The sequence below is a fragment of the Jannaschia sp. S6380 genome, from assembly GCF_023015695.1.
Taxonomy (GTDB): Bacteria; Pseudomonadota; Alphaproteobacteria; order Rhodobacterales; family Rhodobacteraceae; genus Jannaschia.
Window position 1 is genome coordinate 1,499,936 of record NZ_JALKAS010000001.1, and the last position, 219,543, is coordinate 1,719,478.

The 219,543-nt window shown below is 67.8% G+C and carries 232 protein-coding genes, 3 tRNA genes and 1 other RNA gene (1 of these 236 running past the window's edge); 132 read left to right on the top strand and 104 right to left on the bottom strand.

All coding sequences use genetic code 11. The features are described 5' to 3' along the window. Positions 1–105 precede the first annotated feature (105 nt). Positions 106–459: an SH3 domain-containing protein gene (locus MWU52_RS07680; protein WP_246950872.1), complete on the top strand. Its 354-nt coding sequence runs from the start codon at positions 106–108 to the stop codon at positions 457–459. 118 nt (positions 460–577) lie between these two features. On the opposite strand, the gene MWU52_RS07685 is transcribed toward MWU52_RS07680, so the two are convergent. Together MWU52_RS07685 and MWU52_RS07690 are read right to left on the bottom strand one after the other, a co-directional pair. Next, entirely contained in the window at positions 578–2,869 is a 2,292-nt protein-coding gene (locus MWU52_RS07685; RefSeq protein WP_246950874.1) for an NADP-dependent malic enzyme, read from the bottom strand. A gap of 40 nt (positions 2,870–2,909) precedes the next feature. Continuing rightward, positions 2,910–3,467 carry a hypothetical protein gene (locus MWU52_RS07690; protein ID WP_246950876.1) on the bottom strand — a complete coding sequence of 186 codons (558 nt, stop codon included), beginning with the start codon at positions 3,465–3,467 and terminating at the stop codon, positions 2,910–2,912. A gap of 188 nt (positions 3,468–3,655) precedes the next feature. Here MWU52_RS07690 and MWU52_RS07695 point away from each other — a divergent pair, with 188 nt between their 5' ends. Continuing rightward, entirely contained in the window at positions 3,656–4,549 is an 894-nt protein-coding gene (locus tag MWU52_RS07695; protein WP_246950878.1) for a DMT family transporter, read from the top strand. Here the strand turns inward: MWU52_RS07695 and MWU52_RS07700 are convergent. Both MWU52_RS07700 and MWU52_RS07705 read right to left on the bottom strand, forming a co-directional pair. Continuing rightward, on the bottom strand, positions 4,546–5,202 hold the full coding sequence (locus MWU52_RS07700; protein ID WP_246950880.1) for an NUDIX hydrolase: 657 nt from the start codon (positions 5,200–5,202) through the stop codon (positions 4,546–4,548). The two genes, MWU52_RS07695 and MWU52_RS07700, sit on opposite strands and share 4 nt — an antisense overlap. After that, positions 5,199–5,606 carry a DUF983 domain-containing protein gene (locus tag MWU52_RS07705; protein WP_246950882.1) on the bottom strand — a complete coding sequence of 136 codons (408 nt, stop codon included), beginning with the start codon at positions 5,604–5,606 and terminating at the stop codon, positions 5,199–5,201. Before MWU52_RS07705 ends, MWU52_RS07700 begins: the two co-directional genes overlap by 4 nt. A gap of 137 nt (positions 5,607–5,743) precedes the next feature. Here MWU52_RS07705 and MWU52_RS07710 point away from each other — a divergent pair, with 137 nt between their 5' ends. Genes MWU52_RS07710 through MWU52_RS07725 form a run of 4 tightly spaced genes read left to right on the top strand, consistent with a single transcriptional unit; the run spans position 5,744 to position 7,535 of the window. After that, complete coding sequence (locus MWU52_RS07710) at positions 5,744–6,211, top strand: EF-hand domain-containing protein (RefSeq protein ID WP_246950884.1); 468 nt, start codon at positions 5,744–5,746, stop codon at positions 6,209–6,211. Positions 6,212–6,256: 45 nt separating this feature from the next. Then, positions 6,257–6,823: a sigma-70 family RNA polymerase sigma factor gene (locus MWU52_RS07715; RefSeq protein WP_246950886.1), complete on the top strand. Its 567-nt coding sequence runs from the start codon at positions 6,257–6,259 to the stop codon at positions 6,821–6,823. After that, positions 6,820–7,107, top strand: coding sequence for a hypothetical protein (locus tag MWU52_RS07720; protein WP_246950888.1), 288 nt, complete (start codon positions 6,820–6,822; stop codon positions 7,105–7,107). Before MWU52_RS07715 ends, MWU52_RS07720 begins: the two co-directional genes overlap by 4 nt. Next, positions 7,104–7,535 (top strand): periplasmic heavy metal sensor, encoded by a 432-nt coding sequence (locus MWU52_RS07725; RefSeq protein ID WP_246950890.1) that lies wholly within the window; start codon positions 7,104–7,106, stop codon positions 7,533–7,535. The genes MWU52_RS07720 and MWU52_RS07725 overlap by 4 nt, the downstream gene beginning before the upstream one ends. On the opposite strand, the gene MWU52_RS07730 is transcribed toward MWU52_RS07725, so the two are convergent. Then, a complete protein-coding gene (locus MWU52_RS07730; RefSeq protein ID WP_246950892.1) occupies positions 7,532–8,944 on the bottom strand; it encodes a diguanylate cyclase in 1,413 nt (470 codons plus the stop codon). The two genes, MWU52_RS07725 and MWU52_RS07730, sit on opposite strands and share 4 nt — an antisense overlap. 91 nt (positions 8,945–9,035) lie before the next feature. On the opposite strand from MWU52_RS07730, the gene MWU52_RS07735 reads away from it, so the two are divergent. Next, on the top strand, positions 9,036–9,311 hold the full coding sequence (locus tag MWU52_RS07735) for a DUF3572 domain-containing protein (RefSeq protein WP_246950894.1): 276 nt from the start codon (positions 9,036–9,038) through the stop codon (positions 9,309–9,311). A 38-nt stretch (positions 9,312–9,349) separates the two neighbouring features. On the opposite strand, the gene MWU52_RS07740 is transcribed toward MWU52_RS07735, so the two are convergent. Then, the gene (locus MWU52_RS07740) at positions 9,350–11,185 is read right to left on the bottom strand and encodes an extracellular solute-binding protein (RefSeq protein ID WP_348645498.1); all 1,836 of its coding nucleotides are present in this window, start codon (positions 11,183–11,185) and stop codon (positions 9,350–9,352) included. A 310-nt stretch (positions 11,186–11,495) separates the two neighbouring features. Between MWU52_RS07740 and MWU52_RS07745 the strand changes: the two genes are divergently transcribed. From MWU52_RS07745 to MWU52_RS07765, 5 genes are all read left to right on the top strand, one after another. Next, on the top strand, positions 11,496–12,269 hold the full coding sequence (locus MWU52_RS07745; RefSeq protein ID WP_246950896.1) for a 3-hydroxybutyrate dehydrogenase: 774 nt from the start codon (positions 11,496–11,498) through the stop codon (positions 12,267–12,269). Next, positions 12,266–12,598, top strand: coding sequence for a pentapeptide repeat-containing protein (locus MWU52_RS07750; protein WP_246950898.1), 333 nt, complete (start codon positions 12,266–12,268; stop codon positions 12,596–12,598). Before MWU52_RS07745 ends, MWU52_RS07750 begins: the two co-directional genes overlap by 4 nt. Then, on the top strand, positions 12,595–13,608 hold the full coding sequence (locus MWU52_RS07755) for a patatin-like phospholipase family protein (RefSeq protein WP_246950900.1): 1,014 nt from the start codon (positions 12,595–12,597) through the stop codon (positions 13,606–13,608). The genes MWU52_RS07750 and MWU52_RS07755 overlap by 4 nt, the downstream gene beginning before the upstream one ends. A gap of 69 nt (positions 13,609–13,677) precedes the next feature. Beyond that, positions 13,678–14,025, top strand: coding sequence for a hypothetical protein (locus tag MWU52_RS07760; protein ID WP_246950902.1), 348 nt, complete (start codon positions 13,678–13,680; stop codon positions 14,023–14,025). After that, a complete protein-coding gene (locus tag MWU52_RS07765; RefSeq protein ID WP_246950904.1) occupies positions 14,022–14,417 on the top strand; it encodes a hypothetical protein in 396 nt (131 codons plus the stop codon). The genes MWU52_RS07760 and MWU52_RS07765 overlap by 4 nt, the downstream gene beginning before the upstream one ends. Positions 14,418–14,426: 9 nt before the next feature. On the opposite strand, the gene MWU52_RS07770 is transcribed toward MWU52_RS07765, so the two are convergent. Then, positions 14,427–14,714: a DUF1330 domain-containing protein gene (locus MWU52_RS07770; RefSeq protein ID WP_246950906.1), complete on the bottom strand. Its 288-nt coding sequence runs from the start codon at positions 14,712–14,714 to the stop codon at positions 14,427–14,429. 84 nt (positions 14,715–14,798) lie between these two features. Here MWU52_RS07770 and MWU52_RS07775 point away from each other — a divergent pair, with 84 nt between their 5' ends. Genes MWU52_RS07775 through preA form a run of 3 tightly spaced genes read left to right on the top strand, consistent with a single transcriptional unit; the run spans position 14,799 to position 18,010 of the window. Continuing rightward, positions 14,799–16,124, top strand: a complete 1,326-nt coding sequence (locus MWU52_RS07775) for an NAD(P)-dependent oxidoreductase (RefSeq protein WP_246950908.1) — start codon at positions 14,799–14,801, stop codon at positions 16,122–16,124. Between the two features lie 32 nt (positions 16,125–16,156). Then, positions 16,157–16,678 carry a VTT domain-containing protein gene (locus tag MWU52_RS07780; RefSeq protein ID WP_246950910.1) on the top strand — a complete coding sequence of 174 codons (522 nt, stop codon included), beginning with the start codon at positions 16,157–16,159 and terminating at the stop codon, positions 16,676–16,678. 27 nt (positions 16,679–16,705) lie between these two features. Beyond that, positions 16,706–18,010 carry an NAD-dependent dihydropyrimidine dehydrogenase subunit PreA gene (gene preA, locus MWU52_RS07785; RefSeq protein WP_246950912.1) on the top strand — a complete coding sequence of 435 codons (1,305 nt, stop codon included), beginning with the start codon at positions 16,706–16,708 and terminating at the stop codon, positions 18,008–18,010. Here preA and MWU52_RS07790 read toward each other — a convergent pair whose 3' ends face one another. Both MWU52_RS07790 and MWU52_RS07795 read right to left on the bottom strand, forming a co-directional pair. After that, positions 18,011–18,703 carry a Hint domain-containing protein gene (locus MWU52_RS07790; protein ID WP_246950914.1) on the bottom strand — a complete coding sequence of 231 codons (693 nt, stop codon included), beginning with the start codon at positions 18,701–18,703 and terminating at the stop codon, positions 18,011–18,013. 109 nt (positions 18,704–18,812) lie between these two features. Beyond that, the gene (locus MWU52_RS07795) at positions 18,813–19,424 is read right to left on the bottom strand and encodes a TetR family transcriptional regulator C-terminal domain-containing protein (RefSeq protein WP_246950915.1); all 612 of its coding nucleotides are present in this window, start codon (positions 19,422–19,424) and stop codon (positions 18,813–18,815) included. Positions 19,425–19,561: 137 nt separating this feature from the next. On the opposite strand from MWU52_RS07795, the gene MWU52_RS07800 reads away from it, so the two are divergent. The 7 genes from MWU52_RS07800 to hydA are packed head-to-tail and all read left to right on the top strand — an operon-like array spanning position 19,562 to position 24,925. Continuing rightward, positions 19,562–20,812, top strand: coding sequence for a Zn-dependent hydrolase (locus MWU52_RS07800; protein ID WP_246950916.1), 1,251 nt, complete (start codon positions 19,562–19,564; stop codon positions 20,810–20,812). Continuing rightward, positions 20,809–21,003, top strand: coding sequence for a hypothetical protein (locus MWU52_RS07805; protein ID WP_246950917.1), 195 nt, complete (start codon positions 20,809–20,811; stop codon positions 21,001–21,003). The genes MWU52_RS07800 and MWU52_RS07805 overlap by 4 nt, the downstream gene beginning before the upstream one ends. Positions 21,004–21,043: 40 nt before the next feature. Continuing rightward, on the top strand, positions 21,044–22,639 hold the full coding sequence (locus tag MWU52_RS07810) for a GMC family oxidoreductase (RefSeq protein WP_246950918.1): 1,596 nt from the start codon (positions 21,044–21,046) through the stop codon (positions 22,637–22,639). A 3-nt stretch (positions 22,640–22,642) separates the two neighbouring features. Then, on the top strand, positions 22,643–22,972 hold the full coding sequence (locus MWU52_RS07815) for a hypothetical protein (protein WP_246950919.1): 330 nt from the start codon (positions 22,643–22,645) through the stop codon (positions 22,970–22,972). Beyond that, complete coding sequence (locus tag MWU52_RS07820; RefSeq protein ID WP_246950920.1) at positions 22,969–23,139, top strand: hypothetical protein; 171 nt, start codon at positions 22,969–22,971, stop codon at positions 23,137–23,139. The genes MWU52_RS07815 and MWU52_RS07820 overlap by 4 nt, the downstream gene beginning before the upstream one ends. A gap of 56 nt (positions 23,140–23,195) precedes the next feature. Continuing rightward, positions 23,196–23,450 (top strand): hypothetical protein, encoded by a 255-nt coding sequence (locus MWU52_RS07825; RefSeq protein ID WP_246950921.1) that lies wholly within the window; start codon positions 23,196–23,198, stop codon positions 23,448–23,450. Positions 23,451–23,461: 11 nt separating this feature from the next. Beyond that, a complete protein-coding gene (hydA, locus tag MWU52_RS07830; protein WP_246950922.1) occupies positions 23,462–24,925 on the top strand; it encodes a dihydropyrimidinase in 1,464 nt (487 codons plus the stop codon). A gap of 3 nt (positions 24,926–24,928) precedes the next feature. On the opposite strand, the gene MWU52_RS07835 is transcribed toward hydA, so the two are convergent. After that, complete coding sequence (locus tag MWU52_RS07835; protein WP_246950923.1) at positions 24,929–25,462, bottom strand: hypothetical protein; 534 nt, start codon at positions 25,460–25,462, stop codon at positions 24,929–24,931. An 82-nt stretch (positions 25,463–25,544) separates the two neighbouring features. Between MWU52_RS07835 and MWU52_RS07840 the strand changes: the two genes are divergently transcribed. The 5 genes from MWU52_RS07840 to MWU52_RS07860 all read left to right on the top strand — a co-directional run bounded on the left by MWU52_RS07840 (position 25,545) and on the right by MWU52_RS07860 (position 29,499). Then, positions 25,545–26,318 (top strand): ABC transporter ATP-binding protein, encoded by a 774-nt coding sequence (locus MWU52_RS07840; RefSeq protein WP_246950924.1) that lies wholly within the window; start codon positions 25,545–25,547, stop codon positions 26,316–26,318. A gap of 52 nt (positions 26,319–26,370) precedes the next feature. Next, positions 26,371–26,544, top strand: coding sequence for a hypothetical protein (locus MWU52_RS07845; protein ID WP_246950925.1), 174 nt, complete (start codon positions 26,371–26,373; stop codon positions 26,542–26,544). Positions 26,545–26,615: 71 nt separating this feature from the next. Continuing rightward, positions 26,616–27,536 (top strand): ABC transporter permease subunit, encoded by a 921-nt coding sequence (locus MWU52_RS07850; RefSeq protein ID WP_246952805.1) that lies wholly within the window; start codon positions 26,616–26,618, stop codon positions 27,534–27,536. Next, a complete protein-coding gene (locus tag MWU52_RS07855; RefSeq protein ID WP_246950926.1) occupies positions 27,533–28,480 on the top strand; it encodes an ABC transporter permease in 948 nt (315 codons plus the stop codon). The genes MWU52_RS07850 and MWU52_RS07855 overlap by 4 nt, the downstream gene beginning before the upstream one ends. A 29-nt stretch (positions 28,481–28,509) precedes the next feature. Beyond that, positions 28,510–29,499, top strand: coding sequence for an ABC transporter substrate-binding protein (locus MWU52_RS07860; protein WP_246950927.1), 990 nt, complete (start codon positions 28,510–28,512; stop codon positions 29,497–29,499). Between the two features lie 69 nt (positions 29,500–29,568). Here MWU52_RS07860 and MWU52_RS07865 read toward each other — a convergent pair whose 3' ends face one another. Then, positions 29,569–30,582 carry a hypothetical protein gene (locus MWU52_RS07865; RefSeq protein ID WP_246950928.1) on the bottom strand — a complete coding sequence of 338 codons (1,014 nt, stop codon included), beginning with the start codon at positions 30,580–30,582 and terminating at the stop codon, positions 29,569–29,571. Positions 30,583–30,721: 139 nt separating this feature from the next. On the opposite strand from MWU52_RS07865, the gene MWU52_RS07870 reads away from it, so the two are divergent. Beyond that, a complete protein-coding gene (locus MWU52_RS07870) occupies positions 30,722–31,708 on the top strand; it encodes an AraC family transcriptional regulator (RefSeq protein WP_246950929.1) in 987 nt (328 codons plus the stop codon). Between the two features lie 18 nt (positions 31,709–31,726). Here MWU52_RS07870 and MWU52_RS07875 read toward each other — a convergent pair whose 3' ends face one another. Beyond that, positions 31,727–32,602 (bottom strand): NAD(P)-dependent oxidoreductase, encoded by an 876-nt coding sequence (locus MWU52_RS07875; protein WP_246950930.1) that lies wholly within the window; start codon positions 32,600–32,602, stop codon positions 31,727–31,729. A gap of 73 nt (positions 32,603–32,675) precedes the next feature. Between MWU52_RS07875 and MWU52_RS07880 the strand changes: the two genes are divergently transcribed. Beyond that, positions 32,676–35,132, top strand: a complete 2,457-nt coding sequence (locus tag MWU52_RS07880) for a penicillin acylase family protein (protein WP_246950931.1) — start codon at positions 32,676–32,678, stop codon at positions 35,130–35,132. On the opposite strand, the gene MWU52_RS07885 is transcribed toward MWU52_RS07880, so the two are convergent. The 9 genes from MWU52_RS07885 to MWU52_RS07925 form a co-directional block, all read right to left on the bottom strand. Next, positions 35,110–35,661, bottom strand: coding sequence for a PIN domain-containing protein (locus tag MWU52_RS07885; protein ID WP_246950932.1), 552 nt, complete (start codon positions 35,659–35,661; stop codon positions 35,110–35,112). The two genes, MWU52_RS07880 and MWU52_RS07885, sit on opposite strands and share 23 nt — an antisense overlap. Continuing rightward, positions 35,658–36,860: a class I SAM-dependent methyltransferase gene (locus MWU52_RS07890; protein WP_246950934.1), complete on the bottom strand. Its 1,203-nt coding sequence runs from the start codon at positions 36,858–36,860 to the stop codon at positions 35,658–35,660. The genes MWU52_RS07885 and MWU52_RS07890 overlap by 4 nt, the downstream gene beginning before the upstream one ends. A 78-nt stretch (positions 36,861–36,938) precedes the next feature. Continuing rightward, positions 36,939–37,076 (bottom strand): hypothetical protein, encoded by a 138-nt coding sequence (locus MWU52_RS07895; RefSeq protein WP_246950936.1) that lies wholly within the window; start codon positions 37,074–37,076, stop codon positions 36,939–36,941. Positions 37,077–37,202: 126 nt separating this feature from the next. Beyond that, positions 37,203–38,033: an aldolase/citrate lyase family protein gene (locus tag MWU52_RS07900; protein WP_246950938.1), complete on the bottom strand. Its 831-nt coding sequence runs from the start codon at positions 38,031–38,033 to the stop codon at positions 37,203–37,205. A gap of 18 nt (positions 38,034–38,051) precedes the next feature. Then, positions 38,052–39,140, bottom strand: coding sequence for a FliM/FliN family flagellar motor switch protein (locus tag MWU52_RS07905; RefSeq protein ID WP_246950939.1), 1,089 nt, complete (start codon positions 39,138–39,140; stop codon positions 38,052–38,054). Positions 39,141–39,229: 89 nt separating this feature from the next. Then, positions 39,230–41,890 (bottom strand): sensor histidine kinase, encoded by a 2,661-nt coding sequence (locus tag MWU52_RS07910; protein ID WP_246950941.1) that lies wholly within the window; start codon positions 41,888–41,890, stop codon positions 39,230–39,232. After that, a complete protein-coding gene (locus MWU52_RS07915) occupies positions 41,887–42,162 on the bottom strand; it encodes a hypothetical protein (RefSeq protein WP_246950943.1) in 276 nt (91 codons plus the stop codon). Before MWU52_RS07915 ends, MWU52_RS07910 begins: the two co-directional genes overlap by 4 nt. After that, positions 42,159–42,521, bottom strand: a complete 363-nt coding sequence (locus MWU52_RS07920) for a response regulator (RefSeq protein WP_246952807.1) — start codon at positions 42,519–42,521, stop codon at positions 42,159–42,161. Before MWU52_RS07920 ends, MWU52_RS07915 begins: the two co-directional genes overlap by 4 nt. A 138-nt stretch (positions 42,522–42,659) precedes the next feature. After that, the gene (locus tag MWU52_RS07925; protein WP_246950945.1) at positions 42,660–43,913 is read right to left on the bottom strand and encodes a short-chain fatty acyl-CoA regulator family protein; all 1,254 of its coding nucleotides are present in this window, start codon (positions 43,911–43,913) and stop codon (positions 42,660–42,662) included. Between the two features lie 247 nt (positions 43,914–44,160). Between MWU52_RS07925 and MWU52_RS07930 the strand changes: the two genes are divergently transcribed. The 9 genes from MWU52_RS07930 (at position 44,161) to accC (ending at position 53,806) form a co-directional block, all read left to right on the top strand. Then, a complete protein-coding gene (locus tag MWU52_RS07930) occupies positions 44,161–45,537 on the top strand; it encodes a substrate-binding protein (RefSeq protein WP_246950947.1) in 1,377 nt (458 codons plus the stop codon). Between the two features lie 120 nt (positions 45,538–45,657). Further along, positions 45,658–46,689 carry a branched-chain amino acid ABC transporter permease gene (locus MWU52_RS07935; protein ID WP_246950949.1) on the top strand — a complete coding sequence of 344 codons (1,032 nt, stop codon included), beginning with the start codon at positions 45,658–45,660 and terminating at the stop codon, positions 46,687–46,689. 82 nt (positions 46,690–46,771) lie between these two features. Continuing rightward, positions 46,772–47,989 carry a branched-chain amino acid ABC transporter permease gene (locus tag MWU52_RS07940; protein ID WP_246952809.1) on the top strand — a complete coding sequence of 406 codons (1,218 nt, stop codon included), beginning with the start codon at positions 46,772–46,774 and terminating at the stop codon, positions 47,987–47,989. Between the two features lie 3 nt (positions 47,990–47,992). Beyond that, entirely contained in the window at positions 47,993–48,754 is a 762-nt protein-coding gene (locus MWU52_RS07945) for an ABC transporter ATP-binding protein (protein ID WP_246950951.1), read from the top strand. A gap of 10 nt (positions 48,755–48,764) precedes the next feature. Beyond that, positions 48,765–49,520 carry an ABC transporter ATP-binding protein gene (locus tag MWU52_RS07950; RefSeq protein ID WP_246950952.1) on the top strand — a complete coding sequence of 252 codons (756 nt, stop codon included), beginning with the start codon at positions 48,765–48,767 and terminating at the stop codon, positions 49,518–49,520. 36 nt (positions 49,521–49,556) lie between these two features. Further along, the gene (acs, locus tag MWU52_RS07955) at positions 49,557–51,506 is read left to right on the top strand and encodes an acetate--CoA ligase (protein WP_246950953.1); all 1,950 of its coding nucleotides are present in this window, start codon (positions 49,557–49,559) and stop codon (positions 51,504–51,506) included. A 124-nt stretch (positions 51,507–51,630) separates the two neighbouring features. Then, positions 51,631–51,855, top strand: a complete 225-nt coding sequence (locus MWU52_RS07960; RefSeq protein ID WP_246950954.1) for a hypothetical protein — start codon at positions 51,631–51,633, stop codon at positions 51,853–51,855. Positions 51,856–51,966: 111 nt separating this feature from the next. Then, positions 51,967–52,455 carry an acetyl-CoA carboxylase biotin carboxyl carrier protein gene (gene accB, locus MWU52_RS07965; protein ID WP_246950955.1) on the top strand — a complete coding sequence of 163 codons (489 nt, stop codon included), beginning with the start codon at positions 51,967–51,969 and terminating at the stop codon, positions 52,453–52,455. Positions 52,456–52,459: 4 nt separating this feature from the next. Next, entirely contained in the window at positions 52,460–53,806 is a 1,347-nt protein-coding gene (gene accC / locus MWU52_RS07970; protein ID WP_246950956.1) for an acetyl-CoA carboxylase biotin carboxylase subunit, read from the top strand. 5 nt (positions 53,807–53,811) lie between these two features. Here accC and MWU52_RS07975 read toward each other — a convergent pair whose 3' ends face one another. Further along, positions 53,812–54,150: a response regulator gene (locus tag MWU52_RS07975; protein WP_246950957.1), complete on the bottom strand. Its 339-nt coding sequence runs from the start codon at positions 54,148–54,150 to the stop codon at positions 53,812–53,814. Beyond that, positions 54,135–55,889, bottom strand: a complete 1,755-nt coding sequence (locus MWU52_RS07980) for a PAS domain S-box protein (RefSeq protein ID WP_246950958.1) — start codon at positions 55,887–55,889, stop codon at positions 54,135–54,137. The genes MWU52_RS07975 and MWU52_RS07980 overlap by 16 nt, the downstream gene beginning before the upstream one ends. A 105-nt stretch (positions 55,890–55,994) precedes the next feature. Here MWU52_RS07980 and aat point away from each other — a divergent pair, with 105 nt between their 5' ends. Next, positions 55,995–56,639, top strand: coding sequence for a leucyl/phenylalanyl-tRNA--protein transferase (gene aat, locus MWU52_RS07985; protein ID WP_246950959.1), 645 nt, complete (start codon positions 55,995–55,997; stop codon positions 56,637–56,639). Here aat and MWU52_RS07990 read toward each other — a convergent pair. Both MWU52_RS07990 and MWU52_RS07995 read right to left on the bottom strand, forming a co-directional pair. Next, the gene (locus MWU52_RS07990) at positions 56,597–56,968 is read right to left on the bottom strand and encodes a DUF2155 domain-containing protein (RefSeq protein ID WP_348645499.1); all 372 of its coding nucleotides are present in this window, start codon (positions 56,966–56,968) and stop codon (positions 56,597–56,599) included. The genes aat and MWU52_RS07990 overlap by 43 nt on opposite strands. Next, positions 56,965–57,342 (bottom strand): NADH:ubiquinone oxidoreductase subunit NDUFA12, encoded by a 378-nt coding sequence (locus MWU52_RS07995; RefSeq protein WP_246950960.1) that lies wholly within the window; start codon positions 57,340–57,342, stop codon positions 56,965–56,967. Before MWU52_RS07995 ends, MWU52_RS07990 begins: the two co-directional genes overlap by 4 nt. A gap of 162 nt (positions 57,343–57,504) precedes the next feature. Here MWU52_RS07995 and MWU52_RS08000 point away from each other — a divergent pair, with 162 nt between their 5' ends. The 3 genes from MWU52_RS08000 (at position 57,505) to MWU52_RS08010 (ending at position 62,544) form a co-directional block, all read left to right on the top strand. Continuing rightward, positions 57,505–58,005 (top strand): hypothetical protein, encoded by a 501-nt coding sequence (locus MWU52_RS08000; protein WP_246950961.1) that lies wholly within the window; start codon positions 57,505–57,507, stop codon positions 58,003–58,005. Between the two features lie 82 nt (positions 58,006–58,087). Further along, entirely contained in the window at positions 58,088–59,395 is a 1,308-nt protein-coding gene (locus tag MWU52_RS08005) for an O-acetylhomoserine aminocarboxypropyltransferase/cysteine synthase family protein (protein WP_246950962.1), read from the top strand. A gap of 116 nt (positions 59,396–59,511) precedes the next feature. Further along, positions 59,512–62,544, top strand: a complete 3,033-nt coding sequence (locus MWU52_RS08010) for a hypothetical protein (RefSeq protein ID WP_246950963.1) — start codon at positions 59,512–59,514, stop codon at positions 62,542–62,544. Positions 62,545–62,562: 18 nt separating this feature from the next. Here MWU52_RS08010 and MWU52_RS08015 read toward each other — a convergent pair whose 3' ends face one another. Continuing rightward, on the bottom strand, positions 62,563–62,895 hold the full coding sequence (locus tag MWU52_RS08015) for an ArsC/Spx/MgsR family protein (RefSeq protein WP_246950964.1): 333 nt from the start codon (positions 62,893–62,895) through the stop codon (positions 62,563–62,565). A 158-nt stretch (positions 62,896–63,053) separates the two neighbouring features. On the opposite strand from MWU52_RS08015, the gene MWU52_RS08020 reads away from it, so the two are divergent. Beyond that, positions 63,054–63,263: a cold-shock protein gene (locus tag MWU52_RS08020; protein ID WP_246950965.1), complete on the top strand. Its 210-nt coding sequence runs from the start codon at positions 63,054–63,056 to the stop codon at positions 63,261–63,263. 107 nt (positions 63,264–63,370) lie between these two features. Here MWU52_RS08020 and MWU52_RS08025 read toward each other — a convergent pair whose 3' ends face one another. Continuing rightward, the gene (locus tag MWU52_RS08025) at positions 63,371–65,260 is read right to left on the bottom strand and encodes an acyl-CoA synthetase (RefSeq protein WP_246950967.1); all 1,890 of its coding nucleotides are present in this window, start codon (positions 65,258–65,260) and stop codon (positions 63,371–63,373) included. Between the two features lie 113 nt (positions 65,261–65,373). After that, positions 65,374–67,155, bottom strand: a complete 1,782-nt coding sequence (locus tag MWU52_RS08030; RefSeq protein WP_246950969.1) for an ABC transporter transmembrane domain-containing protein — start codon at positions 67,153–67,155, stop codon at positions 65,374–65,376. Between the two features lie 137 nt (positions 67,156–67,292). Between MWU52_RS08030 and MWU52_RS08035 the strand changes: the two genes are divergently transcribed. Then, complete coding sequence (locus MWU52_RS08035) at positions 67,293–67,466, top strand: hypothetical protein (protein ID WP_246950971.1); 174 nt, start codon at positions 67,293–67,295, stop codon at positions 67,464–67,466. Positions 67,467–67,491: 25 nt separating this feature from the next. Here the strand turns inward: MWU52_RS08035 and MWU52_RS08040 are convergent. Further along, positions 67,492–67,565, bottom strand: a tRNA-Gly gene (locus MWU52_RS08040). A gap of 175 nt (positions 67,566–67,740) precedes the next feature. On the opposite strand from MWU52_RS08040, the gene gatC reads away from it, so the two are divergent. From gatC to MWU52_RS08080, 8 genes are all read left to right on the top strand, one after another. Beyond that, entirely contained in the window at positions 67,741–68,028 is a 288-nt protein-coding gene (gatC, locus tag MWU52_RS08045) for an Asp-tRNA(Asn)/Glu-tRNA(Gln) amidotransferase subunit GatC (RefSeq protein ID WP_246950973.1), read from the top strand. Between the two features lie 10 nt (positions 68,029–68,038). Beyond that, positions 68,039–69,529, top strand: a complete 1,491-nt coding sequence (gene gatA / locus MWU52_RS08050) for an Asp-tRNA(Asn)/Glu-tRNA(Gln) amidotransferase subunit GatA (RefSeq protein WP_246950975.1) — start codon at positions 68,039–68,041, stop codon at positions 69,527–69,529. 27 nt (positions 69,530–69,556) lie between these two features. Then, a complete protein-coding gene (locus MWU52_RS08055) occupies positions 69,557–70,333 on the top strand; it encodes a hypothetical protein (protein WP_246950977.1) in 777 nt (258 codons plus the stop codon). 62 nt (positions 70,334–70,395) lie between these two features. Further along, the gene (locus MWU52_RS08060) at positions 70,396–71,019 is read left to right on the top strand and encodes an N-acetylmuramoyl-L-alanine amidase (RefSeq protein WP_246952813.1); all 624 of its coding nucleotides are present in this window, start codon (positions 70,396–70,398) and stop codon (positions 71,017–71,019) included. Positions 71,020–71,030: 11 nt separating this feature from the next. Further along, positions 71,031–71,436, top strand: an RNA gene (gene rnpB, locus MWU52_RS08065) — RNase P RNA component class A. Between the two features lie 147 nt (positions 71,437–71,583). Then, positions 71,584–71,982, top strand: coding sequence for a PAS domain-containing protein (locus tag MWU52_RS08070; RefSeq protein ID WP_246950979.1), 399 nt, complete (start codon positions 71,584–71,586; stop codon positions 71,980–71,982). An 88-nt stretch (positions 71,983–72,070) separates the two neighbouring features. Further along, the gene (gene rpmG / locus MWU52_RS08075) at positions 72,071–72,238 is read left to right on the top strand and encodes a 50S ribosomal protein L33 (RefSeq protein ID WP_055661766.1); all 168 of its coding nucleotides are present in this window, start codon (positions 72,071–72,073) and stop codon (positions 72,236–72,238) included. 89 nt (positions 72,239–72,327) lie between these two features. After that, positions 72,328–72,825, top strand: coding sequence for a GNAT family N-acetyltransferase (locus MWU52_RS08080; protein WP_246950981.1), 498 nt, complete (start codon positions 72,328–72,330; stop codon positions 72,823–72,825). A 21-nt stretch (positions 72,826–72,846) separates the two neighbouring features. Here MWU52_RS08080 and MWU52_RS08085 read toward each other — a convergent pair whose 3' ends face one another. The 3 genes from MWU52_RS08085 to aspS form a co-directional block, all read right to left on the bottom strand. Further along, a complete protein-coding gene (locus tag MWU52_RS08085; RefSeq protein ID WP_246950983.1) occupies positions 72,847–73,995 on the bottom strand; it encodes a DUF1501 domain-containing protein in 1,149 nt (382 codons plus the stop codon). Between the two features lie 2 nt (positions 73,996–73,997). Beyond that, the gene (locus MWU52_RS08090) at positions 73,998–75,344 is read right to left on the bottom strand and encodes a DUF1800 domain-containing protein (RefSeq protein WP_246950985.1); all 1,347 of its coding nucleotides are present in this window, start codon (positions 75,342–75,344) and stop codon (positions 73,998–74,000) included. Positions 75,345–75,530: 186 nt separating this feature from the next. Then, positions 75,531–77,303 carry an aspartate--tRNA ligase gene (gene aspS, locus MWU52_RS08095; RefSeq protein ID WP_246950987.1) on the bottom strand — a complete coding sequence of 591 codons (1,773 nt, stop codon included), beginning with the start codon at positions 77,301–77,303 and terminating at the stop codon, positions 75,531–75,533. A 177-nt stretch (positions 77,304–77,480) separates the two neighbouring features. On the opposite strand from aspS, the gene MWU52_RS08100 reads away from it, so the two are divergent. Further along, positions 77,481–78,680, top strand: a complete 1,200-nt coding sequence (locus tag MWU52_RS08100) for a cyclopropane-fatty-acyl-phospholipid synthase family protein (RefSeq protein ID WP_246950988.1) — start codon at positions 77,481–77,483, stop codon at positions 78,678–78,680. Between the two features lie 7 nt (positions 78,681–78,687). On the opposite strand, the gene MWU52_RS08105 is transcribed toward MWU52_RS08100, so the two are convergent. Continuing rightward, the gene (locus MWU52_RS08105) at positions 78,688–79,806 is read right to left on the bottom strand and encodes a hypothetical protein (RefSeq protein WP_246950990.1); all 1,119 of its coding nucleotides are present in this window, start codon (positions 79,804–79,806) and stop codon (positions 78,688–78,690) included. A gap of 199 nt (positions 79,807–80,005) precedes the next feature. On the opposite strand from MWU52_RS08105, the gene carB reads away from it, so the two are divergent. From carB to MWU52_RS08125, 4 genes are all read left to right on the top strand, one after another. Further along, positions 80,006–83,326 (top strand): carbamoyl-phosphate synthase large subunit, encoded by a 3,321-nt coding sequence (gene carB / locus MWU52_RS08110; RefSeq protein WP_246950991.1) that lies wholly within the window; start codon positions 80,006–80,008, stop codon positions 83,324–83,326. 289 nt (positions 83,327–83,615) lie between these two features. Further along, on the top strand, positions 83,616–84,248 hold the full coding sequence (locus tag MWU52_RS08115) for a DUF2726 domain-containing protein (RefSeq protein ID WP_246950992.1): 633 nt from the start codon (positions 83,616–83,618) through the stop codon (positions 84,246–84,248). A gap of 209 nt (positions 84,249–84,457) precedes the next feature. Further along, on the top strand, positions 84,458–85,003 hold the full coding sequence (locus tag MWU52_RS08120) for a DUF2726 domain-containing protein (RefSeq protein WP_246950993.1): 546 nt from the start codon (positions 84,458–84,460) through the stop codon (positions 85,001–85,003). A gap of 80 nt (positions 85,004–85,083) precedes the next feature. Next, positions 85,084–86,211: a beta-ketoacyl-ACP synthase III gene (locus MWU52_RS08125; RefSeq protein ID WP_246950994.1), complete on the top strand. Its 1,128-nt coding sequence runs from the start codon at positions 85,084–85,086 to the stop codon at positions 86,209–86,211. Positions 86,212–86,216: 5 nt separating this feature from the next. On the opposite strand, the gene MWU52_RS08130 is transcribed toward MWU52_RS08125, so the two are convergent. Beyond that, positions 86,217–86,684: a hypothetical protein gene (locus tag MWU52_RS08130; protein WP_246950995.1), complete on the bottom strand. Its 468-nt coding sequence runs from the start codon at positions 86,682–86,684 to the stop codon at positions 86,217–86,219. A 281-nt stretch (positions 86,685–86,965) separates the two neighbouring features. On the opposite strand from MWU52_RS08130, the gene MWU52_RS08135 reads away from it, so the two are divergent. Beyond that, on the top strand, positions 86,966–87,568 hold the full coding sequence (locus tag MWU52_RS08135) for a thymidine kinase (RefSeq protein ID WP_246952815.1): 603 nt from the start codon (positions 86,966–86,968) through the stop codon (positions 87,566–87,568). Continuing rightward, the gene (locus MWU52_RS08140; RefSeq protein ID WP_246950996.1) at positions 87,565–88,224 is read left to right on the top strand and encodes an HAD family phosphatase; all 660 of its coding nucleotides are present in this window, start codon (positions 87,565–87,567) and stop codon (positions 88,222–88,224) included. Before MWU52_RS08135 ends, MWU52_RS08140 begins: the two co-directional genes overlap by 4 nt. On the opposite strand, the gene MWU52_RS08145 is transcribed toward MWU52_RS08140, so the two are convergent. Together MWU52_RS08145 and hisN are read right to left on the bottom strand one after the other, a co-directional pair. Next, positions 88,221–89,549, bottom strand: a complete 1,329-nt coding sequence (locus MWU52_RS08145; protein ID WP_246950998.1) for an 8-oxoguanine deaminase — start codon at positions 89,547–89,549, stop codon at positions 88,221–88,223. The genes MWU52_RS08140 and MWU52_RS08145 overlap by 4 nt on opposite strands. Then, entirely contained in the window at positions 89,542–90,330 is a 789-nt protein-coding gene (hisN, locus tag MWU52_RS08150) for a histidinol-phosphatase (RefSeq protein ID WP_246951000.1), read from the bottom strand. The genes MWU52_RS08145 and hisN overlap by 8 nt, the downstream gene beginning before the upstream one ends. Before the next feature lie 106 nt (positions 90,331–90,436). On the opposite strand from hisN, the gene MWU52_RS08155 reads away from it, so the two are divergent. Further along, entirely contained in the window at positions 90,437–91,396 is a 960-nt protein-coding gene (locus MWU52_RS08155) for an NADPH:quinone oxidoreductase family protein (protein ID WP_246951002.1), read from the top strand. Here the strand turns inward: MWU52_RS08155 and MWU52_RS08160 are convergent. After that, complete coding sequence (locus tag MWU52_RS08160) at positions 91,350–92,246, bottom strand: LysR family transcriptional regulator (RefSeq protein ID WP_246951003.1); 897 nt, start codon at positions 92,244–92,246, stop codon at positions 91,350–91,352. The genes MWU52_RS08155 and MWU52_RS08160 overlap by 47 nt on opposite strands. Positions 92,247–92,496: 250 nt before the next feature. Between MWU52_RS08160 and MWU52_RS08165 the strand changes: the two genes are divergently transcribed. Both MWU52_RS08165 and MWU52_RS08170 read left to right on the top strand, forming a co-directional pair. Continuing rightward, positions 92,497–93,276, top strand: coding sequence for a Bax inhibitor-1/YccA family protein (locus MWU52_RS08165; RefSeq protein ID WP_246951004.1), 780 nt, complete (start codon positions 92,497–92,499; stop codon positions 93,274–93,276). 141 nt (positions 93,277–93,417) lie between these two features. Beyond that, positions 93,418–93,741, top strand: coding sequence for a VOC family protein (locus MWU52_RS08170; protein WP_246951005.1), 324 nt, complete (start codon positions 93,418–93,420; stop codon positions 93,739–93,741). 4 nt (positions 93,742–93,745) lie between these two features. Here the strand turns inward: MWU52_RS08170 and rodA are convergent, their stop codons facing one another. From rodA to MWU52_RS08205, 7 genes are all read right to left on the bottom strand, one after another. After that, the gene (gene rodA, locus MWU52_RS08175; protein ID WP_246951006.1) at positions 93,746–94,912 is read right to left on the bottom strand and encodes a rod shape-determining protein RodA; all 1,167 of its coding nucleotides are present in this window, start codon (positions 94,910–94,912) and stop codon (positions 93,746–93,748) included. Then, on the bottom strand, positions 94,909–96,849 hold the full coding sequence (gene mrdA / locus MWU52_RS08180) for a penicillin-binding protein 2 (protein WP_246951007.1): 1,941 nt from the start codon (positions 96,847–96,849) through the stop codon (positions 94,909–94,911). The genes rodA and mrdA overlap by 4 nt, the downstream gene beginning before the upstream one ends. 45 nt (positions 96,850–96,894) lie before the next feature. Further along, entirely contained in the window at positions 96,895–97,422 is a 528-nt protein-coding gene (locus tag MWU52_RS08185) for a rod shape-determining protein MreD (protein ID WP_246951008.1), read from the bottom strand. A 4-nt stretch (positions 97,423–97,426) separates the two neighbouring features. Continuing rightward, positions 97,427–98,332 (bottom strand): rod shape-determining protein MreC, encoded by a 906-nt coding sequence (mreC, locus tag MWU52_RS08190; protein WP_246951009.1) that lies wholly within the window; start codon positions 98,330–98,332, stop codon positions 97,427–97,429. Positions 98,333–98,336: 4 nt separating this feature from the next. Then, positions 98,337–99,374: a rod shape-determining protein gene (locus MWU52_RS08195; protein ID WP_246951010.1), complete on the bottom strand. Its 1,038-nt coding sequence runs from the start codon at positions 99,372–99,374 to the stop codon at positions 98,337–98,339. A 148-nt stretch (positions 99,375–99,522) separates the two neighbouring features. Next, on the bottom strand, positions 99,523–101,088 hold the full coding sequence (locus tag MWU52_RS08200; RefSeq protein WP_246951011.1) for a 2-isopropylmalate synthase: 1,566 nt from the start codon (positions 101,086–101,088) through the stop codon (positions 99,523–99,525). Between the two features lie 182 nt (positions 101,089–101,270). After that, positions 101,271–102,041, bottom strand: a complete 771-nt coding sequence (locus MWU52_RS08205) for a hypothetical protein (RefSeq protein WP_246951012.1) — start codon at positions 102,039–102,041, stop codon at positions 101,271–101,273. A gap of 81 nt (positions 102,042–102,122) precedes the next feature. On the opposite strand from MWU52_RS08205, the gene MWU52_RS08210 reads away from it, so the two are divergent. The 3 genes from MWU52_RS08210 to MWU52_RS08220 all read left to right on the top strand — a co-directional run bounded on the left by MWU52_RS08210 (position 102,123) and on the right by MWU52_RS08220 (position 105,025). Beyond that, positions 102,123–102,773 (top strand): SDR family NAD(P)-dependent oxidoreductase, encoded by a 651-nt coding sequence (locus MWU52_RS08210; RefSeq protein ID WP_246951013.1) that lies wholly within the window; start codon positions 102,123–102,125, stop codon positions 102,771–102,773. Next, on the top strand, positions 102,767–104,299 hold the full coding sequence (locus MWU52_RS08215; protein WP_246951014.1) for a cryptochrome/photolyase family protein: 1,533 nt from the start codon (positions 102,767–102,769) through the stop codon (positions 104,297–104,299). The genes MWU52_RS08210 and MWU52_RS08215 overlap by 7 nt, the downstream gene beginning before the upstream one ends. Positions 104,300–104,398: 99 nt before the next feature. Continuing rightward, entirely contained in the window at positions 104,399–105,025 is a 627-nt protein-coding gene (locus MWU52_RS08220; protein ID WP_246951015.1) for a hypothetical protein, read from the top strand. A gap of 3 nt (positions 105,026–105,028) precedes the next feature. Here the strand turns inward: MWU52_RS08220 and MWU52_RS08225 are convergent, their stop codons facing one another. Beyond that, the gene (locus tag MWU52_RS08225; RefSeq protein WP_246951017.1) at positions 105,029–106,552 is read right to left on the bottom strand and encodes a 2-isopropylmalate synthase; all 1,524 of its coding nucleotides are present in this window, start codon (positions 106,550–106,552) and stop codon (positions 105,029–105,031) included. A 159-nt stretch (positions 106,553–106,711) separates the two neighbouring features. On the opposite strand from MWU52_RS08225, the gene MWU52_RS08230 reads away from it, so the two are divergent. From MWU52_RS08230 to MWU52_RS08255, 6 genes are read left to right on the top strand one after another with little or no spacing between them, the layout of a single operon-like run. Continuing rightward, a complete protein-coding gene (locus MWU52_RS08230) occupies positions 106,712–108,385 on the top strand; it encodes an NAD+ synthase (RefSeq protein WP_246951019.1) in 1,674 nt (557 codons plus the stop codon). Between the two features lie 4 nt (positions 108,386–108,389). Then, a complete protein-coding gene (locus tag MWU52_RS08235; RefSeq protein WP_246951021.1) occupies positions 108,390–109,433 on the top strand; it encodes a glycosyltransferase family 4 protein in 1,044 nt (347 codons plus the stop codon). Positions 109,434–109,492: 59 nt separating this feature from the next. Continuing rightward, the gene (locus MWU52_RS08240; RefSeq protein ID WP_246951022.1) at positions 109,493–109,903 is read left to right on the top strand and encodes a VOC family protein; all 411 of its coding nucleotides are present in this window, start codon (positions 109,493–109,495) and stop codon (positions 109,901–109,903) included. After that, positions 109,900–110,838, top strand: a complete 939-nt coding sequence (locus MWU52_RS08245; RefSeq protein WP_246951023.1) for a glyoxylate/hydroxypyruvate reductase A — start codon at positions 109,900–109,902, stop codon at positions 110,836–110,838. Before MWU52_RS08240 ends, MWU52_RS08245 begins: the two co-directional genes overlap by 4 nt. Then, the gene (locus MWU52_RS08250) at positions 110,835–111,932 is read left to right on the top strand and encodes a pyridoxal phosphate-dependent aminotransferase (RefSeq protein ID WP_246951024.1); all 1,098 of its coding nucleotides are present in this window, start codon (positions 110,835–110,837) and stop codon (positions 111,930–111,932) included. The genes MWU52_RS08245 and MWU52_RS08250 overlap by 4 nt, the downstream gene beginning before the upstream one ends. 49 nt (positions 111,933–111,981) lie before the next feature. Continuing rightward, the gene (locus tag MWU52_RS08255; RefSeq protein WP_246951025.1) at positions 111,982–112,245 is read left to right on the top strand and encodes a hypothetical protein; all 264 of its coding nucleotides are present in this window, start codon (positions 111,982–111,984) and stop codon (positions 112,243–112,245) included. A gap of 289 nt (positions 112,246–112,534) precedes the next feature. On the opposite strand, the gene MWU52_RS08260 is transcribed toward MWU52_RS08255, so the two are convergent. Then, entirely contained in the window at positions 112,535–113,731 is a 1,197-nt protein-coding gene (locus MWU52_RS08260; protein ID WP_246951026.1) for an aminotransferase class V-fold PLP-dependent enzyme, read from the bottom strand. A 102-nt stretch (positions 113,732–113,833) separates the two neighbouring features. Between MWU52_RS08260 and MWU52_RS08265 the strand changes: the two genes are divergently transcribed. The 3 genes from MWU52_RS08265 (at position 113,834) to MWU52_RS08275 (ending at position 117,001) form a co-directional block, all read left to right on the top strand. Continuing rightward, positions 113,834–114,562, top strand: a complete 729-nt coding sequence (locus tag MWU52_RS08265) for a folate-binding protein (protein ID WP_246951027.1) — start codon at positions 113,834–113,836, stop codon at positions 114,560–114,562. Positions 114,563–114,644: 82 nt separating this feature from the next. After that, positions 114,645–115,103 carry a M48 family metalloprotease gene (locus MWU52_RS08270; RefSeq protein ID WP_246951028.1) on the top strand — a complete coding sequence of 153 codons (459 nt, stop codon included), beginning with the start codon at positions 114,645–114,647 and terminating at the stop codon, positions 115,101–115,103. An 83-nt stretch (positions 115,104–115,186) separates the two neighbouring features. Continuing rightward, positions 115,187–117,001 (top strand): M3 family oligoendopeptidase, encoded by a 1,815-nt coding sequence (locus MWU52_RS08275; RefSeq protein ID WP_246951029.1) that lies wholly within the window; start codon positions 115,187–115,189, stop codon positions 116,999–117,001. 1 nt (position 117,002) lies between these two features. Here the strand turns inward: MWU52_RS08275 and MWU52_RS08280 are convergent, their stop codons facing one another. Then, complete coding sequence (locus tag MWU52_RS08280) at positions 117,003–117,701, bottom strand: NAD(P)H-binding protein (protein ID WP_246951031.1); 699 nt, start codon at positions 117,699–117,701, stop codon at positions 117,003–117,005. A gap of 122 nt (positions 117,702–117,823) precedes the next feature. On the opposite strand from MWU52_RS08280, the gene pth reads away from it, so the two are divergent. Genes pth through MWU52_RS08310 form a run of 6 tightly spaced genes read left to right on the top strand, consistent with a single transcriptional unit; the run spans position 117,824 to position 122,406 of the window. After that, complete coding sequence (gene pth, locus MWU52_RS08285; protein ID WP_246951033.1) at positions 117,824–118,513, top strand: aminoacyl-tRNA hydrolase; 690 nt, start codon at positions 117,824–117,826, stop codon at positions 118,511–118,513. Beyond that, entirely contained in the window at positions 118,510–119,535 is a 1,026-nt protein-coding gene (locus MWU52_RS08290) for a DUF2332 family protein (RefSeq protein ID WP_246951035.1), read from the top strand. The genes pth and MWU52_RS08290 overlap by 4 nt, the downstream gene beginning before the upstream one ends. 59 nt (positions 119,536–119,594) lie before the next feature. Then, a complete protein-coding gene (locus MWU52_RS08295; RefSeq protein WP_246951036.1) occupies positions 119,595–120,746 on the top strand; it encodes a serine hydrolase in 1,152 nt (383 codons plus the stop codon). A gap of 48 nt (positions 120,747–120,794) precedes the next feature. After that, positions 120,795–121,175 (top strand): DUF2237 domain-containing protein, encoded by a 381-nt coding sequence (locus tag MWU52_RS08300; protein ID WP_246951037.1) that lies wholly within the window; start codon positions 120,795–120,797, stop codon positions 121,173–121,175. 29 nt (positions 121,176–121,204) lie between these two features. Beyond that, positions 121,205–121,801, top strand: a complete 597-nt coding sequence (locus MWU52_RS08305) for a DUF4893 domain-containing protein (protein WP_246951038.1) — start codon at positions 121,205–121,207, stop codon at positions 121,799–121,801. Then, positions 121,801–122,406 (top strand): GNAT family N-acetyltransferase, encoded by a 606-nt coding sequence (locus MWU52_RS08310; protein WP_246951039.1) that lies wholly within the window; start codon positions 121,801–121,803, stop codon positions 122,404–122,406. The genes MWU52_RS08305 and MWU52_RS08310 overlap by 1 nt, the downstream gene beginning before the upstream one ends. 60 nt (positions 122,407–122,466) lie before the next feature. Here MWU52_RS08310 and trpB read toward each other — a convergent pair whose 3' ends face one another. The 10 genes from trpB to MWU52_RS08360 all read right to left on the bottom strand — a co-directional run bounded on the left by trpB (position 122,467) and on the right by MWU52_RS08360 (position 130,446). Next, on the bottom strand, positions 122,467–123,699 hold the full coding sequence (trpB, locus tag MWU52_RS08315; RefSeq protein WP_246951040.1) for a tryptophan synthase subunit beta: 1,233 nt from the start codon (positions 123,697–123,699) through the stop codon (positions 122,467–122,469). 59 nt (positions 123,700–123,758) lie between these two features. After that, on the bottom strand, positions 123,759–124,418 hold the full coding sequence (locus MWU52_RS08320) for a phosphoribosylanthranilate isomerase (RefSeq protein ID WP_246951041.1): 660 nt from the start codon (positions 124,416–124,418) through the stop codon (positions 123,759–123,761). 1 nt (position 124,419) lies between these two features. Beyond that, a complete protein-coding gene (locus tag MWU52_RS08325; RefSeq protein WP_246951042.1) occupies positions 124,420–124,764 on the bottom strand; it encodes a LapA family protein in 345 nt (114 codons plus the stop codon). 59 nt (positions 124,765–124,823) lie between these two features. Continuing rightward, complete coding sequence (gene ihfB / locus MWU52_RS08330) at positions 124,824–125,108, bottom strand: integration host factor subunit beta (RefSeq protein WP_246951044.1); 285 nt, start codon at positions 125,106–125,108, stop codon at positions 124,824–124,826. A 388-nt stretch (positions 125,109–125,496) separates the two neighbouring features. Continuing rightward, on the bottom strand, positions 125,497–127,557 hold the full coding sequence (gene rpsA / locus MWU52_RS08335) for a 30S ribosomal protein S1 (RefSeq protein ID WP_348645500.1): 2,061 nt from the start codon (positions 127,555–127,557) through the stop codon (positions 125,497–125,499). Between the two features lie 17 nt (positions 127,558–127,574). Beyond that, positions 127,575–128,258, bottom strand: a complete 684-nt coding sequence (locus tag MWU52_RS08340; RefSeq protein ID WP_246951050.1) for a dienelactone hydrolase family protein — start codon at positions 128,256–128,258, stop codon at positions 127,575–127,577. Between the two features lie 47 nt (positions 128,259–128,305). Next, a complete protein-coding gene (locus tag MWU52_RS08345) occupies positions 128,306–128,929 on the bottom strand; it encodes a hypothetical protein (RefSeq protein WP_246951052.1) in 624 nt (207 codons plus the stop codon). Between the two features lie 94 nt (positions 128,930–129,023). After that, positions 129,024–129,644, bottom strand: coding sequence for a d(CMP) kinase (locus MWU52_RS08350; protein WP_246951054.1), 621 nt, complete (start codon positions 129,642–129,644; stop codon positions 129,024–129,026). Continuing rightward, positions 129,641–130,048, bottom strand: a complete 408-nt coding sequence (locus MWU52_RS08355; RefSeq protein ID WP_246951055.1) for a GFA family protein — start codon at positions 130,046–130,048, stop codon at positions 129,641–129,643. Before MWU52_RS08355 ends, MWU52_RS08350 begins: the two co-directional genes overlap by 4 nt. Then, positions 130,045–130,446: a GFA family protein gene (locus MWU52_RS08360; RefSeq protein ID WP_246951057.1), complete on the bottom strand. Its 402-nt coding sequence runs from the start codon at positions 130,444–130,446 to the stop codon at positions 130,045–130,047. Before MWU52_RS08360 ends, MWU52_RS08355 begins: the two co-directional genes overlap by 4 nt. Positions 130,447–130,532: 86 nt before the next feature. Between MWU52_RS08360 and MWU52_RS08365 the strand changes: the two genes are divergently transcribed. Next, a complete protein-coding gene (locus tag MWU52_RS08365; protein WP_246951059.1) occupies positions 130,533–131,078 on the top strand; it encodes an AAA family ATPase in 546 nt (181 codons plus the stop codon). Between the two features lie 77 nt (positions 131,079–131,155). Further along, complete coding sequence (locus MWU52_RS08370; protein ID WP_246951061.1) at positions 131,156–131,623, top strand: DUF1203 domain-containing protein; 468 nt, start codon at positions 131,156–131,158, stop codon at positions 131,621–131,623. Positions 131,624–131,626: 3 nt separating this feature from the next. Here the strand turns inward: MWU52_RS08370 and aroA are convergent, their stop codons facing one another. Continuing rightward, positions 131,627–132,961: a 3-phosphoshikimate 1-carboxyvinyltransferase gene (gene aroA / locus MWU52_RS08375; RefSeq protein ID WP_246951063.1), complete on the bottom strand. Its 1,335-nt coding sequence runs from the start codon at positions 132,959–132,961 to the stop codon at positions 131,627–131,629. A gap of 112 nt (positions 132,962–133,073) precedes the next feature. Between aroA and MWU52_RS08380 the strand changes: the two genes are divergently transcribed. Beyond that, positions 133,074–134,117, top strand: coding sequence for an MBL fold metallo-hydrolase (locus tag MWU52_RS08380; protein WP_246951065.1), 1,044 nt, complete (start codon positions 133,074–133,076; stop codon positions 134,115–134,117). 7 nt (positions 134,118–134,124) lie between these two features. Here MWU52_RS08380 and MWU52_RS08385 read toward each other — a convergent pair whose 3' ends face one another. The 4 genes from MWU52_RS08385 to MWU52_RS08400 are packed head-to-tail and all read right to left on the bottom strand — an operon-like array spanning position 134,125 to position 136,588. Next, positions 134,125–134,820 (bottom strand): tRNA (guanine(46)-N(7))-methyltransferase TrmB, encoded by a 696-nt coding sequence (locus MWU52_RS08385; protein WP_246951067.1) that lies wholly within the window; start codon positions 134,818–134,820, stop codon positions 134,125–134,127. Between the two features lie 34 nt (positions 134,821–134,854). Continuing rightward, on the bottom strand, positions 134,855–135,919 hold the full coding sequence (locus MWU52_RS08390) for a 5-(carboxyamino)imidazole ribonucleotide synthase (RefSeq protein WP_246951068.1): 1,065 nt from the start codon (positions 135,917–135,919) through the stop codon (positions 134,855–134,857). After that, positions 135,916–136,401, bottom strand: a complete 486-nt coding sequence (purE, locus tag MWU52_RS08395) for a 5-(carboxyamino)imidazole ribonucleotide mutase (RefSeq protein WP_246951070.1) — start codon at positions 136,399–136,401, stop codon at positions 135,916–135,918. Before purE ends, MWU52_RS08390 begins: the two co-directional genes overlap by 4 nt. Positions 136,402–136,411: 10 nt before the next feature. Continuing rightward, positions 136,412–136,588, bottom strand: a complete 177-nt coding sequence (locus tag MWU52_RS08400) for a DUF465 domain-containing protein (protein WP_246952817.1) — start codon at positions 136,586–136,588, stop codon at positions 136,412–136,414. A 201-nt stretch (positions 136,589–136,789) separates the two neighbouring features. Between MWU52_RS08400 and MWU52_RS08405 the strand changes: the two genes are divergently transcribed. After that, positions 136,790–137,233 (top strand): Hsp20 family protein, encoded by a 444-nt coding sequence (locus MWU52_RS08405; RefSeq protein ID WP_246951072.1) that lies wholly within the window; start codon positions 136,790–136,792, stop codon positions 137,231–137,233. Positions 137,234–137,235: 2 nt separating this feature from the next. Further along, the gene (locus MWU52_RS08410) at positions 137,236–137,466 is read left to right on the top strand and encodes a DUF1150 family protein (protein ID WP_246951074.1); all 231 of its coding nucleotides are present in this window, start codon (positions 137,236–137,238) and stop codon (positions 137,464–137,466) included. Positions 137,467–137,534: 68 nt separating this feature from the next. On the opposite strand, the gene MWU52_RS08415 is transcribed toward MWU52_RS08410, so the two are convergent. The 3 genes from MWU52_RS08415 to trxB form a co-directional block, all read right to left on the bottom strand. Next, positions 137,535–137,900, bottom strand: a complete 366-nt coding sequence (locus MWU52_RS08415; protein ID WP_246951075.1) for a response regulator — start codon at positions 137,898–137,900, stop codon at positions 137,535–137,537. Between the two features lie 184 nt (positions 137,901–138,084). Then, positions 138,085–139,803 (bottom strand): bifunctional sulfate adenylyltransferase/adenylylsulfate kinase, encoded by a 1,719-nt coding sequence (locus MWU52_RS08420; RefSeq protein WP_246951076.1) that lies wholly within the window; start codon positions 139,801–139,803, stop codon positions 138,085–138,087. 175 nt (positions 139,804–139,978) lie between these two features. Next, positions 139,979–140,992 (bottom strand): thioredoxin-disulfide reductase, encoded by a 1,014-nt coding sequence (gene trxB / locus MWU52_RS08425; protein ID WP_246951077.1) that lies wholly within the window; start codon positions 140,990–140,992, stop codon positions 139,979–139,981. Positions 140,993–141,168: 176 nt separating this feature from the next. Here trxB and MWU52_RS08430 point away from each other — a divergent pair, with 176 nt between their 5' ends. Together MWU52_RS08430 and MWU52_RS08435 are read left to right on the top strand one after the other, a co-directional pair. Continuing rightward, positions 141,169–141,669, top strand: a complete 501-nt coding sequence (locus MWU52_RS08430; protein WP_246951078.1) for an Lrp/AsnC family transcriptional regulator — start codon at positions 141,169–141,171, stop codon at positions 141,667–141,669. A 76-nt stretch (positions 141,670–141,745) separates the two neighbouring features. After that, positions 141,746–142,675, top strand: coding sequence for a formate/nitrite transporter family protein (locus tag MWU52_RS08435; protein WP_246951079.1), 930 nt, complete (start codon positions 141,746–141,748; stop codon positions 142,673–142,675). Between the two features lie 34 nt (positions 142,676–142,709). Here MWU52_RS08435 and MWU52_RS08440 read toward each other — a convergent pair whose 3' ends face one another. Next, the gene (locus tag MWU52_RS08440; RefSeq protein WP_246951080.1) at positions 142,710–143,630 is read right to left on the bottom strand and encodes a manganese-dependent inorganic pyrophosphatase; all 921 of its coding nucleotides are present in this window, start codon (positions 143,628–143,630) and stop codon (positions 142,710–142,712) included. An 88-nt stretch (positions 143,631–143,718) separates the two neighbouring features. Between MWU52_RS08440 and MWU52_RS08445 the strand changes: the two genes are divergently transcribed. The 3 genes from MWU52_RS08445 (at position 143,719) to MWU52_RS08455 (ending at position 146,115) form a co-directional block, all read left to right on the top strand. Further along, positions 143,719–144,384, top strand: a complete 666-nt coding sequence (locus MWU52_RS08445; RefSeq protein ID WP_246951081.1) for a DUF2161 family putative PD-(D/E)XK-type phosphodiesterase — start codon at positions 143,719–143,721, stop codon at positions 144,382–144,384. A gap of 82 nt (positions 144,385–144,466) precedes the next feature. Then, the gene (locus MWU52_RS08450; protein ID WP_246951082.1) at positions 144,467–145,312 is read left to right on the top strand and encodes a DMT family transporter; all 846 of its coding nucleotides are present in this window, start codon (positions 144,467–144,469) and stop codon (positions 145,310–145,312) included. Between the two features lie 74 nt (positions 145,313–145,386). Beyond that, positions 145,387–146,115: an alpha/beta hydrolase gene (locus MWU52_RS08455; RefSeq protein WP_348645501.1), complete on the top strand. Its 729-nt coding sequence runs from the start codon at positions 145,387–145,389 to the stop codon at positions 146,113–146,115. On the opposite strand, the gene MWU52_RS08460 is transcribed toward MWU52_RS08455, so the two are convergent. After that, positions 146,112–148,247 carry a tetratricopeptide repeat-containing sulfotransferase family protein gene (locus MWU52_RS08460; protein WP_246951085.1) on the bottom strand — a complete coding sequence of 712 codons (2,136 nt, stop codon included), beginning with the start codon at positions 148,245–148,247 and terminating at the stop codon, positions 146,112–146,114. The genes MWU52_RS08455 and MWU52_RS08460 overlap by 4 nt on opposite strands. A gap of 143 nt (positions 148,248–148,390) precedes the next feature. Between MWU52_RS08460 and MWU52_RS08465 the strand changes: the two genes are divergently transcribed. The 6 genes from MWU52_RS08465 to MWU52_RS08490 all read left to right on the top strand — a co-directional run bounded on the left by MWU52_RS08465 (position 148,391) and on the right by MWU52_RS08490 (position 153,115). Then, on the top strand, positions 148,391–149,143 hold the full coding sequence (locus MWU52_RS08465; protein WP_246951086.1) for a Hint domain-containing protein: 753 nt from the start codon (positions 148,391–148,393) through the stop codon (positions 149,141–149,143). 64 nt (positions 149,144–149,207) lie between these two features. After that, complete coding sequence (locus MWU52_RS08470) at positions 149,208–150,080, top strand: TIGR01459 family HAD-type hydrolase (protein WP_246951087.1); 873 nt, start codon at positions 149,208–149,210, stop codon at positions 150,078–150,080. A 105-nt stretch (positions 150,081–150,185) separates the two neighbouring features. After that, complete coding sequence (locus MWU52_RS08475; RefSeq protein ID WP_246952819.1) at positions 150,186–150,629, top strand: MaoC family dehydratase; 444 nt, start codon at positions 150,186–150,188, stop codon at positions 150,627–150,629. A gap of 60 nt (positions 150,630–150,689) precedes the next feature. After that, the gene (locus MWU52_RS08480; RefSeq protein WP_246951088.1) at positions 150,690–151,610 is read left to right on the top strand and encodes a bifunctional riboflavin kinase/FAD synthetase; all 921 of its coding nucleotides are present in this window, start codon (positions 150,690–150,692) and stop codon (positions 151,608–151,610) included. Beyond that, a complete protein-coding gene (locus MWU52_RS08485) occupies positions 151,600–152,079 on the top strand; it encodes a YcgN family cysteine cluster protein (protein WP_246951089.1) in 480 nt (159 codons plus the stop codon). Before MWU52_RS08480 ends, MWU52_RS08485 begins: the two co-directional genes overlap by 11 nt. A 4-nt stretch (positions 152,080–152,083) precedes the next feature. Continuing rightward, entirely contained in the window at positions 152,084–153,115 is a 1,032-nt protein-coding gene (locus MWU52_RS08490; protein ID WP_348645502.1) for a beta-eliminating lyase-related protein, read from the top strand. 46 nt (positions 153,116–153,161) lie between these two features. Here MWU52_RS08490 and MWU52_RS08495 read toward each other — a convergent pair whose 3' ends face one another. Next, positions 153,162–153,407, bottom strand: coding sequence for an accessory factor UbiK family protein (locus MWU52_RS08495; protein ID WP_246951090.1), 246 nt, complete (start codon positions 153,405–153,407; stop codon positions 153,162–153,164). A gap of 95 nt (positions 153,408–153,502) precedes the next feature. Here MWU52_RS08495 and lgt point away from each other — a divergent pair, with 95 nt between their 5' ends. The 4 genes from lgt (at position 153,503) to MWU52_RS17995 (ending at position 156,451) form a co-directional block, all read left to right on the top strand. Next, on the top strand, positions 153,503–154,402 hold the full coding sequence (gene lgt, locus MWU52_RS08500) for a prolipoprotein diacylglyceryl transferase (protein WP_246951092.1): 900 nt from the start codon (positions 153,503–153,505) through the stop codon (positions 154,400–154,402). Beyond that, positions 154,399–155,451, top strand: coding sequence for an SAM-dependent methyltransferase (locus tag MWU52_RS08505; protein ID WP_246951094.1), 1,053 nt, complete (start codon positions 154,399–154,401; stop codon positions 155,449–155,451). Before lgt ends, MWU52_RS08505 begins: the two co-directional genes overlap by 4 nt. Beyond that, entirely contained in the window at positions 155,448–156,188 is a 741-nt protein-coding gene (pgeF, locus tag MWU52_RS08510; protein ID WP_246951096.1) for a peptidoglycan editing factor PgeF, read from the top strand. The genes MWU52_RS08505 and pgeF overlap by 4 nt, the downstream gene beginning before the upstream one ends. 128 nt (positions 156,189–156,316) lie before the next feature. Then, positions 156,317–156,451 carry a hypothetical protein gene (locus tag MWU52_RS17995; protein ID WP_281493928.1) on the top strand — a complete coding sequence of 45 codons (135 nt, stop codon included), beginning with the start codon at positions 156,317–156,319 and terminating at the stop codon, positions 156,449–156,451. Between the two features lie 172 nt (positions 156,452–156,623). On the opposite strand, the gene MWU52_RS08515 is transcribed toward MWU52_RS17995, so the two are convergent. The 5 genes from MWU52_RS08515 to sseA all read right to left on the bottom strand — a co-directional run bounded on the left by MWU52_RS08515 (position 156,624) and on the right by sseA (position 161,544). After that, complete coding sequence (locus tag MWU52_RS08515) at positions 156,624–158,255, bottom strand: thiamine pyrophosphate-binding protein (protein WP_246952823.1); 1,632 nt, start codon at positions 158,253–158,255, stop codon at positions 156,624–156,626. A 65-nt stretch (positions 158,256–158,320) separates the two neighbouring features. Beyond that, the gene (locus tag MWU52_RS08520; RefSeq protein ID WP_246951097.1) at positions 158,321–159,055 is read right to left on the bottom strand and encodes a TSUP family transporter; all 735 of its coding nucleotides are present in this window, start codon (positions 159,053–159,055) and stop codon (positions 158,321–158,323) included. Then, positions 159,048–159,440 (bottom strand): VOC family protein, encoded by a 393-nt coding sequence (locus tag MWU52_RS08525; RefSeq protein WP_246951098.1) that lies wholly within the window; start codon positions 159,438–159,440, stop codon positions 159,048–159,050. The genes MWU52_RS08520 and MWU52_RS08525 overlap by 8 nt, the downstream gene beginning before the upstream one ends. Before the next feature lie 69 nt (positions 159,441–159,509). Next, the gene (locus MWU52_RS08530) at positions 159,510–160,694 is read right to left on the bottom strand and encodes an amino acid aminotransferase (RefSeq protein ID WP_246951099.1); all 1,185 of its coding nucleotides are present in this window, start codon (positions 160,692–160,694) and stop codon (positions 159,510–159,512) included. A 4-nt stretch (positions 160,695–160,698) separates the two neighbouring features. Further along, complete coding sequence (gene sseA, locus MWU52_RS08535) at positions 160,699–161,544, bottom strand: 3-mercaptopyruvate sulfurtransferase (RefSeq protein WP_246951101.1); 846 nt, start codon at positions 161,542–161,544, stop codon at positions 160,699–160,701. A gap of 157 nt (positions 161,545–161,701) precedes the next feature. Between sseA and MWU52_RS08540 the strand changes: the two genes are divergently transcribed. After that, the gene (locus tag MWU52_RS08540) at positions 161,702–162,367 is read left to right on the top strand and encodes a 50S ribosomal protein L25/general stress protein Ctc (RefSeq protein WP_246951103.1); all 666 of its coding nucleotides are present in this window, start codon (positions 161,702–161,704) and stop codon (positions 162,365–162,367) included. Positions 162,368–162,469: 102 nt separating this feature from the next. Here MWU52_RS08540 and MWU52_RS08545 read toward each other — a convergent pair whose 3' ends face one another. Then, positions 162,470–162,664 (bottom strand): hypothetical protein, encoded by a 195-nt coding sequence (locus MWU52_RS08545; RefSeq protein WP_246951106.1) that lies wholly within the window; start codon positions 162,662–162,664, stop codon positions 162,470–162,472. A gap of 181 nt (positions 162,665–162,845) precedes the next feature. Between MWU52_RS08545 and MWU52_RS08550 the strand changes: the two genes are divergently transcribed. Further along, positions 162,846–163,763: a LysR family transcriptional regulator gene (locus MWU52_RS08550; protein WP_348645503.1), complete on the top strand. Its 918-nt coding sequence runs from the start codon at positions 162,846–162,848 to the stop codon at positions 163,761–163,763. Here MWU52_RS08550 and MWU52_RS08555 read toward each other — a convergent pair. From MWU52_RS08555 to MWU52_RS08575, 5 genes are all read right to left on the bottom strand, one after another. Further along, positions 163,760–164,743, bottom strand: a complete 984-nt coding sequence (locus MWU52_RS08555; RefSeq protein WP_246951110.1) for a Gfo/Idh/MocA family oxidoreductase — start codon at positions 164,741–164,743, stop codon at positions 163,760–163,762. The genes MWU52_RS08550 and MWU52_RS08555 overlap by 4 nt on opposite strands. Before the next feature lie 49 nt (positions 164,744–164,792). Continuing rightward, positions 164,793–165,062 carry a DksA/TraR family C4-type zinc finger protein gene (locus tag MWU52_RS08560; RefSeq protein WP_246951111.1) on the bottom strand — a complete coding sequence of 90 codons (270 nt, stop codon included), beginning with the start codon at positions 165,060–165,062 and terminating at the stop codon, positions 164,793–164,795. A gap of 53 nt (positions 165,063–165,115) precedes the next feature. Beyond that, positions 165,116–165,475: a DUF1428 domain-containing protein gene (locus MWU52_RS08565; protein WP_246951112.1), complete on the bottom strand. Its 360-nt coding sequence runs from the start codon at positions 165,473–165,475 to the stop codon at positions 165,116–165,118. Between the two features lie 91 nt (positions 165,476–165,566). Continuing rightward, positions 165,567–166,463, bottom strand: a complete 897-nt coding sequence (rpoH, locus tag MWU52_RS08570; protein WP_246951113.1) for an RNA polymerase sigma factor RpoH — start codon at positions 166,461–166,463, stop codon at positions 165,567–165,569. A 221-nt stretch (positions 166,464–166,684) separates the two neighbouring features. Next, complete coding sequence (locus MWU52_RS08575) at positions 166,685–167,689, bottom strand: RluA family pseudouridine synthase (RefSeq protein WP_246951114.1); 1,005 nt, start codon at positions 167,687–167,689, stop codon at positions 166,685–166,687. Between MWU52_RS08575 and MWU52_RS08580 the strand changes: the two genes are divergently transcribed. Next, on the top strand, positions 167,688–167,966 hold the full coding sequence (locus MWU52_RS08580; RefSeq protein WP_246951115.1) for a DUF6476 family protein: 279 nt from the start codon (positions 167,688–167,690) through the stop codon (positions 167,964–167,966). The genes MWU52_RS08575 and MWU52_RS08580 overlap by 2 nt on opposite strands. 4 nt (positions 167,967–167,970) lie before the next feature. On the opposite strand, the gene MWU52_RS08585 is transcribed toward MWU52_RS08580, so the two are convergent. Continuing rightward, positions 167,971–168,567 (bottom strand): LysE family translocator, encoded by a 597-nt coding sequence (locus MWU52_RS08585; RefSeq protein WP_246951117.1) that lies wholly within the window; start codon positions 168,565–168,567, stop codon positions 167,971–167,973. Between the two features lie 73 nt (positions 168,568–168,640). Between MWU52_RS08585 and MWU52_RS08590 the strand changes: the two genes are divergently transcribed. Continuing rightward, positions 168,641–169,093, top strand: a complete 453-nt coding sequence (locus MWU52_RS08590) for an Lrp/AsnC family transcriptional regulator (protein WP_246951119.1) — start codon at positions 168,641–168,643, stop codon at positions 169,091–169,093. 229 nt (positions 169,094–169,322) lie between these two features. After that, complete coding sequence (locus tag MWU52_RS08595; protein ID WP_246951121.1) at positions 169,323–171,212, top strand: PhoX family phosphatase; 1,890 nt, start codon at positions 169,323–169,325, stop codon at positions 171,210–171,212. Between the two features lie 69 nt (positions 171,213–171,281). On the opposite strand, the gene MWU52_RS08600 is transcribed toward MWU52_RS08595, so the two are convergent. Beyond that, on the bottom strand, positions 171,282–171,872 hold the full coding sequence (locus MWU52_RS08600) for a DNA-3-methyladenine glycosylase I (RefSeq protein WP_246951123.1): 591 nt from the start codon (positions 171,870–171,872) through the stop codon (positions 171,282–171,284). A gap of 51 nt (positions 171,873–171,923) precedes the next feature. Here MWU52_RS08600 and MWU52_RS08605 point away from each other — a divergent pair, with 51 nt between their 5' ends. The 6 genes from MWU52_RS08605 to gcvA all read left to right on the top strand — a co-directional run bounded on the left by MWU52_RS08605 (position 171,924) and on the right by gcvA (position 177,549). Then, positions 171,924–172,484, top strand: a complete 561-nt coding sequence (locus MWU52_RS08605) for a type 1 glutamine amidotransferase domain-containing protein (RefSeq protein ID WP_246951125.1) — start codon at positions 171,924–171,926, stop codon at positions 172,482–172,484. 53 nt (positions 172,485–172,537) lie between these two features. Beyond that, positions 172,538–173,362 (top strand): EAL domain-containing protein, encoded by an 825-nt coding sequence (locus MWU52_RS08610; protein ID WP_246951127.1) that lies wholly within the window; start codon positions 172,538–172,540, stop codon positions 173,360–173,362. Positions 173,363–173,499: 137 nt separating this feature from the next. Further along, positions 173,500–174,675, top strand: coding sequence for an acetyl-CoA C-acetyltransferase (locus MWU52_RS08615; RefSeq protein WP_246951129.1), 1,176 nt, complete (start codon positions 173,500–173,502; stop codon positions 174,673–174,675). A gap of 35 nt (positions 174,676–174,710) precedes the next feature. Then, the gene (locus MWU52_RS08620) at positions 174,711–175,583 is read left to right on the top strand and encodes a patatin-like phospholipase family protein (protein ID WP_246951131.1); all 873 of its coding nucleotides are present in this window, start codon (positions 174,711–174,713) and stop codon (positions 175,581–175,583) included. Further along, on the top strand, positions 175,573–176,295 hold the full coding sequence (gene phbB, locus MWU52_RS08625) for an acetoacetyl-CoA reductase (protein WP_246951133.1): 723 nt from the start codon (positions 175,573–175,575) through the stop codon (positions 176,293–176,295). Before MWU52_RS08620 ends, phbB begins: the two co-directional genes overlap by 11 nt. 312 nt (positions 176,296–176,607) lie before the next feature. Beyond that, positions 176,608–177,549, top strand: a complete 942-nt coding sequence (gene gcvA, locus MWU52_RS08630; protein ID WP_246951135.1) for a transcriptional regulator GcvA — start codon at positions 176,608–176,610, stop codon at positions 177,547–177,549. A gap of 63 nt (positions 177,550–177,612) precedes the next feature. On the opposite strand, the gene MWU52_RS08635 is transcribed toward gcvA, so the two are convergent. Next, positions 177,613–177,789 carry a DUF465 domain-containing protein gene (locus MWU52_RS08635; protein WP_246951136.1) on the bottom strand — a complete coding sequence of 59 codons (177 nt, stop codon included), beginning with the start codon at positions 177,787–177,789 and terminating at the stop codon, positions 177,613–177,615. A gap of 145 nt (positions 177,790–177,934) precedes the next feature. After that, positions 177,935–178,150: a DUF2007 domain-containing protein gene (locus MWU52_RS08640; protein ID WP_246951137.1), complete on the bottom strand. Its 216-nt coding sequence runs from the start codon at positions 178,148–178,150 to the stop codon at positions 177,935–177,937. Between the two features lie 60 nt (positions 178,151–178,210). Between MWU52_RS08640 and MWU52_RS08645 the strand changes: the two genes are divergently transcribed. Then, a complete protein-coding gene (locus MWU52_RS08645; protein WP_246951138.1) occupies positions 178,211–179,203 on the top strand; it encodes a polyprenyl synthetase family protein in 993 nt (330 codons plus the stop codon). Between the two features lie 4 nt (positions 179,204–179,207). Here MWU52_RS08645 and MWU52_RS08650 read toward each other — a convergent pair whose 3' ends face one another. The 3 genes from MWU52_RS08650 to MWU52_RS08660 form a co-directional block, all read right to left on the bottom strand. Further along, a complete protein-coding gene (locus tag MWU52_RS08650) occupies positions 179,208–180,002 on the bottom strand; it encodes a 4-(cytidine 5'-diphospho)-2-C-methyl-D-erythritol kinase (protein WP_246951139.1) in 795 nt (264 codons plus the stop codon). A gap of 1 nt (position 180,003) precedes the next feature. Beyond that, positions 180,004–181,680, bottom strand: a complete 1,677-nt coding sequence (locus tag MWU52_RS08655; protein WP_246951140.1) for a tetratricopeptide repeat protein — start codon at positions 181,678–181,680, stop codon at positions 180,004–180,006. 107 nt (positions 181,681–181,787) lie between these two features. Beyond that, positions 181,788–183,434 (bottom strand): electron transfer flavoprotein-ubiquinone oxidoreductase, encoded by a 1,647-nt coding sequence (locus MWU52_RS08660; RefSeq protein ID WP_246951141.1) that lies wholly within the window; start codon positions 183,432–183,434, stop codon positions 181,788–181,790. A gap of 186 nt (positions 183,435–183,620) precedes the next feature. Here MWU52_RS08660 and MWU52_RS08665 point away from each other — a divergent pair, with 186 nt between their 5' ends. Genes MWU52_RS08665 through MWU52_RS08675 form a run of 3 tightly spaced genes read left to right on the top strand, consistent with a single transcriptional unit; the run spans position 183,621 to position 187,819 of the window. Further along, positions 183,621–183,929 (top strand): DUF2834 domain-containing protein, encoded by a 309-nt coding sequence (locus MWU52_RS08665; protein ID WP_246951142.1) that lies wholly within the window; start codon positions 183,621–183,623, stop codon positions 183,927–183,929. Further along, positions 183,929–185,203 carry a diaminopimelate decarboxylase gene (gene lysA / locus MWU52_RS08670; protein WP_246951144.1) on the top strand — a complete coding sequence of 425 codons (1,275 nt, stop codon included), beginning with the start codon at positions 183,929–183,931 and terminating at the stop codon, positions 185,201–185,203. The genes MWU52_RS08665 and lysA overlap by 1 nt, the downstream gene beginning before the upstream one ends. A 33-nt stretch (positions 185,204–185,236) precedes the next feature. After that, the gene (locus MWU52_RS08675) at positions 185,237–187,819 is read left to right on the top strand and encodes a TIGR02302 family protein (RefSeq protein WP_246951146.1); all 2,583 of its coding nucleotides are present in this window, start codon (positions 185,237–185,239) and stop codon (positions 187,817–187,819) included. 13 nt (positions 187,820–187,832) lie between these two features. On the opposite strand, the gene MWU52_RS08680 is transcribed toward MWU52_RS08675, so the two are convergent. Then, the gene (locus tag MWU52_RS08680; protein WP_246951148.1) at positions 187,833–188,975 is read right to left on the bottom strand and encodes a zinc-ribbon domain-containing protein; all 1,143 of its coding nucleotides are present in this window, start codon (positions 188,973–188,975) and stop codon (positions 187,833–187,835) included. A gap of 166 nt (positions 188,976–189,141) precedes the next feature. Between MWU52_RS08680 and MWU52_RS08685 the strand changes: the two genes are divergently transcribed. The 5 genes from MWU52_RS08685 to MWU52_RS08705 all read left to right on the top strand — a co-directional run bounded on the left by MWU52_RS08685 (position 189,142) and on the right by MWU52_RS08705 (position 193,860). Continuing rightward, positions 189,142–189,816, top strand: a complete 675-nt coding sequence (locus MWU52_RS08685) for an ATP-binding cassette domain-containing protein (protein WP_246951150.1) — start codon at positions 189,142–189,144, stop codon at positions 189,814–189,816. Next, positions 189,813–190,712 carry a cell division protein FtsX gene (locus MWU52_RS08690; RefSeq protein ID WP_246951152.1) on the top strand — a complete coding sequence of 300 codons (900 nt, stop codon included), beginning with the start codon at positions 189,813–189,815 and terminating at the stop codon, positions 190,710–190,712. The genes MWU52_RS08685 and MWU52_RS08690 overlap by 4 nt, the downstream gene beginning before the upstream one ends. A gap of 9 nt (positions 190,713–190,721) precedes the next feature. After that, positions 190,722–191,507, top strand: coding sequence for a lysophospholipid acyltransferase family protein (locus MWU52_RS08695; protein WP_246951153.1), 786 nt, complete (start codon positions 190,722–190,724; stop codon positions 191,505–191,507). Positions 191,508–191,528: 21 nt separating this feature from the next. Further along, entirely contained in the window at positions 191,529–192,983 is a 1,455-nt protein-coding gene (locus MWU52_RS08700; RefSeq protein WP_246951155.1) for a cobyric acid synthase, read from the top strand. A 73-nt stretch (positions 192,984–193,056) separates the two neighbouring features. Further along, positions 193,057–193,860: a lytic murein transglycosylase gene (locus tag MWU52_RS08705; protein ID WP_246951157.1), complete on the top strand. Its 804-nt coding sequence runs from the start codon at positions 193,057–193,059 to the stop codon at positions 193,858–193,860. 9 nt (positions 193,861–193,869) lie between these two features. Here the strand turns inward: MWU52_RS08705 and MWU52_RS08710 are convergent. From MWU52_RS08710 to MWU52_RS08745, 8 genes are all read right to left on the bottom strand, one after another. Next, positions 193,870–193,954: transfer RNA gene (locus tag MWU52_RS08710), tRNA-Leu, on the bottom strand. A gap of 40 nt (positions 193,955–193,994) precedes the next feature. After that, positions 193,995–194,534, bottom strand: coding sequence for a tetratricopeptide repeat protein (locus MWU52_RS08715; RefSeq protein ID WP_246951158.1), 540 nt, complete (start codon positions 194,532–194,534; stop codon positions 193,995–193,997). A gap of 46 nt (positions 194,535–194,580) precedes the next feature. Beyond that, complete coding sequence (locus tag MWU52_RS08720; protein WP_246951159.1) at positions 194,581–195,390, bottom strand: S1 family peptidase; 810 nt, start codon at positions 195,388–195,390, stop codon at positions 194,581–194,583. Positions 195,391–195,503: 113 nt separating this feature from the next. Beyond that, entirely contained in the window at positions 195,504–196,328 is an 825-nt protein-coding gene (locus MWU52_RS08725) for a trypsin-like serine protease (RefSeq protein ID WP_246951160.1), read from the bottom strand. 58 nt (positions 196,329–196,386) lie between these two features. Beyond that, positions 196,387–197,790: a glycolate oxidase subunit GlcF gene (glcF, locus tag MWU52_RS08730; protein WP_246951161.1), complete on the bottom strand. Its 1,404-nt coding sequence runs from the start codon at positions 197,788–197,790 to the stop codon at positions 196,387–196,389. A gap of 9 nt (positions 197,791–197,799) precedes the next feature. After that, positions 197,800–198,141, bottom strand: coding sequence for a hypothetical protein (locus MWU52_RS08735; protein WP_246951162.1), 342 nt, complete (start codon positions 198,139–198,141; stop codon positions 197,800–197,802). Between the two features lie 31 nt (positions 198,142–198,172). Then, on the bottom strand, positions 198,173–199,240 hold the full coding sequence (locus MWU52_RS08740) for an FAD-binding protein (RefSeq protein ID WP_246952825.1): 1,068 nt from the start codon (positions 199,238–199,240) through the stop codon (positions 198,173–198,175). A gap of 54 nt (positions 199,241–199,294) precedes the next feature. After that, positions 199,295–200,728, bottom strand: a complete 1,434-nt coding sequence (locus MWU52_RS08745) for an FAD-linked oxidase C-terminal domain-containing protein (protein WP_246951163.1) — start codon at positions 200,726–200,728, stop codon at positions 199,295–199,297. Between the two features lie 179 nt (positions 200,729–200,907). Between MWU52_RS08745 and MWU52_RS08750 the strand changes: the two genes are divergently transcribed. Then, on the top strand, positions 200,908–201,594 hold the full coding sequence (locus tag MWU52_RS08750) for a DUF599 domain-containing protein (protein ID WP_348645504.1): 687 nt from the start codon (positions 200,908–200,910) through the stop codon (positions 201,592–201,594). Positions 201,595–201,598: 4 nt separating this feature from the next. Continuing rightward, a complete protein-coding gene (locus MWU52_RS08755; protein WP_246951165.1) occupies positions 201,599–201,946 on the top strand; it encodes a hypothetical protein in 348 nt (115 codons plus the stop codon). Here the strand turns inward: MWU52_RS08755 and MWU52_RS08760 are convergent. The 3 genes from MWU52_RS08760 to MWU52_RS08770 are packed head-to-tail and all read right to left on the bottom strand — an operon-like array spanning position 201,943 to position 204,210. Further along, positions 201,943–202,920: a pyridoxal-phosphate dependent enzyme gene (locus MWU52_RS08760; RefSeq protein WP_246951167.1), complete on the bottom strand. Its 978-nt coding sequence runs from the start codon at positions 202,918–202,920 to the stop codon at positions 201,943–201,945. The two genes, MWU52_RS08755 and MWU52_RS08760, sit on opposite strands and share 4 nt — an antisense overlap. Next, positions 202,917–203,708, bottom strand: coding sequence for a tryptophan synthase subunit alpha (gene trpA / locus MWU52_RS08765; protein WP_246951169.1), 792 nt, complete (start codon positions 203,706–203,708; stop codon positions 202,917–202,919). The genes MWU52_RS08760 and trpA overlap by 4 nt, the downstream gene beginning before the upstream one ends. 49 nt (positions 203,709–203,757) lie before the next feature. Further along, on the bottom strand, positions 203,758–204,210 hold the full coding sequence (locus MWU52_RS08770; protein ID WP_246951171.1) for a VOC family protein: 453 nt from the start codon (positions 204,208–204,210) through the stop codon (positions 203,758–203,760). A gap of 70 nt (positions 204,211–204,280) precedes the next feature. Here MWU52_RS08770 and MWU52_RS08775 point away from each other — a divergent pair, with 70 nt between their 5' ends. From MWU52_RS08775 to MWU52_RS08815, 9 genes are all read left to right on the top strand, one after another. Continuing rightward, the gene (locus MWU52_RS08775) at positions 204,281–204,466 is read left to right on the top strand and encodes a hypothetical protein (protein ID WP_246951173.1); all 186 of its coding nucleotides are present in this window, start codon (positions 204,281–204,283) and stop codon (positions 204,464–204,466) included. Positions 204,467–204,543: 77 nt separating this feature from the next. Then, on the top strand, positions 204,544–205,641 hold the full coding sequence (ychF, locus tag MWU52_RS08780; protein ID WP_246951175.1) for a redox-regulated ATPase YchF: 1,098 nt from the start codon (positions 204,544–204,546) through the stop codon (positions 205,639–205,641). A 145-nt stretch (positions 205,642–205,786) separates the two neighbouring features. Next, positions 205,787–206,365 (top strand): L,D-transpeptidase, encoded by a 579-nt coding sequence (locus tag MWU52_RS08785; RefSeq protein ID WP_246952828.1) that lies wholly within the window; start codon positions 205,787–205,789, stop codon positions 206,363–206,365. A 544-nt stretch (positions 206,366–206,909) separates the two neighbouring features. Beyond that, a tRNA-Ser gene (locus MWU52_RS08790) sits at positions 206,910–206,999 on the top strand. An 806-nt stretch (positions 207,000–207,805) separates the two neighbouring features. Then, positions 207,806–208,381, top strand: coding sequence for a sigma-70 family RNA polymerase sigma factor (locus MWU52_RS08795; RefSeq protein ID WP_246951176.1), 576 nt, complete (start codon positions 207,806–207,808; stop codon positions 208,379–208,381). Between the two features lie 67 nt (positions 208,382–208,448). After that, positions 208,449–209,030: a hypothetical protein gene (locus MWU52_RS08800; RefSeq protein ID WP_246951177.1), complete on the top strand. Its 582-nt coding sequence runs from the start codon at positions 208,449–208,451 to the stop codon at positions 209,028–209,030. A 5-nt stretch (positions 209,031–209,035) separates the two neighbouring features. Continuing rightward, on the top strand, positions 209,036–210,160 hold the full coding sequence (locus tag MWU52_RS08805) for a S8 family serine peptidase (RefSeq protein ID WP_246951178.1): 1,125 nt from the start codon (positions 209,036–209,038) through the stop codon (positions 210,158–210,160). Between the two features lie 301 nt (positions 210,161–210,461). Next, complete coding sequence (locus MWU52_RS08810; protein WP_246951179.1) at positions 210,462–212,096, top strand: calcium-binding protein; 1,635 nt, start codon at positions 210,462–210,464, stop codon at positions 212,094–212,096. Positions 212,097–212,762: 666 nt separating this feature from the next. Beyond that, entirely contained in the window at positions 212,763–215,888 is a 3,126-nt protein-coding gene (locus MWU52_RS08815) for a hypothetical protein (RefSeq protein WP_246951180.1), read from the top strand. A 101-nt stretch (positions 215,889–215,989) separates the two neighbouring features. Here the strand turns inward: MWU52_RS08815 and MWU52_RS08820 are convergent, their stop codons facing one another. Both MWU52_RS08820 and MWU52_RS18090 read right to left on the bottom strand, forming a co-directional pair. Next, positions 215,990–216,361, bottom strand: a complete 372-nt coding sequence (locus MWU52_RS08820; protein WP_348645505.1) for a hypothetical protein — start codon at positions 216,359–216,361, stop codon at positions 215,990–215,992. 46 nt (positions 216,362–216,407) lie between these two features. Beyond that, positions 216,408–216,611, bottom strand: a complete 204-nt coding sequence (locus tag MWU52_RS18090; RefSeq protein ID WP_348645506.1) for a hypothetical protein — start codon at positions 216,609–216,611, stop codon at positions 216,408–216,410. Between the two features lie 119 nt (positions 216,612–216,730). Between MWU52_RS18090 and MWU52_RS08825 the strand changes: the two genes are divergently transcribed. Next, positions 216,731–216,976 carry a metal-sensitive transcriptional regulator gene (locus MWU52_RS08825; RefSeq protein WP_246951181.1) on the top strand — a complete coding sequence of 82 codons (246 nt, stop codon included), beginning with the start codon at positions 216,731–216,733 and terminating at the stop codon, positions 216,974–216,976. Positions 216,977–217,030: 54 nt separating this feature from the next. Here MWU52_RS08825 and MWU52_RS08830 read toward each other — a convergent pair whose 3' ends face one another. The 4 genes from MWU52_RS08830 to hemA all read right to left on the bottom strand — a co-directional run. Further along, positions 217,031–217,900: a CopD family protein gene (locus tag MWU52_RS08830; RefSeq protein ID WP_246951182.1), complete on the bottom strand. Its 870-nt coding sequence runs from the start codon at positions 217,898–217,900 to the stop codon at positions 217,031–217,033. A gap of 13 nt (positions 217,901–217,913) precedes the next feature. Next, on the bottom strand, positions 217,914–218,261 hold the full coding sequence (locus tag MWU52_RS08835; RefSeq protein ID WP_246951184.1) for a copper resistance CopC family protein: 348 nt from the start codon (positions 218,259–218,261) through the stop codon (positions 217,914–217,916). Between the two features lie 283 nt (positions 218,262–218,544). Further along, positions 218,545–219,003, bottom strand: a complete 459-nt coding sequence (locus tag MWU52_RS08840; protein ID WP_246951185.1) for a c-type cytochrome — start codon at positions 219,001–219,003, stop codon at positions 218,545–218,547. Between the two features lie 77 nt (positions 219,004–219,080). Continuing rightward, on the bottom strand, positions 219,081–219,543 hold the 3' portion of the coding sequence (gene hemA / locus MWU52_RS08845) for a 5-aminolevulinate synthase (RefSeq protein ID WP_246951186.1). The gene runs 752 nt beyond the window's last position; 463 of the gene's 1,215 nt are visible here — the last part of the coding sequence; its start codon lies beyond the right edge, outside the window; its stop codon occupies positions 219,081–219,083.

Sequence of the window (219,543 nt, forward strand, 5' to 3'; positions counted from 1 at the left end):
CGATGAAGGGATGAGATCGGCACGCCAGATCTTTTGCCGTTCACACCACCGGGACGCCTTCGAGAACGATCCTTGTTCCCCGCTTTTTTTCACGGAGACCAGACAATGGGACGTCATCGGGTCGCTACCGACTGGAACGCGACGTATGACGATCCGATCTCGCTTGAGATGGGCGACGAGCTTTGGCTGACGGGCAGGACCGATAGCTGGGACGGTCATGTCTGGGTTTGGGCGAAGAACAGTGTGGGGCAGGAAGGTTGGATACCCAATGACCTCGTCAGGAAAACGAAGGGCCGGACTTATGCGAGAATGAGTTTCTCGGCTCTGGAGTTGACATGCCGCCAGGGCGAGGACCTGCTTGGCATGGCCGAAAGGCACGGATGGACCCTGTGCAAGAATGCAGATGGCTTGGTCGGTTGGGTTCCGTCAAGGAACCTGACCAGGATCGAAGGCCGCTAGGGATCCAGTCGAGACATCGGGTCCCGCGGACTCATCGCACCGTCGGCCATGCGACCGGTCATGTCCAAGCGCTGACACTGCCCGAGACAGTTCGGCCGGAACGTCCGCCCTGCCCCCATCACCCGTAATGGGCCACCGGCGTGCCGGCGAGGGCGGAGACGTTGAGCAGGCCGCGTGCCGTGATCGACGGCGTGACGATGTGGGCCTTGTTGCCCATCCCCATCAGCAGCGGCCCGACCTCGAGCCCACCGGCGCGGGCCTTGAGGATGTTGCGCGTGGCCCCCGCTGCATCGGTCGAGGCGAAGACTAGCACATTGGCCGGCCCATCCATGCGCGAGCAGGGCAGGAAGCGGGCACGCAGCTCGGGATCGAGGGCCGCATCGACGTTCATCTCGCCCTCGTAGACGAAATCGAGCGACATCGCGTCGAGCGCGGCCACGGCGGCGCGCATGGTCTTGCCGGACTCGGAATCGAGATTGCCGAATTGCGAGCCCGAGCACAGCGCAATCTTCGGCTCGACCCCGAAGCGGCGGACATGACGCGCGCAGGCGATGGTCGTCTCGGTCACCTGCGCGGGCGTCGGGCAGGCATGGACATGGGTATCCGCGATGAAGAGCGGCCCGTCCTCCAGGATCATCAGGGACAGGGCGCCCACGGCATGCAGGCCGTCCTGCCCCAACACCTCGGTCACGTAGCGCAGATGCCATAGGAACTGGCCGAACGTGCCGCAGATCATGCTCTCGGCCTCGTCCCGAGACACCATGACGGCGGCGATGGCGGTGGTGTTGGTGCGCATGACAGCGCGGGCCAGGTCGGGCGCGACGCCCTTGCGGGCCATCAGCGAATGATAGGTTTCCCAGTAGTCGCGGTAGCGGGGGTCGTTCTCGGGGTTCACGACCTCCAGGTTGCGGCCGGGCTCGATCGTCAGCCCGGCGCGGGCGATCCGGGTCGCGATGACATCGGGCCGGCCGATCAGGATGGGGATGTCGGTCGTCTCCTCGGTCATGGCCTGGGCGGCACGCAGGACGCGCTCGTCCTCGCCCTCGGCGAAGACGATGCGGCGCTGGGCCTGCGCGGCCGCGGCGAAGACCGGGCGCATGATCATGGCGGACTTGAAGACGGAGGCGTCGAGATTGGCCTTGTAGGCCGCCATGTCCTCGATCGGGCGGGTGGCCACGCCCGACTCCATCGCCGCCGCAGCGACCGACGAGGCGACGACCCCCATCAAACGCGGGTCGAAAGGCTTGGGGATCAGGTAGTCGGTGCCGAAGGTCAATTGCTCGCCCTGGTAGGCCGCCGCCGCCTCGGCCGAGGTGGTGGCGCGGGCCAGGGCGGCGATCCCCTCGACGCAGCCGACCTTCATCGCCTCGTTGATTTCGGTGGCGCCGACGTCGAGGGCGCCGCGGAATATGAATGGAAAGCACAGAACGTTGTTGACCTGGTTGGGGTGGTCGCTGCGCCCGGTGGCTATGATTGCGTCGGGTGCGGTGGCCTTGGCGAGGTCGTAGGCGATTTCGGGGTTCGGATTGGCCAGTGCGAAGATGATGGGCTTCGGGGCCATCCGCGACACCATGTCGGGTTTCAGCACACCCGGACCGGACAGACCCAGAAACAAGTCGGCCCCGTCGATCACCTGGCCTAGGTCGCGCGGTCCGCCGGGTTGGGCGTAGGCGGCCTTCTGCGGCGTCATGTCGATCTCGCGGCCCTCGTGGACGAGGCCGTGCAGGTCGCACAGGAACACGTTTTCGCGTTGGACACCCAGTGTCAGCAGCATGTTGAGGCAGGCGATGCCCGCCGCACCGCCGCCGGTCGAGACGACCTTGATGTCGGCCCATTCGCGATCCGTCAGCTTGAGCGCGTTCAGCGCGGCGGCACCCACCACGATGGCGGTGCCGTGCTGGTCGTCGTGAAAGACGGGGATGTTCATCCGCTCCCGGCACAGCTTCTCGACGACGAAGCAGTCGGGCGCCTTGATATCTTCCAGGTTGATGGCGCCGAAGGTCGGCTCCAGCGCGCAAACGATGTCGGCCAGGCGTTCGGGATCGCTTTCGTTCAGTTCGATGTCGAAACAGTCGATGCCGGCGAACTTCTTGAATAGGACCGCTTTGCCCTCCATCACCGGCTTGGAGGCGAGCGCGCCGATATTGCCGAGCCCCAGCACCGCCGTTCCGTTGGTGACCACCGCCACGAGGTTTCCGCGCGCGGTGTAGTCGAACGCGCGGTCCGCATGGGCGCCGATGGCGGTGCAGGCTTCGGCCACGCCGGGCGAATAGGCCAGCGATAGGTCGCGACCGTTGGCCAGAGGCTTGGTGGGCCGGATCTCCAGCTTTCCGGGCTTGGGGAACTGGTGGTAGGACAGGGCCGCCTGTCGCAGGGCAGCCTGCGGATCGTCCGTGTTTCGGTCGCTCATCGTCGTCTCTCCGCGCCTGCCTTGCAGACGCGCTTATCACCTAAGTCGATCGCCGGGCCAGACCCAGCATTTCGCGTGCGCCGCCCAGACACGCCTCGACATAGCCGACGCGCAGCTCGGGCGGCACCAGATCCCGCAGGGGGGTGGCCAGACGGCGGCTTTCGGCGATGCAGAGGAGGATCTGATTGCGCGTTCGCGCCGCCCCCTGCGTCGGGACGAAATCCCCGGGATTGGCGACGTAGAGCCCGACCGACGCGATGACCTCGGCATCCGACAGGCGCAATGCGTCGCGCAGATACCAGGCGGTCACCTCCGCCTCGGTCAGATCGAGCCGTGCCGCATGGTCGCCCGCCCAGCCCTGTGGGCACATCGCCGCGTCGAAGCCGGTCTGCACCACCATATCGCGCAATGCCGCCTGGGTGCGGATGACGGGGGCGAAAGCGAACTGGGCCAATGTCAGGACAAGCGCCAGTACCATCCCGCCGAGCCCCAGCCCCACGCAGACGGATTCGAGACGCGAGGCATCCCCCAAGCCCGCCGCCAGCCGGGACCACCCCGTCGCCGCCGCGCGGACGGGAACGGTCGGCGGCGGGATCATCAAGGGCATTGCGGCAGAACTCCGGTCGGATTGCGACAGAGGTAGAGCGAATTCGTGGCAGGAATAAGGCAGCCTCGGCCGACATCGTTCCGCGGACCGAAACCTTGTCGTCGCTGCGCCGCGTTCGTTTCGACCCCGGCCTCTTTTGCTCTGGCCCGCGCCATCGCGGGCTGTCAGATGCCCGAAGCATGTCACTCTGGTTGTTCGCCACGCTGCTCGCGGCATCGGTTCAGGCGCTGCGCTTCCTGCTGCAGAAGCGTCTCGCCCTCTCGGGCCTGTCCTCGACGGCGGCCACCTTCGCGCGGTTCGTCTATGCGCCGGCGGCCGTCGCGCTGGGCCTGGGCGCATGGGTCTTGGTCGCGGACGGCACGCTGCCGCCCATCGGCGACGGATTCTGGCCCTATGCTGTGGCCGGCGGCATCTCGCAGATCCTGGCGACGATCTGCGTCGTTGCGCTGTTCTCGTACCGCAACTTCGCCGTGGGCATCGCCTTCTCGAAGGTGACCGTGCTGATGACCGTCGTGGCGGGCTTCCTGATCCTGGGCGAAACGGTCACCGCCGCCGACCTCGCGGCCATGGCGCTGGGTTTCCTGGGCGTGGTCCTCCTGTCGGTGCCCGAGGGTCGGAGGTGGCAGGTCTTCAACCGTGGTTCGCTTCTGGGCCTCGCCTCGGGAGTCTTCTTCTCGATCTCGGCGGTCGGATATCGCGGCGCCTCGCTCCTGGTGCTGTCGGACGCGCCACTGGTCCGCGCGGCCGTCACGCTGGGCCTCGTCACCCTGTTGCAGACCGTGCTGCTGGGCGCCTGGCTCGCCTGGCGGGACCCGTCCGGACTGATGGCGGTGTTCCGTCGCTGGCGCGCGACGTCACTGGTCGGGGCCACGTCGATGATCGGATCGATGGGTTGGTTCACCGCCTACACGCTGCAAACCGCCGCCTACGTGAATGCCGTGGGCCAAGTGGAGTTGATCCTGTCCATCGCGATCGGTTGGATCGTGCTGGGCGAACGCCAGACAAGACGCGAAGTGATCGGCATCTCGCTGGTCGGGCTGAGCGTCGTCGCCCTGATCCTGCTGCGCGCCTAGAGCCGGCAGAAGACCGAGCTGTCGCCCGAATTGTCGAAGAACGGCGTGCCGGGCACGTCGCGGCCGGCGGCGATGGCGGCGGTCTCGGCCAGGACGACCTCGGTGATGAACGGCATGTCCAGCGCCCGCGCGCGGTCCAGCGGAACCCAGTGCAGATGGCTCAGCTCGTCCTCGGCCCGGCCGAAATCGTCGGGATCGGTGGCGAGCGCATCGGCCGAAGCCAGAAAGAACCGGGCATCGAAGCGCCGCGGCCGCCCAGGCGGCGTTATGGCCCGAAAGATGAACCGCAGCGCCCCGGCATCCGGCAGCAGCCGCTCGAATCCCGGCCAGTCGCAGGTGCCTGCCTCTGCGTCCGCGGGCCTGCCGACGACCTGCCCCGTCTCCTCGGCCAGCTCGCGGATCGCGGCGGCGGCCAACATTTCGGGCGCGACTTCGGAGCGGGACTCCAATGCGGCACGGGTCTGAGCCCCCAGGGGCCTCGCGAAGCGCGCGGCGCCGTCCCCCGCCTCGACCGCGCCGCCGGGGAAGACGTATTTTGACGGCATGAACACGGCACCGGCCCCGCGCTGCCCCATCAGGACGGCGGGTCCGGACGGGCCCTGGTCGCGCAGCAGGATGATCGTCGCCGCATCCCGCACGGGCGCGTCGGTCATGCGGCCAGGTCGGAGGGCGCGTCGCCGCGACCGAAGCCATGCATGCGCGCAGCCCATTGGACGCCCACGATGACGCCTTTCAGGCGCGGAAGGAACCAAAGCGAAAGCACCACGGATGCCAGCATGAAGATCGCCATGAAGCTGTACGGGTCCGGCTCGAACGCGACGAAGTACCACAGCATGGCCGGGCCGATGATATGCCCCACGATCAGCAGCGTCAGATAGGGCGGCCCGTCATCGGCGCGATGGTGGTGCAGTTCCTGCCCGCAGGCGTCGCAGGTGTCGCGCACCTTCAGATAGCTGTGCAGCATCGCGCCCTCGCCGCAGTTCGGGCAGCGGCGGCGCCAGCCGCGCCACATGGCCTGCCGCATCAGGCGGGGGTCTTCGATCGGGGCTTGATCCATCGGACGATCCTTTCGCTGTCCGACTAGCTAGGACGTCGGGGCGGGCGTGAAAAGACCGCGACGGAAACCGGGGGCCCGGACGTGTAACCGAGGACCGCCAGGCGACGGGTCTGCGCGGCCATCGAAAAGGAGACGACATGAACAGGATCACCGCAACCGGCCTGGCCATCTGTGCCGGCCTTTTCCTGGGACCCCTTGCCGCCGAGGCGCGCGGGCCCGGTCCGGACCGTCCCGCCTTCGGCGACGTGGATGCCGATGCCGACGGTCGGATCATGCCGGCAGAACTGGCGGCCTTCGGCGCGGAACGGCGCGCCGACCGGATGGATCGGGCCGACACGAATGGCGACGGCGTCCTGACCCGGGCCGAACTGCGCGCCGCATCGGAGGCCCGGACGGCGCGCCGTGTGGACGGCCTGATCCAGAGGCTGGACAAGGACGCCGACGGCGTGCTGAGCAAGGACGAACTGCAAGCCGGTCCGGAACGGCGCGACACCGGCGCGCGACGCGCGCGCCAGTTTTCGCGGGCGGATAGCGACGGGGATGGTGCCATCGACGCGGCCGAATGGGACGCCGCCGTCGCCCGACATTCCCGTGGACGCAGGTAGGATCGAAGGGCGGGGCACAGGTGCCCTGCCCCGAGCGGGGGCCGCATGGATGACCGGGATCGCCGTCATGAAGCCGACCTTCTGGCCGCGGCCGGGCGCGGCGATGCCCGCGCCGCGGCGGCGCTGCTGGACCGGCTCGGGCCGCGCCTGATGGCGTTCGCCCTTCGCATGACCGGCGGCCACCGTCCCTTGGCCGAGGATGTCGTGCAGGAAGCGTTCCTGCGGCTTTGGCGCAGGGCGGATGACTGGGATGCCGACGGCCCGGCCAATATCGGAACCTGGCTGGGCCGTGTAGCTGCCAACCTGGCGGTGGACGCGCATCGGCGCGATGCCCGCCTGACGCCCCTGCCCGAAGGGGTGGAGTTCGCGGACGACGCCCCCTCGGCCTTGGCGGGCTTGATCCAGGCGGAGCGCCTGTCGGCGCTGGACGCCGCCCTTTTGCGAATGCCGGCCCGGCAGCGGCAGGCCGTGGTGCTCCGCCATGTCGAGGGCTATTCCAACCCGGACATCGCGGCCATGCTGGAATGCGGTGTCGAGGCCGTCGAGAGCCTGACGGCCAGGGGAAAGCGGCGTCTGGCCGAACTGCTGGATGAAGGGGGTGAGAACGAATGACCGATCACGACCTGGAGAACCGCCTCCGCGACCTGCAATCACGGGAGGTGCCGCTGCCCCGCGACTTGCGCGCCCGGATCCTGGCCGAGGTCCGACCGGCCCCGACCGCGCGCCGGTTGCCGTGGTGGGGCTGGGCCGGCATGCCGGCGGCGACCGCTCTCGGCCTCTGGATCGGATTGATGCAGCCCGTGCTGGTACAGCAGATGCTGCCGCTCGGCACCGAGGAGGCCACGCTTTTGGGCGACCTGTTCGGCGGCGCCTTTCCGGAAGGAGAAAGCGGATGACCCAACCCTGGATGCGATGGCTGCTCGTGGCGTCGCTCTCGATCAATTTGCTGGTGGCCGGGGCCGTTCTGGCGGCGCTGGTGCAGGGGCGTACGGCAAGGACCGAACGCGCGGGCGGGCCACCGGAGATCGCGCTCCTGATCCGCGCGCTCGACCGTGACGACCGCGGTGCCCTGCTGCGTAAGCTGCGCGCCACAGACGGCATCCGCACCGGACGCGACAGTATGGCCGCCGCGCGGGCACGCATGATCGGGGCGCTGCGATCGGAAACCTTCGACCGCGCCGCATTCGAGGCCGCCCTGACCGAACAGCAAGCCATCCGTGGCCGGCTCTCGGCCCACGGCATTCCGATGATTGCCGCCTTCGTCGGGTCGCTGTCGGAAGAGGAACGGGCCGCGCTGGCCCGGGCCCTGAGGCGCCGGCGCTAGCTCGCCGCCGCGAGGCGGACGCGGTTCCGGCCGTCGTCCTTCGCCGAATAGAGTGCCCGGTCCACCGTCTCCATCGCGCGGGAGGCCGCGTCTTCGCACTCCTCCATCATGGCGACGCCGAGCGACAGGGTGACAGACAGTTCGCCCTCGCCCACCGGTATGCGCAGCGACTGGACGGCGGCGCGCAGGCGTTCGGCGACCACGCGAACCTGCGCCAGGTCCGAATCCGGCAGGATGGCGAGGAACTCCTCTCCGCCGATGCGAGCCACCAGATCCTCGGCGCGCAGGCTTTCCTGCAGGACCTTGGCGACCTTCGACAGGACCAGGTCGCCCACCGGGTGACCATAGGTGTCGTTCACCCGCTTGAAATGATCGATATCCATCAGGACGACGCCCGCGCGGATGCCCTGCGCGCGGCAGCGCGTGGCCACACGGTCGAGATGGCCCAGACCGAACCGCCGGTTGTGCAGCCCGGTCAACGGGTCGATCACGGCCAGCTTCAGCCCCGTGTCGAGCGTGTCGCGCATGCGGTCCGCCCGCTTCTTGCGGGCCAGCTGCGTGCGGATGCGCATGGCGATTTCGTCGGTCGGGAACGGATGGTAGCCCACATCCGCCGCCCCGAGATCGAGCGCCGTGGCCGCGCGCTCGCTGTCGCCCGGCGGCAGCAGCATGATGAACGCGGCATGACGCGTCGCGCCCCGCGAGCGGAGTTCGGACATCAGGCGCAGCCCGTCGTTGCGCCCGCCCAGATCGGCGTCGATCAGGAACAGGTCGGGCGCCATCTCGGCCGTCATGGCAAGCGCACCGTCGCGATCCACGATGCTGACCGCCTCGCGGAACAGCGGACGCAGGCGGTCGCGCTGGACCGGCAGCCAGGTGGCGTCGTTTCCGCCGATCATCGCGATCCGCCCCTCGACCGGGGAAGGTTTGGCACTGAACGAGGCCTGCCCCGCCGCCTCGGCGAAGCCACAGGGCGCGGCGGGTGGCGCGGCCATCTCGAGCAACGCCCCGCCGCGCGCCTCGTAGTCGCGCTCCGCCTCGCGGGTGCGCAGAAGCGACCGAACACGGGCCAGCAGCGCGATTTCGTCCACCGGCTTGGACAGGAAGTCGTCGGCGCCGGCCGACAGCCCGTCCATCCGCGCCTCCATATCGTCGGACGCGGTCACGAGGATCACGGGGATGGTGGCGGTGTCGGGGTCGGCGCGCAGCCTGCGGCAGGTGTCGGCCCCCGTCATGCCGGGCATCATCATGTCCATGATGATGATGTCGATGCCGCCGCCGGCCGCGATCTCCAGCGCCTCGGGGCCACTGGCGGCGGGCACGACCTCGTACCGGGCGGCGGCCAGCTTGACCTTCATCACGATACGGTTCGTGGCGACGTCGTCGACGATGAGGATCCGTCCGGACATTGCGGTTTTCTCGTGAATGGCGCTTCGATTGCGGTCAGTAATCCGCCATGAAGGTTAACAAAAGGTTTCAATGAGCTCGGGGAGCACGCGAATGACGCAGGATGACGCCGAAGTGATCGCGCTGGGGGCGCTGGGATGGCTGGCGCAGGCGGATCTGCTGGATGCCTTCCAGAACAGCACGGGCGCCGATCGCGATACGATACGCGGCGCCGCGAAGGAGCCCGAGTTCCTGGGCGCGGTTCTGGATTTCGTGCTGATGGACGACATGTGGGTCGCCGGCGCATGCGAGACGCTGTCGCTGCCGCACCAGGAGTTGCTGGCCGCGCGCACGGCGCTGCCGGGCGGGAACCTGCCGCACTGGACCTGACGCGCCGGCGACGGCGGACGCGCCGCCCGGCGATCTCCCTACTCCTCGAACCACCAGATATCGGGCTGGAAGCCGATCCAGTCCCCGTAGATCGGAAGTCGGTCGGCGGGGTAATTCAGGTCCTTGTCATGGGCGATCCAGCTGACGGGATTGTGCCAGATCGGAATGACGTAGCGGCCCGCCGTCAGCACCCGGTCCAGCGCCTTGACGGCTGCGACGTAGCCTTCCTGCGTCTCGGCGCCCAGCATCGCGTCGATCATCGCCGTGATCGCCGGATCGTCGGCACCCATCAGGTTTCGGCTGCCGGGCGTCTCGACACCGTCGGGGCCCCAATAGGCGGTCTGTTCGTTGCCCGGGCTCAGCGACAGGCCCCACTGGTACCACATCATGTCGAATTCATAATTGACAGTGCGGTCCTTGAACTGCGCGCTGTCGACGGCGACGGGACGGGCCTCGACGCCGAGGCGCCGCAGCGACTCGACATAGATGTCGACGATCGACTGGACCTCGGACGACCCGCTCTGCACCAGGATCTCGAAGGAGAGGGGACCGTCCGGGCCGGTCATAACGCCGTCCTGCACCTCGTATCCGGCTTCGGCCAGCAGGCGCGTCGCGGTCCGCAGCCCCCGCCGGTCGGCCACCTGCCCGTCCGAGGACGGCAGGACGTAGCCTTCCATCGTTCCCGGCAGCAGGTCGTCGGCATGAGGTTCAAGCAGCTCGGCGACACGTCCCTCGGCGGGGCCTGCCGTCATGCCGAGCGGCGAGTTGGCGAAATAGGACGTGATGCGTGGCTGCGCGCCGGCATTGATGACGTTGTTGACGTAGTCGAAATTGAACGCCTGGATCATGGCCTCGCGCACACGCCAGTCGTCGAAGGGCGCGCGTCGGGTATTCATGACCAGACCCGTCATGCCGGTCGGACGCTCATGCGGGATCTCCGACAGGACGATCTCGCCGGACTGCACGGCCGGAAAGTCGTAGTCGCGCGCCCAGGCCGTCGCGTTCGTCTCGCGCATGGTCGACAGCTCGCCGGCCTTGAACGCCTCGAAATGCGCGGTCGCGTCGCCGAAGAACTCCATCCGGATCGTGTCGACATTGTTCGTGCCCCGCCGGAACGGGTGATCGGCGCCCCAGTAATCCTCGTTCCGGGTCAGCTCGACGAAACGGCCGGCATCGAAATCGGTGATGACATAGGGCGCGGTGGTGATCGGGATGTTGCCCAGACCGGACCGGAAGAACGCGTCCTCGTCCTCGGCATATTGCGCGGCCTTCATGATGGGACGGTATCCCAGCGTCATCAGCAGCTCGCGGTCCGGCGCGCCGATGGTGAAGCGGATGCCCCGTTCGCCCACCTTCTCGACGTTCTCGACCTTGGAGAAGGCAGCGCGGTAGCGGCCGTTCGCCCCCTCCCGCCCCAGAATGTTCCAGGACCAGATGACGTCCTCGGGCGTGACGGGCGTACCGTCGGAAAACCGGGCCTCGGGGTTCAGGGTGAAGGTGATTTGTGTCTCGTCCTCGTTCACCTCGACGGTCTCGGCCAACAGGCCGTAAAGCGTGAACGGTTCGTCCCAGCTGCGCCCCAGAAGGGACTCGTAGGCCAGAAAGCGCAGCTGCCATGGCACGCTGCCCTGCTGGATGTGGGGGTTGAGGCTGTCGAAGCTGCCGACCTGGCCATCCGAGAACGTTCCGCCCTTCGGCGCATCGGGGTTCACATACGGAAGATGCGCGTATCCGGAGGGCAGCGCAGGCTCGCCGTAAAGGGCGATTCCATGACCGTCCGCGATCGCCTGATGCGCGATTCCCGCCGCCGCGGCGAATGCTGCAAATGCGCATATCGGGAACGCGAATCGTGAGAAACGATTGTTCATCATCATGTTACCTGCCCCTAACGTGCTGCCTGGGTTGACATTTATCTGATTCATTTGGTCGCAGACCAGTGAATATTCTCTTGGACTCTGCCGGACGAGCGTCTATAACGGCGTTACTGCTCGATAGGTTTCTTGCCTGTATGAAACCTGCCTCAATGACTGAACGCCGGCCTTGTGCCGGCGTTTTTTTTGGTCCTCCCTTTGGGCGTGTCAGTCAACGGCGCGGATGCCGGTCCGCGGGTTTCGGCCATCGGCACTTCACTTCGCATCCGCAGCATCTATTGTCCGGCCCAGACCGACAGAGGAAAGGGACACCATGACGCTGCAAGGGAAGACCGCCATCGTAACCGGCTCGAACTCCGGCATCGGGCTGGGGATCGCGCGAAGCTTCGCGGCCGGCGGGCTGAATGTCGTGCTCAACTCCTACAGCGACACCGAAGAGGATCACGCCCTGGCCGCCGATCTTGCCAAAGAGCACGGGGTGGAGGTGCGCTACATCCAGGCGGACCTCTCCTCGGGCGAGGCCGCGCGCGGTCTGGTCGAGAGCGCCGGGCGCTGCGACATTCTGGTGAACAACGCCGGCATCCAGCATGTTGCCCCGGTCGAGAACTTCCCCGCCGGGAAATGGGACGCGATCATCGCGATCAACCTGTCCTCGGCGTTTCACACCACCGCGGCCGCCCTGCCGATGATGCGCGCGGCCGGATGGGGGCGCGTCATCAACATCGCCTCGGCCCATGGCCTGCGGGCGAGCCCCTACAAGTCCGCCTATGTCGCCGCCAAGCACGGGATCGTCGGGATGACCAAGGTCGTCGCCTTGGAGACCGCCGAGGAGCCGATCACCGCGAACGCGATCTGCCCGGGCTATGTTCTGACGCCGCTGGTCGAAAGCCAGATCCCTGACACGATGAAGGAATACGGAATGGACCGTGATACGGCGATCCGCGAGGTGCTGCTCAAGCGCCAGCCTTCCAAGGAATTCGCCACCACGGACCAGCTAGGCGGGACGGCGCTGTTTCTTTGTTCCGACCACGCCGCGCAGATCACCGGCACGACGATCAGCGTCGATGGCGGGTGGACGGCCGTATGACCGACAACCCGGCCACCACCCCGCCCGAGCGTCTTGAGATCGAGGATCGTTTCCTCGACGGCTCGACCTTCACCCGCGTCAGTCTCAAGGGCGCGGTCGTGGCCGACAGCCACCTGATGGGCGCCCGCATCGACGACGTGAACGCCGAAGGCATGGTGTTCGAGAACGTGAACTTGGGCGGGACGCGCTTCCACGACGTGAACCTTACCGGCGCGTCGATCGACCACGCCAACCTGTCCGGCCTGGCGATCACCAATGCCAACCTGGACGGAATGACCATCGACGGCATCGCGGTGACGGACCTTCTGGCCAAGTGGCAGGCCGGATGACGCCCAAGCGTATCAATCTGGCGTTGCAGGGCGGCGGTGCGCATGGCGCGTTCACCTGGGGCGTGCTGGACCGGCTGCTGGCGGACGAACGGCTGGAGATCGCGGGCATCAGCGGCACCAGTGCGGGCGCCCTGAACGGGGCGGCGGTGAAGGCGGGGCTCGCCGCGGGGTCGCGCGACTTGGCTCGCGAGACGCTTGAATCGGTCTGGACGGCCGTCGGCGCGCTGACCGACGAACGCTGGACGCCATGGCTGACGGCGTTCTCGCCCATGGCCGTCAGCTATGCGATCGAGATGTCGCCCGGATACCAGATGGCCGACAACTGGAGCCGCGCGGTCAGCCCCTATGCCGGGTCCAGCCTGACGCAGGACGCGTTTCGCGACATCGTCGGCGCCATGAGCTTCGACGCGATCTGCTCCGACCGGGGCCCCGAGTTCCACATCTGCGCGACCAACGTTCGGACCGGCAAGATCCGGCTGTTCACCCGCGATGCGATCACGCCCGACGCGATCCTCGCCTCCGCCTGTCTGCCAACCCTGTTCCCGGCGGTCGAGATCGACGGCGAGGCCTATTGGGACGGCGGCTATACCGGCAATCCGGCGCTGTTTCCGCTGTTCGACGCGAAGCTGCCGCGCGACATCCTGATCGTGAACATCAACCCGCTGGAACGTCCCGAGGTGCCGATCACGGCCCGCGACATCCAGAACCGCATCAACGAGATCAGCTTCAACACCTCGCTGCTGCGGGAGTTGCGGGCCGTCGCCTTCGTCCAGCGGCTGGTGCGTGACGGCAAGATCCCGGCGGGATCGATGAAGGACGTGCTCGTCCACATGATCGCCGACGACGCCCTGATGCGGCAGCTTTCGGTGGCGACCAAGGTCGTGCCGAACCCGGTCATCCTGCACCAGCTCCGCGCCGCAGGGCACGCCGCCGCCGAGGTATTCCTGGACCGCGACCTGGCCGCCATCGGCGAGAAATCCACCGTCGATCTGGGCGAGATGTTCGCCTGATCCGCCCGGGCCGTGGGAACCGCCCAATTCGTCCTCGCGTTTGTCCCCGCACGACCGAGGAGGCACGACATGAGCCGCGAAGATTTCACGAACGACTGGGTTCCCTACCGTGACGCATTGCTCAGCCGCTATCCCAAGCTGACCGATGCCGATCTGGAGGATGCCGACGGATCGACGGCCGAACTGGCGCGCCTGATCGCCGGGCGTCAGGGGATCGAGCCGGGCGACGCGCAGCAGGACCTACACGAATTCCTGGCCGGGCCGATGCCGGCCGACGCCTATTCGGACCCGACGCATGACAATGCCGCCGTCCTTGAAAGCAAGGCCTACGTCCCCGCGGGCGAGGACCCGCTGGCCGACGACCGACGCTTCGGCGACGACGATACCGAAGCGAACCCCGTGGGGCGGGACCGATGACGGGCCGGCGCGTCCTTGCGGCGCTTCTGCTGACGGCCGGCCTCGCCACGCCGGCGGCGGCAACGCACCTGATCGACCTGACCACACGCTACAATCCGGAAATCCTGTGGTTCGACGCACCGAATACGACGTCGATCGGCCAAGCCCGCGTGCGTATCGTGTTCGACGGCCATGTCGGTGCGGCGGCGCTGACACCGAACCAGTATTGGCGCTATGCCGGTTTCTACAAGGCGCATATGGCGCGGCTGGCCTTGCGCATGCCGGTCTCGCGCGCGGAACCGCGGGCGCGATATGCCGCTTTTCACGATGTCGCCCGGATCTATCCGCTGCTGCGCGTATCCGGCTTCGATCTGGAAGATCTGGACGGCGGGCGCTTGCTGCCCGACCTGTAGGACCGCTTTCTACACGCCTTCCAGCAGGATAATCTGCGCGTCCCCGGCACCCTCCCTATGGGCCCGGGCCGCCTGATATTCCGGCGAGTCGTAGCAGGCCTGCGCCGCCTCCAGGCTATCGAACTCGATGATGACGTTCCGCGGTCGGCTCTCTCCTTCCAGTCCGACGACGCGCCCCCCGCGTGCCAGAACGCGGGCGCCGTGCTTCTCGAACGCCTCCGTCGCGCCCGTGGCATAGAGGGCATAGGGATCGGGATCGGTGACCGTGACATGCGCGATCCAATAGGCTTTGGGCATCGGTTCTCATCCTGCTGAAATTTTACCGTTTGATAAAAAATCATCCCGTGCCACTCTGTCCACGAAAAACGACGGGAGAGAGCGATGACCGAAGCCATGCGCCTTGACGGGATCCGCGCCGGACGACTGGGCCCCGAGGATCTGGCCCGGAACTTCGACGACCTGCATCCACCGCTTGACCGGCACGAGGCGCTGGTTGCCGCCGACCGCTGCTATTTCTGCCACGACGCGCCCTGCGTCACGGCCTGCCCCACCGATATCGACATCCCGCTCTTCATCCGCCAGATCGCCACCGGCATGCCCGAGGCCGCGGCCAAGACGATCTTCGACCAGAACATCCTTGGCGGTATGTGCGCCCGTGTCTGCCCGACCGAAACGCTTTGCGAGGAGGTCTGCGTCCGCGAGGTGGCCGAGGGCAAACCCGTCGAGATCGGTCGCCTGCAGCGGCACGCGACCGACAGCATGATGCAGGCGGGCGAACACCCCTATACCCGCGCGCCCGACACCGGACGCCACGTCGCGGTCGTGGGGGCGGGCCCTGCCGGACTGGCCTGCGCGCACCGGCTGGCGATGCTGGGCCATTCCGTCACCATGTATGACGCGCGCCCCAAGCCGGGCGGCCTGAATGAATACGGCATCGCCCAATACAAGACGCCCGACAATTTCGCCCAGGCCGAGGTCGACTGGCTCCTCAAGATCGGTGGCATCACCGTCGAGACGGGCCGCGCGATCGGCGACGGCCTGACGCTGGAGGATCTGCGCGACCGCTTCGATGCCGTCTTCCTTGGGATCGGACTGGGCGGGGTCGGCGCCCTAGGGCTCGAGGGCGAGGCGGCCACCGGATGCGAAAACGCGGTCGATTTCATCGCCGCGCTGCGCCAGGCGCCGGACCTGACGCAACTGCCCGTTGGTCGCCACGTCATCGTGATAGGCGGCGGCATGACGGCCGTCGACGCCGCGGTCCAGTCCAAGCTTCTGGGCGCGGAGACGGTCACGATCGCCTATCGCCGCGACCGCGACCGCATGCCCGCCAGCCGGTGGGAACAGGATCTGGCCGCTACGCACGGCGTACGGCTGATGTTCGGGTTGGTGCCGCAGGCACTGCACGGCGACGACCGGTTGCGCGAGGTGGAACTCGCCTATGTCGACGCGAACATGGCGCCCACGGGCGAGACGCAGCGCCTGCCCGCCGATCAGCTATTCCGCGCCATCGGGCAAAAGCTCGTGGCCGTCGAGGGGTTGGCATTGGACGGCGGCAAGATCGCCGTGACCGGCGCCGGCCAAACCAGCCTCACGGGGGTCTGGGCCGGGGGCGACTGCGCGATGGGCGGCGAGGATCTGACCGTCACCGCCGTCGCCGAGGGGCGCGATGCCGCCATGGACATTCACGCCCGGCTGGGGTTGTCCTGACATGCGGATGACGTTTCGCATCGGAGGGAACGTTGCAGGACCATATCGACGCAACCCTCCTCTTCGTCTCCGAACATCGGATCTGGGTCCTGCCGATCGCCTTCCTGCTGGCCATGGCCGAGACGACGGTGATCGTTGCCCTGTTCGTGCCGGCGACGGCGATCCTGGTGGGCATCGGCGGCCTCGTCGCGGCGGGGTCGGTGGACTTCCTGCCGCTGTTCCTCGGTGCCGCGGCTGGTGCCATTTCGGGGTCTATCCTGTCGTGGTGGATCGGCCGGCGATACGGGCCCGACATCCTGGACGTGGCGCCCCTGCGCCGAAGGCGGGCCGCCCTGGACCGGGCACGTGCGGCGGCCAATCGCTGGGGCGCCGGCGCGATCCTTCTGGGGCACTTCCTGGGCCCGGTCCGTGCCGTGCTGTTCACGTTCGTCGGCATGTCCGGCGTCTCGCTTCGCCGGTTCCTGCCCATCACTATCCTGGGGGCAACGGTCTGGGCCATGGCGGCGCCCATGGCCGGGCAACTGGGCGGACTTGCCCTGACGCGCTTCTTCTGACCCCCATTCCCAGCCGGAGGACCTGACATGGCCGATCTCTCCACCAGTTTCGTGGGCATCAAGTCGCCGAACCCGTTCTGGCTCGCCTCCGCGCCGCCCACGGACAAGGAATACAACGTCCGCCGCGCGTTCGAGGCCGGTTGGGGTGGCGTCGTATGGAAGACGCTGGGCGCCGAGGGGCCGCCGGTCGTCAACGTCAACGGCCCACGCTATGGCGCGATCTACGGGGCCGATCGCCGGCTGCTGGGTCTCAACAACATCGAGCTGATCACCGACCGCCCGCTGGAGGTGAATCTACGCGAGATGAAGGTGGTCAAGCGCGATTTCCCGGATCGGGCGCTGATCGCCTCGATCATGGTGCCCTGCGAGGAGGAGGCCTGGCGCGCGATCCTGCCGAAGGTCGAGGAGACCGGTGCCGACGGGATCGAGCTGAATTTCGGCTGCCCCCACGGCATGTCCGAGCGCGGCATGGGTGCCGCCGTCGGCCAAGTGCCTGAGTATATCGAGATGGTGACCCGCTGGTGCAAGCAGTACAGCCGCATGCCCGTCATCGTGAAGCTGACCCCCAACATCACCGACGTGCGCAAGCCCGCGGCCGCGGCCAAGCGCGGCGGCGCGGATGCGGTGAGCCTGATCAACACGATCAACTCGATCACCTCGGTCGATCTGGACATGATGGCGCCGCAGCCGACGATCGACGGCAAGGGCAGCCATGGCGGCTATTGCGGCCCGGCGGTCAAGCCGATCGCCTTGTCGATGGTGTCCGAGATCGCCCGGGACCCCGAGACGCGCGGCCTGCCGATCAGCGGGATCGGCGGCATCACCACCTGGCGCGACGCGGCCGAGTTCATCGCCCTCGGGGCGGGCAACGTGCAGGTCTGCACGGCTGCCATGACCTACGGCTTCAAGATCATCGACGAGATGACGGCGGGTCTCGGCCGCTGGATGGACGAGAAGGGGCACGCTTCGGTCGAGGCGATCGTCGGGCGGGCGGTGCCGAACGTGACCGACTGGCAGTATCTGAACCTGAACTACGTCGCCAAGGCGCGGATCGATCAGGATCTCTGCATCTCCTGCGGCCGGTGCTTTGCCGCGTGCGAGGACACGTCGCATCAGGCGATCGCGATGTCGTCCGACCGGGTCTTCACCGTGATCGACGAGGAATGCGTGGCCTGCAACCTGTGCGTCGACGTCTGCCCGGTCGAAGGATGCATCGACATGGTGGCACTCGAACCCGGCCAGACCGATCCGCGCACCGGTCGTGTCGTCGCGGCCGAACCTGCGGACTGGACCACGCATCCCAACAATCCGGCGGCGGTCGCCGCCGAGTAGTCAGTGGGCCCGCGCCGACCGCGGCACCCCGGCCAGGCATGGCGGCGCGACCCCGCCCATGCCCGCCAACGCCCGGCGCAGCAGATCGGCGGCCTCCCCATCCGTCAGGGTGGCGTGGGGGGCGCCGTCCCGCCGGGCACCACTGGAAGGTCCGTCGTTGCGCGTCGCGCGCGGTGTGGCCAGCCAAAGGCCTTCGACACGGATGGCCGGATCGTTCCGCAACTGCGGATGCAGCGCAATCAGGCGGCCCCTGGCACGTGCCGGTCGGACGCCGGGCCACCGTGCCGCCGACATGGTGCCGACAGGCACCATTGCCACGTCACGGCCGGTCGCGACCTCGACCAGGGGGCCGGTGACGGCGATGCGGTGATCGGCACGCAGGCCGATAGGGCGCAGATTGCCGAAGGCCCCCGCTTCGAGCCGTATCCAGTCCGCCTGCCACCAAGGCGGCGACCAGGTCGGCACCGCATCCCGGCGCAGCGTGACGGACCCGTCCAGCGTCAGGACGGCATCGCCGCTTCGCAGATCGTCGACCCGAACGGTGCCTTCCGGCGTGCAGACGAGGGCACCGGACGCAACGAGGATCGGCGCGGCCGCCGGGCCGCTGCGCGCGGCACCCTGTGTGGCGCCACCGGACTCGACGGGCGGAGGGGGCTGCGAAACGGGTCCGTCCAGCGCGTGGACGTCATGCATCCCGCGCCCGGTTCCGTCCCCCGTGGGGGAGAATATCTTCCATCCACGCTGCATGTCCGATCCCGTTTTCCGGCACGGACTGGTCTAGGGAGCCGTCGTTGCGAGAGTCTTAAGGAGTCAGCAGTCGCGTAAAATGCGTCGTAAGATGCGCCTCCGCCTCAGCCCAGGGGTCGCGATCGGGGCCCAGGACGGCACGGACCTGGACGTCGAAATCGGCATAGTGCTGCGTCAACGCCCAGATCGAGAAGATCAGGTGATGCGGATCGGATGGCGCAAGCCGCCCGCGCGCCATCCAGCCGGCTATGACACCTGCGCGCCCGTCCACGAGGCGTTTCAGGTCGACCGAAAGCGCATCGCCCAGCCGGGGCGCCCCGTGCAGGATCTCGCCTGCAAAAAGCCGGCTCTCGCGCGGATGGTCCCGGGCCAGCCGCAGCTTGCGGCGCACGTATTCCAGCATCTCGCGCAGCGGCTCGCCCTGGGGATCCAGCGCGCGCAACGGGTCGAGCCAGGTATCCAGCACAAGGTCGAGAAGGGCGCGGAAGATCGCCTCCTTCGACGCGAAATAATAGAGCAGGTTCGGCTTCGACAGACCGGCCTGCCGCGCGATGCCGTCCAGCGTGGCGCCGCGGAACCCTTCGGCCGCGAAGACGTCCAGACCCGCCTCCAGGATGCGCAGCCGTCGATCCCGCTGGATGCGTGTGGGGCCGTCATCCTTGGCCATGGTCCCCTCCCCCGGTGCGGCGCGGGCCATGGCGGACCCGTGCATGGATGCCGGCGGCCGGGTCGGCGTGGGCATTGACTGGTTTCCGACCCGTGATAGCGTCGGTTTTACCGAACGGTCAAATTATCGGGGGACACATGGCAGCCGCAGGTGAGAACCTACGCATCGACGCGGACCGGCTGTGGGACAGCCTGATGGAGATGGCCCGGATCGGGCCGGGCGTGGCCGGCGGCAACAATCGTCAGACCTTGACCGATGCCGATGGCGAGGGGCGTGCGCGGTTCCAGAAATGGTGCGAGGAGGCGGGCATGACCATGGGTGTCGATCGTATCGGCAACATGTTCGCCACCCGCGACGGCACCGACCCGGACGCCCTTCCGGTCTATGTCGGCAGCCATCTCGACACACAGCCGACGGGCGGCAAATATGACGGGGTGCTGGGCGTGCTCGGCGGGCTGGAACTGGTCCGCACGCTGAACGACCTGAACATCCGCACCAGGCACCCCATCGTCGTCACCAACTGGACGAACGAGGAGGGCACCCGCTTCGCCCCCGCCATGCTGGCCTCCGGCGTCTTCGCAGGCGTGCATACTCAGGACTGGGCCGAGGACAAGACCGATGCCGAGGGCAAGCGCTTCGGCGACGAGCTGGACCGGATCGGCTGGCGCGGCGACGAGGCGGTCGGCGCCCGCAAGATGCACGCGATGTTCGAGCTTCATATCGAGCAGGGTCCCATCCTGGAGGCCAAAGGGTGCGAGATCGGCGTCGTCACGCATGGTCAGGGCCTCAGCTGGACGCAGGTGACCGTCACCGGCAAGGAGAGCCATACCGGGTCCACGCCCATGCCGATGCGGCGAAACGCCGGGCTGGCCATGGCGCGCATCCTGCTGGAAGTCGAGGAGATTGCCCTGTCGCACGCGCCCCACGCCGTCGGGGCCGCAGGCCATATCGAGGTACATCCGAACTCGCGCAACGTGATCCCGGGGCGCGCGATCTTCACCGTCGATTTCCGTTCGCCCGACCTTACGGTGATCGAGGATATGGAGGCGCGTCTGGACAAGGCCGCACGCCGCATCGCCGAGGAGATGGGGATGCAGGTCGAGCTGGAGAAGGTCGGCGGCTTCGACCCCGTGACCTTCGATAAGAACTGCGTCGAGGCTGTCCGCAACGCGGCTGAACGGCTGGGCTACAGCCATATGGACATCATCTCGGGCGCCGGCCACGATGCCTGTTGGATCAATCGCGTGGCGCCGACCGCGATGATCATGTGCCCTTGCGTGGACGGCCTGAGCCACAACGAGGCCGAGGAGATCACCAGGGACTGGGCGCGCGCCGGCACCGACGTCCTGCTCCATGCCGTGCTCGAGACGGCCGAGGTGGTCGCGTGACGGGGCAAATCGCGAAACAGGGGGCGATCTTCGCCGCGATCTTCCTGATCGTGAACCTGGCCCTCGACGTCTACCGCGCCGGTGGGCTGACCACGGGGGCACTCGCCTCATCGGTGGTGACGACGCTGGTCGCGACCGTACTTTACGTGACGATCATCGCGTTCCTGCGACGCCGGGACACGCGGAAATGATGCGGGCGCGCGCCTCCACCCGGTCGGCCGGTCCGACCGAATGATTCTCAACGCGCGCCAGCTGCCGGACGGCGAGGTCGTCGAGGCCGATATCTGCATCGTCGGCGGCGGGCCGGCGGGCATCACGCTCGCCCTTGAACTCTCGGAATCGGGACGGGAGGTCCTGCTTCTGGAATCGGGCGACATGTTCGCCGACGATGCGACACAGGCCCTCTACGAAGGGCCCGACCTGGGGTTCCCCTACACCCCCCTCGCCGAGGCGCGGCTGCGCTTCCTCGGCGGAAGCTCCAACCACTGGTCGGGCTATTGCATGCGCTATACGCCCCTCGACTTCGAGGCGCGCGACTGGATCCCGCATTCCGGCTGGCCCATCGGGTTCGCGGATCTGGAGCCCTATTACGAACGCGCCCATCCCTATTTCGAACTTCAGACCGAACGCCCCTACGATTTCGAGTTCTGGGCCGCGCGGATCGGCGGCGACCGTCTGGCCCCCGACCCCGAACAACTGGAAAACCTCGTCACCGTTCTCAGCCCGCCGACCGCCTTCGGGTATGTCTACGAGGATCGGCTGCGCGCTGCGCCGGACGTGCGCGTCCTGCTGAATGCGAACGTCACCGAACTGGAAACCGACGACAATGCCGCGCGCGTGACCGCCCTGCGGGTCGCCTGCATCGACGGGCCCCGCTTCGACGTACGGGCGCGGAATGTCGTTCTGGCGGCCGGCGGGATCGAGATCCCGCGGCTCTTGTTCAATTCCGACCGCGTGATGCCGATGGGGCTGGGCAATGGCCGGGACCTGGTCGGGCGGTTCTTCAACGATCATGTCGGCCTGCGCCCGCATGTGCGCACGTTGATGTCGCGCGAGGATCTGGACCGTCTCAGTCTCTATACCGGTCCGCACTATCTGGAGGTGGGGGGCATCCAGAACGTCCTGGCGGCCTCCGAGGCGCATCTGCGCCGCGAGAAGGTCGGCAACTTCATCTTCCACCTGTTCCCCGACGGCGGCTCTCCGGGCAAGCGTGCCATCCGGCAGCTGTTCGGCGCCCTCAAGACCGGCGAGGCGCCGCCCTACCTGTCGGGCGAGATCATGAACCTTATGACCGACCTCGACGGGGCGACCAACGCCGTTGCGCGAGAGATTCTTGGCCGCCGGGACGACCTCATCGACCATGCCTGGCTGGGTCCCTGGCTGTCGATGGAGTGCATCCCCAATCCCGACAGCCGCGTCCTGCGCATCGAGGAGACCGACCGCTTCGGCAAGCGTCGCGTCGGGCTGGACTGGCAGCTGACCGAATTCGACCGCCGCACGGCGCGCCACGCCGCCGGCGTCCTGATCGACGAGATGGGCCGCATGGGCCTCGGGCGGTCCTGGTCGTATGCGCGGCGCGAGGATTACGAGATTCCGCGCACCGTCGGCCTGGGCAAGCACCACAACGGCACGGTGCGCATGTCCGACGACCCGGCCACCGGCGTCGTGGATGCGAACTGCAAGGTGCATGGCGTGGCCAATCTGCACATCGCAAGTTGCGGCGTCTTTCCGACCAGCGGCTATGCCAACCCGACTCTGACAATCGGGGCGATGGCGATCCGGCTGGCCGATCACCTGCGCGACGCGACGCCCGGCGGAGGGAGGTAGCATATGGACCGACGAACCTTCGTGACCCTGACGGCGGCGCTGACCGCGACCGGAGGTGCCGCCGGCGCGGCCCCCCGGGGCGAGGCGGCCCGGCGGATCGGGCGTGAGATTCTGCAAGCCGGGATCTTGCCCGCCGACGTCCCTGCCCTGCGTGCGGAACTGGATGTGGGCGCGCAACCGGTCAATGATCTGTTCGGGCGCAACTGGTCTACGCGGATCCGCGCCGATTTCGCCGCCCATCGAGTGCTGGACCTGCACGGCTGGACCCTCAGCCGGACCGAAGGAGCACTCTGCGCGCTGGCCGCGCTGGACGGGGGCGGGGGCGGGGCATGATACGCGCGCTTCTGCCGATCGCCATGGTTGCGGTGGTGGCGATCGCCCTTCTGGCGACCTTCGTGCCCGCAAGCCTGTGGACGGGCGGCGCGATCGTCTTGCTGGTGGCGGCCATTCTCGCGATCCGCGCGGCGCGAAGGCATGCGAACCGGCAAGTTGGCGGTTGAACCTGATGCGCGCTGCCCCAAACATGCGTCCGACCCCGACCGCCCGGAGAACACCGATGACCTCGAAGACCGCCCTCGCCCTGTCCGTCGCCGTGATGCTCGCCGCCTGCGTGCCCGCCGCCAACGCACCGGTCCCCGACCCGCAGGCCTATGCGCCCACGGATGCGCCCGTGCCCTTTGCCGTCAGCCGCCTGCTGCCGCGGGGCGTCACCGCCGCCGACGTGCGCGTGGCGGATAACTGCTACGGCTATGCCTACCAGGGCGCGATCTACCCGGTGCTGATCCCGCGCGGCTCGCAATACTGCCTGTAACGGAGGTTTTCATGTCCAAGGTCATCAAGAACGGCACCATCGTCACCGCCGATCGCCAGTGGAAGGCCGACGTCCTGATCGAGGGCGAGAAGATCGCGCAGATCGGCGAGAACCTTTCGGGCGACGAGACGATCGACGCCAGCGACGCCTACGTCATCCCCGGCGGCATCGACCCGCATACGCATCTGGAGATGCCCTTCATGGGCACCACTGCCGCCGAAACCTTCGAGAGCGGCACCTTCGCCGCCGCCGCCGGCGGCACGACGATGCTGGTCGATTTCTGCCTGCCGGGCGAGGACGGATCGCTGCTGTCGGCGCTGGATGACTGGGATCGGAAGTCGCGCGACCAGATCTGCACCGACATCAGCTATCACATGGCGATCACCGGCTGGAACGAGACGATCTGGGAGGAGATGGAGGCCGTCGTGAAGGAGCGCGGCGTCAACACATTCAAGCACTTCATGGCCTACAAGGGCGCACTGATGGTCGAGGACGACGAGATGTTCGCCTCGTTCCGCCGCTGCGCCGAGCTGGGCGCCCTGCCCCTCGTCCACGCCGAGAACGGCGACATCGTGGCCGCCAAGCAGGAGCAGTTGCTGGCCGAGGGGATCACCGGCCCCGAGGGTCACGCCTATTCGCGCCCTCCGGAAGTCGAGGGCGAGGCCGCCAACCGCGCCATCATGATCGCCGACGCCGCCGGCACGCCGCTTTATATCGTCCATGTCTCCTGCGAGCAGGCCCACGAAGCCATCCGCCGCGCTCGCCAGAAGGGGATGCGCGTCTACGGCGAGCCGCTGATCCAGCATCTGACGCTGGATGAGACCGAGTATTTCAACAAGGATTGGCAATACGCCGCCCGCCGCGTCATGTCCCCGCCCTTCCGCTCCAGGAGCCATCAGGACTCGCTCTGGGCGGGCCTCGCCTCCGGCTCCCTCCAGGTCGTCGCCACCGACCATGCGGCATTCTCCGACGAGCAGAAGCGAATGGGGGTCGACGACTTCACCCGCATCCCCAACGGCACCGGCGGGCTGGAGGAGCGGATGGCCATGCTCTGGACCCGCGGCGTCGACACCGGTCGCCTGACACCCGAGGAATTCGTCGCCGTCACATCGACCAACATCGCCAAGATCCTCAACATCTACCCGATGAAGGGCGGGTTGAACGTCGGCGGCGATGCCGATGTGGTCGTCTGGGACCCGTCGATCAAGCGCACGGTTTCGGTCGCCAATCAGAAATCCATCATCGACTACAACGTGTTCGAGGGCATGGAGCTGTCCGCTGCCCCCCGCTACACCCTGTCGCGCGGCGAAATCGTCTGGGCCCACGGCCAGAACTCGCAGCCGCAGCCCGGGCGGGGGCGGTTCATGCGGCGGGCGCCCTATGCCTCGGCGTCCAAGGCGCTGTCGAAGTGGAAAGCGCTGAACACGCCGAGGAAGATCGAGCGCGATCCGATGAACATTCCGGCGGGGGTTTGATGGCTAGGCCAACCGTAAACTCGCCCTTTGGCCTGGCTTGTGCGCATCCTCTTTTTGCCGCCACTCGAACTCTATCGAGCCAATCGTCTGAAGTTGCTTCACGCACCGAACCAAGATTTTTACAGCGTCCTCAGCGGAAACGCCCTGATAGGAGAAATCGAACTTCTGGTCGTATTTATAGCCTTCAGTCTCTTTCCTACCCGAGACGACATTTGCGCCAGACGTCTTTCGAAGGTTATCGATGGACGGATCACGTTCTAGAACCGCGTGGAAAGCGAGGCGGATCATTGCATCCCACGTCATCTTTTCTGGAGTCCGATTTTCGATTGATCCATCCAACAGCTTCGTATGACGCATCGGCGGGATATCTGTTGGCCCGTAAACAACGCTTTCGATTGCGCCTGAATCCGCTGCCTCAGTGGACGCCTCAAATCGATCAAGAAGTCGCGTCACGACCGATGCTGCCGTGTCTTCTAGCGGCACCGCCAATGCCTGTAACCGCGCAAAATCTCGATCTTGAACCTCAATCGCTTTCATGTCGACGCCTCCATATTCATATCATATTTTCATATATTCATATTCTCAGGTCAATGGCAACGGCTTTTTTGGCGCATAAACCATGACCACCATCTCCGCCCAATCCCTCGACCTTACCTTCCCGTCCCCCGACGGCCCTGTCCATGCGCTCTCCGACATTACCCTCGACATCCACGAGGGCGAGTTCGTCTCCTTCATCGGTCCCTCGGGCTGCGGCAAAACCACCTTCTTGCGCTGCGTCGCAGCCCTCGAACAACCGACGGGCGGCACGCTCACCGTCAACGGCATGACGCCTGACGAAGCTCGGAAAGCACGCGCTTACGGATATGTGTTCCAGGCCGCCGGTCTCTACCCCTGGCGCACCATCGCGCGGAACGTCACCCTGCCGCTTGAGATCATGGGCTACTCCAAAGCCGACCGCATCAAACGCATGGAAGACGTCCTCGAACTGGTCGAACTGGGCAGTTTCGCCAACAAATACCCCTGGCAACTCTCCGGGGGGATGCAGCAGCGCGCCTCCATCGCGCGCGCGCTGGCCTTCGACGCGCCGATCCTGTTGATGGACGAGCCCTTCGGCGCGCTGGATGAGATCGTGCGCGACCGCTTGAACGAAGAACTGCTCGCCCTCTGGAAGCGCACCACCAAGACCACGCTCTTCGTCACCCATTCGATCCCCGAAGCCGTCTACCTGTCCACCAGGATCGTCGTCATGTCCCCCCGCCCGGGTCGGATCACCGACGTCATCGACAGCCCCCTGCCCCGCGACCGCCCCCTCGACATCCGCGACAGCCCCGAATTCCTCGCCGTCGCCCACCGCGTTCGCGAGGGGCTGCGCGAAGGGATGGAGGCCGCATGATCCGCCGCGCGTCCTTGCCCGCCGAATGCGTCGATGGCGGGGAGACGACGACATGAAGACACGCACGACCCAGACCATCGGCGACCTGATCGCGATCGCCGTGGCGATTTTCTTCATCGTCTCGGCCTCCTTCGACGCGATGCCGGCACGCTCGGCGCTGAACACGGTCGCGCTCTTCGTGATCGGACTGTCGCTGTGGCGCATCTGGCGTCGGCGCGGCGCATGAGCATGGCCCCCCTCTCCGCCCCCGGCGCGGGGATCGGTCGATCCGGCCGTGTCGCGCTGGTCGTCCGCCGAATGGCCGGCGTCACGCTGCCGATCCTGGTCATCGTCGCGGCCCTCGTGGCGCTCTGGTACGCCGCCTGCGTGCCGATGAACGCACAACAAAGCGTGCTGGAGGCGGAGCGTGCCGGGCAGACGGTCACCCCCGCGACCGCCGCCGAACGGCGCGAAATGGGCGGGCTCGCCCTGACCGTGGCCAATCCTACGACTACGGTGGCCGGCGCGTTCGCACAGGACCGTCCCCGCCTGCCCGCGCCCCATCAGGTCGTGGCCGAGCTGTGGGACACCACCATCGGCAAGAAGATCACGTCGAAGCGCAGCCTGGTTTTCCACGCCGGCATCACGCTGGGTCCGACGCTTCTGGGTTTCGTCATCGGGTCGCTGGCCGGCATCGCGCTGGCCGTGGGCATCGTCCACAGCCGGGTGATGGACCTGTCGGTCATGCCCTGGGCCATCGCGTCCCAGACCATCCCGATCCTGGCCATCGCGCCGATGATCATCGTGGTGCTGAACTCGGTGGGCATCCAGGGGCTGCTGCCCAAGGCGATCATCTCGGCCTATCTGTCGTTCTTCCCGGTCACGGTCGGCATGGTGAAGGGGCTGCGCGCGCCCTCGCCCGCGGATCTGGACCTGATGCGGACGTGGAACGCGTCGGCCACGCGCACCCTCGTCTCGCTGCGTCTGCCCTCGTCGCTTCCCTATCTCTTCGCGTCGCTCAAGATCGCGGTGGCCGCCGCGCTCGTCGGCGCCATCATCGGCGAGTTGCCGACCGGCGCCGTGCGTGGCCTCGGCGCGCGTCTCCTGGCGGGCAGCTATTACGGCCAGACGATCCAGATCTGGTCCGCGCTCTTCGGCGCGGCCATCGTGGCGGCGGTGCTGGTGGCCGTGATCGCGGCCGTCGAGCGGTTGACGCTCCGGCGGATGGGGTTGGCATGAATCGGCCCGCAGACCGTATGAACGCCGTTATGGGCAGGCTCTCCGGGTCGGAAGGTCTCCTCTGGCTGCTCGGCGGGCTGGTCATCCTCGTCGCCGTTTCGTTCTGGCTCGGGCCGCTTGCCCTCATCCTCGCAGCCTGGGCTGGATTGTGGCTCCTGAACGTCTGGCTTTCCGGGCATGGCATCGCCCGCTGGGCCGCGCCTGTCCTCTTCGGCCTGACCCTCCTCGTCCTGTGGGAACTGACCGTCCGCCTTTTCGCCGTCCCGGAGGTCATCCTGCCGGCCCCGTCCCAGATCGCCCGCGCCTTCGCGGCCAACGTCCCGACCCTCTGGGCCGATTTCGTGCAGACCGTCCTGAAGGGCGCGCTCGGCGGCTGGTTGATCGGCTGCACCGCCGGTATCGCCACCGCGCTCCTGGTCGCACGCTCCGACTTCCTGCGGCGCGGCCTTCTGCCCGTCGGCAATTTCATGGCGGCACTGCCCATCGTCGGCACCGCGCCGATCCTGGTGATGTGGTTCGGCTTCGGTTGGGAATCGAAGGCGGCCGTCGTCGTGGTGATGGTCTTCTTTCCGGTCCTCGTGAACACGGTCGCGGGCTTGGCGGACACCACCGCGATGCAGCGCGACCTGATGCGCACCTACGGGGCGACGCCGGGGCAAACGCTGCGCCACCTGCGGATGGTCGCCGCGCTGCCCTTCGTGTTCAACGGCCTCAAGATCGCCACCACCCTTGCCCTGATCGGCGCCATCGTCGCCGAATTCTTCGGCAGTCCGACCGTCGGCATGGGCTTCCGTATCTCAACCGAGGTCGGACGGCTGAACCTGCCGATGGTCTGGGCCACCATCGTCGTCGCCGCCATCGCCGGCAGCGCCAGCTACGGATTGATCGCCGCGCTCGAACGGCGGCTCACGTTCTGGCATCCATCACAGAGAGCGCGGGGATGAACCATCCGCGCCACAACAGGAGAGAGAGAATGAAAAGACTGATTGCATCCGCCACTCTGGCGACCGCCTTGGCCGCCCCGGCGCTGGCGCAGGACAACGAGGTCACGCTGCAACTCAAATGGGTCACCCAGGCGCAGTTCGCAGGCTATTACGTCGCGCTCGAAAAGGGCTTTTACGAAGAAGAGGGGCTGGACGTCACGATCCTGCCCGGCGGCCCCGACATCGCGCCTACGCAGGTGCTGGCCGGCGGTGGTGCCGACGTCACCGTCGAATGGATGCCCGCCGCGCTTTCGGCGCGCGAAAAGGGGCTGCCGATGGTCAACATCGCCCAACCCTTCAAATCGTCCGGCATGATGCTGACCTGCTGGGCAGATGTCGGGATCGAGGCGCCGGAGGATCTGGCCGACCGCACGCTAGGTGTCTGGTTCTTTGGCAACGAGTTCCCGTTCCTGTCCTGGATGTCGCAACTGGGGATCGAGACCGACGGCAAGCGTGAGAACGGTGTAGAGGTGCTCAAACAGGGCTTCAACGTCGACCCGCTGCTGCAGCGCCAGGCCGACTGCATCTCGACCATGACCTATAACGAGTACTGGCAGGTGATCGACGCCGGCGTCTCGCCCGAGGAGCTGGTGACCTTCAAGTACGAGGATCAGGGCGTCGCCACGCTGGAGGACGGCCTCTACGTGCTGGAGGAGAACCTCGAGGATCCGGCCTTCAAGGAGAAGATGGTCAAGTTCGTCCGTGCCTCGATGAAGGGCTGGAAATACGCCGAGGAGAACCCCGACGAGGCGGCCGAGATCGTGCTCGAATACGACGAGACCGGCGCCCAGACCGAGGAGCACCAGAAGCGCATGGCCGCCGAGGTTGCGAAGCTGACCGCCGGCTCCGACGGCGCGCTGGACGAGGCAGACTATCAGCGCACGGTCGACACGCTGCTGGCCGGCGGCTCTGACCCGGTCATCTCCGAGACGCCGGAAGGCGCCTGGACGTCCGAGATCACGGACGAAGCCCTGAACTAGGCGGCACCGACCGCACTCAAGGGGCGTCCACCGGGCGCCCCTTCTTCCGCTCGTCATCATCGCGGCCCGCTACAGGTCCAGTTCGGCCGCCATCAAGTCCGCGATCTCGGCATGGATGGCGGCGCGGTCCGTCCCGGCCGGGTCCGTGCAGACCGGATCGTCGGCCTCCGCAACCAGGATCGCCTCTCCCTCCGGCTTGCAGATCGGCATGGCAGTGAAATGAAACGCGGGCGCCAGCCGGGCGATCTTCGCGTCGGGCAGCATCGCGGCCAATCCGCTGCGGTCGAAATCCGTGGCCAGCATCCGCGTCCCAGCGTCGCCCAGACCGACGATCAGAACCTCGGACGCGAGACCGGCGACATCCGAAGGGGCGAGCCCCCAGACGAAGCCCGGGTCGATCGCCGCAACATGGGTGATCCGCGGATCGCCATAAGCCCCGTTCCATTCCGCCGGGTCCAGGCCCTGCATGTTCACCTCCTCCGACAGAAGCATGTCGCAGGCACTCATCGTGTCCACATGCGCCTCGCATCCTGCCACGATGCCGGCATGGTTGCCGGTCACGCCGCCCATCGAAAGCGCCGTCCACCCGCCATAGGAGAACCCCGCCGCCATGATGCGCGACCGGTCCACCCGTTCGACGAAGTCCGCGTCGCCCAGCACCGCGTCCAGCGCGACATTCAGATCCGCCACGCGCGTCCAATGCCTGACCCCCTTGCGCATGTCGAAGTCCCGCCAGGTGGAGTTCGGATGACTGACCGCCACAACGATCGCGCCGCGCCGGGCCAGGTCCTCGGCCAGCCAGGCCTGCGCCTGGTGCGTCCCACCCATGCCATGGCTGAACAGGATCAACGGATGCGTGCCCTCGGCCAACTCCGCGCCCGTCACCGCATCGACACCGTGGAAGACGGCGTTCTCGGCGAACAGCGTCGTCTCCCCGCCGCCGCCATTCGGGTACCAGATCGCGGCGCCGGCACGTTCGCCGTGATGCGGCAGATCAAGATCCAGCAGCCGCAGACCGGCGGGTTCGGCCAAGGCGGCGGATGCGCTCAGGACAAGGGTCAGCGTGGTGGCAATCGTCTTCATCGTCGTTCTCCGGGGAATGGGTTTCGATCCGCCGACGGTTCCGGAGTTTCTCCGCCCCGGCGTCCTCGATCCGGTTTTAGGTCGTGTGTTTCCGGTTTTAGGACTAGCAACCGGTCAGGGACGCGAACGGGGTGCTTTCATGCCAGGTCTTCCGATTCCGGTTTTCGGTGCGCTGGTGCTGCTGTTTCTGTTCCTGCGCCTGTGGCTGACGCAGCGGCGGCTCGGCCCGTTGTCCATCCTGCTGGCGGTCTGCGGCCTGCAGGCGCTGGTCATCGCGATGGCCCAGCACTACCAGGTGCCCGGCATGCGGTACGTGCAACCCGTCACCGCCACGTTCATCCCCCCGTTGGCATGGCTGGCCTATCTGAAGACCGCGGTCCGGCCGATCCTGCGGGGCGATGCGCTACATGCCTTCGGGCCAGGCATCGCGCTGACTGCGTTGCTGACGACGCCGGCATTCCTCGACATCTTCATCCCGGCCATCTTCGTGGCCTACGGTGCGGCGATCCTGATCCATGCCGCGCGCGGCCCCGACGTCCAGCCCCGCGTATCGCTGGAAAGCGCCGAACTGCCGGCACGGATCTGGGTCGTCATCGCCGTCGCGCTGATCGCTTCGGCCTTCAGCGACCTGTTGATCGTCGCCGCCCAGGCGGCCGGGGCCGAATACCTGCAACCCTGGATCATCAGCCTGTATTCCGTCGGCAACTTGATCCTGATCGGCAGCCTCAGCCTGTCCGGCCATCTGCAGCCCTCCGATGACGAGACCGTCGGGGCCCAGCCGATCCAGCCCGAACCCGATGAGGAGCTCTGGTCCCGGATCGAGCGTTACATGGCCGACAAGCGCCCCTATCTCGACCCCGACCTCACGCTTTCCACGCTGTCGCGCCGGATGGGCATTCCCGCCAAGACGATGTCGACCACGATCAACCGGGCGACGAAGGGGAATGTCTCGCGCTACGTCAACGATGCGCGGATCGAGGTGGCCAAGCGCGCCCTTCTGGACGGCGAGCCGGTGACGGGCGCCATGCTGACCTCGGGCTTCAATACCAAGTCGAACTTCAACCGCGAATTCCTGCGCGTCACCGGGACAAGCCCCAGCAAGTGGCTCGCCGATCAGCAGGGGTGAAGCTGCGCCGCGGGCCCGCTATTTCGCCAAGGCCTTCAGGCGCGCCATCAGGCTCGACGTGTCCCAGCGGCCGCCGCCCATGGCCTGCACATCCTTGTAGAACTGGTCGATCAACGCCGTCCCGGGCAGTGGCGCGCCGATGTTCTCGGCTTCCGCCAGGCATATGGCCAGGTCCTTGCGCATCCAGTCCACCGCGAAGCCGTGGTCGTACTCGGCCGCCAGCATCGTCTCATGGCGGTTCACCATCTGCCAGGATCCGGCCGCACCGCCCTGGATCACATCGACCACCGCGGCCCCGTCGAGGCCGGCCTTCTGCGCGAAGGACAGCCCCTCGCTCAACCCCTGCAGAAGCCCCGCGATGCAGATCTGATTGACCATCTTCGTCAACTGCCCCGCACCCACGTCGCCCATCCGCTTGGTCAGCTTGGCATAGGCGTCCATGACCGGTTCGGCGCGGTCGAAATCGTCCTGCGTGCCCCCGCACATGATCACCAGCTGCCCGTTCTCGGCCCCGGCCTGCCCGCCCGAGACGGGCGCGTCCAGATAGTGGACCCCCTTGTCCTTCGCCGCTTCCGCCAACTCCCGCGTGACCTCGGCCGAGACGGTGGTGTGATCGACGAAGAGCGCACCTCCGCCCATGCCGGCGAAGGCCCCGTCCGCACCCAGGCAGACGCCGCGCAGGTCGTCGTCGTTGCCCACGCAGGCGAACACGATCCCACGCCCCTCGGCCGCCTCGCGCGGCGTCGCGCGGGCCTTGCCACCATGCGCGTCGGCCCAGGCTTGCGCCTTGGCGGCCGTGCGGTTGTAGACGCAGACGTCATGCCCCGCCGATGCCAGATGGCCGGCCATCGGTGCCCCCATCACACCCATTCCCAAAAACGCGACACCGGTCATGATCGCCTCCCTTTGCATCCACCCTGTGCGGGGGTTAGACCCCCCGGGGCCAACAGGGTCAACAGGGGGAAAGATGCAGCGATTGTTCCGCTGGACGTTCCGCATCGTGGCGGGTGTCCTCGTGCTTGCCGGGGTGTCGCTGGCGGTGGTGTTCTGGCTCGCCTCGCGCAGCCTGCCCGACTACGACGCGACCGAGGCCGTGGCGGGGCTCTCGGCCCCGGTCGAGATCGTGCGCAACACGCACAATGTTCCCCACATCTTCGGCGAGAGCGATGCGGACGTGTTCTTCGGACTGGGCTACGCCCATGCCCAGGACAGGCTCTGGCAGATGATGCTGCTGCGGCGGACGGCGCAGGGCAAACTGTCGGAGATGTTCGGGCTGCGAACCCTCAAGACCGATGAATTGCTGCGCCGGCTGGGGCTCTACCGGGCCGCGGTCGCGAGCGCCAAGGTCCAGGACCCCGAGACGACCGCGATGCTGGAGGCCTATGCGGCCGGCGTGAATGCGCGCATCGAGGTCATCAACCGCGAGGCGTCGGGCCGCGGGGCGCCCGAGTTCTTCCTGTTCCGCCCCGAAATCGCGCCCTGGCGACCCGCCGACAGCATCGCGGTCGTCAAGCTGATGGCGCTTCAGCTCTCCGGCCATGTCGGCTTCGAGGTGTTGCGCGCCCGCGCCTCGCTCGTGCTGCCCGAAGAACGCCTGCGCGACCTGCATCCCGAAGTGCCGGGCGACGGCACCGTGGCCCTTGCCGGCGATCTGTTCCCGACCCTCCGGCCCGGCGCCATGCCCGTTCGGCACGCCGGCACCGCGATGCTCTGGCCGGTGCCGCATTCCGACCTCGCCGGGGCATCGAACGCCTTCGCCGTCGCGCCGGATCGATCGGCGGCAGGGGGCGGCTTGCTGGCCAACGACCCGCACATGGGGCTTCAAGCGCCGACATTCTGGTACCTGGCCCGGTTGGAGCTGGAGACCGGGGGCGCGATCGGTGGCACCATTCCGGGGATACCCTTCGTCCTCGTCGGACGCACCGCGCGACTGGGATGGGGGCTTACGTCAAGCTATCTCGATGATCAGGACGTCATGATCGAGCGGCTCAATCCCGACGACCCGACCGAATACAAGACCCCCGACGGCTGGGCCCCCTTCGAGACGACGCGCACCATCGTCACCATCAAGGACGCCGATCCAGTGACGCTGACGCTGCGCCGGACCGAGAACGGACCCGTCCTGACCGGCAGCCAGTTCGACCTCGGCACCGTGACCCCACGCGGTCATGTCGCCGCGCTGTCCTGGACGGCGCTGTCGCCCGAGGACAGCTCGATGCGCACCGGGCTGGAACTGATGCGCGCCGCCGATGTCGAGGAGGGGCTCGCGGCCGCCCGCCATTTCGTGGCGCCCGCGCAGAACCTGATGCTGACCGATGGCGAACGGATCGCGATGACCGTGATGGGCCGTCAACCCGATCGCGACCCGAAGCACCAGTCGAAAGGGCGCATTCCCGCTCCGGGCTGGATCGAGGCGAACCGATGGCGCGGCCTGATCCCGGCAGAGGACAACCCGGTCTGGTCCGATCCCGAGGGCGGGCTGCTGGGCAACACCAACAACAAGACGACGGATGCGGCCTTCCCCGACCACCTGTCCTTCGTCTGGGGCGATACGCAGCGGGTGCAGCGCATGGAACGCCTGATGCAGGCGCGCAACGTCCACACACGCGAGAGCCTGATCGAGGCACAGCTCGACGCCGTCTCGATCACCGCGCGGGCCCTCTTGCCCCTGGTCGGCCGCGACCTCTGGTTCACAGGCGAAGCCGCGCCGGCCGGCACGCCGGAACGCCGGCGCCAGGTCGCGCTGGAACTTCTTGCCGCATGGAACGGCGAGATGTCGGAACACCTGCCCGAGCCGCTCATCTACGCGGCCTGGATGCGCGCGTTGCAGCAACGCCTGATCCAGGACGATCTGGGACCGCTGGCCGAGGAATACCCCCGGATGGAGCCCCTGTTCATCGAACGGGTCTTCCGCGACATCGGCGGCGCATCCGCCTGGTGCGACATCATCCGGTCGACGGTGCAGGAAAGCTGCTCCGACGTCGCGCGCCTCGCGCTGGACGACGCGCTGCAATTCCTGGAAGAGCGCTACGGCCCCCGGGTCGAGACCTGGCGCTGGGGCGACGCGCACGAGGCGCGACACGACCACCCCGTCCTGGGCGAGATCCCGGGCCTCGGCCTCGTCGTCAACATTCGCCAATCCACGTCAGGCGGGGACCACACGCTGCAGCGCGGACGCACCGGGGGCCTGCCGCCCGAACCGTTCCTGAACGTGCATGCCGCCACCTATCGCGGGGTCTACGATTTCGCCGATCCCGAAAGCAGCGTGTTCATCACCTCGACCGGGCAGTCGGGGCATCCGCTGTCACGTCACTACGACGATCTGGGCGAGCTTTGGCGGCGGGGCGAGTACGTTCCGATGACGCTCGACCCCGATCTGGCGCGGGCCGGTGCCGTGGGCGTTACCCGTCTCGTTCCCGGGTAAGGGCCTTGCCCAGTCGCGGCAGCCGGGCCCGCTTCATCAGCGCACGCAGCGGCATCTCCTGTCCGCTGAGCGTCTCGGCCCGGTCACGCACCCGCATCGCGACGCGCGCGACCGCATCGGGGTGCGACAGCCACAGGTCATGCAGAAACGCGTCCGGCGATCGCAAGGCCATGCCTTCGGCGGCGACATCGACCTTGGGAAAGTCGCGCAGATTGGCCGTCACCAGCACGTCCGCGCCCGCATCCGACGCCGCCGCCAGCACGTGGACGTCATTCGCATCCGGCAGCCACAGCCGCGCCTCCGTCCCCTTGCCGGGACGCGTCTCGGCGTCGGGATGGGCCGCGCGCAGGGCCGCGATCTCGCCACGCGCGATGACCTCGCCATCGGGCAACTTCCGGGCCGCGCGCGCCCACTCCTCCAGCACCCGGGGCGACCAGAGCGGCCTGAACAGGCCCGCATCCGCGCAGCCCAGCAGGATCTCACGCAGGACGGTCGGGTAAAGGACACAGGCGTCCAGGAAGGCCTTCATGACAGGATGCGGAAGGTCAGCGCCTTCAGGTATCCGCTCTCGGCCAGTTGCGGATGGACGGGATGATCGGGCCCGGCGAACCCCGTATGGACAAGCTGCGCGCCCCGGCCCGCACGGCCGATCCCGCGCACGCAGGACGCGCGGAACTTGCCCAGATCGGCGGCATGGCTGCAGGAGCAGAGCGTCAGATAGCCACCCGGCGCGACCAGGGGCGCCGACAGGCGCGCGACCCGTTCATAGGCGCGCAACCCCGCCGCAAGCGCGGATTTGGCCGGGGCGAATGCGGGCGGGTCGGCCACGACCACGCCAAACCGCGCGCCCTCGCCCTCGAGCGCGGAAAGCACATCGAAGGCATCGCCCCGACGCGTCGCAAAGGCCTCCGTCCGGCCCATCCGGGCAGCCCCCGCTTCGGCCAGGGCCAGCGCGGACGCCGACCCGTCGACCGCCAGCGCCGTGGTCGCGCCGCCCGCCAGCGCCGCCAGTCCGAACCCGCCGACATGGGCGAAGACATCCAGCACCGAAGCCCCCGCCGACAACCCGGCCACGAAGGCGTGGTTCGGACGCTGGTCGAAGAACAGCCCCGTCTTCTGCCCGCCCGTCAGATCCGCGAGGTAGGTCGCGCCGTTCATCTCGACCGCAACCGGTGCGTCGACACCGCCGATCAGCCAGCGGCTTTCGTCCGACAACCCTTCCGACGCCCTTGCACGCCCGCCGGCATTCAGCAGTACATGCGACAGGCCAAGGGCGCGCAACCCGTCGGCGATTGCATCGACCCGCGCATCGGCCCAGGCGGCGTTCGGCTGCAGGACCGCGACGTCGCCGAAACGGTCGATGACGACGCCCGGCAGACCGTCCGCCTCGGCATGGATCAGACGGTAGAAGGGGGCGTCATAAAGGCGATCGCGGTGATCCGCGGCGGTCCGCAGACGGCCGAGGATCCAATCCGCGTCGATCCACGCATCGGGCGAGGGATCGAGTGCGCGCGCCACGATCCGCGAGCCCATGTTGATCGCGAAACTGCCCAGCGGCTGCCGCTCGGCATCCACGAGGGTCGCGATAGCGCCGGGCGGGATGGCACGGCTGCGCCGGTCGGCCACGACGTCGGACAGGTACGCCCAGGGATGGCCATGGCGGATGCGTCGGGCATGGGCGCCGGGCTTCAGGCGTAGGACGGGGCGCGAAGCGCTCAGATCGGACATGGCTTTCCCCTAATCGCTGCTCCGGATATGCGAAAGGCCCCACCAGGGGGCCTTGAGCATCAAACGGGTCGGGCCCGATCAGGCGTGGGCGGTACCGGCCGGCGTGCGGCGCAGGCGCGCGAAGATCCCGCGGACCATGTCGCGCATATAGGCGGCGCGCAGGGCGCGGGCCCGGGCTTCGATGGCCATCGCGTCGAGATGGGTGGTGTCGGTCATGGTTTCGTCTCCGGTTCGATAAGCGGGGCCCCATGCCCCGCCCGGTCGATCCAAGAGCTATGCCGCGGCGCGGCAAAGAACAAATGTCGAGGCCGCAAGCCCCTTATGCGCCGCACGCAAGCGACGTCAGGTCAGGGCGCGGATGCCTTCGGCCACCCTGCGCGCGCCCTGCAGCATCCATCCATGCTCGGACGAGACGAAGAACATCCGGAAGCCGTAGCGTTGCCAATCGCGTGCCGTCGCGACGTCGGGAACCCAGGTGACATACATCTTGCCATGCGTCGCGCAGGCTTCGCCCACCCGCGTCATGGCACGTTTCAGGTCGTCATTCTCCATCGTCTCATGCCCGTAGGCGACGGTCAGGTCTGCCGGCCCGGTGAACAACCCGTCGATACCGTCGACGGCTGCGATCTCCTCGGCGGCGTCGACGCCCTCCGGCTCCTCGATCTGCGCCAGCACGATCGTCTCGGAACGGGACCGGGCCAGCAGGTCCGGCATCGCGCCCGCGGTATAGCCCGCCCAGCGGGTCGAGCCGGCATAGCCTCGCCCGCCATGCCCGAAACGGGCGGCGCGGGCGATCGCGCGCGCCTTCTCGACGCTATCGACATGCGGGACGACGATGCCCGTGGCGCCCATGTCCAGCACGTCCAGGATGCGCGCCGGGCTGCCGTCGCCGATACGAACCAGCACGGGAAAATCTCGCGCGCGGGCCACGGCGATGCAGGCGTCCATCGCGGCCCGGTCGAACGGCGCATGTTCCGCATCGATACAGACGAAATCGAGCCCCGCCAGGATCAAAATCTCCATGACCACGTGGCTGGGCGTCTTCATGAACGTGCCCGCCAGCCGGTCGCCGGCCCGCATGCGCGCGCGCAAGTCCCCACCCCGTTCCGTTGCCGCCATCACGTTTCCCCCCTTCGCCGCGATACCGATCACCTTGTGCAGACGCGGAGGCATGGCGCAAGGCCGCGGAGGTCAGCCCCCGGCGGGGGCGTCCGACGTGGCCAGGTCCGGCAGTCCGGCGCCGGCATCCGCACCCGCTTCGGACCCATCGGACAGTTGGGCTGGTCCTTCCTCCGACGCGGGCGGCGCGCATTCCATGACCGGCTCGCCCGGCAAGGTAGTGATCTTGATAGCGCGCGCGCCGTTCAACTGACCCAGACGGGCCGTCATCGTGGCACCGCGCGGCAGGCGTTTGCGTCCCGGCATCGTCAGGCCCGAAGATCCGCCATGCAGGACCAGCCGGCCAAGGGCGTTGGCATCCAGCGGGATCAGGTCCCCCGGCTTCATCGCGACGAGGCGCGACAGCGGCAAGCGCATCGGCGGCAGCACCGCTTCGAGCCTGACCGGCGCGTCGAGCGCGGCCGCCCGCATGTCCGCCGCCCATTCGCCGCCCGCCTCGATGTCCTGACCCGGGTCCGGCAGCGGTGCAGCGTCGTTCGGAAGAAGCAGCGACATCCGCCCCTCCCGCATCCCGTCGCCCAGGCGCAGGATCAGGTCCACCCGCAGATAGCTGACGGCAGTCAGGATAAGGCCGAGAGAGGCTGGCCCCGCCACGAAACTGCCGGGACGGAGCCCGCCATGCCGGGGATCGGGTGACTCACCGGGGACGAGCGCCGACAGCTCCGTCAGGACGGCGCCCACGAAAGGTTGCGCCAGGGCGGCATCGATCCGCGTCGGCCGTCGCGGGGGGCGGCCGGGACCATCGACATGCCCGATCGTCTGCACCTCGACCAGCGCGTCGGTCATCGCCGGATGCAGCGCGATCAACCCCGTCCGCGCCGCCAACGCTTCGGGCGCGGGGGCATGGCGTGCATTCGGGTCATGGTCGGGCGGATCGAGCAGCAGGCACAGGGCCCGGTCGTCCAGGTTGTCGAACGCCTCCGCCGCTGCGCGCCGGCAGACCTCGCGCGTCTCGATGGCCAGGCCCAGTCCGGGAACCGCGTCCGCCACGCGCAGGACGGCGGTCGCCAGATGGTTGGCCAACGCGGAGCGGACCGGCGGGTCGGCCGCATCGGGCCCGGCACCATCGGCACCGGCCATGCGAGAGAGGAGATTGGACATCGGCTGCGACAAGATCGGATCCATCGAACGAAGGGATGCCGCCTGTTTCCGGGATTCGGGTTAACAAAGCCTTGTCGGAAGCGGATCAATCATTCGGCGGCGCGCGCCACGGCGTCGTCCGCCGGCAGCGTGACGCGAAACGTCGTGCCCTGCCCGCCCGGCAGATAATCGATGCCCCCGCCTAGGCGGTCCATGACCTCGCGGCAGATCGCAAGGCCGAGGCCCGCGCTGCCGGCCACGGACCGGTCGCCGAGGCGGGCGAATTTCTCGAAGATCAGGCGGCGTTCGGCCTCGTCGATCCCGCTGCCGTTGTCGGTGAAATCCACCAGGATGGCATCGCCGCGATGGACGACGATGCGGAGTTCAGGGTTCGGGGCGTCGCAATACCGCGCGGCATTGGTGATCAGATTGATGAACACCTGCGCCAGGCGGTCCGGGTCGGTCCTCAGCGGCACCGCCTCCGCCTCGGGGTCGCGCAGGATGCGCAGGTCCGACCGGCCCGATGCCATGACCGCTCGGTCGATCACATCGCTCAGCATCACGCGGATGGGCGTCAGTTCGACCTTGCCCGATTCCAGCACGGACAGGTCCAGCAGATCGTCCAGCAGGCGTGTCAGGCGCTGGCTCTCCTCGCAGATGATTCCGGCGTGGCGGGCGCGGTCGGCGTCGTCGACCTCGGCATCGCGCAGGATTTCCGAGAACGCGCGGATCGAGGTCATGGGCGTGCGCAGCTCGTGGCTGACCTGGCTCAAGAAGGCGTCCTTCTGGTGGCCAAGGGCGGTCAGTTTCTCGTTTGCCTCGCGCAGTTTGCGCGCCGTCCGAGTCAGCTCCTGCGACTGTGCCTCCAAGCGGGCGGAATATTCCATGATCTGCGCGGTCTCGTCGGCGACGGCCAGTAGGTCCTCGACCGACATGGCCGCGTCGCCGGTGATCCCGGTGACCATCGCATGTGCGGTCGCCGCGCCGACCGAACCGGAAAGCCGCCGCTCCAACCGGTCCAGCAGTTCGGGCGTCGTCTCGGGCAGCGCGCCCGGCCGTCCCTGCACGCGCGCCTCGGCAGCGAAGAGCGCCTGCGCGTCCTTCGCACCCAGGATGCGCTGCGTCATGATCAACAGCTCCTCCGCCCCGGCCGAGCCCCCCCTGTGCCCGCTGGGACGCGCGGCCCGGTCGAAGACATGCACGAAACGCGGTGCCTGCAGGCGTTCCATCTGGGTGGGCCGGGTCAGAAGGGAGACGAGACAGAACGCGAAGGTGTTCGCCCCCAGCGAAAGCAGGACCGCCGAAAGGAGCGGATCGCCCGTCATGCCGAACGGCGACAGCGGATGCAGCCACCCGATCCCGAACGGCCCGCCGGCGGGAACAAGATCCGGCACCAGGACCGGCACCAGCATGGTCCAGGCCCAGAGAACGAACCCCGTCACGATCCCGGCGGCCGCCCCGGAGCGGGTGGCCCCCGTCCAGAACAGACCGAAGGCCAGGGCCGGCAGGACCTGACTGAGGCCCACGAAGGAGATCAGGCCGATCGAGGCCAGCGCCGCCGTTCCGCCCGTGGCGAGGAAATAGAAGTACCCCATCGTCAACACGCCGAGGATGGACAGGCGCCTCGCCCGCAGAACCACCGTGCGCACGTCGCCGGAGATCGTCGCCCGCCCCTGCCCCTGCAAGGCCAGCCAGGCCGGCATCACGATGTGGTTGGACAGCATCGTGGCCAGGGCGACGCTGGCGACGATCACCATGCTCGTGGCCGAGGAGAAGCCGCCGAGGAAGGCCAGCATCGCCAGCCCGTCCCGCCCTTCGGCCAGGGGCAGGGTCAGGACGAAGAGGTCCGGATTGGCGCCCTCGGGCATGCGCGCCAGCCCGGTTGCGGCGATGGGCACGACGAAGACGCACATCGCCATGAGATAGGTCGGAAAGGCCCAGCTTGCCGTGACGAGGTGGCGTTCGTCCGAGTTCTCGACGACCAGGACCTGGAACATCCGGGGCAGGCAGATCACGGCCGCGCCGGATACGAAGATCAGACCCGCCCAGCGCCCCGGCGGTGCGGTCCAGTCCGCCAGCGGACCTTCGGCGATCAGCGCGCCCGTCGCACCCATCCCGCCGTTGAGCCCCCAGACGACGAACGCTCCGACCGCGAGGAGGGCGACGAGCTTGACGATCGCCTCGACGGCGATGGCGCTGACGATGCCGTCATGCCGTTCGCCCATGTCGAGCTTGCGCGTCCCGAAGAGGATGGTGAACACCGCCAGCCCGACCGCGACCCAGAAGGCCAGCCCCGTCAGCTCGCTGGCATCGGTGCCGGGCGCGGCGAACACGCCGAAGGACAGCGTCACCGACTGAAGCTGCAGGGCGATGTAGGGCGTCGTCCCGACCACGGCGAGGACGGTCACCAGCACCGCCAGCAGGTTCGACTTGCCGTACCGGCTGGACACGATGTCGGCGATGGAGGTGACGCGTTCCGCACGCCCGATGCGAACGAGCTTGCGCAGGAACCACCACCACCCCACGAAGACGAGCGTCGGGCCGAGGTAGATCGTCATGAATTCCACCCCGGACCGCGCGGCGTATCCGACGGCGCCATAGAACGTCCAGGCGGTGCAGTAGATCGACAGCGACAGGGTATAGACCGCCGGGCCGCGCAGCCATCCGGGCCGGCCGCGGGCGGACGCCCGCTCGCCCGCGAACGCCACGAGGAACAGGAACGCCACATAGACCAGGCAGATCCCGATCAGCAGGTTCAGCGTCAGTGTCACGGCGGGTCTTCGCGCGGATCATCCGGGTCCCGCAGGCGGATGCGCGCGATCCAGAAGGCCAGCCCGATCAGGATCGCCCACACCGCGAACAGGTAGTTCAGCCAGCCGGAGGTTGCGCCCTCGGCCGCGGGGCCGCCCGACAGGACGAGGTCGGGCACGAGCAGAAGCGCCGCACCCAGGAACGGCAGCAGTCGTGCCGCGTCGGCAAGTCGTGCCCCGTCACGGGGCCCCGGCCGCGCGGGCGTCACCTCGGGCCGGTTCGGGTCGGTCACGGGACCAGTGCGCGAACGGCATCCAGCAGATCGCGGTTCGAGAAGGGCTTGGTCATGAAACGGTTGACGCCGAGTGCCTCCGCCCGCTCCCGGTCCTGGGCCTGGCCCTTCGCGGTCAGCATCAGGACCGGCAGGTCCGGCCGTTCGCCCGCCCGGATCGCCCCCAACAGGTCGAACCCCGAACGCCCCGGAAGCATCGCGTCCAGCACGACGACATCCGGCCTGTGCCGTTCAATCGCGTCCAGGGCCGTCGCGCCATCGGAATGGGTCGAGACACGCCACCCCTCGCGCTGGAGCAGGAAGGCGATTGCCGTCGCGATGTTCGGTTCGTCCTCGATCAGCAGGACGCGGCGGTACAAGAGCGACCCGCCGTCCGTGCCGCGCGGCGCGGTCTGGTCATTCATGGCCGGCCTCCCCTCCGGTCACGTCCATCAAGGGGAGTGTCGGCGCTGGGCCCGCCCATGTCCAGCCCGCCGCGATTTCGCGAATGCCGCCCGTCAGCCATCCCCCGTCACAACCGACGGTTCTCGCCGCGCGGTACAAGCCGCGCGCGGGCAGGTGCGGCAGCCCGGCCCGACCGGAACCCGCCCTTCGGCGGCGTCGTCCCGGGTCAGAAGCATGGTGGCATGCAGGACCGGCTCGCGATCGAACGCATCCGGGCCGGCCGGTTCCGCCACCGTATGGGCACGCCAGCCGGCACCGTCGGGCGTCTCGAGTGCGGTCACCCGCGCCCGACCCGGCTGCGAGAGGGCGGCGTAGATCGGCCAGAGCGGGCAGCCCGCACCCATCACCGGCAACGCGAATCCTGCCACGGATTTGCGACGCAGCATTGCACCCGACGCGTCGCAGATCAGCAATCCGCGCGCGGGATCGCGCAACCCGATGCGCCGCAGGATCAGGGCCAGATCGCCCTCGGCCACCTCCACCAGCGTCGCGGGATCGGAGGTCGCATCCACGATTGCGGACGGCAGGCGCAGCGCATCGGCGGCATCGGCCTCCAGGATGCCGGTGGCGATCTTGCGGGCCGCGGCCCCTTCGATCGGGGCAACGAGCGCGGGGATCGCCGCGGCGCCGTCCGCCTCGATCGCGTCGAAGCGGTGGCCATGCGCGTCAAGAAAGCGCGATGCTTCCTCGATCGGCAACAGGTTCTCCGCCGCGCGCCCCTCCTGCCGGTCGAACAGGCTCAGCACGGCGGCGGCGCCCTCGGCCAAGCGACGGCTGTCCTGGTCGAGATTCGCATGGAAGCGGCCCAGCCAGTTGGCGTCGATCTCGGGCGTCTGCGCGAGGATGGAGGCGGTGGACCGGACGGTGGACACGGTCGACAGCAGCTCATGCATCGCCGCCGCCAGGGCCGGGTCGTGCGTCAACCGATCCGACATCGCGTCGATCTTCCGGGCCTGTCCGGCCAGGGTTTCGGCCTGGGCCGCGATCAGGCGCGCCCAGGCCGGATACCGCCGCGCGAGTTCCGGGGCCTGCGCCGCCGCCTCGACCGGCAATCGGCCGGATGCGCCCGTCGCCTCCAGCGCTGAGACGAGCGCATCGTCCCCGTCTTCCGCCAGGGCGGCGCGGTCGATATCGAGCGCCCGGGCAAGCCGCAGCAGGAGCGTGCCGCCGATCGGGCGGCGGTTGTGTTCGATCAGGTTCAGATAGGACGCGGAAATGCCGACCTCGGCCGCCAGCGCGATCTGGCGCATCCCGAGCGAGAGGCGACGTTCGCGAATACGACTGCCGGTCGGAGCGGCGCGGGCCATGCAACCTCCTGTTCGGACATCGTTGCTGCGCCTGCCGCATCGGTCATGCCGCGGTGGCGCGAGAAGAAATTTACACGGTTCGCGATCGTCTTGTCATTTCGTTTACAGAAAAATTGCGGACCAGGGGTAGGTTATTGCCGATTTCACCCCCGCCGGCAGATACTGTGGCCGACCCGTCAACAAGACGGGGGCGATCCGCCATCCTTGGGAGGGGAGCGGACCGGACAGGAAACCAGGGAGGGTCTCCATGACCAAATCGAATATCACCCGCCGCGGTGCGATGAAGACCGGTGCCGCCGCCGGTGCCGGCCTCGCGCTGCCGACGATCTTTACCGGTGCCGCCTGGTCGGACGGCCATACCGGGTTCACCAATGCCCCCACCGGCGACACCGTCACGCTCGGCTTCAACGTGCCGCAGACCGGTCCCTACGCCGACGAGGGTGCGGACGAGCTGCGCGCGTTCGAACTTGCCGTCGAGCACCTGAATGGCGGCGGCGACGGCGGCATGATGCAGACCTTCTCCTCCAAGGAACTGGACGGGACCGGCATTCTGGGCAAGCGGGTCGAGTTCGTGACCGGCGATACCCAGACCAAGTCCGACGCCGCGCGCGCCTCGGCAAAGTCGATGATCGAGAAGGACGGCGCCGTGATGATCTCGGGCGGCTCCTCCTCGGGGGTTGCGGTCGCGGTCCAGGGCCTTTGCCAGGAGGCGGGCGTGATCTTCATGGCCGGCCTGACCCATTCCAACGACACCACTGGCAAAGACCGGAAGGCCAACGGCTTCCGTCACTTCTTCAACGCCTACATGTCGGCGGCCGCCCTCGCCCCGGTGCTGGAATCGCTCTATGGCAACGACCGCAAGGCCTATCACCTGACGGCGGACTACAATTGGGGCTGGACGCAGCAGGAATCGATCGCCGCGGCCACCGAGGCCATGGGCTGGGAGACGGTCGAGAACGTGCTGACGCCGCTCGCGTCGACGGATTTCTCGTCCTACATCGCGCCCGTGCTGAATTCCGGCGCCGACGTGCTGGTGCTGAACCACTACGGCGGCAACATGGTCAACTCGCTGACCAACGCGGTCCAGTTCGGGCTGCGCCAGGCGCAGGCCAACGGCAAGGACTTCCAGATCGTCGTGCCGCTCTACTCGGAGCTTATGGCCCGCGGTGCGGGGCAGAACATCGCCGGCATCCCTGGTTCGCAGAACTGGGACTGGAAGCTTGAGAACGAGAAGGGCGCCCGCTACGCTGGCACCAACGCCTTGGTGCAGTCCTTCGGCCAGAAATACGGCTTCCCGCCGTCGCAGGCCGCCCACACCTGCTATGCGCAGACCCTGCTCTATGCCGATGCGGTGACGCGCGCGGGCAGCTTCAACCCCTGCGCGGTCGACGAGGCGCTTTCGGGCTATGAGTTCGACGGGCTGGGCAATGGTCCCACCCTGTACCGGGCCGACGATCACCAGTGCTTCAAGGACGTCGTCGTCGTGCGCGGCAAGGAGAACCCCGAGAACGAGTTCGACCTGGTCGAGATCGTCGAGGTCACGCCGACCGAGCAGGTCACCTATCCCTCGGACCACCCGATGTTCGCCGGTGGCGAACTGGGCGAGTGCAACCCGGGCGCGTAAGTTCCCGCTGACCATTAGCGGGTCGCGCCTCGGCGCGGCCCCCACCTGGCCCGGGACGGTCGCGCGGCGCGCGGACCCGTCTCCCAGGTTGATCCCTGACACCAGAAGGACCCGGCACCGATGGAAGCCTTCCTCCTCCAAATTCTGAACGGCCTCGACAAGGGATCCGCCTATGCGTTGATCGCCCTGGGCCTGACCCTCATCTTCGGAACGCTGGGGGTGGTAAACTTCGCCCATGGCGCCCTGTTCATGATGGGCGCCTTCGTGGCCGTGACCGTGTCGCGCCTGCTGCAGCTCAGCCATAAGGCGTCGGAGCCTTCGGGCACGGATTTCCTGGGCAACCCGCGCTTCGAGGACGTCCTCTACGTACAGGACATTTTCGGAATGGAACTCGGCGCCGCGATCGTGGACTGGGCGGTACCGATCGCCATCCTCTTCGCGATCCCGATCATGATCGCCGTCGGCTTCATCATGGAACGCGGCCTCATCAAGCATTTCTACAAACGCCCGCATGCCGACCAGATCCTGGTGACGTTCGGCCTGGCGATCGTGCTGCAGGAGATCATCAAGTATTTCTACGGCGCGAACCCCATCCCCACACCCGCGCCAGACGCGTTCCGCGGCAGCTTCGACTTCGGCATGTTGTTCGGATTCGATCCGAACACGGTGATCTATCCGTATTGGCGTCTGGTCTACTTCTTCTTCGCGGCCCTGATCATCGCCGCCGTCTTCGCCTTTCTGCAGTTCACCACGTTCGGCATGGTCGTGCGCGCCGGCATGGCCGACCGCGAGACGGTGGGCCTGCTGGGCATCGACATCGACCGGCGGTTCACGATCATGTTCGGCATCGCCGCCGCCGTCGCAGGTCTCGCGGGCGTAATGTACACGCCGATCAACCCGCCGAACTATCACATGGGAATGGACTTCCTGGTCCTGTCCTTCGTGGTCGTCGTGGTAGGCGGCATGGGGTCGCTGCCGGGCGCGGTCCTGGCGGGGTTCCTGCTGGGCATCCTGGAAAGCTTCGCCTCGACCACCTGGGCCACCACGGCGGTGCCGGGGATCAATCAGATCATCATCTACCTTGTCGCCATCATCGTCCTTCTGACCCGCCCGCGCGGGCTGATGGGCCGCCGCGGCGTGATGGAGGAGTAATCCAGTGACCGACCAGACACATCACGCCGCCGCCACGAGCCCCGATCCTGCCCGGCCGAGCCTGCACCGGCCCGGACGCGGAATACTGGGCCTGACCCGCAAGGATTTCGGTCTGTTCATCGTCGTCATCCTGCTGACGATGCTGGCGCCGTTCCTGCTGAATCCGTTTCCCGCCGACTCGGCCATGGCGCAGTTCAACGCGGGCTATCCCGACCTGATGCAGCGCTTCGTGATCTTCGGGATCTTCGCCATCGGGTTCAACATCCTGTTCGGCCTGACGGGCTATCTGTCCTTCGGCCACGCGGCGTTCCTGGGCGTGGGGTCCTATTCCTGCGTCTGGATGTTCAAGCTGCTGGGCTACAATGTCCTGCCGGGCATCCTGCTGTCGATCGTCGTCTCGGGGCTGTTCGCGCTGCTGATCGGGTTCGTCTCGCTCAGGCGGTCGGGCATCTACTTCTCGATCCTGACGCTGGCCTTCGCGCAGATGTCCTTCGCGCTGGCCTATTCGGTGCTGTCGAACCCGGCCTTCAACCTCACGAACGGCGAGACCGGCCTGCAGGTCTACACCAGCGATCCGCAGATCTTCCACGATCCGGCCACGACGATCAGCGCGCCGCATATCTTTGGCGTCGCCATGCGCGAGACCGAGACGCTGCGCATCGGCGCGTGGTCGTTCGACTTCAACGTCGGCTACTACCTGTGCGCGTTCATCATGCTGATCTGCTTCTACCTCGCCGTCCGGCTGTTCCGGTCGCCCTTCGGCATGATGCTGCGGGCGATCAAGTCGAACCAGCAGCGGATGAACTATACCGGCCTCAGCCCCAAGCCCTACGCCCTCGCGGCCTTCGTGATCTCGGGGATGTATGCGGGCCTGGCCGGCGGTCTGCTCTCGGCGATGGATCCGCTGGCGGGCGCCGAGCGGATGCAGTGGACGGCGAGCGGAGAGGTCGTTCTGATGACGATCCTCGGCGGGGCGGGCACGCTGATCGGGCCGGTGCTGGGCGCGGGCTTCATCAAGTATTTCGAGAACATCTTCTCGAAGATCAACGAAGGCACGCTCCATTCCTGGTTCGCCTTCATGCCCGACGGGCTGGAGAACGCGATGGTCGCCATCGTCTATCCGTTCGTTGGCAAGGGCTGGCACCTGACGCTGGGCCTTCTGTTCATGCTGGTCGTCATCTTCCTGCCAGGCGGCCTGGTGCAGGGCGGCCAGAAGATCGCGACCGTGTTCCGGCGCGACCGCAAGGCCGGCGCGGTCGAAGGGCCGGCCGCCGAGCAACGCCAAGCGGCGGAGGACTGAGCCATGGGCATTCTCGAGGTCAAGAACGTCGGCAAGCGGTTCGGAGGCTTGCAGGCCCTGTCGGACGTGAACCTGTCGGTGGCGGAGAATTCCGTACACGCGATCATCGGGCCGAACGGCGCGGGCAAGTCGACCCTGCTCAACTGCCTCGTCGGCAAGCTGATCCCCGATACCGGATCGGTCAGCTTCGAGGGGCAGTCGGTGCTGGGCCGCAAGCCGCACGAGATCAACCAGATGGGCATCAGCCGCGTGTTCCAGACGCCCGAAATCTTCGGGGACCTGACCGTCATGGAGAACATGATGATCCCCTGCCTGGCCAGGCGCGATGGCTCCTTCGCGCTGCATGCCTTCACCGCGATGATGCGCGACCGCGAGATCGTCGAGAAGGCCGAACACATGCTCGAGGACATGAACATGGCCGACAAGCGTGGGATGCACGCGGCCTCGATGTCGCGCGGCGACAAGCGCCGACTGGAGATCGGCATGTGCCTCGCGCAGGAGCCGCGTCTGCTGCTGCTGGACGAGCCGACGGCGGGCATGGCGCGGGCCGACACCAACAACACGATCGACCTGCTCAAGCAGATCAGCGCCTCGCGCCCGATCACCATCGCCATCATCGAACACGACATGCATGTCGTCTTCTCGCTGGCGCAGCGGATCACCGTCCTGGCGCAGGGCACCCCCCTGGTCGAGGACACGCCGGACAACATCAAGGGCCACCCCAAGGTGCGCGAAGCGTATCTGGGCGAGAGTTCGGGACATTGAGGAGACGATCATGACCGTCAAACCCGATTTCAGCCGCGACGCCAACAAGGCGGCCACTGCGCCCGCCTACTTCAGCGTCCACGACATCCATGCCTATTACGGCGAGAGCTACATCGTCCAAGGCATCAGCTTCAACGTCCATGAGGGCGAGATCTTGGCGCTGCTGGGTCGCAACGGGGCCGGCAAGACGTCCACCCTGCGGACCTGCGCGCGGGTGGCGACGCCCGAGCTGCGCAAGGGCGAGATCTGGCTGGATCACCAACCGCTGCACAAGATGAGCGCGCATGAGGCCAGCGCCGTGGGCTTGGGCCTGGTGCCCGAGGATCGGCGCATCATCCCCGGCCTCACGGTCGAGGAGAACCTGAAGCTCGCGCAGATCGCGCCCCCGGTGGGGTGGTCGCTGGAGCGCATCTACGAGCTGTTCCCCCGCCTGGGCGAGCGGCGAAAGCAGGAGGGCGTCACGCTTTCGGGGGGCGAACAGCAGATGCTGTCCATCGCCCGCGCGCTCTGCCGCGACCTGAAGCTGCTGCTGCTCGACGAGCCCTACGAGGGCCTCGCGCCCGTCATCGTCGACGAGATCGAGAAGACGCTGATGGAGATCCGCAAACTGGGCATCACGACCATCCTCGTCGAACAGAACGCGGTGCGCGCCCTGAACCTGTCGGATCGTGCCGTGATCCTCGACACCGGGGGCGTCGTCTTCGACGGCACGGCCGCCGAGGTCCTGCAGGACGAGGCCCTGCGCGCCGAGTACCTCGCCATCTGAGATACGCGCGACACCCATACGACACAGGAAGACCCCATGCCCGATGATCAGACCTACCCGCCCTCGCCCGAGATGGCCGCCGACGCCCATGCCGACCGCGCGACCTACGACGCCATGTACGAGGCCAGCATTGCGGACCCGGAGGCGTTCTGGGGCAAGCATGGCAAGCGCATCGACTGGATGAAGCCCTACAGCCGCGTCAAGGACACGTCCTTCGCGCCCCGAAACGTGTCGATCAAATGGTTCGAGGACGGCACCCTGAACGTCGCCGCGAATTGCATCGACCGCCACCTGAAGGACCGCGCCGACCAGACCGCCATCATCTGGGAGCCCGACGATCCGGAGGGCGAGGCCCAGCATGTCAGCTATGCGCAGCTGCATGCCCATGTCTGCAAGTTCGCCAACGTCCTCAAGGGGATGGGCGTGGGGAAGGGCGACCGGGTCGTGATCTACATGCCGATGATCCCGCAGGCGGCCTATGCCATGCTGGCCTGCGCGCGGATCGGAGCGATCCATTCGATCGTCTTCGCGGGCTTCTCGGCCGATGCGCTCGCCGCGCGGGTAACGGGCTGCGACGCGAAGGTCGTCATCACCGCCGACGAGGCGCCCCGGGGCGGGCGCAACACGCCGCTGAAGACCAATGCCGACAAGGCTTTCGGCAAATGCGGCCCCGAGACCAGGATGCTTGTCGTCAAACGCACCGGCGGCGACATCCCGATGACCGAGGGCCGTGACTTCTGGCTGCATGAACTGGAGGCGGACGCCTCCAACGACTGCCCCCCCGCGGAGATGGCGGCCGAGGATCCGCTCTTCATCCTCTACACTTCCGGCTCCACCGGACAGCCCAAGGGCGTGGTCCACACGACCGGCGGCTACCTCGTCTATGCGTCGATGACGCACCAGTACACCTTCGACTACCACGAGGGCGACGTATTCTGGTGCACCGCCGATGTCGGCTGGGTCACCGGGCACAGCTACATCGTCTATGGTCCGCTGGCGAACGGCGCCACGACGCTGATGTTCGAAGGCGTACCGACCTATCCCGATGCGGGGCGCTTCTGGGCGGTGTGCGACAAGCACAAGGTCAACCAGTTCTACACCGCACCCACCGCGATCCGCGCGCTGATGGGACAGGGAACAAAATTCGTGGAGCCCTACGACCTGTCCTCCATCAAGGTGCTGGGCACGGTGGGCGAGCCGATCAATCCCGAGGCATGGACCTGGTATCACGAACAGGTCGGCCGCCGTCGTGTTCCGATCGTCGACACCTGGTGGCAGACCGAGACCGGCGGCCACCTGTTGACCCCCCTGCCCGGCGCCACCGTGACCAAGCCCGGTAGCGCGACCCTGCCGTTCTTCGGCATCCAGCCCGTCGTGCTGGAGCCGCAATCGGGTAAGGTCATTGAGACGACCGAGGCCGAAGGTGTCCTCTGCATCGCCGACAGTTGGCCTGGCCAGATGCGCACCGTTTGGGGCGATCACGACCGGTTCGAGAAGACGTATTTCAGCGACTACGAGAACTACTATTTCACCGGGGACGGCTGCCGCCGCGACGCGGACGGGTATTATTGGATCACCGGGCGGGTGGACGACGTCATCAACGTCTCGGGCCACCGCATGGGCACGGCCGAGGTGGAAAGCGCGCTCGTCGCCCATCCCAAGGTCGCCGAGGCCGCCGTCGTGGGCTATCCGCACGATGTGAAGGGCCAGGGCATCTATGCCTACGTCACCCTGATGGGGGGCGAGACGCCGTCGGACGAGTTGCGCCGCGAGCTTGAAACCTGGGTCCGGTCCGAGATCGGGCCCATCGCCAAGCCCGACCTCATCCAGTGGGCGCCCGGCCTGCCCAAGACGCGGTCGGGCAAGATCATGCGCCGGATCCTGCGCAAGATCGCCGAAGACGACTTCGGCGCCTTGGGCGATACGTCGACTTTGGCCGATCCGGGCGTGGTAGACGACCTGATCGAGAACCGGATGAACCGTTAAGCCTCTGACCATCAAGAATTAACCACGTCAGAATCACGCCACGGCGCGATCGTCTTCGCGCCTTCGTGCCGTAGCATCTTCATCCGCGTGGGCGCCCCGACCGGGGGCGGACGGCTCCGACAACTTGGCGAGCGCGCGCGAAGCGTCCGCGAACCGCGACCGTCTGGACGCCGCCTTCGCACCCGATACGGACGAGGCGCAGGCCCGCCGCTATGCCGAGGCGGAACGTGACCGGCTGGTCGCGCAGGCGATCCTGTCACGCATCCCCGTCCCGGTGGAGGCGCTGCCCGGTCTCGGGGCCGATGGGCCGCGCGGCGTGCAGGAAGGTGCCGATCCCGGCGAAAGCTGACGCTCCGGCGGGGCCCTTTGCGGGGCCCTGCCACACCCCGAACGCGCCACTTCACCTTTCCCTCACGCCGCCGACGCGCTAAGGGCGGGAAAACAGGCAGCGGAGACGGCAATGACCAAAACCCACGACAGTGACGTCGCCTTCATCAAGGCCCTGGCAGAGCTTCTGCGCGAGAACGACCTGAGCGAGCTCGAAGTCAGCCGCGAATACGGCGAAGACGACGCGCTGAACGTCCGGGTCGCGCGCCAGATGACCGCAGCACCGCAGGCCGCGCCGGCGCAGGTCTCCGTCCCGTCGGCTCCCTCCGCCCCGCAGACACCGACGCCCCCGCAACCGCCCGCCGCGCGCGAGGATCCCGCGCAGGACCCGGGCGCGGTCACCTCGCCGATGGTGGGCACGGCCTATCTCGCCTCGGAACCGGGCGCGTCGAGTTTCGTGCAGGTCGGCGATTCCGTCGAGGAGGGGCAGACCCTTCTGATCGTGGAGGCCATGAAGACCATGAACCAGATCCCCAGCCCGCGCGCGGGCAAGGTCAAGCGCATCCTGGTCGAGGACGGTGCGGCCGTGGAATACGGCGCCCCCCTCGTGATCCTGGGTTGAGCCCATGTTCGAGAAGATCCTGATCGCCAACCGGGGCGAAATCGCCCTGCGCGTGGTCCGCGCGGCCCGCGAGATGGGCGTGGCCACCGTTGCCGTCCATTCCACCGCCGACGCCGATGCCATGCATGTCCGCATGGCCGACGAGTCGATCTGCATCGGTCCCGCCCCCAGCACGCAGAGCTATCTGTCGATCCCGGCGATCATTTCCGCCTGCGAGATCACGGGCGCCGAGGCGATCCACCCCGGCTACGGCTTCCTGTCCGAGAATGCGGCCTTCGTTCAAGTGTTGGAAGATCACGACATCAAGTTCATCGGTCCCACGGCGGAACATATCCGCATCATGGGCGACAAGATCACCGCCAAGGACACGATGAAGAAGCTGGGCGTGCCCTGCGTCCCGGGCTCGGACGGCGGTGTGCCCGACATGGACGCCGCCCGCCGCGTGGCCGAGGAGATGGGATACCCCGTCATCATCAAGGCCACCGCCGGCGGCGGCGGACGCGGCATGAAGCTGGCGAAGTCGTCGGCGGAGCTGGAGACGGCGTTCCGCACGGCCCGGTCGGAGTCGAAGGCCGCCTTCGGGAACGACGAGGTCTATATCGAGAAGTACCTCGGAACGCCCCGCCATATCGAGGTGCAGGTCTTCGGCGACGGCAAGGGCCGGGCCGTTCACCTGGGCGAGCGGGACTGTTCCCTGCAGCGCCGCCACCAGAAGGTCTTCGAGGAGGCGCCGGGCCCCGCCATCAGCCCCGAACAGCGCGCCGAGATCGGCCGGACCTGCGCCGAGGCCGTGGCCCGCATCAACTATGCCGGGGCCGGCACGATCGAGTTCCTGTACGAGAACGGCGAGTTCTACTTCATCGAGATGAACACCCGTCTGCAGGTCGAACATCCCGTCACCGAGGCGATCTTCGGCGTCGATCTGGTGCGCGAGCAGATCCGCGTGGCCGCCGGCCTTCCGATGTCCTTCGAACAGGACGACCTGACGATCAACGGTCACGCGATCGAGGTGCGGATCAACGCGGAGAAGCTGCCGAGCTTCTCGCCCTCACCGGGGACGATCACGCAGTACCACGCCCCGGGCGGCCTCGGCGTGCGGATGGATTCGGCGCTCTACGACGGCTACCGCATCCCGCCCTATTACGATTCGCTCATCGGCAAGCTGATCGTGCATGGCCGCGACCGCGACGAGGCGCTGGCCCGCCTTCGCCGTTCGCTGGGCGAATTGATCGTGGACGGCGTCGACACCACGATCCCGCTGTTCCGCGACCTGGTCGAGGACGCCGACGTGCAATCGGGCGATTACACCATCCACTGGCTGGAACGCTGGCTGGAGCGCAACCTGGGCTGAACCGTTCAGAGGTCGCGCACCACCTCCGAGAGCATCCCGTAATCGACCGGCTTGGAGACCAGCGGCTCGTCGCGCAGCCAGTCGATCTGATCGCGCGAATACCCCGACACGACCGCGAACGGCACACCCCGATCGCGGAACGCCTCGGCCAGCGGGGCCGAACTGACGCCGTCGAGATTGGCATCGAGAAGGACGGCGTCCACCGGCCCGCGATCGAGCACCGAGATCGCCGTATCCAGGTCGCCCGCGATCCCCGCGACCTCATGGCCCTCATCCTGCAGCCAGAACTCGAACTCGATGGCGATCAACGCCTCGTCGTCCACGATCATCACGCGTTTTGCCATCGTTCCCCGTTCCTCTTCGAATGCAGCACCCTCTGTCCCGGGGCTTCAAGGCGCCAGACCAAACCTTCGCGACGATAGTCCAGTTCGACCGCTCCGCCGACCGAATGCTCCGCCATCCGCGATATGACGTTATAGCCGAAGCCGCGCCGCGACGGCGTTTCGACCGGCGGGCCGTTGTGTTCGACCCATGTCATCCAAAAGCGCGGCCCGTCCGCGCGCGGGGCGACGCCCCAGTCGATATCGACCATGCCCGCCTCGTCGGAAAGCGCGCCGTATTTCAGCGCATTGGTCGCAAGCTCGTGCAGCGCCATGCCAATGCTCTGGGCGGCGGCCGGCGTGATCGACAGCGGCGCACCATCCACCGCGACCCGCTCCTCACGGCTGCCACGCGCGAAGGCCATCTGCAGATCCACCAGATCCCGTAGCCCCACCGCATCCCAGTTGCCGGCGATCAGCAGATCCTGTGATGCGGCAAGGCCCGACAGCCGGGCCGAAAACGCCGCGAAGAACGCCTCCGGCGTGGTGTCGCGCGCGGTCTGCCGGGCCAGCGACTGGATCACCGCCAGCATGTTCTTGGCGCGGTGGTTGACCTCGCGCATCAGGACGTCGCCCTTCCGCGCCGCCTCGTGCTGGTCGGTCAGGTCGGTGACGAAGGCATAGACCTCGTCATGGCCGGGACGCTGCGTCATGTGCATCAGCATCGGAAACTCGGTTCCGTCGGCGCGGCGCACGCGGCGCTCGAACGGACCGGCACGGCCCGTCTTGGCCAGTTCGCGCTCGACGCGTTCGCGCGGGTAGTTCATCTCATCGACGACGAAATCGTCGCGGCGCAGACCACCGGGCCGAAAACCGTCCCCGTCATAGCCGGTCATACGCAGGAACGCCGGATTGGCATCGCCCATCAGGCCGTCCAGCTTGCCGATCACGATACCGACCGGCGATGTCTCTATCAGCATGCGCAGCCGCGCTTCGCTCTCGGCCAGGCGGGCGACAGCGTCGTCGCGCTCGGTCACATCGGCGCTGGTGCCGACAACGCCGATATATTGCCCGTCGGCGTCGAACCGGGCCCGTCCCCAGGATTCCAGCTTGCGCCAACTGCCATGCCTGTCGCGCACGCGGACGGAGCCGTGAAAATCCCGCCGCTCGGCCATGGAGCGCTTGAAGGCCTCGACGTAGCTTTCGCCATCGTCGGGATGGACCAGCATCTCCCAGCGATCCTCGCGCATCTCCTCCGGGGTGACGCCGAAGAAGTCGCAATAGGTCTGGTTCACCATCTCCTGCCGGCCGTCCGCCCCGTGCAACCAGACGATCAACGGCAGGTCGTCGATCATCGCGGCGAATTTCGTCTCGACCTCGCCGGCTGCCACCTGCGCGGCCCCGGCACCCGTCATGTCGCGCAAGACGGCCACGAACCGACCCGCCTGCGCGAGCGGAGAAAGTTCGACGTCGAAGATCCGGTCCGATCCGGCAAGTTCCTGTCGGAACCGCCCGCGCGCTCCCCCGCCGGTGATCCTCGCCACTGCGTCGATGGCGTCGCGATCGAGTGCTCCGAAGATCTGGCGCGCCGTACGTCCGGCCGCGTCGGACGTATCCAACGATGTCCGGAACGCCGAATTCATTTGAAGGATGCGGAAGTCGTCGGCATCGGGCATGCGCTCGCCAATGCACGCGGCCCCGTCGACCAGTTCGAGCATTTGCCGCAGATCGTCGCCGACCATATCCTGCGACAGTTTCGTCATCTCGCGCCCAATCCTAGTGCCCGCGCGGAGGTTAGTGGACTGTCCGCACATGGCAAGACCGCCGTGGCCCTTTTCGGGCCGGCCAACGGGGGTTACGGTTTCGCCATGCCGCGCGACACGACCGAGATCACGCCCGAAACACTGTTGATGGCCTATGCCGCCGGCGTCTTTCCGATGGCCGAGTCCCGCGACGACCCCGAGATCTACTGGGTCGATCCGAAACGGCGCGGCGTGCTGCCGCTGGATGGGTTCCGCATGTCGCGCAGCCTGGCGCGCCTGATCCGCCGTGGCCGCCTGGAGGTGACGCTGGACACGGCGTTCGGCCGTGTCGTGCGCGCCTGCGCCGCCCGGCCGGAGACCTGGATCAACCGGCCGATCCTCAATCTCTACGAAGCGCTGCACGACGCGGGTCATGCCCATTCGATCGAAGTCCACGAGGACGGCGCCCTCGTCGGGGGCCTATACGGGGTGACGCTGGGCACCGCGTTCTTCGGCGAGTCCATGTTCTCGCTCAGACCGGACGCCTCGAAGGTCGCGCTGGCCTATGTCGTGACCCTCCTGCGGCGCGAGGGGTTCACCCTGTTCGACACGCAGTTCCTGACCGATCACCTCGCCCGCCTCGGCGCGGTCGAGATCGGGCGCGACCATTACCACGCGAGACTGGCATTGGCACTGTCAGAACGCGCGGCATTGTGCAGGCCGGTCCCTCAGCCGTCGGACGTCGTGCATCTAAGGACCCAGACGTCGTAGCGCCGATGCTCCAGCGCGTTGAGCGCGGGTGACGACGCCACCATCCAGCCGGCGAACAACTCCTCGACCGCGCGCGTCTCGACCACCTGGATCAGGCCGAAGGCATCGCCGGCCGGATTTTTCGACGGATAGCGGCATTCATGCAGCGTGATCTGAAGCGCGCCGTAAGCCATGGTCTGGCCTGCGGCCATCTCGACGTCGATCACCTCGCCGCTGGTCTTGTCGAGCGTGCGCAGGACGGCCCCGCTCCCGGTGCCGGTCCGCACGACCTGCGCCCCGGCCGGCATGGCCAGGGTCAGCGCGACAAGCGTGGCGAGCGCGATCCTCACTCGGGTCTCCAGGCCTCGTAGTCGGTCGCGGGCTCGACGTCGGCCCGGCGCAGCGACCCTTTGCGGAAGAACGCGTCTTCCGTCCCGGTCTGGTTGGATTGATGCGGCTTTTCCCATGTCCGATGGATCAGTGGATCCTTCGTGGGGGGTAGATCGAAGGTATGATGCAGCCATCCGTGCCATTCGGGCGGCACGCGGCTAGCGTCGTTGTCGCCGACATAATGCACCCAGCGCCGCGTGCCATCGGCGTTGCGGTAATAGGTGTTGCCTGCCGCGTCCTGTCCGACTTCGGTCCCGAAGCGGCGGGTCCAGAGGGCGGTGCCGAAGCTCTGCCCGTCCCACCATCCGACGAGGCGCTTGAAAAATCCGGCCATGTCGATCCTCCGCACAGGTTCCGCCACCCCTCCTACACCGCAGGTATCGACGGTCAAGACGCGAGGCATCGTGCGGAACCGACGGCGGACCTGTGCGGGATGATTGAATTGAACCGAACGGTTCAGTTTCTATATTGGATACAGTTAGATTGGAGTCCCATCATGATCCGGCGCATTCTTTCCTTCGCAATCCTGGCCGCCCTTCCGATGCAGGCCGCCGCCGCCTCTCCCGGCATCGAGGCCTGGCGCCTGGTCGATGCCAGCCAGGCGATCATCGAGGACATGGGACATCAGATCGACGCCGATCATGACGGCATGATCTCCGCGGACGAAATGGATCGTGCCGCACGAGAGGTCTTCGCTGCGATCGATACGGACCTCGACGGGGTCCTGACCCGCGGCGAACTGTTCGGGTGGAAAGTCGGCATGGCCGAGATTGCTGCGTTCCGCGGACGTGAACAGGCCTATGCGGCCACGATGAACCTGGTGTTCGATCTGCTCGATCGCGACGGGTCGAACGGTCTCGACGCCGAGGAACATGCAGGTGGCCTCGTCGCGGCGCGCGCGATGGCCGATCGCGATGGCGACGGCACCATGTCCCTGGCCGAATTCCGCGACGCTTTCCTGGTATCGACGGCATTCCGGCGCGCGCTGGTCGAGTGACCCTGTTGAGGGGTCGGGCGAACGCCTCTGGCCCCTCCGCGTCCCGGACTGTATCCTGCGCCCCACAGTCAGGGAGAGCGACATGACCGAGACACGCAAGTACGGCTTCGACACCCTTCAGATCCACGCGGGCGCCCGCCCGGATCCGGCGACCGGGGCCCGTCAGACGCCGATCTATCAGACCACCGCCTACGTCTTCCGCGACGCCGATCACGCCGCCGCGCTCTTCAATCTGCAGGAGGTGGGATATATCTACTCCCGCCTGACGAACCCGACCGTCGCCGTCCTGCAGGAACGGATCGCCACGCTGGAAGGCGGGGCCGGTGCCGTCTGCTGCTCCTCGGGTCATGCGGCACAGCTCATGGCGCTGTTCCCGCTGATGCAGCCGGGCTGCAACATCGTCGTGTCGACGCGTCTCTACGGCGGAACGGTCACACAGTTCAGCCAGACCATCAGGCGGTTCGGCTGGTCGGCCAAGTTCGTCGATTTCGACAACCTCGACGCCGTCCGGGATGCCATCGACGATGACACCCGGGCCGTCTTCGGCGAGGCCATCGCCAATCCCGGCGGATGGATCATGGACGTGCGGGCGGTGGCGGACATCGCCGATGCCGCCGGCATTCCGCTGATCATCGACAATACCTCGGCCACGCCCTACCTGCACCGCCCCATCGAACACGGAGCGACCCTGGTGGTTCATTCGACCACCAAGTACCTGACCGGCAACGGGACCGTGACCGGCGGCTGCGTGGTGGATTCGGGGCAGTTCGACTGGTCGGCCTCGGGCAAGTTCCCGTCCCTGTCCGAGCCGGAGCCCGCCTATCACGGCCTGCGCTTCCACGAGACGTTCGGCAACCTGGCCTTCACGTTCCATTCCATCGCCGTTGGGCTGCGCGATCTGGGCATGACGATGAACCCCCAGGCCGCGCATTACACCCTGATGGGGATCGAGACGCTCTCGCTCCGGATGGACAGGCACGTCGCCAATGCCGAGAAGGTCGCCGCCTGGCTCGAAAGGCACCCGGCGGTCGACCGTGTCACCTATGCCGGCCTGCCGTCATCGCCCTATCACGACCGCGCCAAGACCGTCTGCCCCAAGGGTGCGGGCGGGCTGTTCACCTTCGCGCTCAAAGGTGGCTACGACGCCTGCGTGCGGTTCATCGACGCGGTCGAGATCTTCAGCCATGTCGCCAACCTTGGCGACACGCGCAGCCTGGTGATCCACTCCGCCTCGACCACGCATCGGCAACTCTCCCCCGAGCAGCAGGCCGCCGCGGGGGCCGGGCCGGACGTCGTCCGCGTCTCTATCGGGATCGAGGATGCCGACGACCTGATCGCCGATCTCGACCAGGCGCTCTCGACCGCGGCCGGCAAGGTGGCCGCCGAATAGGAACCGGAACAAGTCGCGCGGCCCCTACTTTGCGTTGCGCGATTTCCCGCCCTAGACTGTCGGGCCAGACCGGGCCGCCCTCGCGGCTCTGCGGAAACACATGCTAGGCGGCACGCATGACACCACAAATTGCGCTCGATCTTTCCCTCGAAGGCATTTCGGTCCTGTCGCGTACCGGCACCGGGCAGTGGCAGCGCGAGGGCGTCGTACGGCTCGATTCCGAGGATATGTCCGATGCCCTGTTCCGGCTGCGTGATCGCTGCGCGGAGAAGTTCGGCGAGGATTTCACCTCGATTCTCATCCTGCCTGACAGCCAGATCCTGTTCACCTCGCTCGAACGTGACGACCGCGATCCCAAGACCACGATCCGCGCCCTGCTCAAGGGGCGCACCCCCTACGAGGTCGAGGATCTGGCCTTTGACTACGTGACGCGGGGCGACCGCCTGCAGGTCGCCGTGGTCGCGCTGGATACGCTGCTGGAGGCGGAGACCTTCGCCGCCGATTTCGGGTTCCGCCCCGTTCACGTGATCGCCGATCCCAAGGACGCGACCTATCCCGGCCGGCCCGACTTCGGCCCGACGGGAATGGCCGCCGATCTGTTGGGTGGGGAGCGTGTGTCCCTCGACCTGTCGGACACGATCGAAGTGGTCGCCAGTGCCGTGCCGCTGCAACCCGCGACCGACGCCAAATCCGCCCCCGCACCGGAGCCGGGGGATGTGGACCCGATGTCCGACGAGCCGCCGACCGCGGATGTGCGTCCGGCCAGCTTGGCGCCCGCCGCGCCGATCCCGCAACCGCCGATGCCGACCCTGCCATCTGGCGCGGCGCCGAAGCCCGTTCCCCAGGCGGCGCCGGGCGCTGGACACCCGACGCCCGAACCGCCGACCATTGCCACGGCCGAACCCGTGACATCGGCGCCGCCCGCGAAGAACGATGCGCCCTCCGCACCCGCCGATGCCGCCCGGGACGGGACCGATGAGGCGATGCCGGATCCGGCGCCCGATGACGAGGCCGACGCGGCACCCCCGCCCTGGATGACCCGTGACGACGCCGACGTGGACGACCCTGCGAAGCCGCAGAACGTCGCGCCCCCCGTTCTCGCGCCCGTGGCCCCGACCGAAACGAATCTCTCGGAAAAGGGTTCGGACGACGCGCCCGGGGGGACCGAGCCGGATCGCAAGATGCCGGTCTTCGCGCATGCCGCCAGGTCCGAAACGCCCACCGGGCCGGTCCTGCCGACCTTCAGCAGCCATCGCAAATCGTCCGACCCGGCTCCGGCAGCGGTGCCGCTTTCGGGCGCTGCGCCACGCTTTTCCCGCCCGCCCGCAGTCGTGAAGGGGCCCGCGGATGAGGACGGCACCGATACATCCGCCGCGTCCGATGCGCCGTTGGACCCGGTCGTGCCCCTTGCATCGCACAAGCCACCGGTCCCGCCCGCCAAATTGAAGAAAATGGCCTCCGTCCTGGGCGCGGCGGATCCGACGACGATCGAACCCAGATCGCGAGACCACGCCGGGCAGGCCGACGCGGACGCCGTCGATACGCCGGAAGAGCCGCAGGAATCCGGCAAGGACGTCGCGGCGCGCCGTGGCGGCGCGCGGCTGGGGCTTCTCATGACGTTGGGCCTTCTGGTCCTGCTTGCGCTCGTGGCGGTGTGGTCGGTCGTCTTCACCAGCGAGGAAGCGTCGCTCGACCTGGCGGATGAACGTGCCATTGTGCCGCAGGTCGAAGGGTCGCCCACGCCTCCCGATACGGATCAGACCGATCTCGCGCTGCTCCTTCCCGATAGCCGGGGCGGAACCGGCCTCGCCACGAACTCCGCAGCCCCCTCGGCCGAACCCATCGAGGCAGAGCCTTCGGTTCCCGAGGCACCGATGCCGACCGTGCCCGAAGTGGTCGTAGTGGAAACGGACGAGACACAGGCAGAACCCGCGACGGAAACGCCGGTCGATGTCGTGGCCGCCCCGACCGTCGAGGAGGTCGTGGAAGCAGAGGTCACGGAGAATGTCGCGGATGTCGCGGCCCTCGAGGATGCCGCGACGGATACCGCCGCCGCCAGCACGGAGGATGCGCCCGAGATCGTTCGCTCCGTCGTGCCGATCCTGCCGGTCGAGGAGGCGGGCCCGGGCATAGGCGAGCTGGCCGGTACGGAACGCGTGCTGCCCGAGGCGCCGGAAACCGAGGACGGATCCGATATCTATGTCGCCTCGATCGACCCGGACGTCGCCGAGGGCGACGCCGTGGCGCTGCCGCAGGCCGATCCGCCCAGCGACGGGTTCAGCCCGCAGACATCGCCCGCGCCTGCGGGAACCGAGTTCGAGGTCGACGGCGAAGGACTGGTGGCGCCTTCGGCGGAGGGCACGCTCGCCCCGGGCGGCTATCGCGTCGTGTCCGGGCGGCCGGACGTTCTGCCCGAGCCGAGACCCGCTCCGGAGGGCGAACGCCGGGAGGCGGTGGAGGCCGAGCGCGACGCCGCGCAGCAGGTCCTGGCCCGCCTGCGCCCGACCCCGCGCCCCGGGGATGCGGAGGATCGTGTGGAGCGCGTCCTCTTCGGCGGCCTTTCGCGACAGGAGTTGACCCGCACGCGTCCGACCCCGCGACCGGCGGCACAGCAGACCGCGGCGCAATCGACGCCGGACGGCCCGGCCGATGCCGATCAGAACGCCGCCGTCGCGGCAGCGGCCGCCGCGGCGGCGGCGTCGCTGGCACAGCAGGGCGAAGCGGACGGGACGCCGGCGGCCCAGCCCAGCGGGCCGGTCTCGGACCTGGCGTTGGCGCAATCCGGCCGGCCCAGCGTCCGCCCCCGTGCCGTCGAGCAACAGGCCGCCCGCATCGTCACCGAGCGCCGGGAGGAAGCCGCGGCCACCCCGGCCGCGCCGCAAAGCCAACAAACGGTGCGGTCCGCCGGCGGAAGCGTCGCCCGCGCCGCGACCGAGCCGAATGCAATCCGCCTGCGCCAGATCAACCTGATCGGGGTATACGGTCAGCCCTCGGCCCGTCGGGCCCTGGTCCGTCTTGGGAATGGCCGCTACGTCAAGGTGGAGGTCGGGGACCGGCTGGAGCGCGGACGCGTCACGGCCATCGGCGAGAGCGAGCTGCGCTATCAACGCGGCGGACGCAACATCGTCCTGCGGATGCCCAACGCCTGATGGCCGACCACCTGGGCGCTAGGGCTGCGGCCCCACCCGACCGATGGACGGGCCATCGTCCGTCTGAACCACGGGCCGCTTGATCAATGTCGGATGCCGCACCATCAGGTCGATCGGGTCGGCCGCGCGCTCCGCTTCCGTCAAACCCCGCCATGTCGTCGAACGGCGATTGAGAAGCGCGTCGCCCAGTTCGGCATGCCAACGGCCAACCTCGTCCCGACTGGGTGGCTCGGCGCGAAAGTCCCGCAGGACGGCTGTCCGACCGCTCGCACGGACCTCGCGCAGCGCCTTGCGACAGGTGTCGCACGCCTTCAGCCCATGCAGCGTGACGATCGGCGGATCCTGTTTCAAAGGGCCATGCCCATTCCGGTTCCCCTTGATCTTTTCAGAACAGCGTTTAGCTCGAAACTGTGTACGTCGGTTCGGGACGGTGTTTTGGCATGTCCAATTCCGTCGTGCACCATGCCGCCGCGATGTTGCGGGCGGGACGACACTGAGGAGACACGGGAATGGCCACTGGCACCGTGAAATGGTTCAACACCACCAAAGGTTACGGCTTCATCGCCCCCGATGACGGCGGAAAGGACATCTTCGTCCATATCTCTGCGGTCGAACGGGCCGGTCTGACGGGCCTTCGCGACAACCAGAAAGTCGAGTTCGAGATGCGTGACGGTCGTGACGGCCGCGCGTCGGCATCGGATCTCGTCGCGCTCGACTGAGCGACGCTGGATCGCCGCCCGCATCGCCTGGATGCGCGCGGACCCCTGGACGCCCGTGACAAGCGGGCGTCTTTTGTCTTGGTAGCGATGCGCAAAGGATCGGCCGGTCAATCCGTCCATTCCCAGGGCCGGGTGTAGTTGCCCATGACGGCGACCACGTCCCGATCCTCGACATCGCCGGTCTTTTCCAGCCGCGCGACGAGGCCACGCTTCTTGTCCTCCACCACCTCGGACACGCGCGCGGCAACGCTCGCATCCTTCAGCGCCGCATCATAGACGCGGGTGATCGCGCGTTTGCGCAGGTCCGGCTTGAAGACCTTGCCGACGGCGGTTTTGGGCAACTCGTCCAGGATCTCGATATATTTCGGCTGCGCCGCCCGCTCATGCACGTGCGTCTTGCAATGCGCGACCAGATCCTCGGGCTCGACCGTCTCGCCCGCGACCAGTTCGACATAGGCGCAGGGCAACTCGCCGGCGAAAGCGTCGGGCTGGCCGATGGCGCCGGCCATGGCCACCGCCGGGTGTCCGGCCAATGCCTCCTCGATCTCGGCGGGGTCGATATTGTGGCCGCCACGGATAATCAGGTCCTTCGCGCGCCCGGTGATCCAGAGGTAGCCATCCTCGTCCATGCGCCCCAGATCGCCGGTACGGAGATACCGTTCGCGGTGGAACAGGTCGCGGTTCTTGTCGACCTCGGTATAGGTCGATCCCTCGAACACGCCGGGGTTCGACACGCAGATCTCGCCCACCTCGTCGGTCGCGCATTCGACGGGGCCGTCACCCTTGTCCATCAGGATCTTGACGTCGGTATGCATGAACGGGATGCCGACCGATCCGATCTTCTTGACGCCGTCGATCGGGTTGCAAGACACGAGACAGGTGCATTCCGTGAGGCCGTAGCCCTCGACCACGGTGACGCCGGTCGTGGCCTCGAACCGCTTGAACAGCTCCACCGGCAGGGGCGAGGAGCCGCAGAACGCCGTCTTGATGGACGAGATGTCGGCATCGACCGGACGTTGCATCATCGCGGACATCGCCGTGGGCACGGTGATCAGGAACGTGACCTTCCAACGCTCGATCAGCTTCCACATGTTGTCGAACACGCCTTCGCCGCGATACCCCTGCGGCGTCGGGAACACGACATGCGCGCCGGATGCGACCATCGCCATCAGGATCACATGACAGGCGAAGACGTGGAACAACGGCAGCGGACACATCACCACGTCCTGTTCCGAGAACAGCAGGCGATGCCCGATCCAGCCATTGTAGATCATGCCCGAATACTTGTGCTGCGCGACCTTGGGCATGCCGGTCGTGCCGCCGGTGTGAAAGTAGGCGGCGACCCGGTCGCCCGCCGCATCCGCGAAGGTCAGCTTGTCGGCCGGCTGACGGGCCATTGCGTCCGCCCAGTTCAGAACCTTCGCCTTATGCGAAACGGCGACCTTGGGCCGGATCAGCGGCACCACGTATTTCTTAAGCCCGGTGAGGTAGCGGTGCAGGTCCACCTCCAGCACGGTTTCGACACGGGGCGCCAGGCGCACTGCGTCGGCCACCTTCTGCGCCACATCCGTCTTGGGGAAGGCGCGCAGCGTGACGACCACCTTGGCGTTGGTTTCACGCAGGATGGCGCCGATCTGCTCCGACTCCAGCAGGGGATTGATGGGGTTCGCGATGCCCGCCACGCACCCCCCCATGAGGACGGTCGCCGTCTCCATGCAGTTCGGCAGGACATAGGCAATGGTGTCGCCTTCGCCGATGCCGAGGCTTCGGAACAGGTTCGCCGCCTGCGTGACCTGCCCGTGAAGTTCGCGCCAGTTCAGCGTCTCGGCCGGATCGTTCGCGCCAGAGAAGAGCTGATAGGTGATCGCGGGGCGATCGCCATGCGCGTCCTTCGTCTTGGAGAGCAACTCGTAGAGCGTGGTGGCCGGCTGCGCCTGTTCCCACGGCTCGGCCGTCTCGATGTCCAGAATGTCCTGCTTGGTGGCGAAAGATGCCATGCGTCCCCTCCCTTCGGGTGCCGCGGCTCCCTCCGCGGTTCATTGTCGTGCACGATGCGTGACGCGGGCGACGGTGGCAACCCGGACGCTACGGCGCCGGGTCCGGGCCATGGCTACTCGGCCGCCAGCCCGTCGGTGAACTGAAGCCGCGCCAGCCGCGCGTAGAGCCCACCTTCGGCGACCAATTCGTCATGCGTGCCCTGCGCCGCGATCCGGCCATCCTGCATCACCACGATCCGGTCGGCCTGCTTTACCGTGGCCAGCCGGTGCGCGACGATGATCGTGGTGCGCCCCTCGGCCAGGCGGCCGACGGCATCCTGCACCGCGCGCTCCGACTCGGCGTCGAGGGCCGAGGTCGCCTCGTCCAGCAACAAGACCGGCGCATCCCGCAGGATCGCGCGGGCGATGGCGATGCGCTGTTTCTGCCCGCCCGACAGCATCACGCCCCGCTCGCCGACATAGGTGTCGTACCCGTCGGGCAGCGCGGTCAGGAAATCATGGGCCGCGGCGGCGCGGGCGGCGGCCTCGACCTGGGCATCGTCGGCCTCGGGGTTGCCGAAGCGGATGTTGTCGCGCGCCGAGGCGGCGAAGATCACCGGATCCTGCGGCACCAGCGCCATCCGCCTGCGGAAATCGTGCCGGGACAGCCCGCGCAGGTCGACCCCGCCCAGCGTCACGCGGCCCGCATCCGGATCGTAGAAACGTTGCAGAAGCTGGATCACGGTGGATTTGCCCGCGCCGGACGGGCCGACGAGCGCGACCGTCTCGCCCGGCCGGACATGCAACGTGACACCGTCCAGCGCGGCGACGCCGGGCCGCGTGGGATAGCGGAACGTGACGTCCTCCAGCGCGATCGCGTCGCCTTCGGGCAGACGGGCGGGGCGGGCGGGATCGCGGACCTCGTCCTCGACCTCCAGCAGTTCGACCAGACGTTCGGTCGCACCGGCGGCCCGCTGCAGCTCGCCCCAGATCTCGGACAGGGCGGCAACGGAGCCGGCCACCATGATCGCGTAGATCAGGAACTGGATCAGCTCGCCGATCGTCATGACGTCCGCCCGCACGTCGCGCGCCCCGATCCACAGGACGCCCACGATCCCCGTGAAGGTCAGCAGGATGACGATAACAGTCATGATGGCGCGGACGCGAATGCGGGTGCGCGCGGACCGGAAGCTCTGCTCGGTCACGTCGTCGAAGCGGCGCCCGGCCTCGCCCTCGAACGTATAGGCTTGCACCGTCTGCGCGCTCAGCAGCCATTCCGACGCCCGGCCCGACGATTCCGCGATCCAGTCCTGGTTTTCGCGGCTGAGCTTGCGCAGGCGCCGCCCCAGCACGAGGATCGGGACGATCACCGCCGGCACCATCAGGAGCACCAGCCCCGACAGCTTGGGCGCCGTCCACAGCATCAGGGCCAGCCCGCCCGCGAAGATCAGGACGTTGCGCAGCGCCACGCTGACCGAGGAGCCGATGACCGACAGCAGCAACGTCGTGTCGGTCGTGATGCGCGACAGCACCTCCCCCGTCAGGATACCGTCGAAGAAATCCGGCGACATCGCGATCATGCGCCCGAACACGGCCTTGCGAATGTCGGCCACGACCCGCTCGCCCAGCCGCGTGACGAGGTAGTAGCGCAGCCCCGTCCCCACCGCGAGCAGGCCCGCGATCACCAGCGCGGCCGCGAAATACTGATCGAGAAGCTCCGTCTCGCCGGTCTGAAAGCCGTCGACGACGCGTCGCACGGCCAGGGGCAGCATCAGCGAAACGCACGCAGTCAGCACCAACGCGGCGACCGCCGCCACGACCATGGCCACGTGCGGCCGGAAGAACGGCGCGAGCGCGCGCAGGCTGCCGATGCGCTTCGACCCCTGGCGGTCGGCTTCGCGGGCGATGTCGGCCATGCAGAATCTCCTGTCCGCCGGTCAGGTAACGACGCCGGCCAAGCGAGGCAAGGCACCGGGATTGACCGGATCGTCGCGGCAGGCAAGGCTGACCCAGGTGGCGGACCGGCATCGCGGCGCCATTCGGGGGGGCAGACATGTATACCGTAGTCGATCCGGTCGCAATGGCGTTCTACGCGGCGATCTGTGCGGGGCTGGCGGCCTATGCGCCATCCACGACGGGGCGCGGCACGCGCCTGGCCATCGGCGCGGCGGTCGGGCTGGTGGCCGCCTTCGCGCTGCCGAATCTGCGATTGATGACCGGGATCTGATCACCGGCCGAGCCGGAACCGGCGGTGGAGCGGGCGACGGGAATCGAACCCGTATCATCAGCTTGGAAGGCTGAGGTCTTACCATTACACAACGCCCGCGCGCCGCGTTCCGTCCGACTACCCGTTTGCGGCCGGGGCGCGCAAGGGGTCGCCGCCGCCCCCCCGCCGATTTTGCGTCGATGGCCGGATGTCCGGTCCGGCTGCCCCACCGGCGTCGTATTGAACCTGCCCCGCCCTGGCGCTAGACCCCGCGCAACCGTTTTCCGGAGGCCAGATGTCCATCGACAAGGAAACCGCCCGCAAGGTCGCGAAACTCGCCCGGATCGCCGTGCCGGAGGACCGGCTGGAGCCGCTGGCCGGGGAGTTCAATGCAATCCTAGGCTTCATCGAGCAGCTGCAGGAGGTCGATGTCGAAGGGGTGGACCCGATGGTCTCGGTCACGCCGATGCGCCTGAAGCGCCGCGACGACGTCGTCACCGATGGCAGCAAGCAGGACGCGATCCTGGCCAACGCGCCCGACGCACGCGAGGGATTCTTCGCCGTGCCCAAGGTCGTCGAGTGAGGGATCCGGCATGACGAACGAACTGACCGACCTGACCCTGGCCCGCGCCCGCGACATGCTGCGCGACGGCGAGACGACCGCTGTGGCCCTGACCGAAGCGCATCTGGAGGCGGCGCAAGCCGCGGGCGGGCTCAATGCCTTCGTCCACCACACGCCCGAGATCGCCCGCGCCCAGGCCGCCAAGGCCGACGAGCGGATCGCGCGTGGCGATGCGCCCGACATGTGCGGCATCCCCATCGGCGTGAAGGACCTGTTCTGCACCAAGGGCGTCCCCAGTCAGGCGGGATCGCGCATCCTCGAAGGGTTCCGGCCGGAATACGAGTCGACCATCACCGACAAGCTGTTTACTTCGGGCGCGGTGATGCTGGGCAAGCTGAACATGGACGAGTTCGCCATGGGCTCCTCCAACGAGACGTCGGTCTATGGCGATGCGGTCAACCCGTGGCGCGCCGGAAATTCCGACGCGAAGCTGACGCCCGGCGGCTCCTCGGGCGGCTCGGCGGCGGCGGTCGCGGCGCGGCTGTGCCTCGCGGCGCTGGGCACCGACACCGGCGGGTCGATCCGCCAGCCCGCGGCGTTCACCGGCACCGTCGGCATCAAGCCCACCTACGGCCGCTGCTCCCGCTGGGGGGTCGTCGCCTTCGCCAGCAGCCTCGACCAGGCCGGCCCGATGACGCGCAGCGTGCGCGATGCGGCGATCATGCTGCGCGCGATGGCGGGGCACGACCCCAAGGACAGCACGTCCGCCGATCTGGCCGTGCCGGATTTCGAGTCGATGCTGACCGGCGACGTGGCCGGGCAGACGATCGGCATCCCGCACGAATACAGGATGGACGGCATGCCCGAGGAGGTCGAGAGCCTTTGGCAGGAGGGCATCGCGATGCTCCGCGACGCGGGCGCCGAGATCCGCGACATCAGCCTGCCGCACACGAAATACGCCCTGCCCGCCTACTACGTGATCGCGCCGGCCGAGGCATCGTCGAACCTCGCCCGCTACGACGGCGTCCGTTTCGGTCACCGCGCCGAGGTCGGACCGGGCGAAGGCATCACCGAAATGTACGAGCGTACCCGCGCCGAAGGGTTCGGCCCCGAGGTGCAGCGCCGCGTCATGGTCGGCACCTACGTTCTGTCGGCGGGTTTCTACGACGCCTATTACAATCGCGCGCGCAAGATCCGCGCCCTCATCAAGCGGGATTTCGAGATCGCGTTCGACGAAGGCGTCGATGCCATCCTGACGCCTGCCACGCCTTCGCCCGCCTTCGAACTGGGCGCGCTGAAGGATGCCGATCCGATCCAGATGTACCTCAACGACGTCTTCACCGTCACCGTGAACCTGGCGGGCCTGCCCGGCGTTGCCGTGCCGACGGGGCTGGACCGCGCCGGGCTGCCGATGGGCCTGCAGTTGATCGGGCGTCCCTGGCAGGAAGGGCCCTTGCTGAACGCCGCACAATGCCTTGAGGACCGGGCCGGCTTCGTGGCGCGGCCCGACAAATGGTGGTAGAACGCGCGGAAACGAGCAGAGGCTGACATGCACGTGACCAAGACGATGACCGCAGTGGTGGCCGCGATGACGCTGGCGGCCTGCAATCCGCCGGTGCCCGACAGCACCGTGCGCGGCGCCGGGTTCGACTCCCCCGAGGAGGTGGCCGAGCGCCGTGAGGCGCAGCTTCGCGGGCAGGAGCCGCTGGCCCCGCCGGCGTCGATCCGCCCGCCCGAGACGCCGCCGGGCGGCGCATCCGGAACCCAGACCGAGGCGGAGCGACTGGCCGCCGAGACACGCGCCGTCCTGGGTCGCCCCGAAACGCCCGAGGGCTTCGTGAACCCGGTCGAGGCGCCGGCCCCCCTTCCGACGGCGGCGGACCCGCCGGCCGCAGCCCCGGTCGACGGCGCGGCGCTCGACCTCGACCGCGACAATCCGACCATCAGCCGCGAGCAGGACTTCCAGGCTGTCTCGGCCGCACGCGACATCGAGGCGGACGCCGAACGTCTTCGCGCGGCGCGTGCGCAGTATCAGGTCGTCCAGCCGACCGAGCTGGCGCGCCCCGAGAGCACCGGCCCCAATATCTTCGCCTACGCGCTCGGCCCGGCGAAACCGGTCGGGACCAAGGCCTTCCGGCGCGGCATCGGCGCCTCGGCCAACCGGGCCGAACGGCAATGCCAGCGGTACCGCAGCGCCGATGTCGCGCAGGAAGAGTTCCTTGCCGCCGGCGGGCCCGAGCGCGACAGGCTGGGCGTCGATCCGGATGGCGACGGCAATGCCTGCGGCTGGAATCCGGCGATCGTGCGCAACGCCGTCCGGAATTGAAGATCGAGGAACGCCCAAGTCCGAACCACGGCCCGCGCCGCGGCGGCGTCCTGCGTCCGGACCTGATCGTGCTGCACTACACCGCCATGACCGGCGGGCCCGGACCGGCCATCAAGCGCCTCTGCGACCCCAAGACCGAAGTGTCGTGCCACTACGTCATCGGCGAGCATGGCGAGATCGCGCGGCTCGTTCCCGACGACCGGCGCGCATGGCATGCGGGGGCCGGACACTGGGGCATGTCGGACGACATCAATTCCCGCTCCCTCGGCATCGAGCTGTCGAACGACGCGCTCTCGCCCTTCCCGGCCGCGCAGATGGCGGCGTTGGAGGAATTGCTGTCGCACCTCATGAAGGTTCATAAAATTCCGGCCGAGGGGATCATCGGCCATTCCGACTGCGCGCCCGGCCGCAAGATCGACCCGGGCGGGCGTTTCGACTGGCGCCGTCTTGCCCTCTGCGGCTTGGCCGTCTGGCCCGATCCCGGCGGAGTTGCCGCACCCGACACGTTCGCCGACCAGGCCCGTGCCTTCGGCTATACCGCTCCGGTGGACGCGGCGACGCTGCTCGCCGCGTTTCGCCTGCGCTTCCGTCCGGGTGCCAGGGGCCCGCTGGACGAGGTCGATGCGGGCCTGGCCACCGACCTCGCTCGGCGCTTCCCCGTTGACCTGCGCGTGGGGGCGGCCTAACCCGCCGGCGTGCGGGGGGCCGGACGGCCGCGGGGGCAACCCCGAGGAAAGTCCGGACTCCACGAAGCGACGGTGCCGGGTAACGCCCGGGCGGCGACCGGATGGGGAAACCCGCAGGGAAGCCGACGGAAAGCGCCACAGAAAACAGACCGCCCCACGTGTCCGTCCGCGGATGCCGGGGCAAGGGTGAAACGGTGGGGTAAGAGCCCACCGGGGGGGCGGCAACGTCCTCCGCATGGCAAGCCCCACCGGGAGCAATGCCGAATAGGGATCTCAGGCCGCTTGCGGCACGGGTGCTTTGCCCGCGAGGTCCGGGTTGGCAGCGCGAGGCCGCGAAGCGATTCGCGGCCCAGATGAATGGCCGTCGAACCGGAGCGATCCGGGGAACAGAATCCGGCTTACAGGCCCCCCGCACACCGCTATGCCGGCCGGATCGGCGGAAAACGACCGATATGGCGCGATTTTCGATGTCCTGTGACATAGCGCTTGCGACATGGTTCCGCCTGCCCCCCTTATCGACGCGAGGCAGGCAGGAATTCGAACCCATGAACGGAGGTTGCATCGGTGCAATCGTCCCCTGCCCCGTCCCTTGTCGACGCCCGCGCGCCGGATCTGCCGAGCGAGGCCCTGTCGCTCCTGCACCAGGGCGAGGCCCGGGTGGGGCTGCTCTATGGCGACGGGCGGATCGCGGCGCTCGGGTCGACGCTGCTGGACGATCTGGGCTTTCATCCCGGCGACGATCTGCGCGGCCTGTCCTTCGCCAGCTTCTGGCACCACTCGGACCGGCCGATGGTGAACGCCGCGCTCGACACCGCGCAACGGGATGGGAACGCGTCGATGACGCTGGGCCTGGGATACATCAAAGGGCGCGAGGGCACCTGCACCGTGAGCCTGAGCCGCGCGCCCCTGCCCGACCTGATGATCCTGCGGCTGGTCTGCAACCCTGCGCCCGCCGCCGCTTGACACCCGATGCCGACCGGCTAGAAGGCAGCTTCCCGGATTTCGCGGGTGGCGCCCCGTCGTGCCCCCGACCGCTGACAGGAGACACCAGATGGCGAAGCCCACCACGATCAAGATCCGGCTGAATTCCTCGGCCGGGACCGGCCATTTCTACGTGACCAAGAAGAACGCGCGCACGATGACCGAAAAGATGGTCGTCCGTAAGTTCGACCCGGTTGCGCGGAAACACGTCGAATACAAGGAAGGCAAGATCAAGTAAGGTCAGCGTCGCCTTCTTGACCCAAAGTTGGGGGGTCGCACGGTTTCAGTCCGTGCGGCCCCTTTGTCTTTGGTTCAGGAGGTACGACCATGACCATCACCATACGGCCCGCCATCCCGGCGGATCGACCACGGATCGACGCCCTGCTGTCGGCCGTCTATCCCCGGCTACTGGCCGGCGACTATCCGGCCGAAACCCTGCGCGCGGCCCATCCGCTGATCGCGAGCGCCAATCCCGACCTGCTGGCCAGCGGCACCTATCACGTGGTGGAGGATGATGACGTGATCGTCGCCGTCGGCGGCTGGACGCGGGGGGCGCCGACGCCCGACGGCATCGCCGACGACACCGGCCATGTCCGCCACGTCGCCACCCATCCAGATCACCTGCATCGCGGACATGCCGCGCGGCTGATGGCCCGGATCCGGGAAGAGGCGCGGGCGGCGCGCGTCGACCGGTTGAACTGCATGTCGACGGTGACGGCGTTGCCGTTCTATGCCCGCCAGGGGTTCCAGACGCTGGGACCTGTCGAGGCGCAGATCGGCCCCGGCATCACTTTCCCACTGGTGCAGATGGAACTGCGGCCCTGACCGCCTGACTGGGCGGCGGCCTCAGGCCAGGAGGCCGGGGTCGCCGTCCATGTCGAGGCCGGGGAACACGGTTGTGGTCAGTGCGGCGCGGTCGACGCCGAACATCCCGCGCAGGGCCCAGGCGGCGTAGGCGCGGACGTCGCGGGTCGGCATGACGTCGCGACGATCCAGAAGCCGCGCCTCGTCCAGCCCCGGCCAGTCGCCCCAGACCCGCCCCCCGCGCAGCGCGCCGCCGGCCAGCAGCATCGTACCGCCCGTCCCGTGATCGGTGCCCAGCGTTCCGTTCTGGAACGCTGTGCGCCCGAACTCCGTCATAGCCAGCACGACGGTCCGGTCCCAGATCGGACCCAGATCGGCCTGCAAGCGCAGCAGCCCGTCCGACAGCGCCTCCAGCCGGCGCACGATCTGGCGTGGCTGGTTGCGATGCGTGTCCCAGCCGCCGACCGACATGGTGGCGATCCGGGCGTCCTGTCGCAGCTGCGCCGCCGCGAACGAGAACAGCGCCGTCGCCTGGCGCGCGCCGTCCACCCCGCCCGCCGCGGAAAGGCCCAATGCCTCGCGCGCGGTCTCGCGAAACAGCGGATCGTCATGATAGGCGTGCAGCAAAAGATCCGCCGTGGCGGGTGCCAGGTCCAGCCGCGCATCGGGCGCCCAGCTGGAGTGGTCGGCCGCCCCCCGCAGGATCAACATCTCGTCCCGGCCGACGGCAAATGCGGTGCGACCATGAGCCCCCGGCATGAGCGTCAGCAGCCGATTGAGCCAGCCGTCGCGGTCACGCATCGGTGGCACGTCGCCTGCGGTCCCGGCCTCCAGAATGTCCTGGCCATCGAAATGGCTGCGCTTGCCACGATAGGGCGTGCTGACGGCCTGCGCGAACCCCAGGTCGCCAGCCTGCCACAACGGCATCAAGGGGCCGAGGGCCGGATGCATCGCGTGAAACCCCGTCAGGTCCAGCGCGCCCTGCGACGGTCCGATGGCGAAACCGGGCCGCAGCCTCGCCAGATCCGGGTCGCCATAGGGTTGCAGCGCGTCCATCCCGTCCATCGCGCCGCGCAGGATGACGACGACCAGCCGGTGATCGCCCGGCACGGACGCGAAGGCCATCGGCGTGGCCAGCGGATAGGCCGCGACTGAGCAGCCCAGAAGGCCCAGGAAACGACGTCGATCCATGCTCATCTCCGTTGGAACTCCGGCGCGGCGAGGACCAGTCCGACCCCCGCCGCCCGATCCTCGGCCGCCTGCGCGGCAAAGCGCGTGCGTGACCCCGCAAGCGGCCCGAGCGCGGTATCGACGAATGCCCTCGGGTCGGGGATCGGGTCGGGCAGCCGCGCCGCGTCCATCGCCCAGTCCAACCGCGAGGCGAGCCCCTGCGGCGTCACCCAGGCCCGCGCATCCTCGCGCCAGCCGTCTGGGCTGGGCGGACGCAGGAAGGGCTGCCCCATCCGGGCCATCGGGTCGGCCACCCGGCGCCGGATGTCGGCAGGCGCGGCCGCCCCCAACAGCGTCGCGGTCCCGGTCGCGCGAATGGCCGCGGCGACGAAATCGAGGGGCTGGCGAACCTTGGACAGATCCGCGGCCCAGGCGGCGGGATGATCCAGCATGGCGGCATAGACGGCGATCAGGTCGCCATCGCTGCGCGCCCAGACCTCGGTCATGGCCCTGACCATCTCGGGCGGCGGCGCATCGGAGACGAAGTGCCGCGCCAGCTTCCGCGAGACGTGACGGGCGGTGGCGGGATGCGCGGCGAGGTCGTCCAGAACGGCGTCGACGTCGCGTGGGCTGGGATCGTCGCCGCCATAGCTGCGCCCCAGGACGGTCTCGGCCCCCGGTTCGGCCATGTTGGGCTGGAACTTGAAGGCCCCGACGCGATCCTGCGTCAAGCCGGTCATCAACTCGGCCAACTGTCGGACGTCGGTCTGCGTGTATTTCGCGCCGGCACCGAGTGTGTGGAGCTCCAGAACCTCGCGGGCCAGGTTCTCGTTCATGCCACCGCCGCGACGCCCACGGGGCGACCCCGGCCCGGCCGAGCGGACCTGATCGAGGAAGTTCAGCATCGCCGGATGCTTGACGGCCGACCGCAGCATGGATGCAAAGGTGCCGCCGACATGCGGGCGTATCGCCTCCTCGACATAGCCGCCCACCGTGCGCCGCAGAAAGCCGGCCCCTTCGGTGATCGCGAAGTGGCCGGTCCAGAACCAGACCAGGCGTTCCCGGAACCCGTCGCGCGTGATCGCGGCGCGCTGCAGGGTCGCGGCGAGGTCGCGGTAGTAGGCCCGGTTCATGCCCTGACGCGCCGTATCGAATTCGTCCATCAGGGAGCGGTCGTCGCGCAGGGCGCGCCGCAGGCGGGCGATCTCCTGCAGATCGGCCATGCGCGGGGCCCAGCCGGGCAGCGGCACGATCAGCGCCATCTGGTCCGGGCCGGACAGGGCCTGCAAAAGATCGTCCGCCCCGGCCGGGGGCGCGATATCGGGGGCAAGACCGGTGCCGAAGCGGATGGCGGCGAGCGTCGGGATCATCGCCGCTAGATATGACGCCATCGCCGCCGTTCCCAGAGGTGTCGTGACAACGCGGCGGCGGTTCGCCCGCCCTAGCGACGCATCAGGCGCCGGATCAGCTTGAACACGGCAAGGTACTTGAGGAAACGGAACATCGGCACTCTCCGGGCAGGTTGGAATGGTCCAACGTGCCCGAAGCCCGCCGGTTCAATCCTTCGGCAGACGCCGCAACCCCAGTTCCGCCAGCTGGCCCGACAAAGGCTCGGACGGCGCGCCCATCATCAGGTCTTCGGCGCGCTGGTTCATCGGGAACAGGATGACCTCGCGGATATTCGCCTCGTCGGCCAGCAGCATCACGATCCGGTCGATCCCGGCCGCGCAACCGCCATGCGGGGGGGCGCCGTACCGGAACGCCTTGACCATGCCGCCGAAGCGTTTCTCGACCTCGTCGCGGCCATAGCCCGCGATCTCGAACGCCTTGAACATGATCTCGGGCCGGTGGTTCCGGATCGCGCCCGAGATCAGCTCGTAGCCGTTGCAGGCGAGGTCGTATTGATAGCCCAGCACCTCCAGCGGATCGCCGTCCAGCGCGTCCATCCCGCCCTGCGGCATGGAGAACGGGTTGTGGCTGAAGTCGATCTTGCCCTCGTCGTCGCGCTCGTACATCGGGAAGTCGACGATCCAGGCGAAGGCGAAGCGGTTCTTGTCGGTCAGTCCCAGCTCCTCGCCGATGACGGTGCGCGCGCGGCCCGCGACGGCCTCGAATTCCGAGGACCGCCCGCCGAGGAAAAAGGCCGCGTCGCCGACACCGAGGCCCAGTTGCTGGCGGATCGCCTCGGTGCGCTCGGGTCCGATGTTCTTGGCAAGGGGGCCGGCGGCTTCAATGCCCTCGCCCTGATCCCTCCAGAAGATATACCCCATCCCCGGCAGCCCTTGCTCCTGCGCGAACTTGTTCATCCGGTCGCAGAACTTGCGCGACCCGCCCGTGGGCGCGGGAATGGCGCGAATCTCGGTGCCGTCCTTCTCCAGCAGCGAGGCGAAGATGGCGAAGCCCGAGCCGCGGAAATGCTCGGACACGTCCTGCATCTCGATCGGGTTGCGCAGGTCGGGCTTGTCGGTCCCGTATTTCAGCGCGGCCTCCGCATAGGAAAGGAGCGGCCATTCGGCATCGACGCGACGCCCCCCGCCGAACTCCTCGAAGACGCCCGCGATGACCGGCTGGATCGTGTCGAACACGTCCTGCTGCTCCACGAAGGACATCTCCATGTCGAGCTGATAGAAATCGGTGGGCGACCGGTCGGCGCGCGGATCCTCGTCACGGAAACAGGGCGCGATCTGGAAATACTTGTCGAAACCCGACACCATCAGGAGTTGCTTGAACTGCTGTGGCGCCTGCGGCAGCGCGTAGACCTTTCCGGGGTGCAGGCGCGAGGGCACGACGAAATCCCGCGCACCCTCGGGCGAGGAGGCGGTGATGATCGGTGTCTGGAACTCGTTGAAGCCTTTGTCCCACATCCGCTGCCGGATCGACTTCACCACATTCGAGCGCAGGACCATATTCCGCTGCATCGCCTCGCGCCGCAGGTCGAGAAAGCGATAGCGCAGCCGCGTCTCCTCGGGATATTCCTGATCGCCGAACACCATCAGGGGCAATTCGTCGGCTGCACCCAGAACCGCAAGGTCGCGCACGAAGACCTCGATCTCGCCCGTGGGGATTTTCGGGTTCACCAGGCTTGCGTCGCGTGCCTTGACCGTCCCGTCGATCCGGATGCACCATTCGGAGCGAACCTTCTCCATCTCGGCGAAGACGGGGCTGTCGGGGTCGCACAGAAGCTGCGTCATGCCGAAATGGTCGCGCAGGTCGACGAACAGCACGCCGCCATGGTCCCGGATGCGGTGGACCCACCCGGCGAGACGGACGGTCTCGCCCACATCGTCGCGGGTCAGACCGGCGCAGGTATGGGTGCGATAGGCGTGCATGTCGGCTCTCCGAAGGCGGGATCTGTGGCGTCGGCCCGATCAACACGCCCGCCCGCGGGGTGTCAACCGGCAGGAGGCGGCCGCGCAAAGACGGACCCCGCCACCCGAGGCCTTGCAAGGCGCGGCTCCAATGGGCTTTTCTGCCCGGAATGCAGTCGGAAAGGGGGTGGCGGCATCATGTGGCGTTCGATCGTACTGACCATGCTTGGGCGGTTGGTCAGGAAGGGCCGGCTGGTCGCCATCCTTCCGGACGGATCGGAGCATCGCTTCGGAACCGGGAATGACGGGCCGTCGGTCACGCTGCGCCTGACGGATGACGCCTACCTGCAACGTCTCGTCCGCGACCCGGAACTGGCCCTGGGTGAGGCCTACATGGACGGCAAGCTGCTGATCGAGGAGGGGGACCTGCGGCAGATGTTGACCCTGTTCGCGATCAACGGCGGACGGGGTGCGATGCCGCCCCTGGTCGCCGCCGGGTTCCGGGCGCGGTTCCTGGCGCGGCGCTTCGTGCAGGCGAACGACCCGCGCAAGGCCCGACGCAACGTGGCCCATCACTACGATCTGGGGGACGATTTCTACGACCTGTTCCTTGATGAGGACCGTCAGTATTCCTGCGCCTACTTTCCACGTCCCGACATGACGCTGGAGGAGGCGCAGGCCGCCAAGAAGGCGCATATCGCGCGCAAGCTGCGGATCGCGCCCGGGATGCGCGTCCTCGACATCGGTTGCGGCTGGGGGGGAATGGCGCTGACGCTCGCCCGCGATTTCGACGCGCGGGTGACCGGCGTGACCCTGTCCGAGAACCAGCACGCCGCCGCCCGCGCCCGGGCCGAGGCGGCGGGCTTGGCCGACCGGATCGACATCCGCCTGCAGGACTATCGCGACCTGGCCGAGCCATTCGACCGCATCGTGTCGGTGGGCATGCTGGAACATGTCGGCGCGCCGCAATACCCGACCTATTTCGGCAAGGTCGCGGATCTGCTGACCGATGACGGCATCGCACTCATCCACACCATCGGACGTTGCGGGCCGCCGACCACCACGTCGGGCTGGCTGGCGAAATACATCTTCCCGGGCGGCTATACGCCTTCGCTGTCGGAACTTCTCGACCCGATCGAGAAGCTGCGCTTCTGGCAATGCGATATTGAGGTCTGGCGCGGCCATTACGCCGAAACCCTGCGGCACTGGCAAAGGCGGTTCGAAGCCAATGTCGAAACCGTGCGCGCCATGTATGACGACCGCTTCATCCGGATGTGGCGCTACTACCTGGTCGCGGCGGAGGTCAGCTTCGACGCCTACAACCACGTCGTGTTTCAGATGCAGCTCGCCAAGAAGGCGGACGTGGTGCCCAATACGCGCGACTACCTCTACCGCTGATCCCGCTTCATAGGCCCAGTCGCGACAGCCTTCGCTGCAGTCGCGCGATGGACATCCGACCCACTGCGGGGGCGTTCGGCCTTTCGAACAGAAGAAATGCCTTCGGCTCTGCGACGATGATGTGCGACGCGCCGCCACCGATCAGCTGGATCGCCACGATCGATTGCGTCGCGATATCCTGCTGCGTCTTCACGGGTGTCACAATACGGCAGGTTTCGATCGCAACACCGCCCTGGCGGTCCGTGATCATCAGATGCGCGGCCTTGGCGATCTGCGTTCGCTCGATGAGGGCGGCGAATGCCTCCGTCTCCTCCGGCGTGACATGGACTTGCAGGGCCCCGGTGTCGTCGAGGAAACCGACCTTGTCGGGCGCGATCCGCATCGTGCGCGGACCGCCCGTAAGTTCGACCGCGAAATCCGCCGCCTTCCCGTCGCTATCCGGGACGGGCGAGCCGCCATGTGCGATCCGGACCACCCCTTCGGCCGACGGCAGACGACGCGCGGCGCACAGCGCCCCCAGATAGATGCCCGGTGCGAAGCGCGCCCGCGTGGCGTCGAGGGCGGCGACCTGCCGCCGCCGCTCCGCCTCCGCGTCCGACGCGGCGATGGCGTCCAGGCGCGCCTCCACGGCGGCCGCGTCCCGCAGGATCTCGAGGAACGGCCAGGACAGGATCCACGGCACGGCCAGATTGCCGAGCCCGCGCCTGGCCTGCATGGCGAAGAACAGTTCATCCATCCGATCGCTCGCCGGACCGGACAGCCCGGCCGCCTGGCCCGACAGGAATGCGCGGTAGAGCCGCAATTGGGACTTCGCTTCCATCGCCTCCAGCGCGGCGATGACGCGCGGCGCCACCTCGGGGATGCGATCGCCCCGGTTGCGGCCATATTGGCGATGGCCGCCGTTGCAGACCTGACCCGTGTAATCGGTCAGATCCCGCAGCATGGCGATCTCCGGCGGCACGGCTCCCGCATCGACAGCGCCCCGCGACAGAAGTCCGCCCACCGACGCGAACACTGCCTCCGACAGGCGGTCGCCATTCCCGGGCGCGCCTGCCGCCAGCGCCGCCTCGCGGGGGACGGGAAGGGTGAACGGGGCAGGCGCGTCGGGGGAGGGCTGGTCTGGCATGGCTCGGCTCGTCGGGAACGGCGCGATCCTGACGCGTCAACCGGCCGGCACTTGGGCGTGATTCCGACCGTTCCATGACCATGGATCCCTCCGGCATGCGCTCTGCTTCATGCGGCCCGCGTCACCACCCTTGCCCCCGCGCGCCGCGGCCCCTAAACCCCGGCGAGTTTGCCAGCACATCACCCCCGGGGAGGCCGCGATGCCCAAGCGCACCGACATCCAGTCGATCATGATCATCGGCGCGGGGCCCATCGTCATAGGTCAGGCCTGCGAGTTCGACTATTCGGGCGCGCAGGCCTGCAAGGCCCTGCGGGAGGAGGGGTTCCGCGTCATCCTGGTGAACTCCAACCCCGCCACCATCATGACCGACCCCGGCCTGGCCGACGCGACCTATGTCGAGCCGATCACGCCCGAGGTCGTGGCCCGTATCATCGCCAAGGAGAAGCCGGACGCCCTGTTGCCGACGATGGGGGGCCAGACTGGGCTGAACACCGCGCTCAGCCTCGACGACATGGGCGTGCTGGCCGAACACGGCGTCGAACTGATCGGCGCCAAGCGCGAAGCCATCGAAATGGCCGAAGACCGCAAGCTGTTCCGCGAGGCGATGGACCGGCTGGGGATCGAGAACCCGAAGGCCACCATCGTCGACGCGCCCAAGCTGGAAAACGGCAAGTTCGACATTGCCACGGGGATGAAGAACGCGATGGACGCGCTGGAATTCGTCGGCCTGCCGGCGATCATCCGCCCCGCCTTCACGCTGGGCGGCACGGGCGGCGGCGTGGCCTACAACCGCGCGGACTACGAACGCATCTGCCGCACGGGGCTCGAGGCGTCTCCGATGGCGCAGATACTGGTCGATGAATCCCTTCTGGGCTGGAAGGAGTTCGAGATGGAGGTCGTGCGCGACCGCGCGGACAACGCCATCATCGTCTGCGCCATCGAGAACGTGGATCCGATGGGCGTGCATACCGGCGATTCCATCACCGTCGCGCCCGCGCTGACGCTGACGGACAAGGAGTACCAACAGATGCGCACGCACTCGATCAACGTGCTACGCGAGATCGGGGTCGAGACGGGCGGCTCGAACGTCCAATGGGCCGTGAACCCCGAAGACGGGCGCATGGTGGTGATCGAGATGAACCCGCGCGTGTCGCGGTCCTCGGCACTGGCGTCCAAGGCCACGGGCTTCCCGATCGCCAAGATCGCCGCCAAGCTGGCCGTGGGCTATACGCTGGACGAGCTCGACAACGACATCACCCGCGTCACGCCCGCCAGCTTCGAGCCGTCGATCGACTATGTCGTCACCAAGATCCCGCGCTTCGCCTTCGAGAAGTTCCCGGGGGCCGAGCCCCTGCTGACCACCGCCATGAAATCGGTGGGCGAGGTCATGGCCATCGGCCGGACCTTCCACGAGTCGATGCAGAAGGCCCTTGCCTCGATGGAGACCGGGCTGACCGGCTTCGACGAGATCGACCTCCCGGACGATCCCGCGGCGATCAAGGCCGCGCTCGGCCGGCAGACGCCGGACCGCATCCGCGTGATCGCGCAGGCGATGCGGCAGGGTCTGTCCGACGATGACATTCACGCCGTGACCCGGTTCGATCCGTGGTTCCTGGCCCGCATCCGCGAGATCGTGGAGATCGAGGCCGAGATCCGCAAGAACGGCCTGCCGGTGGAGGAGGCGCCGCTCAGACGCCTGAAGACCTACGGCTTCACCGATGCCCGCCTCGCCCACCTGACGGGCCGGACCGAGGACAATGTGCGCCGCGCCCGCCTGAACCTCGGCGTCACCGCGCAGTTCAAGCGCATCGACACCTGCGCTGCCGAGTTCGAGGCCCAGACGCCCTATATGTATTCCACCTACGAGACGCCTGTGATGGGCGAGGCCGAATGCGAGAGTCGGCCGACCGACGCCAAGAAGGTCGTCATCCTGGGCGGCGGCCCCAACCGGATCGGCCAGGGGATCGAGTTCGACTATTGCTGCTGCCACGCCTGTTTCGCGCTGAGCGATCAGGGCTATGAGACCATCATGGTCAACTGCAACCCCGAGACGGTCAGCACCGATTACGACACCTCCGACCGCCTCTACTTCGAGCCGCTGACCTTCGAGCACGTGATGGAGATCCTGACCCGCGAGCAGGAGAACGGCACGCTGCATGGCGTCATCGTCCAGTTCGGCGGGCAGACGCCGCTGAAGCTGGCCAACGCGCTGCATGACGCCGGCATTCCGATCCTGGGCACCACGCCCGATGCCATCGACCTGGCAGAAGATCGCGAGCGGTTCAGCGCGCTCGTCGGGCAACTCGGCCTCCGCCAACCGAAGAATGCCATCGCCCATTCGGACGCCGAGGCCCGCCTGCGCGCCGAGGAACTGGGCTATCCGCTGGTGATCCGCCCCAGCTACGTCCTCGGCGGTCGCGCGATGGAGATCGTGCGAGACACTGCGCAGCTCGAACGCTACATCCGCGATGCCGTGGTCGTCAGCGGCGACAGCCCCGTCCTGCTCGACGGCTACCTCTCCGGCGCGATCGAGGTGGATGTCGACGCCCTGTCCGACGGCGAGGCTGTCCACGTCGCCGGCATCATGCAGCATATCGAGGAGGCAGGCGTCCATTCCGGCGACAGCGCCTGCTGCCTGCCGCCGCACACGCTGTCGCCCGACGTCATCGCCACCATCCGCACCCAGACCGAGGCGCTGGCCCGCGCCCTGCGCGTTGTCGGCCTGATGAACGTCCAGTTCGCCGTGAAGGACGAGGAGGTCTTCCTGATCGAGGTGAACCCCCGCGCGTCCCGCACCGTGCCCTTCGTCGCCAAGGCGGTGGACAGCGCGATCGCATCCATCGCCGCGCGGCTGATGGCGGGGGAGCCGCTGTCGAACTTCCCCTTGCGCGATCCCTACCCGGACGACGCCAACCCCGATCACGTGCCGATCGGCGACCTGATGACACTGGCCCACCCGGACACGCCCTGGTTCTCGGTCAAGGAGGCGGTGCTGCCCTTCGCCCGTTTCCCCGGTGTCGACACATTGCTGGGCCCCGAGATGCGTTCCACCGGCGAGGTCATGGGCTGGGACCGCTCCTTCGCACGCGCGTTCCTGAAGGCGCAGATGGGCGCGGGCGTCCAGCTTCCGACCGAGGGGACGGTGTTCCTGTCGATCAAGGACGCCGACAAGACCGACCAGCTGGTCGAGACCGCCCGGATCCTGGGGGACATGGGTTTCTCGATCCTGGCCACCTCGGGGACGGCGGCGTTCCTGTCGCGCCATGGCATCGAAAGCCATCACGTCAACAAGGCCTATGAGGGCGGGCGCACGGTTGTGGACGTAATGAAGGATGGCGAAGTCGCCCTGGTCATGAACACCACCGAGGGCGCCCAAGCCGTCGAGGACAGCCGCTCCATGCGCGGCGTCGCCCTGAACGACCGGATACCGTACTACACCACGCTTGCCGGCGCGCATGCGGCCGCTCTGGCAATGAAGGCCCGTGACGAAGGCGTGGTCGAGGTGCGTTCGCTGCAATAAGGCGGGCGTGCCTGAGTCGCGCCATCGCGCCGCCGCGGCCAAAGGTTAACGAAACCTATCATTTCGTTAACCGGAATCACCGTTTCCACATTTACGCCACATGTGTAAACGACTGTTAACGAAACGATTGTCGCCGTTTTTGTCGCCAACCGCGCTTTGATGCGGGCCCTAGGGGTGGCGTTGTCGCGCCGGGCGAACCATTGCGGTCAAATCGCCGTGAACCTGCCGAATTTCGGCCATGTCCCGATCTCACCGTCGACTTACGCCATCCTAGAACGGGAAAACGGTCATGGAACCCATCGGAATGTCCCTCATCGCGCTGTCCACCTGCGGCATGGCCCTTCGCCGCGCGACTGCCGAACCCGCCGACGCGAAATCGTTTCCGGCCCACCGGGTCACCGCGCCGCGCGCCTCGCTCCTTTCGTCGCTTGCCGCCTGCACCCTGCGCGCCCGCCCCCTCGTCGACGATGATACGCGTGCCCTCTTCGGCGCCGTCACCCGCTTCGCCGGTGCAAGGGGTCTGACGATCGACGCGCAGGTATCGCTCGCCGCACTGCTGTCCGCCGAGGGCGAGACCGCCGGCGCCGTCGCCACCTCGCTGCGTCAGCGCCGCGTCGACTTCGTCATATCGCGGACGGACGGCACGCCCATCTGCGGCATCGAGGTTCTCGCCGGCGACGGCCCCACCTATCGCGACGCCGTGCGCCACAAGGCCTTCGTCCTGGCCGGCCTGCCGCTGGTCACGCTGAACCGCGCCGACGACTGGATCGTGAACCGCGACCGGCTCGTGTCGATCGTCAATCCGTTCCCCGATCCGGCCAACGGCAGCGATGCGCCCGAGCAGGCCACACCCCGCGCGCCCGTCGCACCTGCAGAGGATCGCGCAGCCCCCGCCTGGACACCGGCCGTCGCACTGGGCTGATCCATCCCCGCACCTGGACCACGAAGGCCGCCAATCCAAACGGATCGCGCGGCCTTCGCCATTTCCGGATGGGCGCGCACCCGGACATCTTCACCTGTTTACCCGTGCTTAACCATCTGATTGCAAAAGCATCTTCACGCAGGCTGGCCGCAATTCCGCCACATCGGACCCGCAGCCAAAAGGAACCAGTCCCATCGAGGAGCGAATGCATGATCATCGCCGATACCCCGTCCCGGCCCCGTTTGTGGAGTTTCCTTTCCAGCCGTCTGAACGGTGCGTCGCGTCGGCGCCTCAGCGGTCGGGATGCGCTCTCGCTCGCATCGGTCGCCACCGGCCCACTGCTTGAGGAGACGCGCCGCGACCTGTTCGCCGGGCTGCGCGCGATCGCCGATCCCCACGGGCTGCATGTCGCGCCCGAAGTCTCGCTCGGCGCACTGTTCACGATCCACGGTCGCGGGGACGAGATGAGCACCGCGCTCCGGGCCCTGCGGCACAAGCGCGTCGATTTCGTTCTGCTGGACGGCGCAGCGCAACCCGTCGTCGCGATCGATTGCGTTGCCGGCGGCCAGTGGCGCAACCGGGCCATCCGCCGCGATCAACTGAAGCGCGACGTCTTCCACAAGGCCGGCCTTCCGCTGCTCGAACTCTTCGGCGGCGATGCGCTCGAGGCTGACATGGCCCATGTCGAGGCGATCCTGACCGACATCGCGCGCACCGCCGCCTCGCCCAAACGGCCCGACAGGCGCGCGGCCTGATGCCGGGCCGCCCCCGTTCGGCTTGACGCGCGGGGGCCCCGGCGGCAAACCTCTCCGACCCCACGGGACGAGGAGGTCCGATGACCGGTCAGAACCATGCCGCGATCACCGGCTCGGGCGTGTTCACGCCAAAGCAGGTCATCACGAACGACGAACTGGTCGTCGCCTTCAATGCCTATGCCGATCGCCAGAACGCGCTGCGTGCCGATGCGATCGCCGCCGGAACGCAGGCGCCGATACCCCATTCCAGCGCGGAGTTCATCAAGTCCGCCAGCGGGATCGAACGCCGCCACGTGCTGGACAAGTCCGGCGTGCTCGATCCGGACCGGATGTTCCCCCGCCTGCCCGCCCGCCCGGATGACGGACCGGGCCAGATGGCCGAGATGGCCCTGGCGGCCTGCGATCAGGCATTGTCGAAGGCCGGTGTCACCGCTGGCAATATCGATGCGGTCATCTGCGCCGCCTCCAACCACGAACGGGCCTATCCGGCCATCGCGATCGAGATCCAGCAACTGCTGGGCACGTCCGGCTTCGCCTTCGACATGAACGTCGCCTGCTCCTCGGCGACCTTCGGCATTCAGACCGCGACCGACATGATCCGCGCCGGGTCGATCGACCGCGCCCTCGTCGTCAGCCCCGAAATATGTTCGGCCCATCTGGAGTGGCGCGACAGGGATTGCCATTTCATCTTCGGCGACGTCTGCACCGCCATCGTGCTGGAGCGGTCCGACCTGGCGAAAGGCGACCGGTTCGAGATCGAGAGCACGCGCTGCGCAACGCAGTTCTCGAACAACATTCGCAACAATGACGGCTTCCTGCGCCGCACACGCGACGCGATGGACGACCGCCGCGACATGCAGTTCATGCAGAACGGCCGCAAGGTCTTCAAGGAAGTGCTGCCCCTGGTCGCGGCGCATATCGCGGCGCATCTCGATGCGGCCGGATGGACCGCGGACGACCTGCGCCGGCTCTGGCTGCACCAGGCCAACAAGTCGATGAACGACTTTATCGGGCGCAAGGTCCTGGGCCGCGTCCCAGACCCACGGGAACAGCCAAACATCCTGCAGGATTACGCCAATACGTCCTCGGCCGGCTCGATCATCGCGTTCGCGCAGCATTCCGACGACCTGACCCCCGGCGATCGCGGCCTGATCTGTTCGTTCGGCGCGGGCTATTCGGTCGGTTCGGTCCTGCTGACGCGCGCCTGACGGGATCAGCCGTTCCCCTCCGCTTCCAGGTGCATCTTCATGTCCACGAGGATGCGCTGCAGCTCCATCGTCTCGGCCAACATCTCGTTGGCTTCGGCGCGGGTGATCACCTTGTCAGCGATCGCATTCGCATAGGCGTTCATCAGCATCGCGAACCGCCGCGACGTGGCGGCGATGTCGCTGTTCACCCGCCCGACCTCCATCTCGGCGGGCCCGTCGTTGCGGTTGAACGACGTGGTCAGCCCCGTCAGTTCCGCCATTGCCGAAGTGACATGCGGATAGCTCGCCACCCGCTCCAGATGCACCACGCTGTCGATGGGCATGAAGCGCTGGGCGTGCTCCTCGTGCATCGAGTAGTACCGCCCCAACGTCGCCTTCGACTTGTCAGACGCCTGGCACGCCCGCTCCAGTCCGACGTCCTTAACCAGAGCTTCGGTGTGGCGTTTCAGAAAGCGCGCGATGTCCTGATTCATATCCCCGTCCACGGGGGCAACTCTAGCTTACGTTACGGAACGGGGAAACAGAATATCGCTTTCCCATGACGCGCCATGCGCCGGGCGACTAGGACGACCGGCATCGGTCCAAAGCGGTTTCAGCGCGCGGGCCGGTCGATCGGCACCGGGGGACCGCCCTCGTCCAATCCACTCACAAGATGGCGGCCGATCGAATGGCCGGACCCCTGCGCCGCTGGCGCGGGCGCGGGGTCCGGCCCTGGGGCTTGCAATGGACGGGTGGCCGGGGGCAGGACAGCGTCATGGCCAAGCTCTATTTCCACTATTCCACCATGAATGCCGGCAAGAGCACGCTGCTCTTGCAAGCCAGCTACAATTACAACGAACGCGGCATGCGAACCTATCTGCTGACCGCGAATTTCGACGACCGGGCCGGGCGCGGCAAGATCGCCAGCCGCATCGGGATCGAAGCCGAGGCCGACACCTGGGCCGCGTCCTCCGACCTGTTCGACATGATCCGCACTCGCCTGGACGAGGGGCCCTGCGCTTGCGTCCTGATCGACGAATGCCAATGGCTCAGCCGCGACCAGGTCTGGCAGCTGGCCCGTGCGGTCGACGATCTGGGCGTGCCGGTCATGGCCTACGGCCTGCGTGTCGATTTCCGCGGCGAGCTCTTTCCCGGGTCCGCCGCATTGCTCGCGCTGGCCGACGAGCTGCGCGAAGTGCGCACGATCTGTCATTGCGGCCGGCGGGCGACGATGGTCATCCGCGTGGGCCCCGACGGCGAGGCCCTGTCCGAGGGCGCCCAGGTCGAGGTCGGCGGCAACGATCGCTATGTCAGCCTGTGCCGCCGCCATTTCCGCGAAGCGATCGGCGACCGCGTCCCTCCCGAGCCGCCCGTGTGACCGACCGGCTCCCCGGGATCGACGCCGTCATCCTCGACATGGACGGCCTCCTGTTGGACAGCGAGGGGCTTTACCGCGACGGCTTCCGCCGCGCCCGCGCGAACATGGGCCTGCCGCCGGACGACGCGTTGTTTCACAGCCTGATCGGCACCAATCATGAAAGCGGCGGCCGCATCCTGACGGCGGCGATGGGGGCCGGGGCCGATGAGTTCACCCGTCGGTGGCACGCCGAAAATCGCATGGCGCTGACCGGCCCGATCCCGCTCAAGCCCCGCGTTCGGGACGCCCTGGAACGCCTGGCCGCCCTCGGAACGCCCCGGATCGTGGCCACCAGCACGCGGACCGGGCCGGCGCGCAGGCGTTTGGACAATGCGGGTCTGGGCGCGCTTCTTCCCGCCCTGATCGGTGGCGACGAGGTGCGACGCGGCAAGCCCGACCCCGAGATATTCCTGGCGGCGGCGGCGCGTCTCGGTTTCGTCCCCCGACGCTGCGCGGCCTTCGAAGACAGCGCGAACGGCGTGCGCGCCGCCGTGGCCGCCGGGATGGTCGTGACCCAGGTGCCCGACCTGGTCGCGCCGTCCGACGATCTGCTTTCGCTCGGACATCGGGTGGCCCCGGACCTGTGGTCGGGTCTGGCGGGGCTTGAGTTGATTTAGCCGCGGACGAGGTTGCGGACGGCCCGTTCGGCGCGTTCGACCAGCATCGGCAGATCAAGTGTCGCGACGTGCCCGTCGCGCACGATCTGGCGCCCTTCGACGAACAGGTCGCGCACCCGCCGGGGCCCCGCCAGCAGGAGCGCGGCGCGGTCCCAACTGCCTGCCGAATCGACGCCGCGCATGTCCCAGACCGCGATATCGGCGCGCAGGCCGGGTGCGATGGCGCCGATGTCCTCACGACCCAGAACTTCCGCGCCGCCCCGTGTCGCGACCCGCAGAACGTCCTGCGAAGGCATGGCATCCGCGCCCCGCGACACGCGCGCCAGCAGCATTGCCTGCCGCGCCTCGCCGACCAGCGAAGCCACGTCGTTGGAGGCGGACCCGTCGACGCCCAAGCCGACCGGGACGCCCGCATCCAGCATCGCCCGCAGAGGCGCGATGCCCGACCCCAGGCGGCAGTTCGAGCAGGGGCAGTGCGCGACACCGGTCCGCGTGCGGGCGAACAGGTCGATTTCGGACGCGTCCAGCTTGACGCAATGGGCATGCCACACGTCGTCGCCGGTCCAGCCCAGATCCTCGGCGTATTGTCCGGGCCGGCAGCCGAAATTCTCCAGCGAATAGCGCACGTCCTCGTCATTCTCGGCCAGATGCGTGTGCAGCCGGACGCGCTTGTCGCGCGCAAGGACGGCCGCATCCCGCATCAGGTCGCGGCTGACCGAAAAGGGCGAGCAGGGCGCCACGCCCACGCGGCACATCGAACCGGGCGCGGCATCGTGGAACCTGTCGATGACGCGGATGCAATCGTCCAGGATCGCGTCCTCCGCCTCGACCAGCGCGTCGGGCGGCAAGCCGCCGTCGCTCTCGCCGATGGACATGGCGCCCCGCGTCGGATGAAAGCGCAGGCCCGTCTCGGCGGCGGCGTGGATCGTATCGTCCAGGGTGCATCCGTTGGGAAAAAGGTACAGGTGGTCCGACGATGTCGTGCAACCCGACAGCGCCAGCTCGGCCAGGCCCAGTTGCGTCGAAAGATGCATCAGATCGGGCGTGAAGCGGCCCCAGATCGGATAGAGTGCCCGCAGCCATCCGAACAGCAGCGCGTCCTGCCCGGCCGGAACCGCACGTGTCAGCGTCTGGTAGAGGTGATGATGCGTGTTCACCAATCCGGGCGTGACGAGGCAGCCGGACGCGTCCAGCACCTCGCCCTCGGTCGAAAGGCCCTCTCCGACCTCGGCGATGACGCCGTCGCGGATGAGGATGTCGCGCCCAGTGGCCGTGTCTTCCATGGTCAGGACGGTGTCCGCATCCCGGATCAGAAGCTCAGCCATTCAACCTCTCTAGCGCGGCGGCATGCAGGGCCCCGGTCGCGGCGGCAACGACCTGCCCCCCTTGATGCGCCGGCCCGCCCTGCCAGTCCGTGACGATGCCGCCGGCGGCGCGCACCACAGCGAGCGGGGCGGCGATATCATAGGGTTGCAGGCCCGCCTCCACCACCAGATCCACATGCCCAAGCGCCAACAGGGCGTAGCCGTAGCAATCCATCCCATAGCGGGTCAGCCGGCAGTCGCGCGCGACGCGCCGAAAGGCCGCCCCCTCCTCGGATGTCCCGACCTCGGGAAAAGTCGTCAGGATCGTCGCCACGGCCAGCGCCGTCGTGTCGCGCACGGCCATCTCGCGGCGCTCCTGACCTCGCGTCCAGAACGCGCCGTCGGCGCCGCCCTCGAAACGCTCGCCGGTAAAGGGCTGGTCGATCAGCCCGTGGATCGGCCCATTCCCGTCGCTCAACGCGATGAGGACGCCCCAGGTGGGGGAACCGGCGATGTATCCCCGCGTGCCGTCGATCGGGTCCAGCACCCAGGTCAGCCCGGTCGTCCCCGGCCGCGCACCGCCTTCCTCACCCAGGACGGCATCGTCGGGGCGCAGCCGGTCCAGAACGGCACGCATCGCCGCTTCGGCCTCGCGGTCGGCCACGGTGACCGGGTCGAAGGCCCGTTGCTTGCTCTCGACCGTCAGCGGTTTGCGAAAATGTCCGAGCGTCGCCGTGCGCGCGGCATCGGCCAGCGCATGGGCGACCGTCCGGATCGCGGCGGGATCGCTTTCGAAACTCATGATCCGGGCGTCGCATTCCCGCCCGACCCGGTCAAGCCGCCACCGGCGTGACGCGCCCGCGCCGCCATGGCAGAACCCCTATGACGGCACGAAGTGGAGGAACCCCATGCAAGCCTACCAGGTCACCGGCCCCGGAGCCGCCGTGCTTCGCCATGACGTTCCGGTACCCGTTCCGGGGACGGGCGAGGTCGGCCTGCGCATCGAGGGGTGCGGCCTCAACTTCGCGGACCTTCTGATGATCGAGGGGCGATATCAGGATACGCCTGCCACCCCGTTCGTTCCGGGGCTGGAGGTCTGCGGAACGATCACTGCCCTCGGCCCGGGGGTGGATGGTCCCGCCATCGGCACGCGCGTCGCGGTCTTCGGCGGCCAGGGCGGCCTGGCGGAGCATGGCTGCTTTCCCGCCGATCGCGTCGTGCCGGTGCCGACGGGTATGTCGGCCGACATCGCGGCCGGCTTTCTGGTCGCCTGGTCGACCAGCCACCTGGCGCTGTTCCACCGCGCCCGCCTGCGCGCGGGCGAGCGTGTCGTCGTACTGGGTGCGGCCGGCGGGGTCGGCCTGACGGCGGTGGAACTCGCGGCGAATGCGGGCGCCGAGGTGGTCGCCGTGGCCCGTGGCGCAGCCAAGCTGGACGTGGCGCGCGATCACGGGGCCCGGCACCTGATCGACGCGGACGCCATGGACCTTCGCGATCGCCTGCGCGCATTGGGGGGCGCGGATGTGGTCTATGACGCGGTGGGCGGGGCCGCCGCCCGCGCGGCGTTCCGCGCCCTGAACCCCGGCGGGCGCCATATCGTGATCGGCTTCGCCAGCGGTGACGTGCCGGAATTTCCGGCCAATCACCTGATGGTCAAGAACGTGGACCTGATCGGCGTGTATTGGGGCGGCTACATGCGCTTCGACCCGCGCCCGGTGCGCGACAGCATCGCCACGCTGTTCGACATGTACGACCGCGACGTGATCCGCCCCCATGTCAGCCACGTCCTGCCCTTGTCGGAGGTGGAGCAGGCGTTGGACCTCATCCGTTCGCGGCGATCGACAGGGAAGGTTGTCGTGACGCCCTGATGCCGCGATAGGCATCGCGGATCGCCTCCAGCAGGCGGTCGCGCGCGGGGTCGCGCGGGCCCGGTGCCGAGTAGAGATTGATCGCGACGTCGCCGATCTCGGGCAATGCGCCGCCATGGGGGATGGGCACCAGCTCGGCCGTGTCGAAGCCGTCGATGACGACGTGGCAGGCCAGGTCGGCGCTGACGCTCGCATCGATGGCACGGCTCGATTCGGCCGTGATCGCCACCTCCCAGGGGATGTCCGCGCGGTCGAGCGCCGCCTGCGCGTGCGTCCGAAAGACGCAGGCCCTCTCGAAGGCCAGCTTCAGCGGACGGCGGCGCCAGGCCCGTCCATCCTCCGCACCGACCCAGACCAGCGGCAAACGCACCAGTTCCTCGCCACCCGGTCCGGGGTTGCTCTCGGTGGCCAGCATGACGTCGCACTCGCCTTCCGCGAACATCTCATGCAGCCGCGCCGTCACGCTGGAGATCAGGGTGATCCGGATGCGCGGGAATTCGGCCGCGAAGGCCCGAAGGACTGAAGGGATCGCACGGGGCACGATGTCATGCGGAACCCCCAGCCGGATCTCTCCCTCCGGCGCGTCATCCTGCATCCGGTCCAGCAATTCGTCGTTCAGCGTCAGCAGGCGTCGCGCGTAGGCCAGGACCTTTTCGCCGTCCTGCGTCAACACGACGCCCCGGCCGGTCCGGTCGAACAGGCGGACGTCCAACGCTTCCTCCAGCCGCTTGACCTGCATGGAGACGGCCGACTGCGTCAGGTGCAACAGGGCCGCCGCGCGCGTCACGCCGCCCGTCGCGGCGACCGTCGCGAAGGCCCTGAGGGCCGTGAGATCAAGGTTCCGGGCCATCACCACTTCCTTTCGACCCTAGGCTAGCAGCCCTGTCTCCATTCCGGAAATTGATTGGTTTCATATCTGACATTACGAAGCGCGATGCGGCGTTCATAGCGTCGATGGGGCCTCTCGATAGCCAATATCAATCGAAATCGCACGATCGGGATCGAATGACAGCTTGAAATACCGCGGCCAGCCACCGATATTCCAAGCCGAGGGGTTCCGCTCCGGAACTTCACCGCCACACGACTTCTGGAGGAGCCACATGGCACAACTCGACGCCTTGCGGACCGGTGTATCCGGCGCCCGCGCCGCGGAGATCGATCAGGGTCTTCGCGCCCACATGAACAAGGTCTACGGCACGATGTCCGTAGGCATGCTGATCACCTTCGCCGCCGCCTGGGCCCTGTCGGGGCTGGCCGTCACCAGCGATCCGACCGGCGCGACGGCCCAGATCTCGGCCGATCGCTACCTGACCGACCTCGGCTACGCGCTCTATGCCTCGCCGCTGAAATGGGTCGTGATGTTCGCGCCGCTGGCCTTCGTGTTCGGCTTCTCGGCCATGATCAACAAGATGTCGGCCGCGACCGCGCAGCTCGTGTTCTACGCGTTCGCCGCCGTGATGGGCATCTCGATCAGCTCGATCTTCCTGGTCTTCACCGGCACCTCGATCGCGCAGACGTTCCTCGTGACGTCGATCGCCTTCGCGGGCCTGTCGCTCTGGGGCTACACGACCAAGAAGGACCTGTCCGCCATGGGCACGTTCCTTATCATGGGCGTGATCGGCCTGATCGTCGCGATGGTCGTGAACCTGTTCATCCAGTCCGGCCCGCTCGGCATGGCGATCTCGGCGCTCGGCGTGCTGATCTTCGCGGGCCTGACGGCCTACGACACGCAACAGATCAAGACCGAGTACATCGCACACGCGGTGCATGGTGATCAGGAGTGGCTCGGAAAGTCCGCGATCATGGGCGCGCTGCGGCTGTATCTCGACTTCATCAACATGTTCATGTTCCTGCTTCAGTTCATGGGCAACCGCGAATAATCCGGCAGACATGACCGGTATGACGGGCCGTCCTTCGGGGCGGCCCGTTTCGGTTTGACCGGACGCCGGGGCGGCCCGTTTCGGTTTGACCGGACGCCGGGGCGGCTTCATGCTCCCACCGGTTGCCGGGGGGGGGTCCGCATGAAGATCGACTACATCGAATTCACCTCGCCCGAGCTGGATCGGACGCAAGCGTTCTTCGCCCGGACCTTCGGATGGGAGTTCGTCGAATACGGCCCCGACTATCGCGACATCCAGGGCGCAGGCACCGGCGGCGGCATCGAACGCGGCGCCCTGCGCCCGCCGCTGATCGTCCTGCGGACCGAAGACCTTGAAGCCGCTCGCGACAAGGTCCGCGCCGCCGGGGCCGAGATCACGGCCGACATCTTCGACTTTCCCGGCGGCCGCCGCTTCCAGTTCCGCGAACCCGGTGGCACCGAGATGGCCGTCTGGGCCGAGGCCTAACGGGCTAGCGCCGCAGCAGGCGCCCCTCGCCCTGGGCACGGGGGCGATGGACATGCGCGCTCTGCACGATGCCGAAGGCAAGCAGCAGCACGATCATCGCCGACCCGCCATAACTGACCAGCGGGAGCGGAACGCCCACGACCGGGGCCATGCCCATCACCATCGACATGTTGACGGCGAAGAACAGGAAGAACGCCACCGCGATGCCGAGCGTCACCAGCGACGAGAACCGGTCCTTCATTCGCAGGGCCGAGACCACGCAGAACGCGATGATGAGCATGTAGAGCGTCAGGAGCGACAGCCCCCCGATCAGCCCGAACTCCTCGGCCAGCGTGGTGAAGATGAAATCGGTATGCTTCTCGGGCAGGAAGTTCAGGCGCGCCTGCGTGCCCTGCATGTATCCCTTGCCGGTCCAGCCCCCCGAACCCAGCGCGATCTTCGACTGGGTGATGTGATACCCCGCCCCGAGCGGGTCGGATTCCGGATCCAGGAAAGTGTCGATACGCCGATACTGGTAGTCCTTGATCAGCTGCCAATCCGTCCCGCGCGATTTCAGCACCGCCGTCACCAGCCCCACGCCCGCCGCAATCACCGTCGCGAAATAGGCCCAGTGCACCCCGGCCAGGAACATCACCGCCCCGCCCCCGGTGATCAGCAGGATCGACGTGCCCAGATCGGGCTGCGTAAGCACCAGGAACGTCGGCACCAGGGTAATCAGCACCGGCAGGATGACCCATTGCGGCCGGCTGACCTTGGTCGCGGGCAGCCAGTCGTAATAGGCCGCCAGCATCATCACCAGGGTGACCTTCATCAACTCGCTCGGCTGCAGGCGCATGAAGCCGAGGTCGATCCAACGTTGCGCCCCGCCGCGGGTGTCACCGATGAACTCGACCCCCAGCAGCAGCACCAGCGTCATCGCATAGAGAAGCGCGGAGATGTTGCGCCAGAACCAGATCGGGATCATCGCGACGGTGAACATCACGCCCAGGCCCAGCACGAAGCGCTGCATCTGCGGTTCGGCCCATTTCCAATCACCGCCCGCCACCGAGTAGAGAACGAGAAACCCCAGCGACGCGACCGCCGTGATGAGCAGGACCAGCGCCCAGTTCATCGCCAGCACCTTGCCCAACCCCGCCGGGGTGCGCGCGACGTTGTACTCCAGAAAGCTCACGCTTCGGACTTTCCCGCCCGGCGGGACAGCCCGGGATGCAGGTTCAGCCCCGCCAGAAGCAGCTCCATCTCCTCGCGTTGGCCGGCGGGATAGGCCTCCAGCGGGGGGATGCCGCCGCTGAGCGCATAGAGCATGATGTCGCGCGCGACGGGTGCGGCGGCCTTGGACCCGCCGCCGCCATGTTCGACCACGACCGAGACCGAGTATTTCGGGTCGTCATAGGGCGCGTAGCCGACGAACAGCGCATGGTCGCGACGCTCCCAAGGCAGGTCCTCGTTGCGAAAGACGCCGCGGGCGCGTTCGGCCGCGGTGATGTTGCGAACCTGACTGGTGCCGGTCTTGCCCGCCCATTTGACGCCGTCCAGCTCGAACTTGGACCGTCCGGCCGTCCCGCCACGGGCATTGATAACCTGGTACATGCCGTCGCGGGCGCCATCGAGCCAACTGCGCGGCATGTCGAGCGGTCCGACGACGCCCGAGGGTCGCCCGATGCCGTCCACCGACCGCACCAGCCGGGGGTTGATCTCCAATCCGCTGGCGATACGTGCGGTCATGACGGCGAGTTGCAGCGGCGAAGCCAGCACGAAGCCCTGCCCGATCGATGCGTTCAGGCTGTCGCCGATCACCCATTCCTCGCCTCGGCGCGCACGCTTCCACTGGCGGTCGGGGATCAGGCCCTCGCTGACCGACGTCATCTCCAGATCATGTGCCACGCCCAGGCCCAGCTTGCGCGCGATCCGGGCCATCCGTTCGATGCCGGCCCGCTGCGCCATCTCGTAGAAGAAGACGTCACAGCTTTCGCGCAGGGATTTGGCGATGTCGACCCAGCCATGCCCGCCACGCTTCCAGCAATGGAACCGCCGGTTGGAGACGGTCGTGTGCCCGCCGCAATAGACCGTGTCGCCGCGGTTGACCTCTCCGGCCTCCATCGCGGCCAACAGCGTGACCATCTTGAAGGTCGATCCCGGCGGGTACAGCCCCTGCACGATCTTGTTGTGCAGGGGCCGGTGGTCGTTGTCGCGCAGGGCGGCATAATCGGGCACGCTGATGCCCTCGACGAACAGGTTGGGGTCGTAGCTGGGGCTGCTGACGGCGGCCACGATGTCGCCATTGCGCACGTCCATCACCACGGCCGACGCGCTTTCGCTACCCAGCCGGGCCTGCGTGAAGTTCTGGAGCCCCGCGTCGATCGTCAGTTGCACATCCGCGCCGGGGCTGCTCTCGGTGCGGCCCAGTTCGCGCATGATGCGTCCGGCCGCGTTCTGTTCCACCCGGCGCGCACCGGCCCTGCCGCGCAGAACACCCTCCAGCTGCCGCTCGGCCCCGATCTTGCCGATCTGGAACTGCGGCGTCTGCAGCAGGGGGTCCGGCGTCTCCGCCTCGGCGATGTCGCGTTCGGACACCCGGCCGACATATCCGACCACATGGGCATAATCGCGACCCAACGGATAGACCCGGCTCAACCCCACCTCGGGCGTGATGCCGGGAAGGGCCGGCACGTTCACGGCGATCGTCGACAAATCCTCCCACGACAAACGGTCGGCCAGGGTAACTGATTGGTGCGGGCGGCGGTCCATTTCGCGCAGCGCGCGCTGCAGCACCTCCTCGTCCAGGCGGACGAGGCCGCGAAGGTTGGTGATCACCTGATCGACGTCGTCGGCATCCTCGCGGATCATGCTGACGCGATAGATCTGCTCGTTCCCGGCCAGCGCGACGCCGTTTCGGTCGTAGATCACGCCGCGCGCCGGCGCGATCAGGCGCACCTTGATGCGGTTCTCCTCGGCCAGCAGAAGGAATTCGTCCGCCTGGTCGACCTGCAGATGGCGCATCCGGCCGAAAAGAAGTGCGCCAAAGCCCAGCTGCGCGCCACCCATCACCAGGGCGCGGCGCGTGATCCGTCGCGAAGACAACGTCATGTCCTGGGCGTTACGTTTCATAGGTCTCGGGCCTCCGGGCCGCGCCGGCCGTTGCGCGGCAGGTTGTCAGGCACGCGTGCCGAGGCTGTCCAACTCGCCGGGGGCGAGCCGCCTGACCCCGATCAACTGCGAGAATATCGCCGTCGGGGGGTAAAACACAATCGTCGCCAATGCATGCAAGGCCTGTCCGAGAAGCGGCGGCGTCTCGGCGAGAAGCAGCACGAGCGCCAGATGGTTCGCCACGAAAGCCGCGGCGATGCAACCCGAGACGAGCGCCACCTCCGACCAGAACGGCAGGGCCTCGGCATGGTCGACGCGGCGACGCAGATACTCGCTCATCAGCAAGACGATCAGCGTCCAGAGCCCCAGCGGCCGCATCAGCAGAAAATCGTCCAGCAACAGCATCAGCACCAGCAGCCAGACCGGCACGTAATCGGGCCGGCGCAGGGCCCAGGCCGCGATCAGGCAAACGGTAAGCTCCGGGCCAGGAATGGCACCCGGACCCGAGCCGAACGGCAGAAGGGCGAAGAAAAGGATCGCCGCCGCCAGGGCCGCGAAAATCAGGCGATAGGTCCAGACCGAACGGGTCTTCATTGCCTCAACCGTCCCGGTCGGGCGGCGGGGGTGGCCCTTGCATCGGTCCGGTCCGGGACGGCAGCAGCGTGCCGGTCGTGCCGATCTCGGTCGCCTCGCGGCTGCGCAGGACGCGAAGGAACTCGAGCCGCGAGATCTCGGCCGCCAACAGGACCCGCAGGCGCCCATCGCGCCCCTTGACGACCTGCCCCACGGTCAGGTCCGGCGGGAACACCCCGCCATCTCCGGAGCTGACGATCCGGTCGCCGGCCTGCACGTCCTCGGGGTTCTCGACGAAATCGAGAACGGGCGCCGCAGTCGTGTCGCCGGCCAGGATCGCGCGCTTGCCGGATGGCTGGATCGTCACCGGGATCCGGCTGTTGCCGTCGGTCAGCAGCAGCACGCGGCTGGTGTTCTCGCCCACGCCCGAGATCCGCCCGACCAGCCCCAACCCGTCCATCGCCGCCCAGCCGTCCTGGATGCCGTCGCTGGCCCCGATGTTGAGCAGCACCGAACGACGGAAGGGCGACCCGGAGTCGGTCAGCACGACGCCCGTGACATAGGTCAGGTCCGGTGACAGCCGCACCTGGTTGAGGTCGAGCAGCCGGGCGTTCTCCTGCTCCAGCTGGATGGCGGCCTCGCGGAAGACCTGCATGCGCTGCAACTCGCGACGCAACTCCTGGTTCTGCTCGTAGACGCGGGCGTAGCCTTCGAAATCCTCGATCAGGCGTCCCGTCCAGGTGACCGGCGCGAGGGCCCATTCGACGTTCGGCACCACGCGGTCGACCAGGGCCGCGCGGATGCGTTCGGCCCGCGGGTTGTCGATGCGCCACAGCAGGACCAGGCCCACCAGCAGAATGCAGGTCAGCGTCACCAGCAGCCGCCTCAGCGGACGGGCATAGATATCGTCCCCCGAGCGCCCGCGTGCCATGGTCCTAGCTGTCGTAGTCGATGACGTGGCTCAGCTGGCGCTCGTATTCCAGCGCCTTGCCGGTGCCGAGCGCCACGCAATTCAGGCTCTCGTCGGCGACGGAGATGCTCAGCCCGGTCTGCTCGCGCAGCGCAAGGTCCAACTCCCCCAGCAGCGCGCCGCCGCCGGTCAGCATGACGCCCCGGTCGACGATGTCGGCGGCCAGGTCCGGCGGCGTGGATTCCAGCGCGGTCATCACCGCCTCGCAGATCTGCTGCACCGGTTCGGCCAGCGCCTCGGCGACCTGGGCCTGAGAGACCTCGGTCTCCTTGGGCACGCCGTTCAGCAGGTCGCGGCCGCGGATCTGCATCACCTCGCCACGCCCGTTCTCGGGCATCCGTGCGGTGCCGATCTCCTTCTTGATGCGCTCGGCCGTGGACTCGCCCACCAGCAGGTTCTGATGCCGCCGCAGGTAGGAAATCAGCGCCTCGTCCATCCGGTCGCCGCCCACGCGCACCGAACGGGCATAGACGATATCGGCCAGCGACATCACGGCCACTTCGGTCGTGCCGCCCCCGATATCGACCACCATGCTGCCGGTCGGATCGGTGATCGGCATGCCGGCCCCGATGGCCGCCGCGATGGGCTCGGCGATCAGGCCCGCCTTGCGCGCGCCCGCGCCCAGCACCGACTGGCGGATGGCGCGCTTTTCCACCGGTGTCGCGCCATGGGGGACGCAGACGATGATCTTGGGCTTGGTGAAGGTCGACCGCTTGTGCACCTTGCGGATGAAATGCTTGATCATCTCCTCGGCGGTATCGAAATCGGCGATCACGCCTTCGCGCATGGGCCGGATCGCCTCGATCGAGCCGGGGGTGCGCCCCAGCATCAGCTTGGCATCCTCGCCCACGGCCAGCACTTCCTTGCGGCCGTTCTTCATGTGGTAGGCGACGACCGAAGGTTCGTTCAGCACGATCCCCTTGCCCTTCACGTAGACCAGCGTGTTCGCCGTCCCGAGGTCGATGGCCATGTCGCTGCTGAACAGCGATCCGAAGATAGACATTAGACGTCCCCCAAACCGTACCCGCCCCCGTGGCGGCCGGCCCGGGGGGTTCGGGTGCGTTTAGCCGAGGGTGGCGCCGGGGGAAAGGGCGGTGGCGGCCCTAATGCGCAAGAGGTCGCCACCCGTGTCCGACGTCGCACAGACCGCCTCAGCCGACATCCTTGTAGCTGATCTCGCGCCCGTCGTGGCCGCCCTTTTCGCGGCGGACCATCAGACGGTTGAGCGCGTTCACATAGGCCCGCACGCTGGCGACCACCGTGTCGGTGTCCGCCGACTGGCCGGAGACGATGCGGCCGTCCTCCTCCATCCGGACGGTGACGGTGGCTTGGGCGTCCGTTCCCTCGGTCACGGCGCTCACCTGATACAGCTGCAATTTCGCACGGTGGTCGACCAGCGCCTTGACCGCGTTGAAGGCCGCATCGACGGGGCCGTCGCCGGTGGCCTGCGCGGATTTCTCCTCGTCGTCGATCGATAGCGTCAGCTCCGCCACCTGCGGGCCGTCGGTGCCGCAGACCACGCGTAGGCGAACGACCTTGATGCGGTCTTCGCCGGAACGCTCCTCGTCCTGCATCAGCGCGATCAGGTCGTCGTCGTAGACCTCCTTCTTGCGGTCGGCCAATGCCTTGAACCGCACGAACACGTCCGACAGCTGATTGTCGGCCAGGTCGTATCCCAGCTCGGCCATCTTCGAGCGCAGCGCGGCCCGGCCCGAATGCTTGCCCATGACCAGCGAAGTGGCGTTCAGGCCGACATCCTCGGGCCGCATGATCTCGAACGTCTCGGGGTTCTTCAGCATGCCGTCCTGATGGATGCCACTCTCGTGGGCGAAGGCGTTCTTGCCGACGATGGCCTTGTTGAACTGCACCGGAAAGCCCGACACGCCCGCGACCCGGCGCGAGATCGCCATCAGCTTGGTCGTATCGATCCCGGTGGCATAGGGCATGATGTCGTGGCGCACCTTCATTGCCATCACCACCTCCTCCAGCGCCGTGTTGCCGGCACGCTCACCCAGCCCGTTGATCGTGCATTCGATCTGACGCGCGCCCCCCTCGACCGCGGCGAGGCTGTTGGCCGTCGCCATGCCCAGGTCGTTGTGGCAATGCGTGGCGAACACCACGTCCTCCGCCCCCTCGACCTCGGCGATCAGGCGGCGGATCAGGTCCGCGCTTTCGACCGGGGCGGTATAGCCGACGGTGTCGGGAATGTTGATCGTCGTGGCGCCCGCGCGGATCGCGATATCGACGGTGCGGCGCAGATAGTCCCACTCGGTCCGCGTCGCGTCCATCGACGACCACTGCACGTTTTCGCACAGGTTGCGGGCATGGGTGACGGCCTCGTGGATACGCTCGGCCATGGCGTCCTCGGACAGGCCATGCATATCGCGATGCAGCGGCGAGGTGCCGATGAAGGTATGGATGCGTGGCGACCGGGCGTGCTTCACGGCCTCCCAGCAGCGGTCGATGTCGCGCGGGTTGGCACGGGCCAGCCCGCAGATCGTCGCCTGCCGTGCATCCCTTGCGATGTCCGAGACGGCGGCGAAATCGCCTTCGGAGGCGATGGGAAACCCCGCCTCGATGATGTCGACGCCCATCTCGTCGAGCATGCCGGCGATCTCCAGCTTCTCGTCATGCGTCATGGTCGCGCCGGGCGATTGCTCGCCGTCGCGCAGGGTGGTGTCGAAGATGACGACCTTGTCGGGATTTGTCTGTGTCATGGTCCGGATCCTGTTGCTGGTGTCTGCCTTCGGCGCTGCGTCCCTCCCGAGCGGTCGCGCCGGATGGCACGCTCAGGAGCGGATAAGAAGGAGATCCAGGATCAGGAACTGCGACATGGGCCATACGATACGCAAAGCCCGGCCGATGTGAAGCCCCGATTTCGCCTCGGCGGCGGGCAACCTCAGAACATCATGCAATCGGCCCCTGGCGGCAGCGGGTCCGCCCCGTCCGGCAGGGTCGGCGTATAGGAGAAGGTCACGATCTCCGCCCCGCCGTCGAACGCGATGAAGAGTTGGCCGGAACCAGGGCGGATCGCGACCCCCTCGGGATCGTCGCCGTATTCCCAGAGGCTCGCCCGCCCAAGAAACCCGCCGGTCGCGTCGAATTCGTACAAGCTGTTGGTGCCCTCGCGGTCGTCCACGATCAGCAGGTGCCCCGTCCGCGGGTCGATCGCGATCCCCTGCGCCTCGCTCAGTGGGGGGTCCAACGCCATCGTGTCGATCCGTTCCGACAGCGTCCCGTCGGGGGCGAACCAGCTCAGCCGTTCGGGGTCGTCCTCGACCGTCACGAGGCGGCCGTCCGCCGCCAGTGCGATGCCCTCGGTATCCGCATAGCCGCCCTCCAGCGCGAACGGTGCGGCCAGGGCGATGCCGTTCTTGGAGAGACGCTGCAACCGGCCATAGCCGTCTCCGACGATCAGCGCGTCACCTTCGATGGCGATGGCCTTGATCCGGCTCAGGTCGCTGCGGATGCGGCGCAGCTCCTGCCCGTCCAGCGTCTGCAGTACCGCTTGCGGCCCTTCATTCGCGATCCAGAGGCCGCAGAAGGTCGGGTCGTAGTCGAGGCTCGCCGGCCGGTTCAGCGCATAGCGCCCCGTCTCCGTCAATTCCAGCGCGGCGGCGGGCGGGGCCAGCAGGACCAACATCGCCGCGAGGGGTCTGATCGGCGCCATGGACGACCTCCGGGAACGGGCATCTCGCCAATGCAGGAGATGACACTAGGTTCGCCCTCGTCAATGACCGCCGGAGATCACATGGACCACGCCCTCGTCATCGGCGCCTCGGGCGGCATCGGCGCCGCACTGGCCGACCGCCTCGCCGAGACACACCGCGTCACGCGTCTCAGCCGGTCCGGAGACGGGCTGGACGTGACCGATCCCGCCTCGGTCGAACGTGTCCTGGGCGGGGTCGACGGGCTGGTCCACCTCGCCATTATCGCCACCGGCATCCTCGCGCCAAAGGGCCACGCGCCGGAAAAGACGTTGGGCGCCGTCGACGCGGACGCGATGGCCCGCACCTTCGCCGTCAACGCCATCGGCCCCGCACTTCTTCTGCGGGCGCTCCTGCCACTCCTGGCCGAGGGCGCGCGGGTCGGCGTCCTGACGGCGCGGGTCGGGTCCATCGGCGACAACCGCATGGGCGGCTGGTACAGCTATCGCGCCGCCAAGGCGGCCGCGAACCAGATCGTGCATGGCGCGGCGATCGAGATCGGCCGGAGAAACAAGGACGCGATCGTCGTGGCCCTGCACCCGGGCACGGTCGAAACCCCGTTCACCGAAGGCTACAAGGCGTCCAAGGTTTCGCCGGACAAGGCGGCCGCGAACCTGATCGGCGTCTTGACGGGCCTGGCCCCGTCGCAATCCGGCGGCTTCTTCGACTATGCGGGCGAGGCCATCGAATGGTGACGCCCCGCCTGATCCTGGTGCTGGGCGACCAGCTTTCCGACGACCTGAGCGCACTGCGCGAGGGCGATTCCGCGCGCGACGTCGTCGTCATGGCCGAGGTCCAGGCGGAGACGGATTACGTGCCGCACCATCCCAAGAAGATCGCGTTCCTGTTTGCCGCGATGCGCAAGCATGCCGCGCATCTGCGCGAAATCGGCTGGCAGGTGCGCTACACAACGCTCGACGATCCCGAGAACACGCAGTCCATCCCGGGCGAGTTGCTCCGCGCCGCCGACGCGACCGGGGCGCAGGAGGCGATCGGCACGGAGCCGGGCGAGTTCCGCCTGATCGCGGCGCTGGAGGACGGGCCCCTGCCCGTCCACCTTTTCCCCGACGACCGATTCCTATGTGGCCATGCCGAGTTCGACGCCTGGGCCGAGGGCCGCAAGGAACTTCGGATGGAATGGTTCTATCGCGAGATGCGCCGCAAGACCGGCCTGATGATGGAGGGCGACAAGCCCGCGGGCGGCAGGTGGAACTACGACCAGGAAAACCGCAAACCGCCGCCGAAGGGGCTGTCGTGCGACGGCCCGCTGCGGCACGACTCCGACGACGTCACGCGCGACGTGCTGGCCCTCGTCCGCGACCGGTTCGGCAATCGCTACGGATCGCTCGACGGGTTCTGGTTCGCCACCGATCGCACCGGGGCGCTGGCCGCGCTCGATCACTTCATCGGGCAAAGCCTGCCGCATTTCGGCGATTACCAGGACGCGATGGTCAAGGGGCAGCCGTTCCTGCACCACGCGATCCTGTCGGTCTACATGAACGCGGGGCTCCTGGGCTGGCGCGAGGTCTGCGAAGCGGCGGAGGCGGCGTGGAAGGCAGGCGATGTGCCGATCAACGCGGCCGAGGGGTTCATCCGCCAGATCATCGGCTGGCGCGAATACATCCGCGGCATCTATTTCCGCGAGGGGCCGGATTACACGTTGCGCAACGTGCTGGGCGCCGACCGGGACCTGCCCGAATTCTACTGGTCCGGCGACACCGACATGCGCTGCATGAACGAATGCATCACCGCGACGATGGAGGAGGCCTATGCCCACCACATCCAGCGGCTGATGGTGACGGGCAACTTCGCCCTCCTGGCCGGGATCGACCCGCATCAGGTCCACGAATGGTACCTGGTCGTCTATGCGGATGCCTATGAATGGGTCGAATCGCCCAACGTGATCGGAATGTCGCAATTTGCCGATGGGGGCGTCGTCGGGTCCAAACCCTACGTCTCGGGCGGCAATTACATCAACCGGATGTCGGATTACTGCAAATCCTGCAGCTACGTCGTCAGCCGCAAGGCCGGCGAGGACGCCTGCCCGTTCAACCTGCTCTACTGGAACTTCCTCGACCGGCATCGGGACCGGTTCGAACGCAATCCGCGCATGGCTCAGATGTACAGGACCTGGGATCGAATGGACGACGACCACCGACGGACGGTCCTGTCCGAAGGCGATACGATCCTGGCGAAGCTGGATCGCGGGGACCGTGTCTGACGGGCGACATATCCGCCGACTTTTTCGCGTATCCGCCCCAATTCCGCCGTTTGGCCGGAATAGTGTCCGCTCAAGATCCGATGCTCCGAGGACACCGACATGCAACTCGACCGCCTAGTGGCCCGCACCATGAGTCGTTTCGCGAAAGGCGGGCTGGCCAGCCTGCGCCCCAGGCAGGCCCCGGCCGAGGCCACCGCGCCGCTGGCGGCGACCGGCCCGGACCGGCCGCGCGGCTCGGGCAGTTGGGCGAACGAATGGGTCGGCACCAAGGCCGCCGTCGAACGCGCGAAATCGCTGGCCCGTCCGGGTCGCAAGCGCAAGTCCGGCAAGGCCGCGGCGGATTCGATCCCCGAGGGCACGATCCGCACCAAGCCGCTGATGTCGGCACGCGGCGTTAAGCTGCACAACTGGATCTCCGACCGCCTGGAGGCCGAGGCCCCGACCTGCACCCTGCACGCCTGCGTTTCGCTGGGCGCCTTCCTGAGCGCGGACACGGCGCATGAGGGGCACGACCCGCTGGCCGGACTGGTCGCGGACCTTCTGATCGTGGACGAGACGGGCCAGCCCATCGCCGCGCTGATCCGCGAGAACGTGGCCGACCCGTCGCGGCACCTGCTGATGCTGGACGCGCTGCTGGACGCGGACCTTCCGATCATCGACCTGCCGGCCAAACCCACGCTCAGCATGCTGTGGGGCGAAATCGCCGAGACGCTTCCCGGCGCCTGAACCCTAACCGTCGCTGTCGGCAGCGGCCGGCAGTTCCGGCGTATCTTCGACGTCGGGAATCGTCGTCTCCGCCGCGGTCGCATCGGCGGGCGTGTCCTCCGCGACCGTTTCGGCCGTGTCGCCCGTGTCTGCCACAGGCGCGGCAGGCGCGCGTTCGGCCAGGGCACCGGCGGACCATTCCCCGCTTTCGACCTGCCCGGTGGCATAGCGCATTGTGCCCGGGCCTTCGCGCCGTCCGGCGGCGAAGCTGCCCTCGTAGACGTCGCCGTTGGCGTAGGTAGCGATGCCCTCACCCTCGATCTCGCCGTCGGCCCAGCCCCCCTCGTACGAGAAGCCGTCGGCCATGGTGATCTGTCCCTGCCCCTCGCGCTGACCGCGGATGAACCCGCCCTCATAGACGGTGCCGTCGGCATAGGTGGCGCGGCCCTGTCCGTGGCGCAGGCCCTCGGCCCATTCGCCCTCGTAGCGATAGCCGTCGGCGAAGGTCATCACGCCGAAGCCGTGGTTCTGCGCGTTCACGAAACCGCCCTCGTAGACCAGACCGTTTGGATAGACCGCGCGGCCCTCGCCGTGGATCACGCCTTCCTTCCAGTCGCCCTCGTACGTGGCGCCGTCGACATAGGTGATCTTGCCGCGCCCATGCGCCAGATCGTCCGCGAACTGGCCGACATAAACCGAGCCGTCGGGATAAGTGACCTCGCCCTCGCCCTCGATGCGCCCTTCGGCCCAGCCGCCCGCGTAGATGTAGCCGTCCGTGCCGGTGAACGTGCCCTGCCCGTGGCGTCGGTCGTCCCGGAACTCCCCCTCGTAGACATCGCCGCTGGCATAGGTGACCTTGCCGCGCCCCTCGCGCTTGCCGTCGACGAGCTGGCCTTCGTACACGTCGCGGTTGGGCTGGGTCAGGGTCCCGACCCCGTTGATCTGGCCGTTGGACCATTCGCCCACATAGGCCAGCCCGTCCGGCGTGCGCAGCGTGCCCTGGCCCGACCGGACCCCGCCCCTCATCTCGCCTTCATAGGTGGAGCCGTCGGGATAGGTGATGCGCCCCTTGCCCTCCTTCAGGCCGCCCGACCAGCCCCCCTCGTAGCGATAGCCGTTCGGCGCCTCCAGCACGCCCTGACCGTCATGGACGGCGTTGACGAACCCGCCGGTATACCGCGTGCCGTTGGCATAGTCCGCGACTCCGTGTCCCTCGATCCGGCCCTCGGTCCATCCGCCGGTATAGGTCGCACCGTCGGCGAAGGTGATCATTCCCTCGCCATGCGGCTCGCCGGCAGCAAAGGTGCCTTCGTAGATGGAGCCGTCGGCGAAGACGGCCCGGCCCTCTCCTCGGATCTCGCCCTCCACCCATTCGCCGGTATAGGTATAGCCCGAGGGCAGGGTATAGGTGCCGGTGCCGTGCTGCTTGCCGTCCTTGAACGTCCCCTCGTAGACGCCGCCGCCGTCGTACTGCTTGGTGATGACCTCCTGCGCGATCGCACCCTGCGCGATCATCGCCAGCACCGCCGCCCCGATCAGCCTGTTCATACGCCGTCCCCTCCGCGCGTTCTTGGTTTTGCGCAAGGCTAGGCAAAGCGTGCCGGACAGGCAACGGGCGATCAGGGGCACGGAGGGCATCGGCGCTTCCCCCCGGCGGCCCCGCGCGCTAGGTCACGGCCGATGCCGCGCCCCGTCCCGGAGACCGAGATGTCCGACACGTTCCGCCTGACGATGGCCCAGCTCAACCCGGTGATGGGCGATCTGGACGGCAACGCCGCCAAGGCGCGTGACGCCTGGGCCGCGGGCCGCGCGGCCGGCGCCGACATGGTCGCCCTGCCCGAGATGTTCCTGACCGGCTACCAGCCGCAGGACCTGATCCGCAAACCAGCCTTCGTCGCCCATGCCCGCCTGGTCCTGGAGGAGCTGGTGGCCGACTGCGCCGACGGCCCCGCCCTGGGCATCGGCCTGGCCCATTGGCCCGAAGGCGAGGAGAAGCCGTTCAACAGCTGGGTCGTGGCCCATAACGGCCGGATCGTGGCCGAAATCCACAAGCATCACCTGCCCAACTACCGCGTGTTCGACGAAAAGCGCTTCTTCGCCAGCGGCGACGTTTCGGGTCCCTATGCCATCGGGTCCGTGCGCATCGGGACGCCGATCTGCGAGGATGCCTGGTACGACGACGTCACCGAGACGCTGGCCGAGACCGGTGCAGACATCCTGCTGGTGCCCAACGGCTCGCCCTACTTCCGGGGCAAGCAGGACGTCCGCTATGGTGTCATGGTCGCGCGTGTGGTCGAGACGGGGTTGCCGCTGGCTTACCTGAACCTGATCGGAGGCCAGGACGACCAGGTTTTCGACGGCGCCAGCTTCGTCCTGAACCCCGGCGGCCGGCTGACGCATCACCTGCCGAGCTTCAGGGAATGCCTCGCGCATGTCGATTTCGAGCGGACGAAGGCAGGCTGGCGCGCCGTCGAGGGCGAAAAGGCCCCGCAACCCGAAGGGCCCGGCGCCGACTATCGCGCGATGGTGCTGGCGCTGCGCGACTACATGACCAAGGCGGGGTTCTCGAAGGCCCTGCTGGGGCTTTCGGGGGGTGTGGATTCTGCCATCGTGGCGGCGATCGCGGTCGATGCACTGGGCGCCGAGAACGTCCGCTGCGTCATGCTGCCGTCGGAGTACACCTCGGAGCAATCGCTCGACGACGCGCGTGGCGTGGCCGAACGCCTGGGCTGCCGCCTCGACACCGTGCCGATCGGCCCCGCCCGCGCCGCCGTGACCGAAACGCTCGCCCCGCACTTCGATGGAACCATGCCGGACCTGACCGAGGAGAACATCCAGTCGCGCCTGCGCGGCCTGCTGCTGATGGCGCTGTCGAACAAGTTCGGCGAGATGCTCCTGACGACGGGCAACAAGTCCGAGGTCGCCGTGGGCTATGCCACGATCTACGGCGACATGGCCGGCGGCTACAACCCGGTGAAGGATCTGTACAAGACGGCGCTTTTCGACGTCTGCCGGTGGCGCAACGCGCACCATGCCGACTGGTTCAAAGGCCCGGCATCCGAGGTCATGCCCCCCCGTGTCATCGAAAAGCCGCCCACCGCCGAGCTGCGCGCCGACCAGAAGGACGAAGACAGCCTGCCGCCCTATCCCGTTCTCGACGACATCCTGGAGCGTCTGATCGACGAGGACCAGTCCGTGGCCGAGATCGTCCTGGCTGGCCACGATCGGGAGGTCGTCAAACAGGTCGAAAAGCTGATCTATCTTAGCGAATACAAGCGGTTCCAATCCGCCCCCGGCACGCGACTGTCGGAACATGCCTTCTGGCTGGACCGGCGCTATCCGATCGTGAACCGCTGGCGCGACCCCTCGGGCAAGACCTGACGCGATGGCGACGATCCTGTTCATCGTGCCCCGGTTCCATACAAACCTGTGGTTCGCGACACGCGCCTTGGTCGAGGCCGGGCACGACGTGGAAATCGCAGCAGCCACGGTTGCGGATGGCGAGGATCACAGCTTCGTCGCCCCGACCGATATCGGCACGACGCCGGATGCTGCTGTCGTCGCCGAACTGATGCACCGCGTATCCCCGGAACTGGTGATCGTGCGGGGCGACGAGGATCTGTTGCAGAACGTCGCCCGTGCCGGCAGACGGATCGGCGCCCGCGTCCTTAGCTACAACCTGCGGCCGATGACCCGCGTGACACCGGTCATGCGGCGGATCAAGAACCTGTGGCAGGGCAGGCCCCGACGCCGCATCACGCCCGTTCCCGGCCTGGACGCGAGGGCACGGCGCGATCCGACGGCATTCCATGTCCCGTTCCCTGTGGCGGCCCTGCCGCATACGGCAACCGCGCGGGACGCAGACGGGGGGCCGCGCATCCTCTGCGTGGGGAAAATCGCGCAGCGTCGCAAGAACCAGCATCTGCTTATCGATGCGTTGCGGCCCCTGGCATCGGCAGGGCGGCCTTTCCGGCTGACCCTCATCGGCTCCAGCGACCGGGCGATCAACGGGCTGGACGATGACCACTCCGAAGCACTGCGCGCCGCTGCGCGCGACGAGCCGTGGATCGATCTCCATCAGGATATACCGTTCGAACGGATGGCCGACCTCTACGCCGCACACGACATCTGCGTCCTGCCTTCGGTGGGCGAGCCGCTGGGCGCCGCGCCGCTCGAGGGGATGCCCTATGGCACGATCCCCGTCGTCTCGACGCAGGCGGGCGCCGCGGGGCTTATCGTCGATGGCGAGACCGGTCTGCGTGTCGACGTCACCCGCGACGGCGACCTGCAAGAGGCCATGCGGCGCCTGCTCGACGATGGCGAGTTGCGGGGCAAGCTCTGCGCCGGTGCCCGCCGTTTCGCCGAGACCGAACTCTCGCCCGCCCGATACGTCGCCCGGATCGAGGCGCTGCTGCCGAAGGGCAGATAGCCGGCGGAAGCGCGAGCTTTGGGTTTGCCCCCGCCCGGTCAAAGGGTACATCCGGGGGCATGAGCATTTTTCATCTCGCCTACAACGTCACCGATCTGGACGAGGCCCGGCGCTTCTACGGCGAACGTCTGGGTTGCGTCGAGGGGCGGAGCACCGACACCTGGGCGGATTTCGATTTTTTCGGCCACCAGATCAGCCTGCATCTCGGGCCACCCTTCGACCACGCCCCCACGGGCCGCGTCGGCGATCACATGGTGCCGATGCCCCATCTCGGCGTCCTTCTCGGGATGGAGGATTGGCGCGCCCTGGCCGAACGGCTGCAGGCGGCGGGGCAGGAATTCGTGATCGCCCCGACCCTGCGGTTCGAGGGACAACCGGGCGAGCAGGCCACGATGTTCCTGTTCGATCCCTCGGGCAATCCGATCGAGTTCAAGGGCATGCGTGACCCGGCCCAGGCGTTTGCGACGTGACACGCGTCCTGATCGCCGCCAAGCCCGCGACGCGCGCGCGGTACCGCGACCTGCTGCCGGCGGCCCTGTCGGACGCGGGCGTCCGAGCCGATGTGATCACCGAAGGGGAGGCGCACGAGCCATCCGCCGTCGACTGGATGGTCTATGCCCCGTCCTCGGACATCAATGACTTTACGCCCTACACGCGGCTGAAGGGATGCCTGTGTCTCTGGGCCGGGGTCGAGAATATCGAGGGCAATGCGACGCTCGCCGCGCCGCTCACGCGGATGGTGGACCCCGCCCTGACGCGGGGCATGGTGGAGTGGGTGACGGGGCACGTGCTGCGACACCACCTCGGCATGGACGCCCATCTCGACAACCCGGACCGCGCATGGCGGTCGGCGGTTCCGCCACTGGCACCGGGCCGGCCGGTCACGGTCCTGGGACTGGGCGCGCTGGGCGGTGCCTGCGCACGGGTGCTTGCGGCGCTGGGCTTTCCCGTCACCGGCTGGTCGCGCGGGCCCAAGGACATCCCAGGCGTGCGGGCTCTCTCGGGGTCGGATGGCCTGCGCGAGGCCCTCGGCCGCGCGCATATCGTGGTGCTGCTGGTGCCGCACACGCGGGCGACCGAGGATCTGATGAACGCCGAGACACTCGCGATGATGCGCAAGGGCGCCGTCCTGCTGAACCCCGGGCGCGGCGCGCTGGTGGACGAGGCGGCGCTCCTCTCGGCGCTGGACGGGCATCTGGGACATGCGACCCTGGACACGTTTCGAACCGAACCATTGCCGCGGGATCACCCGTTCTGGGCCCATCCGCGCGTGACCGTCACGCCGCATATCGCGTCGGCCACCCGGCCCGCCTCGGCCGTGCGCGTCATCGCCGAGAACATCCGGCGGGGCGAGGTCGGGGAGCCGCTGCTGCACCTCGTCGACCGGTCGGAGGCGCTGACGTGAAGTTGACCCCGCTTGCCCGATCGCTACCCGCTTCCGTCCCCTTCGTCGGGCCCGAGGCACAGGAACGCGCCCGCCGCGCCCCCTTCGCCGCACGCCTCGGCGCCAATGAAAGCCCGTTCGGCGCTTCGCCCCGTGCCCTCGCCGCCATCGCCGAGGCGGCATCCGACGCCTGGATGTACGGCGATCCGGAATATCACGATCTGCGCCACGCCCTGGCTGCGCATCATGGCGTGGCGCCTGAAAACATCGTGGCCGGCGAAGGGATCGACGGCCTGCTGGGCTATCTGGTGCGATTAACGGTGGCGCCCGGGGATGCGGTCGTCACCTCTGCGGGCGCCTATCCGACCTTCGACTATCACGTGACGGGCCATGGCGGGGTGCTGCACAGGGTGCCCTACCGCGGCGATCACGAAGACCCGGACGCCTTGGCGGACGAGGCGAGGCGCGTGGGCGCCGGGCTCGTCTACCTTGCCAATCCCGACAACCCGATGGGAAGCTGGCACCATGCCGACCGCATCGGCGCGATGCTGGACGCGCTGCCGGCGGACGCGCTCCTCTGCCTGGATGAGGCCTATGCCGACCTCGCCCCGCCCGAAGCGATCCCGCCCATCGCGCCGGACGACGCGCGCGTCATCCGCATGCGGACGTTCTCCAAGGCGCATGGCCTCGCCGGACTGCGTGTCGGCTATGCCATCGGTCCTGCGGCGCTGATCGCCGCGTTTGATCGGGTGCGCAACCATTTCGGGCTGGGGCGCGTCGCGCAGGCCGGCGCATTGGCGGCGCTGCAGGACCCGGACTGGCTGGCCGAGATCCGCGCCCGGGTGATTCAGTCGCGCGACGCCATCGCGGCGATCGCGCGCGAGAATGGCCTGACGCCCCTGCCCTCGGCCACGAATTTCGTGATGATCGATTGTGGCGGCGACGGCGACCATGCCCGCGCCGTGCTGGCCGCGCTGGTCCGGCGGGACGTGTTCGTGCGGATGCCCGGCGTGGCCCCGCTCGACCGCTGCATACGTATTTCCTGCGGGACGGCAGCCGATATGGACGCCTTGCGCGCCGCCCTGCCGGATTCGCTACGGGACGCGGGTTCGTGACTTCTCCTCCGACCGATCCACGCTAGGATTGGTCGGAAAGGAGGACGACATGGACGAACATCGCGTCAGCACGGTGGAGGACTACACCAAGGCCTTCCTCGGCATGGCGTATCCGGTCCTGCTGATGGCGCTGATCTTCATCTGGGCCCTCTGGGCCTATGCGGCGGCCCTTTCGGTCTGTGTGGCCCTGCACTGGACGATCCGGCGGCTGGCCCTGCGTCGTGCCCGCGCGGAGGCCGCCTGGGACGCCCGGGTGGCGCGCGCCATCGCCAAGGGGCGATCCGGGCCAGCGGCGGCCGAGCGGCGCGGCTAGCCCACCCCTCGCCTGCCAGAGGGGAACGGCGGTAATAAAGATCGTTGCAAGACGCCAGAGAAGCGCCGCCGAAACAGCGCGGCCGACTAGGGCAGCGCGAGCAGTTCCATCAGCGAAAAGCCCCCGAACAGAAACGGTGCCCAAGCCAACAGGCCGATGGCGATGATGAAGGCGGTGCGAAACTGGTCCGGCATGATCTCTCCTCCTGATGTCCCGTAGGCACGTAGACCGCGCCGCCGAAGTTTCGGACATCAGGCCGATCGTTCATGCAATACCACCTGTGCAGAAATCAAGCCCCCGCGATGGCTTTCGCCGCGCGGTCCAGCGCGCCGGCACCATGCGGAATGCCGAGCGCCTTCAGCCCGGCATCCATCGCGGCCAGCGTCCCCAGCAGCGAGTGCGCCGACACGTGCCCCATGTGGCCGATCCGTAGGAAGTCGTGCCAGATCGGGTCGTCGGGCGGGGCCATCCCGATGCCGATGCCCAGGGTCAGGCCGGCTTCGCGTTCCACCCATTCGCGAAGGGCCGTGCCGTGTTTCGGCAGGCGCACCGCCGTCACGGCATGGCTTCGCGCCTCGGGCGTGCGGACATTGCGCTCCATCCCGCCCGGCACCTCCCACGCGTCGAAGGCGGCGTGAATCGCACCGGCCAGGGTGGCATGACGGGCCCAGGCGTTCTCCACCCCCTCCTCGTGGACAAGCATGTCCAGCGCTTCACGCAGGCCATAGAGGTGATGCGTCGGCCCGGTCCCGTTGAAATAGCGGTAGTAGATGGCAGGCTCGGTTCGCGGAACCCAGTCCCAATAGGCGGTGACGCAGTCGGCCCGGTCCCGCGCGCGGGCGGCACGGGCGTTGTAGAACACGAAGCACATGCCGGCCGGGGTCATCAGGCCTTTCTGGCTGCCGGTGATGGCCGTGTCGGCACCCCATTCGTCCATCTCGAACACGTCGCATCCCATCGAGGCGATGCAATCCGCCTGCAAAAGTGCCGGATGGCCGGCGGCGTCCATTTCCGCCCGGATGGCGCGGGTGTCGGACCGGACCGAAGAGGACGTGTCGACATGAACCAGCAGCACCGATCTGATTTCATGCGTCGGGTCGTCGCGCAGGCGCTGGCCGATGGCCGCCGCGTCCATCGCGGTCCGGTTGCCGAAATCGAGGAACTCGACCCGCAGACCCAGCCCCCTGGCCACGTCGGCCCAGCCGTCGGCGAAACTGCCGGTGCGGGGGATAAGCACCAGATCGCCCCGCGAATGCGTGTTCGCCAGAACGGCTTCCCATGCGGCATGGCCGTTGCCGATATAGATCGCCACGTGCCCCTCCGTCCGCGCGACCTTGCGAAGATCGGGGATCAGCGAATGCGTCAGGTCCACCAGCGGACCGGTATAGATGTTGGGCGACGGACGGTGCATCGCGCGCAGAACCCGTTCGGGAACGATCGACGGGCCGGGGATGGCGAGCGTCTGGGGCCCATGGGCGAGCGACATGGCGGACTCCGGCGGAAAAGGTCCCGGGCATCGCTACTTGGCGGCTTCGCGGGGGTCAATCGGGGCTTGGCACGCTTGCGGGATTGCCTATCTGTATCGATGATGACCGCACGTACCGTCCTCCGCATCTCGGGCCCCGACCGCGAGAAGTTCCTCGCGGGCCTTCTGACGCGGGACGTGCCCGCGTCGGGCCTGGGTTATGCGGCCCTGCTGACGCCGCAGGGCAAGTACCTGGCCGACTTCATCACCTTCCGCGACGACGACGCCTGTTATCTGGACATCGCCGCCGACCTGGCGCCGGCGCTGGCGCAGCGCCTGAATATGTATCGTCTGCGGTCCAAGGTGGAGATCGCGGATGCCGGCCTGACCGTCGGTCGCGGCACTGGCGATGCGCCGCCAGACGCCCTGCCCGACCCGCGGCCCGGAATGGGCTGGCGCGTCTATGGCGGCCCGGGCGATGACGGCACCGACAGGCATGCCTTGCGGGTGGAGGCGCTGGTCCCCGCCTTCGGCCGCGAGCTCATTCCGAACGAGAGTTATATCCTCGAGATGGGATTCGAGCGGCTGAACGGCGTCGATTTCCGCAAGGGCTGCTATGTCGGGCAGGAGATTGTGGCCCGCATGAAGCACAAGACGGAGCTGCGAAAGGGCCTGGCTCGGATCACCGGACCGGATCTGGAACCGGGGGCCGCGATCACGGCAGGCGGCCGGGCGGTCGGCACCGTGCATACCGTGTCAAGGGACCGCGGCCTTGCCTATCTACGTTTCGACCGGGCCGAGGGGATGGAAGCGGCGGGACACCCCGTGCGCCTGGATATCCGCGGCATCTGATTGGTTTCGCCACCACTTTTTACGACGATCTGACCCAGTTTGACGCGATTGGTTGCGATTGCGGATTCGGTGAACGACACCGATGCTCCGCGACATGCGGAACGACGACGAGCTGGCCTTCGTACTCGGCCATGAATACGGCGACCTGGATGGCCAGCACATCCAGAAACCCGAACGGCAGGCGCGGGCCGGCGCCCCTCTGCTCGGCGTCGTCGTGGCGGCGGCCACCCAGCGGGCCCAGAACAGCGGCCAGATAGTCGGCGACAGCATGGAAATCGGCAGCGTGATCGGCCAGCGCGCGCTCTCGCAGACCTATAAGCTGGAAAGCGACACGCCGGGCACGCTCATCACGCATCGGGCCGGATACGACCCCGTGCGGGGGGCCGCGTATCTCGCCCGTCCAGACAAGACCGGATCGGGGCAGGGGCAGCTGTCGTTCTGGGACGCGCATCCGCCCGACGCGACGCGCTTGGCTACCATCATGGCCACCGTCCGCCAGATCGAATCCCGGGGCGGGATCGGGCGCAAGGCAACCCGCTGAGGCGTCGCGGGGCGGGGGAACGGTTTGCCCCCGCCCCGCGGAGCCCTTACCTGTGCCGGGATCAATCCAGACGAGGCCCGCGAATGACCCCCCTGCACGACGCCAATGCCACCCCCGCCGCCGGTGATCCCATGGGCGATCTGCCGGAATGGAACCTCGACGACCTCTATACCGCCGAGGATGCGCCGGAACTGCTGGCCGATCTCGACTGGCTGGAGGCGGAGTGCCGGACCTATGCCGCCGATTACGAGGGCAAGCTGGCCGGGCTTGACGCCAACGGCATGCTGCGCGCGATTGAGAGGAACGAGAAGATCGATCAGGTCGCCGGCCGGATCATGTCCTATGCCGGGCTACGCTACTACCAGAAGACGACCGATGGCGGCCGCGCCAAGTTCATGTCCGACATGGAGGGGCGGATCACCGACATGACCACCCCGCTGGTGTTCTTCGGGTTGGAGTTCAACCGCCTGGAGGACGACCACCTGAACGCGCTCTATGCCGAGAGCGACGCATTGGCGCGCTATCGCCCCGCGCTCGACCGCCTGCGCGCGATGAAGCCGTATCAGCTTTCCGATGAACTGGAGCGGTTCCTGCACGACACCTCCGTCGTGGGCGCGTCGGCCTGGAACAAACTTTTCGACGAGACGATCGCGGGCCTGACCTTCGACGTGGACGGCGAGCAGCTGGGCATCGAGGCCACCCTGAACCTGCTGACAGATCCCGACCGCGCCCGGCGCGAGACCGGCGCACGCGCGCTGGCCGACGTCTTCGGCCGCAACGTCCGCACCTTCGCCCGCGTCCACAACACGCTGGCCAAGGAGAAGGAGATCACCGACCGCTGGCGGGGCCTGCCCTCGCCGCAGGCGTCCCGCCATCTGGCCAACCATGTGGAACCCGAAGTCGTGCAGGCCCTGCGCGACGCGGTCGTCGCCGCCTACCCGCGCCTGTCGCACCGCTACTACAAGCTGAAGGCGACATGGCTGGGGCTCGACACGCTGCAGGTCTGGGACAGGAACGCACCCCTGCCGATGGAGGAGACGCGCACCATCGGCTGGGATGAGGCGCGCAAGACCGTCATGGATGCCTATTCGGGTTTCTCGCCGGACATGGCGAAGCTGGCCGCGCCCTTCTTCGACCAGGGGTGGATCGACGCCGGGGTCAAACCGGGCAAGGCCCCCGGCGCCTTCGCCCACCCGACGGTCACGAACGTGCATCCGTATGTGATGCTGAATTACCTGGGCAAGCCGCGCGACGTGATGACCCTGGCGCATGAACTGGGCCACGGCGTCCATCAGGTCCTGGCGGCCGACCAGGGCGAGATGCTGTCATCGACCCCGCTGACGCTGGCCGAAACTGCCAGCGTGTTCGGTGAGATGCTGACCTTTCGCGCCATGCTGGACGGGGCACGCGACGACGCGCAGCGCAAGGTGATGCTGGCCGGCAAGGTCGAGGACATGATCAACACCGTCGTCCGCCAGATCGCGTTCTACGATTTCGAGTGCAAGCTGCACGAGGCGCGCCGCGCGGGCGAGATGACGCCCGACGACATCGACGCCCTGTGGATGAGCGTGCAAGCCGAAAGTCTGGGCCCGGTGTTCGAGTACATGGACGGATACGAGCATTTCTGGGCCTACATCCCCCATTTCGTCCACTCGCCCTTTTACGTCTACGCCTATGCCTTCGGCGACGGTCTGGTGAACGCGCTCTATGCCGCCTACGAAGACCAGCCCGAGGGATTCCAGGAGAAGTATTTCGACATGCTTCGCGCAGGCGGATCCAAGCATCACAAGGAACTGCTGGCGCCGTTCGGGCTCGACGCGTCCGATCCGTCCTTCTGGGACAAGGGCTTGGCGATGATCGAAGGGTTCATCGACCAGTTGGAGGCGCTGGAGGACTGAGCTAGCTGCCCCGACGCATCGCGGCGAGGACCGCACGCGGGCCGGACGCCTCCGCCGGCTCGGCCCGCGCGATGGCGGGTGTCTCGCGGATGTGCAGGTCCTCCTCGGCGCATCGCAGCATGAACGCCGCCAAATCGCCCGTCCGCGTGCGGATCAGATGGCGCGGAATCACGTCGGCGAAGATCTCGAAATCGCCGCTGGGGCCTTCGTCGAGGAGCCAGCCGGGACGAACCGCCGTCCAGCGGATGTCGCCGGCTTCGCGCAGGATGCCCTCCATCCTGGCCATGTCGGCCACGATCGTGGACAGCGCCATCCGGGCGGCGAGTTCGAACCAGATCGGCCCGCGCGCCATGGTCCGCACGAAACTGGCCGAGATGGTGATCAGGCGGTCCACCCCCGCCCCGCGCATCGCGGTCAGTATGTTCCGCGTGCCGTCGGAATGAAGCGGCGGCGGCGACCAGGCGGCGCGCGACGCCGCATGGATGCCCACTGCGTTAAGGACCACGTCCACATCCGCCATGTCGCGCTCGGGGGCCCCGGGGTTCAGGATGTCCGTCTCGGTCCATTCCAGATCCGCGGCCTGCATCGCATCCCTGTCGTGTCGCAGGACCGAGGCGCGCACGCGGTGCCCGCGGTCCAGCGCCTGCCGCACGATCCGGCGACCGGTCGCGCCGTCGGCGCCGTAGACGAGAATGTGCATCGCGACCCCCGCGTCCGAGTTCCGCCGGTCAACCTTCGCCCGTCGATCCGGGTTCCGCCACCACTGGCCCAGCGCCCGCGATTGGCCTAGCTTGCCGCGCGCGAGGATCGAAAGGCGGCGCGATGCAACTCTGGGTTGGGCTGGGAAACCCCGGCGCGAAATATGCGGGCAACCGTCATAATATCGGCTTCATGGCGCTGGACCGGCTGGCCGAGGATCAGGGGGCTACGTGGCGGTCCAAGTTTCAGGGAGAGCTGGCCGAACTGCGTTTCGGACCCGAACGCGTCTGGCTGCTGAAACCCGCCACATTCATGAACCTGTCCGGTCAGTCCGTCGGAGCGGCGATGCGTTTTCACAAGCTCGAGCCTGCCGATGTCACCGTCTTCCATGACGAACTGGACCTCGCACCCGGCAAACTGCGCCTGAAGCAGGGTGGCGGGCATGCCGGGCACAACGGTCTGCGGTCGATCCATCAGCATATCGGCCCCGATTATGCCCGCGTTCGACTGGGCATTGGCCATCCGGGCCACAAGGATCGCGTCTCGGGTTACGTACTGTCGGATTTCGCCAAAGCCGAGGCGACGATGCTCGACGATCTGCTGCGCGGCATCCTCGACGGTGCCCCGCATCTTGCAGCGCGCGATGGCGCCGGCTTCAGCAACGCCGTTGCGCTGCGCATGAACCCGCCGCGCACCGCCGCGAAGACGGCGCCGCAGACCCCGACCGCACCGCCCGCGAACAATTCGAGCGATGAGGAAACCGAAAGCGAACATCTGTCGCCGCTGCAGCGATTGGCCCGGCGCTTTCGATGACACGGGCGCTGACGCGGGCATTCCACTATCAGGCCCGCGCCTGCGCATCGCTCGGATCGCCCTTCATGGCCCGCCTGATGACGCTTCTGGGCGACAGGCTGGACCCGGTGCATGGCACCGTCGCCGCAAAGCTATTCGCCTGGACGGGCGAACCGGGGCCGTCGAGCGCATCGCTGCCGCTGCGCCTGGCTGGCGGGCTGCATGCGCTTCGCCTGGCCGGTGATCGGACATTGGCCGATGTCTATCCGCCCGAGGTGGTGGAGGATGACGCGCTCTGGCGCGTCGCGTCGGACGCCATGCTGCGCGAATCCGATTTCCTGCTGGACTGGATCGCCTCGCCCCCGCAGACGAACGAACTCGGGCGGGCCGCCGTCCTGCGCGCCATCGGCCATTGGCTGGCGGCGCGTCAGGATCTGCCACTCGACCTGTGCGAACTGGGGGCGTCCGCCGGTCTTAACCTGCACTGGGATCGCTATGCCCTGCGGATCGGCGACTGCAGCTTCGGCCCGACCGACGCGGCCGTCGAACTGACGCCTGACTGGTCCGGTCCGATGCCGCCCGCGATCGAGCCGCGCATCGTCGCGCGCCGGGGGGTCGATCTGAACCCGCTGTCGCCGCGGGCGGACCGGCAACGCCTGATGGCCTATATCTGGCCCGACCAACCCGATCGCCTTGCCCGGATGGAGGCGGCCCTGGCCTCGCCCTCGACGCCGGTCGACCGGGCGGATGCGGCCGACTGGCTGCGGCGGCTGGTCCCGCAGCGATCCGGCACCACGCGTCTCATCTGCCATACCGTTGCATGGCAATATTTCCCGCCGCCGACCCAGGCCCGCGCGACCGACGCGATCGAGCGCGCCGGACGCGCCGCGACCGATGCCGCGCCCCTGGCCTGGTTCGGGATGGAGGCGGACGGGAACGGCCCCGGTGCCGCGCTGACGATCCGCCTCTGGCCGGGCGATACGCACGTGGAAGCCGGGCGCGCCGACTTCCATGGCCGCTGGGTGGATTGGCGCCTGACGTAGCGGCGCGCTGGACCGGGCACGGGCCACGTGATCACCTGCGCGCCAAAAAGGGGGGATACATGCGCCGCTGGATCGTACGGACGGGATTGGCGCTGCTGGCCTTGCTGGGGCTGGCGGTGGGCGCGGCCGTCTGGAAGCACGAGGAAATCTTGCGTCTGATGGCGGTAAACACGCTGTTCGACGCCGATCGCATCGTCGCGAATTTCAGCGAGATGGACCGGGCCTTCCTGACCGTGCCCGTCGTCGCCGAACCCGGGCGCGCGCTTCCCGAGGGGCCGGGGGTGCCGCTGCCGGCCGGCGCCCAGAAATGGATCGACGAGCGATCCGTCACCGGCCTTGTCGTCCTGCATGACGGTCAGGTCACGCATGAAAGCTATCACCTGGGGACCGGGCCGGACGACCTGCGGATGAGCTGGTCGGTCGCCAAGTCGTTCCTGTCGCTGCTGACGGGCATCCTGATCGACGAGGGGTTCGTGGCACTCGACGATCCCGTCACCCGTCATGCGCCGGAACTGCGCGGCACGGCCTATGACGGTGCGACACTGGAGGACGTGCTGCAGATGGAAAGCGGCGTCGCCTTCGACGAGGACTATTTCGACCGTGCCAGCGACATCAACCGGATGGGCCGCGTCATCGCGCTGGGCGGGGCGCTCGACACGTTCACTGCGGGGCTCGGCGCGCGGGACCGCGTGCCGGGTGGCCCGATGAAATACGTCTCGATGGATACGCATGTCATCGGCATGGTGCTGCGGGGCGCCACGGGACGCACGATCCCCGACCTGATGGCGGAAAAGGTGATCGGCCCGCTGGGCATCGGTCCGGCCTTCTATCTGACCGATGGGGTGGGGGCGGCCTTCGTCCTGGGCGGCCTGAACCTGACCACGCGCGACTACGCGCGCATGGGCCTGGCGGTGGCCCGTGGCGGGCGGCTGGACGGGCGCCAAGTCGTGCCCGAAGCGTGGGTCGACCAGTCAACGCGCCCTTCGGCCAACACCGAACCGGGGTCGATGAGATACGGCTATCAATGGTGGATGCCCGCCGACATGCGACCGGGCGAGGTCATGGCCCAGGGCGTCTATGGCCAGTTCGTATATATCGACAGGGTGCGCGACGTGGTGATCGCCGTGAACTCCGCCGATCGCGGGTTTCGCGAACCGGGCGTATCGGCCGCGAACATCGAGATGTTCCGTCGCATCGCAGCGGCGCAGTAGACCGCGGGCGTCCCCGTGCTACCTTCGACGCGAAAACAGGAGGAGGCGATGACCGGCCCCGAGAAACTGCCCGCGCGCAATGTAGACGGCGAACCGCTGGCGCCCTGTTCCACCGATCCGGTGACGGGGTTCTTCCGCGACAGCTGTTGCAACACCGGCGCGATGGACGCGGGCGTGCACACCGTCTGCGCCGTCATGACGGCGGAATTCCTGGCCCATTCCAAATATCTGGGCAACGACCTGTCGACGCCGCGCCCGGAATACAGCTTTGCCGGCCTGTCCCCCGGCGACCGTTGGTGCCTGTGCGCCGCTCGGTTCCTGCAAGCACATGACGAAGGCGTGGCGCCGCAAGTCGACCTCTCGGCCACGCATGAGCGGACGCTGGACATCGTGCCGCTGGATGTGCTCCGGCACTACGCGCTGCCCTGATCCGGCATCGAAACCGACCGGGACGACCGATGATGCGCCATGTCCTCGCACTGCTCGCCGCCCTGCTGATCGGCCCGGCCGTCCAGGCGGACGAACTTCGCGCCCCGGATGTCACGCGCCTGACCGAACTGGACGTCGCCTTCGGGCAGGCGTTGCGCCAGGCGCTCGCCATGGGGGATTCCGGCGATGTCGCGGTTCTGACCGGGGCGCTGACGGGGCCTGCCATGTCCATTGCCACGATCGAACCCGCCGGCGACTGGTCCTGCCGGACGATGAAGATGGGCGAACTCCTCCCCCTGGTCGTCTATCGGCCGTTTCGCTGTCGAATCGCGCCGGCGGGGGCGGGGCGATGGCGCATCGACAAGCTGACCGGAAGTCAGCGGCTGGCGGGTCACCTGCAGGCGGCGACGGACGGACGGGTCGTCTATCGCGGCGTCGGCCATGTCGGTGACGGCCCGGCGGTCGCCTATGCCGACCTCCCGCCCATCGACCAGACCCCGGTCGAGCCGAACCAGACCCATGCCCAGGTCGGGCTGTTCGAGCAGATGTCACGGGATCGCGCGCGCCTGCTGCTGCCGGCGCCGATCCTGGAATCGGGCTTTGACATCCTGTATCTGACGCGCTGATGCTGACCGCCGGTTTCCACGACGTGCCCGCCGGCCATGTGGCCGCGATCGTGACCCATCTGCGGATGGACAGTCGCCCGTCCGGCACCACCGCGCCCTTTCCTGCCGGCGTGGCACTGGAGCCTGTCGAAGCGCCCGACCCGGACTGGTACCGGGATCTCTTCATGCGGGTCGGCGGCCGCGATTGGCTCTGGTCGTCGCGTCTGCGGATGGATCGCGCGGAGCTCGGCCGGACACTGAATCACGAGGGCGTGGAAATCTTCGCCCCGACGGTGGATGGTCGGGCCGAAGGCTTGCTCGAACTGGACTTCCGCGATGACGAGGCGTGCGAACTGGCCTTTTTCGGTCTGACATCCGCGCTGCAGGGGTCGGGCGTCGGCCGTGCCCTGATGGGCGCCGCGCTGGACCGCGCCTTCGCCCGGCCGATCACGCATCTGGAGGTGCATACCTGCACCCTGGACAGCCCGGTCGCGCTGCCATTCTACCTCCGCGCGGGGTTCGTGCCGGTGCGTCGGGAGGTCGAGATCATGCCCGACCCTCGCCTCGACGGGACACTGCCGACCGAAGCCGCGGACCATCATCCGGTCCTGCGCGGCACGAACTGACCGCAAGGCACCGACGCGCATGGCCGGCGAAGGGTGCGCCCGCGTCGCAATGCGACGCCGCTACTGCACGTCGCCCATCTGCCATCCCAGGGCGCGCGCGACGGTGAAGATGTCCTTGTCGCCCCGCCCGCACATGTTCATGCAGATGATGTGATCGGCCGGCAGGTCCGGCGCGATCTTGACGACGTGGGCGAGCGCGTGGCTCGGCTCCAGCGCGGGAATGATCCCCTCCATCTCGCAGCAGAGCTGGAATGCCTCCAGCGCCTCGACATCGGTGATCGACACATATTTCGCGCGCCCGATCTCGTGCAGCCAGGCATGTTCCGGCCCGATCCCGGGATAGTCGAGCCCCGCGCTGATCGAGAACCCTTCGAGGATTTGCCCATCGTCGTCCTGCAGGAGGTACGTCCGGTTGCCATGCAGCACGCCGGGCCGCCCACCGGTGAGCGAGGCGCAATGCTCCATCCGGTCGTTGACGCCCTTGCCGCCCGCCTCGACCCCGATGATCGCGACCTCCTTGTCGTCGAGAAACGGGAAGAACAGACCCATCGCGTTCGACCCGCCGCCGATGGCCGCGATGATCGTGTCGGGCAGGCGCCCCTCGGCGGCCTGCATCTGCTCCTTGGCCTCCTTGCCGATGATGGCCTGGAAATCGCGCACCATCGCCGGATAGGGATGGGGCCCCGCCACGGTCCCGATGCAGTAGAACGTATTGTCGACATTGGTCACCCAGTCGCGCAGCGCGTCGTTCATCGCGTCCTTCAGCGTGCCGCGCCCGGAGGTGACGGGGATCACCTCGGCACCCAGCAGCTTCATGCGAAAGACGTTGGGGCTTTGCCGTTCGACGTCATGCGCGCCCATGTAGACGACGCATTTCAGGCCGAACTTGGCGCAGACGGTCGCGGTCGCCACGCCGTGCTGGCCCGCGCCCGTCTCGGCGATGATCCGCGTCTTGCCCATGCGCCGCGCCAGGATGATCTGGCCCAGCACGTTGTTGATCTTGTGCGCGCCGGTATGGTTCAGTTCGTCGCGCTTGAGGTAGATCTTGGCTCCGCCCAGCCGCTCGGTCAGGCGTTCGGCGAAGTAGAGCGGGCTGGGCCGGCCGACGTAATGCGTCCAGAGGTCGTGCATCTCGTCCCAGAAGCTGTCGTCGGTCTTGGCATGCTCGTATTGCCGCTCCAGCTCCAGGATCAGCGGCATCAGCGTCTCGGACACGAAGCGTCCGCCGAAATCGCCGAAACGCCCGTTTTCGTCGGGGCCGGTCATGAAACTGTTCAGAAGATCGTCGGGCATGATCGCCTCCGCTGCCTGTGGCTTCGGTCTAGAACGGCGTCCGCCGGGCCGCAACGGGCCTAGGACCGGACCGCCGCGGCAAACGCCGCGATCAGGTCCGCATCCTTTACGCCCGGGGCGCTTTCCACACCGGAGGAGACGTCGACCTGACGCGCACCGGTCATCCGCACCGCCTCGGCCACGTTGTCCGACGTCAGCCCCCCGGCCAGCATCCAGGGCACGGGCCAAGATCGCCCCGTCAGCAGCGACCAGTCGAACCCGATGCCGTTTCCGCCCGGCAGGGCACCCGGCGCCGGCTTCGCGTCGATCAGCAGTTGGTCGGCGACTTCGGCATACTGCCCGACCTCCGCCAGATCGGCACGGGTTCGCAGGCCCACCGCCTTCATCACCGGCAGCCCCATGCGCTCGCGCACGGCGGTAACACGCGCCGGCGTCTCCGCGCCGTGCAGCTGGATCATGTCCAGCGGAACCGCGTCGCAGATCGCATCCAGTTCGGCATCGTCCGGGTCGACCAGCAATGCCACCTTGGCCAGCCCCGGCGGTGCGGCCAGCGCCAGTTCGCGGGCCTGATCCATATCCACGTGTCGGGGGGACCGGCGGAAAAATACCATACCCATATAGGCGGCACCCGCCCGCGCCGCCGCGTCGACGTCGGAAACCGTGCGAAGGCCGCAGATCTTGACCCTGACATCACTGCCGGGCCGCGTCACGCGAAGCATGTCAGCGAGGGTTGTCGACCAGCGCCAGCACCTCGTCCTGCTCGGACGTCGCGCGGGTGCGGGCGAGTTCCTTTTCGAGGCGCTCCTTCTGTGCCCGCTCGGAACGCGCTTCGGCCCGGTGCTTGTGCTCGCGCAGCCATTCCCAGAAGAACCCGATCATCAGACCGACCGCCATGGCCAGGAAGATCACCACGAAGAGCGGGGCCGTGAAGCCCTGCCCGAAGCCGATATATGTTCCGACATCCTCGGGCAGGAGGCGCAGGGTGACCGCGCCGCGATTGGCCAAGGCAAGGATCAGCAGGCACAGGGCCAGGAGGCCGAGAAAGAGATAGCGCAGAAAGCTCATGCGTTTGAACTAGCCCCGCCGTGCCCCGCTGTCCAGCGACCACGACATATGCCGATGCCCTACGCCCGGCCGTTCAACCGGTCGCGGAGGAGCTTGCCCGCCTTGAAGAACGGCACATGCTTCTCCTCGACCTGAACCGCCTCGCCGGTGCGGGGGTTGCGGCCGGTGCGGGCATCCCGCTGCTTGACGGAAAACGCTCCGAAGCCACGCAGTTCTACGCGGTTGCCATCGGCCAGGGCATCGATGATCTCCTCGAAGATCGTGTTGACGATCTTTTCGACATCCCGCTGGTAAAGATGCGGATTTTCCTCCGCAATCTTCTGGATCAGCTCCGAGCGTATCATCTTGTCCCTTTCCTGCCGGGCGTCGTTTCACGTCATTACTTGCAGGTGTCTTAGAATATAGCCGAAAACCCCGGTCGGCATAAAGAGGGGATACCTGTCGAAAGCGCTTTGGCCCTTATATTATGCGTTACAGGCAGGTTCAGACGGACGCCGTTCGGGCTTCACTGGGCGGAAGTCACTTCCAGCCCCTTCATTCGTCGTGGAAAAAACGGGAACGACATCATCGCAATCCCATGGTTGCAACGACCTCGAGATCCGAGTGCTGTGGCCCAATTATCGCATTGGGCTGCCGTATTTCGACGGCAGATGGTCCTGTTAATGTCCTGAGACGCAATCGGCCCCGCTTCTTCTGCGGGGCCGTTTTCGTTCGTATCGGACCGAGTCGCGCTCAGTCGTCGTCACCCTTGAGCGCGGCGCCCAGGATGTCGCCCAGCGACGCCCCAGAGTCGGAAGAGCCGAACTGTTCCACGGCTTCCTTCTCCTCGGCGATCTCGCGTGCCTTGATCGACAGGCCCAGACGACGGTTCTTCGAATCGACGTTGGTGACCCGGACGTCGATCTTGTCGCCGACGCCGAACCGCTCCGGCCGCTGGTCGGCCCGGTCGCGCGCCAGGTCGGAGCGGCGGATGAACGACTTCATTCCCTCGTACTCGACCTCGATGCCGCCATCCTCGATCTTGGTGACCTCGACCGTGATGATCGAGCCGCGCTTCACGCCGCCGATCGCCTCGGCATAGGGGTCGCCACCGGCCGCCTTGATCGAGAGCGAGATACGCTCCTTCTCGGTGTCGACCTCGGACACGACCGCCTGGACGATATCGCCCTTGCGGTAATCGCCGATGACGTCTTCGCCCCGGCCTTCCCAGGTCAGGTCGGACAGGTGGACCATGCCGTCGATGTCACCGGGCAGACCCACGAACAGGCCGAACTCGGTGATGTTCTTGACCTCGCCCTCGACCTGCGTGCCCTCGGGATGGGTCTCGGCAAAGACTTCCCACGGGTTGCGCATCGTCTGCTTGAGGCCCAGCGACACGCGCCGCTTGGCGGTGTCGATCTCGAGGACCATGACCTCGACCTCTTGCGACGTCGACACGATCTTGCCGGGATGGACGTTCTTCTTGGTCCAGGACATCTCGGAGACGTGGACCAGCCCCTCGACGCCCGGCTCCAGCTCCACGAACGCACCGTAGTCGGTGATGTTCGTGACCCGACCCGTATGCGTCGAATCCAGCGGATACTTCGCGATCACGGTATCCCACGGATCGTCTTGCAGCTGCTTCATGCCGAGGCTGATGCGATGGGTTTCCTTGTTGATCTTGATGACCTGCACCTTGACCGTCTCGCCGATCGACAGGATCTCGCGCGGGTCGTTGACCCGGCGCCAGGCCATGTCGGTGACGTGCAGCAGGCCGTCGACACCGCCCAGGTCAACGAACGCACCGTATTCGGTGATGTTCTTGACCACGCCGTCGACGTTCTGGCCCTCGGCCAGGTTGCCGATGACCTCGGCGCGCTGTTCGGCGCGGCTCTCCTCCAGGATGGCGCGGCGCGAGACGACGATGTTGCCGCGGCGGCGATCCATCTTGAGTATCTGGAACGGCTGCTTGAGACCCATCAGCGGGCCCGCGTCGCGCACGGGGCGCACATCGACCTGGGAGCCGGGCAGGAAGGCCACGGCACCACCGAGGTCGACCGTGAAGCCACCCTTGACGCGGCCGAAGATGGCGCCCTCGACGCGCTCTTCCTTGCCGTAGGCTTCTTCCAGACGGTCCCACGCGGCTTCGCGACGGGCCATCTCGTGGCTGATGACGGCTTCGCCACGCGCGTTCTCGACGTTGCGAAGGTAGACTTCCACCTCGTCGCCGACCTCGACCTCGGGCGCCTCGCCGGGCTGTGCGAATTCCTTCAGATCGACGCGGCCTTCCATCTTGTAGCCGACGTCGATGATGGCCTGGCCGGCTTCGATCGCCAGCACCTTGCCCTTGACCACCGACCCCTCGGTCGGCGTGTCGATTTCGAGGCTTTCGTTCAAGAGGGCCTCGAACTCCTCCATGGATGCATTTTGCGCCATATGGCTGTGTCTATTCCTTTGTTTGGTTTGCTGGCCGTGCGGTTGTCTCCGCCGGTCTTGGATTGGTCTGGAAAACGCGGTCAGGTTCGGCTTGCCCTGTGGGGGCCGCATCCGGGACGCGCTGTCGGGTGACGCGCGGGGACTTAGGCGAAATGCCCGCCCACCGCAAGGGGAACGCGCGGACGGGCCCGCTCCGCCCGGGCGACCGTGCTGAGGATTTCCGCAATCGCCGAACGGAGGCGGATCGGCCATATTTGGATTGCGCTGGGGGGAAACCGAAAAGGGGCCGGCGCGCGCGTGGCCGATGTTCCCTGCATCGACTGTCCGTCCCTGCCACGCGTCCCCGCAAGGTCGCGGATGCCGACATGGTTCGGGCATCCGCGGCCGGCGCGGCGTCAGGTCAGATGCGCCGACAGAAACGCCTCGGTCGCGGCCCAAGTCCGGCGGGCCGAGACCTCGACATATCCCATGCCGGGGGCGCGCCCCGCCTGGTCGGGGTTGGTGAAGGCATGGCCCGTCCCGCCGAAACACAACGCATGCCAGTCCGCCGAATGGCGCTCCAGCTCCGCCGCCATCTTCTCGAAATCGTCCGGCGTGGCCAGCGGGTCGTTCCAGCCGTGGCACAGCAGCACGGGCGGCATCGCGACCGTCTCGAACGGGGGCGCGTCATAGATGCCGTGCAGGCTGACGGCGGCGTCCAGATCGCCCGCGCGCGCCATGTCGAGTACCGCCTTCGCCCCGAAGCAGAACCCGATCGCACCGACCTTGCGCCCCGCCTGGCCGATCTCGGCCAGCGCCGCCTCGGTCCGCGCGAGCAGGGTCCGGCGGTCGTCGTTCAGCCGCCCCATCGCGGCCCCCGCCTCGGCCATGTCGGCAGCGGTCCAGCCGTCGCCGTAATAGTCGACCCCCAGCACGTCATAGCCCATGGCGGCGAAGCGATCGCACTGGGCCATCTCGAACGCGCGCAGCCCGGCGAAGGCCGGAATCACCAGCAAGGCCGCGCCGTTCGGCGCCTCCGGCCGGGCGCGATAGCCCAGCATGCCCTGCCCGCCAGCGTCGTAAGCGTGTCGTTCACCCATCTCTTTCCTCCCGTCCGGGGGCCGACATGCCCCGCGGGCGGATCAGATCAGATATCCTGCCCGCGATCCAGAAGCCGCTCCAACAGCTTTTGCTGCTCGCCCGCGCTGTCGCCGCGGCCGAACTGCATCGCCCCCGAGCTGTAGAGCGTCCCATAGCTCAACGCGACGTTCACCGTCTGCCCGATCCCCGAGATGAGTTGCGTCCGGCGCAGCGATTTCAGCGGGTGAATATAGACGGCCCAGACCCGGCCTTCGGCGACCGCGTAACGGGCGTCCAGCGCGCTGTCGAAATTGGCCTGCATCATCCGCAACATGTCCTCGGGCGCCAGTCCCTCGGCCGAGCGGATCGGGACCATCGCGCGCATCCGGTCGGCACGCGGATCGGTCACGATCAGCACCGGCACATCCTCGACCGTCAGGCGGAAGGATGCGCCGGCGCGCTCTGCCGCCGGATCGAGCGCGCGCAGAACGGCCTCCATGCGGGCCAGGTCCATGTCGCCCTCGACGGCGGCGGCGGGCGGCGCGCCCGGCCGCGACTGACCGGACGCCACGTCGGTCAGGCCGAACCCCATCAGCACGACCGCGAAGATCAGGATTAGCGGACGCAGGGCGGCGACCCTGTCCGTGCGGGAACGGACGATCGAACGGCGGGCGGTACGCGACGGAGTCATGGCCACATCCTTCCAGGCAATTGCCCGGAGCTTAGGCCGACCTTCGCGTTCCGTGCCAAGCACCTTTCGGTGAGCGTGTCGCGACCGGCGGCCGTCAGCCGCCGCGCGGGCCCAGGACGCGCGCGACCTCGTCAATGGCGGCCTGGACGGCCTGGCCCACATCCATCTCGGACGTGTCGATGACGATGGCATCGGGCGCCGCGACCAGCGGGGCGGAGGCCCGCGCCATGTCGCGGGCATCGCGGGCGCGCACATCGTCCAGCACCTCGTCCCGCGACACGTCCGTTCCACGGGCGACGAGTTCCTGATACCGGCGTTCGGCCCGAACCTCGGGCGAGGCGGTGACGTAAAGCTTCACCTCCGCATCCGGGCAGATCACGGTGCAGATGTCCCGCCCGTCCAGGACGGCCCCGCCCTCGGCGCGGGCGAACCGCCGCTGGAACGATGTCAGCGCCGCGCGCACCTCCGGGTCGACGGCGACTTGGCTGGCCGCATCCGCCACGGCCTGCGTACGCAACGTATCGCCCTGCAGGTCGTCGGGCACGAGGCTGCGCGCCGCCGCCCGCGCCTCGGCCCCGGCCAGCACCTTGGCCCCGACCGCCCGGTAGAGAAGCCCCGTATCCAGATGACCGAAGCCGAAATGCCCGGCCACCGCCCGGCTGATCGTGCCCTTGCCGGCCGCCGCCGGCCCGTCGATCGCCACGGTAAAGATCATGTTCCCGCCTTCGTCGTCAGCTTGGCATCACAGCCCGGCACCTGCCGTTCGGTCGCGGGCAGGTCGTACCAGTCGCCCCTGTCCGCGCAGAAGATATGGCCCGCCAGCGCCAGGCCCGTGGGCCCGTCCAGCGCGCCGGCCATGATCGACAGGTTCGCGCCGGGTCCGTCCCAGAACAGCTGGCTGCCGCAGGTCGGGCAGAACCCCCGGCGGGCCTCGTCGCTGGACCGGAACCAACGGACTTCGCCCGCGACCGTCAACGCATCGCGCGGGGCGGAGGTGGCGGCGACGAAGTTCCCCGTGGTCCTGCGGCATTGTCCGCAATGGCACGCGACGACCGGGCGCATCGGGCCGTCCACCGCGAAGGTCACCGCGCCGCACAGGCAGGATCCGGCACGCCTCATGCCGGCACCTCGGCACCGGATCGACCGGCCGCGAAACACGGCAGCCCGTCGCCCGCACGGTAATAGTCGCCCCGGTCGGCATAGAAGATATGCGCGTCCATCCGCAGGCCGGTCGGCAAATCCAGCGAACCCGCCATGACATAGGCCAGCCCGTCGCCCTCCTCCCAGAACAGATAGCTGCCGCAGGTGCCGCAGAACCCGCGCCGCGCCATCGGGCTGGAGCGGTACCACGTCACCTCGCCCCGAAGCGCGATGCTGTCCCACGGCGCGGGCGTGGCGGCGGCGTAATGGCCGGTCTGCTTGCGGCACTGGGTGCAGTGGCAGGCCGTGACCGGACCCAGCTCGTGGTCGATCTCGTATCGCACCTGCCCGCAAAGGCAGCCTCCGGTCCGGGTCATCGCGCACCTCCCTTTTCGGTCTGACTAGCCGCCCGGGCGGCGCGCGTCCACTTGACCCGCCCCGCCGGGCCGTCAGGGTGGCGGCCATGCGGCGCGTCATGATCATCGGCCAGCCCGGTTCGGGCAAGTCCACCCTCGCCCGCGCGATGGGCGAGATCACGCATCTGCCGGTCGTGCACATGGATCGGATCCAGTGGCGCCCCGGCTGGGTCGAGACCGACCGGGCGGAGCGGACCGAACGCACGCTGGCCATCCACCGCCGCCCGACCTGGATCTTCGAGGGCGGCCATTCGCAGACCTGGCCCGACCGGCTGGCCCATGCGGACACGCTGATCTGGCTGGACCTGGGCATCGGTCTGCGGCTTCGTCGGGTCACGCTGCGGTCGTTGCGTTGGCTGGGGCGGACACGGCCCGACATTCAGGACGCCTGCCCCGAACGCATCTCGCCCGGGTTCTACCGCTACATCTGGCGCACGCGCCACAGCTCGCGGGCGCGGATGCGGGCGACCTTCGACGATGCCGGCCCTGATGTCGCGCGCCATCACCTGCAAAGCCCCCGCGCGGTCGCGACCTACCTCGACGCGCTGCGGCGGGCGGTGGCGGTTGGCAACCTCGGCATTCCGCACCGCTGATCCCGCAGGATACGGGTCGGGCGCGCCGCGTCGCCGTGACACGCTCGGGCCGTCACCCAAGCCGAAAGGAGAACGCCATGACGTTTCAGGTTCATCCCCTGCCCTATGCCCCCTTCGCCGACCTGTTCGATCGCAGCGATGCCGAACTGGCGACCATCGGCGCGCGGCGCAAGGTCGTGGCGGAAAGCGCCGGCACACCTTGCCGCGTCAGCCTGATCGACGCGGAACCGGGCGAGACGGTGATCCTGACGAACCACGCGCATCTACCCGACCGCTCGCCCTACCGCGCCACCCATGCGATCTATGTCCGCCACAACGCCGAAGCCCTGCATCCCGCCCCGGGCACGCTGCCACCGGTCATGCGGAACAGGACGCTCTCGATCCGCGCCTTTGACGCGGATCACATGATGCGCGGGGCCGGGATCGCGGAAGGCGCGGCCGTCGCACCGCTTCTCGACCGGATGCTCGCCGATCCCGACATCGCCTATATCCATGTCCATTTCGCCGCGGCCGGCTGCTTCTCCGCCCGCGTCACGCGCGCCTGAACCTCAGGACAGGGTCGCGCCCAGCCCCGCCATCAGGTTGCGGAAGATCGGGAATGACGTCGCGATCGGCCCGGCATCGTCGACGGTGATCGCCGCCTGCGCCGCCATTCCGGCCACGAGGAAACTCATCGCGATCCGGTGGTCCAGATGCACCGCCACCGTGGCGCCACCGGCAATGCCGCCGGGGCCGCGCCCGTCGACCTCCCACCAATCGTCGCCGTCGCGCACGGTGATCCCGCAGGCGCGCAGCCCCGTGGCCATCGCGTCGATGCGGTCGCATTCCTTGACGCGCAATTCGGCCACGCCGCGCATCACGGTCGTCCCCCCGGCGCAGGCGGCCACGACCGAAAGCACCGGATATTCGTCGATCATGCTGGCGGCCCGGTCGGGCGGCACCTCGATCCCCTTCATGTCGGGCGAGAAGCGCGCGCGCAGGTCGGCCACGGGTTCTCCCCCTTCCTCGCGCGGGTTCTCGTAGGTCAGGTCCGCGCCCATGTCGCGCAGCGTCTCGAACAGGCCCGCCCGCGTGGGATTCAGCCCGATATTCGGCACCAGCACGTCCGATCCCGGCACGATCAGCGCCGCACAGACGGGGAACGCGGCCGAGGACGGGTCGCGCGGCACGGCGATCGTCTGGGGCCGCAGCTCGGGCCGGCCGACCAGCGTGATTTCCCGACCCTCGTCCGTCTCGCGCGTCTCGATCTGCGCGCCGAACCCCGCCAGCATCCGTTCCGAATGGTCGCGCGTCGCCTCGCGCTCGATTACCACGGTCTCGCCCGGCGCGTTCAACCCGGCCAGCAGCACCGCCGATTTCACCTGCGCCGACGCGACCGGCGTGACGTACCGAACCGGCACCGGATCGGCGGCACCCACCAGGGTCATCGGCAAGCGCCCGCCCGAGCGTCCATGCGCCACCGCGCCGAACAGCGCCAGCGGGTCCGTCACCCGCGCCATCGGCCGCGCGCGGAGCGACGCGTCACCCGTATAGGTCACCGAGAACCCATGCGTCGCCGCCGCCCCCATCAGCAGGCGCACGCCAGTGCCCGAATTGCCGCAATCGATCACGTCCTCCGGCTCCATCAGGCCGCCGACACCGGCGCCATGCACGACCCAGGCGTCGCCGTCGCGCGCGACCTGCGCCCCGAAGGCCCGCATCGCGGCGGCGGTATCCAGGACGTCCTGCCCCTCCAGCAGACCGGTGATCCGCGTCTCGCCCACCGCCATCGCGCCCAGGATCAGGGACCGGTGGCTGATCGACTTGTCGCCCGGCACATGCGCGGTGCCCGTCAGCGGGCCGCCCGGACGGGCCGTCAGGGGGGTTGCGGGGCCGTGGCTCATGGGGCTCTCCTCGTCGGTCGCAGGCGGGCATAGACCGCAGACCTTCGCGCGTCCATGCCTCTGATTGCCGATCCCCTGTCATCGCGGACCTGCATCCGCTATCGAATGCGGCATGAAGCGCCGCACCCTCCTCGGTCTCGCCGGAATGCTGGGCATCGGCGCCTGTGCCACGCGCGAGGTCGCGCGCGGCAACCCCTACTACAGCGGGCCGATCTCCGATCACTTCGACGGCACGCGGTTCTTCAATCCGGGTGGCGCCCCGCCCCGTGGCTTTACCGACCTCCTGCGCTGGCATTTCGGCGAGACCGGGGCCGAATGGCCCGACAGCGTTGCCGTCACGCCCACCGTGCCCCAAACCCGCGTCGCGGGGCTGCGCGTGACGATGGTCGGCCATGCCACGGTGCTGGTCCAGGCGGGCGGGGCGAACATCCTGGTCGATCCGGTCTGGTCACGCCGGGTCAGCCCGTTCAGCTTCGCCGGTCCCGCCCGCGTTACCGCGCCCGGCATCGCGTTCGACGACCTGCCGCCCATCGATGCGGTCCTCGTCAGCCACAATCACTACGACCACATGGACATCGCCACCCTGCGCCGCCTGCATGCGCGCGATCGCGTGCCGATCGTCACGCCGCTGGGCAACGACACGATCCTGCGGGGCGCGATCGACGGCGTCAACGTCCGCGTGGGCGACTGGGGCGACCGGGTGGAGGTCGCCGGCGTGGCGATCCGCCTGCTGCCCTGCCATCACTGGAGTGCGCGGGGCACGCGCGACCGGTCCTTCGCGCTGTGGTGCAGCTTCGCCGTCGAGACGCCGGCGGGGCGCGTCCTGGCCTGCGGCGACACCGGCTATGACAGCGGCCGTCCCTACGCGGCGGCAGCAAGGCACGGGCCTTACCGCCTGGCGATCATCCCGATCGGGGCCTACGCGCCCCGCTGGTTCATGCGCCATCAGCATCAGAACCCCGAGGAGGCGGTGGCCGGCTTCGCCGCCTGCGGTGCAGAGAACGCCCTGGCCGCGCATTGGGGCACGTTCCAGCTAACGAACGAGGCACGGGAGGAGCCGCCGGAACGCCTGGCCCTCGCCCTCCGTGCCGCGGATGTCGAACCCGACCGGTTCCGCGCCCTGCCCCCCGGCGGGGTCTGGGACGTTCGGGCCTAAGACCCCGTCAGTCGCGGCGGAACGTCAGGTAATGCGGCACCCGCCCCTCGCGGATCGCCTTGGTCTCATAGCGGGTGCGCGTCCAGTCGGACCAAGGGTCGCGCCAGTCCGAAGGCCCCTCAGCCATCCAGGTGAAACCGTGGCGTGGCACCTCCTGCAGGGTCTGGCGGACATAATCGGGGATGTCCGTCGCCACCCGGAACTCCGCCCCCGGTCGCAGGGCGGCGGCCAGCGGCACCAAGTGCTCCCCGGTCACGAAACGCCGCCGATGGTGGCGCGTCTTCGGCCATGGATCGGGATAGAGCAGGAACGCCTTCGAGATGCTGCGCGCCGGCAGCACGTCGAACAGGTCGCGCACGTCGCCTGGATGGATGCGCACATTGTCGGCCCCGGCCCGGCGCAACTTGCCCAGCAGCATGGCGACCCCGTTGATGTAAGGCTCCGCCCCGATGATACCGACATCGGGGTTCAGGTTGGCCTGGTGCACCATGTGTTCGCCGCCGCCGAACCCGATCTCCAGCCAGACGTCGCGCCCGCCGAACAGCGCATCGAGGTCCAGCGGCCGCCGGTCGGGATTTTCGTCCCAACCAACCGGGCCGGGCGACAGCGCCGTCAGATCGGCGTCGAGATAACCCTGGTGCGACGCCTTAAGGTGCTTGCCCTTGATGCGGCCATAGAAATTGCGATGCGGTCGTTCGGTCATGTCTCACTTGCGGTTGAGGGTCGGTCGGATCGTTTCAGCGAACGATGCGGTTGATATGGCCCATCTTTCGGCCCGGTCGGGTCTCGGCCTTCCCATAGAGGTGGATCTGCGTGTCCGGTGACGCCAGCAGCGCGGGCAGCTTGTCCATGTCGTCCCCGATGAGGTTCTCCATCACCACATCCGCATGGCGCCGTCCGTTGCCCAACGGCAGACCCGCGACGGCGCGAATGTGCTGCTCGAACTGGTCGACGGCGCATCCGGCCTGCGTCCAGTGGCCCGAATTGTGCACGCGGGGCGCGATCTCGTTCACGACGAGGCCGTCCGCGGTCACGAACAATTCCACCCCCATCACGCCGACATAGTCCAGCGCGTTCAGGATCCGCCCGGCCAGCAGGGCCGCATCCGCGCGCAGGCTGCCGGGAATGGCGGCGGGCACCGTCGTCGTTCGCAGGATCCCCGCTTCGTGGACGTTCTCGCCCGGGTCGAAGCAGACCACCTCGCCGGACAGGCCGCGCGCGGCGATCACGCTGATCTCGCGGCTGAACGCCACGAACCCTTCCAGAATGGCATCCTGCCCGCCCATCTCGGCGAACGCGGCCTGCGCCTGGCCGGGCGCGTCCAGCCGGACCTGGCCCTTGCCGTCATAGCCCAGCCGTCGCGTCTTGAGGATCGCGGGCGTGCCCAGCGCCATCAGCGCCGCCTCCAGCACCGTCAGGTCGGGCACGTCGCGGAAAGGCGCGACCGAAAGGCCGAGGCCGTCCAGGAACGTCTTTTCCGTCAAACGATCCTGGCTGACGGCCAGCGCCTGCAATCCGGGGCGGATCGGCACCAGGGCGCCCAGCAGGTCCAACGCGTTGGCCGGCACGTTCTCGAACTCGTAGGTCACCACGTCGCAGGCCCGCGCGAAGCCCTCCAGCGCGGCGATGTCCTCGTAGCTGGCCTGCGTGACCACACCCGCGACCTGCCCCGCCGGCGCCGCGCCGGGCTCGAAGACATGCGTGCCATAGCCCAGCCGGCTGGCCGCGACCGCCAGCATCCGCCCCAGCTGTCCCCCGCCGAGGATGCCGATGGTGGCGCCCGGCGGCAGCGCGCCCATCATTCCGGCACCTCGGGGATCGCCGCCGACAGGTCCGCCCGCCACCGGTCCAGCCGCGCGGCCAGATCCGCGTCGCCCAACGCCAGGATCGCCGCCGCCATCAGCCCCGCGTTCGCCGCGCCCGCCGCGCCGATCGCCATCGTCGCCACCGGAAATCCGCGCGGCATCTGGACGATGGAATACAGGCTGTCGACGCCCGACAGGGCCTGCGTGCGCACCGGCACGCCGATCACGGGCAGCCGGGTCTTCGATGCCATCATGCCGGGCAGATGCGCCGCACCGCCCGCGCCCGCGATGATGACCCGCAGCCCCCGCTCGGCCGCCGTGCGGCCGTAGTCCCACAATCGGTCGGGCGTGCGGTGCGCCGATACGATCCGCGCCTCATGCGCCACGCCGAGTGCGTCAAGGATACCGGCCGACTCGCGCATCGTCGGCCAGTCCGAGTTGGAACCCATGATGATGCCTACCGGCGGGGCGTCGGTCATTCGGATAGCCTCAGGCGATGATGTCGGGGGTCAGCTCGTCCTCGATCCGCGCGATGCGGTCCTTCAGCGAGAGCTTCTGCTTCTTGAGCCGCTTTATCACCAGCAGGTCGGGGTTCCGGCTATCCTCGATGGCGCGGATCGCGGTGTCGAGGTCGCGGTGATCCTGCCGCAGAACCTCCAGGCGCATCCGCAGGATGTCCTCGTGGCTCAGTTCTTCGGGGGCATGGGTCACGTGCGGCCTCGCGCGGTTCGTGCCGCGTCCTACACCGCCCGTGCCCGCGAATCCAACCATCTTGCGTCCCGGTTGGCCAAACCCCACATAAACCCTTGACCGACGCCGCTTACGGGTCGGGACATCATCGGATCGCTTTGCGAAAGGACCCGAGCCATGACCAAGCCGACCTTCGGCACACATCCCTTCCTGCTGGGCTTCGATGAGCTGGAGCGTCTGGTGGAACGCACCGTTCGCACCGGCAACGACGGCTATCCGCCCTACAACATCGAACAGACCGGCGAGGCGGGGTTCCGCATCACGCTGGCCGTCGCCGGCTTCGCCGAGGCCGATCTGTCCATCACGCTGGAGGATCGCCAACTGGTGATCCGCGGCCGGTCGCAGGACGACGACGCCCGCGTGTACCTGCATCGGGGCATTGCCGCGCGTCAGTTCCAGCGCGCCTTCGTGCTGGCCGACGGGGTCGAGGTGTCGGGTGCGACACTTGAACACGGCCTTTTGCATGTCGACCTGCAACGATCCGCGCCGGAGAACGTTGTCAAGACGATCCGCATCGAAACCGGCGCCCAGTCGGACGCCCGAACCTCTCGGAAGGAATGACCATGCCACAGCATATCGACTTCGAAACGGTCGGCGGGTCGCTGGTCTATATCCGCAAGGTGGATGTCGAGGATCTGCCCGATGCGGTGCAGGAGGAGGCGCGCGAAGGGGGGCTGGACGAACTCTACGCCCTGCACCGCGCCGATGGTGAACAGGTCGCCCTGGTCGGCGACCGCAGCCTGGCCTTCAATCTTGCGCGGCAGAACGACCTGCACCCCGTCAGCGTCCACTGACCGAATTCCGGCCGGGGCGCACCCGGCCGGTCACGACGACATCGCATGTTCTAAAACGACGTCCCGCCTCAGCGGCAGGCTTTCGCTATGAGCGATGCCACCTCGGCGACGATCTCGGCGCGCCGCGCGGGCTTCTCCACCATGCGTATGTCACGGCCATAGCGGCGCATTAGGGTTTCCCTGTCGCCGCTTCCGGTATGGAACAGAAACGGCTTCCGCGATGCCATCAATCGATCGGCCACCGGATAGACCTTCTGGTCCCAGAGATCGACGTCCAGAACGGCGCAGTCGACATCCTCGCAAGCGGAGAGCGCGCTTTCGACCGTGGCGAATGGCCCGGCGACACGCGCGCCCGCGTCCTCCAGAGTCAGGGACAGATCCAGCGCCAGCAGCGCCTCGTCCTCGACCAACATTACGTTGCAATCATCCAGCATTGCGGCCTCTCGGGTTCCTGCTCGGGGCGTCTGCGCGCCCTCTTGCTCGGTCGTCCATCCTTCACGAGACGACACCATCCGTTCCGAGAACGGCAGGATCGGGCGGATGGTTCCGCCCGGACTGCGCAACACTTGATCGCATTGTCGTGAAGGCCGATCCCTGTGCCCGGGCAGCAACAGCCGGTCAGCCGGAAATCAGACCCATGCCCTCCAGCTTCAGCAGGACCTGCTGGGCACAGGTATCGACCTCATGGCCTTCGGTATCGACGACCAGCTCGGCATTGGTCGGCGCCTCGTAGGGGTCGGAGATGCCGGTAAATTCCTTGATCTTGCCTTCACGCGCCAGCTTGTACAGGCCCTTGCGGTCGCGACGTTCGCACTCCTCGACGCTGGTGGCCACGTGGACCTCGACGAAGGCGCCATAGGCCTCGACCATCTCGCGGACGGCCCGGCGGGTCGAAGTGTAGGGCGCGATCGGCGCGCAGATGGCCAGACCGCCGTTCTTGGTGATCTCGGACGCGACATAGCCGATGCGCTTGATGTTGATGTCGCGGTGTTCCTTGGAAAAACCAAGCTCGCTCGACAGATGCTTGCGCACCACGTCCCCGTCCAGAAGCGTGACCGGACGGCCGCCCATCTCCATCAGCTTGACCATGATCGCGTTGGCGATGGTCGACTTGCCCGAACCCGACAGCCCGGTGAAGAACACCGTGAACCCCTGCTGCGACCGCGGCGGCGAGGTGCGGCGCAACTCCTTGACCACCTCGGGGAAGGAGAACCAATCCGGGATCTCCAGCCCCTCGCGCAGACGGCGGCGAAGCTCGGTGCCCGAGATGTTCAGGATGGTGACGTTCTCACGATCCTCGATCTCGTCGTTGGGCTCGTACTGGGCGCGCTCCTGCACATAGACCATGTGCTTGAAGTCGACCATCTCGCAGCCGATCTCGTCCTGGTGTTCGCGGAACAGGTCCTGCGCGTCGTAGGGGCCGTAGAAATCCTCGCCGGCTGAATTCTTGCCGGGGCCCGCGTGGTCGCGGCCGACGATCATGTGCGTGCAGCCGTGGTTGCGGCGGATCAGGCCGTGCCACACCGCCTCGCGCGGGCCGGCCATGCGCATCGCCAGGTTCAGCAGCGACATCGTCGTGGTCGCCTGCGGATACTTGTCCAGCACCGCCTCGTAGCAGCGCACGCGGGTGAAGTGATCGACGTCGCCCGGCTTGGTCATGCCGACGACGGGGTGGATCAGCAGGTTCGCCTGCGCCTCGCGCGCGGCGCGGAAGGTCAACTCCTGATGCGCGCGGTGCAGCGGGTTGCGCGTCTGGAACGCCACGATCCGGCGCCAGCCCAGCTTGCGGAAATATGCGCGCAGTTCGTTGGGCGTATCGCGGCGCGCGCGGAAATCGTAATGCACCGGCGGCTGGATCCCGGTGATCGCGCCCCCGACATAGACCGGACCGGCCGTGTTGTGCAGATAGTTCACCGCGGGATGCGCCAGGTCGTCGGCGCCGAACACCATCTCGGCCTCGCGCGCCTTGTCGGGGCGGTAGATGTCGGTCACCGACAGCATCGCCAGGATCACGCCTTCCTGGTCGCGCAGCGCGATGTCCTGCCCCTCCTCCAGCGTGCCGGCGAACTCCTCGGAGACGTCCAGCGTGATCGGCATCGGCCAGAGCGTCCCGTCCGCCAGGCGCATCTTCTCGACCACGCCTTCGTAGTCGTCCTTGCCCAGGAACCCCTTCAGCGGGTTGAACCCACCGCTCATCAGCAACTCAAGGTCGCAGATCTGCCGGGGCGTCATGTCCCAGCTCGCCAGATCCGCCGCCTCGCGTTTCAGCTTCTGGGCACTGTCGTAACTCACGTATAGCTCGGGAATGGGGGCGAGGTTGGGAATGGCGCTGGGCATCTGGCTTCTTTCGCAATCGGAACGGACATGCCCCGAAAACAGGGGCTCGGGCGCCTCTAGACGCAAGACCGTCCGCGTTTCAAGCCGTCGCGCGCGCAACACGGTGTTGACGCCCCCGCATGGCGCCCGCCGGCACCGCGACGGGGCATCACCCGGCGCGCGGCGGCGTCATCCCCTATTCCGCCGGCTCTTCGACCGGGGCGCCATAGCCCAGGGGCGCTGTCTGGTCCTGCCCGGGGCCGCCATCCTGCCCCTGCTCGGCCAGGAACCGCTCTGCCTCCAGCGCGGCCATGCAACCCATCCCGGCGCTGGTCACCGCCTGGCGATAGATGTGGTCGGTCAGATCGCCCGCGGCATAGACGCCGGGGATCGAGGTCGCCGTCGAATCCGGGGCCGTCACGACATAGCCGCCCATGTGCAGCTCCAGCCAGTCCGCCACGAGGGCCGAGGCCGGCGCATGCCCGATCGCCACGAATACGCCATCGACCGCCATCTCGCGCGTCGCGCCGGTGTCGCGATGCTTCAGGCGCAGTCGCTCGACGCTGCGCGGCTGATCGCTGCCCAGCACCTCGTCGACCTCGTGGTCCCAGACGATCTCCACCTTGGGATTCTTGAACAGCCTATCCTGCAGGATCTTCTCGGCCCGAAGCGTGTCGCGGCGATGGATCAGCGTCACCTTGCTGGCGAAGTTGGTCAGGAACAGCGCCTCTTCCACGGCGGTGTTGCCTCCGCCGACGACCGCGACTTCCTTGCCACGATAGAAGAACCCGTCGCAGGTCGCGCAGGCCGACACGCCGAAGCCCTTGAAATGCTCCTCGGACGGCAGGCCCAGCCATTTCGCCTGCGCCCCCGTGGCGAGGATCAGCGCGTCACAGGTATAGGTTCCGCCGGAATCGCTGGTCGCGGCAAACGGCCGTTTCGACAGATCCAGCGACGCGATGTGGTCCGACACGATCTCCGTGCCCACGGCGCGGGCATGCGCCTCCATCCGCTCCATCAGGGCGGGGCCCTGCACCTCGGTGTCGCCGGGCCAGTTCTCCACCTCGGTCGTAATGGTCAGCTGGCCGCCCGGCTGGATGCCTTGGATCAGGACCGGGTTCAGCATCGCGCGGCTGGCATAGACGGCGGCGGTATAGCCCGCAGGGCCGGAGCCGATGATCAGGACCTTGGAATGGCGCGTCTCGGACATGGGCGGATCCTTTCGTCGTGGACCCCGGATATAGGGTCCGAATCGCGGCGGGGGAAACCCCCGTCACGGTGATGCGATCCGGGGATGATCGCGACGCAATCTTGCGCGCTCTTGAAAGATTGTTGCGGTTTTCCGCGCATCGTGGGACATATCCGCAATCCGAACAGGCAGGACACATGGCACATTCCAAACTCGACCCGATCGACCGACAGATCCTCGCCGAACTGCAGGGCGACGGGCGCATGACCAATGTCGAACTTGCCCGACGTGTCGGCATCAGCGCGCCGCCCTGCCTGCGGCGGGTCCGTGCGCTGGAAGAGGCGGGTTACATCCTGGGCTACCATGCCGATGTCGACGCCCGCGCGCTCGGGTTCGAAGTGCAGGTCTACGCCATGGTCTCGCTTGCCCGCCAGGCCGAGAGCGACCTTTCCGCGTTCGAGAACCTGTGCCGCGACTGGCCCCTCGTGCGCGAATGCCACATGCTCAACGGCGAGATCGACTTCGTCCTGAAATGCGTGGCGCCCGACCTGTCATCCTTCCAGTCCTTCCTGACCGGCCAGCTGACGGCGGCCGAGAACGTGGCCAGCGTGAAGACATCGCTCGTCATCCGTGCCGCCAAGGACGTACCCGGCGTCCCGTTCGAGGTGCTGGAGGAGCGGCTGGCGCAAGACGCGTGACGGCGGAACCGCCGCAGCCGCGCAGCGTTGCCCCTGCGAACGTGATCCGGCCCCGGTCGTCGGGGAGAGGAACCGGATGAGCCGCGAGCATACCGACTGGGACGGCAGCGCCGACGATGCCGAGACCGAGGCTCGCGAGGCGCAGTCCCGCGCCAGGGCGCGCGAGCGGGAAACCCGCCGAAATCGCCCCACCGCCACCGAACATTCCCTGACGCGGGAGGAGCGCGACGCCGTCTCCGACCACGGCAAGCTGAATGCGCTGACGGTCTATTCCATCATCCTGCGAGAGGGCGAGGAAGAACTGAGCCGCCCCAAGCGGTCGCTATGGTGGTCCGGCGTCACCGCCGGACTGGGCATCTCGACCTCGGTGCTGATGACCGGGCTGTTCCGGGCGGAACTCGGGCCCGACCATCCCTACCTGACGCTGATCTCCAGCGTCGGATATACCTTCGGTTTCGTCCTGGTGATCCTTTGCCGGTTGCAGCTCTTTACCGAGAACACGATCACCGTCGTGCTCCCTTTCCTTGCCCGACCCAGCCTGGCGGGCTTCGCAGAAATCGCCCGCCTCTGGGGCATCGTCTTCGTCGCCAACTTGGTCGGCACCTTTGTGACGGCCGCGCTGGCCGTGCATGCCGGCATCATCTCGCCCGAGATCCTGGCCGCCATTCTGGACATCTCGCATCACCTGGCGGAATTCACCCCGATGGAGGCGCTCCTGCGCGGCATCCCCTCGGGCTTCTTTATCGCGGCCCTGGTCTGGATGCTGCCCTCGGCCAAGGGGTCCGAGCTGGCGATCATCGTGATGTTCACCTGGCTCATCGCCGCCGGCGGCTTCACCCATGTCGTCGCCGGGTCGAACGAGATCTTCACCCTGGTCCTGAACGGCGAGCTGGGCATCCTCGACGCCCTACTCAGCCATATCCTGCCGGTGCTGGTGGGCAACATCCTGGGCGGCACCGGGCTCTTCGCGATGCTGGCCTACGGCCAGATCCACGACGAGATGTAGGCCGCCCCCGAACCATCCGATCCTTCCTCGGCCCTCAAAGCTTCAGGGCCGGAATGATCTGCTTCTTGCGGCTCATCACCCCCGGCAACACGACCTGGTCGCCCGAAACCGTCGCTCCGAAGCTCGCCTCGGCCACCTGCTTGGTCAGATCGTTGGGCACCAGCAGCGTCGCCTCCTCGTTCAGGATGTCGACCACGAACAGCAGCACCTGCGTCACCTGGTCCTCGGCCGCGACCTCGGGCATCGCGGCCATCAGCGCATCCTTGCGCGACAGGATCGACTCGGGCGAGGTCGTCTCCAGGACCGAGACGCGGAACCTGGTGTCGTCGACCTCGTACTCCTTCGAGTCCATGCGCAGAAGCTCCACTTCGGAATAGGCCGAGACGTCGGATTTCGCCGCGAACATCTCGTCGGCGAAACCGGGGATGTCGACACCCAGATCGCCGGCCAGCCGTTCGGCCAGGGCGCGGTCGTGGTCGGTCGTGGTCGGGCTGCGGAACGCCAAGGTGTCCGACAGGATGCACGTCAGCATCGCGCCCTTGATCGCCTCGGGCGCCGACGACAGCGAGCCGCCCATCAGGTCGGCCATGATCGTCGCCGTGCAGGCCAACGGCCGGATGGTGATGTCGATCGGCACGATCGTCTCGATCCCGCCGGTCAGCTTGTGATGGTCGATGATCTGCCGGATGTCGGCATTCGCGATGTTGGCCGGCAATTCGGAGGGATTGTTCGTATCCACGATCACGCAGGGCTGCCCTCCCTCCACGTCGCGCACGATCTCGGGCTTGGGCAGGTCCCACCGCTTCAGCATCCACGCGGCCTCGGTGTTGGGCTCGCCCAGCAGGACGGGCTTGGCGTCCTGCCCCATCACCTCGTTCATGTACCAGGCCCAGGCGATCGGGCTGCCGGTGGAATCGGTGTCGGGGGAGGTGTGGCCGAAGACGAGGGTGGTCATCACGGGGTTCCTTGTCGAGAATGGGGTCGCGCGGGGCCATACCAACGGCCACGCCCCTTGTCACGAGGCGGAACCCGGAAAGGCACGGATGCGCGAGACCGATCTCTACCCGCCGGTGAAGGCGTTTCTCGAACGTCAGGGATATGAGGTGAAGGGCGAGATCGGGCCGGCCGACGTCGTGGCCCTGCGGGCGGGCGAGCCCCCCGTCATCGTCGAGTTGAAGACCGGCTTCAGCCTCGCGCTCATCCATCAGGGGATCGACCGTCAGGCCGTCACGCCGCATGTCTATCTGGCCGTGCCGGACGTCTCCGGCCGGCGCGGCTGGACGGCGCTCAAGGCCAACCTCAAGCTGGCGCGGCGCTTGGGGCTGGGCGTGATCACGGTGCGCCCGGGCGACGGGCTGGTCACGGTCCACTGCGATCCCGGCCCGTTCCGTCCGCGCCTGACGGCCCGCCCGAAAGCGCGCCTGCTGCGCGAATTCGCGCGCCGTCGCGGCGACCCGTCCCCCGGGGGCGCGACCCGCGATGGCCTCGTCACCGCGTATCGCCAGGACGCGCTGGCATTGGCGCGGCATTTGGGCTCCGCGGGCGCCACCCGCGGACGCGACGTGCGCGATGCAACCGGCGTCATGCGTGCCACGGCCATCATGCGCGACAATCATTACGGCTGGTTCGTGCGCGTGGCGCTGGGCACCTACACGCTCAGCGATGCCGGGCGGGCGGCCACGCAGGCGCCGAAGGGTACGCGATCCTGACATCCGGCCCCGGAGGTCGCGGGAATTCGGCGCTCGACAGACGCCGCGGGGCAAGTCACGAAACGCCATGCGTCTCCTCCTGATGACCCTTTTCGCCCTTTGCTTTCTCGCCGCGAACTCGCTGCTGACCCGCGCGGGCGTGCTCGACGGGACCGACCCTCTGACTTTCGCGGCGATCCGGGTGGCGGGCGGCGCGGTCGTGCTGGCGGCGCTCGCGGCACGGCGGGGGATCCCGCTCGGCGGATCGCATCGCTGGGGCGCGGCGGTGGCGCTGGTCATCTATCTGCTGGGCTTTTCGCTGGCTTATCGCACGCTCGATGCGGGGCTGGGCGCGCTTATCCTGTTCGCGACCGTCCAGCTTGGCCTCTTCGGCCTGTCGCTGGTTCGCGGCGAACCGTCCGGCCCGCTTCGCCTGGCCGGCATGGCGCTGGCGCTGGGCGGGCTCGCCTGGCTGCTGCTGCCCGGCGGCGGCGTCCGGGCGGCCCCGGCGGACGTCGCCTGGATGATCGTGGCCGGCCTCGGCTGGGCCGCCTACAGCTTCGCCGGCAAGTTCGAGCGACGCCCCCTGTCGGGCACCGCCGGCAACTTCGTGATCGCCACCGGGCTGTTCGCGCTGGCCTTCCCGATCTGGTGGGGCGGCGCCGTCACCCCGTTCGGGGCGGCGATGGCGCTCTGTTCGGGGGGCATCGCGTCGGGCATCGGCTACGCGCTCCTGTTCCGGGTTCTGCCCCGCATGGGCGTGGCCACGGCGGGGGTCGCGCAACTGGGTGTTCCGGTGATCGCCATGATCGGCGGCGCGATCCTGCTGGGCGAGGTGCCGGATCTCCGCGCATTGGCGGCGGGCGGGCTGGTCATCGCGGGCATCGCGCTTGCCACGCTGCGGTCGGGTACGCGCGCGGCATCCGCCGCCGGTCCCCCGCGCCCCTGACGCGTCGTCCGACGTCGCGTCCGCGGCCCCGGCGACCGCTGGTGCGCGCCCTGTCCAGCGACTAGATGGCGGGGATGATCCGCGCCCTCCTCCTCGCGATCGGTCTGGCGTCGCCCGCGACGGCCGGCACCGTGCCCGATTGCGTCGTCCTGCTGCACGGCCTCGCGCGCAGCGATGCTTCGCTCCTCGTGCTCGAAGGCGCGCTTGCGGCCGAGGGCTACCGCGTCGTCAACAGCGACTACGATCCAGCCGGTGGACGGATCGAGGCGCTGGCCGACACCGCCGTCCCGCGCGCCATCGCGCGGTGCGGCCTGTCCCCGCGCATCCATTTCGTGACCCATTCGATGGGCGGCATCCTGCTGCGATCATGGTTCGCGGGCAGCACTCTGGCGCGCCGGGGCCGGACGGTCATGCTGGCACCGCCCAATGGCGGCTCCGAGATCGTGGACCGGATGGCCGAGTTCCCGCCCTTCGATCGGGTCAACGGCCCCGCCGGCAAACAGCTGGGCACCGATGGGCTGGCCACGAAGCTTGGGCCGGTCTGGGCGGATGTCGGGATCATCGCGGGCGACCGCAGTCTGAACCCGATCTGGTCGACGGTCCTGCCCGGGCCGGATGACGGCAAGGTCTCGGTCGCCTCCACCCGCGTTGCGGGGATGGCCGACCATGTGGTGCTGCCGGTCACGCATACGTTCATGATGAACCAACCGCTGGTGATCGGGCAGGTGCTGGCTTTCCTCGCCGAAGGCCGGTTCGACCCGGACCTGACGCTGGGCGACGTGGTCGACACCTTCACCGACTAGTCCGGCAGCAGGCCTCGCTCCGACAGGGCGCGGATCAGCGGCGCGATCTCGCCCGCGCTGCGCCGCCACCCCCCCTTGGAGGAGCGATAGAGCGGCTGGCGGACCTGCGCGAAGCTGAGCGTGGCCACACGTTTGGCGGATTCGTGGAAGGAGAGCACGGCCGGGTCCCAGTCCAGGTCGCAAGCGGCGAGCAGGGAACGCGCCCGGCCTTCGGGATCGTCGAGCAGGTCTTCGTAGGCGATCCGGTGGAACGCGCCCGGCACTTCCGCCCGCCAGAAGGCGAGCGCCTGGTGGAACTGTCCGATCTGGTCGGCGATCCCTTCCTGCGTGGCGGCGTAGCGATGCGTCCCTTCGCGGAAGTGGTTGCGCCAGATGGACAGGCCCACGTCACGCGGGTCGCGGGTCACGACCACGACATGTGCCTTGGGCAGGATGGCGCGGATCACCCCGATTTCCAGGAACGAATAGATCGACTTGTCCGTCCGCCGCGTGTCCTCGTCAGGCAGGGCACGTTCGGCGTAGGCCGCACCGGCGGCCGAGAGCTGGGCCCGCGTCACCGGGTCCCCCGCCTTCCACGTCTCGCAAAGCGGCGCGGTGATCCGGCGCAACACCGCCAGCTCTCCGCCGGCGGTGACGCCCGGATGCGCGCCCAGGATCGCCTCGACCAGCGTCGTGCCGGACCGGGGCAACCCGGTGACGAAGATCGGCGCGGCGTCGCAACTGCCGGCGACGCCGTCCTGCAGCGCGGCCCGAAGGGCGGGCCAGACCTGCGTCGTCATCGCGGTCCAGGCCTGTCGTGCCTGTGCCGGGTCATACGGATAGCTTCGCGCCATGGAGGCGTTGGCCTGCGCCAGATGCCGGGCCGCCGCCTCGGGATCGGCGGCCTGCAGGACGCGCGCCAGGCCATAGTCGATCGCGCGCGCGGCCTGTTCCGGCAGGGTGCCGCCGTCGCGCAGCGCGACCATTCGCGCCACCACCGGGTCGGTCGGGTCCAACCGGGTGCCGTAGCAAAGCGCGCGGAACGCCGTGCCCCCCCGGGGCCGGGCGGCGACGGCGGCGCGTAGGTCCGCCTCGGCCGCCTCCGTCTCTCCCAGCGTCTGGCGCAGTTGGCCCCGCGCGGTCAGGACGTCGGCATCCCCGGGGGATCGGGCCGCCAAGCGGTCAAGAACCTCGCGCGCGGCGTCGAGCTGTCCGCCACGCTGCAGGGTCTGCGCGACGAGAAGGTCGCGCCCGGGCGCGTCCTCGGCGCGGGCCCGGGCGTGGTCCAGCGCGGCTGCGACGTCGCCCGTCTGCATCGCCGCCTCGGCGGCCAGGACACGGGCCGCGTCGGAGCGGGGCGCCTTGGCCAGAACCTGTGCGACGATGTCCGCGGCGCGTTCCGCCAGACCGGCCTGCAGCGCGATCCGACCCCAGTTCACCTGCGCCCGGGTCGATAGCGGTGCCAGTTCCGCGGCCCGCCGGGCCGCGACCAGCGCACGCACCACATCCCCGGACGACGCGGCGGCCGCCGCCTGACCAAGGCGCAGGTCGACGGCGTAGGGCTCCAGCCGGACACCCTGCGCGAACGCCTCGGCGGCGGCGCGCGATCGACCTGCCTTCAGCCTGGCATGGCCCAGAACCGCCCAGATCCGTGCGCCCGCCTTTCGACGCAGAATGATCGCCGCCTGCCGTTCCACCGCTGCGAGATCGCGTGCCTTGGCCGCGCGCGTCAGGGCCACGAGATCGGCCTTCGCGGCGGCGCCCAGACCCGTCGCCTGGGCCCCCTGCCCCGAGGCGGCACCTTGCAGCATAGTGACGAGGGCCTGGCCCAGCCCGGCTTTGCGGGCCCGTTTGACCACCGTACCGCCCCGCCCCTGGCCGGCCTCGAACAAGGCCAGCTCCAACCACGCCACGGGCTCCCGGGGGGCAAGACGCAGGCAGGTCGCGAAGTCCCGGCGCGCGGCGTCCGGCCTGCCGGCCGCCGCTTCGGCGCGCGCGGACAGAAGCCAGCCCTCCGCCAGTCCCGGGTGACGCTCCAACAGGGGGCCGAGCAGCGCGCTGGCCTCGTCCGCCCGATCGGCCAGGAGCGCGGCCTGGGCCCGATGCAGGCATTCGGTCGGATCGCTGTCCGATTGGGCCGGTTCTTCATCCATGACGGTCGCGTAGCATGGCAAAAGCGCCACAGAAACCACCGCGCGAAACCTGTTGTTTCCGCCCGGGCACTAGACCGGGACCAGCCCCGCACTGTATCCACGCCAACAGCGGTGGGGGCCGCAATTGCCGGGACGACCTCGTCATGACTGCATACCAGCGGCTCCCTTCCGCCGACTTCAGCCCAATTCCAGGATCCTCGGCGTCCGACGACGAACGTGCGTGCGCCCATTACGACCTGGCCTGGATCGGGCCGAACGGTCGCGCCACATGGGACAGCCGTCGCCTGCCGGCCACGCCGCAGATCGACGCGGCCGTGTCCAGCTTTGCCCGGGGCGCGATGCTGCAGGGCATCCGCGGCCCGATCGCGATCGAGGATCTCGTTCCCGGCGACCGGGTGTCCGTCCGGGGCGGGGGCACCGCGCAGATCGACTGGATCGGCGCGCGCAGCTATCGCGCCGGGGGCGATCGTCCCACCTTCTTTCGCGTCGCGGCGCATGCCTTCGGCGGCAGCGGCCCGCTGCAGCATGTCGTGCTGGGCGCGGATGCGCATGTGCTGATCGAACACATCCGCTGCCACGAGCTGGTCGGCGGGCCGGTTGCCTTCGCCCCCGTCGCCGCCTTCGAGGATGGGCACGCCGTCACCGCCATCGTCCCGCCCGGAGAGGTGACGACCTACGGCATCGCCTGCGCCGGGCAGGAAGCGGTGCTGGCGGCGGGCCTGCCGGTCGAGAGCTATCATCCCGCGCGGGCGACGGCGCAAAGCCTGACGCGGACGGTCCTGTCGGACATGGCGCGCCTGTTTCCGCAAACGGCCGGCGGCATGGGGTTCGGCGCGCCGCGCATTCCCTACCTGACCTTCGCCGAGGCGCAGGGACTGGCCGTAAGCGGCATCTGACGGCGGGCTGGACGGCGGAGACGGGCGCGATAGACAGGGCCATCCGTCATCGAAGGCCATCCTAATGCAGATCGTTACCGCCCTGTCCCAGATCTCCGACCGCTACGAGGCGCTGTTCGTCGACCTCTGGGGGTGCGTCCACGACGGCGTGCGGGCCATCCCCGGCGCGGTCGAGGCGCTGACGGCCTATCGCGACAAGGGCGGCAAGGTCATCCTGGTGACGAACTCTCCCCGGCCCCGCGCCGGCGTGGCGCGGCAACTGGTGGGCTTCGGCGTACCCGAAACGGCCTATGACGACATCGCCACCTCGGGCGATTCGGCGCGGCTGGCGATGTTCGATGGGATCGTGGGCCGCCGCGTCTGGCATCTGGGCCCGCCGCATGACGCCGGCTTTTTCGAGCCGCCCTCGATCCTGTCCGATCCGGCCCCGATAGAACGCGTGTCGTTGGACCAGGCCGAGGGTATCGTCTGCACCGGGCCCTTCGATCCGTCGGCCGACCCGGGAACGCTCCGCCCGGAATTGCTGGCGGCGAAGACCCGCGGGATGAAGCTGCTCTGCGCCAACCCCGATATCGTGGTGGACCGTGGCGAGGTTCGCGAATGGTGCGCCGGCGCCATCGCGGCACTCTATACCGAGATGGGGGGCGAAAGCCTCTATTTCGGCAAGCCGCACCCCCCGATCTACGACTTGGCCCGCCGTCGCCTGGCCCGGATCGCGGACATCCCCGACCACGCGATCCTTGCCATCGGAGACGGGCCTGCGACCGACGCCGCCGGTGCGATGGGCGAGGATCTGGACCTGCTGTTCATCTCCGGCGGGCTTGGCGCGGCCGAGACGGGCACCGTTCGCGGCGGCGACCCGGACCCGGGGAAGCTGGATCGCTGGCTGGGCGAGGTCGGCATCGAGGCGACCTATGTCATCGGGACGTTGCGGTAACATTCAATAACGCCGCACCACTGGGTTAAAACATAATTGCCTCGACACTTGCCGCAATGCGGCATTTCCGTTAGGTCTTCCGGCATGCCTGCCGAAGGACCCGTCATGTTGGACAATGCCCCCCGCGGAACGATCTGTATCGAGGATCTGGAAATCGGGATGACCCGATCCCTGCGCAAGACGGTCACGGACCGGGATATCGAACTGTTCGCCGAGGTCTCGACCGACCGCAATCCGGTCCATCTCGACGACGCCTATGCACAGGACACCATATTCGAGGGACGCATCGCGCATGGCATGCTGACCGCGGGCCTGATCTCGGCCGTGATCGGCGAGCAGCTTCCGGGGCATGGCACGGTCTATCTGGGGCAGACCCTCACGTTCCTCGGCCCGGTGCGGCCCGGTGATACGGTCGAGGCGGTGGTGACCGTCACCGATCTCGACCTGGCCAAGCGGCGGGTGACCATGGCGACCCATTGCGCGATCGAGGGCAAGAAGGTCCTGCGCGGCGAGGCGGTCGTGCTGGCGCCATCGCGCAAGTTCGACTGACCCGCGCACCCGCGCCTCAGCCGTCTTGCGCCCCCTTCGGCCACGGGCTAGCCCGTGGCGATGCGGATCTACCGGGATCATAGCGACATTCCCGCCGAAGCGCGCGGCGCCTCGGCCGCGCTCGGCAATTTCGACGGGCTGCATCTCGGCCATCAGGGGGTCATCGACCTGGCCCGCTGCCCGGGCGCCCCACTCGCCGTCATCACCTTCGAGCCGCACCCCCGCGAGGTCTTCGCACCCGAGGCGCCGCCGTTCCGGCTGATGTCGCCGGCGGCAAAGGCAAGCCGGCTGGCCAAACTGGGCGTGGACATCCTGTTCGAGCTGCCCTTCGAACGCATCGCCCCCCTTTCGGCGGAGGCGTTCATGTCGGACGTCCTGGCGGACGCGCTGGATCTTTCACATGTCGTGGTGGGTCGCGATTTCCGTTTCGGCAAGGGTCGCTCCGGTGACGCGGACTTGCTTCGCGCGGGCGGGGCACGGCACGGGTTCGAGGTCACGTTGGCCAGCCTGATCGGGGGGGAGGCGCCGGTCTCCTCCACCGCGATCCGCGCGGCGCTGACCCAAGGCCGACCACGCGATGCGGGCCGAATGCTCGGGCATTGGCACCGGATCGAGGGGCCCGTCCTGCACGGCGAAAAGCGCGGACGCGACCTGGGCTATCCGACCGCGAATCTGTCCGTCGACGGGCTGCACCTGCCGAAGCTGGGCGTCTATGCCGTGATCGTCGACATCCTGGACGGGCCGCATGCGGGGCGCCGCCACGGCGTCGCATCCCTCGGCGTGCGACCGATGTTCGGAGAGAACGCGCCGAACCTCGAGACGCATCTCTTCGACTTCGCGGGCGACCTCTACGGCGTGCCGATCTCGGTGGCGCTGGTCGAGTACTTGCGCCCCGAACAATCCTTCGACGGGCTAGCGGCGCTGATCGCCCAGATGGATGCCGACAGCGCGCAGGCGCGGGCCGTTCTCGATGCGCTCTGATCCGATCGACCGCGACGGATTGCGCGACCGTTTCTGGGAACGCGGCCTCGCCGACCTGACTCCGAAGGAATGGGAGGCGCTGTGCGATGGATGCGGCAAATGCTGCCTCAACAAGCTGGAGGACGAGGAAACGGGCGAGGTCGCCCTGACCCGCGTCGCGTGCCGGCTGTTCGACGACGGCACCTGCCGCTGCGGCCGCTACGAAACCAGGCTGTCCTTCGTGCCGGAATGCGTCGTGCTGACCCCGGCGACGTTGCCGGACGCGGCCTATTTCATGCCCGAGACCTGCGCCTATCGCCGTCTTCACGAAGGACGGCGCCTGCCCCATTGGCATCCGCTTCTGACCGGCGACCCGATGTCGCCGCACGACGCCGGCGCCTCGCTGATGGACGAGACCGTCAACGAGGTCACGATCGCCGAGGACGATTGGGAGGCTTTCCTGATCGACGAGCCGACCGGGGGGGCCTGAGGACATGTCGGATCCGGGTCTGAACTTCGCCTCCGACAACGCGGCCCCGGTGGCCGCACCGATCATGGAAGCGCTCGTCGCCGCCAATACCGGTCCCGCGATGCCCTATGGCGCCGACCCCTGGATGCCGCAGGTTCGCGACCGCTTGCGCGACCTGTTCGCCTGGCCCGAGGCGGAGGTGCTGCTGGTGGCGACCGGCACCGGGGCGAATGCCTTGGCCCTGGCTGGCCTGGTCGCGCCCTGGCAGACGATCTTCGCCCACCGGATCAGTCATATCGAGGAGGACGAATGCGCGGCGCCCGAGTTCTACACCGGCGGTGCCAAGCTGACGCTGGTCGAGGGCGCGCATGGGCGGATGTCGCCGGACACGCTGCGCGCGGCCATGGCGCCGGTCGGGGCGAAGGGCGTGCACGGCGTCCAACTCGGCGCCCTGAGCCTGACGAACGTGACCGAGGCGGGCACGCTCTATACCGTCGAGGAAATGCGCGCGCTGACGGATATCGCGCGCGCGGCCGGGATGCCGCGCCATCTCGATGGCGCGCGCCTCGCCAATGCCTGCGTGGCGCTGGACCGGGACGTGGCCGACATGGTGCAGGGTTTCGACGTCGTCAGTTTCGGTGGAACCAAGAACGGCTGCATGGCCGTCGAGGCGATCGTGCTCAAGGACGGCGCCCGGTATCAGGAGATGCAGTTCCGTCGCAAGCGCGGGGCGCAGCTCTGGTCCAAGCACCGGTACCTGTCGGCCCAGATGCTGGCCTATCTCCGGGACGATCTATGGCTAGTCAACGCGCGCCGCGCGAACGACGCGGCCCGACATCTGGCGAATGGATTGCGGGCGATCGGCGCCGAGATGGTTCACGAACCGCAGGCAAACATGATCTTCTGCCGCCTGCCCCGCACGGTGCATGACCGCGCCCGGACACAGGCCGCCTATTACATGATGGAGGAGTCCGATCGGCCGCTCTGCCGGTTCGTCTGCGACTTCACCAAGACCGATGTGGAGGTCGAGGCGCTGCTGGCGTTGATGCGGGGCTGATGCCCCCATCCGCCTTGGAGCGCATACCCCTCCCCGGAAGGGTCCTCTACTTCGCCCCGCCATCCATGGCGTCGAGCCGCGCCTTGAGCGCCTCGTTCTCCTCGCGCGCCTTCTGGGCCATCGCGCGGACGGCGTCGAACTCCTCGCGGGTGACGAAATCGCGGTCCGCCATCCAGCGGTCCAGCATCGACTTCATCGCCGTCTCTGCCTCGGTTCGGGCGCCTTGGGCCACGCCCATCGCATTGGTCATCAACTGGCCGATATCGTCCATGAAACGGTTGCGGGTCTGCATCTTCGGGGCCTCCGGGCTGTTCGCATTCCATATGGGGCGCCGGGCGCAGGACCTCAAGGTTGACCCCCCCGTGGGCTGCGGGCATTGCAGGCGGCATGATCTTCCTGCACGCCCATGCCCTGACGTTTCCCGATATCTCGCCCGATATCTTCCGCATCTCGCTGGGCGGGCTCGAGATCGCGCCGAAATGGTACGCCGCGGCCTACATCCTCGGGATTGTCGGCGGCTGGCTGATGGCGCGCTGGGCGGCGCCGCGCGGGACGCTCTGGCCCGGCGGCAAGCCGCTGGCGACGCGCCAGCAGATCGAGGACATCATGACATGGGTCACGCTCGGCATCGTTCTGGGCGGGCGGCTGGGCTATGTCCTGTTCTATCAGCCCGAATACTACCTGAGCCGGCCGCACGAGATCCTGTATCTCTGGCAAGGCGGCATGTCCTTCCACGGCGGGATGATCGCGACCGGCCTGGCGGTGATCGTCTATGCGATGCGCCGGGGGATCCCGATCCGGTCGCTGCTGGACCTTGCCGCCCTGTGCACGCCGCTGGGCCTCGGCCTGGGTCGGGTCGCCAACTTCGTCAATGCCGAGCTGTGGGGCCGGCCGTCCGACGCACCCTGGGCCGTGATCTTCCCGGGCGGCGCGGCGCAGGCCTGCGCCAACGTGGGCGAGTTCTGCGCCCGCCACCCGAGCCAGCTCTACGAAGCGATTCTGGAGGGGCTGTTCCTGCTGGTCGTCCTTTGGGCCATCGCGTTGCGCGGCGGGCTCAGGATCCCCGGCATGATCTGCGGCCTCTTCCTCGCAGGCTATGGCGCCGCGCGCATCTTCGTGGAGTATTTCCGTCAGGCGGATGCCCAGTACATCACCCCCGACAACCCACTGGGCCACGTCATCGGCTGGGGTGAATTCGGCCTGACGATGGGACAGGTCCTGTCGGTTCCGATGCTCGTCGTCGGTCTGGGCGCGGCGTTCCTGGCGGTGCGCGCCGCACGGGCATGACCCTGCGCGACCATCTGCTGTCGCGCATTGCCGCGACCGGCCCGATGACCGTCGCCGACTACATGGCCGACTGCCTGATGCACCCGACGATGGGATACTACGCGACCCGCGATCCGCTGGGCGCGGCGGGCGATTTCACGACCGCGCCCGAGATCAGCCAGATGTTCGGCGAGTTGCTGGGGCTGTGCCTGGCCCAGGTCTGGTTGGACCAAGGACTGGGACGCGTGACGCTGGCGGAACTCGGGCCGGGGCGCGGCACGCTGATGGCCGACGCGCTGCGTGCCATGCGCGGGGTGCCGGGACTGGCGGACGCCGTCGCGATCCATCTGGTCGAGACGTCCCCCGCCTTGCGCGACGTCCAGGCCCGGACGCTGGCGGGGCACGACGTCCAGTGGCACGACTCGGTCGATACGCTGCCCCACGGGCCGCTGCTGCTGCTGGCGAACGAGTTTCTCGACGCGCTGCCGATCCGCCAGCATGTCCGCGACGAAGGCGGATGGCGCGAGCGCCTCGTCGCGCACACCGGCGCGGATCTGACCTTCGCGCTCGGGCCAGCGACCCTTCTGCCCGAACTGTCCGACCGGGAGGATCTGCCCGTCGGGACGGTGGTGGAGCGGTGCCCGGCCCTGCCCCACATCGTCTCGGCCGTGGGGGACAGGGTCGCGCGGGGCGGGGCCGCAATCTTCGTCGATTACGGCCACTGGCGCAGCCGGGGCGACACGCTGCAGGCACTGCGCGCCCATGCGCCCGAGGATCCCCTGGCCAGCCCGGGCCAGACCGATCTGACGGCCCATGTCGATTTCGAGGCGGTGGCCCGAAACGCGGGTTTCGCGCGTGCGTCGGGCGTGGTGCCGCAGGGCGTCCTGCTGGAACGGCTGGGGATCACGGATCGGGCACGCGCGTTGGCGCGGGGAATGCAGGGCGCGGCGCTCGACGCGCATGTCGCAGCCCATCGGCGCTTGACCGATCCGGCCGAGATGGGTGACCTATTCAAGGCCATCGCCCTCGTACCTCCGGGGGCCGCTTCGCCGCCGGGATTCGACGAATGACGCTGGAGATCCTAACCTCGGACCACCTAGGCCCCGTGCGTCACGGTTTCTTCACGCGGCGCGGCGGCGCCTCCTCGGGGATCTTCGAGGGGCTGAATTGCGGCACCGGCAGCAGCGACCAGACCGAGGCGGTCGCGCTGAACCGCGCGCGCGTGGCCGAGGCGATGGGCGGGCCGCTGCACGGCGTCCACCAGGTCCATTCTGCCGAAGTCGTGGCCGCGACCGAGCCCGATGCCCACCCCCGTGCCGATGCCATCGTGACCGATCGGCCGGGCGTGGTCCTGTCGGTACTGACCGCCGACTGCCAGCCGGTGCTGCTCTACGACGACAGGGCCGGCGTGATCGGCGCGGCCCATGCCGGGTGGAAGGGCGCATTGGCCGGCGTGCTGGAAGCGACGGTCGAGGCGATGTGCGAACGCGGCGCCACGCCCGCGAACATCCGCGCCACGATCGGTCCGACCATCAGCCAGCGCGCCTATGAGGTCGGTCCCGAATTCCTGGATGCATTCCTCGCCGAAGACGAACGTGCCCCGCGCTTCTTCGCCAACGGGGCGGGCGACCGGTATCATTTCGACCTGCCGGGCTATGGCCTTTACCGCCTGCGTCACGCGGGTGTCGATGCCGAGTGGACGCGGCACTGCACCTATTCGGACGCCGCGCGGTTCTTCTCCTACCGACGCGCGACGCATGCGGGCGAAGCTGATTATGGACGTCTGATCGCGGCAATCACGCTCTGACGTAAGGATTGTTTCCGTCGGCGCCCCTCGGTGGTCACAATCCGGCCCACCAAAGACCGCGAAGCCGTCCCATGGCCGCCGCCCTGACCCGCCATCCTCGTCTCGACCAGAATCGAGGAGACGCGTGAATGTCCCGTCAAAGCTGGATGGACCACACCATCGAAACCGTTCGCGCGACGGATATCGTGCTTCCCTGGACGCGCCGTCCTACCCCCGCCCCGGACCCCCGGGATCAGCCCGCCGCCGCCCGCGGCAAGGGCTAAGGCGCCAAGCCACGACCGGACATGGTGGCGGGCGACCGCCTCCGGTCGGACCGGACGCGACCCCCGCTGCCACGGAGGTTGCGTCCGACGTCCTTCTGGGCGGTCCGATCGGCGGCGCGGGCAACGGCAGGCCGACCTGTCCGCCCCCGCCTCCGCCCGGCACCCGCGCGCCTCAGGAAGACCCGTCCGGCAACGACGCCCCCGGAGAGAGCATGCGGCCATCCAGGCGCAGTTCGATCACGGCCGGCGTGCCGCATGTGAGTGCCGCCGAAAGGGCCGGCGCGAACTCATCCTGCGCCGCCACGACCCAGCCCTGACCGCCATAGGCCCGCGCCAGCGCCGCGAAATCGGGATTGGCCAGGTCCGTCCCCGAAACGCGGCCCGGATAGTGCCGCTCCTGATGCATGCGGATCGTGCCGTAGCGGCCGTTGTTCGCGACGATGACGATGGGTTTCGCACCGTGCTGGACCGCCGTGGACATCTCGTTGCAGGTCATCTGAAAGCACCCGTCCCCTGCCAGGCAGACCACCGGGCGGTCGGGATGCGCGAGGCTGGCGGCGATCGCAGCGGGAAAGCCGTAGCCCATGCTGCCCGAGGTTGGGGCCAGCTGCGTACCGAACCGCGACCAGCGGTAATAGCGATGCAAGAACGCGGCGTAGTTGCCCGCGCCATTGGTCAGGATCGCATCGTCGGGCAGCGTCGCGTCCAGATGGGCGATCACCCGTTCCAGCTTGACGGCGCCGGGGGTCGGGACCGGCCGGATCCAGTCCAGATACGCGTCATGGGCTTCGGCCTGGCGGTCGTGCCATCCGGGCAGATCGTCCTGCCGGTCCGCCAGCGCGGCCACGACGTCGGGCGCCCGTGCCGCGATCGCGATCTCGGGCGTCCAGACGCTGCCCAGCACATCGGGATCGGGATGGACGTGGATCAGCGGCGGGGCTTTGCCCGTGGGGTCCAGCACCTCATAGCCGCCGGTCGCGATGTCACCCAGCCGTGTGCCCAATGCCAAGATCAGGTCGGCCCCGCCCAGACGCTTCATCAGGGCGGGGTTCGGGCCGACGTTCAGGTCGCCTGCATAGGCGCGGGATGCGTTGTCGATATAGTCCTGGCGGCGGAAGGTCACGGCTACCGGCAGGCCGTGCCGCTCGGCCCAGGTCCTGAGATCGCGGGCCGCTTCCGCCGACCAGTGCGGGCCACCGAGCACGACCAGCGGCGCGCGCGCGCGGCCCAGCCGTTCGATGACGGGCGCCAGGTCGGGGACCGCCTGCACCGGGTCGACCACCGCGGGCCGGTCGGGCACATCCGCCTCGGCCGACAGCATGTCCTCGGGCAAGGCCAGCACCACGGGCCCCGGCCGCCCGGACCGGGCGACGGCGAAGGCACGCGCGACGTATTCGGGGATGCGGTCGGTCGCGTCCACTTCGGCCACCCATTTGACCAGTCCGCCGAAGAAGGCGCGATAGTCCACCTCCTGAAACGCCTCGCGGTCGCGGTGGCCGCGCGCGATCTGGCCGACGAAGGCGACAAGGGGCGTCGAATCCTGCCGCGCGATGTGCAGGCCCGCGCTGGCATTCGTCGCGCCGGGGCCGCGGGTTACGAACAGGACGCCGGGCGCCCCGGTCAGCTTGGCACTCGCCTCCGCCATCATGGCGGCGCCACCCTCCTGCCGGCAGACGACGTTCTCGATCCCGCTGTCATGCAGCCCGTCGAGTGCGGCCAGGAAGCTCTCGCCCGGGACCGAAAAGACGCGCTGCACGCCTTGTCGCTTCAACTGGTCCGCCAGGATCCGTCCGCCATGCCGCATCATACGATGCCCCTCCGTCTTGCCTGCGGCATCTGAGCCGCAACGGCCGGCGGTTGTCCACCGTGTCACCCCAGACCGCGCAGGATCAGGACCGTTGCCGCGACGGCCGCGAGGCCCAGCGCGACGGGGCGAATGCTGCGACGTGCGACCCGCACCGCCAGAGGACGCACGGCCCAGATGGTCAGCGGGACGGATGGGGCAAGGGCCGCCGCGAAGATGACATGCCGCGCCCCGATCAGACCGACGAATGCCAGCGCACCGATCGAGACGGTCATGCCGAAGGCAAAGAAGACGTTCTGCGTCGCGGCCGAACGGCGGGCCTCGACCGAGGCATAGAGGAGCGCCATGGGCGGCGCGCCGATGCCCGTCAGCGTGCCCATGATGCCGGCGGTGGTGCCCGCCGCGAACAGCGTGCGCCCGCGTATCGGCAGGGCGGGTCCCGCGACCGACAGCAGTACTGCAATCCACACGACGATGCCGATCACCAGAGGCAGGGCGGGCGTTCCGACGACGCGCGCGGCGATCCAGGCCGCGATGGCGGCACCGAACGCCCGACCCGCGAAGCCCCATGGCAGGTCCTGGACCACAACCGCCGACCGGTTGGCCCAGAAAGCGCCAGCCCCTACGCATAGCCCGACGAGCAGGACGGATCCGGGCAGGTATTTGGGTGCGGCCAACGCCACGACGGGGGCGGCGACCATGCCGTATCCCTGCCCCGTCAGGCGTTGGATCGCCGTGCCCAGAATTACCGCCGCCAGGCAGACAAGCCAGGGCCCCAATCCGGGCAGGAAATCAGTCAAGCGTCGCGATCTCGATCAAGTTGCCGTCCGGGTCGCGAACATAGAGCGAGGTGATCGGTCCCTGCGCGCCGGTCCGCGCGACGGGTCCGTCCTCGATCGCGACGGCCTGCCTGCGCAGGTGATCCTGCCATTCACCCAGCGGCATGTCCGTCAGAAAACAGAGATCGGCGCTGCCCGGGCCGGGCCGCGCGGCCTTCGGCTCGAACTCGGCCCCGGCGCGGTGAAGGTTGATCTTCTGGCGCCCGAAGGCCAAAGCAGTTCGCCGCGTTCCATCAGCTGCGTCGAACCGGTCGATCCGCATGCCCAGCACGGTGCGATACCATTCCGCCGTCGCCTCTGGATCAGCAACTGTCAGGACGAGATGATCCAACGCCTCTACCCGCATCCTCGCCCTTCCTCCTGCGCTACGTCACGCCACCCGGACCCCTGGCGTCGCGGCAGGGGTCCACGGCCGTCAGACGCCAGCCGCAACGATCGCGTCGGCCAGCAGGGGTACGGTCGTGGCGTTCAGGCCGGCAATGTTCATCCGCGAGTCGCCGACCATGTAGACGCCGTGGTCGCGGCGCATGACCTCGACCTGGTCGGGGGTCGCGCCCAACAGCGAGAACATGCCCCGATGCGCCGCCAGGAAGCCGAACCTGTCGGAGCCGACGCGGTCGCGCAGGGCGGCGGCCAACTGCTCGCGCAGGCCCAACATCGAATTGCGGACCTCCTCCAGTTCTGCCGCCCAATCTTCGCGCAACCCGTCGTCGGTCAGGATCATGCTGACGACACGCGCGCCGTGATCGGGCGGGAAGCTGAAGTTCAGCCGGTTCAGCGACGCCATCGCCCCCTGCGTGACCTTCAGATCGGCCGCCGACGGCGCGATGGCCATCAGAAGACCGGTGCGTTCGCGGTAGATGCCGAAATTCTTGGAACAGGACGCCGCGATCAACGCCTCGGGCACCTTGGCTACAAGATGGCGAAGGCCCGCGGCATCCTTGTCGAGACCGTCGCCGAACCCCTGATAGGCGATGTCGACGAAGGGCACGGAACCCTTGGCCACCAACAGGTCCGCCACCCCGTCCCATTGATTCACCGTCAGGTTCGCGCCCGTCGGATTGTGGCAGCAGCCATGCAGGATCACCACGTCGCCCGCAGCCACTGCGTCCAGATCCTCGCGCATGCCGTCGAAATCGACGCCCCCGGTCTCGGCATCGAAATAGCGGTAGGTCCGCACCTTCATACCCAGGTATTTCGCGATCGCCGGATGGTTCGGCCATGTCGGGTCCGACAGCCATACCGTGGCGCCAGGCGCGGCCATGCGCACCAGCTCCAGCCCCTGACGGATGGCGCCGGTGCCGCCGGGCGTCGCGACGCAGGCCAGACGGTCGGCTGGCCGGGCTTCGCCCAGGACGAGCTTCGACAGTGCCTCGGCGAAGGCCGGATCGCCGGCGAGGCCGGTATAGACCTTCGTCGTCTGCTCCTCGACCAGCCGGCGCTCGGCAGCCTTGACGGCGCGCATCACGGGCGTGTTGCCGGATGCGTCCTTGTAGACGCCGACGCCCAGGTCGATCTTGTCGTCGCGCGGGTCCTCACGATAGGCGGCCATCAGCGCCAGGATCTTGTCGGGGGCCTGCGGGGTCAGGGCGGTCAGCATCGGGTCAGCCTCTCTCGATCACCAGGTCGGGATACATGCCCCACTCGGCCCAGGAACCGTCGTAGAGCGAATGGTCCTTATGCCCCAGCCGCGCCAGGGCCAGGTTCAGGATCGCCGCCGTCACGCCCGAACCGCAGGACGTGATCACCGGACGGTCAAGGTCGACCCCCGCGGCGATGAACGCGCGCGCCAGGTCGGCCCCCTCCTTCATGGTGCCGTCCGCGTCGAACAGCGTCTTGTAGGGAACGTTGTGCGCACCGGGGATGTGGCCTGCGCGAAGACCGGGCCGCGGTTCGGGCGCGTCACCCCGAAAGCGCGGCGCGCCACGGGCATCCACGATCTGCGCCGTGCCCAGCTTGGCCGCCTGCGCCACCTCGGTCACGTCGCGCATCAGGTCGGGGCGCGGGGCCACCGTCATGTGACGGTCGCGGATCGTGGGCTTGTCCGACGTGAGCGGCCGCCCCTCCTCGCGCCATTTGGGCAGCCCCCCGTCGAGGACGGCGGCCCGCTGGCCGAACAGACGGAACAGCCACCAGACGCGCGCCGCCGAAAAGATGCCCGCGCCGTCGTAGATGACGACGGTATGCCCGTCGCCCACGCCCAGCTTGCGCATCCGCGACATGAACTTGGCCGCCGGCGGCGCCATATGCGGCAGGGCAGACCGCGCGTCGCTGACGTCTTCCAGATCGAGGAAGCGCGCTCCCGGGATGTGTCCCTCGGCGTATTCGGCATGCGGATCGCGGTCCATGTCGGGCAGATACCAGGAGGCGTCGATCACGCGCAGATCGGGCGAGCTCAGGCGCTGGGCGAGCCATCTCGTGGAGACGAGCGTTGCGGGATCGTCGGACATGCACGGGGCCTCCCTGGTCTTGCGCGGCTTAGCCCCCGGCGCGCGCGCGCGCAAGGAAACAGGTCTTGCATAGGCCCCGGCCGGGCATTAGAGGGCGGGCCTTCACGACCGGGCGGACACCCTTGGAGGCCGCCCACAGACATATTGGAGATATCACATGGCTAAAGAGATTCCGGATCTCGTGGCTCATGCCCGGACGGGGACAGGCAAGGGGGCCGCTCGTCAATCCCGGCGCAATGGCATGGTGCCGGGCGTCGTCTATGGCGGCGGTGCCGATCCGCTTCCGATCGAAATCCCGTTCAACGACCTCCTGGCCAAGCTGAAGGCGGGCCGCTTCCGCGCGACGCTGTGGAACCTGAAGGTCGAGGGGCAGGAGGACGTGCGCGTCATCGCCCGCGACGTTCAGCGCGACGTCGTCAAGGACCTGCCGACCCACCTGGACCTGATGCGCCTGCGCCGGACCTCGAAGGTCAACCTCTACATCCCGGTGGAGTTCGAGAACGTCGACGGCTGCCCCGGCGACAAGCAGGGCGGCGTCCTGACAGTCGTGCGCCCCGAGGTGGAGCTGCGCGTGACCGCCGGCGACATCCCGGAATCGATTACGGTCGATTGCTCGGGGATGGAGATCGGCGACACGCTGCACATCTCCGACGTGACGCTGCCCGAAGGTGCCAAGCCGACCATCGACCGCGACTTCGTGCTGGCCAACATGCAGGCGCCTTCGGGTCTGGCCTCGCAGAAGGACGAGGACGAAGAGGAGGTGACCGAGACCGAGGTCATCAACCAGACCGCCGAAACCGTGGAGGGCGAGGACAAGGAGTGATCCTGTCCGTCTGAGACGTCTTAGAATGCCGAAAGGGCGCGGGGATCGACCCCCGCGCCCTTTTTCATTTCGCATACGGTGCCGGCCGGTTGGTGGCCGCAATCACTCCTCCGACGTCACAAGCGCATGACCGCCGCGCACGACCATCTTTCCCGCACCCACGGTGCCCTTCACGGCCGTCTTGCCGACCCAGAGGGTGCTGTCGACCGTCCGGTCCACGGCCCGCTCGGCCGAGCAGGCCGAAAGCGCGAATGCCAGCAAAAGCACTGCGGGCGCGGTGATACGATTGAGGTTCATGGCAGCTTCCCTTTGGCGTCGTCGGGTGTCGGTTCGCGGTCGGCGACGCGCCGACGGGACCGGATCGGGCGGGTGGGCACGATCATCGATCGGATACATACAGCCCGGCATGCCCCCTGAAAAACGAATACGATTAGGGCTTCAGGCGATTATCGGATATGGATGCCGTATGGACCTGACCTTGATACGCACATTCCTGGCCGTCGCCGATACCGGAAGCTTCGTCGCCGCCTCCTCTCGCCTGTTCGTCACGCAATCGGCCGTCAGCCTGCGGATCCAACGGCTGGAGGACGGGTTGGGCAAGACGCTGTTCACCCGATCCAAGGCCGGCGTCGCGCTGACCCCTCCCGGTCGGGCGTTCGAACGCTATGCCACGAGCCTGATCAAACTCTGGGAGGAGGCCCGGCAGCAGGTGGCGGTGCCCGAAGGGTATGAACGTGCGCTGACCATCGGCGCGCAATACTCGCTCTGGCCCCGGCTGGGATTTCGTTGGATCGACGCAATGCGGGCGGCGGCGCCGGACCTGGCGCTCCGAGCCGAGTTGGGCATGCCGGACCGCCTGACCCGCTTCCTGATCGAGGGCGTCGTACAGGTCGCGCTGACATACATGCCGCAGCACCGGCCCGGATTGACCGTAACCCCGGTCATGGCGGACGAACTGATCCTGGTCTCGTCCTTCCCGACCGGGGCCATGGACGAACTCGTCGGCGACTACGTGTTCATGGACTGGGGCCCGGAATTCACGCAGGCCCACGCGGTGGGGCTGCCAACCCTGACGCAATCGGGCATCGTGCTCAGCCTCGGGGCACTGGGGGCGGAATTCATCGCCAGGCGCCGGGCAGCCGCCTATCTCCCCGCCCGCGCGGTCATGGGCCACCTGGATGCCGGCCGCCTGCACCTGGTGCCCGACGCGCCTCGGTTTCCCTATCCGATCTGGGCGGTTTTCCGCGACGATCTGGACGAGGATCTGTCGCGGATCGCGCGCGAGACCTTGGACACGGTCGCCGCGCAGGCCGAATCCGTACAGGAAACGGTGCTGGACGAGTTGGCCGATATCAGCGACGCGGACGACGTGCCGCTTCTGGGCGAAGAAGGCTAGACGGGCCGTCCGCCCGCGGCGGCGTAGGCCATGTCGATCACCTGCTGCGTCCCGCGCGCATCCTCCAGCGTCCAAAGATATGGCGTGCCGTTCCGCGCGGCATCCACGAACGCCTCGACCTGCAGGACATATTGGTCCACCCCCGGCCAGGATCGCGAATGCCGGACCCCGTCCCGACCGCGCCAATCCACCTGTGCCTCGCCGAAGCGGGCGGCGTTGAACGGCGCGTTCAGGCGGATCAGCCCGGCCTCGCCGTGAAACAGCATGAACTGCTCGGGCAATAGGCGCATCGAATTGACCCAATGGGCAGTGAAATCCGGAAACCGCGCCGAGACACGGGCGAGCGTGTCGCACCCATTCTCCCAGTCGATATCGGCATGGGTGATCCGCTCGGGTTCCGCCCCGGTGGCCCAACGTGTGGCGCCATAGGTATAGACACCGATGTCCGGCAAAGCCCCGCCGCCGGTCGCAGCCGCGTTGCGGATGTTCCCCGGATCGGCCGAATTGTCGTAGGTGAACACCCCTTCCACATGGCGCAGACGCCCGATCGCACCGTCGCGTAGCAGGTCGCGGACGAAATGCCATTGGGGGTGATGCACGATCATGTACGCTTCGGCACATAGACGGCCGCTGGCGTCGCGCGCCGCGATTAGGGGTGCGATCTCGTCGGCATGCATGGCGACCGGCTTCTCGACCAGAACGTGCTTGCCGGCCTCCAGCGCGCGGATGGCCCATTCGACATGCATCGTGTGCGGCAGAGGGATGTAGACGGCGTCGATCTCCGGCGCATCCAGCAGGGCCGCGTAATCGCGATGCACGGCGAGGTCGGGAACCCGGTCGCGAAAGGCTGCCGCCTTGTCGGGTGCGCGCGTGGCCAAGGCCGACAGGCGGCTGCCACGCGCAAGGTGCAGCGCCGGCGCCATTTCACGGCGTGCGAAAGACGATGCCCCCAGGATGCCCCATCGGATCGCATCGGTCATGCCGCCCCCCTTCCCGTCGCGAACCATCGTGGCAAGACGCCGCAGGCCGTCATTTCAACTGACTGTCCTTGCTGCCCCGCCGGTTGATGCCGGCGCGGGGCGTGTTGCGGTCGTCGCGACCCGTCTGGCAGTCGACGCACAGCTTGACGCCCGGAACGGCAGCGCGGCGTGCCTCGGGGATCGGCTCCTCGCATTCGGCGCAATGGGTGAAGCTCTCGCCGGACGGACCCGACCGGGCCCGCATCCGCGCCAGTTCGTCGGCGATCGATGCTTCGATCTGCTCGCTGACCGCGCCGTCCTTCGCCCAACCGCCTGCCATCTCCGAGCCCTCCTGCATATCAATCTGCGCCGACACCCGGCGGTGGGCAAGCCTCAGCGGCGGAGTTCCACCACCGGGGCGAAACCGCCATAGATCATACGCTTTCCGTCGAACGGCATCTCGGCCATGTCCGGCGCGAAATCGGGCGCCATCATCTTCGCGTTCGCGGCGTCGTGCGTCGCCTTGTCGGGCCATTCGATCCACGAAAACACGACCGTCTCGCCCGGTTTGGCCTTCACGGCCATCGGGAAGGACGTGACCTCGCCATCGGGTACCTCGTCGCCCCAGGTCTCGATCTGCGCCAGCGCGCCCATCGGCTTGAAGATGACCTCCCAAGCCTCGCGCGCATGGGCGATGAACTCATCCTTTCGATCATTCGAAACGGCGGCGACGAAACCGGCATAGTAACTCATGGCATCCTCCGTGATTGCGAGGGCGAGCCTAGCACGGAAACGGGCCGCCCCCTTGCAGAAACGGCCCGAAGCGATGCAACGGCGCCAGGCGTCAGGCCGACGCCATCCCTTTTTCGCGCGCCAGTTCACGGACGCGCTTCGACAGTTTCTCGAAGGCGCGGACCTCGATCTGCCGGATACGCTCCCGGCTGACGCCGTACTTGCTGGACAGGTCTTCCAACGTCACCGTTTCGTCGCTGAGACGCCGCTGGGTCAGGATGTCCTTCTCGCGGTCGTTGAGGACATCCATCGCCTCGGTCATCAGGCCGATCCGGCTTTCATACTCGTCGCGCTCGGCGTAGTCCTCGGCCTGATCGGCGTCCTCATCCGCCAGCCAGTCCTGCCATTGCGTCGTCGAATCCCCGTCCGAGCCGACCATCACGTTGAGCGAGGCGTCGCCCCCCGACATGCGCCGGTTCATCGAGGTCACCTCGTCCTCGGTCACGCCTAGGTCATTGGCGATGCGCTGCACGTTCTCGGGGCGCAGGTCGCCCTCCTCCAAGGCACCAATGCGGTTCTTGGCTTTGCGAAGGTTGAAGAAGAGCTTCTTCTGCGCGCTGGTCGTGCCCAGCTTCACCATCGACCAGGACCGCAGAACGTATTCCTGGATCGCGGCACGGATCCACCACATCGCATAGGTCGCGAGGCGGAAGCCCCTTTCGGGATCGAACTTCTTGACCGCCTGCATCAGACCCACATTCGCCTCGGAGATGACCTCCGCCTGCGGCAGCCCGTAACCGCGATAGCCCATGGCGATCTTTGCGGCGAGACGCAGATGCGACGTCACCATCTTGTGGGCGGCCTCGGTGTCGCCCTCCTCGGCCCACCGCTTGGCGAGCATATATTCCTCTTCCGGCTCTAACATCGGAAACTTTCGGATTTCCTGCAGATACCGGTTCAGCCCGGCCTCCGGGTTCGGCGCCGGCAGGTTCGCATAGGTCGCTGCCATGTCTATCTCCCTCATGTTAAGGGTCTTAACACCCGTTGGTTTCTGACTTGGGATCAGCCATGCCGGGAATCAAGATGTTGCGGGTCACGTCGCGGTGACCCCAATGGTCGAATGGTGGTCTATACCTTCCGGCACGCGACTGTAAGGGCCGGATCGGCGCCTTGCCTGTGCCTGCTCGCACAGAAAACGACGGGGTCTCGACTTGGTTCCGCCGCGCGATCCTAACGCGCGAGACAGCCCAGCAGGCCTTCCATGTCCGGCGGAAGCGGGGCGGCGAAGCGCATCGGCGAACCGCTGACCGGATGCCGGAAGCCCAGTGTCTCGGCATGCAGCGCCTGACGGCCGAATGCCGCGACCGCGCCGGCGGCAGGATGGGATCGCGGCAACCGGCGATGCCCCCCATAGACGGGATCGCCCACCAACGCGTGGCCGGCATGGGCCAGATGCACCCGGATCTGATGCGTCCGCCCGGTCTCCAGCCAACATTCCAGCAGCGCCGCGTGATCGAAACGCGTCAGGACCCGGGCCCGCGTCACGGCGTGCCGCCCCCCCTCCCAGGTGACGGCCTGGCGCTGGCGGTCGGTGCGGTGGCGGGCCAGACGGGTCATGATCCTGACGATGTCGCCCCCCTCCCACGCGACGCCGCGGATCCCGCGCAGACGCGGATCGCCCGCGTCCGGCACGCCGTGGCAGATTGCCAGGTATCGCCGCTCGACGCTGTGCGCCTCGAACTGGGCGGCCAGGCCATGATGCGCGGCATCCGACTTGGCCACGACCAACAGGCCCGAGGTATCCTTGTCGATGCGGTGCACGATCCCGGGCCGGCGCGTGCCGCCGACGCCGGACAGGGCACCCCCGAAATGATGCAGCAACGCGTTGACCAGCGTGCCGCCCGGGCTGCCGGGTGCTGGATGGACGACCATGCCCGCGGGCTTGTCGATCACGATCAGGTCCGCGTCCTCGTGCACGATGGTCAGCGGAATGTCCTCGGCCGTCGTCTCGGGGTCGGCGGCCACGGGCACGCGCAGGTCGATCCGGTCACCCTCGGCCACGCGGTCGCGCGCGCCGGCGGGCGCGCCGTTCACGCGGACGGCGCCGTCGGCGATCAGTCGCGCCAGGCGCGAGCGGCTCAGATGCGCGTCGACTGGCACGTCGCGGGCGATTGCCTTATCCAGACGCGACGGCGGATCGGCCGCGATCTCGAAGGTGATGCACGTGTCGGACATGGAACCTCGGCTGCCCCCCGACCTGCGCCTGTTGAAAACGCTCGTGACCATTCTGACCGGGGTGATGATCGCCGGGCTGATAGCGGTCGTGGCCTTGCTTGTCACGCGCCTGCCCGGTGCGCGGGTAACGGCGCCCGACGCCCTGGTCCTGCCTCCCGATACTGCCGTCGTCGCCGTGACGCAGACGCCGGCCTACTGGCTAGTCACGACGCGCGACAACCGGGCCCTAATCTTCGCGCCGGACGGCACCTTCCGACGCGAGATCGCATTGGACTGAGGGGTTACAACAGCGGCGCGACCGACGGCCAGAGCGATGCGACCAGCAGCGCCGCCATCGTCCAGTTGAATGCGCGGAGACGACCCGGCGATGTCAGGAAGCGCCGCATCTCGCGGCCCAGCGCCGACCAGCTGAAGATGCAGGGCAGGTTGATCACGCTGAAGACGAGCGCCACCAGGGCCACCGACCAGACCCCGCCTGAGGCGTAGAGCGTGATCGCAGTCAGCGCCATCGTCCAGGCCTTCGGGTTCACCCATTGAAACGCCGCCGCCTGGAGGAAGGTCATTGGCCGACCCGTGGCCGCCGTCCGCTCGGGCGGGGCGGCATTGGCGATCTTCCATGCCAGGAACAGCAGGTAGCCGACCGACAGCACCGCCAGTACCGGCTTGGACCAGGGGACCGATGCGAAGACCTGCGCCAGCCCCATCCCGACCAGCAGGATCATCACGCCGAACCCGATCGACACACCGAGGCCATGGGGCACGGTCCGCCAGAGGCCGTAATTCGCCCCCGACGCCATCAGCATCAGGTTGTTCGGCCCGGGCGTGATCGACGAGACGAACGCGAAGCCGGCGAGGGCAAAGAAGAGTTCGGGGGTCATGTGCGGCAGGATTGCCGAAACGCCACCGCATATCCTTGCGAACCTGCATCGTTGGACGCAATATGCGCACGATATGACGACGATCGACGCATTGGACGAGAATATCTTGCGCGAGCTGTCCGGTGACGGGCGGATCACGAACCAGGCACTTGCGGCGCGCGTCGGGTTGTCGCCATCGGCCACGCTGCGCCGGGTGCAGGCGATGGAGGCATCGGGCCTGATCCGGGGCTATCGCGCCGTGATCGACCCCGAGCGGGCGGGAATCGGTTTCACCGCCTACATCACAGTCGGACTGAACGATCACACCAAGCGCGGTCAGGAATCGTTCGAGCAGGCGATCGCGGCCGCACCCGAGGTCCGCGAGTGCCATAACATCACCGGCAACGTCGAATACCTCCTGCGGATCGAGGCGCGCGATCTGGCGGCCTACAAGCACTTCCATACGGATGTCCTGGGCGTGCTGCCGCAGGTCGCCCGGCTGACGACCTATGTCGTCATGGGCAGCCCCAAGGATGAGCGCGCCTGAACGCCTGACGCGGGCCATCGGATATGGTATCCACGGGTCGGGCTTGCAGGTTTTGGAAGGGAGCGGGAATCGGAGGATGGGGCACGTGGTCGCACCGGCGGCCCGGCTACAGAACCGTCACCCACCCGTTACGTAACCGTCACGTACCTTGCCTAGCCAGCGCGCGACTGGAAGGGCGGTGCATCCGTCGCCCTTCCCCGTCAGGGATATCCAACCAGGAGAGAGCGACATGAAAGACCTCAGCCATCTCAGCGCCGACGAATGGGACGAGGTGAAGAACCCGCGTCCGGACACCAGCGAATTCGACCAGGTGGTCGAACGGGCCCTGTCGCGCCGCGGCTTCCTGTCCGGCGTCATCGCCTTCGGATCGGGGGCGGCCGTGATGGGAACCGGCCTGCTGACGTCGACATCCGCGCGGGCGCAGGATGCGGCCTCGGGCCAGTTCGCCTTCGAGGCGATCCCGATCCACACCGACCATACGGTCCACGTCCCCGACGGGTACGAATGGGATATCCTGGCACGCTGGGGCGACCCGCTGTTTTCGGACGCGGAGCCGTTCGACCCGAGTTCCGGCGTTACCGTGGCCTCGTCCGACAAGGTGTTTGGCGAGAACACCGACGGGATGGAGCGGTTCACCGTCGATGGCAGGCAGCTGATCGCGGTGAACCATGAATACGCCAATGTCGACACCAACCTGCCCCACAAGGGCGAGAACGCCTTCACCGCCGACGACGTGCGCATCCTGCAGAACATCCAGGGCGTCACCGTCATGGAAATCGAGGAAGGCGAAGATGGCTGGCAGATCGTTGTCGACAGCCCCTACAACCGTCGGATCCATCATCGGACGCCGATGACCATCGCCGGACCGGCCGCGGGTCATGACCTGATGAAGACGAACGACGACCCGACGGGCACGACGGCGTTGGGAACGCTCAACAATTGCGGGGCCGGCAAGACGCCGTGGGGCACGTATCTGACCTGCGAGGAGAATTTCAACGGCTATTTCGGCGTGGCCGACCCGGAGGTCGAGTTCTCGCTCAGCGAAGGGTTCGCCCGCTACGGCATCGGCCGCGAGGGGCGCTATGGCTACGAATTGCACGACGCGCGCTTCGACGTCTCGAAGGAACCCAACGAGCCCAATCGCCACGGCTGGATCGTCGAGATCGACCCGGCCGACCCCGATAGCACGCCCGTCAAGCGCACGGCACTTGGTCGCTTCAAGCACGAGAACGCCGCGGCCGTCGTCGCCCCTTCGGGCCAAGTCGTGGTCTATCTGGGCGATGACGAGCGGGGCGAGTACCTCTATCGCTACGTCTCCAACGGCACCTATACCGAAGGCGGACCGACCGACGGCCTGCTGGACGACGGCAAGCTCTATGTCGCGCGGTTCGACGACGATTTGACGGGCGAATGGGTCGAACTGACCCCCGAAGCAACGGGCATGGATCCGGCCGAAATTCTGATCCACACCCGCATGGCCGCATCGGCGGCCGGCGGCACCACGATGGACCGGCCCGAATGGGTCGCCGTCAATCCGGTCGCGGCCCAGGGCTACGTCGCGCTGACCAACAACAAGAACCGCGGCATCGGCAAGGCCAATGCCGGCGGCGACGAGATGGTCATCAACGGCCCCAACCCGCGGGAGGCCAACAATTACGGCCAGATCGCCCGCTGGGTGCCCGAGGGCGACGACCACACCGCGAACCGGTTCGCCTGGGACCTGTACGTCATGGCCGGCAACCCGATCGTGGGTCAGGGCGACTATGCCGGGTCGGAAAACGTGACCGAGGGCAATCTCTTCAACAGCCCCGACGGGATGCAGTTCGACACGACCGGCACGCTCTGGATCCAGACAGACGGCGACGACAGCAACGAGGGGCCGTTCACCGGCATGGGCAACAACCAGATGCTGGCGGGCGACCCCGCGTCGGGCGAGATCCGGCGCTTCCTGACGGGGCCGAACGGGTCGGAGGTCACGGGCCTGACCTGGTCGGACGACCTGCGCACGATGTTCGTCGGCATCCAGCACCCGGACGCGCCCTTCCCCGACGGCGAAGGGTCCCTGCCCCGCTCGGCCATCGTGACGGTCCGCCGGACCGACGGCGAGGTCGTTGGCTGAAGCCGCATCGCGACCAGGCCATGCAAGGGCGCGCCACAAGCGGCGCGCCCTTCTCCGCGTCTCCCGCCGTCACGCCATCGCGGCGACCCGGTCATGACAGGCGCAGCGCAGTTCGTGATCGTTGACCAGACCGGCGGCCTGCATGAACGCATAGCATGTCGTGGGCCCACAGAACCGGAACCCCGCCCGCTTCAGCCCCTTCGACATCGCCAGTGACACGGGCGTCTGCGCCGGCACCTCGGCCAAGGAGGCACGCGCGCCCTGTTGCGGCACGCCGTCAACGTGATCCCAGACGAAGCGGGAAAAGCCGCCCTCCGCCTCCATCGCCAGGAATGCCCGGGCGTTGCCGATCGTCGCCTCGATCTTGCCCCTGTGGCGCACGATCTCTGGGTCCGACAGCAGGCGCTGCACCTCGCGCTCGTCCCAACCGGCGACGACCTCGGGATCGAAGCCCGCGAAACCCGCGCGAAAGGCGTCGCGCTTCCGCAGGATCGTGATCCAGCTCAGACCGGCCTGGAACCCCTCCAGCATCAACTGCTCCCACAAGGCACGTGGATCGCGCTCGGGCACGCCCCATTCGGTGTCATGGTAGTCCCGGTAGAGCGGATCGTCGCCGACCCAGCCGCAACGCTCCATTCCGTCATCTCCCCCGGGGAACATCGGACGGCGCGATCCGTTGTGGCCGCACATCCATGCGAGAGGAGCATATTCATGCCTGCCATCCAAGACGCCAAGATCCTGATCCTTGCCACGAACGGGTTCGAGCAGTCGGAACTGGAAGTCCCGCGCGACAAGCTGCGCGAGAAGGGGGCGACCGTCCATGTCGCAACGCCCGACGGCGAGGCCATCAAGGGGTGGGACGGCGATGACTGGGGCGACCAGGCCCGGGCCGATCTGAAACTGGCCGACGCGCGTGTCGGCGACTATGACGCGCTTGTCCTGCCCGGCGGCCAGATCAACCCCGACCTGCTGCGGGTCGAGGAGGGCGCGATCACCCTGATCCGGGATTTCGTCCAGGCGGGCAAGATCGTCGCCGCCATCTGCCACGCCCCCTGGCTGCTGATCGAGGCCAGCGTCGTCGAAGGTCGCGAGATGACGTCCTACGGCTCGATCCGCACCGACCTGCGCAACGCCGGGGCGAACGTGGTCGACAAGGCGGTCGCCGTGTCGAACGGGATCATCACCAGCCGAAAGCCGGACGATTTGAATGATTTCGTCTCCAAGATCGTCGAGGAAATCGAGGAAGGACGCCACGAGCGCCCGGCCGCTTAAGGGACAGGAAAGGAATGGCGTGGCACAGATCGGACGACCTGAAAGGGGGTCCGATGGCACGCCGTTCCTTCGCCGAACCCGGCACCGAAGATCCGCTCAGCTTCGCGGTCTCCGAACGCGACAAGTCTACGTTGCAGATGGTGCGCGAAGCCTTGAGTCGGGACCGCGTGATGCTGGCCTATCAACCCGTCATCGCCGCCGCGACCGGGCGCCCCGCCTTTCAGGAAGGGTTGATCCGGTTGCTGGACCATACCGGCCGGGTCATCCCGGCGGGGCAGTTCATGTCGGTGGTCGAAACGCAGGAACTGGGGCGGGAGATCGACTGCGCGGCACTGCGCTGCGGTCTGGCCACGCTGGCGCGCGTGCCGGACCTGCGCCTTTCGATCAACATGTCCGCCCGCTCCATCGGCTATCCGAAATGGACGCAAACCCTGAAGCGCTGGCTGAAGCGGGACGAAACCGTCTGCGAACGCCTCATCCTGGAGATCACGGAAAGTTCCGCCATGCAGGTGCCCGAACTGGTCGGAACTTTCATGACCGATCTGCAGGACAAGGGTATTGCCTTCGCACTGGATGATTTCGGATCGGGCCAGACCTCCTTCCCTCACCTGAAGGAGCTGTATTTCGATGTCGTAAAGATCGACGGGGCCTTCGTGCGCGACTGCGACAGCGATCCCAACAACCAGTGCATCATGAATGCCCTGATCGCCGTCGGGCGGGAGTTCGACATGTACACCGTCGCCGAAGCGGTCGAGACGCCGGCCGAAGCGCGGTTCCTGACGCGCGCGGGGGTCGACTGCCTTCAGGGCTACTATTACGGCGCGCCCGAAATCGCACCGCCCTGGCTGCCCGGTGGGCGAAACGCCCGGACCGGCTGACGCGGCGTGGCACCGTCCGGTCCGATGTCTTCGTTTGCCCCTGACGCATCGTCAGGTTAGGTCGGGGTCGGATTGACCGCGCCCCGCCGTTCCGGCGGCAGCCCACCGGGCGGGCGCACAGCAAAAGGATGACTGTGATGACCAATGTCGTGATCGCCTCCGCCGCCCGCACGCCGGTGGGCTCGTTCCTCGGAAGCTTCGCGAACACGCCGGCGCACGAATTGGGCGCCGCGGTGATCGAGGAGGTCGTGGCGCGTGCCGGCGTCGACAAGTCCGAAGTGTCCGAGACGATCTTGGGCCAGGTCCTGACCGCGGCGCAGGGGCAGAACCCCGCCCGACAGGCCGCGATCATGGCCGGCCTGCCGCAGGAGGCGTCCGCCTGGGGCATCAACCAGGTCTGCGGATCGGGCCTGCGCGCCGTGGCGCTGGGCGCGCAGCACATCCAGCTTGGCGACGCGTCGGTCGTCGTCGCCGGTGGACAGGAGAGCATGTCGCTCGCCCCCCACGCGCAGGCGATCCGACAAGGTCAGAAGATGGGCGACATGAAGCTCGTCGACACGATGATCCGCGACGGATTGTGGGATGCGTTCAACAACTATCACATGGGCCAGACGGCCGAGAACGTCGCCGAAAAATGGCAGATCGGCCGCGACCAGCAGGACGAGTTCGCCGTCGCCAGCCAGAACAAGGCTGAGGCCGCCCAGAAGGAAGGACGCTTCAAGGACGAGATCGTCGGCTTTACCGTCAAGACTCGCAAGGGCGAAACCGTCGTCGAGGATGACGAATACATCCGCCACGGCGCCAATATGGACGCGATGCAGAAGCTGCGCCCGGCCTTCGCCAAGGAGGGGTCCGTCACCGCCGCGAATGCCAGCGGCCTGAACGACGGCGCCGCCGCGACGCTCCTGATGTCCGCCGACGATGCCGAAAAGCGGGGGATCGAGCCGCTGGCCCGCATCGTCAGCTATGCGACGGCCGGGCTCGACCCGCAGATCATGGGCGTGGGTCCGATCTATGCGTCGCGCAAGGCGCTGGAGAAGGCCGGCTGGAAAGTCGACGACCTCGACCTCGTGGAGGCGAACGAAGCGTTCGCGGCCCAAGCCTGTGCCGTCAACAAGGACATGGGCTGGGACCCGTCGATCGTGAACGTGAACGGGGGCGCCATCGCCATCGGCCACCCGATCGGCGCCTCGGGCGCACGCGTCCTCAACACGCTCCTGTTCGAAATGAAGCGCCGCGGCGCGAAGAAGGGCCTCGCCACGCTCTGCATCGGCGGCGGAATGGGCGTCGCGCTCTGCGTGGAACGTCCCTGACGGGAGAGGGGCGCGGCATCGAACGCGCCCCGATCGTGACGCAGGCGACGGCATATGATCAGCTCGTGTTCTCGGGCGGCGGCACGCGGTGCTTCTGGCAGGGCGGCTTCGTCCATGTCCTGCGCCGCGAGATCCCGCTGCACCCGGCCCGGATCGCCGCCCTGTCGGGCGGTGCGCTCTCCTCGGTCGGGTTCGTCACGCATCGCGGCACGAAGATCCGCGACACGATGATCGAGAAATTCGCCAACCACGACCGGAACGTCCCCCTGCACGAGCCGTTCGACGGCGAACCGGGCAACTCGCCACATCAGCGCATCTATCGCGACGTGCTCGAAAGCTGCATCGGCGACCCCGAGGCGGAACGGATCGTCGCCGAAGGGCCCCAGGTGCAGATCATGGTGGCTCATCCGCCTTCGCACGACTGGGCCAAACTCTCAGGCAGCGCCGTCACGCTGGCCTACGAGGCCGACCTGACCATCCGCTCCACCCCGCATCTGAACTGGGCCGAGCGGGCCGGCCTGACACCGGAACGGGTGGATGCGAACAAGGCGGCGCGCGATGGCAAGCTGACCGACCTGGTCTGCGCGGCCGCCACGATCCCGCCGGCCTTCGATCCGCCGATCTGGAACGGCAAACCCACCGTCGACGCCGGCATGATCGACCAGGCCCCCCTGCCCGAACCGGACGCGGGGCGCACGCTGATCCTGCTGACGCGGCAGTACCGCAACCTGCCGGACCATCCCGACCGCATCTATCTGATGCCGTCCGAGGAGGTCCCGGCGGACAAGATCGACTTTACCGACCCCGACAAGCTGCGCCAGACTTGGGCCATCGGGGAGGAGGACGCGCGCCGGTTCCTCGACGCGCACCATGAAAACCCTGGAGGAGGAATTCAGAATGGCACGTAACGCACTCGTCACCGGAGGCAGCCGCGGCATCGGCGCCGCGATCAGCCAAGCGCTCAAGGCGCAGGGTTGCAACGTCGCGGCGACCTATGCCGGCAACGACGAACGGGCGAAGCAATTCACCGACGAGACTGGCATCAAGACCTACAAGTGGAACGTCGCCGACTACGACGCCTGCAAGTCCGGCATCGCCCAGATCGAGGATGATATCGGCCCCGTCGACATCCTGGTGAATAACGCCGGCATCACGCGCGACGCGCCGTTCCACAAGATGTCGCCCGAGCAGTGGCACGAGGTGATCGATACCAATCTGAACGGCGTCTTCAACATGACGCACAACGTCTGGTCCGGCATGCGGGAGCGGAAGTTCGGCCGCATCGTCACCATCAGCTCGATCAACGGACAGAAAGGCCAGTTCGCGCAGGCCAACTACGCCGCGACCAAGGCCGGCGATATCGGCTTCACCAAGGCGCTGGCGCAGGAAGGCGCGCGCGCCGGCATCACGGTCAACGTGGTGGCACCGGGCTATATCAACACCGACATGATGAGCACGATCCCTGAGAAGGTGATGGATCAGATCGTCGGCGCCATCCCTGTCGGACGCCTGGGGGAAGCCGACGAGATCGCGCGCTGCGTGGCCTTCCTGGCCTCCGACGATGCGGGCTTCATCACCGGGTCCACCTTGTCGGCCAATGGGGGTCAGTACCTGGCTTGACAGGATCTCGGAGCGGACCGGCCGTCACTGGCGGCCGGTCCGCCATCCTCGGTGGCTGCGGTCAGGTCAGGGCCTGGCGGCGCCGTGACGGGGCCGACGGCCGCCGGAGGATTGCGAAAATGGATTGGAAGGCCCGTGCACGTTCCTGGTGGGCGCGGGCGAAGGCTTCGTCATAGGTTAGGGTCAGACGGGTCTCGAACATCGGATGGACCTTTCGGAATGGGTTTACTTGACTGAATCCAAGATGGCCCTTCGTTTCGCTATCCGCAAACGAGACTTTCCAAACCGTCGGACAAGATATACTTGTCTGACATGAACGACCGCCTGCCCCCTCTCACAGCCCTTCGCGCGTTCGAGGCCGCGGCACGACACCTGTCGTTTCAGGCCGCGGCGGGCGAATTGAACGTGACCCCGGCCGCGCTCAGCTTTCAGATCAAGTCGTTGGAGGAGCATCTTGGGGCATCGCTGTTTCGGCGGCTGAACCGGCGGGTGGAGTTGACCGAGGCGGGTCTCGCCCTTGCGCCCCTGGCAAGCGAGGGGTTCCAGTCGTTGACGGCCGGATGGCGCGCTGCGAAGCGCGTCCTCGACAGCAGCATCCTGACCATCACCGCCGGGCCTGCCTTCACCGCGAAATGGCTGGCGCCGCGCCTGTTCGATTTCGCCGGTCGCCACCCCGAGATCGAACTGCGTTTCGCCGCAACCCTTCGAATGCTGGATTTCGCGACCGATGATATCGACGTGGCGATCCGGTTCGGCTCGACCGATGCGGCGGATGACGCCGGTCTGCATCGGGCGTTGACGATCGACGAATGGGTGACGCCGATGATGCACCCCGATCTGGCCGAAAGATATCCGACGCCCGAAAGCCTCCTCGACGCCACGATCATCTTCGACGACTCGATTGCGTTCCTGCGTGATCACGTCACTTGGGCAGACTGGTTCGCGGCCGAGGGGATCGCGGCACCCGACCTGCACGGCCCGCGGTTCAGCCAGGCGGACCATGCCATCGACGCTGCGCAGTCCGGCGCGGGCGTGGTCCTGGGACGTGTAAGCCTGGGCGAGACCGCGCTGCGGCAGGGCAGTCTTGTCGCACCATTCCGAACGGCCCTGGTGCCGCGGGCGCATTTCCGCGTGCTGTGCCCCAAGGGGGCCGAGACACGCCCGACCACGGCGGCCTTCCTGTCGTGGCTGGCCGCCGAGGCATCCCGGATGACCGATCAGGGCGAAGGGCGACGATTGGTCCCGGCACCCTGACCCCGTCATGGAAAAGGCCCGCGTCGATCGCGGGCCTTCGTCGGTCCAGGCGCTATCCCGGGGTCAGTGTGCCGCTTCGGACGACAGCTTCTCGATCTGTTGTTTGATGGCCAGCTTGCGCTTCTTCATCTCCGTCAGCGCGATACTGTCGGTGGCGGGGTTTCGGGCTTCCTCCTCCACCTGACGGGAAAGAATCTCATGTTTCCTGCGCAGTTCCGCGAGATGGGACGTGAGCGACATGGCCTTCTCCTCTTGCTGATGATCCGTTCAATGCATCATAGGACATAGGCTCTGTCACGGGGATTTCACCCGTACCGGCGGATTGTTGCATCCGAAGTGAATTCAATTAACGAAGATGTCGCGTGACACGTCACGGCGACAACGATCAGTCCGACACGCTGATGCCGTTGTCGCGCATGGTCGCCCGGGCCAGGAAGAGGTCCGTCTGCGACACCATCATCCGGCGCGGCAGGATTCCGATGGATCCTTCCAGAACCGAGATGTTTGCATCCAGAACGAAGCAATCTATACCCTCGCCGTCCAGCAGGGCCGATGCGAATGCGATGATCGTCGGGTCGTTGGTGCGCAGAAGTTCCTTCATGGGCGGAAAGCTATGGATGCGGAACGGCCCTGTCGAGGTCCGTATCCCGACGGAGACCCCATGACCGAGGCCATTTCGATCAAGCCGCATGAACGCCTGGCCGCCCGCCTGTCGAACGACATGGAGCAGGTCGGCCACCTGATCCGCGCGCGAATGGCGTCCGAGAACGCCCCCCGCATACCGGAGGTCACCGCCCATCTGGTCGATGCTGGCGGCAAGCGTGTCCGCCCGATGCTGACCCTCGCGGCGGCGAGGCTCTGTGGCTACGAGGGCGACGATCACATTAAGTTGGCCGCGACGGTGGAGTTCATCCACACGGCCACGCTTCTGCATGACGACGTCGTCGATGAGAGCGCGCAGCGCCGCGGTCGCCCGACCGCGAACCTGCTGTGGGACAACCAGTCGAGCGTCCTGGTGGGCGACTACCTGTTCGCGCGCAGCTTTCAGCTGATGGTCGAGACGGGGTCGCTGCGGGTCCTCGACATCCTGTCGGGCGCCGCCGCCACCATCGCCGAGGGCGAAGTGCTGCAGCTGTCGGCCGCACGCAATATCGCCACGACCGAGGAGACCTATCTGAAGGTCGTGCGCGGCAAGACCGCCGCGCTGTTCGAGGCCGCCTGCCAGGTCGGCGGCGTCGTCGCGCGTGCCCCCCACGACCAGACCAGCGCGCTGGCCGAATTCGGCGACGCGCTGGGTATCAGCTTTCAGATCATCGACGACTGGCTGGACTATGGCGGCGCCGGCGAAGGGATCGGCAAGGACATCGGTGACGACTTCCGCGAGGGCAAGCTGACGCTGCCGGTGATCCGTGCCATCGCGCGGGGCGACGTGGAGGAACGTGCCTTCTGGCGCGAGGCGCTGGAACGCGGGCGGTCGGACGACTTGGCGCGCGCCCGCGCGATCCTCGAACGCCACGGCACATTGAAGGAGACGCGGCGCGAGGCCCTGGCTTGGCGCGACCGGGCAAAGGCGGCATTGACTCGGCTGCCGGCGTCAGAGTTGCGCGACATGCTGGGCGACCTGGCGGATTACGTCGTGGCCCGGGCGAGTTGACGCCTTAGCCGAGGGTGCAGGACCGCACCCACCAACCCGGCCTTTGCAATCCCTCCGCTGCGTCGGCCGCGTCTTCCGCGCGTGGATACAGGCCGAAACAAGTGGCCCCCGACCCTGACATGCGCACGATCGATGCGTCGGTTCGGGCGATCTGTGTCAGGACGTCGGCCAGATCGGGGGCAAGCGTCATCGCCGGCGCCTCCAGGTCGTTGCGTTGATCGGCCAACCAGTCCAGCCAGTTCGATGCGCTGCCGCCGGGTGGAATGTCTTCGTGGCCTGCATTGTCCGCGCGATCGAGGGCGCGAAACACGTCGGGTGTCGGCAGGGAAAGCCCCGGATGCACCAGCACGGCATGCAGCTGGGGCAGGTCCAGCGCGTCGACTTGCCCGCCGATCCCGCGAACGCGTGCCGCGCGGCCCAGGGCGCAGACCGGCATGTCCGCGCCCAGTCCCAGCAAGTCATCCAAGGCAAGCGAGGCGCCCGCCAGCCGCAACGCGACAGCCGCGTCCGACGATCCGCCGCCGATCCCGCCCGGATGGGGCAGGATCTTCTCCAGTTCGACGGATCGCGGCGTTCCGGCCATCGCCAGCGCCCGCCGGACAAGGTTGCGATCGTCGGTCGGCACCCCTTGCGCGAACGGGCCGGTCACCGTCAGCCGGTCACCGGGTCCGACGGTCAGGCGGTCACCAACGGATGCGAAGGCGACGATGCTATCGAGCAGGTGATAGCCATCTGCCCGACGGCCCGTCACATGCAGCGTCAGGTTGATCTTCGCAGGCGCCAGCGCGGTGGCGGTCACGTCAGTCCTGCGCCGCCTCGATCGCGCCGATGCCGCCTTCCTCCTCCAGCACGACGTCCAGACCGACCTCCAGCTTGCGCTTGATGCGCTCGACCTGTTCCTCGGGCTCCAGGCTCAGGGCGCGGCGCCATTGGAAGCGGGCCTCGCGCTTGCGGTCGACCTGCCAGAGGACGTCACCCAGGTGGTCGTTGATCAGCGGGTCCAGCGGGCGCAGCATCACGGCGCGCTCCATCGGCTCCACCGCCTCCTCGAAGCGGCCCAGTCGATAAAGCGCCCAGCCGAGCGAGTCGGTGATGTACCCATCGTCGGGACGCGCCGCGACGGCGCGTTCGATCAGGTCCAGCGCCTCGTCCAGCTTGATGCGCTGTTCCACCAGCCCATAACCCAGATAGTTCAGCACGTTCGGCTGTTCCGGGTTCAATTCCAGCGCGCGGCGGAAGTCGGCCTCGGCACCGGCCCAGTTGCCCGTCCGCTCGCGCGAGATGCCGCGCGCATAGATCCAGAACCAGTTCTCGGACTCCGCGCCGCCATCCAGCGCGATGGCCCTGTCATAGGCTTCGACGGCCTGGGAATGGCGGTCCAGTCGACGCAGCGCATCGGCATAGGCGGCCCAGACCTCCTTGCGCTCGGCCCGCGACCGGGTGAGCGACTGCAGGACCTCGATCGCGGCCTCCTCGCGGTCCGACGATAGCAGAACCTCGGCCCGCGCCAGTTCGGCGGCGAAGAAGACCGGGTGCTCGCGCGGCACGGCCGTCAGCGCGGCGTTCGCCAGATCGTGCTGATCTTGGCTTTCCAGAAGATCGGCGACCAGGATCAGGGCGTCGACATGGTCGGGGCGCAGAACCGTAGCGCCACGCGCGTTCAAGAGGGTGAACGTGGTCGAGGATTCCCCGGCCAGCAGCGCGGCCAAGGTAAAATACGCCTCGGCCATGCCGTCCTGGGGCGTCGCCACCATGTCGTAGAAGACCTGCTCGCCGGCCGAAATCCGGGCTTCCAGATCCTCCAGCACGGGCGAATTGCTGACGGCAGTGGCCTTCTGCAACAGGTCCAGCGCGACCTCGGGCTGCTCGAGCTGCGACAGAACCTGCGCATGGGCTGCGATGGCCCGCGCATTGGCCGGCAGGGGGCCGTGCGCCCGCCCCGACAGGATGTCGTCTGCGCCCTCGAAATCCCCGGCCATGGCGAGGGCATAGGCCTTGTGCGTCCAGGCGAAGGGCGCGAACCCTTCCGTCTCGGCCAACGTATCGAACGCGGCCAGCGCGCGGGCCGTCTCGCCGTCGGCGGCCGCGATCCACGCGGTCAGCAGCCCATCGAGCAATGCGCCTCCGACACCGCCATCGTCCAGCAGCGCCTGCGCATCCGCCAAGCGGCCGTCGCGCAAGGCCGTGATCATCTGCGCGGCACGGGCGAACTGGCTGGGCTGGGTCTCCTCGTCCAGCGTCTCGGCCGCGTCGACCGCGTCGTCGAACCGCCCCAGGACCGAAAAGATGATGATCGCGCTCTCGACGATTTCGGTGTTGACGTCCTGGCGCCGCATCAGCCGGGAATAGTAGTCGCCCGCGGCGCGGTAGTCGTTGGAGAACCCGGCGATGCGCGCGGCGAGGTAGGGCCCCGCCGTCCCATCCGCATGGACGGGCGCTGCCAACAATGCGCCGGCCAGAAATAACGTACGAAACATGAGCACAAATCCCTCGACGGCAGCCTTCGGGCCGCCCGTTCGGGGCAAGCTAGGCGTCAGTCCGCCGGGATGCAACGCGTCCGAACGGCAACCGGCAGGCCGCCGCCTCACATGTTCGGGTAATTCGGTCCGTCGCCCCCCTGCGGCACCGTCCAGACGATATTCTGCGCCGGGTCCTTGATGTCGCAGGTCTTGCAATGGACGCAGTTCTGGAAGTTGATCACGAACTTCGCGTCATCCCCCTCGCCCACGAACTCGTAGACCCCGGCCGGGCAATAGCGGCTGCTCGGCCCGTCATACAGCTTCAGGTCGACCTCCACCGGCACGTTCGGGTCCTTCAGCGTCAGGTGCGCGGGCTGGCTTTCCTCGTGGTTGGTGAAGCTGAACGCGACGTTGGTCAGCCGGTCGAACGACAGTTTTCCGTCGGGCTTGGGATAGACGATCGGCTTGTGCTTCGACGCGGGCTCGGTCGACTCAGCGTCGGATTTGCCATGCTTGTTCGTGAACAGCGACGTGCCGGCGATGTTGTTCACCCACATCGATGCCCCGCCCACCGTCAGCGACGCCATCAGGCCGTAATTCGACCAGAGCGGCTTGACATTGCGTACGCGCTTCAGGTCCTTGCCGATCGGCCCGGTCCGGACCTCGGCGTCGTAAGTTTCCAGCACGTCGCCTTCGCGGCCCGCCTCGATCGCGGCATGCGCGGCCTCCGCGGCGGCTTTGCCCGACAGCATCGCGTTGTGGTTGCCCTTGATACGCGGCACGTTGACCATGCCCGCGGCGCACCCGAGCAGCACGCCGCCCGGGAACGCCGTCTTCGGCAGCGACTGCCATCCACCCTCGGAAATCGCGCGCGCGCCATAGGCCACGCGCTTCCCGCCTTCCAGCAATTCGGCCACCATCGGATGGTGCTTGAACTGCTGGAACGACAGATACGGGTTCACGTAGGGGTTCTTGTAGTTCAGGTGGACAACGAAGCCGACATAGACCTGGTTGTTGTCCAGGTGATAGATGAACGACCCGCCGCCCGCGTTCTTGCCCAGCGGCCATCCCATCGTGTGGACGACCTTGCCAGGGCGGTGCTTCTCGGGGTCGACCTCCCAGATCTCCTTCATTCCGAGGCCGTATTTCTGCGGCTCGCTGTCGGCATCCAGCGCGTGCTTCGCGATCACCTGCTTCGACAGCGATCCGCGCACCCCCTCGCCCAGCATGACGTATCTGCCGTGCAGCTCCATCCCCGGCTCGTAGCCGTCGCCCCTGCTGCCGTCCGCGTTCCTGCCGAACTCGCCCGCGACGACGCCCTTCACCCGGTCGCCGTCCCAGACGACCTCGGAGCAGGACATGCCGGGGAAGATCTCGACGCCCAGCGCCTCGGCCTGTTCGGCCATCCAGCGGCAGACGTTGCCCATCGAGACGATGTAATTGCCGTGGTTCTTCATCAGCGGCGGCATGATCGCCGTGGGGACGGAGACGCGCCCCTCCTCGCCCAGCATGTAGAAATTGTCGGAACTGACCGGCACGTTCAGCGGTGCGCCCTTGTCCTTCCAATCGGGGATCAGGGCGTCGAGGCCCACCGGGTCCAGCACCGCGCCTGACAGGATGTGGGCGCCGACCTCCGACCCCTTCTCCAGCACCACGACGGACCGTTCGGGATCGAGCTGCTTCAACCGGATCGCCGCCGACAGTCCCGCGGGCCCCGCGCCGACGATCACGACGTCGTATTCCATGGCTTCGCGTTCGATCGGTTCGGACATGATGCGGACCCCTTGCGACTGGATTTGGACTGGTATGGGGTTGGCTGACCCAAGCGTCAATCGTGACGCAACATCATGTCGCGGCCTTCCCGACAAGACAAATGCAACCATGTCGGGCGTTGCGGTTTCCCCGCGCGGCAAGCTCGGATAACGAAGGCGCGACCGATCCCCCCGAAGGCCGCGCCCATGAAACCCATCCGCATCGTCTGGCTGATCCTCTGCGTGGCGGGGGTGATACTGCCGTTCCGCTATTTCTGGCCCTGGCTGCAGGCCAACGACTTCGACATCGCCGCCATGGTCGACGCCTGGCATGCGAACGATGCCAGTTCCGGGCTTGTCTGGGACCTGACCGTCGCGGCGGTCACGTTGACGGTCTGGATCGTCTGGGAAAGCTGGACGCGCCGCGACTGGCTGGGCCTGATCGCGATCCCCGCGACCTACATGGTCGGCGTGTCGCTGGGTCTGCCGCTCTATCTCTTCCTGCGGAGCCGTTGATGGATCATTTCCTCTATCGCGACGGCATCCTGCATGCCGAGGATGTGCCCCTGACCGAGATCGCCCGCCGCGTCGGCACACCGGTCTACGTCTATTCGGCGGCGACCCTGCTGCGGCACTACAACCTCTTTGACGAGGCGCTGGCCTGGGGGCCGCATCTGGTCTGCTACGCGGTGAAGGCGGCCAGCAACATCGCCATCCTGAAGCTGCTCGGCGATGCCGGCGCGGGCATGGACGTGGTGTCCGAAGGCGAATACCGCCGGGCGCGGGCGGCCGGCGTCCCGGGCGAGCAGATCGTGTTCTCCGGCGTCGGCAAGACCGAGGCCGAGATGCGCCACGTGCTGGCCGGCGGCGTCCGCCAGATCAACCTGGAGAGCGAGGCCGAGATGCGCTTGCTGTCCCGGGTGGCCGACGAAATGGGTCTGGAGGTGCCGGTCACGGTCCGCGTGAACCCCGACGTGGACGCCAAGACGCACGAGAAGATCGCCACCGGCAAGTCCGAGAACAAATTCGGCATCCCGATCGCCAAGGCGCGTCAGGTCTATGCCGAAATCGCTGCCCTGCCCGGCCTGCGGGTCGTCGGCATCGACGTGCATATCGGATCGCAACTGACCGACCTCGACCCGTTCCGGCAGGCCTACGCCAAGGTGGCCGACCTCACCCATGCGTTGCGCGCGGACGGCCATTCCATCGAACGGCTGGACCTGGGCGGGGGCCTCGGCATTCCCTATGCCCGCTCGAACCTCGCCCCGCCGGTGCCGCTGGAATACGGGCAGGTCATCCGCGACGAGGTGGGCGATCTCGGCTGCGAGATCGAGATCGAGCCGGGGCGCCTGATCGCGGGGAACGCGGGCATCCTCCTCGCCTCGACCATCTTCGTGAAGGAGGGCGAGGGGCGCGACTTCCTGATCCTCGACGCGGCGATGAACGACTTGATCCGCCCGGCCATGTACGGCGCGCATCACGACATCGTGCCCGTCGTCGAACCGGCCCCCGGCATCGACACCCGCGCCTACGACATCGTCGGCCCGGTCTGCGAAAGCGGCGACACCTTCGCCAAGGGGCGCGACATGGTGCCGCTGTCGGCCGGTGACCTCGTGGCGTTCCGCAGCGCGGGCGCCTACGGGGCCGTGATGGCCAGCGAATACAACGCCCGCCCCCTCATCCCCGAGGTGCTGGTGCAGGGCGAAGACCACGCGATCATCCGCCCGCGCCCCAGCTATGACGAGATGATTTCGCGCGAGGCCATTCCACATTGGCTCGGCGACGACTAGGTTAAGGCAACGACCACCGGCGGAGGCCTTCCCGTGGCCGAGACCCTGCGACCCATCGCGCGCCAGTTGCGCCTGACCCATCTCGGCCTGTTCGCCGAACGCGTCACGCATGCATTCTGGCCGGCCTGGACGGCGCTCTTCCTGGCGGGTGCGGTCTGGGCCTCGGGCCTGGTGCCCGACCTGTGGGAGTTCAGCCTCATCGCCGCGCTGCTGCTGCTGGCGCTGGTCCTGATCGTGCTGGGTGCGCGCGCCTTCCGGATGCCGACGCGCGCCGATGCCCGGGCCCGGCTGGACGCGACCTTGCCCGGCCGACCGCTGACGGCGCTGTCGGACGATCTGGCCGTCGGATCGGGCGATCACGGCGCGGCGGGCGTCTGGGCCGCACATCGTGAGCGAATGGCCGCCCGGCTGGCGGGGGCCCGCGCCGTCCGTCCCGATCTTCGCGTGTCGCGGCGCGACCCCTACGCGCTCCGCTACGTCGCGCTCCTGCTTCTGGCCGTTGCGCTCGGGTTCGGAACGCTCTGGCGGGCGCCGGTCATCCCCGACATGCCCGGCATCGGCCGGCAGGTCGCGACCGGCCCCGCCTGGGAAGGCTGGCTGGAGCCGCCGCGTCACACCGGCCTGCCGACGCTCTACCTCAACGAGATCGCCCCGGGTCAGGTCGAAGTGCCCGAGGGCACGCAGGTCACGCTCCGCCTCTACGGAGAGGTCGGCGCGCTGGCCGTCAGCGAGACGGTGTCGGGGCGCGACATGACCGATCCCGGTGCGCCCATCCAGGATTTCGAGGTCGTCCAGTCCGGCACCCTTTCGATCGACGGCGGCACCGACGCCCCGATCTGGGCACTGACCGCGACGCCGGACACGCCGCCCGCGATCGCTCTGAACGGCACGCCGACATTCGAGCATCCGGACATGGTCCTGTTCCCCTGGGGGGCGTCCGACGACTACGGCGTCGTCTCGGCCGAGGTGACGTTCGCGCTCGACCCGGAGGCCGCAGGGACAGAGCATGGCCTGGCCATCGAACCGGAACCGCGCGCGCCGCTGACGCTCGACATGGCGCTGCCGATATCGGGCGACCGGTCCGACTTTACCGAGACGCTGCGCGCCGAGCTGACCAAGCACCCGCTGGCCGGGATGCCGGTCACCGCGACGTTGTCGGCCCGCGATGCCGCCGGGCAGGAGGGCCGCCAGGTCGAGGGGATCGTCCTGCCGGCGCGACCTTTCTACGAACCCGTTGCCAGCGCCCTGATCGAACAGCGCCGCGACTTGTTCTGGTCGCGCGCCAACCGCGACCGCGTGGCCCGCCTGTTGCGCGCGGTCACCTGGAAGGCGGATGGCACGTGGGACAATCCGACCGCCTATCTGATCGTGCGCATGGCGATCCGGCGCCTGGATCAGGGTCCGCTCACGCTCGAGTCACGCGACGAAATCGCCGAGATGCTCTGGGAAGCCGCCGTCCGGCTGGAGGGCAATTCGCTCGACAGCGCGCTGGAACGGCTGCGCCAGGCGCAGGACCGCCTGTCCGAGGCCATCCGGCAAGGCGCCCCGCCCGAGGAGATCGAGCGACTGATGGCCGAGATGCGCCAGGCGATGGACGACTATACCCGCCAATTGGCCCAGCAGGGGCCGCAGCAGGGCCAGAACCAGCAGCAGGCGCAGGGCGAAACGCAGGAGATCACGCCCGACATGCTGGACCAGATGATGGAGCGGATCGAGGAGTTGATGCAGCAGGGCCGCACGGCCGAGGCGCAGGAACTTCTGCGCCAGCTGCAGGAGATGATGGAGAACATGCAGGTCACCCAGGGTCAGGGCAGCGGACAGGGTCAGCCCGGCGAGGGCGAACAGGCCATGGACGAGCTGCGCGACCAACTGCGCGAACAGCAGGGCCTGTCCGACGAGGCCTTCCGCGAGTTGCAGGAACAGTTCAACCCCAACGCCCAGGCCGGCGAGAGCGGCGAGAACGAGGGATCGAGCGGCGGGCAGGGGCGCGGCACCGAACACACGCCCGGCCAGGGCCAACAGGGTCAGGAAGGCGAGAGCCGACGGTCCGAGGCGCCTGGACAGGGCGGCGGAGCCGGCCAGCAGCCGGGCACGCCGGGCGAAGGTGCCGACGCGCGCACCTTGGCCGAGCGTCAGCAGGCCCTGCGCCGGGGGCTTGAGACCCTGCGCGACGGCCTGCCCGCGGCCGGCACCGAGGCGGGGGACGCCGCGCGCGAGGCGCTTGGCCGCGCCGAGGAGGCCATGCGCGAGGCCGAACGCGACCTGGCGGAGGGGAACCTGGGCGGCGCGCTGGACGACCAGGCGCGGGCGATGGATGCGCTGCGCGACGGGATGCAGGAACTCGGCCGTGCGTTGGCCGGAGATCGTCCGCAGGACCGTCCCGGCGAGAACCGCGGGCAGGCCGGCACGCGCGACGGACAGGGCCTCGACCGCGATCCGCTGGGGCGGCGATCCGGGCAGGGCGGCCAGCTTGGCACGGATGAGAACCTTCTTGGCGACGCCGATGCGGCGCAGCGGGCGCGCGACCTGATGGACGAGATCCGACGCCGCTCGGGCGAGCGCAACCGTCCGAAACTGGAACTGGACTATCTGCGTCGGCTGCTCGACCGCTTCTGACCCCCGACCGGGTTCACGTGTCGGGCGCGATGCGGTCCGTCAGCGCCTCAACCGAAGTGGCCAAGGCGGTCCGCTGCGTGTCGACCCAACCCGAATAGGCCGCGAGCGCATCGGCCATGGACGGAACCGTCTGCGAGAGTTCGCCGGCGAAGACGTAGAGCGCCACGAAGCCCAGCACGATCAGGCAGATCAGCATGAAGCCGAAGCGAAACCCGCTGCGCTGCGCCGGTTCGACGGAAGACGGCACGGCCACGTTACCTTCGGCTTCGGCCTCGGCGGCGCGCTCGTCGGGGCGCAGGGAGGAGTTGATCTCCTCGATATCGGGCAGGAGTTCGCGGCGGCTCTGCTGTCGGGCGGCGACCTGGCCCTCGACGGGCAGGTCCGAGACATCGTCCTGCAATCCGGCACCGTCCGCTCCGCCGTCGGGTGACGCCTCGCGCATGGTCTCGGCGATGACGGAAGACATGTCCTCCTCGGACGGACCTGCGGGTTCGGCGGCGCGGGTGCGGGTCGTGCGGATCCGGGACTGCCGGGCCGGGCGCTCGGGTTCGGACCCGGTCGCAGCCTCCCGGGCGCGGGCCAACTCCGCCGCCGCCGCCATCCGCGCGCGCTCCGCCGCGGCCGTCGCGCGGGGGTCGGGCGCCTCGGCCTCTTCCTCCTCCGCCCCGGTCCCCTCGGAATCTTGTTCCTCGGTTTCGTCGGCATCGCGTTCGCCTTCCGCCACTACGTGTTCGGCAGGATCCACCGCGGCCGGTTCGTCTTCCCCGGGTTCATCCGTGGCGCGCTCATCCGCGATCGGCGGCCCGGCATCCTCGTCCTGTTCGGCCGAACGCAGCTCCTCCTCGCGGGCCCGCTCCTCGCGCAGGATGTCCAGCGTGGCCTGATCCGGCACCGGGCGACGCGGGACCGGCGCGGACGCCGCCTCCTCTTCCTTCGTATCGGATTCCTCGGCCATCTCGACGGGTGCGCGCTCCGGTTCGGGGTCGCGGGCCGGCCGGCGGATGGCCCGTTCCTCCGCGGCGGTCGCCACGCGGGGGCGGCCCTCCTGAAACCAGGTCGTGGCGCAGTTCGAGCATTGCACGTCCCGCCCCTCGACGGGGATCATGTCCTCGCCGATCTCGTATTGGGCGTTGCAGTTCGGGCAGGTGATGCGCATTTGGCGTGGGCCTCGACAATTGCGAATAACGCGCCCGATTGACCCCTGAGTGTCAACCCTGCCCCCCGTCACGCACGTCCCGGCTGTGGCCGGAAGGCAAGGATCAACTCCGATTGCGTCAGAAAAATGGCTGAGGCAGAAGGTCGCTCAAACGAAGGGGCAGTCCGTGATCGAGCTACGTGGCGCAGGGTATTCCTACGACGGCGGCAACCTGCTGAGCGGGCTGGACATGACCTTCGCGCCGGGCTCGTTCCACTTTCTGACCGGGCCGTCGGGCGCCGGCAAGACGACGCTGCTGAAGCTCTGCTACGGCGAATTGAAGCCGACCGAAGGCGCCGTCCTGCTGGCCGACCGCGACAGCCGGACACTGGATCGCGACGCGATCTCGCGCCTGCGCCGGCGCATCGGGGTGGTGCACCAGGATTGCCAGTTCCTCGACCATCTCAGCATCCGCGAGAACGTCGCCCTTCCGTTGACCGTGGCGGGCCGCGACGTGGCCGCCGAGGCTGCCAATCTCGACCAGTTGCTGGGATGGGTCGGGCTGGGCCCCCGCGCCGCCGCCCTGCCGCCGCAGCTCTCGGGCGGGGAACGTCAGCGCGCGGCGCTGGCCCGGGCCATCATCGTCGATCCCGAGGTCATCATCGCCGACGAACCCACCGGCAACATCGACTGGGAGATGTCGCAGCGCCTGCTGTCCCTGCTGGCCGAGCTGAACCGCCTGGGCAAGACCGTCCTGGTGGCCACGCATGACCTGGCCCTGATCCGCGCGGCCAAGGGGCAGGTCGCCGCGCGCGTGCTGCGTCTGGCCGGCGGATCGTTGACGGCGGGGACCGAACTGTGAACCGGCTGCGCGCGCTTCTCGATCTGGCAATCGGCGACCGGCAGGCGGATCGCGTCGTTCCGCCGGCGGGCCACACCGTCTGGCTGACCCTGACCACGGCGGCGGCGATGGCCTTTCTGGCGGTGTTCGCCCTGGCGCTGACGCTGGCGACGGGGCGGTTGGCCGATCGCTGGGCGGACGGGCTGGCCCAGGCCGCCACGATCCGCATCATGGCCCCGGCCGAACAGGCGGACGCGCAGACAGCCGCCGTCCTGTCGATCCTCGAGGCGACGCCGGGCGTGGCCTCCGCCCGCGCGCTCGGGGTCGAAGAGCAGTCCGCGCTCCTCGCGCCGTGGCTCGGCGCCGACCTTCCGCTGGACCGGCTTCCCCTGCCGCAGTTGGTCGAGGTGGTGCAGGACGACGCACTCGACGTCGAGGGGCTGCGGCTGCGTCTCGCCGCCGAAGCGCCGGGGGCGGTGTTCGACGACCACACCCGATGGCGCGCGCCCCTCGTGGCGGCGGCCGACCGGCTGCGGTCGCTGGGCTGGGTGGCGCTGGCGCTGATCCTGGCGGCGCTGGCCGGCATGGTGACGCTGGCCGCGCAGGCCGCGCTGTCGGCCAACCGGCCGGTCATCCGCGTCCTGCGGCTGGTCGGCGCGCAGGACGCCTATGTCGCGCGTGCCTTCACCCGCCGCTCTACCCTGCGCGCCGCCGGCGGCGCGGCCTTCGGCACGGTGGCCGGCATGGTCGCGATCGCCTTCCTGCCGGCGGCCGACGATGCAGGCGGATTCCTGACCGGGCTGGGGTTCCGGGGGGCGGGATGGCTCCTGCCGGTGCTGATCCCGATCATCGCCGGGGGCGTCGCGTTCCTGGCGACGCGCCGTGCGGCCTTTCGCGCCTTGGCCCGGATCGAGTAGGAGTTCGGGATGCAACTGATCCGATCGCTCGCCTTCAACGCCGCAATGTATGTCTGGATGCTGGTCCTGGGGATCGCTTTCATCCCCTTTGCGCTCGCCTCGCCCGAAGGGGCCAGACGGGCCTGCGATACCTACGCGCGGACGGTCCTGAAGATGCTGGCCGCGATGACCGGGCTGCGGACCGAGGTGCGGGGCACGCCGCCACAGGGGGCCGTCCTGGTGGCGGCGAAGCATCAGAGTTTCCTCGACATCCTGCTGATCTGGAGCGCCCTGCCCCGTCCGTTCTTCGTGATGAAGTCGATCCTGCGCTATGCGCCGATCTTGGGTCAGTACGCGATGCGGCTGGGCTGCATCCCGGTGCAACGCGGCAAGCGGGCCGAGGCGATCAAGGCCATGCTGGCCGAGATGCGTTCGGGCCGTCGCGCCGGCGGGCAGCTTCTGATCTATCCGCAGGGCACGCGCGTCGCGCCGGGGGCACGGCGCCCCTACAAGGTGGGGACCTTCGCGATGTACGAACAGCTTGGCCAGCCCTGCGTTCCGGTCGCGACCAATGTGGGCGTGTTCTGGCCCAAGCGCGGCGCGCTGCGCAAACCCGGCCTCGCCGTCGCGGAGTTCCTGGAGCCGATCCCCCCCGGGCTGAACCGGGCGACCTTCATGGACATCCTGGAGACGCGGATCGAGACCGCGTCGAACCGCCTGATGGAGGAGGCTGGCTTCCCCGTCTCGCGCGGGGCGCAGCACATGGCGGACCCGCTGACCGAGGCCGCCCGCGGCGTCGCCCGGCCCAAGCCCTAGCCGGCGCCGGAGGCGGATCCGTTGGCACGGGCCATCATGATACAGGGGGCCGGGTCCAACGTGGGGAAATCCCTGCTGGTGGCCGGGCTTTGCCGCCATTTCGCCCGGACCGGCATGCGCGTGCGCCCGTTCAAGCCACAGAACATGTCCAACAACGCCGCCGTGACCGTCGACGGGGGCGAAATCGGCCGGGCGCAGGCCCTGCAGGCCATGGCCTGCAGGGTCGATGCAGTGACCGACATGAACCCCGTCCTGCTGAAACCCGAGACCGAGACCGGCAGCCAGGTCGTCGTCCACGGGCGCAGGCTGACCACGCTGCGCGCGCGCGATTATGCCAGGTTCAAGCCGCAACTCCTGTCGGCGTGCCTCGAGAGTTTCTTCCGGCTGGGGCGCGACTGCGACCTGATCGTCGTCGAGGGCGCCGGCAGCCCGGCCGAAATCAACCTGCGCGCCGGCGACATCGCCAACATGGGCTTCGCCGAGGCCGCCGACCTGCCGGTCATCCTGGCGGGCGACATCGACCGTGGTGGCGTTATCGCGCAGCTCGTCGGCACGCACGCCGTGCTTGATGCCCGCGACGCCGCGCGCATCAAGGGCTTTCTCGTCAACAAGTTCCGTGGCGATATCACCTTGTTCGCAGATGGCGAGGCCGAGATCGCGCGTCGCACCGGGTGGGCGCCGCTGGGCACGGTGCCCTGGTTCGACGACGCCTGGCGCCTGCCGGCCGAGGATGTGCTGGACATCCGCGGCGCCCCCCGCGCGGACGCCTTTCGCATCGCAGTGCCCCGCCTGGGACGGATCGCCAATTTCGACGATCTGGACCCGCTTTCCGCCGACCCTGCCCTTTCGGTCGAAATCGTGCCGCCCGGCCGCCCGCTGCCCGTCTGCGACTTGATCCTGATCCCCGGGTCAAAGGCCACCATCGCGGATCTGGCGGCGTTTCGGGCGAACGGATGGGACATCGATCTGGCGGCGCATCACCGGCGGGGCGGCCACGTGCTGGGCATCTGCGGCGGCTATCAGATGCTGGGCCGGACGCTGTCGGACCCGGAGGGGCTGGAAGGGCCACCCGAGACGGTGCCGGGTCTGGGACTGCTGGCCGTCGACACCGTCCTTCAGCCGCGCAAGGACCTGGCCCGCGTGACCGCGACCGATGTCGAAAGCGGCGCCGCGGTCCATGGCTACGAGATCCATCTGGGCCACAGCACCGGCCCCGACACGGATCAGGGGTGGCTCCGCCGGGATGGTGCGCCGATGGGGGCGGCCAGTGCCGATGGCCGGGTGCGGGGGTGCTATCTTCACGGGCTGTTCGCAGGCGACGCGTTCCGCGCGGCCTACCTCGCCCGATTGGGGGCTGCGCCTTCGGATCTGGATTATTCCGCCGGGGTCGAAGCGACGCTGGAAGCGCTGGCCGATCACCTTGCCGCCACGCTCGACACGACGGCGATCGGCGGGATGATGGCCGATATCGGATAACCCGACCCCATCATTGCCGCGCGCACCTGGCGTGATAGGTTCCCCGCAAACGTCTTTCCTGCAGGAGATATCCATGATCCGCACCACCCTGATCCGCGCCGCGATCATCGCCGCGCTCGGCACGACGCCGGCCCTCGCCGCCCAATGCGGCAACGATGCCAGCGGCTGGGAGCGCTGGAAGCAGCAATTCGCCCAGGAGGCGGCCGCCGCCGGGATCGGCCAACGCGGGCAGGAGGCCCTGGCCAATGCCCGCTACGCGACCCGCACCATCGCCGCCGACCGCAACCAGCGGGGCGTGAAATATGCGCTGGACGATTTCATCCGCATCCGTCTCGGCTCCCTCGACAGCTTCGCGGCGCAGGCGAACCGCAGGCTGAACCAGAACCGCAACTTCTTCCAATCACTCGAAGCGCGCTACGGTGTCCCCGCCGGCATCCTGCTGGCGATCCACGGTATGGAGACGGGGTTCGGCCGCAACATGGGGTCCGAGAACGTCGTCTCCTCGATCCTGACGGTGGCGTATGATTGCCGCCGGTCTGCCTTCTTCACCCCGCATGCCCTGGCGGCGCTGCAGATGGTCGACCGTGGCATGCTGGCCCCCGGCCAAAGCGGGGCCGCGCATGGCGAACTGGGGCATACGCAGTTCCTGCCCGGAAACGCGCTGCGCTATGGGCAGGACGGGAACGGCGACGGTCGGGTCGATTTCTACAACATGGCCGATGCCATGGCCTCGACCGCGAACTACCTGCGCCAGAAGGGGTGGCAACCCGGCCAGCCGTTCCACGAGGGCACACAGAACTTTCGCGTCCTGAACGAGTGGAACGCGGCGACCGTGTATCAGAAGGCGATCGCGCTGTCGGCCGCGCGGATCGGCTGATCGGTCCGCTGGTACGGGCGGCGGGAGTCGAACCCGCACGGGCCAGGCCCCTCAGATTTTAAGTCTGGTGTGTCTACCGTTCCACCACGCCCGCACGGCCCCGTGCCTAGTCGGGCGGAGGGGCCGTTGGCAAGCTAGAGCTCGATATCTTCGGGTCGCAGGGAGAGATACTGCCGCTCGGCCAACCATGGGTTGAAGGCCAGCGCCTGGCGGATGATGGCCTGCCCTTCCCTGATTCGGCCAAGCTGGATCAGGGTCAGGCCCTTGCCGGCAATGGCCGCGACGTGACGCGGTCGAAGTTCGATCGCCCGTTCCAGGTCTGGCAGCGCGGCCGCATAGGATCCGCGCAGGAAGTTGGCGAAGGCGCGCTGGTTGTAGCCTTCGGCGAAATCCGGACAATACTCGACGAGGGCATCGAATGCGGTGATCGCGCCGGCCAGGTCGAAGGCGGCCCGCCGGGTCATGCCATCGTCCAGAAGCTGCTGCGCCCAATCATCTGGTGCGCGGGCCCAAAGCTCCCACATGCGGTTGGAGATCGTGCGCGCCGCGTTCTGGCTTTCCGCCGACTGAACCCGGGCCAGCAGGTCGTCCATCTCGGCGCTGATGTCCGGATTGGACGGGCAGTCGGCGAATGCCGGGGCGGCCAGCAACAGGAATGGTATGACGTGTCGCATGACCGAAAGGGTGACTTGTGTTGCCGTAAGGTCAAGTCACGACGGTTCAATCCTGTGCGGCGGTGTCCCGGGCATCGGTCGCCGCCACGCGCTTGCCCACGGGCGCAAAGGCCGGCGTGCGCGCGAATTCGGCGATGAGCGCGTCGAACTCGCCCTCCATCACGGCGGCGAGCGAGACGTCCTGACCGTGCCACCGTGCCATGGCCGAAATGACCGAGACAATCCGTGTCTCACCTTCGTGAGCGATGAATACCGGTGCGCCGGACGAACCGAAATCGACCTCGCAGCTCAGGACGAGAATCTCGTTGTCGCGGGTCAGGATCTCGCAGGCCTCCTCGCGCGAGGGGGCTTCGGCCCGGTCCTTGCCGTAGCTGACGACCTGGACGGTCTGGCCCGGCTCGACGCGCAACTGCGTGCGGAAGGGCCGCACATGCCCCAGCCGCACCGGTTGATCCAGTTCCAGCAGCGCCAGGTCGGTTCCGACCCGGCCAAGCCGGTTGGCATCCGCGAAATCGTACTCGGGATGAACGACGACGCGGCGCACGCCGCGATAGGCTTCGGCCCGACCGAAGCGAAGGCCCGCCTGGAACTGAATGTCCTGCGCGACGATCCGGTCGCCGGTGGTCTGGTCATAGAGGCAATGGGCCGCCGTCAGGACGATTTCGGACGTGATCAGCGCAGCGGTGCAGAACCCGGTCTCTCCGGTCTCTCCGAAGTCGAGGCGGCCGACGGCCTCCCACCCGCGGTTGAGATCGGCGGTGCCGAGCGTGCGCAGCGGCGTCTCGGCCAGGGCGGGACCATGCGCGGCGGATCCGATCGCCAAGGCGGCGAGGATCGGTCTGACTAGCTTGAACACGTAAGGGCCCACCTTCGGTCTGTCATCATCAAGACTGCCGGACGATCCCGGCGAGAGCAGGACCGGATTGGACCGCATATCGGAAACTTTCGGGCCAAACCCTGCGGATTGTGTCACCCCTCGGGCCGATGGAACCGGATATTGCCCGATCCGCCACTTCCGACCTGCAGCCGCTTGGCCCCCGGCGACAAGGTGGTGGTGCGCCCAAGCTCCCATTTCAGGCGTTGCAGTCCCTGTTCCACCGTGACGGCGAAGGCCGCCCGCTCGCCTTGCCAGGTGCCCATCGCCGAGATGACGGAGACGATCTGCAACCCGGCTTGCGTCGCCACGAAGACAGGCGAGCCCGATGAGCCGAAATCGACCGAACAGGACAGCACCAGTATCCGCGCGTCGCGGTCGAGTACGCGGCACGCATCCTCCTGCGAGGGGGCATCGGCCCGGTCGCGCCCATAGCTGACCACCTGCACGGTATCGCCCCGCCGCAGCCGACCCCGGGCGGGGAACGGGCGGATGCGGGGGAGGTCCAGGCTGCGATCCAGTTCCAGAAGCGCGAGATCGTGCGAGACGCCGCCGACGGTCGGCTTGGACGATGGCCTGTAGGCCGGGTCGATCACCATGCGGCGCACGCCCCGGCGCGCGTCCTCATGCCCGAAGCGCAGACCGGCGCGGAAGGCGATCGTGTCGATGTCATGGGCCGAGCCGGTCTCCATGTCGAACACGCAATGGGCTGCCGTCAGGACCAGCGTCGGCGAAACCAGCGCCCCGGTGCAGAAACCGCGCGTGCCGATATCGATCCGGCCCACCCCTTCGAGGCCGCGAACCGCATCGGCGGTGTCCAGCGTCCGCAATCCGACCTCCGCCCCGACGGGAAGCGGTTGAAGCCCCAAGAACACCAGAAGGAGGCGGGACGACAGGCGGCGCAGGGAACGGAAGAGCATCGGCAGGCCTCGGGCAGGTGGAGCACCCCCGTTGATCCCTTCCGATGACGGCGAAACCCTAGCGCAATCTAGGCACTTGCGAGGCAACCGCGGGGCCAGGCCGAAAATCGGCGATGACGGGCGGCACGGGTCCACCTGTCGCCCAATCCAGGAGCTCGACCGTGTGGACGACCGGAACCGACGCGGCGGAGCCGATCTGCATCATGCACCCGATATTGCCCGCGGCGATCACGTCGGGCGCCCGCTCCTCCAACGTCGCGATCTTGCGGCGCTTCAACTCTCCCGAGATCTCGGGCTGCATCAGGTTGTAGGTGCCGGCGCTGCCGCAGCACAGATGCGCGTCGCGGGGCTCCAGCACCGTGAAGCCCGCGCGGCGCAGAAGCTCCTTCGGCGCGCCCTTGATCTGCTGACCATGCTGCAGCGAACAGGCCGCATGGTAGGCCACATGCATCCCACCCGTGCCGCGATCGGCCGGAACCCGGCCCGTCGGAATGCCGCCCACGCCGTCGCGCGCCGGGCGCGGCGGGGTTTGGAACGGGTGATCCTCGGGCAGCAGGTCCAGCAGCACCTCCGAGACGTCGCGCGCGATGGCCGAGACACGCGCCGCGTCGCCGGCCAGATCGTCGTTGCGGAACATGTGGCCGTAATCCTTGACCGTCGTCCCGCAGCCCGACGTGTTGATGACGATCGCGTCGAGGCCATGGCCATCCATCTCCCGCGTCCAGGCGCCGATATTTCGCGCGGCGGAGGCGTGGCTCTCGCCGGTCTTGCCCATGTGGTGGGTCAGCGCGCCGCAGCACCCTGCCCCCTCGGCCACGACGACCTCGGCGCCCAGGCGGGTCAGCAGACGGATGGTGGCGTCGTTGATGTCGGTGTTCAGCGCCTTCTGCGCGCACCCGGTCATCAGCGCGACGCGCATCCTGCGGTCCTTCGCCGGGAAGGTCTGCGGGTCGTCGTTGCGACTGACGGGGGGGATGCTCCTCGGCGCCATGTCCAGCATCGCGCGCAGCCGCGCGTCCGGCACCAAGCGGGCGAAGGGGCGCCCCATCTTGGCCCCCAGGAGCGCCAGGCGGAACCGCGTCGGATGCGGCAGGATACGCGCCAACGTCCAGCGCAGAAGCCGGTCCATGAGCGGGCGGCGATAGGTCCGTTCGATATGCGCGCGGGCATGGTCGACCAGATGCATGTAATGCACCCCCGACGGGCACGTCGTCATGCAGGCCAGGCAGGACAGGCAGCGGTCGATATGCTTGACCGTCCGCGCGTCCGCCGGCCGGTCGTTCTCGAGCATGTCCTTGATGAGGTAGATGCGGCCGCGCGGACTGTCGAGTTCGTCGCCAAGCACCTGGTAGGTCGGACAGGTCGCCGTGCAGAAGCCGCAATGCACGCAGGCGCGCAGGATTTCGTTCGAGCGTGCCGTGGACGGGTCGGCAAGCTGCTCGGATGTGAAGGTGGTTTGCATGGGTGGGGCTCAGACGTTGAAGAAGGCTATGGTTCCGGCCGCGAAGCTGGCCAGCACCGCAGCGAGGAGATCAGACACCCGTTCCTCGATGGTGCGCTTGGCTTCCGGAACGCGGGTCAGGAACAGGATGGCGGCGATCGGGGCCATCACGAAGAAGAGGCCCGTCGCGATGCCAGCCTCGCGCTCGATGTCGAAATGCGTCCGGGACGGCGCGTGCAATACGGAGGAGACGATCAGCACGACGCAGCCTGCCAGCAGCACCAGCGCAAGGCCGAGACCGATCCAGCGCGGCAAGAGGGTCGGGACCCAGAACGCTAGACCGTAGAGGACACTGCCCACCGCGATCACCATGCCCGCGCGTACGGCTCTGTCTGCCGCCAGGTCATGCCGGCGCGGCCGCGGCTGGTCGGAACAGGCCGCGCGGATCGAACCGTGCGCGGATGCCGTCCTCGAGCGCGGCCACGGGTGCGGGCCGCGGGACTGCGTCGGCAGGCCCGGTGACGCGGCTCGCGTGCCCGTCGAAGGACGGCAACGCCGCGCGTAGGTCGGCGCCGGACGCCAGCCGCAGCCAGACGAGGCCGCCGCCCCAATCGACCTGTGCCGCCTCGGCCCCGGCCGCCGCGACCAGCGCGGGCGCTTGGCTGGGTCGGCAATGGAGGCGCCAGACGTCCCCCGCTCCGGCCACCGGGCGGGCGTCGCGGATGTCGGCCCAGGGGCTCTCGACCTCCTCGGCCCGGCCCCAAGGGGTCAGCAGGTCGGTCAACCGGCCCGCGCGGTACGCGACCGAGCCGGGCAACCCCTCGATCCGAAGATACGTTCCGTCAGCCGTCCAGGCCGCGCCGCTGACCTCGAAGGGCGAGCCGAGCGCGGCGCCCATCGCGGCGACGGCCTCGGCCACGGACAGCTCGGCCAGGCGCAGGGTCGTCTGCGTTTGCGCGGCCGGCAGCACCTTGAACGCCACCTCCGTCAGCACGCCCAACGCACCCCGCGCCCCCGCCTGCAACTTGACCAGGTCATAGCCGGTCACGTTCTTCATGACCCGACCGCCGTTCTTGACGATGGTCCCCTCGCCATCGACGAAACGCACGCCGATCAGGCTGTCGCGACACGCACCCGCCTGCACCCGGCGCGGCCCCGAGACGTTCATCGCCACCGCGCCGCCGATCGTGGGCGTCCCGGTCGTGCCGAGCAGCGGACGATGATCCATCGGCTCGAAAGGCAGGCACTGGCCTTCGGCGGCCAGCGCGGCCTCGATCTCGGCCAGCGGCGTGCCCGCCCGCGCCACCAGCGTCAGGGCGCCCGGCTCGTACAGGGTAATCCCCCGAAGCCCGGCGGTCGTCAGCGGCTCCCCATCCGCCGGGGCATGCCGCGTTGCACCGCCGCGCACCGCCAGCGGCGCATTGGCACCGCGCACGATCGCGGCCAGATCCTCTTCGGTCTCGGGTCTCAGCACGGGTCCATCCTTCCTCTGGCCGAAATACCTCCGCCGGAGGCATCCGCCGTTTCAGCCGGCGCGACGTGCGGCGGTGGCATCGAGCGGAAACACCTTCGCCGGATTCAGCAGCCATTTCGGATCGAACACGTCCTTGACGCGCATCTGCGCCTCCAAGTCGCCGGTGTTGAACTGATGCCCCATCAGATCGCGCTTCTCGACGCCCACGCCATGCTCCCCGGTCAGGCAGCCGCCGACCTCGACGCAAAGCTTCAGGATCTCCGCGCCCATCTCCTCGCAGAGTTCGAGGTCGCCCGGCTTGTTGGCATCGAACAGGATCAGCGGATGCATGTTGCCGTCGCCCGCATGGAACACGTTCCCGACCTTCAGCCCGTATTTTTCCGAAAGATCCGAAATGCCGCGCAGGACGCGGGGCAGCTCGCTGACCGGGATCGTCCCGTCGAGGCACATGTAGTCGTTGATCTGGCCCATCGCGCCGAAGGCCGACTTGCGGCCCAGCCAGATCGCCGCGCTCTCCTCGGCCGAATTCGAGCGGCGCAGCTCGACCGGGTCATGCGACCGGGCGATCTCCTCGATCAGGGAAAGCTGCTCCTCGATCTCGGCCTCCGACCCCTCGACCTCCACGATCAGGAGCGCCTCGACATCCGGGTATCCGGCATGCGCGAACGCTTCGGTCGCGTGGATGACGGGACGGTCCATGAACTCGATCGCCACGGGAAGCACGCCCGCCTTGATGATGTCCGCGACGCAGGCCCCCGCCGTCACGTTGTCGTCGAACGCGATCAGGACGGGCCGCGCGCCCTCGGGCTTGGGCAGGATGCGCAGCGTCGCCTCGGTCACGACGCCGAGCTGCCCTTCGGACCCGCAGATCACACCCAGCAGGTCGAGCCCGCCGGCATCCATGTGCGCACCGCCGATCTCGACCACGGTGCCGTCCATCTGCACCAGCGTCACGCCCAGCAGGTTGTTGGTCGTCACGCCGTATTTCAGGCAATGCGCCCCGCCGGAGTTCATCCCGATATTGCCGGCAATGGCACAGGCAAGCTGCGACGAAGGATCGGGGGCGTAGAAAAAACCGTCGGCTTCGACATGCCCGGTGACCGACAGGTTGGTTCGCCCCGCCTGCAACCGGATGATGCGGTCATCGTAGTCGACCTCCAGCACTTCGGTCATGCGCGCGACACCCAGGATCACGGAATCGGCTGTCGGCAGCGCGCCACCGGCCAGCGACGTTCCCGATCCGCGCGGGACGACGGGTACGTTCATGTCGTGGCATATCCGCAGGACCACGCTGACCTCGGCGGTGTCGCGCGGCAGGACGACGGCCAGGGGCGGGCACTTGTAGGCCGTCAGGGCATCGCACTCATAGGCGCGCGTTTCCTCTTCGGCGTGAACGATGGCGTCGTCGGGCAGGACATCGCGCAGACGCGCCACCAGTTCCGCCTTCCGGGCCAGGATGAACGGGTCGACCTGCGGCATCTGCATCGTGCATCTCCTGGCGCTATTGGTAAAATTATATAACCAATTCCGGCGTCAGGGCAAGGTCTTCCCGATTCCGGCGCAAGCCGGAGGCAGCATCCCGCGGATCGCGCCCGGTGCCCGAGTTGCGGAAGAAGTGCGATGGCCTTTCCCGTTCGTTTCGCGGAACATGTTGGATGATGGACATGATGGAACATCTGCCCCTGCTGACCACACTCGACTGGTTGGCGCTGGCGGGGCTCGTGCTGGCTTGGGCCGGCTCCACCTGGCTGATCGAGCGGGAGGGGACGAAACGCCCTTCGGTCACGATCCTGATGCAGCGATATCGTCACGACTGGATGCAGGAGATGCTGACCCGCGATCCGCGGAACTTCGACGCCGTGATCCTGTCGAACCTGCGTCAGGGCACGGCCTTCTTCGCCTCGGGCTCGCTGATCGCGCTGGGCGGCGTGCTGGCGCTGGCGGGCAATGCCGAGCAGCTCTCGACGATCGCCGAGGAAGTGAACCTGCTCGACCGGCACGCCGCCGCCTGGCAGGTCAAGTTGATGATCGGGGCCGTTCTTCTGACGCACGGGTTCCTGAAGTTCGTCTGGGCGAACCGGCTCTTCGGCTATTGCGCCGTGGTGATGGCGGCCACGCCGAACGATCCGGGCGACCCCCGGTCGACCCGACGCGCCGCGCAGTCGGCCGAGATCAACATAAGGGCCGCCGCCGCGCTGAACCGGGGACTGCGGTCGGTCTATTTCGCGCTGGCCACGATCGCCTGGCTGCTGGGCTGGTGGGCCCTCATGATCGCGGTCGCGGCCACGATCTGGGTGATCTGGTCACGCGAATTTGCCTCGACATCGCGGCAGGTCCTGCTGGATGACTAGGATCATGCGCATTCTATTCTGTATCTTGGTACTCTGCGCCACGCCCGCCTTGGCCGACCGCCCCGTGATCGAGGAGGTCCAGGCCACGCGGACGGGCGAGACCTGGCGGTTCGACGTGACGGTGCGCCACGCCGACACGGGCTGGGACCATTATGCCGACGGCTGGACGGTCCTGACCCCTGACGGGATCGAGCTGGGGCACCGGGAACTGCTGCATCCGCACGTGACGGAACAGCCGTTCACCCGGTCGCTGGGCGACGTGACGGTGCCCGCCGGCATGACCGAAGTGGTGATCCGCGCCCATGACAGTGTCCACGGCTGGGGCGAGGACGTCGTGGTGACGCTGGACTAGGCGCCGCCGGCCAGCACGGGCGCGATCCGCGCACGGTCGAAATTCGCCCCGCAGAGCACGACGACGTTCACCGCCCCCGCGAAAGCCGCGCGATCGGCGCGCAGCCCGGCCAGGGCCAGGGCCGCGGCCCCTTCGACGAGCATCTTGTCGGTCCAGGCGATCTCGCGCAGCGCATCGGCGATCTGCGCCTCGTCGCAGGTGATGACGCGGTCGATCACCTCCTGCGCGAGCGGCAGCGTCAACGCGTCGGCATCGACCCCGCCCGCGCAGCCATCGGCCAGGGTATCGTTATGCGTCGTCTCGACGATCCGCCCGGCCTCGATGCTGGCGGCGAGCGCGGCCGAGGCAGCGGTCGATACACCGATGATCCGCGTCGCGGGCGAGACCGACTTCATCACCGCCCCGATCCCCGAGATCAGGCCGCCCCCGCCCATCGCCACGAACAGGTTGTCGATCCGCGGCATCTGCTCCAGCAGTTCCAGCGCGATGGTCCCCTGCCCCGACATCACGTCGAGATCGTTGTAGGGCGAAAGATACGTGGCACTCGCCTCCCCGGCCAGTTTGCGCGCGTGCCGTTCGGCCAAGCCGGAATCGCCGGGATGCAGGATCGTCTCGACGCCGTAGGCGGCGATCCCCTCGCGCTTTTCGGCCGGGGCGCCTTCGGGCAGGACGACGGTCAGGCGATGCCCGGTGGTCCGGGCCGCGTTCGCGCAGGCCATGCCGTGATTGCCCGACGACGCGGTGATCACCGGCACGTCCGTGGGAAGCGTCGTCAGCTTGGCCATCGCACCGCGTGCCTTGAACGATCCGGTGACCTGCAGGTTCTCGGCCTTGAACCAAAGCTGGCCGCCATCGTCCGGTATCGCGCGCGACGGCAGGCAGGGCGTCCGCCGGACGCCGCCCGCGATGCGCCGGCGTGCGGCGGTCGCGCGGGCGGCCAGCGACAGCACTTGCCGGCTGGGTTTCGCGCTCATGCCGAATGGGCCCCGTCGGCCAGCGTCTTCACATAGGCCAGGACGTCGTCGACATCCTCGCCCCGTCCGATACGGTTGACGATGGCCGAGCCCACGACGCAGCCGTCGGCCACCGCGGCGATGTCCTGCGCGGCCTCGGGGGTCTTGATGCCGAAGCCCACGATGACCGGCAGGTCGGTCGCGGCCTTCAGGCGCGCGACCTCGGGCGCGACCCTGTCGGCCTCCGCTGCGCCGGCGCCGGTGATCCCCGTGATCGAGACGTAGTAGACGAAGCCCGACGTGTTCTGCAGAACCTTGGGCAGGCGCCGGTCGTCCGTCGTGGGCGTGGCCAGGCGGATGAAGTTCAGACCCGCGGCCTGCGCCGGGATGCACAGCTCCTCGTCCTCCTCGGGCGGCAGGTCGACTACGATCAGCCCGTCCACGCCCGCCTCGGACGCATCTGCCAGAAAGCGGTCGACGCCGCGCGAATAGATCGGGTTGTAGTACCCCATCAGGACCACGGGCGTCGTCGTGTCGTGTTCGCGAAGGCCCCGCACGATGTCCAGCGTCCCGTCGAGCGTCATGCCCCCTTCCAGCGCCCGCTGGCCGGCCAGCTGGATCGTGGGGCCGTCGGCCATCGGGTCGGTGAAGGGCAGGCCCAGTTCGATGATGTCGACACCGGCCGCGGGCAGCCCGTTCACGATCCGCGCGGCGGTGGCGGCATCGGGGTCGCCGGCCATCACGTAGGCCACGAAGGCGCGGCGGTTCTCGGCCCGCAGGCGCGCGAAGGTGTCGTCGATCCGGGTCATGGTGCGGTCCCCCTGTTTCGCCTTCGATTGCGACAGGCGGGGCGGCGCGTCAATCGCAGTTGACCATCCAATCGACGCCGAACCGATCCGAGCCCATGCCGAAACCCCGCGCCCAGAAGGTCGGTCCGAATGGCATCATCTGCGATCCGTCGCGGGTCAACGCGTCGAAGATGCGACGCGCCTCGTCCAGGTCGGCCAGGTTCAGCTGCAGCGAATAGCCCGAATGCCCACCCTTCGGCGGCTGCATCCCGTCGGACGCCATCAACGTCCGGTCCCCGATCTTGAGCTGCATGTTGGCCACCATGTCCAGCCGATCCTCGGGGACCATCGAATGATCCTCCATCTCGCGGAAGCGCAGCCGGCTGACGATCGTTCCGCCGAGGATGTCGGCATAGAAGGTCATCGCCTCGTCGCAGGTGCCGTCGAAATGCAGATAGGTGTTGAGTTCCATGAATCCGACCTCCGCCGGGATCATGGCATGCCCGTCACGAAAACGCACCATGGATGGCGATCGCGGCTTTTTTTGCCGCCGGCATCTGGAATGCGGGGCGGCCTGACCCCATTTCCCGTGCATGAACTATCTGCTCGCCATACTCCTGCCGCCCCTGTCGATCTTTCTCGCCGGGCGGCCGATCCTCGGGATCATCACCTTTCTGATCTGGGTTCCGGCCTTGTTCCTCTCGGGCGGGCTGACGCATCCGATGTTCATCCTCCTCGCCTGGTTCATCATCTTCGAGCGGCGCAACAGTTCCGCCTGACGGCCGCGGACGGGCCGGACTTGTCCGCCGCACCCGTGCGGCGTATGGGACCCGCGGATCGAACGAGGGGTCGGAAGATGGGTTTCAGGATGGGCATCGTGGGTCTGCCGAATGTCGGCAAGTCGACCCTGTTCAACGCGTTGACCCGGACGGCCGCCGCGCAGGCCGCCAACTTTCCGTTCTGCACGATCGAGCCGAACGTGGGTGACGTCGCCGTGCCCGACAAACGGCTGGAAAAGCTGGCGGGCATCGCCAAGTCCAAGCAGGTCATCCCCGCGCGCATGACCTTCGTCGACATCGCCGGCCTGGTCAAAGGCGCATCGAAGGGCGAGGGGCTGGGCAACCAGTTCCTGGCGAATATCCGCGAAACGGACGCCATCGCGCATGTGCTGCGCTGTTTCGAGGATGGCGACGTCACCCATGTCGAGGGGCGCGTGAACCCGGTCGAGGATGCCGAGGTGATCGAGACCGAACTGATGATCGCCGACATGGAGTCGATCGAGAAGCGACTTCAGGGGCTATCTCGCAAGATCCGCGGCGGCGACAAGGAAGCTGTGGAACAGGAACGCCTGCTGCGCGCGGCCCTCGCGGCGCTGGAAGACGGCAGGCCGGCCCGCACGGTCGAGATCGCGCCCGAGGACCGACGGACCTGGAACCTGCTGCAGCTTCTGACGTCGAAACCGATCCTGTATGTCTGCAATGTCGACGAGGGGTCGGCCGCGACCGGCAACGCCTTCTCGGAGGCTGTGGGCGCGATGGCGGACGCGCAGGGTGCGGCCCATGTCGTCATCAGCGCGCAGATCGAGGAGGAGATCGCCCAGCTCTCCGATGAGGAAGCCGCGGAGTTCCTGACCGAGATGGGGCTGGGGGAGCCGGGGCTCGATCGCCTGATCCGGGCGGGGTACGACCTGTTGCACCTGGAAACGTATTTTACCGTCGGCCCCAAGGAGGCCCGCGCCTGGACGATTCCCGCGGGCACGAACGCACCCAGGGCGGCCGGCGTCATCCACGGTGATTTCGAAAAGGGTTTCATCCGTGCCGAGACGATCGCATATGACGATTTCGTCGCATTGGGCGGAGAGCAACCGGCCAAGGAGGCAGGCAAGATGCGGGCCGAAGGCAAGGGATACGTGGTGCGCGACGGCGACGTGCTGCATTTCCTGTTCAACACCTGAAGCCGCGACCGGCCCGCCACGGTCCGGCACCGATCGCCTTGCACACGATCTTGTGACCTTGCTGCAGGGCACGTCATGTGGCCCCCTGCGTTGGTCCGGCTATAGCGAAGCCGAAGGAAAGTTAAGTTTGCCAAGGAGTGACATGATGGACAGACGCCAGTTGATCGCAGGTAGCGCGGCCCTCGCCCTGTTCGGCAGCCACGAGGCCATGGCCCAGGCCGTCGCGTCATCCGGGATCCGCCCGGACTTCCTCCCCGTCGAGGTCCGCACGCGCGAGGATGTCGCCCCGAACGAACTGCACGTCGTGCCCGATACGTTCATGCTGTACTGGACGATGCCTGGCGGCCGCGCGATGCGCTACATGGCCGGCATCGGTCGACCCGGCCTCTATGAACCCGGCGAGTTCTACGTCGGCGCAAAGAAGGAATGGCCGAGCTGGACGCCCACCCAGGCGATGATCGAGCGCGAACCCGAATCCTACAAGCAGTTCGAGGACGGCGTCCCCGGCGGCCCGAACAACCCGCTGGGCGCACGCGCGCTTTACCTGTTCCAGCCCGGGCGGGGCGATACGTTCCTGCGCATTCACGGCACGAACGCGCCGAACACGATCGGCCGCGCGGTATCGAACGGCTGCGCACGACTGGTCAACGATCAGATCATCGACCTGTACGAACGTGTCCCCCTCAAGTCCCGGGTGGTCCTGCACCCCAAGACTGCCGTCTGACGCAGGCTGCGGGCGGGGGTCTCTCGCCGTCCGCCCCACGACCAGGGCCTTGGACCTTGGCCACACGTCCGGGTGGGATGCGGCTGTTCAGACGTCACGGCCATCGCATGCAAGGCACATGAACCGGCCCAAGGTCCGGGGATCGCCTTGACCTACAGTTGCCGTGTAATCCGGGTCGGCACCGCGGTTTCGACGCAGGTCCTGCCGGATCGATCGGGTGATGTCCGGCTTGTCGAGCGACCCGGCGAACTGCCGCCAGCGGAGCGAGGAGCGCCACAGGCGGTCAGGGATCCAAGGACATCGCGACCGTCCTATCCGGACGTCCGAACTGGATCGCCGATCATACGTTCACCCGTCCCGTCCGGACAGGCCAAGTATCGCGGCCCGGGATCTGTTCCGATATCTCGTCCAGATGTGTCGGACGGGTCAGTCCCCATCGCAATGTCCGAAATGTTCGATCCAGAAGACCGGAACATCACAGCCCGTCACGCACCCACGGATTTGCGCTTGTTTCCCGGCGACGACGACTGATAGACCCGCCGACGGAGACGTGGCCGAGTGGTCGAAGGCGCTCCCCTGCTAAGGGAGTAGGCGGGAAACCGTCTCGAGGGTTCGAATCCCTTCGTCTCCGCCACTACCTGTTCGCAAACATGTTTAATCGTGTGAAACCGAACAGATTTATGGCGTATTTACCTTCCCGCATCTGCATCTCGGGGCGATCTTGTACCGAGGAATGCGGGACGGCAAATGAGTGGATATCCCAGCAGCGAGCGCCGGGTCAGGAACACTTGTCGGCCGCAAGCTAAATGCAACTTTCGTGAAGAAGGCGCCGCCGGGCCGTCTGCTCTTGGTCACGACCACCCGCCGTCCGCTTGGGATGTGACCACGCCACGGCCCTGCGGCATCGTCCTTTCTCCTACTCCGACCGAAGGCCCGGACCTCTGGCGCGATCCGGCGCTTGCCGGGGTCGCTTTCGTCTCTGCCCGGCTCAGGCGTGCGATCAAGGTCGCCGGGCTGCGCCTTCCCGCCCCTGTCTTCAAACCATGCGGATTGGGCTAAAGCCAACCCGACCTGACAGGACACGCGATCCATGAACGGCTTCCCCTTCGTTAATGGCAGTCGCGCGACGGGGTCGAGATCAGGCCAGGGTCCGATAGATGAAAGAACGGTCCGCCGCGCCCATCCATGCTCGCCACCGAGATAGAGGGCCCCGTTGCGTCGAAGACAGGTAATATCGGCGCAGCGGAGTTGGACACGCCGACCAGACATACCGTCGGGCTCACGCAGGGAATTCCGGCCGGTTTTGCGCAACACCGTCACCCATTCCCCGACCTGCCTTCCGCGGCATCAAGGCGGCGCGGGTTAAGCCGCGCGGGCGACATCCGCCGATCCCGAGACCGGCGCTTTGATTGCCGCCCGTTCTGCGATAGCGAGCGTTTCATGACGAGGCCCCGCCGCAAATCCGCGCCGTCCGATCGTGCCGACGATGTGGCACTGGTTTCGCGGGTTGCGGGGGGTGACGTGGCGGCGATGCGTGCGCTCTACATGGCGCATGCCGATGCGGTGGCACGTTTCGTCCGATCGCGCGTCCGCGACGAGGCTGAGGTCGCGGATATCGTCCACGATACGATGCTGACGGTCTGGCGCGCGGCCGCCGGGTTCGAGGGGCGGTCCGGCGTCCTGACCTGGATCCTGTCGATGGCACGCAACAGGACGGTGGACCATATTCGCAAGCAGTCGCGCGTGACCCTGGGCGCACCGGACGAGACGATCCCCGATGGCGATCCGGACCCCGAAGCGGTCCTGGGTGCCGTGCAGGACGGCGCACGTCTGCGCGCCTGCCTGGCCGAGCTGCCGGAGCGGCAGCGCGCGGCGATCCATCTGGCCTATTACCAGGACATGACCTGTGCGGAGATCGCCGACATCGAAGCCGTGCCCGAAGGCACGGTGAAAAGCCGGATCCATCATGCCAAGCGGTTGCTGATGCGCTGCCTCTCGAAAGGGGTGCGCAAGTGATATTGAACCATCTAACCGCTCGTCCGTCCAACAGATGCGGGCCTCAAACCCCGCGATGGAGGTGGCTATGGCCCGGCCCGACGGATTGACCGAAGACGACCTGCTCGCCCATCTGCGTGGCGAGAACACGCCGGAGGCGGCTGCGCGGATTGAGGCCGCCGCCGCGGCAGATCCGGACCTTCGCGCCGAGCTCGCGCTGATGGCCGAACTCAAGCCCGCGCTCGCGGACGCGACCGATGCGCCCGACATGCGTCCCTTCGGCTGGCGACGGCTCGAGGCGGAGATCGCGAATGCCCCGCGCGTCGCGCCGGTCGATCGGACACCGCTCTGGCGCGGCGCGGCCGTCTTTCTCGGCGCGCTCGTCCTGGTCCAAGGCGCCTATATCGCGTTCACACCGGGCGACGCCGAGGACCCGGCCTTCCGCACGGTTTCCGACGAAGCGGCCGCCTTCGGCCTGGGCGTGGGCTTCACCGCCTCCGCCGAAATCGGCGCGGTCGAAGCGCTTCTGCGGGAGACCGGCGCGCGCATTGTCGACGGCCCCGGTGCCCTTGGACTCTACCGGTTGGCGTACGAGAGCACATCGGCCCGTGAGGCGGCACGTATTGCCCTGGCGGCATCGCCGCTCGTCGAGCTCGTGGCCGAGGAGTGAGACCCATGCGCTTCGCCCTGATGCTCTGCCTCGCACTTGCCGCCTGCGTCCCCGCGAACCAACCCGTCCGAGGCCCGGCCGGTCCGGTTTTCGCCGTCACGGATCCGCGCGAGTTGATCGTGCTTACGGCGGAAGATCCGGCGATCCTGATCGCGGGCACACGCGACCTCGGTTATACGGTTCGCGCGATCCATCCACTGAACAACCTGAGCGACACCCTCGTCGTCTTTCGCATTCCCAACGGCACGACGATCGCCGCCGCCATCGCGGAGGTCGAGGCCGCCATTCCCGGAGTGACGGCCGGCGCAAACCATCTCTATCGTCTGCAGACCGATGCCGACGGCGGGCGAAGCTATGCCGCGCAGATGATCGGCTGGCCTGCGGGCGGTTGTCGCGCCCGCGCCCGGATCGGCATGATCGACGCGGGCGTCTTGCCGGATCATCCCGGCCTCGCCGACGGACGGATCCGGGAACGCGTCTTCACCGACAGCAGCGCCCCGCCTGCGACCGACCACGGCGCGCGGATGGCGGAGCTTCTGATCGGCCCGAACCGATTGCGCGGGACGCCCCTCTACAGCGCGAATGTCATCGACCCCGATCTCGGGACGGGCGATGCCGCTGGCGTCGTGTCGATCCTGCGCGGTGTGGACTGGCTGGCGGCGAATGGCGTGGATGTGGTCAACATCAGCCTCGCGGGACCGCGCAACAAGCTGATGGATCGGGCGCTGGGCCGCGCGGCCGCCGATGGCATGGTGCTCGTCGCGGCCGTCGGCAATCTCGGCCCCGACCAGCCGCCGCAATATCCGGCAGCCTTTCCCTTCGCACTGGCCGTCACGGCGATCGACCGCGACCGCCGGGTCTATCGCCGCGCGATCCGGGGGCCGCATGTCGACATCGCCGCGCCCGGCGTCGACATCCTGCTGGCCCCCGGTGGACGCATGACCGTCTCCAGCGGGACCTCCATGGCGGCGCCTTTCGTCACCGGGGTCGTCGCCGCCGATCCCGCCCTCGCGGCGCTTGGGGTGGAGACCCTCCGCACCGAACTCGCAAGGCGCGCCACCGACCTCGGGGCGCCCGGGCGCGATACGGTCTTCGGGGTCGGGCTGATCGGCGCGCCGTCCGGCTGCTGACAGCCCGGTCGGGCCGGGCCCTGGCTTTGGATCGAACACCTGTCGAATGAAACGCATCGCCGCGTCCCCCGGGCGCCCGCCGGGGCCGCGTGGGCAGAGCCTCGCCCGACGGCCCGGCAAGCCACATCCAAAACCCGCACGATTTTTTTCGAACTTTCTTTGAACCCTCCGCCGGCCCCGCACGACCACCATGTAACTCACCGGCCCGAGCGGGACGCATCTGGGCGCAGAGGTCCGACGCGGACCCGAGCCGGACGGGGAGTGAACGTAGCGTTGTAACCATTTCGAATGGAGAGATCCCATGTCCAGCATCCAGGAAACCACTTCCCCCGCCAACGGTGTCGAGATCGACGGCTCCGACAAGGGCGAACTGATCTTCGGATCGTTCTTCGACGACCGGATCGCCGGGAACGGCGGCGACGATCACATCTTCGGCCTGTTCGGCGATGACACGATTTCGGGCGGGTCGGGCGACGACCGGATCTTCGGCGGCTTCGGCGAAGACATCGTGGAAGGCGGCGACGGCGAGGATCACCTCGGCGGCGGCCACGACGACGACCGCATCGTCGGCAACAAGGGCGACGACCGGATGTACGGCGGCCGGGGTGACGATCTTCTGGTCTGGAACAACGGCGACGGGTCCGACCTGATGCAGGGGGACAAGGGCGACGACCGCGTTCAGGTCAACTTCGACACCGACCTCGTGAACGACGACCTGCAGAACAAGGACGTGGCCGAGTTTTCCACCACCGCGCAGGGTGTGCAATTCGCCCGAATCGAGGTGAACGACCAGACCGAGCGTGGTCTGTTCCAACTCGACATCCGCAAGACGGAGACGCTGGAGACGAATTTCGGCGGCGGTGACGACACGGCGGTGATCGTGGATGACGTGCTCAGCGAGATCGTCCTCGACCTCGATGGCGGCGACGGCGTGGACACGCTCGACTTGTCGCAGGCCGCTGCGGGCGCGCAGGCCAATCTTGCCAAAGGAAGCGTGGGCGACGCCTCGGCCGAGAACTTCGAGAACGTCATCGGCACCGCGTTCAACGACACTCTAAAGGGAGATAAAGGGGACAACGTCATTTCTGGCCTTGATGGCGAAGACCGACTCGTCGGCCGGAACGGCGACGACGTCCTCGTCGGCGGCAAGGGCGACGACAAGGTCTTCGGCGGCAAGGGCGACGACCTTCTGGTCTGGAACAACGGTGACGGATCCGACCTAATGCATGGCGGCAAGGGTCACGACCGCGTTCAGGTGAATTTCGACACCGACCTCGTGAACGACGACCTGCAGAACAAGGACGTGGCCGAGTTCTCCACCACGAACCAAGGCGTGCAGTTCGCCCGGATCGAGGTGAACGACCAGACCGAGCGTGGCCTGTTCCGGCTCGACATCCGCAAGACCGAGACGCTGGAGACGAATTTCGGCGGCGGTGACGACACGGCGGTGATCGTGGACGACGTGCTCGACGAGATCGTCCTCGACCTCGACGGCGGCAACGGCGTGGACACGCTCGACTTCGGCCAGGCATCCTCCGGCGTCCGGGTCGATCTCGCCGCGGGTCACGCCGGCGGCGCGACGGCCGTGAACTTCGAGAACGTCATCGGTACCGCATATAACGACAAGATCATCGGGGATGCCGGGGACAACGTCCTTCGCGGGGGCGCCGGGGACGACATCATGACGGGCGGCGAAGGGGCCGACACCTTCCTGTTCTTCGCCGAAGACACGGGCGTCGACGTCATCACGGACTTCGAGATCGGTGTCGACGTTCTTGCTTTTGCAACGGACGACCCGTCGGTCACGGCCGAGTCCCTCCTTGCCGGAGTGACCCAGGTCGGGGACGACGTCGAGTTCATTCTCGCCGACAAGGTAATCACGATCGAGGACGCCCTGGCCACGGAATTCATCGCCGACGATTTCATTTTTGTCTAATTCATTGATATATCGGCGATGATCGACCCCGCCAGCCCAGCGCTGGCGGGGTTTGACATTGGATCACCGGCATCGGCTGGATCGGACGCCACAGGGGCCGCCTTGGATGCGCGCTGCCGCAGCAAGCCAACTGCTGCTGCCGTTCGCAGAAGGATGTAGTCAGACCATGGTGGCGTTACTGGACCGCGCGAACGGTGGCCAAGCGCATCCGGGAAGGCGCCCCCGCGGCAAAACACCAAGACGGCCATCCGACGGCGCAGGCACGTCCAGCCTCGACCCCGGATCATCAGTCGAAGACGGTCCCGGGGAAGACTGGCATGTATCCGCCTTCGAAATTTTCTTCTGGCAGTCTGACGGGAAATTCGCGGCCCAGACGCGACGCGATGCCTACTGATTGCGCATTCGATTCGAGGCTCCGAACGCTCCGCATTTGCTGCTGTTCACTGACGCCAGACCCGACAACTCGGACGGCACCGCCCACCGCCCCATTCAATACGCAAGAGTAATATTTGAGCACTTTCATCCTGTCCCATGTTCTTGAAGTTCTAAAAAACTGTCTAAATTTTTTCAGTAGTTGCGCTGTAAGAGCTTGATGGCTTTGGGGGGCATCCGCCAGGCGTGATCGACGGACCTTCGTTTCCGTCGGACTTTTCAACCGTCTGCCGATTGAAAGGACTGACCATGTCGGTTTTCCAACGCTTTTCCTCCCCTGTCCTCGCCGATCTCCTGAATACATCGCCGGCAGCTTCCACGATCAGTCCTCCGACCGATCCGCCCGCGGTCTCCCTGACGGATTGGCTGTCCTCGACCACGGCCCTCGTCGGCGCGCAGGCGTCGTCCGGCGCCGAGATCCCGGCGACCCCGGTCGGTGCCGGGGGCAGCACGTTCCTCGTGGCCGAAGACGCACTTCTGTCCGGCGGGGCAACCGTCGAAAGCGATGTGTCGGGGTTCTGGGACGAGGGCTACGTCCGGCTCGGCGCCGGGTTCGACGGCACGGATTTCGCCCGCGACTTCTTCGATGACGGGATGATCTCCGATCCCGTCGCCGCGGACGCGGTGACCTTCTCGATCGATATCGAAGATGCGGGTTGGTACACGCTCGATTTCCGGTTCTCCAACACGAGTGGCGCGACGGTCTATCGCGACCTGCTTATCGACGGCGAGACGCTGCCGGGGATCATGGCGTTCGAAGATCAGTTCGCCCCCGATGACTGGTCGAGCGCCACCGACCGGCTCTATCTCGACGCGGGCAGCCATACGGTCACCCTGACATCCAGCCTTTCGGACCAGGATCCGGCGACGGCGGAGGTCGATGGCGACGTTCTGATCGACGCCCTCACGATCTCTCCGGGTGTCGTGCCCTCCGATCAGATCAGCGCCAGGTCGCTGTTGATGAACGATTGGTCCACGATGGTCGCGATCCACGAAAGCGCGCAGGAGGACCCGGAGGACACCAGTGTCTTCGGGCCGGAACTCTCCCAACTCCGGCACAAGGCCAACTGGGATCAGAACCAGATCGACAGCGGACAGCTCTGGATCAGGGGCACGACGGAGGACGGATCGCCGGCGAACTATGGACCGCAATTCGACTCCGATCTCTATTTCGACGAGAGCGGCATCATGAATGTCGACTACCGAGCCTACCTTCCGACCGACGAGGAGCTGTTCGTCGACATCACGAAGGAATACGCGATGGTGCCCGACCAGTCCCTCCTGGTCGAGCGCTACACCTTCCTCAACAATCTCGATCTCGGCACGGGGCTGGTGGAATGGGACATCATGAACCGCCTGGACCTGCCCGATGATGTGATGCAGCGCGCCGTCTGGGACGAACGGCGCGAGACGTTCATCGTGGAGTTGGAACAGCGGAACGGGCAGGATCCGCTCTATATGGCCTTCGGTGCCTTCCAGGAGATGGACGGCCAGGACATCGAGGTCGAAGGCGCGATCGATGCCGATCCGACGCAGATCACGAATACGTCCTCTCCCGATCTGCTCGACCCGAGCGCACTCGAGACCGAGCCCGCCCTGGCGGAGGCGTTCTATTCGGATGCCGGGCTCGGCGGCGACCTGACCGGCGGCGGCGAAGGGCTGGGCCTGGCGATGTCCACCGAAGTCGAACTCTATCCGACGCGACCCGTCGAATACTATTTCTACTATACGGTGGCCGACGATCTCGACACGCTCGACGATCAGATTTCGGTGGCGATCAATCCCAACGACAATACCGTCCTGAACTCGCCGGAATTCTGGTTCAGCTATACCGAAGAGAAATGGGATGATCGCCTCGCCGACGCGGTGGATCCGACAGAGGGCGCGCGCAGCATCGAGGACCCGGCCCTGATTACGGCCTATGAGCGGACGCTCGTGTCCATTCTCCAGTCTCAGCAGCCCGAATTCGGCTCCTTCGTCGCCGCGACGAACCCGTCCTACGACTTCAAGGCATGGCCGCGGGACGGCGCGGCCACGGCGATTGGGCTCGATGCGGCCGGGCTGGTCGACGAGGCGGAGGACTACTGGAACTGGATGGCCTCGATCGAGGAGGATGGCGACGGCGATCCGTTGTTCGAAAACGGGACGTTCTACACCAACTACAGCTTCTGGGATGCCGACGAACCGATCGACTTCGTCCAGCCGGAATGGGACGCGCAGGGGCTCTTCCTGATCGGTGCGTACAAGCACGCCGAGAAGCTGCGCGAGATGGGGATGGAGGAACGGGCGACCGCCTTCCTGAACGACCCGACCATGAAACAGGCGCTCATCGACAGCGCGGAGTTCATCGAGAACAACATCGAACCGGACAAGGGTTTCGGTCCGCCCGAGTTCTCGATCTGGGAAAGCTTCTTCGCCTATAACGGCTTCACGCAGATCACGTATGCGAGTGGCCTGCAGGCCGCGGCCCTGCTGGCCGAGGATCTGGGGATCTCTGAGGATCGGAAGCAGTCCTATGTCGACGGGGCGCAGACGATCAAGGCCGCGATCGAGAGGCCGATCACCGATCCGGATTTCCCGGGGCTGTGGAACGAGGAGGACGGCTATTTCGTCTGGGGCATCACGCCCGAGGGTCTGCCGATCGAGCGGCCGAACGCGGCACTCGACCTCATGTGGGTGACCGGGCTTTTCGACGTGAACGACCCCAAGGTCCAGAGCCAGATGGACTACATCCTGGAGAACCTGTCCAACGACACCTACGGCATCTCTCGGTACGACAGCGACAACTTCTACGCGCAGTCGCCTTTCAGCCCAGGCGGCGCCTACGAGAGCAACGTCGACGAGACCTCCTGGCCGCAGATGACCAGCTACATGGGAATGGGCAAGGAGTTCATGGGCGACGAGGACTGGGCCTACAATTCCCTCGAATGGACGGTCAGCCGGTATGCGGAGGGGTTCATGCCCCCCGGAGAGGGGATCGACCCGAGCCTCAGGGAGCCCTTGCCCTCGACGATGGTCGAACCGGTGACCGGCGCATGGTATGTCCTCAACCTGCTCAACTACACCGACCAGAACGACCCCCGCCTTCCGGATATTTCCGCGACGCCGGTCGGCGATGTCTTCGTCTTCGCGGACGAGTTCGCGAATGGCATCCAGGACGTCGTCTTCGTGGAGGATTTCGATCCCGCCGCCGACAGCTTCGACGCGCTTGGACAGGGAACGCCACGCGAGATCCGCGTTCAGGATCAGGTGATCCTCGTGGCGGGCCCGGACGAGGACATCTTCGTGTTCCAGGGTGTCGGACCTGATCAGTCGATCTCGATCGTCAACGACCAGAACGACGCGTCCTTGCTCGCCTGATGGCGTGCCGCCTCGGCGCGCAAGCGAAATCCCGTCGCCCCGCATCTAATGCGGGGCGACGGCCGGACCAAGGGTATCTTACATGGTTCCGTCGGCGCAATTCATCCGACCGCCAGCCAAGTCGTCAGCAGCCGGGCGCCCTTGCCGACCAGGATGACGTTCTCCGTTGGCGAGATCGCCCCTAGCGGCACGTTCGCCCCCCCACCGACGCAGGCACAGGTCAGTTCGCGCCCGTCGATATAGACCGCGTTGTTCATGCTGATGGCGCCGATGAAGATGCGGTCGGGCGCGACCGGCCAGATCAACGGGCTACCCGTTCCGATGGGCGCCATCATCCCCGCACCCGTCCAGAGTTCGAGGGACGGATAGGCGAAGCCATAGGGCATGTATCGCCGCGCAAGCAGGTCATAGCCTAGGCATCCGTTCACGAAACCGCCCACGTCCTGAAGCTTCTGGATCGCGAGCACGACCATCGAGATGGCGAAGAACCATCTCAGGAAGGTCGAGACCGGAAAGCCGTCATTGACGTTCAGCAGGACCGCCAGCGCGAACGACGCCGTCGACCCGATACTCCCGACGCTCCAGCAGCGGTTTCGGTTTCATCCCGAACGGGCAGAGATGTCCGAGTATGCTCATGCAGTAGAGCGAGGCCATCCGCTCCGCACCTTGGGGCTTGCCACGGGCGCTCTCGGGATCGTCGATCCGGATAATCACCGTGGTCATGGTCAGCCTTTGTCCGGTGTCGCGTCGACAGGACCCGACATCTTCCTTCGGCTCTCATAAAATACCCCCCATACGTATGGGGCCGCCTGGTCGCTGAAGGTGCCACGGGACGCGCGCGGATGAAGCAGGACAAGCAGAAGGCGCTCGGCCGGCTCGAAAGGATGGAAAGTCAGGTGCGCGGGATAGCCCGGATGTTCGAGGAGGATGGGTACTGCGTCGATATCCTGCTTCAGATCGCCGCCGTCCGATCGGCGCTCAAGGGGGTAAAGCGGATGTTGCCGGAAAACCATGCCCGCCACTGCGTCGAGGATGCGATCGCCAGCGGCGCGCCTGACGCGCAATGCGAGACGATCAACGAACTCTGATCGCGCTTCTGCAACTGGCGCAGGGCTGATCCGTCAGCCCCCGATCTCCGCCGTTCAGGTTCCCATCGGCGGCGTCGTGATCGTGGTCAGCATAGCGGTAAGCAGGAGGATGAGCAGGACGACCGCGCCCTCCGCCCGAATGGCCCGGCGCAGTTTTTCCGGTGCCCCGGAGTCCCCGGCGGCCAAGGCCGGAACGAGGCGGAGTTTGTTTCCCGCGGCTAGCCCCAACAACCCGCAGACGGCGACCACCTTGGCGATGAGCGTCCAGCCGTAGACCGTCCCGAACAACCTGCCTGGGCTGCCGACCATCAGCCATGCGAACGTGGCCCCGGCCAGCAGGAGGACGGCGACCGTCCCGCCGGCCACGACGCCGAAGCGATGTAGCAGGGCGGCGCCGCCGGCCCCTTCGGCCACGCGATGCAGCGGCGCAAGTGCCGCGACCCAGAAGGCGCCCGCCAGCAGGTGCAGAACCAGAAGCGCGGCCAGAACCGGACGCGGGTCGCCGAGGGAATGGCCGATCACCGCATGGGACCCCGCCACCAGGAGCGCACCGAACAGGGCCGCGGCCAGGCCGAACGAACCCCGTGTCAATATCGACAGGATCAGAAGCTCACCCGCCCCGCGCCAGAGGGCCGCCGGACCGAGCGGACTGTCCGCCACCAGGCCCAGCATCACCTGGTCGGTCGCCCCCGCGAGACCCGTTCCCGATATCCGGGCCGACCGGATGCCGAAGCGCAGCGCGAGGAGCAGAAGCCCCATGAGCGCCGCGAGCGCCGTCAATTGCCGCGCTAACCGCAGCACATCACCGGGTGCGGATCGAAACACCGCGATGAAAAGGGGACCGCCCATCGCGACCAGTACCGCGGCATATTCCGCAGCCTTCGCAACGACCGCCGCCAGGGCCCAGCTGTCGGTCGGGGCCATCCCATCCAAGATGTCAGTCCGTCAGCGTGAAGCCGAACGTGCCCTGCATCGGGTGCCCATCCGCCGCCAGCCCGCGCCAATCGACCCGATATGCACCGGCGGGCATCGCATCTGGCGGCAGGGCGCGGAACGCCGTCACGGGGTCGAGGCCGGTCTCGCGGGTGACCGCCATGTCTCCGTCCGGGCCGGTGAGGGTGATGGCGGTGATGCGCATCGGCGCGTCGAAGCGCAGCTCGATAGCCTCGACCGTCTGCAGGATTCCCCCATCCGCCGGGCGCATGTCCTCGACCTGCGAATGGGCCAGGGCGCTCGTCGCCATGGCCAACATCGCGACCATCGCGGGAAGGACGTGCTTCGTCATTTGCACTCCGATGTTTTTTGCCGGCCCACGACCTTCGACGGGCGGGCGGGACCCGTATCTCCGGGTGCCCCATTCAGGAACACCCGCACGCGAATGTCCATTCCCCGCGGTCGCTCACCGGCCACCGGTCAGTTCTCCGTTGGCACGCGATGGGCTCTGATGCGGGAAAAACGTGAGGGTTTCGCCCGAAGCGGTGCCGTTCATGCGTGATCCGCATCATGACCGCCATGCGCGTCCGACGCGCGTATCGCCCGCCGCTGTCGTGTCGGCGGGCGATGCGGGATCAGTTGGTCGCTTCGGTCTCAGGGCTCACCGACGCCAGGTAGGCATAGAGGTTGAAGGCGTCCTCCTCGGCGCGGACCTTGTAGGCCATCTTGCCGCGGGCGCGCGGGTTATCCAGCGTCTCGCGCAGCCAGCCGGTCGGGTCCTGCACGTAGCCGACGAAGTTCTCCTCCGTCCAGACGGTGCCCTGCTCGCCGAGTTCGACGATGGAATCCCCGTAGCGGAAATCCTCCACCGAACCGAGCTGCCGCATCGCGACGCCATAGAGGTTCGGGCCGGTCCGCGCGTTGCGGCCTGCCAGAGTCTCGCCCTCTTCGTTCTGCACGACATGACAGGCGACGCATTGCCGGTTGAACTGTTCCTCGCCGGCTGCGGCATCGCCTTGGACCTCGACATGGCTTTCCGACCATGCCGGCGCCGCCAGCAACAGCGCGCCGGCTGCGATCAAGATGTTCTTCATGGGACCTCCCGGGGTTTTGGTTGTGCTACGTGCCGGGAGCGATCCCGGATCAGGAAACATGGTCTGACGCGACCTTGTTATGCAACAGCACGCGCCAGCGCGCATTGCGACCAAAGCGCCGTCAACGCGGCGATGAGGTGATCGACATCCGCATCCGTGTGCATGGGCGACGGCGTCAGGCGCAGGCGCTCGGTCCCCTTCGGGACGGTGGGATAGTTGATCGGCTGCACATAGATCCCCCATTCGTCCATCAGGTAATCCGACAGCATGCGGCATTTGACAGGGTCCTTTATGAGCACGGGAATGATGTGGCTCTCGTTGGACATATGGGGAATTCCCTGCGCGTCCAGCCGTGCGCGGACTTGTGCCACTTGGCGGCGCTGCCTTGCGCGTTCGAACCCAGACGCCTTGAGATGCATGATCGAGGCGCGGGCCGCGGCGGCCACGGCGGGCGGCAGGGCGGTGGTGAAGATGAAGCCGCTGGCGAAAGACCGGATGAAGTCGCAAAGCGGCGCCGACCCGGCGATATAGCCGCCGACT

What these genes read in the sequence shown, in the direction of transcription:
- MWU52_RS07680 (WP_246950872.1), top strand. Translation starts at nt 106, where the DNA reads ATGGGACGTCATCGGGTCGCTACCGACTGGAACGCGACGTATGACGAT.
- MWU52_RS07685 (WP_246950874.1), bottom strand. Translation starts at nt 2,869, where the DNA reads ATGAGCGACCGAAACACGGACGATCCGCAGGCTGCCCTGCGACAGGCG.
- MWU52_RS07690 (WP_246950876.1), bottom strand. Translation starts at nt 3,467, where the DNA reads ATGATCCCGCCGCCGACCGTTCCCGTCCGCGCGGCGGCGACGGGGTGG.
- MWU52_RS07695 (WP_246950878.1), top strand. Translation starts at nt 3,656, where the DNA reads ATGTCACTCTGGTTGTTCGCCACGCTGCTCGCGGCATCGGTTCAGGCG.
- MWU52_RS07700 (WP_246950880.1), bottom strand. Translation starts at nt 5,202, where the DNA reads ATGACCGACGCGCCCGTGCGGGATGCGGCGACGATCATCCTGCTGCGC.
- MWU52_RS07705 (WP_246950882.1), bottom strand. Translation starts at nt 5,606, where the DNA reads ATGGATCAAGCCCCGATCGAAGACCCCCGCCTGATGCGGCAGGCCATG.
- MWU52_RS07710 (WP_246950884.1), top strand. Translation starts at nt 5,744, where the DNA reads ATGAACAGGATCACCGCAACCGGCCTGGCCATCTGTGCCGGCCTTTTC.
- MWU52_RS07715 (WP_246950886.1), top strand. Translation starts at nt 6,257, where the DNA reads ATGGATGACCGGGATCGCCGTCATGAAGCCGACCTTCTGGCCGCGGCC.
- MWU52_RS07720 (WP_246950888.1), top strand. Translation starts at nt 6,820, where the DNA reads ATGACCGATCACGACCTGGAGAACCGCCTCCGCGACCTGCAATCACGG.
- MWU52_RS07725 (WP_246950890.1), top strand. Translation starts at nt 7,104, where the DNA reads ATGACCCAACCCTGGATGCGATGGCTGCTCGTGGCGTCGCTCTCGATC.
- MWU52_RS07730 (WP_246950892.1), bottom strand. Translation starts at nt 8,944, where the DNA reads ATGTCCGGACGGATCCTCATCGTCGACGACGTCGCCACGAACCGTATC.
- MWU52_RS07735 (WP_246950894.1), top strand. Translation starts at nt 9,036, where the DNA reads ATGACGCAGGATGACGCCGAAGTGATCGCGCTGGGGGCGCTGGGATGG.
- MWU52_RS07740 (WP_348645498.1), bottom strand. Translation starts at nt 11,185, where the DNA reads ATGATGATGAACAATCGTTTCTCACGATTCGCGTTCCCGATATGCGCA.
- MWU52_RS07745 (WP_246950896.1), top strand. Translation starts at nt 11,496, where the DNA reads ATGACGCTGCAAGGGAAGACCGCCATCGTAACCGGCTCGAACTCCGGC.
- MWU52_RS07750 (WP_246950898.1), top strand. Translation starts at nt 12,266, where the DNA reads ATGACCGACAACCCGGCCACCACCCCGCCCGAGCGTCTTGAGATCGAG.
- MWU52_RS07755 (WP_246950900.1), top strand. Translation starts at nt 12,595, where the DNA reads ATGACGCCCAAGCGTATCAATCTGGCGTTGCAGGGCGGCGGTGCGCAT.
- MWU52_RS07760 (WP_246950902.1), top strand. Translation starts at nt 13,678, where the DNA reads ATGAGCCGCGAAGATTTCACGAACGACTGGGTTCCCTACCGTGACGCA.
- MWU52_RS07765 (WP_246950904.1), top strand. Translation starts at nt 14,022, where the DNA reads ATGACGGGCCGGCGCGTCCTTGCGGCGCTTCTGCTGACGGCCGGCCTC.
- MWU52_RS07770 (WP_246950906.1), bottom strand. Translation starts at nt 14,714, where the DNA reads ATGCCCAAAGCCTATTGGATCGCGCATGTCACGGTCACCGATCCCGAT.
- MWU52_RS07775 (WP_246950908.1), top strand. Translation starts at nt 14,799, where the DNA reads ATGACCGAAGCCATGCGCCTTGACGGGATCCGCGCCGGACGACTGGGC.
- preA (WP_246950912.1), top strand. Translation starts at nt 16,706, where the DNA reads ATGGCCGATCTCTCCACCAGTTTCGTGGGCATCAAGTCGCCGAACCCG.
- MWU52_RS07790 (WP_246950914.1), bottom strand. Translation starts at nt 18,703, where the DNA reads ATGCATGACGTCCACGCGCTGGACGGACCCGTTTCGCAGCCCCCTCCG.
- MWU52_RS07795 (WP_246950915.1), bottom strand. Translation starts at nt 19,424, where the DNA reads ATGGCCAAGGATGACGGCCCCACACGCATCCAGCGGGATCGACGGCTG.
- MWU52_RS07800 (WP_246950916.1), top strand. Translation starts at nt 19,562, where the DNA reads ATGGCAGCCGCAGGTGAGAACCTACGCATCGACGCGGACCGGCTGTGG.
- MWU52_RS07810 (WP_246950918.1), top strand. Translation starts at nt 21,044, where the DNA reads ATGATTCTCAACGCGCGCCAGCTGCCGGACGGCGAGGTCGTCGAGGCC.
- MWU52_RS07815 (WP_246950919.1), top strand. Translation starts at nt 22,643, where the DNA reads ATGGACCGACGAACCTTCGTGACCCTGACGGCGGCGCTGACCGCGACC.
- MWU52_RS07820 (WP_246950920.1), top strand. Translation starts at nt 22,969, where the DNA reads ATGATACGCGCGCTTCTGCCGATCGCCATGGTTGCGGTGGTGGCGATC.
- MWU52_RS07825 (WP_246950921.1), top strand. Translation starts at nt 23,196, where the DNA reads ATGACCTCGAAGACCGCCCTCGCCCTGTCCGTCGCCGTGATGCTCGCC.
- hydA (WP_246950922.1), top strand. Translation starts at nt 23,462, where the DNA reads ATGTCCAAGGTCATCAAGAACGGCACCATCGTCACCGCCGATCGCCAG.
- MWU52_RS07835 (WP_246950923.1), bottom strand. Translation starts at nt 25,462, where the DNA reads ATGAAAGCGATTGAGGTTCAAGATCGAGATTTTGCGCGGTTACAGGCA.
- MWU52_RS07840 (WP_246950924.1), top strand. Translation starts at nt 25,545, where the DNA reads ATGACCACCATCTCCGCCCAATCCCTCGACCTTACCTTCCCGTCCCCC.
- MWU52_RS07845 (WP_246950925.1), top strand. Translation starts at nt 26,371, where the DNA reads ATGAAGACACGCACGACCCAGACCATCGGCGACCTGATCGCGATCGCC.
- MWU52_RS07850 (WP_246952805.1), top strand. Translation starts at nt 26,616, where the DNA reads ATGGCCGGCGTCACGCTGCCGATCCTGGTCATCGTCGCGGCCCTCGTG.
- MWU52_RS07855 (WP_246950926.1), top strand. Translation starts at nt 27,533, where the DNA reads ATGAATCGGCCCGCAGACCGTATGAACGCCGTTATGGGCAGGCTCTCC.
- MWU52_RS07860 (WP_246950927.1), top strand. Translation starts at nt 28,510, where the DNA reads ATGAAAAGACTGATTGCATCCGCCACTCTGGCGACCGCCTTGGCCGCC.
- MWU52_RS07865 (WP_246950928.1), bottom strand. Translation starts at nt 30,582, where the DNA reads ATGAAGACGATTGCCACCACGCTGACCCTTGTCCTGAGCGCATCCGCC.
- MWU52_RS07870 (WP_246950929.1), top strand. Translation starts at nt 30,722, where the DNA reads ATGCCAGGTCTTCCGATTCCGGTTTTCGGTGCGCTGGTGCTGCTGTTT.
- MWU52_RS07875 (WP_246950930.1), bottom strand. Translation starts at nt 32,602, where the DNA reads ATGACCGGTGTCGCGTTTTTGGGAATGGGTGTGATGGGGGCACCGATG.
- MWU52_RS07880 (WP_246950931.1), top strand. Translation starts at nt 32,676, where the DNA reads ATGCAGCGATTGTTCCGCTGGACGTTCCGCATCGTGGCGGGTGTCCTC.
- MWU52_RS07885 (WP_246950932.1), bottom strand. Translation starts at nt 35,661, where the DNA reads ATGAAGGCCTTCCTGGACGCCTGTGTCCTTTACCCGACCGTCCTGCGT.
- MWU52_RS07890 (WP_246950934.1), bottom strand. Translation starts at nt 36,860, where the DNA reads ATGTCCGATCTGAGCGCTTCGCGCCCCGTCCTACGCCTGAAGCCCGGC.
- MWU52_RS07895 (WP_246950936.1), bottom strand. Translation starts at nt 37,076, where the DNA reads ATGACCGACACCACCCATCTCGACGCGATGGCCATCGAAGCCCGGGCC.
- MWU52_RS07900 (WP_246950938.1), bottom strand. Translation starts at nt 38,033, where the DNA reads ATGCCTCCGCGTCTGCACAAGGTGATCGGTATCGCGGCGAAGGGGGGA.
- MWU52_RS07905 (WP_246950939.1), bottom strand. Translation starts at nt 39,140, where the DNA reads ATGTCCAATCTCCTCTCTCGCATGGCCGGTGCCGATGGTGCCGGGCCC.
- MWU52_RS07925 (WP_246950945.1), bottom strand. Translation starts at nt 43,913, where the DNA reads ATGGCCCGCGCCGCTCCGACCGGCAGTCGTATTCGCGAACGTCGCCTC.
- MWU52_RS07930 (WP_246950947.1), top strand. Translation starts at nt 44,161, where the DNA reads ATGACCAAATCGAATATCACCCGCCGCGGTGCGATGAAGACCGGTGCC.
- MWU52_RS07935 (WP_246950949.1), top strand. Translation starts at nt 45,658, where the DNA reads ATGGAAGCCTTCCTCCTCCAAATTCTGAACGGCCTCGACAAGGGATCC.
- MWU52_RS07945 (WP_246950951.1), top strand. Translation starts at nt 47,993, where the DNA reads ATGGGCATTCTCGAGGTCAAGAACGTCGGCAAGCGGTTCGGAGGCTTG.
- MWU52_RS07950 (WP_246950952.1), top strand. Translation starts at nt 48,765, where the DNA reads ATGACCGTCAAACCCGATTTCAGCCGCGACGCCAACAAGGCGGCCACT.
- acs (WP_246950953.1), top strand. Translation starts at nt 49,557, where the DNA reads ATGCCCGATGATCAGACCTACCCGCCCTCGCCCGAGATGGCCGCCGAC.
- accB (WP_246950955.1), top strand. Translation starts at nt 51,967, where the DNA reads ATGACCAAAACCCACGACAGTGACGTCGCCTTCATCAAGGCCCTGGCA.
- accC (WP_246950956.1), top strand. Translation starts at nt 52,460, where the DNA reads ATGTTCGAGAAGATCCTGATCGCCAACCGGGGCGAAATCGCCCTGCGC.
- MWU52_RS07975 (WP_246950957.1), bottom strand. Translation starts at nt 54,150, where the DNA reads ATGGCAAAACGCGTGATGATCGTGGACGACGAGGCGTTGATCGCCATC.
- MWU52_RS07980 (WP_246950958.1), bottom strand. Translation starts at nt 55,889, where the DNA reads ATGACGAAACTGTCGCAGGATATGGTCGGCGACGATCTGCGGCAAATG.
- aat (WP_246950959.1), top strand. Translation starts at nt 55,995, where the DNA reads ATGCCGCGCGACACGACCGAGATCACGCCCGAAACACTGTTGATGGCC.
- MWU52_RS07995 (WP_246950960.1), bottom strand. Translation starts at nt 57,342, where the DNA reads ATGGCCGGATTTTTCAAGCGCCTCGTCGGATGGTGGGACGGGCAGAGC.
- MWU52_RS08000 (WP_246950961.1), top strand. Translation starts at nt 57,505, where the DNA reads ATGATCCGGCGCATTCTTTCCTTCGCAATCCTGGCCGCCCTTCCGATG.
- MWU52_RS08005 (WP_246950962.1), top strand. Translation starts at nt 58,088, where the DNA reads ATGACCGAGACACGCAAGTACGGCTTCGACACCCTTCAGATCCACGCG.
- MWU52_RS08010 (WP_246950963.1), top strand. Translation starts at nt 59,512, where the DNA reads ATGACACCACAAATTGCGCTCGATCTTTCCCTCGAAGGCATTTCGGTC.
- MWU52_RS08020 (WP_246950965.1), top strand. Translation starts at nt 63,054, where the DNA reads ATGGCCACTGGCACCGTGAAATGGTTCAACACCACCAAAGGTTACGGC.
- MWU52_RS08025 (WP_246950967.1), bottom strand. Translation starts at nt 65,260, where the DNA reads ATGGCATCTTTCGCCACCAAGCAGGACATTCTGGACATCGAGACGGCC.
- MWU52_RS08030 (WP_246950969.1), bottom strand. Translation starts at nt 67,155, where the DNA reads ATGGCCGACATCGCCCGCGAAGCCGACCGCCAGGGGTCGAAGCGCATC.
- MWU52_RS08035 (WP_246950971.1), top strand. Translation starts at nt 67,293, where the DNA reads ATGTATACCGTAGTCGATCCGGTCGCAATGGCGTTCTACGCGGCGATC.
- gatC (WP_246950973.1), top strand. Translation starts at nt 67,741, where the DNA reads ATGTCCATCGACAAGGAAACCGCCCGCAAGGTCGCGAAACTCGCCCGG.
- gatA (WP_246950975.1), top strand. Translation starts at nt 68,039, where the DNA reads ATGACGAACGAACTGACCGACCTGACCCTGGCCCGCGCCCGCGACATG.
- MWU52_RS08055 (WP_246950977.1), top strand. Translation starts at nt 69,557, where the DNA reads ATGCACGTGACCAAGACGATGACCGCAGTGGTGGCCGCGATGACGCTG.
- rpmG (WP_055661766.1), top strand. Translation starts at nt 72,071, where the DNA reads ATGGCGAAGCCCACCACGATCAAGATCCGGCTGAATTCCTCGGCCGGG.
- MWU52_RS08080 (WP_246950981.1), top strand. Translation starts at nt 72,328, where the DNA reads ATGACCATCACCATACGGCCCGCCATCCCGGCGGATCGACCACGGATC.
- MWU52_RS08085 (WP_246950983.1), bottom strand. Translation starts at nt 73,995, where the DNA reads ATGGATCGACGTCGTTTCCTGGGCCTTCTGGGCTGCTCAGTCGCGGCC.
- MWU52_RS08090 (WP_246950985.1), bottom strand. Translation starts at nt 75,344, where the DNA reads ATGATCCCGACGCTCGCCGCCATCCGCTTCGGCACCGGTCTTGCCCCC.
- aspS (WP_246950987.1), bottom strand. Translation starts at nt 77,303, where the DNA reads ATGCACGCCTATCGCACCCATACCTGCGCCGGTCTGACCCGCGACGAT.
- MWU52_RS08100 (WP_246950988.1), top strand. Translation starts at nt 77,481, where the DNA reads ATGTGGCGTTCGATCGTACTGACCATGCTTGGGCGGTTGGTCAGGAAG.
- MWU52_RS08105 (WP_246950990.1), bottom strand. Translation starts at nt 79,806, where the DNA reads ATGCCAGACCAGCCCTCCCCCGACGCGCCTGCCCCGTTCACCCTTCCC.
- carB (WP_246950991.1), top strand. Translation starts at nt 80,006, where the DNA reads ATGCCCAAGCGCACCGACATCCAGTCGATCATGATCATCGGCGCGGGG.
- MWU52_RS08115 (WP_246950992.1), top strand. Translation starts at nt 83,616, where the DNA reads ATGGAACCCATCGGAATGTCCCTCATCGCGCTGTCCACCTGCGGCATG.
- MWU52_RS08120 (WP_246950993.1), top strand. Translation starts at nt 84,458, where the DNA reads ATGATCATCGCCGATACCCCGTCCCGGCCCCGTTTGTGGAGTTTCCTT.
- MWU52_RS08125 (WP_246950994.1), top strand. Translation starts at nt 85,084, where the DNA reads ATGACCGGTCAGAACCATGCCGCGATCACCGGCTCGGGCGTGTTCACG.
- MWU52_RS08130 (WP_246950995.1), bottom strand. Translation starts at nt 86,684, where the DNA reads ATGAATCAGGACATCGCGCGCTTTCTGAAACGCCACACCGAAGCTCTG.
- MWU52_RS08135 (WP_246952815.1), top strand. Translation starts at nt 86,966, where the DNA reads ATGGCCAAGCTCTATTTCCACTATTCCACCATGAATGCCGGCAAGAGC.
- MWU52_RS08145 (WP_246950998.1), bottom strand. Translation starts at nt 89,549, where the DNA reads ATGGCTGAGCTTCTGATCCGGGATGCGGACACCGTCCTGACCATGGAA.
- hisN (WP_246951000.1), bottom strand. Translation starts at nt 90,330, where the DNA reads ATGAGTTTCGAAAGCGATCCCGCCGCGATCCGGACGGTCGCCCATGCG.
- MWU52_RS08155 (WP_246951002.1), top strand. Translation starts at nt 90,437, where the DNA reads ATGCAAGCCTACCAGGTCACCGGCCCCGGAGCCGCCGTGCTTCGCCAT.
- MWU52_RS08160 (WP_246951003.1), bottom strand. Translation starts at nt 92,246, where the DNA reads ATGGCCCGGAACCTTGATCTCACGGCCCTCAGGGCCTTCGCGACGGTC.
- MWU52_RS08165 (WP_246951004.1), top strand. Translation starts at nt 92,497, where the DNA reads ATGGCACAACTCGACGCCTTGCGGACCGGTGTATCCGGCGCCCGCGCC.
- MWU52_RS08170 (WP_246951005.1), top strand. Translation starts at nt 93,418, where the DNA reads ATGAAGATCGACTACATCGAATTCACCTCGCCCGAGCTGGATCGGACG.
- mrdA (WP_246951007.1), bottom strand. Translation starts at nt 96,849, where the DNA reads ATGAAACGTAACGCCCAGGACATGACGTTGTCTTCGCGACGGATCACG.
- MWU52_RS08185 (WP_246951008.1), bottom strand. Translation starts at nt 97,422, where the DNA reads ATGAAGACCCGTTCGGTCTGGACCTATCGCCTGATTTTCGCGGCCCTG.
- mreC (WP_246951009.1), bottom strand. Translation starts at nt 98,332, where the DNA reads ATGGCACGCGGGCGCTCGGGGGACGATATCTATGCCCGTCCGCTGAGG.
- MWU52_RS08195 (WP_246951010.1), bottom strand. Translation starts at nt 99,374, where the DNA reads ATGTCTATCTTCGGATCGCTGTTCAGCAGCGACATGGCCATCGACCTC.
- MWU52_RS08200 (WP_246951011.1), bottom strand. Translation starts at nt 101,088, where the DNA reads ATGACACAGACAAATCCCGACAAGGTCGTCATCTTCGACACCACCCTG.
- MWU52_RS08205 (WP_246951012.1), bottom strand. Translation starts at nt 102,041, where the DNA reads ATGGCGCCGATCAGACCCCTCGCGGCGATGTTGGTCCTGCTGGCCCCG.
- MWU52_RS08210 (WP_246951013.1), top strand. Translation starts at nt 102,123, where the DNA reads ATGGACCACGCCCTCGTCATCGGCGCCTCGGGCGGCATCGGCGCCGCA.
- MWU52_RS08215 (WP_246951014.1), top strand. Translation starts at nt 102,767, where the DNA reads ATGGTGACGCCCCGCCTGATCCTGGTGCTGGGCGACCAGCTTTCCGAC.
- MWU52_RS08220 (WP_246951015.1), top strand. Translation starts at nt 104,399, where the DNA reads ATGCAACTCGACCGCCTAGTGGCCCGCACCATGAGTCGTTTCGCGAAA.
- MWU52_RS08225 (WP_246951017.1), bottom strand. Translation starts at nt 106,552, where the DNA reads ATGAACAGGCTGATCGGGGCGGCGGTGCTGGCGATGATCGCGCAGGGT.
- MWU52_RS08230 (WP_246951019.1), top strand. Translation starts at nt 106,712, where the DNA reads ATGTCCGACACGTTCCGCCTGACGATGGCCCAGCTCAACCCGGTGATG.
- MWU52_RS08235 (WP_246951021.1), top strand. Translation starts at nt 108,390, where the DNA reads ATGGCGACGATCCTGTTCATCGTGCCCCGGTTCCATACAAACCTGTGG.
- MWU52_RS08240 (WP_246951022.1), top strand. Translation starts at nt 109,493, where the DNA reads ATGAGCATTTTTCATCTCGCCTACAACGTCACCGATCTGGACGAGGCC.
- MWU52_RS08255 (WP_246951025.1), top strand. Translation starts at nt 111,982, where the DNA reads ATGGACGAACATCGCGTCAGCACGGTGGAGGACTACACCAAGGCCTTC.
- MWU52_RS08260 (WP_246951026.1), bottom strand. Translation starts at nt 113,731, where the DNA reads ATGTCGCTCGCCCATGGGCCCCAGACGCTCGCCATCCCCGGCCCGTCG.
- MWU52_RS08265 (WP_246951027.1), top strand. Translation starts at nt 113,834, where the DNA reads ATGACCGCACGTACCGTCCTCCGCATCTCGGGCCCCGACCGCGAGAAG.
- MWU52_RS08270 (WP_246951028.1), top strand. Translation starts at nt 114,645, where the DNA reads ATGCTCCGCGACATGCGGAACGACGACGAGCTGGCCTTCGTACTCGGC.
- MWU52_RS08275 (WP_246951029.1), top strand. Translation starts at nt 115,187, where the DNA reads ATGACCCCCCTGCACGACGCCAATGCCACCCCCGCCGCCGGTGATCCC.
- MWU52_RS08280 (WP_246951031.1), bottom strand. Translation starts at nt 117,701, where the DNA reads ATGCACATTCTCGTCTACGGCGCCGACGGCGCGACCGGTCGCCGGATC.
- pth (WP_246951033.1), top strand. Translation starts at nt 117,824, where the DNA reads ATGCAACTCTGGGTTGGGCTGGGAAACCCCGGCGCGAAATATGCGGGC.
- MWU52_RS08290 (WP_246951035.1), top strand. Translation starts at nt 118,510, where the DNA reads ATGACACGGGCGCTGACGCGGGCATTCCACTATCAGGCCCGCGCCTGC.
- MWU52_RS08295 (WP_246951036.1), top strand. Translation starts at nt 119,595, where the DNA reads ATGCGCCGCTGGATCGTACGGACGGGATTGGCGCTGCTGGCCTTGCTG.
- MWU52_RS08300 (WP_246951037.1), top strand. Translation starts at nt 120,795, where the DNA reads ATGACCGGCCCCGAGAAACTGCCCGCGCGCAATGTAGACGGCGAACCG.
- MWU52_RS08305 (WP_246951038.1), top strand. Translation starts at nt 121,205, where the DNA reads ATGATGCGCCATGTCCTCGCACTGCTCGCCGCCCTGCTGATCGGCCCG.
- MWU52_RS08310 (WP_246951039.1), top strand. Translation starts at nt 121,801, where the DNA reads ATGCTGACCGCCGGTTTCCACGACGTGCCCGCCGGCCATGTGGCCGCG.
- trpB (WP_246951040.1), bottom strand. Translation starts at nt 123,699, where the DNA reads ATGCCCGACGATCTTCTGAACAGTTTCATGACCGGCCCCGACGAAAAC.
- MWU52_RS08320 (WP_246951041.1), bottom strand. Translation starts at nt 124,418, where the DNA reads ATGCTTCGCGTGACGCGGCCCGGCAGTGATGTCAGGGTCAAGATCTGC.
- MWU52_RS08325 (WP_246951042.1), bottom strand. Translation starts at nt 124,764, where the DNA reads ATGAGCTTTCTGCGCTATCTCTTTCTCGGCCTCCTGGCCCTGTGCCTG.
- ihfB (WP_246951044.1), bottom strand. Translation starts at nt 125,108, where the DNA reads ATGATACGCTCGGAGCTGATCCAGAAGATTGCGGAGGAAAATCCGCAT.
- rpsA (WP_348645500.1), bottom strand. Translation starts at nt 127,557, where the DNA reads ATGCCCGAACCATGTCGGCATCCGCGACCTTGCGGGGACGCGTGGCAG.
- MWU52_RS08340 (WP_246951050.1), bottom strand. Translation starts at nt 128,258, where the DNA reads ATGGGTGAACGACACGCTTACGACGCTGGCGGGCAGGGCATGCTGGGC.
- MWU52_RS08345 (WP_246951052.1), bottom strand. Translation starts at nt 128,929, where the DNA reads ATGACTCCGTCGCGTACCGCCCGCCGTTCGATCGTCCGTTCCCGCACG.
- MWU52_RS08350 (WP_246951054.1), bottom strand. Translation starts at nt 129,644, where the DNA reads ATGATCTTTACCGTGGCGATCGACGGGCCGGCGGCGGCCGGCAAGGGC.
- MWU52_RS08355 (WP_246951055.1), bottom strand. Translation starts at nt 130,048, where the DNA reads ATGAGGCGTGCCGGATCCTGCCTGTGCGGCGCGGTGACCTTCGCGGTG.
- MWU52_RS08360 (WP_246951057.1), bottom strand. Translation starts at nt 130,446, where the DNA reads ATGACCCGGACCGGAGGCTGCCTTTGCGGGCAGGTGCGATACGAGATC.
- MWU52_RS08365 (WP_246951059.1), top strand. Translation starts at nt 130,533, where the DNA reads ATGCGGCGCGTCATGATCATCGGCCAGCCCGGTTCGGGCAAGTCCACC.
- MWU52_RS08370 (WP_246951061.1), top strand. Translation starts at nt 131,156, where the DNA reads ATGACGTTTCAGGTTCATCCCCTGCCCTATGCCCCCTTCGCCGACCTG.
- aroA (WP_246951063.1), bottom strand. Translation starts at nt 132,961, where the DNA reads ATGAGCCACGGCCCCGCAACCCCCCTGACGGCCCGTCCGGGCGGCCCG.
- MWU52_RS08380 (WP_246951065.1), top strand. Translation starts at nt 133,074, where the DNA reads ATGAAGCGCCGCACCCTCCTCGGTCTCGCCGGAATGCTGGGCATCGGC.
- MWU52_RS08385 (WP_246951067.1), bottom strand. Translation starts at nt 134,820, where the DNA reads ATGACCGAACGACCGCATCGCAATTTCTATGGCCGCATCAAGGGCAAG.
- MWU52_RS08390 (WP_246951068.1), bottom strand. Translation starts at nt 135,919, where the DNA reads ATGATGGGCGCGCTGCCGCCGGGCGCCACCATCGGCATCCTCGGCGGG.
- purE (WP_246951070.1), bottom strand. Translation starts at nt 136,401, where the DNA reads ATGACCGACGCCCCGCCGGTAGGCATCATCATGGGTTCCAACTCGGAC.
- MWU52_RS08400 (WP_246952817.1), bottom strand. Translation starts at nt 136,588, where the DNA reads ATGCGCCTGGAGGTTCTGCGGCAGGATCACCGCGACCTCGACACCGCG.
- MWU52_RS08405 (WP_246951072.1), top strand. Translation starts at nt 136,790, where the DNA reads ATGACCAAGCCGACCTTCGGCACACATCCCTTCCTGCTGGGCTTCGAT.
- MWU52_RS08410 (WP_246951074.1), top strand. Translation starts at nt 137,236, where the DNA reads ATGCCACAGCATATCGACTTCGAAACGGTCGGCGGGTCGCTGGTCTAT.
- MWU52_RS08415 (WP_246951075.1), bottom strand. Translation starts at nt 137,900, where the DNA reads ATGCTGGATGATTGCAACGTAATGTTGGTCGAGGACGAGGCGCTGCTG.
- MWU52_RS08420 (WP_246951076.1), bottom strand. Translation starts at nt 139,803, where the DNA reads ATGCCCAGCGCCATTCCCAACCTCGCCCCCATTCCCGAGCTATACGTG.
- trxB (WP_246951077.1), bottom strand. Translation starts at nt 140,992, where the DNA reads ATGTCCGAGACGCGCCATTCCAAGGTCCTGATCATCGGCTCCGGCCCT.
- MWU52_RS08430 (WP_246951078.1), top strand. Translation starts at nt 141,169, where the DNA reads ATGGCACATTCCAAACTCGACCCGATCGACCGACAGATCCTCGCCGAA.
- MWU52_RS08435 (WP_246951079.1), top strand. Translation starts at nt 141,746, where the DNA reads ATGAGCCGCGAGCATACCGACTGGGACGGCAGCGCCGACGATGCCGAG.
- MWU52_RS08440 (WP_246951080.1), bottom strand. Translation starts at nt 143,630, where the DNA reads ATGACCACCCTCGTCTTCGGCCACACCTCCCCCGACACCGATTCCACC.
- MWU52_RS08445 (WP_246951081.1), top strand. Translation starts at nt 143,719, where the DNA reads ATGCGCGAGACCGATCTCTACCCGCCGGTGAAGGCGTTTCTCGAACGT.
- MWU52_RS08450 (WP_246951082.1), top strand. Translation starts at nt 144,467, where the DNA reads ATGACCCTTTTCGCCCTTTGCTTTCTCGCCGCGAACTCGCTGCTGACC.
- MWU52_RS08455 (WP_348645501.1), top strand. Translation starts at nt 145,387, where the DNA reads ATGATCCGCGCCCTCCTCCTCGCGATCGGTCTGGCGTCGCCCGCGACG.
- MWU52_RS08460 (WP_246951085.1), bottom strand. Translation starts at nt 148,247, where the DNA reads ATGGATGAAGAACCGGCCCAATCGGACAGCGATCCGACCGAATGCCTG.
- MWU52_RS08465 (WP_246951086.1), top strand. Translation starts at nt 148,391, where the DNA reads ATGACTGCATACCAGCGGCTCCCTTCCGCCGACTTCAGCCCAATTCCA.
- MWU52_RS08470 (WP_246951087.1), top strand. Translation starts at nt 149,208, where the DNA reads ATGCAGATCGTTACCGCCCTGTCCCAGATCTCCGACCGCTACGAGGCG.
- MWU52_RS08475 (WP_246952819.1), top strand. Translation starts at nt 150,186, where the DNA reads ATGTTGGACAATGCCCCCCGCGGAACGATCTGTATCGAGGATCTGGAA.
- MWU52_RS08480 (WP_246951088.1), top strand. Translation starts at nt 150,690, where the DNA reads ATGCGGATCTACCGGGATCATAGCGACATTCCCGCCGAAGCGCGCGGC.
- MWU52_RS08485 (WP_246951089.1), top strand. Translation starts at nt 151,600, where the DNA reads ATGCGCTCTGATCCGATCGACCGCGACGGATTGCGCGACCGTTTCTGG.
- MWU52_RS08490 (WP_348645502.1), top strand. Translation starts at nt 152,084, where the DNA reads ATGTCGGATCCGGGTCTGAACTTCGCCTCCGACAACGCGGCCCCGGTG.
- MWU52_RS08495 (WP_246951090.1), bottom strand. Translation starts at nt 153,407, where the DNA reads ATGCAGACCCGCAACCGTTTCATGGACGATATCGGCCAGTTGATGACC.
- lgt (WP_246951092.1), top strand. Translation starts at nt 153,503, where the DNA reads ATGATCTTCCTGCACGCCCATGCCCTGACGTTTCCCGATATCTCGCCC.
- MWU52_RS08505 (WP_246951094.1), top strand. Translation starts at nt 154,399, where the DNA reads ATGACCCTGCGCGACCATCTGCTGTCGCGCATTGCCGCGACCGGCCCG.
- pgeF (WP_246951096.1), top strand. Translation starts at nt 155,448, where the DNA reads ATGACGCTGGAGATCCTAACCTCGGACCACCTAGGCCCCGTGCGTCAC.
- MWU52_RS17995 (WP_281493928.1), top strand. Translation starts at nt 156,317, where the DNA reads ATGTCCCGTCAAAGCTGGATGGACCACACCATCGAAACCGTTCGCGCG.
- MWU52_RS08515 (WP_246952823.1), bottom strand. Translation starts at nt 158,255, where the DNA reads ATGCGGCATGGCGGACGGATCCTGGCGGACCAGTTGAAGCGACAAGGC.
- MWU52_RS08525 (WP_246951098.1), bottom strand. Translation starts at nt 159,440, where the DNA reads ATGCGGGTAGAGGCGTTGGATCATCTCGTCCTGACAGTTGCTGATCCA.
- MWU52_RS08530 (WP_246951099.1), bottom strand. Translation starts at nt 160,694, where the DNA reads ATGCTGACCGCCCTGACCCCGCAGGCCCCCGACAAGATCCTGGCGCTG.
- sseA (WP_246951101.1), bottom strand. Translation starts at nt 161,544, where the DNA reads ATGTCCGACGATCCCGCAACGCTCGTCTCCACGAGATGGCTCGCCCAG.
- MWU52_RS08540 (WP_246951103.1), top strand. Translation starts at nt 161,702, where the DNA reads ATGGCTAAAGAGATTCCGGATCTCGTGGCTCATGCCCGGACGGGGACA.
- MWU52_RS08545 (WP_246951106.1), bottom strand. Translation starts at nt 162,664, where the DNA reads ATGAACCTCAATCGTATCACCGCGCCCGCAGTGCTTTTGCTGGCATTC.
- MWU52_RS08555 (WP_246951110.1), bottom strand. Translation starts at nt 164,743, where the DNA reads ATGACCGATGCGATCCGATGGGGCATCCTGGGGGCATCGTCTTTCGCA.
- MWU52_RS08560 (WP_246951111.1), bottom strand. Translation starts at nt 165,062, where the DNA reads ATGGCAGGCGGTTGGGCGAAGGACGGCGCGGTCAGCGAGCAGATCGAA.
- MWU52_RS08565 (WP_246951112.1), bottom strand. Translation starts at nt 165,475, where the DNA reads ATGAGTTACTATGCCGGTTTCGTCGCCGCCGTTTCGAATGATCGAAAG.
- rpoH (WP_246951113.1), bottom strand. Translation starts at nt 166,463, where the DNA reads ATGGCAGCGACCTATGCGAACCTGCCGGCGCCGAACCCGGAGGCCGGG.
- MWU52_RS08580 (WP_246951115.1), top strand. Translation starts at nt 167,688, where the DNA reads ATGGAACCTCGGCTGCCCCCCGACCTGCGCCTGTTGAAAACGCTCGTG.
- MWU52_RS08575 (WP_246951114.1), bottom strand. Translation starts at nt 167,689, where the DNA reads ATGTCCGACACGTGCATCACCTTCGAGATCGCGGCCGATCCGCCGTCG.
- MWU52_RS08585 (WP_246951117.1), bottom strand. Translation starts at nt 168,567, where the DNA reads ATGACCCCCGAACTCTTCTTTGCCCTCGCCGGCTTCGCGTTCGTCTCG.
- MWU52_RS08590 (WP_246951119.1), top strand. Translation starts at nt 168,641, where the DNA reads ATGACGACGATCGACGCATTGGACGAGAATATCTTGCGCGAGCTGTCC.
- MWU52_RS08595 (WP_246951121.1), top strand. Translation starts at nt 169,323, where the DNA reads ATGAAAGACCTCAGCCATCTCAGCGCCGACGAATGGGACGAGGTGAAG.
- MWU52_RS08600 (WP_246951123.1), bottom strand. Translation starts at nt 171,872, where the DNA reads ATGTTCCCCGGGGGAGATGACGGAATGGAGCGTTGCGGCTGGGTCGGC.
- MWU52_RS08605 (WP_246951125.1), top strand. Translation starts at nt 171,924, where the DNA reads ATGCCTGCCATCCAAGACGCCAAGATCCTGATCCTTGCCACGAACGGG.
- MWU52_RS08610 (WP_246951127.1), top strand. Translation starts at nt 172,538, where the DNA reads ATGGCACGCCGTTCCTTCGCCGAACCCGGCACCGAAGATCCGCTCAGC.
- MWU52_RS08615 (WP_246951129.1), top strand. Translation starts at nt 173,500, where the DNA reads ATGACCAATGTCGTGATCGCCTCCGCCGCCCGCACGCCGGTGGGCTCG.
- phbB (WP_246951133.1), top strand. Translation starts at nt 175,573, where the DNA reads ATGGCACGTAACGCACTCGTCACCGGAGGCAGCCGCGGCATCGGCGCC.
- gcvA (WP_246951135.1), top strand. Translation starts at nt 176,608, where the DNA reads ATGAACGACCGCCTGCCCCCTCTCACAGCCCTTCGCGCGTTCGAGGCC.
- MWU52_RS08635 (WP_246951136.1), bottom strand. Translation starts at nt 177,789, where the DNA reads ATGTCGCTCACGTCCCATCTCGCGGAACTGCGCAGGAAACATGAGATT.
- MWU52_RS08640 (WP_246951137.1), bottom strand. Translation starts at nt 178,150, where the DNA reads ATGAAGGAACTTCTGCGCACCAACGACCCGACGATCATCGCATTCGCA.
- MWU52_RS08645 (WP_246951138.1), top strand. Translation starts at nt 178,211, where the DNA reads ATGACCGAGGCCATTTCGATCAAGCCGCATGAACGCCTGGCCGCCCGC.
- MWU52_RS08655 (WP_246951140.1), bottom strand. Translation starts at nt 181,680, where the DNA reads ATGTTTCGTACGTTATTTCTGGCCGGCGCATTGTTGGCAGCGCCCGTC.
- MWU52_RS08660 (WP_246951141.1), bottom strand. Translation starts at nt 183,434, where the DNA reads ATGTCCGAACCGATCGAACGCGAAGCCATGGAATACGACGTCGTGATC.
- MWU52_RS08665 (WP_246951142.1), top strand. Translation starts at nt 183,621, where the DNA reads ATGAAACCCATCCGCATCGTCTGGCTGATCCTCTGCGTGGCGGGGGTG.
- lysA (WP_246951144.1), top strand. Translation starts at nt 183,929, where the DNA reads ATGGATCATTTCCTCTATCGCGACGGCATCCTGCATGCCGAGGATGTG.
- MWU52_RS08680 (WP_246951148.1), bottom strand. Translation starts at nt 188,975, where the DNA reads ATGCGCATCACCTGCCCGAACTGCAACGCCCAATACGAGATCGGCGAG.
- MWU52_RS08695 (WP_246951153.1), top strand. Translation starts at nt 190,722, where the DNA reads ATGCAACTGATCCGATCGCTCGCCTTCAACGCCGCAATGTATGTCTGG.
- MWU52_RS08705 (WP_246951157.1), top strand. Translation starts at nt 193,057, where the DNA reads ATGATCCGCACCACCCTGATCCGCGCCGCGATCATCGCCGCGCTCGGC.
- MWU52_RS08715 (WP_246951158.1), bottom strand. Translation starts at nt 194,534, where the DNA reads ATGCGACACGTCATACCATTCCTGTTGCTGGCCGCCCCGGCATTCGCC.
- MWU52_RS08725 (WP_246951160.1), bottom strand. Translation starts at nt 196,328, where the DNA reads ATGCTCTTCCGTTCCCTGCGCCGCCTGTCGTCCCGCCTCCTTCTGGTG.
- glcF (WP_246951161.1), bottom strand. Translation starts at nt 197,790, where the DNA reads ATGCAAACCACCTTCACATCCGAGCAGCTTGCCGACCCGTCCACGGCA.
- MWU52_RS08735 (WP_246951162.1), bottom strand. Translation starts at nt 198,141, where the DNA reads ATGGTGATCGCGGTGGGCAGTGTCCTCTACGGTCTAGCGTTCTGGGTC.
- MWU52_RS08745 (WP_246951163.1), bottom strand. Translation starts at nt 200,728, where the DNA reads ATGCAGATGCCGCAGGTCGACCCGTTCATCCTGGCCCGGAAGGCGGAA.
- MWU52_RS08750 (WP_348645504.1), top strand. Translation starts at nt 200,908, where the DNA reads ATGATGGAACATCTGCCCCTGCTGACCACACTCGACTGGTTGGCGCTG.
- MWU52_RS08755 (WP_246951165.1), top strand. Translation starts at nt 201,599, where the DNA reads ATGCGCATTCTATTCTGTATCTTGGTACTCTGCGCCACGCCCGCCTTG.
- MWU52_RS08760 (WP_246951167.1), bottom strand. Translation starts at nt 202,920, where the DNA reads ATGAGCGCGAAACCCAGCCGGCAAGTGCTGTCGCTGGCCGCCCGCGCG.
- trpA (WP_246951169.1), bottom strand. Translation starts at nt 203,708, where the DNA reads ATGACCCGGATCGACGACACCTTCGCGCGCCTGCGGGCCGAGAACCGC.
- MWU52_RS08770 (WP_246951171.1), bottom strand. Translation starts at nt 204,210, where the DNA reads ATGGTGCGTTTTCGTGACGGGCATGCCATGATCCCGGCGGAGGTCGGA.
- MWU52_RS08775 (WP_246951173.1), top strand. Translation starts at nt 204,281, where the DNA reads ATGAACTATCTGCTCGCCATACTCCTGCCGCCCCTGTCGATCTTTCTC.
- ychF (WP_246951175.1), top strand. Translation starts at nt 204,544, where the DNA reads ATGGGTTTCAGGATGGGCATCGTGGGTCTGCCGAATGTCGGCAAGTCG.
- MWU52_RS08785 (WP_246952828.1), top strand. Translation starts at nt 205,787, where the DNA reads ATGGACAGACGCCAGTTGATCGCAGGTAGCGCGGCCCTCGCCCTGTTC.
- MWU52_RS08795 (WP_246951176.1), top strand. Translation starts at nt 207,806, where the DNA reads ATGACGAGGCCCCGCCGCAAATCCGCGCCGTCCGATCGTGCCGACGAT.
- MWU52_RS08800 (WP_246951177.1), top strand. Translation starts at nt 208,449, where the DNA reads ATGGCCCGGCCCGACGGATTGACCGAAGACGACCTGCTCGCCCATCTG.
- MWU52_RS08805 (WP_246951178.1), top strand. Translation starts at nt 209,036, where the DNA reads ATGCGCTTCGCCCTGATGCTCTGCCTCGCACTTGCCGCCTGCGTCCCC.
- MWU52_RS08810 (WP_246951179.1), top strand. Translation starts at nt 210,462, where the DNA reads ATGTCCAGCATCCAGGAAACCACTTCCCCCGCCAACGGTGTCGAGATC.
- MWU52_RS08820 (WP_348645505.1), bottom strand. Translation starts at nt 216,361, where the DNA reads ATGGTCGTGCTCGCGATCCAGAAGCTTCAGGACGTGGGCGGTTTCGTG.
- MWU52_RS18090 (WP_348645506.1), bottom strand. Translation starts at nt 216,611, where the DNA reads ATGACCACGGTGATTATCCGGATCGACGATCCCGAGAGCGCCCGTGGC.
- MWU52_RS08825 (WP_246951181.1), top strand. Translation starts at nt 216,731, where the DNA reads ATGAAGCAGGACAAGCAGAAGGCGCTCGGCCGGCTCGAAAGGATGGAA.
- MWU52_RS08830 (WP_246951182.1), bottom strand. Translation starts at nt 217,900, where the DNA reads ATGGCCCCGACCGACAGCTGGGCCCTGGCGGCGGTCGTTGCGAAGGCT.
- MWU52_RS08835 (WP_246951184.1), bottom strand. Translation starts at nt 218,261, where the DNA reads ATGACGAAGCACGTCCTTCCCGCGATGGTCGCGATGTTGGCCATGGCG.
- MWU52_RS08840 (WP_246951185.1), bottom strand. Translation starts at nt 219,003, where the DNA reads ATGAAGAACATCTTGATCGCAGCCGGCGCGCTGTTGCTGGCGGCGCCG.